The 219,451-nt window shown below is 67.1% G+C and carries 217 protein-coding genes, 1 pseudogene and 2 riboswitches (1 of these 220 cut by a window edge); of the genes and pseudogenes, 81 read left to right on the top strand and 137 right to left on the bottom strand.

Features of this window, described 5'->3' with window-relative positions; genetic code table 11:
• On the bottom strand, nucleotides 1-278 hold the beginning of the coding sequence (locus AXA74_RS01075) for a glutamine amidotransferase (protein ID WP_060833106.1). Its footprint begins 439 nt before the window's first position; the window shows 278 of its 717 coding nt (coding positions 1-278); the start codon lies at nucleotides 276-278; the stop codon falls past the left edge of the window.
• Nucleotides 275-1,078, bottom strand: a complete 804-nt coding sequence (locus tag AXA74_RS01070; protein WP_060833105.1) for a YggS family pyridoxal phosphate-dependent enzyme — start codon at nucleotides 1,076-1,078, stop codon at nucleotides 275-277. The genes AXA74_RS01075 and AXA74_RS01070 overlap by 4 nt, the downstream gene beginning before the upstream one ends.
• A gap of 70 nt (nucleotides 1,079-1,148) precedes the next feature.
• Here AXA74_RS01070 and AXA74_RS01065 point away from each other — a divergent pair, with 70 nt between their 5' ends.
• Nucleotides 1,149-2,450 carry an aminotransferase class I/II-fold pyridoxal phosphate-dependent enzyme gene (locus AXA74_RS01065; RefSeq protein WP_060833104.1) on the top strand — a complete coding sequence of 434 codons (1,302 nt, stop codon included), beginning with the start codon at nucleotides 1,149-1,151 and terminating at the stop codon, nucleotides 2,448-2,450.
• A 65-nt stretch (nucleotides 2,451-2,515) separates the two neighbouring features.
• Here the strand turns inward: AXA74_RS01065 and AXA74_RS01060 are convergent, their stop codons facing one another.
• Nucleotides 2,516-3,493, bottom strand: a complete 978-nt coding sequence (locus AXA74_RS01060; protein ID WP_020649391.1) for a branched-chain amino acid transaminase — start codon at nucleotides 3,491-3,493, stop codon at nucleotides 2,516-2,518.
• 181 nt (nucleotides 3,494-3,674) lie between these two features.
• Between AXA74_RS01060 and AXA74_RS01055 the strand changes: the two genes are divergently transcribed.
• The 5 genes from AXA74_RS01055 to AXA74_RS01035 are packed head-to-tail and all read left to right on the top strand — an operon-like array spanning nucleotide 3,675 to nucleotide 7,628.
• Entirely contained in the window at nucleotides 3,675-4,691 is a 1,017-nt protein-coding gene (locus AXA74_RS01055; RefSeq protein ID WP_060833103.1) for a LysR substrate-binding domain-containing protein, read from the top strand.
• A 15-nt stretch (nucleotides 4,692-4,706) separates the two neighbouring features.
• Nucleotides 4,707-5,600 carry a DMT family transporter gene (locus tag AXA74_RS01050; RefSeq protein ID WP_081093919.1) on the top strand — a complete coding sequence of 298 codons (894 nt, stop codon included), beginning with the start codon at nucleotides 4,707-4,709 and terminating at the stop codon, nucleotides 5,598-5,600.
• A gap of 30 nt (nucleotides 5,601-5,630) precedes the next feature.
• Nucleotides 5,631-6,545: a LysR substrate-binding domain-containing protein gene (locus AXA74_RS01045; RefSeq protein ID WP_081093918.1), complete on the top strand. Its 915-nt coding sequence runs from the start codon at nucleotides 5,631-5,633 to the stop codon at nucleotides 6,543-6,545.
• 5 nt (nucleotides 6,546-6,550) lie between these two features.
• On the top strand, nucleotides 6,551-7,054 hold the full coding sequence (locus tag AXA74_RS24440) for a GNAT family N-acetyltransferase (protein WP_232019796.1): 504 nt from the start codon (nucleotides 6,551-6,553) through the stop codon (nucleotides 7,052-7,054).
• A gap of 4 nt (nucleotides 7,055-7,058) precedes the next feature.
• Complete coding sequence (locus AXA74_RS01035; protein WP_060833100.1) at nucleotides 7,059-7,628, top strand: peroxiredoxin; 570 nt, start codon at nucleotides 7,059-7,061, stop codon at nucleotides 7,626-7,628.
• A gap of 62 nt (nucleotides 7,629-7,690) precedes the next feature.
• Here AXA74_RS01035 and AXA74_RS24050 read toward each other — a convergent pair whose 3' ends face one another.
• The 8 genes from AXA74_RS24050 to AXA74_RS01000 form a co-directional block, all read right to left on the bottom strand.
• Complete coding sequence (locus AXA74_RS24050; protein ID WP_153962035.1) at nucleotides 7,691-7,828, bottom strand: hypothetical protein; 138 nt, start codon at nucleotides 7,826-7,828, stop codon at nucleotides 7,691-7,693.
• Nucleotides 7,825-9,069 (bottom strand): MFS transporter, encoded by a 1,245-nt coding sequence (locus tag AXA74_RS01030; protein WP_232019797.1) that lies wholly within the window; start codon nucleotides 9,067-9,069, stop codon nucleotides 7,825-7,827. Before AXA74_RS01030 ends, AXA74_RS24050 begins: the two co-directional genes overlap by 4 nt.
• Nucleotides 9,066-10,028 (bottom strand): alpha/beta hydrolase family protein, encoded by a 963-nt coding sequence (locus AXA74_RS01025; RefSeq protein ID WP_060833098.1) that lies wholly within the window; start codon nucleotides 10,026-10,028, stop codon nucleotides 9,066-9,068. The genes AXA74_RS01030 and AXA74_RS01025 overlap by 4 nt, the downstream gene beginning before the upstream one ends.
• The gene (locus AXA74_RS01020; protein WP_060833097.1) at nucleotides 10,021-10,320 is read right to left on the bottom strand and encodes a DUF1330 domain-containing protein; all 300 of its coding nucleotides are present in this window, start codon (nucleotides 10,318-10,320) and stop codon (nucleotides 10,021-10,023) included. The genes AXA74_RS01025 and AXA74_RS01020 overlap by 8 nt, the downstream gene beginning before the upstream one ends.
• On the bottom strand, nucleotides 10,317-10,718 hold the full coding sequence (locus tag AXA74_RS01015) for a cupin domain-containing protein (RefSeq protein WP_060833096.1): 402 nt from the start codon (nucleotides 10,716-10,718) through the stop codon (nucleotides 10,317-10,319). The genes AXA74_RS01020 and AXA74_RS01015 overlap by 4 nt, the downstream gene beginning before the upstream one ends.
• Nucleotides 10,715-11,107 carry a nuclear transport factor 2 family protein gene (locus AXA74_RS01010; protein ID WP_060833095.1) on the bottom strand — a complete coding sequence of 131 codons (393 nt, stop codon included), beginning with the start codon at nucleotides 11,105-11,107 and terminating at the stop codon, nucleotides 10,715-10,717. Before AXA74_RS01010 ends, AXA74_RS01015 begins: the two co-directional genes overlap by 4 nt.
• 4 nt (nucleotides 11,108-11,111) lie before the next feature.
• Nucleotides 11,112-11,705 carry a LysE family translocator gene (locus tag AXA74_RS01005; RefSeq protein WP_060833094.1) on the bottom strand — a complete coding sequence of 198 codons (594 nt, stop codon included), beginning with the start codon at nucleotides 11,703-11,705 and terminating at the stop codon, nucleotides 11,112-11,114.
• A gap of 143 nt (nucleotides 11,706-11,848) precedes the next feature.
• Nucleotides 11,849-12,160, bottom strand: coding sequence for a cupin domain-containing protein (locus AXA74_RS01000; protein ID WP_060833129.1), 312 nt, complete (start codon nucleotides 12,158-12,160; stop codon nucleotides 11,849-11,851).
• Between the two features lie 200 nt (nucleotides 12,161-12,360).
• Between AXA74_RS01000 and AXA74_RS00995 the strand changes: the two genes are divergently transcribed.
• The 6 genes from AXA74_RS00995 to AXA74_RS00970 all read left to right on the top strand — a co-directional run bounded on the left by AXA74_RS00995 (nucleotide 12,361) and on the right by AXA74_RS00970 (nucleotide 16,029).
• Nucleotides 12,361-13,140 (top strand): enoyl-CoA hydratase/isomerase family protein, encoded by a 780-nt coding sequence (locus AXA74_RS00995; RefSeq protein WP_060833093.1) that lies wholly within the window; start codon nucleotides 12,361-12,363, stop codon nucleotides 13,138-13,140.
• 15 nt (nucleotides 13,141-13,155) lie between these two features.
• Complete coding sequence (locus AXA74_RS00990) at nucleotides 13,156-13,668, top strand: MaoC family dehydratase (protein ID WP_020649406.1); 513 nt, start codon at nucleotides 13,156-13,158, stop codon at nucleotides 13,666-13,668.
• Entirely contained in the window at nucleotides 13,665-14,123 is a 459-nt protein-coding gene (locus AXA74_RS00985; RefSeq protein ID WP_025513286.1) for a PaaI family thioesterase, read from the top strand. Before AXA74_RS00990 ends, AXA74_RS00985 begins: the two co-directional genes overlap by 4 nt.
• Before the next feature lie 64 nt (nucleotides 14,124-14,187).
• Nucleotides 14,188-14,781, top strand: a complete 594-nt coding sequence (locus tag AXA74_RS00980; RefSeq protein WP_051101827.1) for a biotin transporter BioY — start codon at nucleotides 14,188-14,190, stop codon at nucleotides 14,779-14,781.
• A 31-nt stretch (nucleotides 14,782-14,812) separates the two neighbouring features.
• Nucleotides 14,813-15,235 carry a nuclear transport factor 2 family protein gene (locus tag AXA74_RS00975; protein WP_020649409.1) on the top strand — a complete coding sequence of 141 codons (423 nt, stop codon included), beginning with the start codon at nucleotides 14,813-14,815 and terminating at the stop codon, nucleotides 15,233-15,235.
• On the top strand, nucleotides 15,232-16,029 hold the full coding sequence (locus tag AXA74_RS00970; RefSeq protein WP_020649410.1) for a hypothetical protein: 798 nt from the start codon (nucleotides 15,232-15,234) through the stop codon (nucleotides 16,027-16,029). The genes AXA74_RS00975 and AXA74_RS00970 overlap by 4 nt, the downstream gene beginning before the upstream one ends.
• Here AXA74_RS00970 and AXA74_RS00965 read toward each other — a convergent pair.
• The 24 genes from AXA74_RS00965 to AXA74_RS00860 all read right to left on the bottom strand — a co-directional run bounded on the left by AXA74_RS00965 (nucleotide 16,005) and on the right by AXA74_RS00860 (nucleotide 43,292).
• The gene (locus AXA74_RS00965) at nucleotides 16,005-16,799 is read right to left on the bottom strand and encodes a DsbA family protein (RefSeq protein ID WP_026353020.1); all 795 of its coding nucleotides are present in this window, start codon (nucleotides 16,797-16,799) and stop codon (nucleotides 16,005-16,007) included. The two genes, AXA74_RS00970 and AXA74_RS00965, sit on opposite strands and share 25 nt — an antisense overlap.
• A 12-nt stretch (nucleotides 16,800-16,811) precedes the next feature.
• Nucleotides 16,812-19,691, bottom strand: a complete 2,880-nt coding sequence (locus tag AXA74_RS00960) for a conjugative transfer ATPase (protein ID WP_060833092.1) — start codon at nucleotides 19,689-19,691, stop codon at nucleotides 16,812-16,814.
• Nucleotides 19,691-20,122: a TIGR03751 family conjugal transfer lipoprotein gene (locus tag AXA74_RS00955; protein ID WP_060833091.1), complete on the bottom strand. Its 432-nt coding sequence runs from the start codon at nucleotides 20,120-20,122 to the stop codon at nucleotides 19,691-19,693. Before AXA74_RS00955 ends, AXA74_RS00960 begins: the two co-directional genes overlap by 1 nt.
• Nucleotides 20,103-21,521, bottom strand: a complete 1,419-nt coding sequence (locus AXA74_RS00950; protein ID WP_060833090.1) for a TIGR03752 family integrating conjugative element protein — start codon at nucleotides 21,519-21,521, stop codon at nucleotides 20,103-20,105. The genes AXA74_RS00955 and AXA74_RS00950 overlap by 20 nt, the downstream gene beginning before the upstream one ends.
• Nucleotides 21,511-22,398: a TIGR03749 family integrating conjugative element protein gene (locus AXA74_RS00945; RefSeq protein ID WP_060833089.1), complete on the bottom strand. Its 888-nt coding sequence runs from the start codon at nucleotides 22,396-22,398 to the stop codon at nucleotides 21,511-21,513. The genes AXA74_RS00950 and AXA74_RS00945 overlap by 11 nt, the downstream gene beginning before the upstream one ends.
• Nucleotides 22,395-23,084, bottom strand: a complete 690-nt coding sequence (locus AXA74_RS00940; protein WP_060833088.1) for a PFL_4703 family integrating conjugative element protein — start codon at nucleotides 23,082-23,084, stop codon at nucleotides 22,395-22,397. The genes AXA74_RS00945 and AXA74_RS00940 overlap by 4 nt, the downstream gene beginning before the upstream one ends.
• Entirely contained in the window at nucleotides 23,081-23,491 is a 411-nt protein-coding gene (locus tag AXA74_RS00935) for a TIGR03750 family conjugal transfer protein (protein ID WP_009463352.1), read from the bottom strand. Before AXA74_RS00935 ends, AXA74_RS00940 begins: the two co-directional genes overlap by 4 nt.
• Before the next feature lie 6 nt (nucleotides 23,492-23,497).
• Nucleotides 23,498-23,803, bottom strand: coding sequence for a TIGR03745 family integrating conjugative element membrane protein (locus tag AXA74_RS00930; RefSeq protein ID WP_245540490.1), 306 nt, complete (start codon nucleotides 23,801-23,803; stop codon nucleotides 23,498-23,500).
• A gap of 77 nt (nucleotides 23,804-23,880) precedes the next feature.
• Nucleotides 23,881-24,114 (bottom strand): TIGR03758 family integrating conjugative element protein, encoded by a 234-nt coding sequence (locus AXA74_RS00925; RefSeq protein WP_060833087.1) that lies wholly within the window; start codon nucleotides 24,112-24,114, stop codon nucleotides 23,881-23,883.
• A complete protein-coding gene (locus AXA74_RS00920) occupies nucleotides 24,111-24,473 on the bottom strand; it encodes an integrative conjugative element protein, RAQPRD family (RefSeq protein ID WP_060833086.1) in 363 nt (120 codons plus the stop codon). Before AXA74_RS00920 ends, AXA74_RS00925 begins: the two co-directional genes overlap by 4 nt.
• A gap of 120 nt (nucleotides 24,474-24,593) precedes the next feature.
• Nucleotides 24,594-25,031: a very short patch repair endonuclease gene (locus tag AXA74_RS23715; RefSeq protein WP_020649421.1), complete on the bottom strand. Its 438-nt coding sequence runs from the start codon at nucleotides 25,029-25,031 to the stop codon at nucleotides 24,594-24,596.
• Nucleotides 25,032-25,042: 11 nt separating this feature from the next.
• Nucleotides 25,043-30,577 carry a hypothetical protein gene (locus AXA74_RS00915; RefSeq protein WP_060833085.1) on the bottom strand — a complete coding sequence of 1,845 codons (5,535 nt, stop codon included), beginning with the start codon at nucleotides 30,575-30,577 and terminating at the stop codon, nucleotides 25,043-25,045.
• Nucleotides 30,574-32,109: a hypothetical protein gene (locus AXA74_RS00910; RefSeq protein ID WP_081093917.1), complete on the bottom strand. Its 1,536-nt coding sequence runs from the start codon at nucleotides 32,107-32,109 to the stop codon at nucleotides 30,574-30,576. Before AXA74_RS00910 ends, AXA74_RS00915 begins: the two co-directional genes overlap by 4 nt.
• Nucleotides 32,106-34,250, bottom strand: a complete 2,145-nt coding sequence (locus AXA74_RS00905; RefSeq protein ID WP_060833128.1) for a hypothetical protein — start codon at nucleotides 34,248-34,250, stop codon at nucleotides 32,106-32,108. Before AXA74_RS00905 ends, AXA74_RS00910 begins: the two co-directional genes overlap by 4 nt.
• 47 nt (nucleotides 34,251-34,297) lie before the next feature.
• Nucleotides 34,298-35,623: a DNA cytosine methyltransferase gene (locus AXA74_RS00900; RefSeq protein WP_039748504.1), complete on the bottom strand. Its 1,326-nt coding sequence runs from the start codon at nucleotides 35,621-35,623 to the stop codon at nucleotides 34,298-34,300.
• A 168-nt stretch (nucleotides 35,624-35,791) separates the two neighbouring features.
• Entirely contained in the window at nucleotides 35,792-36,388 is a 597-nt protein-coding gene (locus AXA74_RS24595) for a DUF6088 family protein (RefSeq protein ID WP_081093916.1), read from the bottom strand.
• A 111-nt stretch (nucleotides 36,389-36,499) separates the two neighbouring features.
• On the bottom strand, nucleotides 36,500-37,249 hold the full coding sequence (locus tag AXA74_RS00895) for a TIGR03747 family integrating conjugative element membrane protein (RefSeq protein ID WP_060833083.1): 750 nt from the start codon (nucleotides 37,247-37,249) through the stop codon (nucleotides 36,500-36,502).
• Nucleotides 37,246-39,405 (bottom strand): type IV conjugative transfer system coupling protein TraD, encoded by a 2,160-nt coding sequence (traD, locus tag AXA74_RS00890; RefSeq protein ID WP_060833082.1) that lies wholly within the window; start codon nucleotides 39,403-39,405, stop codon nucleotides 37,246-37,248. Before traD ends, AXA74_RS00895 begins: the two co-directional genes overlap by 4 nt.
• 10 nt (nucleotides 39,406-39,415) lie before the next feature.
• The gene (locus AXA74_RS00885; protein WP_060833081.1) at nucleotides 39,416-39,967 is read right to left on the bottom strand and encodes an integrating conjugative element protein; all 552 of its coding nucleotides are present in this window, start codon (nucleotides 39,965-39,967) and stop codon (nucleotides 39,416-39,418) included.
• The gene (locus AXA74_RS00880; RefSeq protein WP_060833080.1) at nucleotides 39,964-40,542 is read right to left on the bottom strand and encodes a transglycosylase SLT domain-containing protein; all 579 of its coding nucleotides are present in this window, start codon (nucleotides 40,540-40,542) and stop codon (nucleotides 39,964-39,966) included. Before AXA74_RS00880 ends, AXA74_RS00885 begins: the two co-directional genes overlap by 4 nt.
• Nucleotides 40,527-41,273 (bottom strand): TIGR03759 family integrating conjugative element protein, encoded by a 747-nt coding sequence (locus tag AXA74_RS00875; RefSeq protein ID WP_060833079.1) that lies wholly within the window; start codon nucleotides 41,271-41,273, stop codon nucleotides 40,527-40,529. The genes AXA74_RS00880 and AXA74_RS00875 overlap by 16 nt, the downstream gene beginning before the upstream one ends.
• Before the next feature lie 14 nt (nucleotides 41,274-41,287).
• On the bottom strand, nucleotides 41,288-41,935 hold the full coding sequence (locus AXA74_RS00870; protein WP_060833078.1) for a hypothetical protein: 648 nt from the start codon (nucleotides 41,933-41,935) through the stop codon (nucleotides 41,288-41,290).
• Entirely contained in the window at nucleotides 41,932-42,516 is a 585-nt protein-coding gene (gene pilL2 / locus AXA74_RS00865; protein ID WP_060833077.1) for a PFGI-1 class ICE element type IV pilus protein PilL2, read from the bottom strand. The genes AXA74_RS00870 and pilL2 overlap by 4 nt, the downstream gene beginning before the upstream one ends.
• 179 nt (nucleotides 42,517-42,695) lie before the next feature.
• Nucleotides 42,696-43,292 (bottom strand): helix-turn-helix domain-containing protein, encoded by a 597-nt coding sequence (locus AXA74_RS00860; RefSeq protein ID WP_060833076.1) that lies wholly within the window; start codon nucleotides 43,290-43,292, stop codon nucleotides 42,696-42,698.
• A gap of 111 nt (nucleotides 43,293-43,403) precedes the next feature.
• Between AXA74_RS00860 and panE the strand changes: the two genes are divergently transcribed.
• The gene (panE, locus tag AXA74_RS00855; protein WP_060833075.1) at nucleotides 43,404-44,330 is read left to right on the top strand and encodes a 2-dehydropantoate 2-reductase; all 927 of its coding nucleotides are present in this window, start codon (nucleotides 43,404-43,406) and stop codon (nucleotides 44,328-44,330) included.
• A gap of 93 nt (nucleotides 44,331-44,423) precedes the next feature.
• On the opposite strand, the gene AXA74_RS00850 is transcribed toward panE, so the two are convergent.
• The 10 genes from AXA74_RS00850 to AXA74_RS23705 all read right to left on the bottom strand — a co-directional run bounded on the left by AXA74_RS00850 (nucleotide 44,424) and on the right by AXA74_RS23705 (nucleotide 52,761).
• Complete coding sequence (locus AXA74_RS00850; RefSeq protein ID WP_060833074.1) at nucleotides 44,424-46,694, bottom strand: helicase-related protein; 2,271 nt, start codon at nucleotides 46,692-46,694, stop codon at nucleotides 44,424-44,426.
• Nucleotides 46,695-46,805: 111 nt separating this feature from the next.
• Complete coding sequence (locus tag AXA74_RS00845) at nucleotides 46,806-47,111, bottom strand: hypothetical protein (protein ID WP_060833073.1); 306 nt, start codon at nucleotides 47,109-47,111, stop codon at nucleotides 46,806-46,808.
• 102 nt (nucleotides 47,112-47,213) lie between these two features.
• Entirely contained in the window at nucleotides 47,214-48,323 is a 1,110-nt protein-coding gene (locus AXA74_RS00840) for a DUF6094 domain-containing protein (RefSeq protein ID WP_060833072.1), read from the bottom strand.
• Between the two features lie 65 nt (nucleotides 48,324-48,388).
• Nucleotides 48,389-49,039: a hypothetical protein gene (locus AXA74_RS00835; protein ID WP_027350511.1), complete on the bottom strand. Its 651-nt coding sequence runs from the start codon at nucleotides 49,037-49,039 to the stop codon at nucleotides 48,389-48,391.
• A gap of 84 nt (nucleotides 49,040-49,123) precedes the next feature.
• On the bottom strand, nucleotides 49,124-49,489 hold the full coding sequence (locus tag AXA74_RS00830) for a hypothetical protein (RefSeq protein ID WP_027350510.1): 366 nt from the start codon (nucleotides 49,487-49,489) through the stop codon (nucleotides 49,124-49,126).
• An 89-nt stretch (nucleotides 49,490-49,578) separates the two neighbouring features.
• Nucleotides 49,579-50,190, bottom strand: coding sequence for a DUF3275 family protein (locus AXA74_RS00825; RefSeq protein WP_003294141.1), 612 nt, complete (start codon nucleotides 50,188-50,190; stop codon nucleotides 49,579-49,581).
• Between the two features lie 55 nt (nucleotides 50,191-50,245).
• Entirely contained in the window at nucleotides 50,246-50,797 is a 552-nt protein-coding gene (locus AXA74_RS00820; protein WP_060833071.1) for an STY4534 family ICE replication protein, read from the bottom strand.
• A gap of 342 nt (nucleotides 50,798-51,139) precedes the next feature.
• Nucleotides 51,140-51,856, bottom strand: coding sequence for a DUF5983 family protein (locus AXA74_RS00815; RefSeq protein ID WP_060833070.1), 717 nt, complete (start codon nucleotides 51,854-51,856; stop codon nucleotides 51,140-51,142).
• A 250-nt stretch (nucleotides 51,857-52,106) separates the two neighbouring features.
• Nucleotides 52,107-52,499 (bottom strand): hypothetical protein, encoded by a 393-nt coding sequence (locus AXA74_RS00810; protein WP_060833069.1) that lies wholly within the window; start codon nucleotides 52,497-52,499, stop codon nucleotides 52,107-52,109.
• A gap of 25 nt (nucleotides 52,500-52,524) precedes the next feature.
• Nucleotides 52,525-52,761: a hypothetical protein gene (locus AXA74_RS23705; RefSeq protein ID WP_081093915.1), complete on the bottom strand. Its 237-nt coding sequence runs from the start codon at nucleotides 52,759-52,761 to the stop codon at nucleotides 52,525-52,527.
• A gap of 349 nt (nucleotides 52,762-53,110) precedes the next feature.
• Here AXA74_RS23705 and AXA74_RS00805 point away from each other — a divergent pair, with 349 nt between their 5' ends.
• From AXA74_RS00805 to arsN2, 5 genes are read left to right on the top strand one after another with little or no spacing between them, the layout of a single operon-like run.
• The gene (locus AXA74_RS00805; protein ID WP_024537143.1) at nucleotides 53,111-53,440 is read left to right on the top strand and encodes an ArsR/SmtB family transcription factor; all 330 of its coding nucleotides are present in this window, start codon (nucleotides 53,111-53,113) and stop codon (nucleotides 53,438-53,440) included.
• A gap of 11 nt (nucleotides 53,441-53,451) precedes the next feature.
• Nucleotides 53,452-53,916: an ArsI/CadI family heavy metal resistance metalloenzyme gene (locus AXA74_RS00800; RefSeq protein ID WP_060833068.1), complete on the top strand. Its 465-nt coding sequence runs from the start codon at nucleotides 53,452-53,454 to the stop codon at nucleotides 53,914-53,916.
• A gap of 12 nt (nucleotides 53,917-53,928) precedes the next feature.
• Nucleotides 53,929-54,426: an arsenate reductase ArsC gene (locus AXA74_RS00795; RefSeq protein WP_027350506.1), complete on the top strand. Its 498-nt coding sequence runs from the start codon at nucleotides 53,929-53,931 to the stop codon at nucleotides 54,424-54,426.
• Between the two features lie 9 nt (nucleotides 54,427-54,435).
• A complete protein-coding gene (gene arsB, locus AXA74_RS00790) occupies nucleotides 54,436-55,527 on the top strand; it encodes an ACR3 family arsenite efflux transporter (RefSeq protein ID WP_011829936.1) in 1,092 nt (363 codons plus the stop codon).
• A complete protein-coding gene (gene arsN2, locus AXA74_RS23700; protein WP_024537140.1) occupies nucleotides 55,524-56,354 on the top strand; it encodes an arsenic resistance N-acetyltransferase ArsN2 in 831 nt (276 codons plus the stop codon). The genes arsB and arsN2 overlap by 4 nt, the downstream gene beginning before the upstream one ends.
• A 524-nt stretch (nucleotides 56,355-56,878) precedes the next feature.
• Here the strand turns inward: arsN2 and AXA74_RS00780 are convergent.
• The 14 genes from AXA74_RS00780 to AXA74_RS00715 form a co-directional block, all read right to left on the bottom strand.
• Nucleotides 56,879-58,921, bottom strand: coding sequence for a DNA topoisomerase III (locus AXA74_RS00780; RefSeq protein ID WP_060833067.1), 2,043 nt, complete (start codon nucleotides 58,919-58,921; stop codon nucleotides 56,879-56,881).
• Between the two features lie 295 nt (nucleotides 58,922-59,216).
• Nucleotides 59,217-59,600: a single-stranded DNA-binding protein gene (locus AXA74_RS00775; protein WP_060833066.1), complete on the bottom strand. Its 384-nt coding sequence runs from the start codon at nucleotides 59,598-59,600 to the stop codon at nucleotides 59,217-59,219.
• On the bottom strand, nucleotides 59,597-60,145 hold the full coding sequence (locus tag AXA74_RS00770) for a DUF3158 family protein (RefSeq protein WP_060833065.1): 549 nt from the start codon (nucleotides 60,143-60,145) through the stop codon (nucleotides 59,597-59,599). Before AXA74_RS00770 ends, AXA74_RS00775 begins: the two co-directional genes overlap by 4 nt.
• Complete coding sequence (locus AXA74_RS00765; protein WP_060833064.1) at nucleotides 60,142-60,921, bottom strand: PFL_4669 family integrating conjugative element protein; 780 nt, start codon at nucleotides 60,919-60,921, stop codon at nucleotides 60,142-60,144. Before AXA74_RS00765 ends, AXA74_RS00770 begins: the two co-directional genes overlap by 4 nt.
• A gap of 123 nt (nucleotides 60,922-61,044) precedes the next feature.
• On the bottom strand, nucleotides 61,045-61,236 hold the full coding sequence (locus tag AXA74_RS00760) for a hypothetical protein (protein ID WP_011805449.1): 192 nt from the start codon (nucleotides 61,234-61,236) through the stop codon (nucleotides 61,045-61,047).
• A 28-nt stretch (nucleotides 61,237-61,264) separates the two neighbouring features.
• The gene (locus AXA74_RS00755) at nucleotides 61,265-61,552 is read right to left on the bottom strand and encodes a type II toxin-antitoxin system RelE/ParE family toxin (RefSeq protein ID WP_009618209.1); all 288 of its coding nucleotides are present in this window, start codon (nucleotides 61,550-61,552) and stop codon (nucleotides 61,265-61,267) included.
• Complete coding sequence (locus AXA74_RS00750; protein WP_060833063.1) at nucleotides 61,539-61,838, bottom strand: type II toxin-antitoxin system RelB/DinJ family antitoxin; 300 nt, start codon at nucleotides 61,836-61,838, stop codon at nucleotides 61,539-61,541. The genes AXA74_RS00755 and AXA74_RS00750 overlap by 14 nt, the downstream gene beginning before the upstream one ends.
• Before the next feature lie 127 nt (nucleotides 61,839-61,965).
• Entirely contained in the window at nucleotides 61,966-63,159 is a 1,194-nt protein-coding gene (locus AXA74_RS00745) for an STY4528 family pathogenicity island replication protein (RefSeq protein ID WP_060833062.1), read from the bottom strand.
• A gap of 2 nt (nucleotides 63,160-63,161) precedes the next feature.
• Nucleotides 63,162-63,722, bottom strand: a complete 561-nt coding sequence (locus tag AXA74_RS00740) for a DUF2857 domain-containing protein (RefSeq protein WP_020651215.1) — start codon at nucleotides 63,720-63,722, stop codon at nucleotides 63,162-63,164.
• A gap of 17 nt (nucleotides 63,723-63,739) precedes the next feature.
• Nucleotides 63,740-65,398, bottom strand: coding sequence for a ParB family protein (locus AXA74_RS00735; RefSeq protein WP_060833061.1), 1,659 nt, complete (start codon nucleotides 65,396-65,398; stop codon nucleotides 63,740-63,742).
• Nucleotides 65,391-65,639: a hypothetical protein gene (locus AXA74_RS00730; protein WP_020651217.1), complete on the bottom strand. Its 249-nt coding sequence runs from the start codon at nucleotides 65,637-65,639 to the stop codon at nucleotides 65,391-65,393. Before AXA74_RS00730 ends, AXA74_RS00735 begins: the two co-directional genes overlap by 8 nt.
• Nucleotides 65,623-66,489, bottom strand: coding sequence for a ParA family protein (locus AXA74_RS00725; RefSeq protein WP_060833060.1), 867 nt, complete (start codon nucleotides 66,487-66,489; stop codon nucleotides 65,623-65,625). The genes AXA74_RS00730 and AXA74_RS00725 overlap by 17 nt, the downstream gene beginning before the upstream one ends.
• Nucleotides 66,490-66,530: 41 nt before the next feature.
• Nucleotides 66,531-66,749 carry an AlpA family transcriptional regulator gene (locus AXA74_RS00720; RefSeq protein ID WP_060833059.1) on the bottom strand — a complete coding sequence of 73 codons (219 nt, stop codon included), beginning with the start codon at nucleotides 66,747-66,749 and terminating at the stop codon, nucleotides 66,531-66,533.
• A gap of 110 nt (nucleotides 66,750-66,859) precedes the next feature.
• Nucleotides 66,860-67,621 (bottom strand): hypothetical protein, encoded by a 762-nt coding sequence (locus AXA74_RS00715; RefSeq protein WP_060833058.1) that lies wholly within the window; start codon nucleotides 67,619-67,621, stop codon nucleotides 66,860-66,862.
• Nucleotides 67,622-68,342: 721 nt separating this feature from the next.
• Here AXA74_RS00715 and AXA74_RS00710 point away from each other — a divergent pair.
• Nucleotides 68,343-68,735: an MAPEG family protein gene (locus AXA74_RS00710; RefSeq protein WP_032972667.1), complete on the top strand. Its 393-nt coding sequence runs from the start codon at nucleotides 68,343-68,345 to the stop codon at nucleotides 68,733-68,735.
• Nucleotides 68,736-68,988: 253 nt separating this feature from the next.
• On the opposite strand, the gene AXA74_RS00700 is transcribed toward AXA74_RS00710, so the two are convergent.
• Complete coding sequence (locus tag AXA74_RS00700; RefSeq protein ID WP_081093914.1) at nucleotides 68,989-69,972, bottom strand: AraC family transcriptional regulator; 984 nt, start codon at nucleotides 69,970-69,972, stop codon at nucleotides 68,989-68,991.
• A 55-nt stretch (nucleotides 69,973-70,027) separates the two neighbouring features.
• Here AXA74_RS00700 and AXA74_RS00695 point away from each other — a divergent pair, with 55 nt between their 5' ends.
• The 5 genes from AXA74_RS00695 (at nucleotide 70,028) to AXA74_RS00675 (ending at nucleotide 74,166) form a co-directional block, all read left to right on the top strand.
• Nucleotides 70,028-70,999 (top strand): SDR family NAD(P)-dependent oxidoreductase, encoded by a 972-nt coding sequence (locus AXA74_RS00695; protein WP_032972679.1) that lies wholly within the window; start codon nucleotides 70,028-70,030, stop codon nucleotides 70,997-70,999.
• A gap of 288 nt (nucleotides 71,000-71,287) precedes the next feature.
• The gene (locus tag AXA74_RS00690) at nucleotides 71,288-71,707 is read left to right on the top strand and encodes a helix-turn-helix domain-containing protein (RefSeq protein WP_060833056.1); all 420 of its coding nucleotides are present in this window, start codon (nucleotides 71,288-71,290) and stop codon (nucleotides 71,705-71,707) included.
• 129 nt (nucleotides 71,708-71,836) lie between these two features.
• The gene (locus tag AXA74_RS00685; RefSeq protein ID WP_232019798.1) at nucleotides 71,837-72,637 is read left to right on the top strand and encodes a TIGR04255 family protein; all 801 of its coding nucleotides are present in this window, start codon (nucleotides 71,837-71,839) and stop codon (nucleotides 72,635-72,637) included.
• A 14-nt stretch (nucleotides 72,638-72,651) separates the two neighbouring features.
• Nucleotides 72,652-73,296 carry a hypothetical protein gene (locus tag AXA74_RS00680; RefSeq protein ID WP_060833126.1) on the top strand — a complete coding sequence of 215 codons (645 nt, stop codon included), beginning with the start codon at nucleotides 72,652-72,654 and terminating at the stop codon, nucleotides 73,294-73,296.
• A 15-nt stretch (nucleotides 73,297-73,311) separates the two neighbouring features.
• Entirely contained in the window at nucleotides 73,312-74,166 is an 855-nt protein-coding gene (locus AXA74_RS00675) for a hypothetical protein (RefSeq protein WP_060833055.1), read from the top strand.
• Between the two features lie 324 nt (nucleotides 74,167-74,490).
• On the opposite strand, the gene AXA74_RS00670 is transcribed toward AXA74_RS00675, so the two are convergent.
• Entirely contained in the window at nucleotides 74,491-75,816 is a 1,326-nt protein-coding gene (locus tag AXA74_RS00670; RefSeq protein ID WP_032979491.1) for a ferredoxin reductase family protein, read from the bottom strand.
• 289 nt (nucleotides 75,817-76,105) lie between these two features.
• Between AXA74_RS00670 and AXA74_RS00665 the strand changes: the two genes are divergently transcribed.
• Both AXA74_RS00665 and AXA74_RS00660 read left to right on the top strand, forming a co-directional pair.
• On the top strand, nucleotides 76,106-77,107 hold the full coding sequence (locus tag AXA74_RS00665; protein WP_080666503.1) for a DUF72 domain-containing protein: 1,002 nt from the start codon (nucleotides 76,106-76,108) through the stop codon (nucleotides 77,105-77,107).
• A 190-nt stretch (nucleotides 77,108-77,297) separates the two neighbouring features.
• The gene (locus AXA74_RS00660; RefSeq protein ID WP_032979490.1) at nucleotides 77,298-77,756 is read left to right on the top strand and encodes an alkaline phosphatase family protein; all 459 of its coding nucleotides are present in this window, start codon (nucleotides 77,298-77,300) and stop codon (nucleotides 77,754-77,756) included.
• 83 nt (nucleotides 77,757-77,839) lie between these two features.
• Here AXA74_RS00660 and AXA74_RS00655 read toward each other — a convergent pair whose 3' ends face one another.
• From AXA74_RS00655 to AXA74_RS00640, 4 genes are read right to left on the bottom strand one after another with little or no spacing between them, the layout of a single operon-like run.
• Nucleotides 77,840-78,862: an amidohydrolase family protein gene (locus tag AXA74_RS00655; RefSeq protein ID WP_032979489.1), complete on the bottom strand. Its 1,023-nt coding sequence runs from the start codon at nucleotides 78,860-78,862 to the stop codon at nucleotides 77,840-77,842.
• Nucleotides 78,859-79,440, bottom strand: a complete 582-nt coding sequence (locus AXA74_RS00650; RefSeq protein ID WP_029578170.1) for a carboxymuconolactone decarboxylase family protein — start codon at nucleotides 79,438-79,440, stop codon at nucleotides 78,859-78,861. Before AXA74_RS00650 ends, AXA74_RS00655 begins: the two co-directional genes overlap by 4 nt.
• Before the next feature lie 52 nt (nucleotides 79,441-79,492).
• On the bottom strand, nucleotides 79,493-80,320 hold the full coding sequence (locus tag AXA74_RS00645) for an SDR family NAD(P)-dependent oxidoreductase (RefSeq protein ID WP_029578171.1): 828 nt from the start codon (nucleotides 80,318-80,320) through the stop codon (nucleotides 79,493-79,495).
• Nucleotides 80,321-80,334: 14 nt separating this feature from the next.
• A complete protein-coding gene (locus AXA74_RS00640) occupies nucleotides 80,335-82,110 on the bottom strand; it encodes an FAD-dependent oxidoreductase (RefSeq protein WP_080700980.1) in 1,776 nt (591 codons plus the stop codon).
• A 187-nt stretch (nucleotides 82,111-82,297) separates the two neighbouring features.
• Here AXA74_RS00640 and AXA74_RS00635 point away from each other — a divergent pair, with 187 nt between their 5' ends.
• A complete protein-coding gene (locus AXA74_RS00635) occupies nucleotides 82,298-83,203 on the top strand; it encodes a LysR family transcriptional regulator (protein ID WP_029578173.1) in 906 nt (301 codons plus the stop codon).
• Between the two features lie 20 nt (nucleotides 83,204-83,223).
• Here AXA74_RS00635 and AXA74_RS00630 read toward each other — a convergent pair whose 3' ends face one another.
• Entirely contained in the window at nucleotides 83,224-84,198 is a 975-nt protein-coding gene (locus AXA74_RS00630) for a Bug family tripartite tricarboxylate transporter substrate binding protein (protein WP_029578174.1), read from the bottom strand.
• 187 nt (nucleotides 84,199-84,385) lie between these two features.
• Here AXA74_RS00630 and AXA74_RS00625 point away from each other — a divergent pair, with 187 nt between their 5' ends.
• Complete coding sequence (locus AXA74_RS00625; RefSeq protein WP_157736106.1) at nucleotides 84,386-85,375, top strand: Ldh family oxidoreductase; 990 nt, start codon at nucleotides 84,386-84,388, stop codon at nucleotides 85,373-85,375.
• Nucleotides 85,376-85,397: 22 nt separating this feature from the next.
• Here the strand turns inward: AXA74_RS00625 and AXA74_RS00620 are convergent, their stop codons facing one another.
• On the bottom strand, nucleotides 85,398-86,153 hold the full coding sequence (locus AXA74_RS00620; protein ID WP_032979531.1) for an SDR family NAD(P)-dependent oxidoreductase: 756 nt from the start codon (nucleotides 86,151-86,153) through the stop codon (nucleotides 85,398-85,400).
• A gap of 38 nt (nucleotides 86,154-86,191) precedes the next feature.
• Nucleotides 86,192-87,178 carry a Bug family tripartite tricarboxylate transporter substrate binding protein gene (locus AXA74_RS00615; protein WP_029578177.1) on the bottom strand — a complete coding sequence of 329 codons (987 nt, stop codon included), beginning with the start codon at nucleotides 87,176-87,178 and terminating at the stop codon, nucleotides 86,192-86,194.
• A 167-nt stretch (nucleotides 87,179-87,345) separates the two neighbouring features.
• Here AXA74_RS00615 and AXA74_RS00610 point away from each other — a divergent pair, with 167 nt between their 5' ends.
• Nucleotides 87,346-88,317 carry a Bug family tripartite tricarboxylate transporter substrate binding protein gene (locus AXA74_RS00610; protein WP_029578178.1) on the top strand — a complete coding sequence of 324 codons (972 nt, stop codon included), beginning with the start codon at nucleotides 87,346-87,348 and terminating at the stop codon, nucleotides 88,315-88,317.
• A gap of 16 nt (nucleotides 88,318-88,333) precedes the next feature.
• Here AXA74_RS00610 and AXA74_RS00605 read toward each other — a convergent pair whose 3' ends face one another.
• Genes AXA74_RS00605 through AXA74_RS00575 form a run of 7 tightly spaced genes read right to left on the bottom strand, consistent with a single transcriptional unit; the run spans nucleotide 88,334 to nucleotide 96,054 of the window.
• Entirely contained in the window at nucleotides 88,334-89,065 is a 732-nt protein-coding gene (locus AXA74_RS00605; RefSeq protein ID WP_029578179.1) for a carboxymuconolactone decarboxylase family protein, read from the bottom strand.
• A complete protein-coding gene (locus AXA74_RS00600; protein ID WP_032979488.1) occupies nucleotides 89,062-90,225 on the bottom strand; it encodes an SDR family NAD(P)-dependent oxidoreductase in 1,164 nt (387 codons plus the stop codon). Before AXA74_RS00600 ends, AXA74_RS00605 begins: the two co-directional genes overlap by 4 nt.
• The gene (locus AXA74_RS00595; protein WP_029578181.1) at nucleotides 90,225-90,989 is read right to left on the bottom strand and encodes an SDR family NAD(P)-dependent oxidoreductase; all 765 of its coding nucleotides are present in this window, start codon (nucleotides 90,987-90,989) and stop codon (nucleotides 90,225-90,227) included. The genes AXA74_RS00600 and AXA74_RS00595 overlap by 1 nt, the downstream gene beginning before the upstream one ends.
• Nucleotides 90,990-90,993: 4 nt before the next feature.
• Complete coding sequence (locus tag AXA74_RS00590; protein WP_029578182.1) at nucleotides 90,994-91,938, bottom strand: acyl-CoA dehydrogenase family protein; 945 nt, start codon at nucleotides 91,936-91,938, stop codon at nucleotides 90,994-90,996.
• The gene (locus tag AXA74_RS00585) at nucleotides 91,935-93,140 is read right to left on the bottom strand and encodes an acyl-CoA dehydrogenase family protein (RefSeq protein WP_032963696.1); all 1,206 of its coding nucleotides are present in this window, start codon (nucleotides 93,138-93,140) and stop codon (nucleotides 91,935-91,937) included. Before AXA74_RS00585 ends, AXA74_RS00590 begins: the two co-directional genes overlap by 4 nt.
• An 8-nt stretch (nucleotides 93,141-93,148) precedes the next feature.
• Nucleotides 93,149-95,281: an acetate--CoA ligase family protein gene (locus AXA74_RS00580; protein ID WP_060833054.1), complete on the bottom strand. Its 2,133-nt coding sequence runs from the start codon at nucleotides 95,279-95,281 to the stop codon at nucleotides 93,149-93,151.
• A 2-nt stretch (nucleotides 95,282-95,283) separates the two neighbouring features.
• Nucleotides 95,284-96,054: an enoyl-CoA hydratase/isomerase family protein gene (locus AXA74_RS00575; RefSeq protein ID WP_029578185.1), complete on the bottom strand. Its 771-nt coding sequence runs from the start codon at nucleotides 96,052-96,054 to the stop codon at nucleotides 95,284-95,286.
• Between the two features lie 255 nt (nucleotides 96,055-96,309).
• Between AXA74_RS00575 and AXA74_RS00570 the strand changes: the two genes are divergently transcribed.
• Nucleotides 96,310-97,188 carry an SMP-30/gluconolactonase/LRE family protein gene (locus tag AXA74_RS00570; RefSeq protein WP_029578186.1) on the top strand — a complete coding sequence of 293 codons (879 nt, stop codon included), beginning with the start codon at nucleotides 96,310-96,312 and terminating at the stop codon, nucleotides 97,186-97,188.
• A 7-nt stretch (nucleotides 97,189-97,195) separates the two neighbouring features.
• Here AXA74_RS00570 and AXA74_RS00565 read toward each other — a convergent pair whose 3' ends face one another.
• Nucleotides 97,196-98,140 carry a LysR family transcriptional regulator gene (locus AXA74_RS00565; protein WP_032958692.1) on the bottom strand — a complete coding sequence of 315 codons (945 nt, stop codon included), beginning with the start codon at nucleotides 98,138-98,140 and terminating at the stop codon, nucleotides 97,196-97,198.
• A gap of 103 nt (nucleotides 98,141-98,243) precedes the next feature.
• Here AXA74_RS00565 and AXA74_RS00560 point away from each other — a divergent pair, with 103 nt between their 5' ends.
• Nucleotides 98,244-99,308: an LLM class flavin-dependent oxidoreductase gene (locus tag AXA74_RS00560; protein ID WP_029578188.1), complete on the top strand. Its 1,065-nt coding sequence runs from the start codon at nucleotides 98,244-98,246 to the stop codon at nucleotides 99,306-99,308.
• A gap of 10 nt (nucleotides 99,309-99,318) precedes the next feature.
• The gene (locus tag AXA74_RS00555; protein ID WP_032979486.1) at nucleotides 99,319-100,110 is read left to right on the top strand and encodes a flavin reductase family protein; all 792 of its coding nucleotides are present in this window, start codon (nucleotides 99,319-99,321) and stop codon (nucleotides 100,108-100,110) included.
• 69 nt (nucleotides 100,111-100,179) lie between these two features.
• On the opposite strand, the gene AXA74_RS00550 is transcribed toward AXA74_RS00555, so the two are convergent.
• Complete coding sequence (locus AXA74_RS00550) at nucleotides 100,180-101,142, bottom strand: tripartite tricarboxylate transporter substrate binding protein (RefSeq protein WP_029578190.1); 963 nt, start codon at nucleotides 101,140-101,142, stop codon at nucleotides 100,180-100,182.
• A 336-nt stretch (nucleotides 101,143-101,478) separates the two neighbouring features.
• Here AXA74_RS00550 and AXA74_RS00545 point away from each other — a divergent pair, with 336 nt between their 5' ends.
• A complete protein-coding gene (locus AXA74_RS00545; RefSeq protein WP_029578191.1) occupies nucleotides 101,479-102,483 on the top strand; it encodes a tripartite tricarboxylate transporter substrate binding protein BugE in 1,005 nt (334 codons plus the stop codon).
• An 18-nt stretch (nucleotides 102,484-102,501) separates the two neighbouring features.
• A complete protein-coding gene (locus AXA74_RS00540; protein WP_032958173.1) occupies nucleotides 102,502-103,098 on the top strand; it encodes a cupin domain-containing protein in 597 nt (198 codons plus the stop codon).
• 1 nt (nucleotide 103,099) lies between these two features.
• Here AXA74_RS00540 and AXA74_RS00535 read toward each other — a convergent pair whose 3' ends face one another.
• On the bottom strand, nucleotides 103,100-104,059 hold the full coding sequence (locus AXA74_RS00535; RefSeq protein WP_032958171.1) for an alpha/beta hydrolase: 960 nt from the start codon (nucleotides 104,057-104,059) through the stop codon (nucleotides 103,100-103,102).
• A gap of 177 nt (nucleotides 104,060-104,236) precedes the next feature.
• On the opposite strand from AXA74_RS00535, the gene AXA74_RS00530 reads away from it, so the two are divergent.
• Complete coding sequence (locus AXA74_RS00530) at nucleotides 104,237-104,992, top strand: nitroreductase (RefSeq protein ID WP_032958170.1); 756 nt, start codon at nucleotides 104,237-104,239, stop codon at nucleotides 104,990-104,992.
• A gap of 155 nt (nucleotides 104,993-105,147) precedes the next feature.
• Entirely contained in the window at nucleotides 105,148-105,939 is a 792-nt protein-coding gene (gene hutG / locus AXA74_RS00525) for an N-formylglutamate deformylase (protein ID WP_032979485.1), read from the top strand.
• A gap of 117 nt (nucleotides 105,940-106,056) precedes the next feature.
• Here hutG and AXA74_RS00520 read toward each other — a convergent pair whose 3' ends face one another.
• From AXA74_RS00520 to AXA74_RS00510, 3 genes are read right to left on the bottom strand one after another with little or no spacing between them, the layout of a single operon-like run.
• On the bottom strand, nucleotides 106,057-107,007 hold the full coding sequence (locus AXA74_RS00520) for a tripartite tricarboxylate transporter substrate binding protein (protein ID WP_029578196.1): 951 nt from the start codon (nucleotides 107,005-107,007) through the stop codon (nucleotides 106,057-106,059).
• A 56-nt stretch (nucleotides 107,008-107,063) separates the two neighbouring features.
• Nucleotides 107,064-107,822, bottom strand: coding sequence for an alpha/beta fold hydrolase (locus AXA74_RS23695; protein WP_126623655.1), 759 nt, complete (start codon nucleotides 107,820-107,822; stop codon nucleotides 107,064-107,066).
• Between the two features lie 39 nt (nucleotides 107,823-107,861).
• Nucleotides 107,862-109,817 (bottom strand): flavin-containing monooxygenase, encoded by a 1,956-nt coding sequence (locus tag AXA74_RS00510; RefSeq protein WP_029578198.1) that lies wholly within the window; start codon nucleotides 109,815-109,817, stop codon nucleotides 107,862-107,864.
• 130 nt (nucleotides 109,818-109,947) lie between these two features.
• On the opposite strand from AXA74_RS00510, the gene AXA74_RS00505 reads away from it, so the two are divergent.
• Complete coding sequence (locus tag AXA74_RS00505) at nucleotides 109,948-110,898, top strand: LysR family transcriptional regulator (RefSeq protein WP_029578199.1); 951 nt, start codon at nucleotides 109,948-109,950, stop codon at nucleotides 110,896-110,898.
• Between the two features lie 116 nt (nucleotides 110,899-111,014).
• Here the strand turns inward: AXA74_RS00505 and AXA74_RS00500 are convergent, their stop codons facing one another.
• Nucleotides 111,015-111,755 carry an SDR family NAD(P)-dependent oxidoreductase gene (locus AXA74_RS00500; protein ID WP_032958163.1) on the bottom strand — a complete coding sequence of 247 codons (741 nt, stop codon included), beginning with the start codon at nucleotides 111,753-111,755 and terminating at the stop codon, nucleotides 111,015-111,017.
• 104 nt (nucleotides 111,756-111,859) lie between these two features.
• On the opposite strand from AXA74_RS00500, the gene AXA74_RS00495 reads away from it, so the two are divergent.
• The 4 genes from AXA74_RS00495 to AXA74_RS00480 all read left to right on the top strand — a co-directional run bounded on the left by AXA74_RS00495 (nucleotide 111,860) and on the right by AXA74_RS00480 (nucleotide 115,827).
• Nucleotides 111,860-112,465: a TetR/AcrR family transcriptional regulator gene (locus AXA74_RS00495; RefSeq protein ID WP_032979484.1), complete on the top strand. Its 606-nt coding sequence runs from the start codon at nucleotides 111,860-111,862 to the stop codon at nucleotides 112,463-112,465.
• A gap of 136 nt (nucleotides 112,466-112,601) precedes the next feature.
• Nucleotides 112,602-113,894 carry a MocR-like B6 salvage transcription factor PtsJ gene (ptsJ, locus tag AXA74_RS00490; protein ID WP_032979483.1) on the top strand — a complete coding sequence of 431 codons (1,293 nt, stop codon included), beginning with the start codon at nucleotides 112,602-112,604 and terminating at the stop codon, nucleotides 113,892-113,894.
• 111 nt (nucleotides 113,895-114,005) lie between these two features.
• The gene (locus AXA74_RS00485) at nucleotides 114,006-114,965 is read left to right on the top strand and encodes a Bug family tripartite tricarboxylate transporter substrate binding protein (protein ID WP_029578203.1); all 960 of its coding nucleotides are present in this window, start codon (nucleotides 114,006-114,008) and stop codon (nucleotides 114,963-114,965) included.
• Between the two features lie 88 nt (nucleotides 114,966-115,053).
• Complete coding sequence (locus tag AXA74_RS00480; RefSeq protein WP_029578204.1) at nucleotides 115,054-115,827, top strand: YggS family pyridoxal phosphate-dependent enzyme; 774 nt, start codon at nucleotides 115,054-115,056, stop codon at nucleotides 115,825-115,827.
• Between the two features lie 51 nt (nucleotides 115,828-115,878).
• Here AXA74_RS00480 and AXA74_RS00475 read toward each other — a convergent pair whose 3' ends face one another.
• The 6 genes from AXA74_RS00475 to AXA74_RS00450 form a co-directional block, all read right to left on the bottom strand.
• The gene (locus tag AXA74_RS00475; protein WP_029578205.1) at nucleotides 115,879-116,850 is read right to left on the bottom strand and encodes a Bug family tripartite tricarboxylate transporter substrate binding protein; all 972 of its coding nucleotides are present in this window, start codon (nucleotides 116,848-116,850) and stop codon (nucleotides 115,879-115,881) included.
• Nucleotides 116,851-116,891: 41 nt separating this feature from the next.
• The gene (locus AXA74_RS00470; protein WP_032972700.1) at nucleotides 116,892-118,028 is read right to left on the bottom strand and encodes a CaiB/BaiF CoA transferase family protein; all 1,137 of its coding nucleotides are present in this window, start codon (nucleotides 118,026-118,028) and stop codon (nucleotides 116,892-116,894) included.
• 19 nt (nucleotides 118,029-118,047) lie between these two features.
• Nucleotides 118,048-119,076: a hypothetical protein gene (locus tag AXA74_RS00465; protein ID WP_032958155.1), complete on the bottom strand. Its 1,029-nt coding sequence runs from the start codon at nucleotides 119,074-119,076 to the stop codon at nucleotides 118,048-118,050.
• A 4-nt stretch (nucleotides 119,077-119,080) separates the two neighbouring features.
• Nucleotides 119,081-119,740 carry a TetR/AcrR family transcriptional regulator gene (locus AXA74_RS00460; RefSeq protein WP_029578207.1) on the bottom strand — a complete coding sequence of 220 codons (660 nt, stop codon included), beginning with the start codon at nucleotides 119,738-119,740 and terminating at the stop codon, nucleotides 119,081-119,083.
• 8 nt (nucleotides 119,741-119,748) lie between these two features.
• Entirely contained in the window at nucleotides 119,749-120,906 is a 1,158-nt protein-coding gene (locus AXA74_RS00455) for an acyl-CoA dehydrogenase family protein (protein WP_032958681.1), read from the bottom strand.
• A 218-nt stretch (nucleotides 120,907-121,124) separates the two neighbouring features.
• Nucleotides 121,125-122,444, bottom strand: a complete 1,320-nt coding sequence (locus AXA74_RS00450; protein WP_032979482.1) for an aspartate aminotransferase family protein — start codon at nucleotides 122,442-122,444, stop codon at nucleotides 121,125-121,127.
• Nucleotides 122,445-122,560: 116 nt separating this feature from the next.
• Here AXA74_RS00450 and AXA74_RS00445 point away from each other — a divergent pair, with 116 nt between their 5' ends.
• Nucleotides 122,561-123,445 (top strand): MurR/RpiR family transcriptional regulator, encoded by an 885-nt coding sequence (locus AXA74_RS00445; protein ID WP_029578210.1) that lies wholly within the window; start codon nucleotides 122,561-122,563, stop codon nucleotides 123,443-123,445.
• A gap of 6 nt (nucleotides 123,446-123,451) precedes the next feature.
• Here the strand turns inward: AXA74_RS00445 and AXA74_RS00440 are convergent, their stop codons facing one another.
• Both AXA74_RS00440 and AXA74_RS00435 read right to left on the bottom strand, forming a co-directional pair.
• Nucleotides 123,452-124,465 carry a tripartite tricarboxylate transporter substrate binding protein gene (locus AXA74_RS00440; RefSeq protein ID WP_032979481.1) on the bottom strand — a complete coding sequence of 338 codons (1,014 nt, stop codon included), beginning with the start codon at nucleotides 124,463-124,465 and terminating at the stop codon, nucleotides 123,452-123,454.
• Between the two features lie 24 nt (nucleotides 124,466-124,489).
• Complete coding sequence (locus tag AXA74_RS00435) at nucleotides 124,490-126,658, bottom strand: N,N-dimethylformamidase beta subunit family domain-containing protein (RefSeq protein WP_032979480.1); 2,169 nt, start codon at nucleotides 126,656-126,658, stop codon at nucleotides 124,490-124,492.
• A gap of 216 nt (nucleotides 126,659-126,874) precedes the next feature.
• On the opposite strand from AXA74_RS00435, the gene AXA74_RS00430 reads away from it, so the two are divergent.
• Together AXA74_RS00430 and AXA74_RS00425 are read left to right on the top strand one after the other, a co-directional pair.
• Nucleotides 126,875-127,576, top strand: coding sequence for a glutathione S-transferase N-terminal domain-containing protein (locus AXA74_RS00430; protein ID WP_029578213.1), 702 nt, complete (start codon nucleotides 126,875-126,877; stop codon nucleotides 127,574-127,576).
• A gap of 298 nt (nucleotides 127,577-127,874) precedes the next feature.
• Nucleotides 127,875-128,684 (top strand): SAM-dependent methyltransferase, encoded by an 810-nt coding sequence (locus AXA74_RS00425; RefSeq protein ID WP_032979479.1) that lies wholly within the window; start codon nucleotides 127,875-127,877, stop codon nucleotides 128,682-128,684.
• Nucleotides 128,685-128,720: 36 nt separating this feature from the next.
• On the opposite strand, the gene AXA74_RS00420 is transcribed toward AXA74_RS00425, so the two are convergent.
• The 9 genes from AXA74_RS00420 to AXA74_RS00380 form a co-directional block, all read right to left on the bottom strand.
• Entirely contained in the window at nucleotides 128,721-129,593 is an 873-nt protein-coding gene (locus AXA74_RS00420; RefSeq protein ID WP_029578215.1) for a LysR substrate-binding domain-containing protein, read from the bottom strand.
• 85 nt (nucleotides 129,594-129,678) lie between these two features.
• A complete protein-coding gene (locus tag AXA74_RS00415) occupies nucleotides 129,679-130,404 on the bottom strand; it encodes an amino acid ABC transporter ATP-binding protein (protein ID WP_029578216.1) in 726 nt (241 codons plus the stop codon).
• Nucleotides 130,405-130,418: 14 nt separating this feature from the next.
• Nucleotides 130,419-131,114, bottom strand: coding sequence for an amino acid ABC transporter permease (locus AXA74_RS00410; protein WP_032963715.1), 696 nt, complete (start codon nucleotides 131,112-131,114; stop codon nucleotides 130,419-130,421).
• A gap of 3 nt (nucleotides 131,115-131,117) precedes the next feature.
• Entirely contained in the window at nucleotides 131,118-131,813 is a 696-nt protein-coding gene (locus tag AXA74_RS00405; RefSeq protein ID WP_032958138.1) for an amino acid ABC transporter permease, read from the bottom strand.
• A 39-nt stretch (nucleotides 131,814-131,852) separates the two neighbouring features.
• Nucleotides 131,853-132,689, bottom strand: coding sequence for a transporter substrate-binding domain-containing protein (locus AXA74_RS00400; RefSeq protein WP_029578218.1), 837 nt, complete (start codon nucleotides 132,687-132,689; stop codon nucleotides 131,853-131,855).
• Between the two features lie 43 nt (nucleotides 132,690-132,732).
• A complete protein-coding gene (locus AXA74_RS00395) occupies nucleotides 132,733-134,295 on the bottom strand; it encodes a rhodanese-like domain-containing protein (protein WP_032979478.1) in 1,563 nt (520 codons plus the stop codon).
• 37 nt (nucleotides 134,296-134,332) lie between these two features.
• Nucleotides 134,333-135,517, bottom strand: coding sequence for a cystathionine beta-lyase (gene metC, locus AXA74_RS00390; RefSeq protein WP_051593989.1), 1,185 nt, complete (start codon nucleotides 135,515-135,517; stop codon nucleotides 134,333-134,335).
• Between the two features lie 8 nt (nucleotides 135,518-135,525).
• On the bottom strand, nucleotides 135,526-136,113 hold the full coding sequence (locus AXA74_RS00385; protein WP_029578221.1) for a cysteine dioxygenase family protein: 588 nt from the start codon (nucleotides 136,111-136,113) through the stop codon (nucleotides 135,526-135,528).
• Nucleotides 136,114-136,365: 252 nt separating this feature from the next.
• On the bottom strand, nucleotides 136,366-137,139 hold the full coding sequence (locus AXA74_RS00380) for an IclR family transcriptional regulator (RefSeq protein ID WP_032959212.1): 774 nt from the start codon (nucleotides 137,137-137,139) through the stop codon (nucleotides 136,366-136,368).
• 105 nt (nucleotides 137,140-137,244) lie between these two features.
• Here AXA74_RS00380 and AXA74_RS00375 point away from each other — a divergent pair, with 105 nt between their 5' ends.
• Genes AXA74_RS00375 through AXA74_RS00360 form a run of 4 tightly spaced genes read left to right on the top strand, consistent with a single transcriptional unit; the run spans nucleotide 137,245 to nucleotide 141,210 of the window.
• Entirely contained in the window at nucleotides 137,245-138,237 is a 993-nt protein-coding gene (locus AXA74_RS00375) for a Bug family tripartite tricarboxylate transporter substrate binding protein (RefSeq protein WP_032958132.1), read from the top strand.
• A 10-nt stretch (nucleotides 138,238-138,247) separates the two neighbouring features.
• Nucleotides 138,248-139,441 carry a CaiB/BaiF CoA transferase family protein gene (locus AXA74_RS00370; protein ID WP_032958127.1) on the top strand — a complete coding sequence of 398 codons (1,194 nt, stop codon included), beginning with the start codon at nucleotides 138,248-138,250 and terminating at the stop codon, nucleotides 139,439-139,441.
• Between the two features lie 23 nt (nucleotides 139,442-139,464).
• Nucleotides 139,465-140,217 carry an enoyl-CoA hydratase/isomerase family protein gene (locus AXA74_RS00365; RefSeq protein WP_029578225.1) on the top strand — a complete coding sequence of 251 codons (753 nt, stop codon included), beginning with the start codon at nucleotides 139,465-139,467 and terminating at the stop codon, nucleotides 140,215-140,217.
• 15 nt (nucleotides 140,218-140,232) lie between these two features.
• A complete protein-coding gene (locus AXA74_RS00360) occupies nucleotides 140,233-141,210 on the top strand; it encodes a Bug family tripartite tricarboxylate transporter substrate binding protein (RefSeq protein WP_032979477.1) in 978 nt (325 codons plus the stop codon).
• Nucleotides 141,211-141,262: 52 nt separating this feature from the next.
• Here AXA74_RS00360 and AXA74_RS00355 read toward each other — a convergent pair whose 3' ends face one another.
• Nucleotides 141,263-142,306, bottom strand: a complete 1,044-nt coding sequence (locus AXA74_RS00355; protein ID WP_029578227.1) for an ornithine cyclodeaminase — start codon at nucleotides 142,304-142,306, stop codon at nucleotides 141,263-141,265.
• 289 nt (nucleotides 142,307-142,595) lie between these two features.
• On the opposite strand from AXA74_RS00355, the gene aac(6') reads away from it, so the two are divergent.
• Both aac(6') and AXA74_RS00345 read left to right on the top strand, forming a co-directional pair.
• Nucleotides 142,596-143,039 carry an aminoglycoside 6'-N-acetyltransferase gene (gene aac(6'), locus AXA74_RS00350; RefSeq protein ID WP_126623656.1) on the top strand — a complete coding sequence of 148 codons (444 nt, stop codon included), beginning with the start codon at nucleotides 142,596-142,598 and terminating at the stop codon, nucleotides 143,037-143,039.
• A gap of 97 nt (nucleotides 143,040-143,136) precedes the next feature.
• The gene (locus AXA74_RS00345) at nucleotides 143,137-143,778 is read left to right on the top strand and encodes an FMN-binding negative transcriptional regulator (RefSeq protein WP_029578229.1); all 642 of its coding nucleotides are present in this window, start codon (nucleotides 143,137-143,139) and stop codon (nucleotides 143,776-143,778) included.
• On the opposite strand, the gene AXA74_RS00340 is transcribed toward AXA74_RS00345, so the two are convergent.
• From AXA74_RS00340 to AXA74_RS00305, 8 genes are all read right to left on the bottom strand, one after another.
• A complete protein-coding gene (locus tag AXA74_RS00340; RefSeq protein ID WP_080700306.1) occupies nucleotides 143,779-144,570 on the bottom strand; it encodes an N-acyl homoserine lactonase family protein in 792 nt (263 codons plus the stop codon).
• Nucleotides 144,567-145,775, bottom strand: a complete 1,209-nt coding sequence (locus AXA74_RS00335; RefSeq protein WP_048939805.1) for an alpha/beta fold hydrolase — start codon at nucleotides 145,773-145,775, stop codon at nucleotides 144,567-144,569. The genes AXA74_RS00340 and AXA74_RS00335 overlap by 4 nt, the downstream gene beginning before the upstream one ends.
• Nucleotides 145,720-146,463, bottom strand: a complete 744-nt coding sequence (locus tag AXA74_RS00330) for a GntR family transcriptional regulator (protein WP_032958118.1) — start codon at nucleotides 146,461-146,463, stop codon at nucleotides 145,720-145,722. The genes AXA74_RS00335 and AXA74_RS00330 overlap by 56 nt, the downstream gene beginning before the upstream one ends.
• An 80-nt stretch (nucleotides 146,464-146,543) precedes the next feature.
• Entirely contained in the window at nucleotides 146,544-147,257 is a 714-nt protein-coding gene (locus AXA74_RS00325; RefSeq protein WP_029578233.1) for an ABC transporter ATP-binding protein, read from the bottom strand.
• Complete coding sequence (locus tag AXA74_RS00320) at nucleotides 147,254-147,997, bottom strand: ABC transporter ATP-binding protein (protein WP_032963730.1); 744 nt, start codon at nucleotides 147,995-147,997, stop codon at nucleotides 147,254-147,256. The genes AXA74_RS00325 and AXA74_RS00320 overlap by 4 nt, the downstream gene beginning before the upstream one ends.
• Entirely contained in the window at nucleotides 147,990-148,988 is a 999-nt protein-coding gene (locus AXA74_RS00315) for a branched-chain amino acid ABC transporter permease (RefSeq protein ID WP_029578235.1), read from the bottom strand. Before AXA74_RS00315 ends, AXA74_RS00320 begins: the two co-directional genes overlap by 8 nt.
• Entirely contained in the window at nucleotides 148,988-149,848 is an 861-nt protein-coding gene (locus tag AXA74_RS00310; protein WP_029578236.1) for a branched-chain amino acid ABC transporter permease, read from the bottom strand. Before AXA74_RS00310 ends, AXA74_RS00315 begins: the two co-directional genes overlap by 1 nt.
• 9 nt (nucleotides 149,849-149,857) lie before the next feature.
• A complete protein-coding gene (locus tag AXA74_RS00305; RefSeq protein ID WP_029578237.1) occupies nucleotides 149,858-151,081 on the bottom strand; it encodes an ABC transporter substrate-binding protein in 1,224 nt (407 codons plus the stop codon).
• A gap of 166 nt (nucleotides 151,082-151,247) precedes the next feature.
• Between AXA74_RS00305 and AXA74_RS00300 the strand changes: the two genes are divergently transcribed.
• The 3 genes from AXA74_RS00300 to AXA74_RS00290 all read left to right on the top strand — a co-directional run bounded on the left by AXA74_RS00300 (nucleotide 151,248) and on the right by AXA74_RS00290 (nucleotide 153,606).
• Nucleotides 151,248-151,661, top strand: a complete 414-nt coding sequence (locus AXA74_RS00300) for a carboxymuconolactone decarboxylase family protein (protein ID WP_029578238.1) — start codon at nucleotides 151,248-151,250, stop codon at nucleotides 151,659-151,661.
• Entirely contained in the window at nucleotides 151,658-152,563 is a 906-nt protein-coding gene (locus tag AXA74_RS00295; protein ID WP_029578239.1) for an NAD(P)-dependent oxidoreductase, read from the top strand. Before AXA74_RS00300 ends, AXA74_RS00295 begins: the two co-directional genes overlap by 4 nt.
• A gap of 71 nt (nucleotides 152,564-152,634) precedes the next feature.
• Complete coding sequence (locus AXA74_RS00290) at nucleotides 152,635-153,606, top strand: Bug family tripartite tricarboxylate transporter substrate binding protein (protein ID WP_032979476.1); 972 nt, start codon at nucleotides 152,635-152,637, stop codon at nucleotides 153,604-153,606.
• Between the two features lie 17 nt (nucleotides 153,607-153,623).
• On the opposite strand, the gene AXA74_RS00285 is transcribed toward AXA74_RS00290, so the two are convergent.
• Genes AXA74_RS00285 through AXA74_RS00245 form a run of 9 tightly spaced genes read right to left on the bottom strand, consistent with a single transcriptional unit; the run spans nucleotide 153,624 to nucleotide 162,024 of the window.
• Nucleotides 153,624-154,562 carry a 2-hydroxyacid dehydrogenase gene (locus AXA74_RS00285; RefSeq protein WP_032979475.1) on the bottom strand — a complete coding sequence of 313 codons (939 nt, stop codon included), beginning with the start codon at nucleotides 154,560-154,562 and terminating at the stop codon, nucleotides 153,624-153,626.
• Between the two features lie 2 nt (nucleotides 154,563-154,564).
• A complete protein-coding gene (locus AXA74_RS00280) occupies nucleotides 154,565-155,335 on the bottom strand; it encodes an SDR family NAD(P)-dependent oxidoreductase (RefSeq protein ID WP_032958099.1) in 771 nt (256 codons plus the stop codon).
• 53 nt (nucleotides 155,336-155,388) lie between these two features.
• A complete protein-coding gene (locus AXA74_RS00275) occupies nucleotides 155,389-156,456 on the bottom strand; it encodes an ABC transporter substrate-binding protein (protein WP_032958097.1) in 1,068 nt (355 codons plus the stop codon).
• Nucleotides 156,457-156,458: 2 nt separating this feature from the next.
• On the bottom strand, nucleotides 156,459-157,613 hold the full coding sequence (locus AXA74_RS00270; protein ID WP_029578243.1) for an NAD(P)/FAD-dependent oxidoreductase: 1,155 nt from the start codon (nucleotides 157,611-157,613) through the stop codon (nucleotides 156,459-156,461).
• Entirely contained in the window at nucleotides 157,610-158,980 is a 1,371-nt protein-coding gene (locus AXA74_RS00265; protein ID WP_060833053.1) for an FAD/NAD(P)-dependent oxidoreductase, read from the bottom strand. Before AXA74_RS00265 ends, AXA74_RS00270 begins: the two co-directional genes overlap by 4 nt.
• On the bottom strand, nucleotides 158,977-159,333 hold the full coding sequence (locus tag AXA74_RS00260) for a (2Fe-2S)-binding protein (RefSeq protein WP_197700138.1): 357 nt from the start codon (nucleotides 159,331-159,333) through the stop codon (nucleotides 158,977-158,979). Before AXA74_RS00260 ends, AXA74_RS00265 begins: the two co-directional genes overlap by 4 nt.
• A complete protein-coding gene (locus AXA74_RS00255) occupies nucleotides 159,299-160,093 on the bottom strand; it encodes an ABC transporter permease (protein WP_029578246.1) in 795 nt (264 codons plus the stop codon). The genes AXA74_RS00260 and AXA74_RS00255 overlap by 35 nt, the downstream gene beginning before the upstream one ends.
• A 6-nt stretch (nucleotides 160,094-160,099) precedes the next feature.
• Nucleotides 160,100-160,966 (bottom strand): ABC transporter permease, encoded by an 867-nt coding sequence (locus tag AXA74_RS00250; RefSeq protein ID WP_029578247.1) that lies wholly within the window; start codon nucleotides 160,964-160,966, stop codon nucleotides 160,100-160,102.
• A gap of 2 nt (nucleotides 160,967-160,968) precedes the next feature.
• Nucleotides 160,969-162,024 carry an ABC transporter ATP-binding protein gene (locus tag AXA74_RS00245; protein ID WP_032958093.1) on the bottom strand — a complete coding sequence of 352 codons (1,056 nt, stop codon included), beginning with the start codon at nucleotides 162,022-162,024 and terminating at the stop codon, nucleotides 160,969-160,971.
• Nucleotides 162,025-162,234: 210 nt separating this feature from the next.
• Between AXA74_RS00245 and AXA74_RS00240 the strand changes: the two genes are divergently transcribed.
• Nucleotides 162,235-163,086 carry an IclR family transcriptional regulator gene (locus tag AXA74_RS00240; RefSeq protein ID WP_029578249.1) on the top strand — a complete coding sequence of 284 codons (852 nt, stop codon included), beginning with the start codon at nucleotides 162,235-162,237 and terminating at the stop codon, nucleotides 163,084-163,086.
• Here AXA74_RS00240 and AXA74_RS00235 read toward each other — a convergent pair.
• Complete coding sequence (locus AXA74_RS00235) at nucleotides 163,083-163,508, bottom strand: Lrp/AsnC family transcriptional regulator (RefSeq protein WP_080700312.1); 426 nt, start codon at nucleotides 163,506-163,508, stop codon at nucleotides 163,083-163,085. The genes AXA74_RS00240 and AXA74_RS00235 overlap by 4 nt on opposite strands.
• Nucleotides 163,509-163,724: 216 nt before the next feature.
• Between AXA74_RS00235 and rocF the strand changes: the two genes are divergently transcribed.
• Nucleotides 163,725-164,648, top strand: coding sequence for an arginase (gene rocF / locus AXA74_RS00230; RefSeq protein ID WP_032958091.1), 924 nt, complete (start codon nucleotides 163,725-163,727; stop codon nucleotides 164,646-164,648).
• Here the strand turns inward: rocF and AXA74_RS00225 are convergent.
• Both AXA74_RS00225 and AXA74_RS00220 read right to left on the bottom strand, forming a co-directional pair.
• Nucleotides 164,639-165,271 (bottom strand): fimbrial protein, encoded by a 633-nt coding sequence (locus AXA74_RS00225; RefSeq protein ID WP_080700308.1) that lies wholly within the window; start codon nucleotides 165,269-165,271, stop codon nucleotides 164,639-164,641. The genes rocF and AXA74_RS00225 overlap by 10 nt on opposite strands.
• A 141-nt stretch (nucleotides 165,272-165,412) precedes the next feature.
• Nucleotides 165,413-166,201 (bottom strand): response regulator transcription factor, encoded by a 789-nt coding sequence (locus tag AXA74_RS00220; RefSeq protein ID WP_029578253.1) that lies wholly within the window; start codon nucleotides 166,199-166,201, stop codon nucleotides 165,413-165,415.
• A gap of 430 nt (nucleotides 166,202-166,631) precedes the next feature.
• Between AXA74_RS00220 and AXA74_RS00215 the strand changes: the two genes are divergently transcribed.
• From AXA74_RS00215 to AXA74_RS00200, 4 genes are all read left to right on the top strand, one after another.
• Nucleotides 166,632-166,979, top strand: a complete 348-nt coding sequence (locus AXA74_RS00215) for a helix-turn-helix domain-containing protein (protein ID WP_029578254.1) — start codon at nucleotides 166,632-166,634, stop codon at nucleotides 166,977-166,979.
• Between the two features lie 105 nt (nucleotides 166,980-167,084).
• Nucleotides 167,085-167,609 (top strand): META domain-containing protein, encoded by a 525-nt coding sequence (locus AXA74_RS00210; RefSeq protein ID WP_029578255.1) that lies wholly within the window; start codon nucleotides 167,085-167,087, stop codon nucleotides 167,607-167,609.
• Nucleotides 167,610-167,683: 74 nt separating this feature from the next.
• The gene (locus AXA74_RS00205) at nucleotides 167,684-168,178 is read left to right on the top strand and encodes an META domain-containing protein (RefSeq protein WP_032963753.1); all 495 of its coding nucleotides are present in this window, start codon (nucleotides 167,684-167,686) and stop codon (nucleotides 168,176-168,178) included.
• A 35-nt stretch (nucleotides 168,179-168,213) separates the two neighbouring features.
• Nucleotides 168,214-168,990: a sulfurtransferase gene (locus AXA74_RS00200; protein WP_029578257.1), complete on the top strand. Its 777-nt coding sequence runs from the start codon at nucleotides 168,214-168,216 to the stop codon at nucleotides 168,988-168,990.
• A gap of 54 nt (nucleotides 168,991-169,044) precedes the next feature.
• Here the strand turns inward: AXA74_RS00200 and metG are convergent, their stop codons facing one another.
• Both metG and AXA74_RS00190 read right to left on the bottom strand, forming a co-directional pair.
• Entirely contained in the window at nucleotides 169,045-171,120 is a 2,076-nt protein-coding gene (gene metG / locus AXA74_RS00195; protein WP_029578258.1) for a methionine--tRNA ligase, read from the bottom strand.
• 167 nt (nucleotides 171,121-171,287) lie between these two features.
• On the bottom strand, nucleotides 171,288-171,560 hold the full coding sequence (locus AXA74_RS00190; protein WP_029578259.1) for a hypothetical protein: 273 nt from the start codon (nucleotides 171,558-171,560) through the stop codon (nucleotides 171,288-171,290).
• A 102-nt stretch (nucleotides 171,561-171,662) separates the two neighbouring features.
• Here AXA74_RS00190 and apbC point away from each other — a divergent pair, with 102 nt between their 5' ends.
• The 4 genes from apbC to dcd all read left to right on the top strand — a co-directional run bounded on the left by apbC (nucleotide 171,663) and on the right by dcd (nucleotide 178,951).
• A complete protein-coding gene (apbC, locus tag AXA74_RS00185) occupies nucleotides 171,663-172,757 on the top strand; it encodes an iron-sulfur cluster carrier protein ApbC (protein ID WP_029578260.1) in 1,095 nt (364 codons plus the stop codon).
• Nucleotides 172,758-172,760: 3 nt separating this feature from the next.
• Nucleotides 172,761-174,671, top strand: coding sequence for an autotransporter assembly complex protein TamA (locus tag AXA74_RS00180; protein WP_032979474.1), 1,911 nt, complete (start codon nucleotides 172,761-172,763; stop codon nucleotides 174,669-174,671).
• Nucleotides 174,668-178,318: a translocation/assembly module TamB domain-containing protein gene (locus AXA74_RS00175; protein ID WP_029578262.1), complete on the top strand. Its 3,651-nt coding sequence runs from the start codon at nucleotides 174,668-174,670 to the stop codon at nucleotides 178,316-178,318. Before AXA74_RS00180 ends, AXA74_RS00175 begins: the two co-directional genes overlap by 4 nt.
• Before the next feature lie 69 nt (nucleotides 178,319-178,387).
• Complete coding sequence (dcd, locus tag AXA74_RS00170) at nucleotides 178,388-178,951, top strand: dCTP deaminase (RefSeq protein WP_029578263.1); 564 nt, start codon at nucleotides 178,388-178,390, stop codon at nucleotides 178,949-178,951.
• Here dcd and AXA74_RS00165 read toward each other — a convergent pair whose 3' ends face one another.
• Nucleotides 178,952-179,461, bottom strand: a complete 510-nt coding sequence (locus AXA74_RS00165) for a GNAT family N-acetyltransferase (protein ID WP_029578264.1) — start codon at nucleotides 179,459-179,461, stop codon at nucleotides 178,952-178,954.
• Between the two features lie 81 nt (nucleotides 179,462-179,542).
• On the opposite strand from AXA74_RS00165, the gene AXA74_RS00160 reads away from it, so the two are divergent.
• From AXA74_RS00160 to AXA74_RS00150, 3 genes are all read left to right on the top strand, one after another.
• Complete coding sequence (locus tag AXA74_RS00160) at nucleotides 179,543-179,998, top strand: hypothetical protein (RefSeq protein ID WP_029578265.1); 456 nt, start codon at nucleotides 179,543-179,545, stop codon at nucleotides 179,996-179,998.
• 189 nt (nucleotides 179,999-180,187) lie between these two features.
• On the top strand, nucleotides 180,188-182,455 hold the full coding sequence (locus AXA74_RS00155; RefSeq protein WP_029578266.1) for an arginine/lysine/ornithine decarboxylase: 2,268 nt from the start codon (nucleotides 180,188-180,190) through the stop codon (nucleotides 182,453-182,455).
• A gap of 14 nt (nucleotides 182,456-182,469) precedes the next feature.
• A complete protein-coding gene (locus AXA74_RS00150; protein WP_029578267.1) occupies nucleotides 182,470-183,663 on the top strand; it encodes a BaiN/RdsA family NAD(P)/FAD-dependent oxidoreductase in 1,194 nt (397 codons plus the stop codon).
• Nucleotides 183,664-183,669: 6 nt separating this feature from the next.
• On the opposite strand, the gene AXA74_RS00145 is transcribed toward AXA74_RS00150, so the two are convergent.
• Nucleotides 183,670-184,716, bottom strand: coding sequence for a LacI family DNA-binding transcriptional regulator (locus AXA74_RS00145; protein WP_029578268.1), 1,047 nt, complete (start codon nucleotides 184,714-184,716; stop codon nucleotides 183,670-183,672).
• A 253-nt stretch (nucleotides 184,717-184,969) separates the two neighbouring features.
• Between AXA74_RS00145 and AXA74_RS00140 the strand changes: the two genes are divergently transcribed.
• The 11 genes from AXA74_RS00140 (at nucleotide 184,970) to gcvP (ending at nucleotide 197,947) form a co-directional block, all read left to right on the top strand.
• Nucleotides 184,970-186,184 (top strand): ABC transporter substrate-binding protein, encoded by a 1,215-nt coding sequence (locus AXA74_RS00140; protein ID WP_029578269.1) that lies wholly within the window; start codon nucleotides 184,970-184,972, stop codon nucleotides 186,182-186,184.
• A gap of 61 nt (nucleotides 186,185-186,245) precedes the next feature.
• Nucleotides 186,246-187,118 carry a branched-chain amino acid ABC transporter permease gene (locus AXA74_RS00135; RefSeq protein WP_029578270.1) on the top strand — a complete coding sequence of 291 codons (873 nt, stop codon included), beginning with the start codon at nucleotides 186,246-186,248 and terminating at the stop codon, nucleotides 187,116-187,118.
• Between the two features lie 12 nt (nucleotides 187,119-187,130).
• On the top strand, nucleotides 187,131-188,912 hold the full coding sequence (locus AXA74_RS00130) for a branched-chain amino acid ABC transporter ATP-binding protein/permease (protein ID WP_029578271.1): 1,782 nt from the start codon (nucleotides 187,131-187,133) through the stop codon (nucleotides 188,910-188,912).
• The gene (locus tag AXA74_RS00125; protein ID WP_029578272.1) at nucleotides 188,896-189,600 is read left to right on the top strand and encodes an ABC transporter ATP-binding protein; all 705 of its coding nucleotides are present in this window, start codon (nucleotides 188,896-188,898) and stop codon (nucleotides 189,598-189,600) included. Before AXA74_RS00130 ends, AXA74_RS00125 begins: the two co-directional genes overlap by 17 nt.
• A gap of 30 nt (nucleotides 189,601-189,630) precedes the next feature.
• A complete protein-coding gene (locus AXA74_RS00120) occupies nucleotides 189,631-190,170 on the top strand; it encodes a 2,4'-dihydroxyacetophenone dioxygenase family protein (protein ID WP_029578273.1) in 540 nt (179 codons plus the stop codon).
• A gap of 13 nt (nucleotides 190,171-190,183) precedes the next feature.
• Nucleotides 190,184-190,948: an SDR family oxidoreductase gene (locus AXA74_RS00115; RefSeq protein ID WP_029578274.1), complete on the top strand. Its 765-nt coding sequence runs from the start codon at nucleotides 190,184-190,186 to the stop codon at nucleotides 190,946-190,948.
• A complete protein-coding gene (locus tag AXA74_RS00110) occupies nucleotides 190,945-192,021 on the top strand; it encodes a glycerol dehydrogenase (RefSeq protein WP_029578275.1) in 1,077 nt (358 codons plus the stop codon). The genes AXA74_RS00115 and AXA74_RS00110 overlap by 4 nt, the downstream gene beginning before the upstream one ends.
• 27 nt (nucleotides 192,022-192,048) lie before the next feature.
• Entirely contained in the window at nucleotides 192,049-193,104 is a 1,056-nt protein-coding gene (locus AXA74_RS00105; RefSeq protein WP_029578276.1) for an alcohol dehydrogenase, read from the top strand.
• A gap of 57 nt (nucleotides 193,105-193,161) precedes the next feature.
• A riboswitch (glycine riboswitch) is annotated at nucleotides 193,162-193,254 on the top strand.
• A 23-nt stretch (nucleotides 193,255-193,277) separates the two neighbouring features.
• Nucleotides 193,278-193,389: riboswitch (glycine riboswitch) on the top strand.
• A 71-nt stretch (nucleotides 193,390-193,460) separates the two neighbouring features.
• A complete protein-coding gene (gene gcvT / locus AXA74_RS00100; protein WP_029578277.1) occupies nucleotides 193,461-194,561 on the top strand; it encodes a glycine cleavage system aminomethyltransferase GcvT in 1,101 nt (366 codons plus the stop codon).
• A gap of 85 nt (nucleotides 194,562-194,646) precedes the next feature.
• The gene (gcvH, locus tag AXA74_RS00095) at nucleotides 194,647-195,024 is read left to right on the top strand and encodes a glycine cleavage system protein GcvH (RefSeq protein WP_029578278.1); all 378 of its coding nucleotides are present in this window, start codon (nucleotides 194,647-194,649) and stop codon (nucleotides 195,022-195,024) included.
• Nucleotides 195,025-195,073: 49 nt separating this feature from the next.
• Nucleotides 195,074-197,947: an aminomethyl-transferring glycine dehydrogenase gene (gene gcvP, locus AXA74_RS00090; protein ID WP_029578279.1), complete on the top strand. Its 2,874-nt coding sequence runs from the start codon at nucleotides 195,074-195,076 to the stop codon at nucleotides 197,945-197,947.
• A 133-nt stretch (nucleotides 197,948-198,080) separates the two neighbouring features.
• On the opposite strand, the gene AXA74_RS00085 is transcribed toward gcvP, so the two are convergent.
• The 10 genes from AXA74_RS00085 to AXA74_RS00040 form a co-directional block, all read right to left on the bottom strand.
• The gene (locus AXA74_RS00085) at nucleotides 198,081-199,961 is read right to left on the bottom strand and encodes a DUF945 family protein (protein ID WP_032954751.1); all 1,881 of its coding nucleotides are present in this window, start codon (nucleotides 199,959-199,961) and stop codon (nucleotides 198,081-198,083) included.
• Nucleotides 199,962-200,159: 198 nt separating this feature from the next.
• Nucleotides 200,160-201,602, bottom strand: a complete 1,443-nt coding sequence (locus AXA74_RS00080; protein ID WP_032954750.1) for a YdgA family protein — start codon at nucleotides 201,600-201,602, stop codon at nucleotides 200,160-200,162.
• Between the two features lie 97 nt (nucleotides 201,603-201,699).
• Nucleotides 201,700-203,175, bottom strand: a complete 1,476-nt coding sequence (locus AXA74_RS00075; protein ID WP_032979473.1) for a M81 family metallopeptidase — start codon at nucleotides 203,173-203,175, stop codon at nucleotides 201,700-201,702.
• A gap of 58 nt (nucleotides 203,176-203,233) precedes the next feature.
• Nucleotides 203,234-204,886, bottom strand: coding sequence for an ABC transporter ATP-binding protein (locus AXA74_RS00070; RefSeq protein ID WP_029578283.1), 1,653 nt, complete (start codon nucleotides 204,884-204,886; stop codon nucleotides 203,234-203,236).
• A gap of 2 nt (nucleotides 204,887-204,888) precedes the next feature.
• Nucleotides 204,889-205,782 (bottom strand): ABC transporter permease, encoded by an 894-nt coding sequence (locus tag AXA74_RS00065; RefSeq protein WP_032954748.1) that lies wholly within the window; start codon nucleotides 205,780-205,782, stop codon nucleotides 204,889-204,891.
• A gap of 2 nt (nucleotides 205,783-205,784) precedes the next feature.
• Entirely contained in the window at nucleotides 205,785-206,726 is a 942-nt protein-coding gene (locus AXA74_RS00060; RefSeq protein WP_029578285.1) for an ABC transporter permease, read from the bottom strand.
• A 77-nt stretch (nucleotides 206,727-206,803) separates the two neighbouring features.
• Nucleotides 206,804-208,369 carry an ABC transporter substrate-binding protein gene (locus AXA74_RS00055; protein ID WP_029578286.1) on the bottom strand — a complete coding sequence of 522 codons (1,566 nt, stop codon included), beginning with the start codon at nucleotides 208,367-208,369 and terminating at the stop codon, nucleotides 206,804-206,806.
• A gap of 83 nt (nucleotides 208,370-208,452) precedes the next feature.
• Nucleotides 208,453-209,955: a M81 family metallopeptidase gene (locus AXA74_RS00050; protein ID WP_029578287.1), complete on the bottom strand. Its 1,503-nt coding sequence runs from the start codon at nucleotides 209,953-209,955 to the stop codon at nucleotides 208,453-208,455.
• A gap of 119 nt (nucleotides 209,956-210,074) precedes the next feature.
• On the bottom strand, nucleotides 210,075-211,568 hold the full coding sequence (locus AXA74_RS00045) for a CoA-acylating methylmalonate-semialdehyde dehydrogenase (RefSeq protein ID WP_029578288.1): 1,494 nt from the start codon (nucleotides 211,566-211,568) through the stop codon (nucleotides 210,075-210,077).
• A 42-nt stretch (nucleotides 211,569-211,610) separates the two neighbouring features.
• Nucleotides 211,611-212,936: an aspartate aminotransferase family protein gene (locus AXA74_RS00040; RefSeq protein ID WP_032979472.1), complete on the bottom strand. Its 1,326-nt coding sequence runs from the start codon at nucleotides 212,934-212,936 to the stop codon at nucleotides 211,611-211,613.
• A gap of 157 nt (nucleotides 212,937-213,093) precedes the next feature.
• Between AXA74_RS00040 and AXA74_RS00035 the strand changes: the two genes are divergently transcribed.
• A complete protein-coding gene (locus tag AXA74_RS00035) occupies nucleotides 213,094-214,527 on the top strand; it encodes an aminotransferase-like domain-containing protein (RefSeq protein ID WP_032979471.1) in 1,434 nt (477 codons plus the stop codon).
• Here the strand turns inward: AXA74_RS00035 and AXA74_RS00030 are convergent.
• From AXA74_RS00030 to AXA74_RS00020, 3 genes are read right to left on the bottom strand one after another with little or no spacing between them, the layout of a single operon-like run.
• Nucleotides 214,506-214,997: a dihydrofolate reductase gene (locus AXA74_RS00030; protein WP_032954743.1), complete on the bottom strand. Its 492-nt coding sequence runs from the start codon at nucleotides 214,995-214,997 to the stop codon at nucleotides 214,506-214,508. The two genes, AXA74_RS00035 and AXA74_RS00030, sit on opposite strands and share 22 nt — an antisense overlap.
• On the bottom strand, nucleotides 214,994-215,965 hold the full coding sequence (locus tag AXA74_RS00025; protein WP_029578292.1) for a thymidylate synthase: 972 nt from the start codon (nucleotides 215,963-215,965) through the stop codon (nucleotides 214,994-214,996). Before AXA74_RS00025 ends, AXA74_RS00030 begins: the two co-directional genes overlap by 4 nt.
• 43 nt (nucleotides 215,966-216,008) lie before the next feature.
• On the bottom strand, nucleotides 216,009-216,440 hold the full coding sequence (locus tag AXA74_RS00020) for an OsmC family protein (RefSeq protein WP_029578293.1): 432 nt from the start codon (nucleotides 216,438-216,440) through the stop codon (nucleotides 216,009-216,011).
• 126 nt (nucleotides 216,441-216,566) lie between these two features.
• On the opposite strand from AXA74_RS00020, the gene coq7 reads away from it, so the two are divergent.
• The 3 genes and pseudogenes from coq7 to AXA74_RS00005 form a co-directional block, all read left to right on the top strand.
• Nucleotides 216,567-217,220 carry a 2-polyprenyl-3-methyl-6-methoxy-1,4-benzoquinone monooxygenase gene (gene coq7, locus AXA74_RS00015; RefSeq protein WP_029578294.1) on the top strand — a complete coding sequence of 218 codons (654 nt, stop codon included), beginning with the start codon at nucleotides 216,567-216,569 and terminating at the stop codon, nucleotides 217,218-217,220.
• Between the two features lie 740 nt (nucleotides 217,221-217,960).
• Nucleotides 217,961-219,064 (top strand): MraY family glycosyltransferase, encoded by a 1,104-nt coding sequence (locus AXA74_RS00010; protein WP_029578295.1) that lies wholly within the window; start codon nucleotides 217,961-217,963, stop codon nucleotides 219,062-219,064.
• Between the two features lie 99 nt (nucleotides 219,065-219,163).
• A pseudogene (locus AXA74_RS00005) lies at nucleotides 219,164-219,451 on the top strand (Vi polysaccharide biosynthesis UDP-N-acetylglucosamine C-6 dehydrogenase TviB); the annotation flags it as partial.

The following is a 219,451-nucleotide window of genomic DNA, read 5'->3' as shown; positions in this document are numbered from 1 at the left end:
TGCGCGCCCAAACAAATGCCGAGCAGCGGCCGGCCGCTGGCCAGGCGCCGTTCGAGCAGACGCAGTTCGTCGGCAAGAAAGGGATAGGCCCGCTCGTCGAAGGCGCCGATCGGCCCACCCAGTGCAATGAGAAGATCGCTTGCCGCGGCCTCCTCACGGGTCAGGTCGTCCGTCGCGGGGTCGAGGTAGCGCACGTCGAATCCACGCTCGCGCAGCAGCGGTTCGAGCGTGCCAAGGTCCTCGAAATGGATGTGGCGCAGGGCCAGGGCGGTCTTCATGCGGTCTGCTCCGATGCGGTCGATGTCGCAGCCCGGTCGTCGTCGGGCCAGTAATGGCTGTCCGGCGTCGCGCGAGCGCCGAAGATGGCCTGGCCGACGCGCACGACGGTGGCGCCTTCCTCGATGGCCAGTTCGAAGTCGCCGGACATCCCCATCGACAGTTCGTCCATGCCGATGCCCGCCGGCGCCTCCTGGCGCAGCCGATCGCGCAGTTCGCGCAACAGCACGAAGCAGGGACGGACTCGCGCCGGATCGGCCGACAGCAGCGCCAGCGTCATCAGGCCTCGCACGCGCAGAGTGGAGAAGCCCGGCAGCGCCCGGACGAAGCCGGCCACCTCGGAAGGCGGCAAGCCGAACTTGCCGGCCTCGCCCGAGGTGTTGACCTGCACGAACACATCCAGTGCGCGCCCTTCGGCTTGCAGGCGACGGTCCAGCGCCTCCGCCACACGCAGGCTGTCCAGAGCCTGGAACTCGCTGGCGAAGCGTGCCACGACCTTGGCCTTGTTGGTCTGCAGGTGGCCGATGACCGACCAGCGCAGGTCGGCGAGATCCACCATCGCTTCGGCCTTGCGCTGCGCCTCCTGCACCTTGTTCTCACCCAGGTCGCGGCAGCCGGCGGCGTAGGCCAGACGGATGCGCTCCTCCGGCACGGTCTTGCTGACCGGCAGCAGGCGCACATCGGACGGATCGCGTCCCGCGCGGGAGCAGGCATCGGCGATGCGCCGATGCACCGCCGCCAGATTGCGCCGAAAGTCCTCGACGCTGTGTGCGGTGGGCCAGGGATGCGTCTGCGCGTTCATGGACAAGGGGTTCTCCGTGCTGCTAACATTGTCATAGGACAAAATATACATTGTCACGGGACAAACTGGAATGACCGAAAAGACCGCATCGGACATCTTCGAGCGCATTCGCCGCGAGGCACATGCGGGCCAGCTTGCCGCGGGCCAGACCCTGCCGTCCGTGCGCGAGATGGCCGATCAACTGGGCGTCAACCGCAACACGGTCGCCGCCGCGTACCGGAAGCTGGTGGCCGCAGGCATTGCAGAGACGCTGGGGCGCAACGGGACGGTGATCCGGCCTGCGGCGCGTCTCGGCGAGCAGGAGGGCCTGCAGCCCGGCTCGGCGCTGGCGGATCTGGCCAGCGGCAATCCGGACCCGGCCTGGCTGCTCGATCCATTGCTGGCGCTGGCAGCCAGCGGCTATCGGCCCGCGCTGTATGGCCAGCCTGTACTCGACCCGGCACTCGAACGGCTGGCGCGGCAGTGGTTCGGAGCGGATCTCCGGGAGGGTGACGGTCTGGTGCTGGCGCATGGCGCGGTCGATGCGATCGAGCGTCTGTTGGCTGCCTACCTCGTCGCCGGCGACAAGGTGGCGGTGGAGGACCCGTGCTTCCTCGGCAGCCTCAACATCCTGCACAGCACGGGCCTGGCAGCGGTGCCCGTGGCCATGGATGCGCACGGCATGCGCCCGCAGGCACTGGAAGCGGCGCTGGCCAATGGCGCCCAGGCGGTGCTGTGCACACCAAGGGCGCAAAACCCCACCGGCTGCAGCCTGAGCGAGCAGCGCGCCCGCGAACTGCGCCGCGTGCTCGCCCGCCATCCGCACGTGCTGGTGATCGAGGACGACCACTTCGCCTTGCTGGCCGAGGCGCCGTACTTCTCCATCGCGCCCGCGGCCACCACGCGGCGGGCGCTGGTGCGCTCGGTGTCCAAGGGCTTCGGCCCGGACCTGAGGCTGGCCTTCATCGCTACCGATGCGGGGACCGCCGCACGGCTCGGCATGCGACTGGCTCCCGGCACGACCTGGGTCAGCCACCTGCTGCAGGCGGCCGTGCGCGGCCTGCTCGGATCGGACGCGGCCACGGCGCGCCTGCATGCGGCCAAGGCCGCCTACGCAACGCGTCGCAAGGCCCTGATCGATGCACTCGGCGCCGAGGGCATCGCCGCCAGGCAGCCTTGCGACGGGTTCAATGTGTGGATTCCGCTGCCGGAAGGCCGTGACGTTCACCGCACCGCGCAAAGCCTCGCACGCTGCGGCTGGGCCGTGCGAACCGGCGATGCCTTCGCGATCGCGCCCGCGCCCCCCGCGCTGCGCGTCACGGTCTCGACGCTCGAACCGGGGGACGCGGCGCGCTTTGCCGCGCAACTGCGCGACTGTCTGGGGCGTGTGTGAAGCCAGTCTGCATGGCATCGTGCCTGTCCTCTCGCGGGTCCGTCTGCGTACCGGTCCATGGCGCGCTACGGCGCCTGCAAGGCGGAGGCGACGCGAGCGGGCCACGGGCGCCGTTCCAACAAGCCGGTCTCCCGTTCCCGCAGGGTCCGGCCGACCTGGCTCGCCTCGGTCACGGACGCGCGAAAGTCCCGGATCAGTTGTCGCGTCACCGGCCCCACGGGCCATTCGGTGGTCGCCGCATCCTCGACCAGCGCCACCACCGGCTGCAGTTCGACCGAGGTGCCGGCGGTGAATACCTCGGAGGCGGTGCGCAGTTCGTCCAGCGTCACGGTCCGCTCCTCGACCCGCAGCCCGCGCTGGCGCGCCAGTCCCATCACGTGCCGCTTGGTGATGCCGTCGAGGAAGCAGGTCGGCAATGGGGTCACCAGCACTCCGTCATGGACCATCAACAGGTTGGTTGCCGTGGTCTCGGCGACCCGGCCTTCGCTGTCGAGCAGCAGTGCGTCGTCGCAGCCCGCCGCTGCGGCGGCATGGCGCGCGAGAGTACCGATCATGTACAGCCCCGAACACTTGGCCGCGGTGGGCGCGGTGTCGGGGCGGGGACGCCGCCAGCTCGCCAGCTGCAGCCGGATGCCTTCCTCGGCGCGACCCTGGGACGCCGCCGTGGGCCAGTCCCAGGCCGCGATCGCCACGTGGATGCGGGCGCGCGGCGAAGCGATGGAAACACTCTCCGCGCCGCGCCAGGCCACCGGGCGGATGTAGGCGTCGTCGAGTTGGTTGGCCCACAGCACCGCCTCGATGGCCTGTGTCAGTTCGCCTTGCGACCACGGCAGGTGGTAGTCCAGCAGCGCGGCGGACTGCTGGAAGCGTTCCAAGTGCGGCGCATTGAGGAAGACATGGCCGCCATAGGCGCGCATCCCCTCGAAGACGGCCCCGCCCATGTGCAGCGCATGCGTGAGCACGTGCAGGCGCGCCTCGCGCCAGGGCAGCAGTTCGCCATCGAGCCAGATCAGGCCATCGCGATCATCAAGGGAATTGAGCATGGTGCGCACCGCTGTACAGGTTGTCGATGGCGTCAGTGTGCGGCCGGTTCGCCGTCGGCACGAGTGAGCAAATCTCAGACGATGTTGAGTTTTGGTCCACGCGCCGGCGAGCGTGGAGACGACGATTTCCGGTTTAATGAGTCCATGAACGACCAATGACTTCCAGGAGGGTGAATCCCCCATGCGCATCCCTGTCCCGTTGAACGCCTTGCGCGCCTTCGAGGCCGCGGCACGCCATCTCTCGATCAAGGACGCGGCCCTGGAACTGGCGGTCACGCCCTCGGCGGTCAGCCACCAGTTGCGCACGCTGGAGGACATGCTCGGCGTCGAGTTGCTGCGCCGCATTGGCACGCGGCTGGAACTGACCAGCGCCGGCCGCCGCCTGGCACCCGGCCTCAACGAGGGCTTCGCCCTGATCGCCGAGGGCGTGGGCAGCTTGCGCGAGGAGCGGCGCGACGGGCCGCTGCGCGTGAACATGCTGCCGACCTTCGCGACCAACTGGCTGTCACCCCGCCTGAGCCTGTATCCGTTCGAGCGGCGCGGCTTCTCGCTGGACATCTCCACCACGCAGGACGACGTGGATCTGGCCGCCGGCGTGGCCGATGCCGGCATCTGGTATGGCGACGGCCAGTGGGCCGGCCTGCAGGCCGACCTGTTGTTCGAGGCCACCATCGACCTGTACGCGCGCCCGGGCTTTGCCACCGGCTCGCGCCGGGAACGCCTCAAGCAGGTCGCGCGCGCCAACCTGTTCGTGTCGCGGCATTGCCTCACCTGGCAGCGCTGGATGGACAGCCTGCCCGGCGGGCCGTTCGAGCCGGCTGTCGTGACCCGCGTGGATTCGGGCGGACTGACGATGCAGGCGGCCGCCGATGGGGCTGGCGTGTCGATCGCCGTCTGCGAACTGGCCGAGAGCGCCGTCCGGCTCGGACGCCTGGCCTCGGTCTTCGACCACCCCGTGAGCGCGGGCGTCGGCTTCTGGCTCGTCTATCCCGAGGCGCTGTGCGAGGACCGACGGTTGGACAACCTGCGTGGCTGGCTGCGCGAGCAGGTCGATGGGCAAGCCCGGCACGGAGGGCAGGAGCGGACGACGGACGACGCGGGCAGTGCCAAGGACGGGCCCGCGCAAAGCACCACGTCGCCGGCGGCGAAGCCTCGATCCGCTGCCGCCTGCGCAAGCCCGGTGGCTTCAATGTCCTGACAGGGAGGAAGTGGGGTGTCTCGTCGATGGATCGGTTTCGTCCTGGTTGTGCTCTCGGCGGTCTGCTGGAGTTCGGCCGGGCTGTTCGTGCGGCTGACGGACCTGGACGCATGGACCATCGTCGGCTGGCGTTCCCTGTTCGCGGGCCTAGCGCTGGCCGCGGTCTTGGCCTTGCGCGGACGCGGCGAACGAGGCAGCACGTTCGGTGCCGCTGGATGGGGGGCCACCCTCCTCGTATCGACGGCGACGGTGGCGTACATCGCCGCGCTGACACTGACCACGGTGGTCAACGTCCTGCTGATCTACGCCTGCCTGCCCCTGGTCGCTGCCGGCCTGGCGCGGTTGATCCTGGGCGAGCCGCTTTCCCCGCGCGTCCTCGCCGCCGGCGCATGCTGCCTGGCGGGCGTGGCGATCGTCGTGGGGGGGCCGACCGGCAGTGGCCATCTCCTCGGCAGCGTGCTTGCCTTGCTGATGACGTCTGCGTTCGGTGGACTCCTGATCGTCGTCAAAAGCCATCCCGGGCTGGACATCGTGAAGATCAACACGCTGGGGTGCCTGCTCTGCGCCGTGGCGGCGCTGCCCTTCATGTCGCGGCAGGTTCCGGACCCGAAGGCGCTGTCGAGCCTGGCGCTGCTGGGCATCGTCGCCATGGCCCTGGCCTTCCTGCTGTTCCTCGAAGGAGGCCGGCGCATTCCGGCGGGAGAAGCAGGACTGATCAGCCTGCTGGACGTGGTACTGGGACCGCTCTGGGTGTGGCTGGCCTTCGGCGAGACGCCCGGGAGTGGTGCCCTGGCCGGGGGCGCGCTGATCATTGCCGCGCTGGCCTGGTACCTGCGGCGCCCCCAGCGGGACCCGGCCCCGGCGCGGCGGTCTGCCGCCGTCGCCGGATGCGGCGGGACGGAACGATGACGCCGACGCCTTGCGGAAGATGAGGGGCCCATGCGCATCCCCGTGCCACTGAATGCCCTGCGCGCCTTCGAAGCCGCCGCGCGCCATCTGTCGATCAAGGACGCGGCCCTGGAACTGGCGGTCACGCCCTCGGCGGTCAGCCACCAACTGCGCACGCTGGAAGACCTGCTGGGCGTCGAGTTGCTGCGGCGAGTCGGTGGCGCCGTGGAGCTGACCGACGCCGGCCGCCGCCTGGCCCCGACCCTGAATGCAGGCTTCTCCCACATCGCCGCCTCCGTCCAGGCGCTGCGGGACGAGCGCCTGGACGGCCCGCTGCGGCTGCACACGCTGCCGGCGATCGCCATCAACTGGCTGGCGCCGCGGCTGGCCGCCTATCCGTTCGGGACCGCCGAATCCGCGCTCGACATCACCACCGTCCAAGGCCATGCCGATCTCGCGGCGGGCACCGCCGACGTGGGCCTGTGGTTCGGCGAGCCGCCGTGGCCCGGACTGGTTTCGGAGACGTTGTTTGCCGGCACCCTGGGCGTCTATGCCAGGGCCGGCTCGCTCGCCGCCACCCCCGAGGGACGATTGGCGCAACTGGCGCAGGCGCACCTGTTCGTTTCCCGCTATGGCCTGCACTGGGAGCAATGGCTGCAGACCCTGCCGGCCGGTCCGCAACACCCCGCCCTGATCACCCAGGTCGATTCCTGCGGCCTCGCGCTGCAGGCGGCCAGCGAAGGAACGGGGCTGTGCCTGGTGGTGGCGCAACTCGCAGAGCGCTCGGTGCGGGCAGGCTTGCTGGAGCCCTTGTTCGACCATGAGGTCCCGGCCGGTGGGGATTTCCACCTCGTGTATCCACCCGCCCTGGGCGAGGACCGACGCCTCGACGCCTTGCGCACCTGGCTGCGCGAACACTGTCCACCGGTGGATGACGCCGACGATCCGAAGGCCTTGACGGCATGACACACATGAAAGCCGCACACCCGCGCGATCAGCACGCCCTGTCGGATGACGGTGTGACGCTTCGACGGCTCGTTGCCGAGGACGCCGTTGCGCTTGCCTCCCTGGTGGCCGCCTATGGCGACGAAATGCGCCACGGGCAAGGAGCCGGGGCGAATGCACTGGCCCGTGCCGATGCCTTGATCGCCGATCCGATCGCGGAAGTCCTGGGTGGCTTTCTCGGCGACGAACTCGTCGCCTTCGCGGTGTTCTTCGATCTGCCCGAAGCGATCTCCGGAGGGCGTTCGGGCCAGCTCGACGACCTGTACGTCCTGCCCGCCGCGCGCGGGAAACGACTCGCGCAGCGGCTCATCACGGCCATCGCCGATACCGGGCGATCACGCGCCTGGATTCATCTGCGCTGGCTGGTCCCCGAGGACAACCCCGATGCCATACGGGCCTACACGCGCTTCGCCGAACCCGCCGGCTGGAAGAGCTACGTCCTTTGGCTGGCCGGTAACGAGCGGTGGTGAAGCCATGAACAACCTGCAACAGGTCGATTGGTCGCGTCTTCCGCAGCCGGAGGATGATGGCGGCGCCCGCCACCTGACAGGCATGCGCCTGCCCAGGCTTGAACTGGCATCGACGGATGGTGGCCGTGTCGATCCTTCGCGCCTGCGCGGGCGCACGGTGCTCTATCTCTTCCCGATGACGGGCCGGCCGGATGTCGCACTGCCTCCAGGCTGGGACGAGATTCCAGGAGCACGGGGCTGCACCCCGCAATCCTGTGCCTTCAGGGATCATTTCGCCGAACTGAAGTCCTTGGGCGTCGCCCAGTTGTTCGGCGTGTCGACGCAGGACACCGCGTACCAATGCGAGGCGGTGGCACGTCTCCACCTGCCTTTCCCGTTGCTGTCCGACAACCGCCTTTCATTCGCAACCGCGCTCGGTCTGCCGGTCTTAGAGGTGCAAGGCCTGGCACTGCTCAAGCGACTGACCCTGATTGCGCGCGATGGCGTGATTGAGCATGTGTTCTATCCGGTGTTCCCGCCGGACCGGAATGCCGACGATGTCGTCGAGTGGTTGAGGCAACAGCCAGCCACTTGACCTTGGCCAGTCAGCGACACGATCAGCGCTCATGGTCGTGCGAAGTTCTCGTCAGGTCCCGCTCACCCGCAGAAGGACCATTGCTCCAACCACACCCACAGCAGTTCCATCGACAGCCAGGCGCGGAACACCAGCACGCCCGCAGCCAGCAGCACAGCCAGCGGCGCCCAGCGCCTGAACCATTCGCGGCCTTGCCTCATGAAGTCGCCAACCGTGGATCGGCGCGAACGATGGTTCTGTCGTCGATCGGCCAGTGCAGAACCGTCGCCAGCAGGCCCAGCGCAATCGCCAGCAGCCAGATGCTCAGGTACGACCCAGTGGCCTCGAACATGCGGCCACCAAGCCAGACACCGAAGAATGATCCCAACTGGTGGCCGAAGAAGACGAAACCAAACAATGTGGTGATGTAGCGCACGCCGAAGATCTGAGACACGAGGCCATTGGTCAGCGGAACCGTCCCGAGCCAGAGGAACCCCATCAATGCAGCGAACAGGTAAACGCCCCAGGTGCTGAGCGGCAGCAGGACGAACAGGGCCATCGCCACCGTGCGCGCCAGGTACAGGCCTGCAAGCAGGTACTTCCTGCGCAGCGTGCCACCCCAAAGCCCCAGCAGGTAGGTGCCGGCCACATTGGTCAGCGCAATGATCGCCAGCGCGGCGACGGCATCGGTGGCGGCCAGGCCCCGGTCCAGCAGGTAGGCTGGGAGGTGCGTGGCGATGAAGGCGAGTTGGAAGCCACAGGCCAGGAAGCCCAGGTTCAGCAGCCAGAAGCCGCGGTGGCGGAAGGCTTCACCGATCGCCGCCTTCATCGACAGCTCCGTGCCGACCACCGCGTTCGAGATGCTTGCGTCGCGCATCGGGAACGCCAGCGGCAGCAGCAACGCCATGACCACTGACAGAATCAGCAGCGCACCCGTCCAGGCCCAATCGCCGATCAAGGCCTGCGCAACCGGGACCATGGCGAACTGCCCGAGTCCACCGATGGCGCCGGCCAGCCCCAGTGCCCAACTGCGGCGCTCAGCCGGCACGAGGCGGCTGAGCGCGCCGTAGATCGCACCGAATGCCGTGCCCGACAGCGCGATGCCGACGCACGCGCCAGCGCCCAGAACAAAGGCCACGTGGCTGTGCGCCTGAACCATTAAGAAAAGCCCCAGCGCATAGAACACGAGCCCGCCCGCGATGACCTTGGCCGAACCGTAGCGGTCGGCAATCATCCCGGTGAAGGGTTGGGCGAGACCCCAGGTCAGGTTCTGAACCGCCATCGCGAAGCCGAACATTTCGCGCGACCAGCCGCGATCCATCGTCACTGGCAGCAGAAACAAGCCTTGCACGTGCCGCACACCGAGGGCCAGACCCATGATCAATCCTCCGGCCAGGATCGGAATCCAGAGCGAATGACGCCCGTTTGCCGATGCTGTCGAGGGGGCGAGGTTCGTGTTCATGTCGTGGCTCCCGCTGCTTGCGGATCGTCCGCAGGTCGATGCTTCAGTGCGCCGAGTGGGTGGGTTGGTGGCTCGCCGGTACGCAACCAGTCCAGCGCCAGGGGCCACAGCGCCTCGCGGAAGCGCTCGTGGAAGAAGGCGAAATGGCCGATTTCGGCCTGCCCGATGGCCGCGGGAGCCAAACGCAGGTGATGACGCTCGCTGCCGGTGTAGTAATCCAGCAGGCGGTCCAGCGCCGGTACCGTGCCGAACGGATCGTCCTCGATGCCCAGCGCCAGGATCGGTGCGCGCACCTGGCCGAAGCGCCGTGCCAGCATTTCGGCTTCGGGCTCGCCTTCCAGCGTCTCCCGGCCGCGGCGCACCGTGCCCTCGAAGCGGGGACCCATGCGTGCCCAGTCCAGCGCCACGCCCTTGGGCGTGTCCTCCATCCATCCCAGGCGCTTGGCCGGCACGTAGCCAAGCACCCGCGCCAGCAGCGGCATGGCCACGTGCCAGCGCAGGAACATGGCGCGACGCACGGCGGGCGCATAGTCGCGCCAGTAGGCGTACTGCGCCTCCATGGTGAAGATGCGCCGCACGCGGTGTGCGGACGCGGCCAGCCCGATCACGAAGCCCCCGGCGGAGTGGCCGACCACGTCGATCGGCTGGCCGGGGAATCGCCAGGCGAGGTACTGCAGCACACCCTCGAAATCGTGCTGCCCCCAGTCGATCCAGTCGGCCTGCAGCCGACGCAGCCCACGGTGTCGCGATTCGCCGATGCCGCGGTAGTCGTAGGTCACCACGTCCCATCCGTGGCCGTGGAGCCAGTCGGCAAAGCGCGCGTAGTACCGGCAGCGCACCGAGGTGGCCGCGTTGATGACCGCGACCGGATGCGGGCGTCGTGGATCGCAGGGGCGGCGCCAGGCAAATCCACCCAGGGCATAGCCGTCGGCGGCACGAATGTCGATGGGCTCAGCCATTCACAGCAAGACCCTGGACCAGCAGCACCACGGCCTGTGCGCCGGCCTTGCGATCCTGGGCAATGCGTTGGTACTCGGCCGATTCCGCCCAGTCATGGAAGGCGGCCTCGTCGGGAAAGGACATGAGCACGAGCTTCTGGTGCGGCCAGGTGCCTTCGATGGTGCGAGGCTGCTCGTCCGCGGCCAGCAGACGTCCTCGGTGGTGGCGGAACACCTCCATGAAGCGCGCCTGGTAGCGGTCGTAGGCGGTCCGGTCGTGGATGGTGAGTTGGGCGAGGGCGAAAACGGTCATGACGAAGACTCCTCGTCGCGATGGCGATCCGGTTCGGCGGCCGAGGTCGATTCGATGCGGTCGCCCTGCGTGCTGGGGCTGGAGAACACCAGGAACTGCACGTCTTCGTCGCCACCGTTGGCGGCGATGTGGCGAGTGCCGGCCGGGACATGCACGCCTTGACCGGCTTCCAGCAGCACGTCCTGGTCGGGCGTGCTCAGGCGCAGGTGGCCACTGAGCACATAGAAGAACTGGTGCGCCCTGGCGTGCCAGTGGGGTGCCTCGGCGCCGCCTGCGGGCATCCATTCCTGCCGCACCTGCATGTGTTGCAGTTCCAGCAATCGCCAGCCCAGGTAGACCCCACCCCAGTCATAGCGGTTGCCGTCGTCGGGCCGCACGGCGCGCAGCAGCGCCGTCATGGCGTGTCCTCCTCGGCGGGCACGCCGTGCAGGGCCTCGCCATGGACCTGCCGCCCGTTCTCGAAGCGCATGATCTCGCACATGCGCGTGCGCTTGCCGCCGGCCTGCGCCACGTAATGGACGACGACGGTCTGCGCCTCGACGTCGCAGATGGCCGAGATGAGTTCGAACCGCAGGTCAGGCCTGTCGGCGAGCGCGGCCAGCCAGTAGCGGCGCAGCGCGTCCTTGCCCTGTACCCGCGTGCCACCGGTATAGGGCTGCGCCAGCGCGCTCACGAACAGTGCGTCGTCGGCATAGGCCGCCAGCACCGCCGGCACGTCGCGCCGGTTCCAGTCATCGATCCAGGCCAGCGCATGGGCCCGGAGTTGATCATGAGAGAGTGTCGTCATGGCATCACATCCAGAAGAGAAGAACGGTCAGGGCGGCCAGGGTCGCCATGGCACGATTGATCGCGCGAGCAACGGCGCGGTCGCGCAGCCAGGGCCGCAGGCCGGCGCCGAAGACGGCCCAGACCAGCATGCAGGGCAGTCCGATGGCGGCGAACACCAGGTTGACCACCAGCAGGCGCAGTGCGTAGCCTTCGCCCGGCGGCAGGAAGGTGGACACCACCGTCACCGAGATCAGCCAGGCCTTCGGATTGACGAACTGGAAGGCCAGCGCCTGCATGAAGCCGATGGGCCGGCCGGCCTCGGTCTCCTCCAGTTCGGCCGCGCGCCACAGTCGCGCGGCCAGCCAGAGCAGGTAGAGGCTGCCCACGACCTTCAATGCGACCTGCAGGCGCGGTTCAAGGGCGAACACCGCGCCGAGGCCGGCGCCGGTGATCCCGAGCTGCACCATCACGCCCGCAGGGATGCCCAGCAGGTGCGGCCAGGTTCGGCCCAGGCCGAACAGCAGGCCCGAGGACATCAGCATCACGTTGTTGGGACCGGGCGTGATCGACATGACGAAGGCGTAGACGATCAGCGCCACGAAGGCGGTGTGTTCCATGGGAATTCGCTGGGACGGGGAGTACCGGAGCGTTGAGGGAAAGACGAGGCCCGTCCGCGAATCGATTCTGGGCCGGGCAAGGCGTTGGCTCCAGCGAGTTTTTTTCAGCCGGCGTTGAGATTTCTGTGGGCGCCCGACGCCACCTACGGACTGCCCACCCTTTCCACGACCAGGATGCGTGCCTCGCCACGAGGGACCGCGCGGTGCTCGCATCCCGCTTCCGCGAAGAAGGCATCGCCGACGCCCAGCTCGATCACCTGCTCCCGCCCATCGACTCGATGGTGCATGTCCACCGTGCCGTCCAGGACCACGAAGACCTCCTCGCCGTCGTTGATGTGCCAGCGATAGGCCTGGTCGGTCCAGTGAATCTTCACGGACAGGCCCGACAGTTCGGCAATGGGGACAGCACCCCAGGGCCTGTTGGTGGTGACCTGCCGGCCACGGACGACCTTCATGGAATCGCCTCCGTTGTCGATGTGTTGGCCGGCATTCTTCAAAGATGTCGGCAGTTGCTCCAGCGAGAAATTTTCAGTCCCACCTGAGATATTCGCGCTTGGCCGCAAGCGTCATCGCGCAGCAGACTTCGCAGGTACTGCCCGGCGCTGCCGAATCGATGACGGCCCGGCACTTCGGGCGGTTCCTCGCAGGAGAACCCATGTCTTCCGATTTCATTCGATGCGCGTCCCACCCAGACGGCTATGCCGAGTTGGTCATCGACCGGCCGGCAGCCCGCAACGCCCTGTGCCGCTCACTGACCGATGCGATGGCCGCGCACCTCGACAGGCTGGCGGCCGACGCCGCCGTGCGGGTGGTCCTGCTGCGCGCCGAAGGCGAACACTTCGCGGCCGGTGCCGATCTCAAGGAAATGCTCGGCATCAGCGCGGAGCAGGCGCGCGCCACCGACTTCGCCGGTTGCTGCGCGCCGCTGGGCACGTTCCCCAAGCCCGTGGTGGCGCTGGTGCAGGGCTTTGCGCTCGGCGGCGGCTGCGAGTTGGTCGAGATGTGCGACATCGTGCTGGCGGCCGAGAACGCCGTGTTCGGCCACCCGGAGGTTCGCGTCGGCACCATGCCCGGCGCGGGCGGCACCCAGCGCCTGCCGCGCCTGCTCGGCTTGGCCAAGGCGCTGGACCTGCTGCTGACCGGGCGCCGCATGGACGCCCGCGAGGCCGAACGCAGCGGGCTGGTCTCGCGCATCGTGCCCGCCGATCACCTGCTCGAAGAGGGCCGCCGGCTCGCCGCCGACATGGCGTCGCTGTCGGGCGAGGTGCTGGTCCTGATCAAGCAGGCCGCGCGTGCCAGCGCCAGCCTGCCCATGGACGAAGGACTGCGCCGCGAGCGGGCCGCCTTCCACCACACCCTTTCGCTGCCCGACCGCGAGGAAGGCATGCGGGCGTTCCTGGAGAAGCGGCCGCCTCGCTTCAACCCCCATTCCTGACACCGGAGCCTTGCCATGCCACTGTCCGACTTCAAGACACCGAGGGATCAGCGCTACTTCGAGGACTACGAAAAGGGTCGATCGTTCGAGTACGGCCCCATTGGGGTCGAAGAGCCGGAAGTCATCGCGTTCGCGCGGCAATTCGATCCCCAGGCCATGCACATCGATCCCGAGGCGGCGGCCCGCGGGCCGTTCCACGGCCTGATCGCCAGTGGCTGGCACACCATCGGCCTGATGATGCGGCTGTTCGTCGACCACTACCTGACGTCGGTGGCAAGCCTGGCCTCGCCGGGCGTCGATGAAGTGCGCTGGTTCAAGCCGGTGCGCCCGGGTGACCAACTGCACCTGCGGCTGACCATCGCCGACGCGGCGCCATCGCGCTCCAAACCCGACCGCGGCATGGTGCATACCGTGGTCGAGGGGATCAACCAGCAGGGCGAGGTCGTCGCGAGCTTCAAGGCCATGAACCTCATCGGCCGCCGCCACCCCGGGGCGTCCCCACAGCGAGAAGGAACCTCCGCACCGTGACCCAAGCCGCCCCCTCCTTGCCGCTCGATCCCGAGGTCGAGCGAATCGTCCGCGACAGCTTCGCCCGCCAGGGCCTGATGCACCACCTGGGCGCAGAACTGCACGAGGTTGCGCGCGGGCGGGTCAGCATCCGGTTGCCGTTCCGCGAAACCCTCACCCAGCAGCATGGCTACTTCCATGCCGGCGGCACCAGCGCCATCGCCGACTCGGCCGGCGGCTACGCGGGCTTCACGCTGTTTCCCCCGGACAGCTCCGTGCTGACCGTCGAGTTCAAGATCAACCTGCTCGCCCCCGCGCAGGGCGACTACCTCGAAGCGGTCGGCACGGTGGTGCGCTCCGGACGCACCCTGACCATCTGCCAGCTCGAAGTCTTCGGCGTCACCGAGCAGGGACGGGCCCAGGTGGCGCTCGGCCAGCAGACCCTGATCTGCCTGCAGGGCAAGCAGGATCGATGACGTTTCCGGTGTCCGCGCAAGGATGCGCTCGGCGGCCAGTACCGCCATTCATGAAGGAGAACCCATGACCCCAACCTCGACCCAAACCCTCGGGACCCTCGACACAACCCGCTGGCTGCGCGGACAGTCCAACGCGACCAAGGTGCTGGCGGTGCTGTTCGGCACCCTCGTGCTCACCGCGTCGTCCCACGTCAGCGTGCCGATGGTGCCGGTGCCGATGACCATGCAGACGCTGGCCGTCACGCTGGTCGGCGCACTGTACGGCTGGCGCCTGGGTGGCCTGACGATCCTCGTCTGGCTGGCCCAGGGCGCGCTCGGCTTGCCGGTGTTCGCCGGTGGCACGGGAGGCCTGGCGCGCTTCCTGGGGCCGACGGCCGGCTACCTGCTGGCCTTTCCCGTGGCCGGCGCGCTGACCGGCTGGCTGGTCGAACGCGGCTGGCATGGCGGGCGCGTCGCGCTGGCCTTCGCGGCGATGCTGATCGGCAACGCCCTGTGCCTGCTGCTCGGCGGCGCCTGGCTGGCCGCGATGGTTGGCGTGCAGAAAGCCATCGCCGTGGGCGTGGCCCCCTTCGTCCTCGGCGGCGTGCTCAAGTCGGTGCTTGGTGCAGCGCTGCTCAAGGCCATCGACAGCGGAACCCGCAAGGCGGCGCACCGATGACGCGCGTTCCGGCCCGGCCCGGTACATCACGATGAACGCCCTCGATGCGGAGCAGGCGCGGCGCTTTGCGCAGGCGTGGCTGCCCGCCTGGACCGGCAACGATCCCCAGCGGCTGGCTGCCTTCTATTCGGAGGATGCCTTCTATCTCGACCCTGCCGTACCCCAAGGGCTGCGGGGAAAGCCCGCGTTGCTGGGCTATTTCGAGCGCCTGTTGGCGCGCAATCCAGCGTGGGTCTGGACGCAGGTCGAGGGCATCCCCATGCAGGATGGCTTCCTCAACAAATGGCGCGCGGACATCCCGGTTGGCGGCGAGGTGTTGACCGTGGTCGGCGTATGCCTGGTGCAACTGGACCACGCGGGCAAGATTCGCCGCAACGAGGTGTATTTCGACCGCAGCGACTGGATGACCAGGATGGGAGCGGGATCGAAGCGGCAACAGGACGGAGGGCCATGAGCGAGCAGCGGGCAGGAACCAGTTGGTGGATTGGGATCTATGTCTTCGTGGTGGAGCCGGTGCTCCTGGTGTCGGGTCTGATACTGGTGCTTGCGTTGCTGTCATCCCTGCGCGCGGCCCCTGGCCCCGCCAGACTGGCTGCCACGGTCTTCCTCGTCACCTTCGTCATGGGGCTCATGGTCCTGGCCCGACAGTATGGACGCCGCCTGCGCTGGCGACGCAGGCACATGCCCTTGCCTCGCTTCCCGGCGACGCTGCGCATTCCCATCGCGCGCGCCGCGTGGTGGGAAGTGCTGGTCATGGGCATGGGGATCGTGTTCCCTCTGCTGGTCGTCGCGCTGCCGCCCCTCGTCAGGGACATCCACGAGACGGACCCTGTCGTGCTCCCCCTTGCGCTGGGCGGCGTCATCCTGGCCGTGGCGCTCACACGGGCGATCGTGCGAACACTCGTGCGGCGCTTGCGTCGCCTCGATCCACCCGCCGACCTCGTGGCCGATGCCCTCGGCCTCACGCGCGAAGGCCCCCAGCGGGTCTTCGTTCCCTGGCAGGCGATACGGGCCATCGAACATGCGAAGTTCCGAATCTGGAACTCGCACCTGCACCTACTGGCGCTGAAAGTCGATGATCCGCATCGATATGGCCTGGACACCAGTCGCTTCCAACGGCTGATGCTCAGGGGCACCACCGACGAACGCGGCATGAACGTCGGGCTCGTCAACCTGAGCGGCTACATGCCTTCGCCATCGGACAGCGTGCGCGCCCTCCGCGACTACTGGGCCTCGGCGAGGCCATGACGGCGGCCATGGACCGCCGTGCCGGCGGCGTCGGCGGCCCCCAATGAACGAGCGTCCGGCCTGTCCGGCGACGCGACCAGATCGAGCGCCGACAGCAGCGCATCGCCCTCGACCAGGCCGTGCAGCAGCAGCGTTTTCCCGGTCAGGCCGTCGTCAAGCCGCACGGAGGGCGTGGCGGTGATGCCGCTGCGCAGGGCCTCGTCGGCCTGCGCGCGAACGATGGCTGCGGGGCGATTGCTGTCCAGGCAGGCCCGCATGGCGGTCGTCAGACCTGGCCAGGCCTGATCGGTGGGCAGCCCCTGGCCATCGCCCCGGGTGTTTTGGTAGAGCCATGCGATGGCATCGAAGAACGCCTCGTGGCCTTGCGCCTCGCCTGCGCACTCGGCCACGCGGGCCAGCCGACTCGCCTCGGGATCGTGCATCGCCAGCGGCAGGTGATGCCACCGCAGGCTGGTCTCGGGATGGGCATCGATCCAGGCCATCAGGGTCGGGTAGTAGGCCTTGCAGAACGGACACTCCAGGTCGGCGTACAGCGTCAGCGTGAAGCGCGCATCGGCTGGGCCGCGGCGCCAGGGTGGGCCGGCCGGATGTGCCTGCGCGACCTCGGGCCCCGTGCGCGGTGCCGGCGCACCGGGCGTGCGGTACAGGAGCCAGCCCAGCAGGCCGACTACAAGGATGCCAGCGACCACCCAGGGCAGCCGTGGCAGGCGCCCGGCGCGCTTGCGAATGGCCTGGGCCCGGCCCGGCAAGGTGGTTCGCTTCGAGGACATGACGCGCTCCGGTCATTTCGGCAGGAACAGCGGCGGCGATGCGATGCCACGCGCCTGGTCGATCTTCTCGGCCACCTTGAAGGCGGCATCCAGTTCGCCGATGCCGTGCTGGCGCATGAGCTGGTAGCGCTCGGCCTTCTCTTCCGGTTCGGTCTGCGCAAGGGCCAGATAGAGGCTGGGCGGCACGGCGCGGAACAGCACTTCCATCGACTTGGACAGGATGACGCCCTCGCTGAACTTGCCGGCCTCCTTGCGCGCGGACAGCATCAGCGCCTTCTGCGCGGGCGACAGTTCGCGGAACCGGGCGATCTTCTCCACCTCGTCGGGCGGCATCGACAGGCAGATCCACCACTCGATCATGTTGAGCATGGGCTCGGCGGCCTTGGGCAGGTCGTCGATGTTCTGCGTCGCCAGCCAATACCACGCACCGAGCTTGCGCCACATCTTGGTGATCTTGACCACGTAGGGCGCGAGCAGCGGGTTTCTGGTGATGATGTGGCCTTCGTCGGTGACGTTGATGATCGGCCGACCCAGGAACTGGTCGCGCTCGGCGATGTTGTTCACCGTGTTGATCAGTGAGATGTAGGCGATGGAGAGCTGCGCGTTGTAGCCCTCGCGCGCGAAGGTGGCCAGGTCCACGATGGTGATGTCCGCCTCGGGCCAGGGCGTGCCCGGACGGTCGAACATCTCGCCGTCTGCGCCCTGGCAGAGCATGTCCATCGCATCGGCCATCTCCAGCAGCCGCGCGCGCCGGGCATCCGGCAGGTTGGCGTCGCGGGCGCGTTCGCGCAGCGCGTCGCGCAAGTCGCGGGTCAGCACCGTGCGCGCCTGTGCCACGCAGCGCTGGGCGGCGTCCAGGATGCACTGGCGAATCAGGCTGCGGTCGGCGCGCGTCATGCGCGCTTCCTCCTTGTCCTCGCCGCCGGTGATCATCAGCCGGGCGGTGATTTCGAGTTCGCCGAGCACGTCCCGCTGGTCATCCCCGTCGTCGGCCGGATGGGCGTCGCCGTCCTCGTCCAGGGCGTCGGCGTCCAGCGTCTGCACCTGGCCCGGTGTATCGACCAGGCGCCAGGCATCGGCGAATGGCGCCAGGCTCACGCCCGCGCCGGGTGCCAGCTTCACGCGATGCACGCTCAGGCCCAGTCGAGCGGCGAAGTCACCGAACAGGCCAAAGCTGTTGCCGGCCTCGACGATGAACAACCTGGGCCGGTAGATCGCCGTGACCTGGTTGAGGATGTTGTTCAGCGTGGCGCTCTTGCCGGAGCCGGTCGGGCCGAAGAGGAACAGGTGGGCGTTCATCTGCCGGTCGAGCCGGTTCAGTGGATCGAAGGTGATCGTCCCGCCGCCCCGGTTGAAGAAGGTGATGCCCGGATGGCCGGTGCCTTGACTGCGCCCCCACACCGGCGCCAGATTGGCCGCGTGCTGCGCGAACATCAGTTGCGTGTACCACTGCCGCTTGTCCGCCGCCGGGTCGAACAGGCAGGGCAGCCAGCGCAGGTAGGTGTTGAGCGGAGCCACCTCGTCCTCTTCGCGCACCGGCTGCAGGCCCGCATTGAGCATGACATTGACCAGTTGCAGGCTGCGGGCGTCGAGCTGCGCCATGTCGCGGCCGCGCAGGTAGAACGCCAGCGTGCCCCGGTACAGCTTGTGCGCGCTGCCGATGAGGCCGCGGGCCTGCTGCACGTCCTGGCGCGCCTGTTCGCTGGCGAGCGTCTCGCCAACCGCCTTGCGGGCCAGGTGGTTGAGGTGCGCCTCCAGCACATCCTGCGGCGTGGCGACCAGGGTCAGGCACATCACCGTGTCCTCGGGCATCTGGTCGAACAGCGCGTTCACCGCATCGCCCCCCTTGCGCGTCTCGCCGGTCACGTGTCCGGTCGCGGGTGGCGAGCGCAGGCGGTCCATGACGATGGCCCGGTGCGGCATGCCGTCGAAGAACCACAGGCCGTTGGCGACATCCGAGCGCGGCTGGCCGAAGAACAGGCGTTGCGCGAAGTCGCCGCTGGCCAGTTCGATCTCGCCTTCTTCCCGTTCCTCCGGGTAGCGGGCGAGCGCGTAGAAGCGTTCCCGGTCTTCGGCCGTGCTGCCCAGCGCGCCGGGATTCGGGTTGAACCAGCGCAGCAGCCAGTCGTGGATGTCCGCCGCGCCAAGGCGCCGGGCCTTGACGCCGGCATTCGCCAGGCCGCCGACCAGGCGGTCGCAGATCGTCGCCAGGGCCTGCTCGGGCGATTGCCCCCGCCGGGCCGATGCGGCGTCCGGGGTGCGCCGATAAACCACCATGCGCACGCGCCGGGTCTGGCCGCGCCACGGCAGGCGTGTGACCATGGTGTCCTCGAACAGGCCGCCCGGCTTCGCGATCGCGCGCAGGTGGTGCCCGAAGAAACGCAGATAGAACTCGCTGAACGCGCTGCCCTGCGCGCGTGGATGCAGGTACGCCCCCAGCGTGCGCAGGTAGTGGTCCCAATCGGCTTCGTCCTGCGCGTAGAGCTGCACCACCCACGGGTTCTCGTCCAGTTCGTCGAAGGAGTCCTGCAGCGCATTCTCCAAGGCATCACGGGCCTGCCACAGCCAGGCGGTCTCGCGCCCTTCGGTACCGATCGGCTGCAACTCGAAGAACGCTGCCACCGATTGGCCATCTTCGAGCAGCATGCTCTTCGTGGCCGGCAGGTACTCGACCCAGGGCAGCAGGTCGGCGAAGGACGGCGCCACGCCGTAGAGTGCCGCGTGGTCGGCCTGCGTCGCGGGTCGCCGATGATTCGACCCAAGGGCGGCGCCAGGTGCCTCGATGCCGTGCGCGGCGAGGCGGGCGACATGCTGTGTCCAGGCGTCCGGCTCGATGTCGGCCTGGACTGGCCTGGGGGCCGGATGACGCGGCCACGGCAGTCGCCAGCCCATCAGTAGTCCTCCAGCCGCTCGCCCGGCATCGCGTACTGCACGCGCTGGTAGAGCGGGAAGACGGTGCTGTAGCCGGGTACCGGCACCGGGTCGGAGCCGGCCAGGTGCGGAAAGACGTACATCACCAGATCGGGGTTCGGCAGTCGATGGAACTGTCGCTGGATCTCGTTCGCTGCCGTGCGGGTGTAGACCGCGTTCCGGGCGGGCGCCGCGAGGGTGTCAGCGTCGGCCAGCGGGCGGCGCAGGTCCTGGCGTGCGTCGAGCAGCAGGCGGCCGGCCTGGCCGCCGCTATGGCCGCCAGTCTCGTGCTGCCAGATGTCCAGCATGGTGTGCTCGCCCCGGGGCAGCAGCTTTTCCGAACTGGTGGCACAACCCGCGAGAACGGCGGCGGCGAGCAGGACAAGGGGGCGGTCAATCCAGGTCCGACGCATGCGCTTCTCCCATGAGGTGATTCACCCGGCGCCCCTTGGCGTCGTGGTCGATGGCGATCGGCTGCTCCAGGTGCACGGCCACCCTGGCGCCGGGCTGCACGTAGACCGCCGCGAAGGCCTGGCCGTAGAGCTTGTTGACCCAGTCGGCCATGTCGCGCACGCCACCGGCCAGGATGCGGCCCATGGCCTCGTTGCCCGAAATGCCGACCGTACCCAGCGAACCGTTGTTGTTGGCGACCACGGCCACGCTGCCGTTGTCGGACTTGATGAGCGAGGCGGCGCCTGCGCCGGCCGCGGTGATCAACGCCTGCGATCCCAGGTACTGCTGGGCATTGCTGCGCCGCTCGCCCGAGACGCACGGGATGCCGTAGGGATCGCTGATCCAGCCCAGGCCGTCCAGCAGACTGGTGCTGTTCTGGCTTTGATTGCGCTTGCCGTCGTCCTCCGGCACCGTGCGGATGGTGCCGTCACTGAACACGAAGGTGATGGAGCGGACCTGCCCACGCACGCACGAAAGCGTCCAGTCGCCCGAGGCCGTGCCGCTGACCACCGCACCGGCCACGTCGGGAATCTCGATGCCGTTGGCCGCCAGGTTGTCGGCCCCGATCAGCACCTTGAAGGGAAACGGGTCGTTGACGGTGCCGTCGATGGGAATGCGGCCGATCAGCGCGGTCATGGCGACGGAGCCCATCAGCGTGGCATTGGTGGGCACCGTATAGACCGCTTGGGTGGTGCCGCCAACGGCCTGCGCCGTCATGTCGCCGACGGCCTCCGCCGCGGCCGACAGCTCCGGCGAGGCCGGGCCGAAGCTGGAGGGAAAGGCGGGCAAGCGCAGGCTGCTCGAACCGCCCTTGGGATCGGGCCGGGCGTCAGCCGGTTCGATCCAGCGCATGCCGCCATCCTTGAGCGGCCCGCCGTCATGCCCGTCCAGTCCAAGGCCGATCGGCAGGTCGGCGGCATCGCCCTTGCCGGACAGCCCGTCCAGGCGGCGCTGCAATTCCTGCATCAGCCCTTGCGTCTGCTGCCGGTCGCTGGCGGCCTGGGTTCGCTCCTGTTCCAGGCGGCGGCGTTCGCTGTCGAGGGCGTTCTGGATGCGCTGGTCGATCGCACCCTCGCGGGTACGCAGGCGCTCGTTCTCCGCCTTGTGCTGGCGGTTGTCGCTCAGCGCGGTCTGCAGCTCGGTGCGGAGCTGCTTGACCTGCGCGACCAGGGTGGCGACGGTATCGCGCGGGGTGTCGCCCGCGATGCCGAGCGCCTTCATTTCTTCGGGAGTGAGCTGCCCCGGGACATCCTGCTTGCCAGGTGCAGCGTCACTGCCTGAGAACAGCCTGGCACCGACGAACACCAGCAACAATGCCATCGGAATCAGCAGCCACTTCAACAGGGGATTACTCCTCATCGGACGTCCTCCCCGCAGCGGCGGCCGGCGGCAGGTTCGTGCCGGCATCGATGGGACTGAGCACCGGCATCAGCGACTCGGCCAGGCCACGGCCGCGCGTGACCAGGTAGACCACCGTGGTGTCGGTCGAAGCGCCCGCCGGCCCCAGGTCGGGATGCTGGAAGGTCGCGGCCACGAAGTCGCCTTGCAGCACCCTTGGATCGAGATCGATACGGTGAGGCGAGGTGTTGGTCAGGCGCACCGCGGTGACCCACTGGTCTTCGAGTCGCCAGGCCGCCAGCGCCCGCGCCTTGAGCGGCAGCGTCGGCAGCAGTGTGTCCAGCGCGAGCGGGCGCCGCAGCGGCACGCGCCCGATGCCGGCCACGGGCTCGACGGTGCGCAGCGGTGCGTAAAGGTTCTGCGCCGCGTAGCGCGTCAGGACAACGGTTATCGGCGTCTGCCGACGCCTGGCGGGTTGCGCTGCTTGGGTCGGACCGGCGGCGGTGTCACCGCTGGCATCCTCGGCGGCGTCCTGCAGGACGATGCGTACAGGCTCCAGCGGCTGCTCGCCTTCCCGGGCGTCTGTCGCTGCGATGTCCACCAGCACGATGGCGCCGGATTCCACGTCCTGCAGTTGCAGCCGCGTCGGCGCGATGGCCTCGCTGGCGCGCAGGTAGATGGCGCCGCCCGCGCTCTGCACGCGCAGCCGCTCGCCCAGGCTCGGGGGCAGGCCGACACGCATGTTGCGGTCGATGAAGATCACGCGCTCCTGGCCGACCACCAGCGGGACGGCCAGCGGCAGCCGCTGCCAGCGCAGGATCTCGATGGCATGGCTGTCCGGCACCAGGCCGAAGCCAAGGGCCAGGCTCGCCACGATGGTGAAGACGTTGTGTTTCAAGGGTTGCCTCCCTGCGAAAGGCCGCCGCCGGGCGTGCCGGACGGAGGCACTGCCGGCGACGGTGACTCGATGCGCTGCGGCGCGCCTTCATAGCAGTCCAGCGCCAGACCGAAGGGGTTGCGCTGGGGATCGACGTCCAGCCGCACCACTTTCAGCGGATAGCGCACCAGGGCCCGCTTGACCTGCTCGGCGCCGTAGTACTCGTCGGCGCTGACATCGAGCGTGACGATCCAGTCGCGGCTGGAAACCGTCTTTACCCGCATCGTGGGGTTGTCGCCAAAGCCGCGCCCCGGAATCTCGTAGATGCCACGCACCCGCTGGCGCAGTTCGCCACTGCTGCGCCGGTGCTCGTAGTCCTGGCGCAGGAAGGCCTGGCAGGCCGGTGTGAAATAGGCCGACAGCGCGTGGAGGTTGCGCGGGTAGTCCTGTTCGCCATCCGTCGGCCAGCGCAGGACCTGCTGCCAGACGTAGAAAGCGAACGCATAGACGTTCTCGGGCGGCACATCCCACCAGGCGCGGGTGCTGCCCGAGCGCAGATCGGGGGGCACGTGGATCGTCAGTTGCCTCGGCGCACTCCACCAGCCGAAACCGAGCAGCAGCGCCACCACGAACAACGCACCGGCGCCCAGACGCAGCGTGCGCACATGGGCCTGCAGGTGATGGACTTCGTTCCTGAAACGGCTCATGAGGCGGCTGCTCCGCGTGAGCGCCGGGTGGTCCAGTACCCCGACCGCGTGATGAGACGGTGCCCACCGAGCCAGGACGCTGCCAGCGGATGGCGCAGCGCCAGGCGCCACTGCAGTTGCCGGTACAGCCAGGTGTCCGGGCGGCCGCGCTTCTGCCGGCGCAGGAAGCCGCCACCACCGAACACGCCAGCCGCCACGCCGGCCACGATCAGGGTCGGCACCATGGCGACGCTGTGCGTGGCCCAGGCCAGCGGCACGCCGGCGATGAACCCCGCCACCGCAGACAGGCCGGCGCAGATCCAGAGTTCGTCGGCGGTCAGGCCCCTCACCACCACGGGCTGGCGGTTCAGCCTGTGCGGCAGGAAGGTCACCAACCCGTCACGCGCGATATCGTTCAAGGCAGCCATCGCCGCTCAGAGCACGCCAGTGGCCTTGGTCAGCAGCCAGATACCGACCACCAGCAGGATCGCACCCACGGCCACGGTGAGACCGAACTGGCCCCAGGTGGCGCGACCGGTATGGATTTCCGAGTAGCGCGTATAGGCGTGGTAGCACACGCCGACGAACATCGAGGCGACCACGAGGAGCGCGATCAGCAGCACGATGTCGTAGCCGTAGTTCTGCAGCGTCTGCATGATGCCGCTGCCCTGCCCGCGCGAGGGGTCCTCGATGGTCGGCAGGCCCTGCGCCCGGGCCGCCAACGGCAGGCCCATCAGCATCAATGGCGCGAGGATGGTGGTGGCAACGCGATGGGGAATCGGATGGGTCTTCATGGCGGCAGGGCCTTTCGTGGTGGTCAGGACAGGAGGAAATAGGTCAGCACCAGGTACATCGAAACGAAGCGCACGACGACACCCAGGAACTGGCGCTGGGTCAGGCGCTGCTCGGCCCACCCGGTGTACGCGGTACGCATGGCCCACACGCCCCACAGGAGCAGGACGGCGAACACCAGACCGAGCACCACCGTGGCCACGGCGGCGGGGGCGAAGCCGCCATTGGCCTGGAAGGCGCTGACCTGGGCGGCGTTCATCGGGGTGCCTCCTGGTCGGAGGGCGGGCTGGACTGGCGGTAGTCGCCGGACAGCTCGACCGGATCGCGCGGCTGTGCGCGCGACGGCGTCAGGTAGTCCTGGATGCCCACCCGAACGCGCTGGAGATCCTCGCGCAGGCGGGCATGGTCGAAGTGGTAGCGGGCGCGCTCCTGCGGAGCGATATTGGCGGCGTGCTCGGCTAAGCGGTCAATCAGGTCGATCTGGCGAACCAAGACCGCAAGTTGCTCGCGTTCGATGGCTGCAGTGGATGCAATGGCCGGCTGCAATGAAGAGGTTGCGAGCAGAAGCAGCACTATCCAGCAATGCTGTCGACAAGCGCGGGGGCTGGTTGGGGGCATCGTGCCTTCCTCGGTGAGGGAATGGCAGGATGCTGGGACACAGGGGTGCCCCGGGCAGCCAGGAATGGGATTTAGGTCGTCACCGGATTCCTACCGGGCAATGTCGATGCTGCTTGGAAGTCATGTCGCGGACTCTGCGGAATCACGAATTAAGACTGCGATCCGTTCGCTCGTGGCAATAGTTTTTGCTGTTGACGACAACTCGCATTCCCAGACGACGAAGACTCGCCAGCCCAAGGCACGAAGCTCATCCACGGCCCGGATGTCACGGGCAACATTGTGTTGGAACTTCTCCAGCCAGAATGGGGTATTGCTCTTGGGAACGGTGGCTATCTTGCATCCCGGATGACGGTGCCAGAAGCAGCCATGGACAAAGACCACGACCTTGTAGCGAGGAAGAACAATATCTGGCTTTCCTGGTAGCTTTTTTTCGTGCAGCCTGTAGCGGAAGCCCATCCGATGCAGGGCCTTGCGCAGTGCAAGCTCCGGCTGGGTGTCCCTTCCCCGGATCCGCGACATGCGCTCGGAGCGATCGGATGGGGAAAGGAAGTCGACCATGCTGGTTCAGCTCAAGGTTTCTTGTCCAATTCGTAGAAAGGCAACCCACGAATCACTTCCCCGGATGAGTCGAACGACTTGTAGAGGCAATGATGGTTTGGCAATGTCTTCACGCGTTCGGAAAGGTCTCCTAGGTCCGAGGTGAATCCCAGCGAGCCTAGCTCGGCTGGCGTGACATTGGGGACCTTGTGTATGAACCATGTCAGCAATGGCTCCTTGTAGTCGGTAGTACTTGCCTTGAAGTGCCGAAGGTATTGGGATGCCAGGATAACCCCGGCCCCGAATTCTCGGCCTTGCAGCAATAGTTTGCGCAATACGTCGAATTCGTAGCGCATGATGTTGTCGGCTTCATCGACCAATAGGTATGAGTCAATCACCCGAAGCTGTGGATCGCTTCCCTGGAAGGGACGCTTTGGTGTCTTGAGCATGTTCTCGTAGAACATGTTCAGCATGATGGCCACGAGCATGTTCTTGCTCCTGTCGTCTTGCCCCATTGCATCCAGGGAAATAACGACTATGCCATCGAGGAAAGCATCGAAGGTCTTTGTCTTGGCAGGGTCCTTCTCGAATACCTCCATGTCCACGAGGTCGTCGATGATCGCCATCGGCGAATCCGACTTGCCATTCAATAGCGCCCGGTACTCGGAATGAATGTCGTAAATCGTTGGCTGGCGACCCTCTATCGAACATGTCTCGTAGGCATTGCGGACAGCGCCCTTGAGCTTGTCTCGCTGCACGGGCCCAATGCCGGAATAGACCTTGTCGAGGACATCGGCGAAGAAGCGGAACCGATCCAGCCAAGGTGCCATGGATTCGCCGATGGAGGAGGTGTCGAATAGGTTGAGTGGCAAGCGTGATGGCTTTACGACACGGGCACCAGTTGCATTGACGAATTCCGGGCTGCTGTAGTCTCGCTTGTAGTCGAATATCAGGAACCGTGGCTTGATTCCTCGATTTTCTGCGCTTGAGGTTGCTATCTGGAAGATCAGGGATTTCAGTAGCTGCGTCTTCCCTGTGCCGAGGTCTCCAACGACGCCGATGTTGAGCTGGTTGAGTCTCGTGTCCGATATGTTCAACGATAGTTGGCGAGGTTCGAAGCCATCGATGGTCCTGCCGACTGAAAGCAAGATGCCGCTGCCTTGTTCTTCAGACGGCGGCATCGATGTATCCGGGGAGGCGGACGCATCGACAGCCCTGTCGCCCTTGGTTTCCTCAGTGGAGGCACCTGCAGGGCTTGACGTTGTGATGGTGTCTGGCTCGGCAGGTGCACTGTCGTCACCATCGCTTGACCCCGGGTTCGTGGGGCCGGGCGAGACGCTCGTCGTGAAAGTGGTGATGGCAGTGTCCAGCGATGGCATCAGCCGCCAGTCACCAACCTTGGACCGAACTGCCTCGTAGAACTCCTGGGGGTCGCCTCCAACGATTTTTCCTGCATCCTTGGGGGAAATTGAAATGCTTTCGCTGAAGCCATCTCCGTCGTGGTCGTGTGCATCGCTGAGTGGCGTCCCGTCGACGACCAGCAATCGTCCTGATTCATCTATCGTGATCGATGAATCAGGAGCGAGTATCTCTGCAGCAATGCGCTCGTGGTAGCCGGACCAGCGTTCCGTTTGGGTGGAAACAAGTTCATGCTGGCTATATACGCGCAGGCCGAACCCTATCATCGAAAGCAACAGGTGCTGGTAGGCAAGCTTCCAGGCTGTGGATTTCGCAGACTGGTCGACCATGGCCTTGAGCAACTTAGTCAAGGCACGTGCCTGGGCAAGTGCTTCCTTCGCTTCTCCTGGGGCAAATCCGCTACCTTGGTTCCTGAACTTCACTTCGATTGGCGTGAGGTGCAGGCGAACCCCGACTTCGGTTGCACGAATCCCGATGACAAGCAGGTCGGGGCGAGACAAGGATGTCTCCTTCTTATCCCGTCCCAGTGACCGGGACAGGTCTGCCAGGTAGCTCCGAAATGGGTCGACGGGAATGATCAAGGCCATGGATAAGTCATCCTGCGTACCCGACAGCACGGGCAGCAAGCTGTCCTTGTTTCCTTCGGTGCGGAACTGGTCTTGCAGGAGACGGACGGCCACGAACAATCCCAGGTCGCCAGTGGCGCCCGTGTCGTCGCCAGAAAGTCCTCGTACCGTTGGTATTCCTCGCCTGGCAACCTCGAGCAAGATCTGCTCTACCTGCGAATGGTCGAGTCCCTCGCACCCCGGCAATGGACACAGTACCCGTCCCAGTGCATCACGGTCAGCATCCCTGACCTGCGATAGGAGGTAGTAGCCACTGGTATCCCCAGCCCTGTGGGAATAGGAAGGCAGGTCATAGTCCCAAAGGTACGTACCCTTGATCCAGCCACCAAGGAAGCAGGCGGGGTCGATGGCGGAGGATGAAACGGCGACAAAGCTAGCGCATTGATCTTCCAGCATGCTGGAGACGGCATGTACATTTGGGGAAAACTGCAGTCCGATGGTCTTGTCTTGTCCTCCCTCTAGAAGGTTGATGCAACTAGCAATCTTGTTGCAGAACACGTCTCCGGTAGGTGGTATGGGCAGTGACTGCCTAGATTCACTCAGGAACGAGCCATGCAGTTGCCTCCTGATCCTGTGGCGCACGAGTCCGCCGAGTCCTAGCGGAGATCGCATGCCGACAGGCCGTGACTCTGGTTGTGCAGAATCAAGCTGGGCAATGATGCCGAGGTCTGGCCTTGTTCCAGGAGGTTGTCGCTCGAACCAGCGGACACGGTTCCCCGTGTCTTCCGACAGGTTCGCGATCATGGCCTGGTCCGGGCGCGAACTTTCCGGCCTGGTATCGAAGACCTCGATCATTCTGGGGCCTACGCCCCGTTGCAAGCCCTTCTCCTCGCCACGCCCGAATCGCCAGGAACACCATGTTGCAAGGCCCTCGTTGCAGGCGTCCGTCGCTCCGCCTCCGCTGGAGACGACAAGGCCGATGATAGGCTTGGCGGCGAGAAGGTCGGAGACATCCTCTAGCGAACGAGCAACCTGGGCAGGGCTGAATCCACTCGAAATACCGCCTACGATTAACCCTAGCGAATCGTCGAATGGAGCTTTCCTTGATTTGCCTGAAATCTGGTCCAGGCGCTTGCCATTCCATAGGACCGACCAATAGTCGGAGTTGCATTCGACGGAAAGGAATGCAACTCGGTCTATGCCGGTGGGCCCTCCCGGAGACTGTAGTGGCATTTCCAGGATGTCGGGTATGCAGTCTGGGTCCAGTATGCTGGCAGCAGGGCAAGGTCGGGGTTCGTCACCTTCCACCGCCTCGTACAGTATTTTCTGTGCGAGGCAATGCCATGCGAGTCGCAACGGGTGCAATGGGGAAAGAATGATTGCATCTGGAATCCTTGCCAGCGTGCGTCCATCTGCCTCCCTTGGGCATACGGCGATAAGGTCCACCCAGCAGGCAACATCGCGATCGGCCGTAATCCAGGCCATGTACGCATCTAGGTAGGCTTCGACTTGTTCCAGGAAACTAGGGTCGCGCAACAGCCATTTCCCAAGGGGGGATGACTCGACCAGTCCCATGCCGTCGCTTGTTTCCCTTATTCGCTTGGCAATTTCTTCACGAGCGTCGACGAATCCCTTTGGGGGAATAAACAATCCTGCCGGAGGCCGTGGGTCGTGCAGGAAGCGTGCTTGCGAAAGAATCGGGCCAACCTGGGAGTCCCAGTCTGGAGAGGCCCACTTGCTGGCATAGTCGTCGGATATGACTACGGGAATGAATGACTTGGCGACTGAATTCTCGTCAAGCATCCATGACTGCATGGCAGATAGTCGAGCATGACGATCCAACTGCACTACTGCCTTCGTATCGAACTTCTCGACCGGGCGTCTATTGAGCTTGATGAGTCGCTCGAACTCGCTCCTGCAGCCTTCTTCCTTGGCTTCCTCGCAGGTGATGAACACCCTGCATATTTCATCCGTGTTGCTGCCATCCTTCTGGAAGGAGATCTCCAGCTGATACTTCTCTTCGGCGTCGATCTCGACTTGATATATCCCTTGCTTGGCCTCGTGAAGGGTGAGTTCTTCGGGAGCATCGGCCATCGATTCAGTTGCGTCGTCCGGAATTCCTTCGGCCTTTGTCACCTGGGTGCCAGGAGTGACGAAGATCAGGAGTTCATATCGGCCGGAGCCGGGCAAGGAGAGTGCGGATTCCCAGTCTGCCCCGGCATTCCCCTTGCGAGGTTTCTTGGGCGGGGTGAACTTGGTAGCCATCCGGGACACGACTAGGATGCCGGGTAGCCAGCTTGCCAGGGAAACTACCTTGGCTGTCGCAGGTTTCCTTCCGCTGGCTGCCACCTTGTAGCTGATAGGTGATCTTTGGCCGCTTGCGGGTGGTTTGTCGGAATGTTGGATAGCGCCATCGACTGGGATTTGAATGCCAGTCCTGCCATGGGAACCCCCGGTCAGGAAAACGTCGACTGGAGTGCCAGTGGCATCTGGTCCGGTCGATATCGATAGTTCCACGCCTGCTTGTACGATAGACGGTGTTCCACGCACTGCGTGGAAAATGGCATTGGAGCAATCGATGGAAAGGTCTCCGCTGGTTTCATCAGGCTCATCAGCAAGGAGTTCTGACCAACACTGGCATGTCAATGTGGTCCACCATGACTCGGGCTTTTCAAGTTCGAGGCCATCCGAAGGCAAGTAGAACGCAGGCATCGAGCGCTCGAATGCCGTAGACACCTGGCAAGTGTGTTCTACGTGGGAAAGGAAGCCAGAAAGGGCTTCCCTTGTCGCATCAGTAGCCTGGTCGGCGAGTCTCCTTACCCCCGTCCTGAAGCCATCCGCCATCTCGTCGGCAATCTTGTCCTGTATGCGCATTTGGAGTTTTGCGGATACGCTTCCATCTTGCATCGGTGGAAAGCCGCAAGCGAGTGCGAGGGCCGACCCAGGCGGTAGTTCCTTGGTGTCCTTGTTGATCGAGTAGATTCGGGATAGCAAGCGCCATGCAGCAATCCGTAGGCCCTCGCTGGGGTCCACTTCGTCGACAGCCATTGCCGCCCGCTTGACCATTGCCCTTGAATCATCGAGGGAATCGCTGCCTATCCCTGCATCACCGAGGCCCTTGTCGACCAGATCCTGGACAAAGCCGTCATCCCACCACTCCTCGAACGTCGCATGACCGGTATTGCTTGATGCGCTGATGCCGAATTCGTCGGTCGTGGATGCAACTGACCTACTGCTATGTTGCCCCGGTGGGAGCAAGGCGACGAAACTGGCCGAGTTTGGATCATTCCGGATATGCAGGAGATGGTTCTCGTCGCATTCCCCGGAGTCTCCTATCCCAGGGTTTGCCTGCACCGCCGGGAGAACCAGCAATACAGGTATTTTCTTGGCCGCGCCATGCGCGTCGATTTCGATCCGTATGCCACCATCGACGGCCAGTGCACCGAACACCTGTTCCAGGATTTCCAGTGGGGGGCCGTGGAAAATAAACCTGGATTCAAGCTTGTCGCCCGATTGTCCAGTCACGGCTCCCTGGACCTTTTCCTGGACAAGTTTCGCCAGGATTTCTACGAGTCTATTCATTCTTTCTTGTCCAAGGACTGGTTGCTTGAGGGGAACGGTGGTAGCAAGAGCATTCCGCTTTCTGCATCCGGGCTATCGAGTACGAGTCCGAGCATCCGGAGTTGCTGGCCCAGGTCATTCCTTGCGATGTCATGCCTATCAATGACGACACCATAGGCCGCTAGATGCTGTTCGAGGCGATGGATCGATCGAGGTCCTCCCATGCCTGCCAGTGAGCAATGGACCAAGGCAAGAATCGATACAGGGCCAAGCGCAACTATCCATGGGCTCGATGGGCTGCTTCCCCTTTTCTTGAGTACGTAGCCTTGGTCATACCCCCTAAGCAATTGGGATGCTGTCTGCCGCTGCCCCAATGCATGCCTGGAAAACTCCAGGATGTTCGCTCCGATTCCCTTCTTGCAGTTCAATGCACGTGCTTCCCTTTCGCGCAGGTCGGAGAACGTCATGCGCACGCCCATGGCATCGAGGGCACCACGGTTTTCCCGGACATGGGTGCATAGCTGGGCTATGCCAGCGCTAGAAGACAGGCTTCCATGGAAGGGAAGGCCTGCTTCCTCCAACGACCATAGGAGCGTATTAATGCCGAGACGCGCCGTCAGGTAGGCAGACGCCTTGTCCTTGAGGCCGTGGAGGGCCTTCCCGCCATACGTCATGTACTGTGGATTCTTGGGGAATACGAGATCACGTACATCTTCCGTTCCAGACGGGCCGTTGCCGTCGACAGCCTCTAGGAGGCAACGCCAGATGCGCGACTGGACATCGCATAACCATGTGACATGCGAAACTGCAGAAAGCCTCAGGATGGCTTCGAGTAGGCTTGTCCATTGCCTGCGGGTCATCGAGGGCTTCGCCTTCATGATCGCACGTAGGTCACTGGCAAATTGCCGCGCAGGCATGAAAGGCACGCCTTCGAAATCGTCGATGGAGAAGTTCGCAACGTCTTGCGGATCCACCTTCGCCAGTTCCCATTTCGGGGAGGCGCCCCAGGAGGATGTTTCCTGCTCCAGCCAACGGGCGAAGACATCATCGTCTTCGCCGACTTCGAGTGCAGAGAAAAGCTCCTTCCAAAGGGAAAGTGCAGTGTCGTGGTCCCTGGATCCCAGCCATGCCATGCGCCGCACAAGGCTACCTGCAGGCCAGGAATTGCTGCTTAGTCGCGCCGAGCCGGAGAAAACCGACAATGAAGGAACGAGTGGCGTAACTTGGAGGAACCGCTTGGAGGATTGGTTCGGTAGCTTGGGGCTTTCCAGTACTCCGTGCAGGACGCCACTCCATGCGTCGGCGTCAAGTATGGCTCCATCAGGAATGGCTTGTTGCTTGTCATGGAGCTTGCGAAGCTTGCCTTCAAGGTCGCGCCCAGCCTTTGGTACGCCTCCTTCGCTAATGGAGTCGAATCCAATGGTGCGATAGAGGGAGGCCACCAGTACTTCCGAGCTGGCATATTCCGGTGCTGGACTGATGGCTAGTGCCGACTCCTTGTAGGTCTGGTGGGACTTCTGCCACGGGGATTGCTTGAATTCGGCTAGCGTCATGGCTGCTTCCCTCCAACGGTTGCCACGAAGCCATTCCACGACTGGCCGACTTCTATCCCATCGGATCCAATCCTGATGATTGACTCTTCCAGGACATCTGGATCCCGGACAATCGTCCCTGCCAGCCTCGCCCTAGTGGTATCCAGAAGGGCAACGACTGTCCTGGGCAAGGAAGCGATGGATATCCCCCGCTCAAGTTCCTTTACGGCCTTGAACAAGTCATACGTCAATGCGATCGGCTGGAGCGATTGCCCGCTTCCTACCTGAAGGAAGCAGATCGGAGACCGTGGGCGCCCTTCGGATGCAAGCTGCAGGGCCTTTACCGGCCTTGTCTGGACGAGTAGGGTTGCCTGGCGTTGCTGGGGAGGAAGTGGCTGCCCAAATGTCGTTGTGAGGGAAACCTCGAATCTCTGGTTACGGTTCAAGAGGTCCTTGACTTGCTTGGCTACCTCGAAGAGCTGTTTCCCCTGAACGTCTTCCACGACGTGCTGGAATGCTTCAAGGGTTTGTGCGTCGGCGACCACTGCTGTTCGCGTGCATAAGCTGCGCCGAACCAACCGACATGCAAAATCACGGACGATGTTCTGGATGCGACCAGCCGCTGCGGGATTCCGGCGGCGCGTGGCTGGCAAAGACAAGGTCTCGTCTAGTTTGGCCAGGCGTTGGAGCAGGTCGAGCTCGATTTTCGAGAGCGCCTGATACTTGCGAACAAATTCGATTCCCCCGGCAACGGAACGACTGAATCTTGCATCGAGTTCTGCGAGGACGATATTGCTTCTCCCGCTGACGGCTACCTCGGTTTCCGGGCTTGCCATTGCAGGATCCAGCAAGTCAGACAAGCTCGACAGCAGGGAAGCAATGGTCGCTGGAAGATACGAGTCCTTGCGCCCAGCAAGGAAATACTGGAGGCCAAGCAAGGTCAGGATGGGTCCGCGGGTATCCGTTGTTGCCTTCTCCGGCCCTAGTCCTAGGTCCTTGATGCCTTGCCTGAGGACATTGGCGGCCAACGGATCCCAATGATGGAAAAGTGCATGTTGGTAGCCTGCGGTCGCTAGCTGGAAAATAGCGACAAGTTGCTGGCGACGAGGCTTCTTGGCCGATTGTCCCGATTGGTCTTGTTCCCAAAGGGATGCAGCCCAGCTGCAAGGGTCGCTTGGCTTTCCTTCGTCCACCGCAAGGTTGCCGGCCAGCAGGTAGGAAACAAGGGAGAACAAGTCCCGGAAGCTCCATCTCTTGCCGCTGGCAAGCTCGTACCATCGAAGCATCTTCAACAATGAGGTTCGTGCATCCTCCCGGGCTAGCAAGGCTTGGCTGCGACAAAAGGGGCAGCGGTCGCCTGCAATGCAGGTGCCTTGCGCGGGCCAATACCTCGAATCGACAGCATGCCGGAGGAGGACCTCGGCTGGTGCAGGAATATCGCTATCGGGCTTGGCAAGTAGCGATTCGGCATCCATCGGCCACACCGCGATATCTGGATATTCCGAAAGTGGCCAGCAGGAAGGCGCATCGGCGGAGAGGCTGACGGATCGAGTGATCCGCTCAAGCAATGCACGGGCATCGCCAAGGTCGTGATCGATGGCGTGGATCAGTGCATCATCGAGCACGCCTCGATTGACGCAACATAGGTAGTAGCATGCATTCTGGTCGGCCAATAGGGAACGCAGCTCATCAATCAACAGCTCAGGTGCGGAGCGTCCTTCATGGCCTGCCGTTGCCGAGGCATCTTGCACGATGGACAAGTCAAGCCTCCTTGGCACGGCGGCAAGGGCGCCAGCATCAACATGTATATCCCTTGGCACAGGTTGCCCAAGAGGTGGGTGGAACTGCTCCGAGAGCTTGCGTCGTAGGCTGCCATTGGCTGCCAGGCCTTTATCTAGGCAATCTATGGTGAACTCGATGGCTTCGGTCTTGCCATTGCCTGGCCCTCCGACCAAGAGCAATATCCTGGGCGTACCCTTGGCTCCCGACGCAACTAGGCTGGCCCAGGCCTCAAGCCGGGAAATCAAGCTGGTCCTCAGCAATTCCTTGCCAGGACGCCCGCTACTAGGATCGAACAGTCGCTTGACGCCGCCCGAATGATGCCCGGCCCATTCAAGCAGCCCTCCAGGGAACCGCCGGGGCTGCTCCGTTTCGTTTTCCATGATCGCCATCTCCCCCATAGACATCGATATTCCCTAGGTCACTGCCATCATGCTGGTGTGACGATTGGCATTTCCTGTAGGCTATTTTTGCGCAGTGCTATCTCATCGAGTTCGTCCAGTATGGATGCCGCAGTGAGGCCAAGTGCCTCGGCCAGCAGGGGTGGGACTGCATTGCCTACCTGGGTGTATCGAGGACACTCCTTGGTACGCATTTCCCCTCCTGTCGTGTACTTGCCGCGGAACCGGAACCAGTCCGGAAAGCTCTGAAGGCGGGCGCTCTCGCGTACGGTAAGTATCCTTGGCTCGCAATAGTGCAGGACATCATCCGGCAAAGTCGTGATCGTCGGTGCGGGATCGTTCGCCGACATTGGGTAGATGCGGTGTTTCTTCAGGCCGAATCGAGCCCTGCTTTCCTCGTTCATCCTGACCCCCTGGGTGCACTCCTTGATGATTAGCCGGAACCGGTCGCGCACGTCATCGCGGTGCCGGGCCAGTCTCATGCTATCCATGGAGTCCGTGCGGCAATGCTTGTGCATGGCTTTCTGGTACGAGGTGTGCGGACCGTAGTACGCGGTCTCCTCGAAACCTGGTCGCGAATATGGATCTAGGCATGGCTGCGTATAATTTTGGCTGACGAGAAGGTCCGAGATGGCATCTTCGGCAGTAATGAGCTTCTTCTTTGGGAGAGCATGCCGCTCGCGGACTTCGGCCCTCTTCGATTCGAGAACCTCGAAAGCGTGAATTACCCCTCCATCAAGTTGGGCGGCCAAGTCCTCCTTGATTCCGATGACGATAAGCCGGGAGCGCTTCTGGGGAACGCCAAAATCCGAAGCGTCCACGATCTTCCCATGGGCGACGTATCCAATTTCGGACAAGCGTTTCTTCAGTTTTTGGTAGAAGGATTCCTGCGATTGTGCGCGGGTTCCATCTTCGCTTGGAGGCCCCAGATGGGCGACCTTCATGCCGGGCACGTTCTCCAGCACCAGTATCGTCGGTCGTACGGCATCGACAACCGATACATACTTCTCGAACAACTGGTTGCGTGGATCTTCCTCGCGCCTACGCCCCGCAAAGCTAAATCCTTGGCAAGGAGGCCCCCCTGCGAGGACTTGTACAGTACCGCGCATCTCGACAAGGTTTGGCTGGTGCTTATCGAGAAGGTCATCGATACCCCAGGCTTTCTTTTCCAGCCAGGATGGCCAGGTAAATTTCTTTACGGGAACATCCCGTTCGCCAAGGAAATTTCCTGAGAACGTATCGAATGCCATCGGATCTTTCTCGACGGCGAACACTCCTTGCAACCCAGCCATGGACAAGCCCAGTGACAGGCCGCCGCATCCAGAGAAGAGGTCCACGAACTTATAAGCACTCATCCTGGGATGTTTTCCTGTATGCCAGCACTCCGTGGTGCTGTGCGAACGAATAATTGATGGCCAATGAATTTTCTCCCTGGGGCGGAGCAAGACTTTTGCTCGCATGCCGCCCCCCCTATCCTTCGAGGGGACAGCGCGTACATGTGCCAGCCTGGGGTGCCATGAAGCCTAACCATTGCCGACTTCCTCCCCGATTGCCCTGGCCAGCCATGAAGGAAAGCATGCTCGTGCTGCTACCAAGGCATCCCACTCTCCGCCTGGGAGTTTGCGGCGCAAGACCGGCAAAGCCTTGCGAGCCATGTCGGGACCAAGCCAATCCAAGGCGCGTATTGCATCGCCGGCCGGTCGGTTCCCCAATGCCAACACCCATCCGGGAGCATGCTTGACTAGGATTTCTAGCCGGCCGAGCCGAATTTCACGAGTTCGTCCCGATGTCACGTAGGCTTCCCGAACAGGCACCTGTCGCGAGAGTCCTAGGTTATTTGCAGCGATCGCTCCATGAGGAGCAACGAACTCGCCATTCTGGGAGGCTAGCGACTGGATTACCTTCGAGACAGCCGGTGGGCGTTCACCAAAAGAGCCAGTGACCGGGGCGACATAGGAGCCTCGGCCGATCCTGAGAAGCTTGCCTTCCCTGGCTAGGCGGGACAGTGCCTGGTCAATGGCAGATCGGCTTCCAAGGTGAAGGAAGACCTTGGGCGAGACAATTCCTCCCTCTGGCAAGGATCGAGCATGTAGCAGAATTTCCTCGGGAAGGGTTTTCATTGGCACTCATGATCTAGTCATGAAAGAATCATAGTCCTTTTTCTGACATCGGACCAGGAGTAACCCTGCTCTGGCCGACCTTCGGTGGAGAAGCCCGAAGCGTTGGATAAGTCACAGGTACTTCTTAAAGCTCGCCGCCACGATGTTCACCGCCAGTCCAAGCAAAAACGCTGCAGGCAGCAGAATCATCAAAGGATGCAAGGACACCGGCAACGCCAGGTAGGTCACCCACGGCAACACCGCCAGCGGCATCAAGGCCGCCTTCGCCCGGTGGTAGACGAAGCCCGATTCCCGCCCCGCGCCGAACTTGCGGATGTCGCGGCGAACCAGTCCATCGACCAGGCCGACGAAGGCCGCGAGCAGGAACAGCGGCAGCGTGAGCACCAAGACCAGCAGGCGGACGATGAATGTCAGGACGGTGAAGCCGGCGGCAATCAGATAGCGCTCGGTCCAGGCATAGACCTGGGCGAGGTAATAGCGGAAGTCTCGGTGCGCGCCTCGGCTGGGTGCGCTGGCCTGCGCCGAGGCGTCGCGCATCCAATCCAGCAAGCCCGTCTTCACGAAAACCCACTCGTAGGTGCCCTCCACCAGCCAGCGCGCGGTGCGTCCCGGCTCCTGCACGACGGCGCTCCGGGTGAAATGGGTGGAGAACTGGTTCAGTTCGTAGTCGAGCATGCCCTGCGCGTGGCGCCAGCCCTGGTTGGGCCAAAACAGGTGCATGCCGACGCATTCGATGACGATGGACAGCAGCAGCGAGGCGACCAGCACGCCGAACAGGCGCCATGGCAGCGTGACCACGCTGGCGACCAGGCCGCGTTGGCGTGCCTGCTGTCGCTCGGCGGTCGCGGCGGGCTCTTTCACGATGGGGCCTCTTCATCCGACGTGCCTTCTTGCACCTCCTTGGCCAGATCCGCTGGCAACGCATCGTCGTCGTGCAGCCGGGGCGGCCCGTTGCCCTCCCACCATTCGCCCGCCTCGGCGTAGTGCTGGCGCATGTAGCCGGCCAGTTGTTGCAGGTCCCGGGGCATGGCTTCGTCCGGATCGGGCGCTGGCAACGGCATGCGGACCTTCCACAGGTTACCGCCTTCGATGAGGGCGAAGCACTGACCCTTGGGCAGGCCGACCACGTGTGCGGGCTCGATGAGCGGCACGCTCGACGTGCTGATGCGGTCCTGCGCGTTGCTGGTGAAGTCGGTCGGGCCGTGGATGTCGGAACTGTCGGTGGCGCCGCTGACCAGGGTGGTGGTGTAGACCTCGACCTTGGGCAGTTGTCGTGTCAACAGTTCGGCGGTGGCGGTCTCGCGCACCCGCAGCATGAACAGGTTGTTGAAGTTGCCGATGACCTGGCCGGCCTTGGCGCGATTGCCGATGCGCGCCTCGATATCCGAGAGCGTCTGCGTATAGGCCGTGACCTGCATGCCTGCACCGCCACCCTTGTTGATGAGCGGGATGAACTCATCGCCCATCAGTTCGTTGAACTCGTCCGCATGAACGTTGATGGCGACCTTGGCATTGGCCGATGCCCCCGGCAGGCCATCGTCGATGCCGTGCTTGTAGATGTGCCCCGCCACCGACACCAGGTCGCTGAACATGCTGTTGCCGACGGCCGCCGCCACTTCGGCGTCGGACAGCGCATCCAGGCCCACATAGACCACGGCCCGCTTCCTGATGATCTGCATCCAGTCGAAGATCGGGCGCGGGTCGGACAGGTCGGAATAGTTCGGCGCGAGCAGTTGCGCGATCTTGCCGGTGGTGAGCTTCTCCAGCAGCGGCAACAGCGAAGCGACGATCTTGTCGAAGTAGGTGCGGTCGTAGCGCACCGCGGAGCGCAGGCCGTCGAGCACCGCGTCATAGGTTCGCGTCTGCGACAGGTACTGCTCCAATGCCACCACCCGCTTCTCTCGCCCGACCATGTGGCGCGGGATGGTCTTGTCGTTGAGGCGTCCTTCAAACTGGACGATCACCTCCCAGGCCTTGGGCTCGGTCCGGGCGAAGAAGTGCTGGGCGTACTCGATGAACAGCGCGTCGATGTTGACGACGTGGCGCTGGATCAGCAGGTAGTCTGGCCGCTGCCCCAGTTCCACCAGGGCGCGCGCGATGATGTTGACGAAGCGCCAGGCGAATTCTCGGAACGCAGCGCTGTTGCCTTCGCCGGAAAGCTGCCCCGCAATGCGGGTGGCGACTTCCGAGATGCGCCCGAACCGGCCCACGGCGTTGTAGCGTGCCGAGATGTCGGGCCAGCCCAGGTGGAACACGTACATTTCGCCCTCGCGTCCGGCTCGCCTGGCCTCGACATACATGCGCTTGAGCAGGTCGGCATCGCCCTTGGGATCGAAGACGATCACCACCTCGTGCTCGCCATGGACCTTGCGGCGGATGTCCTGCGTGATGAACAGTTCGGCCAGGCGCGTCTTGCCCACGCGCGTGGTGCCGAGCACCAGGGTGTGGCCCACACGCTCGCCCAGCGGCAGGGTGACGTCGGTCTCGTGCGGCTCGATGCCATGCAGGCGCGGCATGCCACCCACGGGCGGCAACGGCCGGACCGGGTTGAGCGGGCTGTCCCAGGCCAAAGCCCGCGCCAGCCTGGGCAGCGGCGGCGGCGCGAACTCCAGCCGCTCCTCCAGGCGGCGCGCCAGGCGGTAGAACGTCGTCGGTTCGGCGTAACGCCGGAACTCGGGCTTGTAGGTCTGCGTCAGCCGATGGGTGTGTCGTTGCTCCCAGCGGAAGCCACGCCCAACGAACAGGCGGTACTGGCTCACTGGCACGTCACGGCTCGTCATCACGTAGCGTGGCAGACGACGGATGTGGCGGCGGTAGCGCAGGATGGCCCAGGCGTCGCGCAGGCGAATCGCGCCGAAGGCCAGGAAGGCCAGCGCGCTGCCGAGGCCGAGTACCGGATTCAGCGCGAGCGACCACGGTGCCACCACGCACACCACCGCGGCGCCTGCGCATACGGCAACGGTGTATAGCTCCACCGCTGGCCGCAGCAGGACTTCGACGGCGTGCGGCTGGGCCATCGGGCAGTCCTCACTGTTCGATGCCGGTGGCGGTCACCAGCACCGGGTAGTGGCGCAGGCCCAGGCGCTCGGCCAGTTCGTCCCCGGACGCCGGCGCCAGCATCAGCCCGGGCGCCAGGGCACGCAGTGCCGCAAGTGCCTGTGGTGACTCGACCTGGACCACCAACCCCACGGCCCCGAACTCGCGCAGCGCCGGGGCGCGCTGGCGCAGCCAGGCATGGGAGCGCTGGTCATCACCAACCAGGAACATCGGCGTGAGCCCCGGCGCCTGGATCGCCCGGGGAGCCACATCGCCAGGGGCCAAATGGGCAGAACGCACCGGCAGCATGGCCGCCTCGCCAGAAGGCCCTTCGGGCAGGCGTGGCGTCTCGATCCTGGGAGATGGCCTGCTTCCGGTGCGCGGTTGCAGGTCCAGGGCTTGGTAGTAAGGCAGCGCGGAGGCACCGCCGTGATCCTCGACGACGATCAAGGGCGGCGATTGTGCGAAAGCGGCTGGCACGGACACGAGCGGCAGCAAGCCGAGCAGCCACCGCGTAGCCGGACGGAAGATTCGAGGCTTCATGGCAGGGTTCTCCGGGTATCCGCGCCCCGCGCTGGCTCGCCCAGTACGCGGGCCAAGTGGCGGCCAACACTCTGTCGGTAGCGCGCAGCGGGTGCGCCACCAGCGGGACGGTGGTAGCGGCCGATCGTGATCAGCCAGTCCTGGCCCGGCGCGTGCTGCTCGCGCAGGATCTGCGCGGCCAGCGCCAGGTTCTGATAGGGATCGAGCAGTTCGCAGGGGTGGTCGTAGCGGTGGCGCTGGTAGCCCAAGTTGATCTGGCCCAGGCCAGCGTCGATGCGGGTGCGCGGCACGTCACGTAATGCCTGGTGCAGGCCGGCGCAGGCCTCGGTGCGGGTGGCGAATCGATGCGATGCCCCGGCCACGTTGAGCGTCCAGGGCCAGGGCACGAGGCGGCCGTGGTACTGGGCGCCACTCTCCTGCAAGGCCACGGCGTAGAGCACCGCTGCCGGGATGCCCGCGCGCTGTGCCGCGAACTGGTAGGCCGGCGGCGGTACCTCCCCGGCCTTCGCCTGGCCGAGTGGCCAGCAAGCCAGCAGCAGGAGCGGGAGACGGGCAAGGCCTACTGTCGCTGCCATTGGCCGCCAATCTGGCGCACGACGGCGGGCAGTTCGCCCTGCAGGCCGAGGGACAACCAGCGGCCACCGTCGTGGTTGAGGGTGATGTGCCGTGCGCGCACTTTCGCCGGGTCGATACGGGCCCGGCGTGCCCATTCACGGATGCGCGCGTCGTCGGCGCGACTACCGACGACATAGACATCGAACTCGACGCCCGACGCCTGCAGCCGCTGCACGGCCTGGTCGCAGGCGGTACAGCCGTCCTTCACGAAGATGGCGGTTCGGTCGGTGTCTGATGCGATGGTGGTGCCCGCGCCGGTCGGCTTGGCACCGGGTAGGTTGACCCTCGCCATGCCCGGCGCGATCCGTTGCCAGGCGGCGTCGTAGGCACGCTGGTAGGCCAGCGTCTTCTCGACCCGCCGGGCTTCGGCCAGAGCCTGCAATTCCGCGTAGCGGCGACGCTCCTCGTCGGAACGTGCTTCGATGCCGAGGGCCGTAAGCGGGTCGAGGCTGGGCGAGTAGACGCCCAGCGGCCCCTGCATCAACTCGCGATAGCGCGTCCATTCATCCGTGCGCAGCCCCCAGTCCTGCGCCCGCTGTTCGTCGCTGCGAGCGATGGCTGCAGGTGCTTCACGGCTCGGCGCCGTCCTGGCCGCGGTGGTTGCGCCGGTGGGCTGGGCAAGTGCCACCTGCATGGCGGAGGCGGCCAGCAACACGGCCATCAATGGCGGGATCAAGTGGCGTGGGACCATCGGCGTGAGCCTCCCTATCGGGGCGGGATGGGCAGCCGGCGGATCTCGTCACCCTGCCGGAAGACGGCGCCATCGCGCTCGATGCCGTCCAGCCGCCAGCCGGCCTCCGACTCGCCGGCGCGCAGCAGGCGGACATCGGCCAGCCCGGTGCCACAGACAGGCATTACCGACACGAAGTGTTCTCCTGCACGCAGTTCCACTCCGATCAGGCGGAATGAAGGCTCAACAGGCTTGGGTTGGGCCGCCACAGGTTGGGATGGCCGTGGTGCGGGCGGCTTGGGCTGGCGCGAGCCCGGGCGGGCTTCCAGTCGCGTGACGCGGTTTTCCAATGCGTGCAGCGCATCGGTGGCGGCGTAGTGGGCCTGCGCCAGCTCGATCGCCGCCAGCCGTTGGTCCAACGCCGCGGTGTCTTGCTCGTAGCGCGCCTGCGGCAAGGCGGCGGGCTCAGTATGGCGTTGTTCGATCCGATGCGAGAGGCCATCCACTCGGGATTCGAGCAGGGACACCTGCGCGGTGGGCGCGAAGGCCTGGGTCTGTTCAGCCAGCCCGGACAAGGCCATGTGATCCACCAGCACCACCGCGCTGACGAGCAACAACCAGGTTGCGGCCGCGACCCGCAGCAGCGTCGTGCGCTGGCCCGTCGCCGAGTCCCGGATGGTCATGGCGAAACCTCCCGGATCAGCGGAGGGGGCTCCGCCGAACGGTTGATTTCCGGTGGCTTGGGCTCGTGCGGCGTATGAGCCTCCCTGAGCCTGCGGATGAAGCACACCTTCCGCTCGCCCTCGTCGACCTGCAGATCCCAGGCGGGGCCGGCCAGGGTCAAGAGCGCGTCGCGCAGCAGGACCGGGCCGAGCCGGTAGTGAGCCGCCGGCAGCGGCAAGGCCAGCAGATCGGCAGACTGCTCATCGCACAGCCGGTAGCCGGAACGCAGGACGAGGTGCCGGAGGGCATCCCCGACGGTGGCGCCCAGCGTGCCGGGGACCTCCACATCCACCACTTGCAGCAACAGGTCGTGCTGGGCCGCCGTCGGCGCGAGTTCAACCAGGGTGTAGCGGCCATACCGCGTCACCGGCACGAACTCCATCACGGCTTCGGGCGCGATGTCGGTGACTTTGGATGCGGGCGTCGGTGGCACGGCGTTCGTCATCGCGCAGCCGCTGGCCATGGCGGCCAGGAGCAAGCCGGGCAAACGGATCAGATGGCTGCGTCCGGCGATACGGAAGGGCTGGCGGGATGGGCGCATGGATCGGTGTCCTGAAACAACGAGCCATCACCATCGCCGTGCAGGCCCTTTGTCACAGCAAACAAAGCGGATCCGTCGGCTCCCGATTTGCCGAAAGCAATGCCGGCAACCACGCGGTTGCCGGGATGCATGTCGGGATCATGCCGCGGCGAATGGTCGTGCCGGGGCGATCTCGCCGCCTACCGCCGCGTCCGATCGTTGATCACGATATAGAAGACAGCCGGCTCGCCGCCTTCATTGCGGAACTCATGCACGCAATCCGAAGGAAAGAACAACGTATCTCCGGCAGCGACGTCGAAGCGCCTGCCGTCGATGACCACGGCAAGCGCCCCCTCATGCACGACGAGAAACTCCTCCACGCCTGCATGGTGCGGGGGAAACTCGACGAACTTGCCCGGTGGCAACACGTTGAAGGCCAGATCGACCGCGCCGTCCTCGAACAGCGGCGAAAGAGAACGGCGTTCAAAGCCGGAAGCGGGGTCGTGATAGACCGCCTGGCGCTCCCTGCCATGCAGCCTGGGCTGGCGCGCATGGAATCCCCCCAGGAGTTGAGACAGACTGACCTGCAGTGCGGCGGCAAGCTTGCCCAGCACCGTGGCAGTGGGAACCGACGCGCCACGTTCGATCTTGGAGATCATCGCGCGGCTCACGCCCGACAACGCCCCGAGCCGATCGAGGGTGAGCTGCGCCTCCAGGCGCAGACGCCGAAGATTGCTCGGGAGCGCTTCGGCGCGCTCGCCTTTCGGCGTGGTCTGAGGAGCGGAGGAATTCGGCATGGGCCGCAATCAAGTCAGGATGGATGCGTGGGGTATCAATGGCGCTGAAATCGATCGCGCCACGAATTTCTACTATAGTAGAAATTCTTAAATTCAAACAGGAGCATGGCCATGCGTCTTCTGGTGCTGGGTGCAGGTGGGATCGGGGGCTATTTCGGCGGGCGTCTCGCCGCGGCCGGCGTGGACGTGCGTTTCCTGGTCCGGCCGAGACGCGCCGCACAACTCGCCGAGACCGGGCTCGTCATCAAGAGCCCTTTGGGTGACCTGACCCTTCCCGTGAAAACAGTCGTCGAGGCACCGCCGTCCGTGGATGCCGTGCTGCTGGCCTGCAAGGCCTACGATCTTGAGGGCGCGATGACTGCCATCGCGCCCGCCATCGGCCCCTCGACATGCATCGTTCCGCTGCTCAATGGGGTGCGGCATCTGGATCACCTGGATGCGCGCTTCGGCGCCGAGCGCGTTCTGGGCGGCCTGTGCCACATCGGTGTGGCGCTCGGCCCGGCCGGTGAAATCCAGCATCTCAACACGCTGCAGCGCCTCGCCCTCGGCGCACGCACCCACAGCCAGCAGGACGCGGCGCAGGCGTTGCATGGATTGATGGAGCGCGGCGGTTTCGCACCGGTGTTGAGCCAGGACATCCTGCAGGAGATGTGGGAGAAGTTCGTATTCCTCACGACCTATGCCGGCATGACCACGCTGATGCGCGCGCCAGTTGGCGCAATCGTGCAGGCACAAGATGGCGAAGCGCTGGTGCGCCAGATGCTCGGCGAATGCGTGGCGACCGCCGCCGCCTCAGGGTACATCCCATCGCAGGACGCCTATGCCCGCATGTTCACGACATTGTCCGAGCGCGAGTCCACCGGCACCGCATCGATGCTGCGCGATCTGCAACGTGGTGGCCCTACCGAGCATGAACACATCATTGGGGACATGCTGCGACGCGCGCATGAAGCTCGACTGGATGCGCCGCTGCTGAGGGTGAGCCTTGCACACATGCAGGCCTACGAGGCGACCCGCATGGCCCATGGCGGTGGATGAGGCCCTGTCTTCCACTTCCCGGATCGATGTCACCGTCAGGAGGGCCAAAAAAGAACGGCCCCCGGAGGAGCCGTTGAAGTGCAGCAGTGAGGTTCAGCACACCAACTGTCGTGCCAGCGCGACTTCCACCGAGTCTCCGTCCTGATTCAGGACATCAAGCCCGGACTCCGGCACGTCGCCCGACGTGCTTTGCGACACCATGATCTTCCGGGCCATCAACCCCAGGCAGGTCATCTGCGAGGAGTTGGCGTAGCCCAGGTAGACCACGCGCACCGGCTGCTTCTGGCCGATGCGCCATGAGCGCCGGGCGGCCTGCTGCAACGAATACACGTTGTAGCCCGACTGGAGGAACACGATGGTCGGGAACTCCAGCAGGTCCAGGCCGGTTTTCACCAGCTCGGGATTGGTGATGAGCACGTCAATGCCACGGTCCAACTGCTCGGCGATCCAGTCCTCGCGGCGGGAGGCATCCACGCTTGCACGCAGCACCGCCACCTTGAAGCCTTCCTGCTCCAGCAGCACCTTCAAACGCGACGTGGTGTCGCGCGTGCCGGTGTAGACCGAATAAACCAGGGTCTTGCGACCTTCTGCCTTCTCCTGCTTGCAGATCTCGATCAGCTCGCGTTCCTTGGGCATCACCTCCAACTCGTTGAACTGAGCTGGAACGAACGCCAAGGTGTTGCGCGTGCGCGGATGCACCACCGTTTCCGACCGGAAGCAGCAGTCCGGCCAGGCCAGCAGCACGTTGAGGACCACACCGAGCAGCGTCGTGTCGCGCTTCGCCAGGGCCTGCTTCAGCTCCTGGGTCAGCCGACCCGCCAGATCGCGGTAGGCCGCGGCCTGCGCCTTGTCCATCGCGACTTCACGGAACTCCTCGTCGTAGGGCGGCAGCACGTTGCCACCGATGTCCTTCAACTTGAGGAAGACCGTGAACGGCAGGACGCAACGCAGCACGCCCTTGGGACCGAAACCCGGCGCCTTGACCGTGCGCACCGATACCTTGGTGCCCTTGGCCGTCTTGTGCGCCGTGCCGGTGCTCTCGGAGTAGATGTCCTTCAAGACACCGTGATCGCGCATGAACGCCATCGCGGCCGACGTCATGCTGCCGCTCTTCGTCGGCCGGTAGCCGTCTTCGATCATCCGCCCCGGCAGGGCTCGGAACAGCAGGTGGAACAGGTCGTCGCCGTAGCCGCCCATCAGCGTGCCGGTGAGCAGCAGTGTCTTGCGCGCCTTGGCCGCCAACACCCCCATGGCCTGGCCCTGAGCGGAGCCGCCGTTCTTGTACTCGTGCGCCTCGTCGGCGATGAGCAGGTCGAACGTGCCTTGGGGAAGCTGCCTCTTGATGAACTCGGACGGCTGGTAGCCGCCCTCGCCGAAGCCGAACTCCATGTTGGCCATCGCGCGTTCCATCCGGTGGGCTTGCCGGTCCGAGAAGACCAGTTCGCCGCGGTCGTCCATCAGGTTGATGAACTCGTGGATGTTGTCCCCGAGCATCGACGCGAGGAAGGCGTCGCCGAACTGCTGCATCAGCTTCTGCGCGGTGACTTCCCCGATGGTTGGGATGCGCTTCAAGGCTTTGAGGACAGCGGAGGACTGGTCGCTCGCGGACAGGCCTCTGGGACGGATCAACGACCACAGCGGTGCACGGCAGTGGCTGCACTTGCGGCGGGACTCTTCGGCTTCCAACTCGGCCGGGTTGATCGGCTCGCCGTCGAGGTCGGTGATGACATGCCCGCAATCCGGGCAGGCCCCCACGTCGCCGTGAGGCGTGCGCCGCCGAACGAAGACAGGCTTCCAGTGGAACCCCATCCGCATCCGCACGCGGCCCAGGACGAAAAACTCCTGGCCCTGGGCCGGCACGCCCAACTGCTCGCGCAGTTTCAGCAGCTTGACCAGCGTGTCTGGGCCGTTGAGCACCCAGACCTTGGCACCGGCCACCGTTTCCTGGATTTCGCGCCGCCACTTGTAGACCAGGTGGGGTGGCGAGAGCACCAGGGTGCGGCGGTAGCCTTCGGCGTTGAGCACGGCGGCCGTGGCGATACCCACTGTCGTCTTGCCGCAGCCCATCTCGCCATTGACGATCGCGGCGCGTTCGCCGCGATCGACCAACAACTCGGTGACGGCATGGACCACATCGGCTTGCGCCGGGAACAGCTTGCGTTTGAGCGCGGCGAGGATCAGTTGCCGATGCGCCCGCACCTGGCCGGTGTAGACCGGAGGATTGGCGCGGTTGAGCGAGTCGAGCAGCTCGTCGCCGAACTCGGACACGAAGTCCTGCAGGCTGAGCGTGAGGGGTGAAGCGGCTGCTTCGAGCAGATCGCCCTGCACAGCGGTTTCGGGAACGGTTTCGAGATCGAGGGACATGGTGATGCTCCAAAGAAGATGGGGCATGCACCTCCCCCACGGGGCGGTGACAAGCCCCTGGGTGGGAAGAAAGACGCGGCAAAGAAAACTGTAGGTGCCGCTGGATGCGGATCAGTATTCGCTGGGCAACAGCAGCGTGGTGACGCTGCGATCCCATTCGGTGATGATCCAGAGCCTCAGGTCGCGCGTGACCTGGTAGGACGAGAACAGGCGATCCTCGCCGGACTTGAGCGCGGCGTCGTTCTGCCGCCGATCGCTGTCGTCCAGGTCGCCCCAGTCGCCATGAAGATGGCGGCGCAGGTACGGCGTGGGGTTGAGTCGGCCCTGTCGGACCAGTTCGTCGACGCTGGCGGTCATGACCACCTGCCCGGGCGAAAAGCGTGCTTGTGACGCGAGGTTGAGGATTGCGAGTGCCATGGTGGTTTCTCCTTCTGGAAGAAGGGGCCACGGCACCCCCATCGGGGCAACGTGACCCCGGTGGGTGGATGAAAGCGACGGCGAACCGTCAGGGAACAGCGATCAGCGGATGGTCAGCACTTCGCCCCACGTGGGCGAGCCCAGCGTCAAGTCCCATGCACGAATGACCGGCACGAACTTGTCGGTGAGGATTCGCGTCTCGGCCACGGAGCCGTCGTCGCGTTCGGTGTATTCCGTCTGGAGGGTCTTCTCCTTGTGGGTATCACCTTTGACGACGAGCACGCGCCCGCTCTTGGACTTCACCACGCCGGAGATCGCGCCTGCGGCCAAGGCCAGGGCGAGATGCCAGTGCGACAAGGCCCGCGCGGGCGGACGCAGCGATTGCTGCGCGGCGCCCAGGTGCGTATCGAGCGCCGGCCAGAGACCTTGCAGCCGGCCGACTTCATCGGCGAACTGCTCGGGCTCCATCGTCACGCGATAGAAGTGCTCCGGCTCGGCCGGGCTGGCAGGGACGGTGTACGGCAGGAACGGCCATTCGAGCGGCAGTTCCTCGGCTTCGGCGTCACCCTGTCCGATCTGCAGCAGCAGACCGCGCACGGCCTTGACCGACTCCGATGCCTGGTCGCGTTGACGAATCCTGCGACCGAAGATCACCACCTGCTTGAACTGCGTTTCCACCGCACGGTAGATGCGCAGGTCGGCGAAGTGGCGCGTCAGCCATCCGACCAGCTCGGCGTCGAGCACGTAGGACGGCACGATGAAGATCAGCACGCCACCGTACTGCAGCAGCGGCAGCGCGCGCTGATAGAACAGCTTTTCCAGCCGCGCACGGCCCTGGCCCTGATAGCCGATGTTGCCGTTCACGTCCTTGCTCAGGTCGCCATACGGCGGGTTCAGCCACAGCAGCCCGAAGGACTGGCGCGAGATCGGCGTGTCCATCAGGTCGCCGTGGATGCAGCGATCGACCAGTTGCCGTGCGTGGCGGGCACGCTCGGCGTCGTACTCGACGGCGAAGGCCTGGACCTGCTCGCGCCCGAGGGCGTGGGCGGCTTCGGCAATCGCCACGCCTTCGCCGGCGCAGGGATCGAGGATGGACATGGCGCCGGGAGACGGCGCCAGTGCGGACAAGGCCCGCTCCAGCGTCGGCTCGTCGGTGGGGAAGTAGCCGTTACGAATGAAGTTGCGCGCCAGGCGCGGAAACATGAGTGCCATGGATTTCTCCTGGTGATGGATGAGGGAAGGCGGGCACGCGCGGCTCGCATGCCCGTGGGGATGGCTCACGCCACACGCCGAAGCGGTGCGTTCGCGGCCAGTTCGTACTGCGTGGCGCCGAGGGTGCCGTTGCGGATCAGCTCGCCCAGCGCCTTCGTCAGCGCCGGGACATCGAGGGCCAGCCGATGGCCTTCCAGCGGCCCGAGGGCCAAGGGAAGACCGGTCAACATTCGCCGTGTCTGCAACAGCGCCAGCACGGTGTCGCGCCAGTGGTCGAGCAGTGGCAGCGGGCAGGTCTCCTGCACCAGCGTCCACAGCCGGTCGAGCCGGTGAGCGGAATCCCTGGGCAGAAGCGCCAGCGCGCTGGCGTTGGCCTTGTCTGGCTTCACGCAGCGACGATCGAACAGCCACACGTTCGTCAGCGAACCGAACAGCGTTCGCCGATAGGCACGGGTGATGCGCTTTTCCAGGTTCTCGACGTTGCCGACGAAGACCGGGATGGATGCGCCCTGCTCGGTGATGACGTGGAACTGATCCAGTCCCTGCTCATCCCGGCCGAGGGTCAGGCGGGCGAGGAACTCCTGAACAGCGGTGTCGCGCGCCCAGATCGAGAGAAAGACGAGATTGCCCTGCTCGTCACCGACGCAAGCGTCGGCCATGAGGTCGGGGCATTCGTCGATGCGGTACAGCGGTTTCGCGGAAGAAGGTGCAGGCATGGTGATGTCCTCTTGAAAATGAAGGAGCAACCACAGCCCGCGGGGCCGTGCTCGCCCCGGTTGGGTGAAGGAAGATGCGTGCCGCTAGACAGCGCACCCCGCGTGGAAGCGGTGAACCCGCTCGCGCCACTCGGGGCTTTGCACCGGCGCCATGTCGAGATAGCGCAGCGGGCACGAGTAGTAGTACGGATGCACGGACTCATCGAGGGACTTGTAGCCCCAATCGCCGCCCGAACTTTCCAGCAGATGGCAGCCGATGTAGCAGACGGACTCACCGGCCGCGAGGCCCATGACGCCCGCCTGCCTGGCGGTGACGCGAACCACGGTCCACAGAACGTCGCCGTCCAGCGTGTGGTCGATGACTTCGCAGCAAGCGCGTTCGGACGCCTGCGGAGCGATCAGCTCGCGGATCAACTGATCGCGCGTCTGACGAACGAAGGTCCAGCCCATGAGGATCTCCTTGAAGAAATGGCCGGAGCCCTCCCCGTCGGGGGAGAACCCCGGCGGGTGGCGGAATGCCGCGCAAGGCGGCGAATGGATCAGGCAGCTTTGAGGTGCCAGTCCTGGGACAACGGAGCGAACTCGTAGCCCAGCTTGTCGAGACGGTCGCGCTGCTGACGCAGCACACGACGATCCACGGTCGCATCGAGCTTCACGGTCTCGCCCAGGGGCCACAAGGCACCGAACAGCGCCGCGTCGTCTGCCTCGGCCGAGGCCGCAGCGGACACGGGAGCCGGTTCGCTGCCGAACGGCGTGGTATCGACCAGGGGATCGCGCGGACTGCGCGGCTTCGCCTTCGGCTTGGCCGGGGGCGTTGCCGGCACGGGCGCCTGCGCTTCCTCGTCGATCGGATCGACTTCCTGCGGACTCAGCCGGCGGGCTTCGTCGCGGCTCAGGGCGTCGATGTTGGACAGCGTCATCCCGCCCAGATGGGCGCGGATCTCGATGACCATGCGGCCGTTGGCGTTGTACGTGGAGGGGCGAATCTCGACGATGACGAAATCACCGTCGTACTTGCCCTCGCGGTACTGATCGAGTTCGGCGTTCTTCACGACGAACTCGCCGATGGAGGTCGCCAGGCGGCCGACGTTGAAGTCGCCGTTCCTGCCGTGGATGGTCTTGATGGCCAGTTGGCCGGGAATGGTGATCATGAAGGTCTCCTGCGGACGAAGAGAAGACAAGGCCCCGGGGATGGGGCCTTGCGGATCAGAACGACTCGGCAACGGCCAATGCGGGGGCATCGGCAGCGTCGTCGGCAGCATCGGCGACGGGCCTGGAAGGCTCCGGTGCCGAGGCTTGCAGCGCGGCGGGCGCGTCGGACGTCACAGGGACTTCCGGGTCGCGCTCGTCGGTCTCGGTCGGCTTGGGTTCGGCCTTGTAGACGAGCTTGCCGTCGACCTTGATCCAACTGACGAACAGCAGGCGGGCCTTGAGGCTCACCCCCTGTTCGCCGGCACGCTTGCCCTTGGAGTAGGTGAAGGTGTCGGTCCACAGGTCGCCCAAGCGGAAGCCGATCATCACCTTCTTCTCGGCGTCGACCGCCTGAATGCAGCGGCGCACCAGGTGCTGCGCTTCCGAACCCGATACGCGCGTGTCGAAACGCACATACGAGACGTCATCGCTGGGACCGTTCAGGGCCGCGATGTCGCAGGCCAGGAACGCATCGCCTTTCTTGGGCTTCACTTCGCGGATGCGATTGAGGTACCCGAGGCCGGTGATGTGCAGATCGAAGTAGGATTTTTCGTTGGAAGTGGTCATGGTGAATCTCCTGAGAACAATGAGGCGGAGACACACCCGACCCAGGCGGGGAAGGTGTGGAACCCCCGCGTGGGTTGATGGAACAGCTTGGTGGCATCGCCATCGATAACCGATGGCCGTTCGCGCATGGATGCCGGTGCGAACTGGTGTGATCAACGCGGTCAGAACCGCGTCGCAGCCTTGAAGATCGTGGCTGCCTGGGCATGTTGCCGGCAACGCCAGCGAACATGCGGCCAGCGTGCGGCACATGGCGGCGGCCGTCCGCCGGGAATCGGCAATGCGCCGGCACCGCGTTCCGCGAAAAAGAAGAGCCCCGACGTGGGGGCTCGAATGGGTTGCGGGTTACTCGTCGTCGTAGAGCGTCAGCCCGTTCAGCACTGGCGCGTCGGCATCGAACACCAACATGCGAACGTCGGCGAGCGCAGCCAGGTGCAACACTTCCACGAGGGACTCCGGCACGCCCTTGGCCCGGTGCTCCTGCCGCAGCTCTTCGGCGGTGATGCCCTCGACATGCTGCAGGTTCGCATCCGTCCAGGGCGTGGCGATCAGCTTCACGCCGACCGCCGGGCTGTAGGGAATGCGGAAGGCCACGAACAGAAAACCGCTCGGCGTAGCGATGTCCGCCAGTTCGGCGAGGAAGCGACCGGCCTCCTCGGTGATGTGCGCCGAACTGATTTCCCAGGCACGGCTGTAGAACCCGGTCTCGAAGCGCAGGCGCCGCACTACCTCGCGCGCCGCTTCCTCGGAGTAGGTATCGCCGACGTGCAGCGGCTGGCCGGCTTCTTCGGCCATGACGGCGTAGACGAGGTTTCGGGCGATACCGTGGCTGGGGCACTGCGCGTCCAGCTCGGGCGGCACGTTCTGGCCCTCGGTGATCAGCGCGAAGTCGTCGCAGAAGACGCAGGCATGGCGCTCGACCTGGCTGTCCGGCAGGTGCGACTGCGAGAGGTGCAGCGGCAGATAGCTCAGCGGGCAGTCGCCGTCGTAGGAAATCGCCAGCAGCCGCTGCACGGACAGGCCATCGTAGCCGCGGGCGAAGGGATTGTTGGAATGGGACATGGGATTCCTCCAGCAGAGGATGGCCGAGGCAATCCCCTGCCGGGGATTGAACCCCAGCGAGTGGATGAAGTGGCAACCGGTCAGCCGGCCGCGGCGTCGGGCCGCCCTGGTGGCGGGCGGTGCAGGTCAGTGGAAGATGGTGATTCGGGACATGGCCGCTCCTGCGAAAAGAAGGAGGGACATGGCCCCGAACGAGGACGCATGTCCCTCGTGGGGTGGGATGAAAGGACGGTGGTGTGCCGGGCGTGGCTCACCAGCCGCTGTAGTGCAGCGTCAGGTCGGCGATGACCTTGCGCCGCTCCAGGTCGAGGCCGCCGAAGTCCGACAGCCCCTCGAAGCCGCAACGCTTGAGCATCGCGCCGCCCTCGCGGGCGTTGTAGAAGCTCACCATTGCGGACAGGAACATGTGTTGACCGCTGCTCAGCACACCCAGGGCGTCGTTGAGCATCAGCATGTTGGGCCGCAGGTCCCACTTGGTGGTGGCACGCTGCAGACCTTCGCGTGTGCCGTCGCCGAACCACTCGTGGCCGGCGATCTGCGCGCCGCGCTTCCAGGCCTCGAAGAAGGCCTGCGGTGCAGCGTCGAAGTGCGCTTGTTCCAGCGCCATCTGATCGAGCACGTCTTCGGGTAAAGACAGATTCATGAGAGAACTCCTTGAAGGGTGGGAATCAGGGGTGAGCGCGCTGTGTCCAGGCGTGGGTATCCAGGGCGCGCTGTGCTGCGAGGTGGGTCGGGAAATACTCGACGGACTCCCGCGATACCGGGCCTTCGTCGTCTTGTGTGCCGATGTAGTGGCCGGCCGCGCTGCGCAGCACCTGTAGCGGCAAACGCTTGCTGGTCCAGGCCAGCGCCAGCGCACCACTGCGCACTGCGGTTGCAGAGGAAGATGCGTAAGGTTCAGACATGCCGTGCTCCTTGGTGGGTCGAGGAGCACGCATCACGCAGGGGATGGGGTTCCCCTCGGGTGGTTGAGAAAAGTGCATCGTCGCCAGGCCGGCGAGCGTCCGCGGTGGGCGATGCGAAGCGGACTGGATCGGTCAACGCGGCGAACCGCGTTGCAGTCTTGAAGACCGGGACTGCCAGGGCATGCCGCTGACGACGGTCAGCAACGCATGAGGGTGAGCTTCGGACTATCAGATAGCCGCGTCACGCAGCAATCGGGCGCAGTGGCGTCCCCGATTGGGGTCGGGCGCGCCCGGTCCTCTATTGCGATGTGCCTGCACCATTATTCAATAGATGTTGTATTATTGAACTATGAACGAGACCCAAGCCGTTTCCGCCCTGGGCGCCCTGGCCCACACCCAGCGCCTTCGCGTGTTCCGCGCCCTGGTCGTCGCCGGCCCCGAAGGGCTCACGCCCAGCGTCCTAGCCGACCAGCTCGACGTGGCCCGCAACACCCTGTCCTTCCATCTGAAGGAGCTGGCCCATGCCGGCCTCGTCACCATCGAGCAACAGGGCCGCAACCTGATCTACCGCGCCGACTTCGCCCACATGAACGGGCTGCTCGGCTACCTGACCGAGCACTGCTGCCAAGGTGGCGTGTGCGAGGCCAATGAATCCACCCGTGCCTGCGCCTCCTGCTGAAAGGAACCTCCATGAAACGCTTCCACGTCCACCTGCACGTCGATGACCTGAATCGCAGCATCGGCTTCTATTCCCAACTGTTCGCCGCGCAGCCGGCTCGCATCGAGGCCGACTACGCGAAGTGGATGCTCGAAGACCCGCCGGTCAACTTCGCCATCTCCACGCGCGGCAGCAAGCCGGGCATCGACCACCTGGGCATCCAGACCGATGACGCCGACGAACTCACCGCCCTGAAGGCCCGCGCGCAGGCTGCCGACATGGCGCTGCTCGACGAAGGCACCACGACCTGCTGCTATGCACGCAGTGAGAAGCACTGGGTCACCGACCCGCAGGGCGTGGCCTGGGAGCATTTCCACATGCTGGGCAACATCCCCGTGTTCAACGAAGCGCCGCAGCCCGCGCCGAGCACAGCTCCAGCTTGCTGCGCGCCGAGTGACAGTCGCGCCGCCGCGAAACGGGCTGCTTCTTGCCGCTGACGCGAGGCATCGATGACGACTGAAACCACCTACAACGCGCTGTTCATCTGCACCGGAAATTCGGCGCGTTCCATCCTGGCCGAAGGCATCCTCAACGAACTGGGCCTGGGACGGTTTCGCGCCTACTCGGCGGGGAGCCACCCCAAGAGCGAAGTCCACCCGCTGGCGCTCGCCACGCTGGAGCGCCTGCGCCTGCCAACGACCGGCTACCGCAGCAAGAGCTGGGACGAATTCGTGGCGCCCGGTGCGCCGGTGTTCGATTTCATCTTCACCGTCTGCGACAACGCCGCTGGCGAGGTGTGTCCCGTATGGCCGGGCAAGCCGGTGTCGGCCCATTGGGGCGTGCCCGATCCGGCCGCCGTCGAAGGCAGCGAGGAACAGCAGCGCAAGGCGTTCATGGACGCCGCGTTGACGCTCAAGCGTCGCATCGAGCTGTTCCTGTCGCTGCCGCTCCAACGGCTCGATGCCATGTCGCTGCAGCATGAGCTGCGCGTCATCGGCAAGCAGTGAGGTAGCACGATGACCGTACAGACAGAAGCCGTCGCCGCCACGCCATCGTTCTCGATGAGCATCTTCGAGCGCTACCTGACGGTGTGGGTGCTGCTGTGCATCGTCGCCGGCATCGCCCTGGGCCAGCTCGCGCCTGGCGCGTTCCAGGCCGTCGGCCGCATGGAAGTGGCCCAGGTCAACCTGCCGGTCGGCCTGCTCATATGGGTCATGGTGATCCCAATGCTGCTCAAGGTGGATTTCGGCGCGCTCGGCCAGGTTCGCCAGCACTGGCGTGGCATCGGCGTGACGCTGTTCGTCAACTGGGCGGTCAAGCCGTTCTCGATGGCACTGCTGGCCTGGCTGTTCATCCGCCACGTCTTCGCCGACTGGCTGCCGGCCGACCAGCTCGACAGCTACGTCGCCGGCCTGATCCTGCTGGCCGCCGCACCGTGCACAGCGATGGTGTTCGTGTGGAGCCGACTGACCGGCGGCGACCCGGTATTCACTCTGTCGCAGGTGGCGCTGAACGACACCATCATGGTGTTCGCCTTCGCGCCCATCGTCGGGCTGCTGCTGGGCCTGTCGGCGATCACCGTGCCGTGGGACACGCTGCTGACCTCAGTGGTGCTCTACATCATCATCCCCGTCGTCCTCGCGCAGGTGTGGCGCCGCTCGCTGCTGCGTCGTGGACAGGCCGCGTTCGACCGCGCGCTGGAGCGCCTCGGCCCGCTCTCAATCGCAGCGCTGCTGCTGACGCTGGTGTTGCTATTCGCCTTCCAGGGCCAGGCCATCCTGCGACAGCCGCTGGTGATCGCCATGCTCGCCGTGCCCATTCTGATCCAGGTGTTCTTCAATTCCGGCCTCGCCTACTGGCTCAACCGCAGGGTCGGCGAGAAGCACAACATCGCGTGTCCCTCGGCGTTGATCGGTGCCAGCAACTTTTTCGAGCTGGCAGTGGCAGCGGCCATCAGCCTGTTCGGCTTCCATTCCGGCGCGGCCCTCGCCACCGTGGTCGGCGTGCTGATCGAAGTGCCGGTGATGCTGCTGGTGGTGCGCGTGGTCAACCGTTCCCGCGCCTGGTACGAACAGGCCCCGCGCAACGCAGCGAGGCATCCGGCATGAGTACCGTCACGATCTACCACAACCCGGACTGCGGCACGTCGCGCAACACGCTGGCGCTGATCCGCGCCAGCGGCATCGAGCCCACGGTCATCGAGTACCTGAAGACGCCGCCCGACCGCGAGACCTTGAAGGCGCTGATCGCGCGGATGGGCATGGGCGTGCGGGATGTGTTGCGCATCAAGGGCACGCCCTACAAGGAACTGGGCCTGGATGCCGCGCATTGGAGCGACGACCAGTTGATCGATCAGATGCTGGCGTACCCGATCCTCATCAATCGGCCCATCGTGGTGTCGCGCTCGGGCGTGCGCCTGTGCCGCCCCTCGGACATGGTGATCGACCTGCTGCCGCAACGACCGGCGGGCGAGAACCGCAAGGAGGATGGCACGCCGCTGCTGGTGGATACGCCGATCGCCGGCAGCGACCCGGACCTCGCCCTGGCTTTGCAAGAGGCCGTGCTTCCCACGGACGACCTGGCCGAACCAGGGCGCAGCTTCTTCGCCTATGCCACGGTGTCCGGCGAGCGCGTGGGCTACGGCGGCTTCGAGCGCCTGGGCCGAGACGTGCTCGTGCGCTCCCTGGTGGTGCTGCCACACGCACGCCATCGCGGCATCGGCGGCGGAATGTTCGCACTGCTGCTGCGCCGTGCCTTCGACGAGGGCGGGCGCGACGCCTGGTTGCTGACCACGACGGCTGCGCCGTTCTTCGAGCGCGCGGGCTTCAAGCCAATCGAGCGCAGCGCCGCACCGGCGGCCATCCTTGCCACACGGCAGGCCGCAAGCCTTTGTCCTTCGAGCGCCGTGCTGCTTGGACGTCGAATGTCACTGTGATGTGCCCTCACAAGGACATCCCGGGACACAGAGGTGCATCAGTGAAATGACTAATCGCCGAAGGCCACGCGGGCCTTCGGCTGGAGAGGAAGGAAAACCACCTGTGGGCTGCGTCAGCGCGGGCCGTCGTCAAAGCCGTTCGCTGCATCAGCAATCGCACCCGGCCCGTTTCGTGGCTGGGGCCGGAAACCTTTGGCACGCATACGCGCACAAAGGGAGCCCGTTGTTCCGCCGGCGGGCACCGGCACCGAATACCGTCGACCGCAAGCGGTCTCCTGGCGCCTCGCAGTTTTGCACACCAAGGCGTCAGGAGACCGCTCGCGTATCGGCGGAAGCACGTCGATCAGCGGAACCGCGGCGAACGCGATCCGGGGAGAAATGACCTTCTCGCCCAGCAGGCCGTGATGGGCCTGCAGGACGCGCACACCGTTGCAGAAGGGAACGCGCGCTGGGGAGTCCCGCGGGGCGCGGGAGGTTTGCCCCGCCGTCCGCAAGGGCCGGCGGGGCAGAGGGAGGCGTGGGCGTCAGTTCGCCTTGGGGCGCCGACGCGGTGGGCCGGATGTGCGGCCGGAAGTACGGTTGGACGGGCCGTGCTTGCCTGCCGCGGCGTCTTCGACCGGCTGCGTGCCCTTGCAGTCCGGGTAGTGGCTGCACGACCAGAACGCGCCGCTCTTGCCGCTACGCTGGCGCATCGGGGCGCCGCACTGCGGGCAGTTCGGCGCGGGCGGCAGCTTGATGGCGAGCGTTGCGCCGCGGTACTGCTGCACGAGTTGGGCGACCCAGCTCGATTGCTTGGCAATGAAGGTGTCCAGCGTCATCTGGCCGGCCTCGATCATGTCCAGTGCCTGCTCCCACACCGCCGTGGTCCCCGGGTCGGCGATGGCCGCCGGCACGGCGTCGATCAACGTGAAGGCCGCATCCGATGCACGGATGGCGCGGCCTTTCCTCAAGAGATAGCCGCGGGCCAGCAGCCCGCTGATGATGTTGGCGCGCGTCGCCTCGGTGCCGATGCCCGTGGTGTCCTTCAGCTTCTGCTTCAGGCGCGGGTCGGTCACGAGCTTGGCGACGCCTTTCATGGCCTTGACCAGCTCGCCCTGCGTGTAGGGCTTGGGCGGCAGCGTCTTCAACGCCTTCAGTTCGACCTGGCCGACTTGACAGGCATCGCCAGCCTTCAACGCTGGCAATACTTGGCCGCGCCGTGCATCCTCTCCGTCCGTGTCGTCAAGGGCCGGCGCCGCCAGCACCTGGCGCCATCCGGCCACCGCGATCTGCTTGCCCACCGCCACCAGCGACTGCCCGCCGCACGTGAGCTGCGCCACCGTCCGGTCGAACTCGTGATGCGGCAGGAACTGCGCGAGGTAGCGGGCACGGATCAGCCGGTAGACGGCCAGCTCCTTGTCGGTCATCGCCGGGAGATTGGCCGGCTCCAGCGTGGGGATGATGCCGTGATGCGCCGTGACCTTGCCGTCGTTCCAGGCCCGCGAACGTTGCTGGCAGTCCAGGCGGTCGATCAGCGGCCGCAGAGAGGGATCGGTCTTGACCAGGCTGTCGAGCACCGCCGGCACCTCGGCCAGCATGCTCTCGGGCAGGTAGCCCGAATCCGAGCGCGGATACGTCGTCGCCTTGTGCGTCTCGTACAGCGCCTGGGCAATGTCCAGCGTCTCCTGCACGTCGAGGCCCAACTGCTTGGAACACACTTCCTGCAAGGTGCCGAGGTCGAACGGCAGCGGCGGGCCTTCGCGCACGCGCTCGGTCTCCACCGACAGCACCTGGGCGGTGCCGGCCGCGCGCAGGCGTTCCGCCGCCTGCTGCGCCAGAGGCTGCTGCAGGCAACGGCCGGCTTCGTCGGTGCTGCCCTGGGGTGGCGTCCAGCTTGCGACAAAGGTCTGGCCTGCATGCGACAGTGCGACCTCGGTCGCCCAGAACGGCACCGAGACGAAGCGCGCGATCTCGCGATCACGGTCCACGACCAGCTTGAGCGTCGGCGTCTGGACGCGCCCGACCGATAGCACGCCGTTGTAGCCGGCCTGGCGGCCCAGCAGCGTGAACAGGCGGCTCAGGTTCATCCCGATCAGCCAGTCGGCGCGCGATCGGGCGAGTGCGGAGAAATACAGCGGCAGCGTCTCGGCGGACGGCTTGAGCGCACCCAGCGCCTTGCGGATGGACGCATCGTTGAGCGCCGACAGCCACAGGCGCTGGATCGGTCCGCGGTAGCCGCATAGGTCGATGATCTCGCGGGCGATCATCTCGCCCTCGCGGTCGGCGTCGGTCGCGATCACCAGTTCGCCCGCCTTGGCGACGAGCTGCTGCACGACCTTGAACTGCGCCGCGGTCGCCGCCTTGGGCTCGACACGCCAACGCTCAGGAAGAATGGGTAGTTGCTCGATGGCCCAGCGCTTGTATTGCTCGCCGTAGCCTTCGGGTGGAACTGCCTCCACCAGATGACCGATGCACCAGGTCACGACGATACCCGCACCGCTGTAGCAGCCGTTGCCGCGTTGGCCAGCGCCCAGCACACGGGCGATGTCCTTGCCCTGGGACGGCTTCTCGCACAGGAACATGCGCATGAAGCCTCCTTGGAAATGTGCGGTTCATCGGATGAGCGCCAGCTTGGCAGGGCCAGGAGATGCCGGCAGCAAGGAAGCCGATTGATGCAGACGCCGCTTTGTGATCGGCAGGCGGTCCGTTGCCGCAGCGGTGCGCATAGACCGCAGGATCTGGCACAGCAAGAGCGTCGTTTCGGGAGGGCGGCTGGAACGCCGTGGACGACCTTGGAGCTATCCCATGGGGATAGCTCGCTGGTGCATCGCGGGCGCATGACAGTTGCTACAGCCGCCCTCGGGGGCGGCGGCGATTGGCGAGCTACTGTCCGCCGGCTGGCTTGGCGCTGAGCGCCACCGACTCGATGCGGTACGGCAGGATGCCCACGCGCCGGGCCTCGATCTTGAACGTGACGCGCTCGTTCTCGTCGGCGTCCTCCCATTCGTCGCGCACGGTGCGGCCCTCGACCAGCACCCGCATGCCTTTCTGGTACAGCGTCTTCCAGTGCTCGGCGTCGCGGTGCCACAGCTCCACGGGCGCCCAGAAGCCGCCGCGATCTTCGTACTCGCCGTCCTTCTTCGGGATCGGGTTGTCGAAGTAAACGTTCAGGCGAAGCAGCCGGCGCGGCTCGTCGTTGCCGTTCGGAAATTCGCGGTAGTCCGGCGCAGAACCGATGTTGCCCTCGCCGACGAAGTGCGTGCTCATGGTGACTCCTTGGTGGTGGGTGGAACGGACGCGGTATTCCCGTGGACGCGCCGCAGGTAGGCCGCTTCCGCCTGCGCGGCCTTGTTGGCGCATTCCAGGGCTTGACGAGCGATGCTGTGGGTCAGGCTGATCTGCATGTTCAGCACGATGCGCTGCAGTTCCATCGCGTACAGCTCGTCGATCAGCGAGGCCGGTGTCGCGGGGTTGGCCAGCAGGGACTCCCACAACGCCACGCCCATGGAGGAACGGTCGAGGTTGCGCCAGCGCAGGAAGGTCGTCCCTGCGCCAGTGGCCTGCTGGGCCAGTTGCACGTCGAGCAGGCTGAAGGGGTAGGCCCGCGCCTGGGGCAGCACGCGCCGCTGCGCCAGGCCAATTACGTCGTCACGCAGCGCTGCGCACTGGCTGGCCCAGGTCTCCAGACTCCCCTTACCCTTAAAAGGCTGTAAAAGGCCTTTTAGGTAGCCTGCGTGTTCCAGCCGCTGGAAGTCCGCCTGTTCCAGTGCCATGAAGCGCGTGGGGTGGCTGATGGGGATCGATGCCGTCATGCGTCAGCACCCTCATTACCCGTCGCTGGATTGGCTGCGCCATCCGTGTGAGCCGTCGCATCGGGCTCGATGGCGGGCGCAGCAGGCGGCGTGCCGGGCTTGGTCGTCCGCCGCGCGATCGGTGGCGCGAAGCGCGAGCGGCGCGTGCCTTCCAGCACGTCCTGCGGCAACTCGCCGAACTTCTCCAGCGCCGCCCGCGCCGCGGCGTTCTTCGCCGCGAAGTCGTCGCGCGTCGTGCCCGAGTAGCGGTACTGCTGGGCCAGCGAGAACAGGCTGCGCAGCGCGTGCGCGCCATCATTGAGCCAGCGCTCCAGGGTGCTGCGGTCGATCAGCGCCGTGTGGTGCGCCAGGATGAGTTTGCGTGCCAGGTCGTCGTAGTCGGCCAGCAGATACACCGCCATGAAGCCGAGCTGGGCGTTCACGAACAGCGGCAGCTTCACCGGCTGCACGTTCATGTTCTCGCCCAGCGACAGCGCCGGGGGCACGTCGGCCAAGGCCTGATCCACCTGTTCGCGCAGGGTCTGCAGACGGGTCTTGGTGTCGGCGAGTTTGTCCTCGATCCGCAACATCCACCAGTCCGAGTACGGGTCGTCCTGCTCGGCGCCGCGCTTCATCTTGTTCATCGCACTGATGAAGCCGTTGAGTCCGATGATGCCGGCGCGCCCCTCGGTCGGCGCGCGGCCGTGCCAGATGCGTGAAGCGTGGTGCGTGTGCAGCGTCAGCGACATCGCGCTGCGCAGCGACCCGAGATTCAATTGCAGGGGTTCATAGGCCATGGGTGACGACTCGCATTAACGGAACGAGTCGCCAGCATCAGCACCGGCTGGAAGGCCGTCAGTCAACAAACCGCAATCGGCGTGCGCCTGGTTTGTCCGTGCCGGGAAGGCTGGCTGTCCCAGCTATCCCCTGGGGATAGCCTCGCGGCGGGTAGCGACGGCAAGCGCCGCCTGCTGTCCCAACTGTGCAATGAAACCTTCGAGTTGGCCGTCGGCGACATCGGCATGGCGGCCGGCGGCGATGTCGGCCCAGCCCATGCAAGCTGCTTCCTGCAGCGCCTTGAGTTTGGCTGCTTCAGGCTCCTTGGTATTCATGGTGAATCTCCAGTGAGGAAAACCGCCTTCACTCCCGTGCCGGCGGCCACTGCTGCGCGGCGTGCAACACGCGCAGGATGGACACCGCGCGGGTGTCCTCCATGTAGACCACCACGTAGTTTGCACGCACGACCATCTCCCGCGTGCCGGCCACGCGGCCAGGCCGGTAGAGCTTCGGGCGCTCCGGCAGCTTTGCGGCCTTGGCCTCGATGTCGTCCTTCAACCGCTGCGCGGCATCGGGGTTGTCGTCCGAGATGTAGTCAACAATCGCCAGCAGGTCGGCGCGGGCAGCTTCCCGCCACTCAAGTACGCGCACGCCGCTTCCTGTCGATCAGGGCCTGCGCCTCGTCCATGACCTGCTGGTGCCGCACCGGCGGCCGTGTGTCGGCCAGCGCCTCCTGGACCTTCGCCCGGAACCAGGCATCGTAGGCCTCCGGGTCGGCCGTGAGGCCAGCCGGCAACGCGCCTTCCTTGACCACACGGGTCAGCAGGATGCGCACGGCGTCCGAAACGGTGAGGCCGACCCCGGCGAGCTTCTCGGCGGCATCGGCCTTGAGCTTATCGTCCACACGGATGTGCAGCATCGAAGTCTGTGCGGCCATCGTTACTTCTCCTGTTATGCATTAGCCCCTATTTTGTATCTCAATTGAGACCTTGGCAAGGGTGTAGCCGGATTGACCCGCCAGAAGGCTCCCTGTCCCAGCTATCCCCTGGGGATAGCTCGGCCGGTCACGGGTCGCGCAGGGCCGCCCGCAGCCGCGCCAGGTGGGCGCGCGCCACTTCGGGGGATACCGGCGGTGCCGATGGCACCGGTGCCGGCGCGGGTGGACGGGAAGCAGGCGGCACCGTGGCGCTGTCGCCCGCCCAGGCCTTGAACTCCCCACGGATCGCCTTCTGGATGATGCCGAACAGGTAGCCAGCCGGGTTGCGCACCGAGCTGTTGCAGCAGCGCGCCTCCCATTCGTCCAGCACCGCCTGCCGCTGGGCTTCGTCCACCTGCCGCAAGGCCACCAGCGCGCCGGACTGCTGCTCGTGCTTCAAACGCTGGAAGCGGTCTGGCAGCCGCAGGTTCTGCAAGGCCCTCACGCGCGGTACTGTACGTACTTCATTTATACGATCATTACGTACTGTACGGTCCTTCTTCGGAATCCGAAGAGAGCTATCCGGCGCGGGTTTCGGCCCTGCTTCGGATTCCGAAGACGGGCGCGCAGCATTCCGAAGAAGGGCTTCCTGGCCTTCTTCGGATTCGTGGTCCGCACCCTCCTGTGGATAACCTGGCGTCGTCCAGCCATGCAGCCCCATGCGCTGCGCCAGCACCTGCAGGCGGGTCGGCAGCGTGCGGCCGCTGAGCAGCGGGTCTTCGGCAATCTCCTTGAGCGTGTTCATGCCCACGATCTGCACCGCCTTCGCCGCGTGCGTGAGCGCCTGGCTGACCAGTCCGAGGTAGTCGGCATCAAGTTGCATCGCCTCGAAGGGCGACAGCGGTTCGTCGTGCAGCACGTAGAGGTTGCCTTGGATGCGGCCGGTCTTCGGGTCGCGCCGTCGTCGCACCAGGCTCAGCCAGCGCGTCAGCCGCAGCAGCGTCAGGGCACGCGCCACGGTCTCGTGCGAGGCTTGCGCCCCGCAGGGCATCGAGGCCAGGTAGGGGCGCAATTGGTCGTAGGTGGGAAAGGCAGTCACGCCGTCGTCGTTGAGCTGCAGGCGGAACACCTGCCAGGCGTTGCGCTCCAGCGGGGTCAGGCGCCGGTCGAGGAACAGTCGGCGCGGCACGCTCTCATGGCGGTTGCCGCTGTAGAGGAATCCGTCGGCGGCCGGCGCGGTGCCCTGTACCGGTTCCTGCGGCCCAAGGTGCCGCAGCGCCTCGTCGAACACCGCCGACAGCGCAACGGGACCTTCGCGCCGTGGTGTGCCGGACGTGGCCATGGCTACACCAGCCCCTGGTCGATCCAGTTCCGTATCGCCGACCAGATCACCGACATCGGCAGGCTCATGGCCTCGGCCAGGTCCATGGTCAGTGCCAGCATCGCCATGTCGTCGGTCAGGGCGACATGGCGCTCGGCGACGCCGGCCTTCCAGCGTTCCCACAAGGCCACGTCCTGCGCCTCGTCGAGCACCGGATGCCGGCCCTTGCGCTTGGGCAGCCCGAGGATGTCGCGGCGCAGCGCCACTTCCTGATGCGTGAGGCCGTAGAACTTGCTGACCATCTCCGTGCTCGCCCCCAGGCGCAGCATGCGGTCCACCGTAGCGATTTCCCGCTCCACGTCGTGCACCTGGCTAAGCAGCCGCTTCAACACTTCCCGGTTCACCGACACCGAACACCACGACACCGTGGCATTCACCAGCATGCTCACGAGTTCGGGGTGCTTCAGCGCATCCAGTTCCTCCTCGCCGAAGCCCATAGCCTTGCAGCGGCGCAACTGGCCGTTGCGCAGGTCATGCAGGGCCTGGGCGATCACGGCCTGGTTGAGTGGGTGCGGTGCCGACATGCGGGAGCCTCCTGCGCTCAGGAATCCTGGCTCGCTACGCCGGCTTCCAGATCCAGTAGCCGGCGCGCCAGGCGCAGCAGACGGAACAGCTTCACCAGCGCAGCATCGCTCAGACGTGTAGCCGAGCCGCCGTGGCCATGGAGCAGCGCCGCCAGTTCGTCGGCCAGCCGCGCGCGGTCCAATCCGTTCGCGGCGGGTGGCGCCGCACTCAGCGCATGCAGCAGGGTCAGTACCGCCCGCGCGAACGCCGGCAGCACCTTCGCCTGGCCCACGGCCGGCGCCACGCAGACGAAGCCGATGCCGCCGACGCAGGCCTCGATGTGGTCGGCAACCGCCGCTTCCTCGCCGATTTCGCGCGCGAACTGCGCGATGTGCACGCGCAGGCGATCCGGCGCGTCCAGCCCCGGCTCGACGTACCAGACGTCCGAGATGGGATAGAGCCCGCCGACCTGTACGGGGATCGCACGCAGCGCATCGGCCTCGAAGTCGGGCAGCTTGTCGCCAAGCTGGTCGGCGACCATCCGCTGGATGGACTGCAGGCGCTCGGTGGTCGGTGCCGGTGTCACGATGTGCCCTTGCAGGCGCTCGTCGCGTGGTCCGCGCTGGTCCTCTGGCGCTTCGGGCGATGCAGGCGGTGTCGCTGCTGACACCGCATGCGAGACCGGCGTGGTGTCGCGCGGTACGGACGACACGGGTAGCTGCTGAGGTGCGGAGACCGGTGCGGAAGGAGCAGCAGGCACGACAGACGCCGCCGAAGGCATCGGCGCCGCCGGTTCGCTGGTCAGCGCACGCTGGCGGCTTTCGCTGTCGTCGATTTCCAGCGCCAGCGTGTCGTAGTCGGCCTCCAGCAACTCGGCCATCTGGCCCACCAGTTCGTCCTGCACCCGCTGCGGCGAGAAGTCGTCCGGCTGTGCGTCGAACTGCGTCAGCACGTCCTGAAACAAGGTGGCGAAGTCCACGGCCACGGTGCGGCCCAGCGTACGCCGCTCCCAGGTGCGCTCGCACGCCTTGCGCAGTACCGCGATCCGTTCCACCTGATGCCGGCCCAATCCGCCGTACAGCAGCGTCGGGATCGCCGGCAGCAGATAGCACACCGCATCGTTCATGCGGCTGATGTGCGACTGCGGCACCGGATAGCCGTCGGCCGTCAGCCGTCGCGCGAGTTCGCTCTGTGACAGCGCCTGGCCGCTTTCCTGCTCGTAGAACTCGCGCGCCTTCTCGATGCCCAGGGCGCGCTCGATGAAGGTCAGCCCGCCGCGCAGTTCGTTCTCGGCCAGGTGCCCGGTCAACGCCACGATTTCGCCGCGCGCCGGCCACGGGCGGAACAGGCACGCAATGCGGAAGAAGCGGTCTTCCCTGGTTTCGCTCCACAGTTCGCGCAGGATGGCGAGCCGCGTATTGCCACCGTTCCTGATGATGTAGTGCGCCTCGCCCGGCCGGCGGGTGATCGCGGGTGGTGCGTCCAGCCCGCGCTCGCGGATCGAGGCCTTGATCTCCTCGTAGGCCGGGTTGCGCGTCACGCGCGGGTCATGTTCATAGGGGCGCAGCTCGTCCAGCGTCACCACCATCGGTGTGTCGGCGATGGGGTCGGTCAACGCCCCGGCCGAAGGACCGCTGCGCTCGAAGCCGGTGGCCAGCAGCTTGGCGGCCATGTCCTGCGGCGTTGGCTCAGCCATCGCTGCTCTCCCGAGATGCCGCCGGTGCCTGACGATCGGCGCGGCGAAGCTGCGCGCGTGCGTTGCGGCTGGCGCGGTGATCGCTCGCAGTCGAGCTGGTATAGATCGCGGCGCAGCCGGGCTTGGTGAACATCAGGTGCCCGCCGCGCGTGCGTTTCACGTGCCAACCTTCGCCCAGCGCGAACTCGATCAGCGCGCGCAGCCGCGCATGGCCGCGGGCCAGTTCATGCGCGTTCGCCATGACTGGCTCCCCCTGCGCGGCCTCTGCCGGTAACGCATGCAAAGCGCTCCCTCCATGCCGGGAACAGCTCGCCAGCCAGCGTACGCATCGTCTCCAACGCCGCAGGCGCAGTACGGCCCACTGGTTGCCGGTACTCGACGCGATGCACTGGCAGCCCCCGTGTTGCGGCACGTGGGTAGGCTTCGATGGCCGGGACGTCGGTGTTCAGGACCTGTATGCCTGCGTGCGCCTGGAACACTTGTCGCAGGGCCTGCTGGATCAGTCGGGCGTTCGACGAAACCGGATGCACACGGTTGATGAGCAAGCGCAGCGGTGGCGGCTCGATGCCGAGGTGCCGATACGGAGCTATGTCCTCGATCAGTTGCAGCGTGCCGCGCCTCAGCTCACGCGCCGCCAGGATCTCCGGCGTCACCGGTGACAGCGCCAGACTGGAGGCCAGTACCGCCATCTCCAGCAGCACACTGCGCGCTCCCTGGGTATCGATCAGAAGCAGGTCGTAGTGCGACGCCAGTGCGGGGAGCAGGTGACGCAGGCGCAGCCGGCCGTCGGGCGCGTGCAGCAGCAGTGTGTTCAGTTCGCCGCGGTGGTCGTTCGACACCACCAGGTCTAGACCCGCCACAGCGGTCTGCGAAGCCAATTGCTCGATACGCTGCTCATTGAAGGCCAGCATCTCGTAGATGCCGGCAGGCGCATGCGTGCCGAGCGTGAAGTAGCTCGACAAAGTGGGCTGTACATCCAGGTCCAGCAGCAGCACGCGCAGTCCCGCATCGGCGATGAAACCGCCCAGGTTCGCTGCGGTGGTCGTCTTGCCGACGCCACCCTTGGTCGAAATGATGGATACCACCTGCATGGTGCGACTCCTCGTGGAGGGGGTTCCGGGGGGGCGCGGGCTCACGCCCGCTCCCTGAGTCGATCGGTGATCCACTGATCGATCTCCACCGAATCCCATCCGATGGCGCGTACCCCGAGGCGCAGGGGCTTGGGAAACTTGCCCTCCTTGATCAGGTTGTAGATGTGGGCGCGTTTGAAGCCGGTCTTGGCCTCGACTTCCGCGCGGCGCAGGATGCGGTGTTCGTTCGGCATCGCGGTGGCGATGGTCTGGGCAGTCACGAGGGACACTCCTTGGCGCTGTGTAGCGGCGGTGATGGACGTGTCCCGTATTCAATAGCGCGGTTCCCGCGCAGTCACCGCAAGTGCAGGCTCGGCGTCTGCACTTGCAGTCAGCGGTCCTGGGTGGCGAGATGACGCCTCGCTGCCGAAAACTTCGCCCACAGCGTTCGCTCGCTGATCCCAGACTTGTCGCCGTAGTGGGCAACCAGCGCACTGATGACCGATTCCAGCGTCTCGAAGGACGAATAGGGAACGCCATTGGGCGACTTGCCCAGCAGCAGGGTCAGAAGACCGCCAACGATGTTCAGGTAGGTGGACTCACTGCGAGCGCCCGGCGTCCCGGACCGCTTCTCGCGCTCCGTGCGCGCCTGGTGCTCCTGGCTGAGCGTCTGGAACTGGTCATAGAGCGCGTCCCAGGCTTGCACCTTGTCGGCAAGCTGGAGTTTCAACGCCTCGCGATCCATGACCAGTGCCTGCACGGCATCGACACTGACGGCCGGATGCAGGTGACGCTCAAAGGCATCGAACAGGAAGGCCGGTCGCTGGTCGGGATAGAAACGGATCATCCATGCCTTCAGATCGACGTGGCGGATCGTGAGGCCAGGGTCATCGAGCAAGGCGGGATCGTTGCTCGTGAGGCCATTCTTGCCGTAGGGAAGGTCGAGATGCAGCAGTGCGTCGTAGATCCGTTCCGCGTTCAGACGAAGCTGTGGCCAGCGCGCCAGTTCGGGGTGCTCCGGCAAGCGGTTCATCCCCCTGGCGACATCGAGGATGCGGCGCTCGAAACGCGACAGCCCCGCCCACTGGATGGCCGCCTCGATCGGGCGGTAGAAGACCTTGGCTTGGGGGCCGGATGAAGGTGGCTTTCGCATGGCTGCTCCCTGCTGGTACCCGGATTCAGGACATCTGTTTCCCTCGTTGATTGGAATCGCTGCCGGGACGCGCCTTCACGGCGCGAGACGGTGGCGGCTTGGCTTGTGGGAAAGGCCGGAATGACGGATGTTCACCAGAGCAGCCGCCTGTCGATATGGCGCTTGTCCACCAGCACCGAGCCTCTGCGTGGCGGTATGCTTCAAGCGGTTGACTGCCCATGGCAGGATGGCTCGATAACGAGGTTTTGCTACAGACGCCATCGCGGCGAAAGACGAATTCGGTCTTCTTGCGTTCGAGCCTGGGCGTTACCGGCGTGCAAGACAGCGACGGTCTATCAGCAGACGCAGTGTGGGCGGAAACAGGTGTGACGATGCCGCCTCGACGGAGTGCGGCGAGGTTTCGGGCAAGACGCGAGAGGTCTGCCTCCAGATCGAGAAAGCATGATCGATCCCCCCGCGGCTGGTGCACAGCTTCAGCGCCCGCTGGTCGGACGATGTGGCGGCGGACAGACCCTCGCGCGTGACCTGGGATATCCTTCCCGCAGGTGACGACGCCTGCAAGCTCGTGCTCACCCACGACGATTTCGGCGGCGCCACCGCCACCAGCTAGGCCGTGCGCGGCGGCTGGCCAGAAGTGCTGTCGCGGCTGAAGACGCTGGTCGAGACGGGAGCGCCATTTTTCATCTCTGCGCCGCCCCCGGCCTGACACCCAGGAGCCCACATGAACCCGCCCACTCTGACTGCTTGCTATGCCGGTTGGTTCGGCATTCTCTTTCTCGTTCTTTCCATCCGGGTATCCATTGGAAGGGCGCAATTCAAGGCGCACCACGGGGACGGCGGACACGAGTCGCTGCGACGCCGGATCAGGATCCAGGCGAACTTCGCCGAGTATGTGCCGCTGGCGCTGCTGCTCGTGGGCCTCAACGAAGTGCTCGGGGCCGAGCGCTGGACGGTGCATGCGCTGCTGATCGCGCTGCTCGCCGCCCGGCTCGTCCATCCCTTCGGGATGACGGCGCCCGAGGGCTCGCTTCAGCAGTACGCGCTCAGGGCGCCGGCCATGATGGCGACTTGGACCGTGCTGGCGGTCGCGTCAGGCATGTTGCTTTTGCGCTAGAACCGCACGCGCGGCACCAGAAAGTCTAGGAAGGCACGCCCCCGCAGGGGCGGGTAGTCGCCTTGGCCCATGAATACGGCATGCACCTCCACGGTGCCGCCGGGACTCCAGTCCTCCAGCACTGGCAGCCGCCGCTCAGCGGCGATGTCTTCGCGCGCCTGGAATGTGGCCAGCCGCGCCAGCCCCAGCCCGGCCACGGCTAGGCGGCGCAGGGCCTGGCCGTCGCTGGCAGCGCGCGCGTAGTTCAGGCCGATCAGGTTGTGTCGCTGCAGGTCGTCCGGCGCGGCTGGCGCGTCACCTCGCGCGCTACTCGTCGCGGGGTGGTGCCGGTGACGCGGCGGAAGGCCACGCCGAAGGCGCTTGGTGAGGCATAGCCCAGTTCATCCGCCACCGACTCGATCGTGGCCCCGGGGTGTGACAACGCCTGGCGCGCCAGCGCCATCCGCCAATGGAGCAGATAGTCCATCGGTGCCTGCCCCACCGTCTGCCGAAACCGGGCCGAGAACTGCGATCGCGACAGATGGCTGACCTCGGCCAGTTCTTGCAGCCGCCAGGCTCTGCCTGGCTCGCGATGAATGGCGCGAAGTGCCGGCCCGATACGCGGATCGGCCAGTGCTGCCAGCCACCCGCGGGCAGCGGTTGCCGGCAAGGCCCGGATCAACTCGATGAATACGATCTGCATGATGTGAGTCGCCATGGCCGCCGATCCCGGCGCCTCCGCGCGGCACTCTTCCTCCAGCCGGTCGAGCAGCCAGCCGATCCGCAGGGCCACCGGGCTGCCGCCGGGTATCACCGTCACCGCTTGCAGGGCATCGATCAGCAGCGCGGCAGCCGGCGGCAAGTCCATGCGCCCGCCGAGGCAAAGGAATTCCGGCCCGGGGCCGGCATCAAGATGCGCGACCAGGGTGTTCTCGCAGCCGGCGAAGACGTCCTGCGCTGGTTGCGCCGGCCGGTCCAGGTCAGTGCCGAGGGTGAACGACTTGCCTGGAGCCACCAGAAAGCAGTCGCCGGTCTTCAGTGCCCAGCGCTGGCCCGCCACCTGCAGCCCGCATTCGCCCCGGCGGATCACGTTGCACTTGAGCGTCGGAAGCGAAGCGACCCGCAGCGCCCACAGACCTCGCGCCTGGAGTCCCGTCGAGACGGCCGCCTGTACCCCGGCCAGGGTCAGCAATTGCGAAAGTGGCTCGTCTAGCAGCGACATAGGATAATCTAAACAGAATATGAGAATTTCCAGCATAGATGATCTTGCTGGCGCGGATCATCATCTCTCCGTCAAGATCAGGAGATGAACGATGAACCCGATGCAAAAGCCGCTCGGCACCCCTTTCACACCCTTCACTACCGCTGAAGAAGTCGCCCGCGGCATCGACCTATCCGGCAAGACCGTGGTGGTCACTGGCGGTGCGTCCGGCCTTGGGCTGGAGTCCGCTCGTGTGTTCTCGGGCCTCGGCGCCCGTGTCATCGTTCCGGCGCGCAACGTGGACGCCGCGCGCCGGGCGCTGGCCGGGCTCGCCCGGGTCGAAGTGGCCGGGATGGAACTGACCGACCCCGCCTCGATCCGTGCCTTCGCCGAGGGCTTCCTCGCCAGCGGCCGATCGCTGCACCTGCTGGTTCTCAGCGCCGGCATCATGGCGACGCCGTTGTTCCGCGATGCCGAAGGGCGCGAAGGACAGTTCGCCACCAACCACCTGGGACATTTCCGCCTGACGGCCGCACTCTGGCCGGTGCTCAAGGCGGCCGGCACGGCACGGGTGGTGGTGCTGTCCTCGCGTGGGCATTTGTTGCCCGGATTCGACCTGACCGATCTGGATTTCACCCGGCGGCCTTACGACAAGATCGCGGCCTATGCCCAATCGAAGACCGCCAACGCCCTGTTCGCGGTGGCGCTGGATGTGCGAGGCAGGCAACACGGCATCCGTGCCTACTCGGTGCATCCAGGCTCGATCCTCGGGAACCTGGCCCGGCACATAAGCCCCGAGGAACTGGAAGCCTACGGGGCGTTGAACCCGGATGGCACGCCTCTGATCGACCCGGCCAACGACAAGAAGAACTTCCCCCAGGGCGCGGCCACCATGGTCTGGTGCGCCACGGCGCCGGAACTGGAAGGGATCGGCGGGGTGTATTGCGAGGACAGCGACATCGCTCCGGTCGAAGCCGAGGGGCGGTTCGGCGTCCGCCCCTACGCCGCAGATCCGGACCTGGCCGAAGCGCTGTGGACGGAAACGCTTCGCCTGACAGGAGAGACATCGGCTCGCTTCATGTAGCCAGCGCACGTCATGGCTTCATGAGCAATGACCCCGCCAGGCCAGGAAAGAACCGGGCGTATCACAAGTGTCAGATTTCGCCGACCACCGATGAACCCATGGCGGCATCCAGCGATCAAGCAGTGCTCGTTGACGCAGCCGTGACCAGAACTGCGTCAAGAACCGCAATGGACGGCAAAGGCTTGTTGCATGGTCTTCCGATCCTGTCCTTGGTTGACCAAGCATCGATTATTCATTCAAATATGGACGATTATTTGATTAATAAGCTCATATTTGAGCTTCTAAAAGATGTCCTCTTCCGAGCAAAAGCGCTCTGGTGCGCAGGTGGCGATGCCGCAGCCCGTCGCGCGTGCGCTGCACCGCCTGGGGCAGGACATCTCGGCGGCGCGGCGCATGCGCCGCCTGAGCCAGGAAGACCTGGCGCAGCGCATCGGCACATCCCTGAGCACCGTCAGGCGCATGGAAGATGGCTACCCCGGCACCGCGCTGCACACCTTCCTGCGCGCGCTGCACGTGCTGGGCCGGCTCGATGACCTGTCACGGGCGATGACCCTGGAGAAGGACGCCCTTGGCATGGAACTGGTGCGGGAATTGTTGCCACAGCGGGTGCGCAGCCTTTCTCGCAGGCAATGGCAGCCGGCTGGGCGAACGTCGGGAGCCGGCGATGGTGACGCGGACGGGGGTGTCGACGTACTGGAAGGCTTTTGACGGCGCCTTCTCCTTAGCCTGAGCCCGCGCCCCCCTGATCCAGCCGCATTGAGCAACGCTCCCTGGCATGGGTGTCAACCATGGTGTAAACTGGCAACTGAAGTGTCAACCGAGAAGATGGAGCGGCCTGTGAGCGAACGAATGTCCAATGCGCCGGTGTACTACGCGCTGGCACAGGCGCATTTCAATCCGGTGGCGGCCATGGTCAAGTACGTCGACCAAATACAAGATCGACTGCGTCGTGAAGGGTACCCCTTGTTCGAGCCGCAGCAGGTCACTCACTTGGTCGTGTCCGGGCCAGGCCAGGCACAACAAGCCGAACCAAAGATCCAGCAAACGGTATCCTGGCTCCTAACCAGGAGCGATCGATCTGCGGGCTTCATCCTGTCCCCTTCGACAATCACGTTTCATACGACGCATTACGACACCCACAAGACATTCATTCCGGAATTACTGCGGGGGTTGGATGCCGTGCATGAGGCAGTCAGCCTTGACCATGTGGGTCGGCTTGGGTTGCGCTACCTGGATGCGGTGGTGCCGGCAGACGGGGAGTCCGTCGAACAGTACCTTGTCGGTGGCGTCCATGGGGTGGAATTCGACGCGGTTCGCCGGCACGCAATGAGCGAATCCGTGTTCACGACCGATGTTGGTCCACTCGTTCCAGTCGGAACCTTGGTTGCAAGGGTATACAGAGCAACGGCGCAGCTTGGTTTTCCTCCCGACATGTTGCCGAACGGGCTGGCACTGAATCCGCGTTTCGCCATGACTGCGCCACGCGAGCATGGTGTGCTCGATACCGACCATTTTTGCGAAGGTCGCATGCCTATCGACCTCGGCAAGCTCGAAGAACAACTGCGCTCGTTGCATGCCCCGATCAAGTCCGTGTTCGAGGCGACCACCACGGACCATGCGCGCCGGGCATGGGCGTAGCACTGGAGACCCACATGTACACCGAGACGTTCCCAACAATCAGGACTTCTCCGTCGATCGTGCCCGTTCGGGTTGCGGCCACGGCTGCCTTCGCCCTGATGGGGATCACGCAGTTGGTTGGCGGTACTGGCAGCGTGTTCGATGTGACCCGGGCGGGGGAATGGCGCAGGCTGGTGGAGGCGCGGACTCCCATTCACGTCGAAATCGAGGTGGATGGCGAGGAGGCAGCCCGTCCCGATCTTCGAAGCGCTTCGGAGCATCTGGCCAACATCCGTGAGGTGCTCAATCCAGCAATCGCCGATCTCGCCGGGACCTTTGGTGTTTCCCGGCAAGCGATCTACAAATGGCTGGGGGGGGAGTCGACGCCAGAAGCGGACAACTTCGCCCGGATACAGGCACTCAGCCAAGTGGCCGACGCCTTTCGCGAAGCAGGCGTCAAACGGGCGCCAATGATGCTGAAGATGAAGGCGTTTGACGGCAGGTCTCTCCTGGATCTCATCGCTGCAAACCACACTGTCATGGAGCATGTCCAAACGCTGATCTCAGAGGCCCAGGCCATGGATGCGGCATACGAAAGGTCGGGGCTGGCCAAGAGCAAGGCCGCACCAACGGATGATTGGCGTTCCGCTGCTTCCATTCCTGGCTATCCCGAGCAGTGATTCGGGGATCGCGCGATGCTGGATCGGGAAACGTCATGGCGGCAGGGAGATTTGCTGACCAGCGATGCATCGCTACAGTTGGGGCTGATTGAATCGCCCGAGGACGGCCGTTTTGCTGTCGTGATCTCCCACGACTGTGACATCCCTCACCCGCACGAGCCCTGCATTGAGGTCATCGTGGCGGACTTGATCGGCGATGCCCGTGGGGATCCGCAACTGTCCCATGCCAAGAACCCCCGGCGGCTGCATCTTGCGTATGACAAGACGGATGGAGGCTCGATGGTGCTGGAATTGCGGCATGCAGAGAAGAGGTCCATCCCGAGAGTCGAGTTTGGCCAGAGTGCGTCTCGGTTTCTTGAGGCGTCGCTTTCGGATGAGTCGAAGCGCACCCTGAAGCAATGGCTGGCGGCACGCTATGGCCGGCCCGCGTTCCCCAACGCCTTCGAGAACCGGCTTGCGAAGCGTGTCGGCAAGAGAGACGTCAAGAGCCGGATCGCCCGCATCCTCGCTCCCGAAGCCCGACATCTGGTGGGATTGTTCTTCGATCTGGGTGAGCAGCGAGGCATCGAGGCTTCTGATGGTGAACCCTATGCGCTGTCCATATCGGTGGCTTATGACGCCATCGAGGGTGGGCCAGGCGCGCGTGAGTCCGCCGAAAGCGTAGTACGACAATTGCGTGAGCTTTTCATCGAAGCGTACGGCCCTCCCGATGCGGCAACGGAAATCGCCCTCGACGCCTGCGAGCCAGTCCCGGATACGCACATGACCCTCGCCGATCTTCGGCGCGTGGATCAATGGCGACTTGAGTACCTCAGCCTGCATGACGATGAGCATGGCGACTTCCTGCCGGACGGCGTTGCCCCTGCGTGAGACGTGAGGTGGCTGGATGAGCCTGGGATAGGCTGGGGGCTGTTGTGCATCTGGCACTGGGCAGTGTCTGACGGCTCTGGGTGAGCCAATGCGGCAGCAACGGCCGCGCCGAGTTGCCGAGGGCTCGCTACAGGTACATAATTTGGCCTGATTCCGTAGCGCCAACGGAATAAACCCGTTATCAATCAACGATTTGAGTGCGGCGTGATGTTCCCTTCACCCGCTCCAATCGCGTCCATACCCGGTCCGGTACCCCTGTTGGCCCATCAATACCTTGGGCCGCGATGCGTCAGCCAGCGCCAGGCAGCACTGGCGGCCAGGCCGTCAACGCATCTGGAAAAATTCCCGGTGAAAGGCCGTCGAGTCCAGGCCCATCTTCCGCATGGCGGCCTGAAGTTCGTCGCCCATGCCGGCGGGACCACAGAACCAGATACTGGCGTCGCGCCAGTCCGGCAGCATCTCTCGGATGACGTCGGCGGTCAGCCGCGGATCCCGCCCCGTGATGTGCAGGTGCAGGGCGACCCCGGCCGCCTTGGCATGTTTCCGGACCCGCTCCACAAAGGTCGGGTCGGGCAACTGGGTCACGTAGAAAAGGTCGATCTGCCGGCCATCGGGCTCCACGGCCAACGCTTGCATGCGCGCAATGAACGGCGTGATGCCAATGCCGGCCCCGATCCATATCTGCCGCTCTTGGGGGCCGGAAAATTGAAAATCTCCATAGGGCCCTTCGACCGTGGCCTCGCCTCCGGTCTTGAGTGTTTCGGCGAGCCGGCTCGTGTAGTCCCCGACTCCCTTGATAAGGAAATAGATGCTGCCATCGCCCTTCCATGCCGAAGAAATCGTGAAGGGATGCGCGCCTTCACGAGGGTCGAAGGTGACGAAGGCGAACTGGCCCGTCCGATGGCCGGGCCATGGTTGGTCCAGCTTGAGCACGACTTTCAGCACGCGGTTCTGGCGGAAAGGTTCTAGCTGCGTGATACGCGCGGACACCTGCCTGCGCCGTCCGATACGGCCTGTCAGGCCGACGATCGATCCCACCACGCAACCGGCGACCAGCACAACCGTCAACCAGCCGACGGGTCTGGACCAATCGGAATATTCGGTCAGCACGACGGCGTGCCAGCAAAACACCAGGGCGATCACGGCCATGAAACGGTGCGTCTTGCGGAAATAGCCGTAGGGCACACGTTGGACCAGGGCGATGAGCACCAGGACGATCAAGGCATAGAAACCCCACTCGCCCATGGTTTCCGCAAGCCCGCGCTGCTGCCGAAAGAAGGCTTCCATGCCCGCTAACTGCGGACGTTCTCCCTTCGGAGGACGCACGATCCAGCCCCATCCGGCCGCCCACTTGGGCGCCTTTATCCACAACCAGTGCAGCACGGCGCCCACCAGGGCGGTCACTCCGAGCCACTTGTGCAAGCGGTACATCTTATCCAGGCCGCCCATCGGCGGCTCGACGGATACGGGGCGCATCGACAGCATCACAGCGCCCGCCATGGCGGCAAATGCCACCAGTCCGGTGAGCAGGATCCATTCGTGACGCATCGCGAAGACTTCACGCAGAAACAGAATCTGTGCGTGCGGCGCCAACCACAGAGCAGCCACGATAGCCAACCCACACACCAATACCCAACGTATTCTGTTCATTCCGATCATCCTTGAAGGACGTTAGTCGGAGCATGCGCCCATACCCTGGCGATGCGGCGCCTGTTCAAGGCGAGCCCTGCAATCAGAAAACACGTCCGGGCCATACGGCAAGTGCAACCCTGACGGTCGCGGCCAGTTTACCTCGACAATCAACCCCTTTGACGCCTGTCTCGTCCGGTCCGGTTTGGCACCGGACATGCAAGCGCGGCGCGGAGCGAGCGGCCTATCCGGAACAGGCCGGGTGCGATTCAAGTACCCTTTAGCCTATCTCCGTGCCGGTACGACAAGCATGCAAGACGATCTTTTCCGCGATGGGCTGCTCCAGCCTTCGTCCAGCCTCTCCAAGGTGCTTCCCGCTCCCGCGGGGCAGGCCTGGCGCGCGCTCGCGCGGCAGCTGCCGGCGCAGTTGCGCTTCGGTGTTTCCACCTGGTCATACCCGGGCTGGGAGGGGCTGGTCTGGGATGGCGACTACGATTCGAGCACGCTGTCCAGGCATGGGCTTCGCGCCTACCAGCAGCATCCGCTGTTGCGCACGGTTTGTGTGGACCGCACGTTCTGGCGGCCGTTGACGGCAAGCCAGTATGCCGCTTATGCGGGGCAGGTCGATGACGATTTCCGTTTCGTCGTCAAATGTCCGGCCAGCATTACCGATGCCCAGGTGCGCAGCGAAGAAGGCCGCACGCGCGAGGCCAACCCCGCTTTTCTCGATCCGGCGCTGGCCATCGAGGAATTCGTGCAGCCGGCGCTCGAAGGCCTGGGCGCCAAGCTCGGCGTGTTGGTGTTTCAGCTCAGTCCGCTGCCTTTGGGGTGGCTGAGCCACTCCACAACGCTGTTTGAGAAACTGGGCCGCTTGCTGGCGGCTGTGCGGGAGGCCTTGCCCGAATCCGGCGCCGTGATCGTCGCGGTGGAAGTGCGGGACCCTGAACTCCTGGGCCGGGCGCTGGTCGACACGCTCAAGGCGAATGGGGCCACGTTCTGCCTGGGCCTGCATGGCAAGATGCCGCCGATCGAAGCGCAGCTGCCGGTGCTGCGCGCGCTTTGGCCGGGGCCGCTGGTCTGCCGCTGGAACCTGAACCGGATTTTCGGCGCCTACGGCTATGCCGAGGCGCAGAAAAAGCACGATCCGTTCAATGCCCTGCTCAGCGAGGATCTCCCGACCCGCACGGTGCTGGCGCGGACGATCCGCGGGATCACGGGGGCGGGCCAGCCGGCCTATGTGACGGTCAGCAACGATGCCGAGGGCTGCGCGCCTTTGTCCATCCAGAAGCTGGCTCAGGCCATTGGGGGGTAAGGCCTGCCGGCCCGGGCGAGGCCTGGGGCCGGCCGGCGGGCGGCAAGCGCGGCGCGTCCGGTGATGATCCGCGGGGGATTTTCGGAAAAATCCCTGCCCAAAGACGACATCCCGGCTACATTGATGGCTTCGGATCGCCTGACCTCGAGCCAGCATTTCCCGCTTTGCGCAAGTGGACCGGAGATCGCCAATGGATGCCTTCCCTGAACACGACGGGAATACTGACCCGTCCGCCGAACCCGATAGCGCGGAGCGCCGCCGCTTTATCCTGGCCACGGGGCTCGCGGCGGCGGGGGTGATGTCAGGCGCCAGCGTCACGGCGGCCCAGGCATCAGGCCCCGCGGGCGTCCGGTCCGTGCCGGCGCGGCCGCCGTCGGGCTACAACATCTTGCTTATCGTCACCGACCAGGAGCGCCATTTCGCCGGGGGCTATCCGTTCCCCGTGCCGGGGCGTGAACTTTTCGACCTTCAGGCCGATCCGGGCGAGATGCGCAACCTGGCCGTCGATCCCGAGGCGCACCGGGAGATCCTCATGGCGATGAGCGGCAAATTGAATGATCTGATCGCCGAGGAGATGGGCGTGGACGATGGACATTACCTGCCCATCGGAGCATCGGTTCCATGGGATACACAGCGGGCGATTGAATAGGCGGCCGGGCCTCGGCCCCTCTGGCGGCCAAGCCAGAGGCATCGTTGGGCGGCGCCGAGGTGCCAAGCAGTTCCGCGCCGCGGCTAGGCCAGCGGCGGCAGCCGGTAGCACGCGCAGGCGCTGCGCCAGAACAGATCCGCCTTTTCCGCGGGGCTGGCGGCCATCGCCAGCCGCTTGAAGGCATTCCAGCCCGCGGCATAGCCGTGGCTGGCCCTGTCGGCGGGGAAGTTGCTCTCGAACATGCACCGCGGCGATCCAAAGACCTCGATGCAGGTTTCGATCCAGGGACGCCAGGCGGCCGCCAGCCGGGCCGATAACGGCATGCTGTCGCACTCGCCGGGAACCAGGCCGGTCTGCGGCATTCCCAGGCCGCCGAGCTTGACCGTCACGTTGGGGCAGGATGCCAGCTCGCCCAGCGCGGTCCGCCATTGGCGGAACACGTCGGCCTGCCTGCCGGCGTAGCGTCCTTGTCCGAGGATGCCGCCGCAATGATTGAGAATGATCCGGGTGCCGGGAAAGGCGCGCGCAAGCGCCGTCAGGCGGGGCAGTTGATGGAAGTAGAGCCAGGCGTCGAAACTCAGGCCCAAGGGCGCCAGATGCGAGAATCCCCTGCGGAACCCGGCCTGGTCGAGCAGGTCTTCGCGGGTGGGGTAGGCCGGGTTGAGCAAGGACGGGTCGGGGTCCCAGGCCGCGACATGGCGTATGCCCCGGAAGCGTCCGCCGCTGTCGGCCGGCCCGCCCGCCGCGGCGATATGGGCTTCCAGCACGGGCCGCACGGCATCTCCCAGGCACAGGTCGGCGGCTCCGACGATCGCGGCGCAGGCGCGGATGGCGCCGTAGCGTTCGCTGGCGCACGCGACACCATTGGCGAACGCCGTCTCGCCCACGGGCCTGAAGCGCGCTTCGCCGTCCTGGCGCAGCCTGGAACGCGCCTGCACATAGACGGTCGCGCGCACATCATGTCCGGCGCGGAGATCGGCCAGCAATTCGTCGAGCAAGTACCGGATGCCGGGCCGCTCGTAGAGATGATGGTGGGCATCGACGATGGGCTGGCCCGGTTCCAGCACGTCCTCTTCCGCCGTGCGCGGGTCGCCGGGCGGCGTCATGGGGGCGGACCGCCCGCGGGCCGCCGCGGGTCCTGGAGCTCGGGCGCGAGACTGCCGGGCAGCCCAAGCTCGAAGGCATTGAGCGTCAAGGCAACCAGACAGTAGTAGCCGAGCACGCCGACCAGTTCGACCATGCCCTGCTCGCCCAGCTGCGCGCAGCCTCGTTGGTAGAGATCCGCATCCATGCGGCCCTGCGTGAGCAAGGCCAGGCTGACGTCGTGCACGGCGCGCTGCCGCTCGCAGCGCAGCCCGGGCGAGCGGCGGGCGGCGATCCGGGCGATGACCGCCGGCGGCACGCCGGCCTCCAGGGCCAGGGCCTTGTGCGCCGTCCATTCGTGGTGGGAGGTCCAGTGGCGCGCGCATACCAGGATGGCGAGTTCGGTGAGCCGTGGCTCCAGCGAGGTCTCGAAGCGCAGCAGTTCGCCGAGTTTCTGCGCGCGCCGCGCCAATTCGGGACGGCGCAGCCAGGCAATCATCGGCGCCGGAATCCGGCCCCGGGGGCCGGAGCGCGCCTCCGCGCACACCGCGGCCTGCTCCGGGCTCAGGTCGGCGTCAGGCAAGGCTTGCAGTCTTGGCATGGCTTCTCCGTGCGGACTCCGGCGCGCCCGTGGCCGCGGCGCGAGAGGCCTATCATGCTCCCGGCCGCGCGGCCGTCATGCCGCCATCGACGACCAGCTGCGTGGCGGTGATGTAGCCGGCTTCGTCGCTGGCCAGAAAGAGCACGGCATGGGCCACATCCCAGGCGTCGCCCATGCGGCCCATGGGTACGCTGGCATGCCGCCGGGCGATGAGCGATTGCGCATCCTGGGCGCCGAGCTGCTTGACCAGCCGGTGCTCGACCAGGGGGGTGTGCATGGTGCCCGGCACGACCGTGTTGACCCGGATGCCTTTCCTGACGTAGGCGATCGCGGTCGAGCGGCTGAAGGCCAGGATGCCTGCCTTGGAGGCCGCATACGCGGCGCTGACGCGCCCCTCGACCTGGAAGCTCATGCAGCCGATGCTGGATAGGTTGACGATGGCGCCGCCCTTGCCGTGTTCGGCGAACTGGCGCTCCATCACGGGCAGCACATGCTTGCAGCCCAGAAAGGCGGTCTTGAGGTTGAGCGCCATCTGGGCATCCCAGGCCTCCTCGCTCATCGACACCGGGTCGCCCGGGACGCTGCCGCCCACGTTGTTGACCAGGATGTCGATGCGGCCGTAGCGCCGCAGACAGTCCTGCACCGCCGCCTGCACTTCCTCGCCGCGGGTCAGGTCGCAGGCGCGGCCGGTCCAGTTGTCCCGCCCTGCCTGTGGCATCGCCGCGCGGGTGTCCTGCAGCGCGCGCGGATTCACGTCCACGCCGTAGACCGTCGCGCCTTGCCGGGCCATCAGCACGGCGGTGGCCTTGCCATTGCCCCAGCCCTCGCCGACGGAGCCCGCGCCAGCGACGAAGGCCACTTTGCCAGTCAGATCGAGCATGCGGTTCTCCCGGTTCATTGCAGCAGTCCCGCTTCGCGGGCCTTGATCTGCAGCGCGATGTAGTGCGAGTAGATGCGGCTATGGGACAGGCCGCCACCGATGAACCAGAGGCCTGGCTGCGGCGTCGGGCGGAACATATTGGCCAGCTCGCCGTCCTCGGCGATGCCCCAGATCCGCCCGACCTTGTCGGCGATGGCCGGCCCGAGGATGTCCCGCAGCACTTCCTGCTGGTTGTGATATCCGGTCGCGGTGACCAGCAGGTCCGCCTTCACGACGCTGCCGTCCTTCAGGCGCAGGCCTTCCGCCACGAAGCGGTCGATGTCCTCGTACTGCAGCAGGCCGATCTGGCCGCTGATGATCATGTCGGAGGCGCCGCAATTGAGGTAATAGCCGCCAAAGCGGCGCCGCAGCTTCATCTGGTGCCCGGTCTCGTCCTCGCCGAAATCCAGCTTCATGCCCTTGGCCTTGAGTCCTTCGAGCAGGTCCCGGTCGATTTCCTTCATCTGGGCGACGTTCATCTGGTAGCCGCGCACCAGCAGCGGATAGGTGCTGGAGGCGGCGATCAGGTCGGTGTCTTCCAGCGGCAGGCCTTCGTTGTAGTAGATGGCGTGGTTCAGGCCCGCGGCCCGCACGCTGGCCACGGTGATCGAGCCGCGCTGGATCAGCGTGACATGCGCGCCGCTGCTGGCGAGGTCCTGGGCGATGTCGTGGCCGCTGGTGCCGGCGCCCAGCACCAGCGCGTGCTTACCGCGCCAGGGCGCGCCGCGCTTGAATGCGTGGGTATGGACGATCTCGCCGCGGAAGTCGTCCAGGCCCGGGGCCGCCGCCTTGCGGGGAGCGCCGACGACACCGTTGGCGAAGACGAGGTGCCGCGGCCGCAGCACCCGCTCGCTGCCGTCGGCGCGGCGCACGCGGGCCTGCCAGTGCCGGGTCGTCTCGTCGTAGCCGCCGGACACCAGCGTGGTGGCGGTCCACACATTGCATTCCATGGCTTGCGCATAGGTCTCCAGCCATTGGCCCACCATGTCTTTGGGCAGATACTTCGGCCAGCTTGGCGGGAAGGGCAGGTAGGGCAGGTGGTTGAGCATCACCTGGTTGTGCAGGGCGAGCGCGTGGTAGCGGGTGCGCCAGACGTCGCCCACGCGCGGCAGCCTATCCACCACCAGCGCATCGACGCCGAGCAGCCGCAGCCTGGCGGCCACCGCCAGCCCGGCCTGGCCGGCGCCCACGATCAGCACCGCGGGCTCGCGATCTTCGAAACGCTGCTCCACGGCCCGGCGGTCGGCCCAGTTGGGGCCGCCGAACATGCGCATATCCTCGGCGCCGCTGGGGCGCCGCGCCCCGATGAGCGCTTCATGGCCCTTGAGCTCTTTCAAAGAGGTCATGAGGACCCAGGCCTTGCCGGGCTGCGCCTGCAAGAGGCGGACCACGCCCTCGGCGCGCCCCACGGCGGTTTCGAATTCGAAGATGGCCTCGATCACCTCGACGCCCAGGCGCTTGAGCTGGCGCGGCGGCGTGCGGCCATCCGGCAGCGTGAATCCCCTGGCCTGGATACTGGGCTGCGCGCCGGCAAGCCGTTCGACAATGGCGGACAGGCTGTCATGGGGCGTGATGTTCCAGGTGAAGGCCAGCAGATCGCGCCAATGGCAATCCTCGGCAAACAACGCCGCCAGGCCCGGCGCCGAGCCTTGGGCCAGCGCCTGCTCGAAGGCGCGCAACCAATGCCGCACGTGGTCGGCGGGCGCCGTCGTCCGCGCGGCGCCGCCGTGTTCCAAAGCCCTTGCATCCATCTTTTGTTCCCGTTGGGTAGTCGGTGCTTTAATGAATGCCATCGACTATAGGGAGCGTGGGCGGCGGGCGATACGCGGCAAAACGGCAAGCGCCATTGCATGGGATGCAAAGGCCAGGCCGGATCGCGGGACCGCTTGCGGCGCATGCCCGGGCATCGTCGAATTCTCACGGAGGGGGTGGGCGCATATGGAAGAACTCGCTCGGATTCAAACTTTCATCAAGGTCGTGGAGGCTGGCAGTTTTTCGGCGGCGGCGCGCGATAGTTCGTCCACCAGTTCGGTGGCCCGCCAGATCAAGTCGCTGGAGGACGAGCTGGGCGTGCGCCTGCTCAATCGCAATACCCGCGGGATTTCGCTGTCCGAACCGGGCCGGCTGTTCTATGAGCGCGCCTGCAAGCTGGCTTCGGACCTGAGCAATGCCAAGTCGGAAGCGCAGTCCTTCCAGCAGAGCGTCAAGGGCACGCTCAAGGTGTCGTTGAGGGTGTCCACGGGGACGACCGTCATCATTCCCGCGCTGCCGGCTTTCCTCGACGCCTATCCGGAGCTGTCGCTGGACATCACATTGACCGATGAGCGGCAGGACCTCGTGGCCAACCACATCGATGTCGCGGTATGGATGGGGCAGCTACCCAATGCCGACATCGTCGCCAGGCGCCTGATCCCCAGCCAGCGCATCGTCTGCGGCGCGCCGGGCTATTTCAAGCGTTATGGCGTTCCCGTCACGCCCCGGGAGCTGGACCGCCATAGCTGCCTGCTCTTTACCGCGCCGCAGTATGGAAGCACCTGGCGCTTTCACCGGGACGGCGTGCATGAAGAGGTTCCGGTCAGCGGCAAGCTGCGCACCGGCAATGTGCTGGCGCTGCTGTCGGGGGCGCTGTCGGGGCTGGGCATGATCATGGTCCATGAGTGGATGGTGCGCGCGCAGATCGAAGCCGGCGCCCTGGCCCGCGTGCTGCACGACTACACGGTGAGCCCCATCTCCACCGATGCCGATCTGCATGTGGTCTACCCGAGCAGCCGCGGCATGTCCTTGAAGGTCCGGGTGTTCGTGGATTTCCTGATCCAGCTCTTTGAGCGCAGGGCCGGCGCCTAGGGCGGTGGGCCGGACGGGGTTCAGCTGCCGCGCGCCAGCCGGGCCACGTTCTGCCAGCGGGCGACCTCGCGCGCCATTTCCGGCCCCAGCGCGTCGGCTTCGACCGTTTCGGGCGTCAGTATCTGCTTTTCGCAGAACTGCTGGAACGCCGGCGTTTGGGCGATCTGCGCGAAGTGCCGGGACAGCATCCGGGTCACCGCCAGCGGCGTGCCGTGCGGGGCCATGAAATCGAGCTGCGAGGAGACCTCGAATCCCGGCACGCCCGCCTCGCTGACCGTCGGGGTGCCCGGCATGACATCCCAGCGCTTGGATCCCGTGACCGCCAGGGCCCGCAGCCGGCCGGACTGGATCAAAGGCAATACGCCTGTCGAGGTCTGGCAGGTGAAAGAGATCCGTCCGCCGGCCACGTCCGTCACCGCCATGGTGGTCTCTTTGTAGCCGATGTGCTGGGCCTGGGTGTGGCTCATGTCGTTCAGGATGACCGAGCAGAGGTGGGCGCTGCTGCCCACGCCCTGGGAAGAGTAGGTCACGGTATTGGGGCTGTTCTTCATCGCCGCGATCAGGTCGGAGAGATTCTTGAAGGGCGAGTCCGGCGGCACCACGATCGCGAATGGCACGCGGGCCACGCGCGCCACGGGCGCGAAATCCTTGAGCGGATCCAGGGGGGGCGGGGTGATACCCGAGAACAGGGGCAGGAGATAGAGCGGAATGCCCGTGAGGATCAGCGTATAGCCGTCCGCGGGGGCGCGCGCCACGGCCTGGTAGCCGAGCAGGCCGCCGGCGCCCGGCCGGTTCTCGACGACCACGGGCGTATTCAGGCGCTTGGAAAGCGGGTCGGAAAAAAAGCGCGTGATGGCGTCGATAGAGGTCCCGGCCGAGGCCGGGACGATGATCTTGATCGGCTTGGACGGGAAGGCGTCGGCGTGGGCTTTTGCCGCGCCCATCAGCGGCAGCGCGCCAAGCAGCTTGATGAGGCGTCTTTTGCTCCTATCCATGAGCGCGGTCTCCTGTTATGCCTGTGTCCGGCCGGCCGGATGCCGCCCGGCTTGTCTTGCCAAAGTCTAGGTTTAACGCAAACGGGGGCAATCCGCTCTCGCGGCAAGGTGCTTTGCGCTGGATGGCAAGCCAAGAGCCCAGGGGCCTTTTTAAACTGGCTTGTCCCTGGCCAACATGTGGTGCGCCGTGAAGAGAAAACTGACCCTGGCCGACGCCCGAGCCGTCGCCGTTGCATACCTCGGGCATCACGGCATGCCCGCCGATCATGCCGGCATGGTGGCCGACCACTTGATCTACGCGACCCTGGCCGGCCATGATTTCGCCGGGCTGTCCCGCCTGCAGCCCATCGCGGGCATGCTTAAGGAACGCGGTCCGGGCGGGACTATCGCCGTCTTGCGGGAAACCCCGCTTTCCGCGCAGCTAGACGGCGCCAATGTCAATGGCTATGTGACTTCCGTGCTGGCCATGGACAAGGCCATCGCCCTGGCCAAGCGCAGCGGCATCGGTGTGGTCGGCGTCAGCAATAGCTGGTTTTCCGGGATGTTGCGGTACTACGTCGAGCGCGCCGCCGACGCCGGGCTGATCGGCATGCACGCGGGCAATTCCACCGCGCGGGTGGCCCCTTTCGGAGGCATAGACCGGCTGCTCGGGACCAACCCGATCGCATTCGCCTTTCCTTCGGATCCGGCGCCCCTGGTGATCGACTTCTCGTCCGCCTCGGTGATGTGGGGGGATGTGCTTTATCACCAGCAGATCGGCCAGCCCCTGCCGCCAGACCGCGCCGTCGATCCCGCGGGCCAGCCCACTACCGATCCCGCGGCGGCCCTGCGCGGCGCCATCCTGGCCTGGGGCGGGGCGAGGGGATCCGCGCTGTCCATGATCGTCCAGGCGCTGGGCGTCCTCGGCGGCAGCGATCCCGTGGTGGGCGAGGGCGGGGGCCGCTGGGGCTATTTCTTCCTGGCGCTGGACCCGGCGCTGCTGATGCCGCGGGAGGCGTTCAAGCAGAACATCCGGCGTTTGCAGGAAGCCGTGGAGGGTTGCCGGCCGGTTCCCGGCACCGCGTCCGTCAGGGTGCCGGGCAGCGCCGCCACGCGCAAGGTGCGCGAGGGACGGGCCCGGGGCTGGCTGGAGGTGGACGAAGCGATCTACCGCGCCATTACCCAGCACACCGCCTAGCGGGCGCGCTGGCCTGCGCCGCTCAATCGCCGTAAAGATTGGTCAGCGAGGCCTTGAGAAAGCCGCCGTCGACGACGATGTCCTGCCCATTGACATAGCGGGAGGCATCGCTGGCCAGGAAGGCCACGGCGCCCGCGATGTCGGCCGGCAGGCCGATGCGCCGCGCGGGGATGCTGGCGATGCGCTTCTGCAGCACGGCCTCGTCGCCGTAGTGTCGTTCTGACAGCGGGGTGCGGATCATGCCGGGGCTGATGGCGTTGGCGCGGATGCCGCGCGGGCCCCATTCGACGGCCATCTGGCGGGTCAGGCCCTGCAGGGCGCTCTTGGCCGTGCCGTAGGCGCCTACCCGGGTGGGCGCCTGGGCGGAGATCGAGGCCACGTTGACGATGCTGCCCGCCTGCTGGTCGCGCATCATGGGGAAGAAGGCCTGGGCGCACAATAGCGCGCCGCGCAGGTTGACGCGCAAGAGACGGTCCCAGAGGTCGGCCGGGAAGGTTTCCAGCGGCGTGGGCGCGGTGCTGACGGCCGCGTTGTTGACCAGGACGTCGCAACGGCCCAGGCGCGAGCGGACGTGTTCGGCCAGGCGGGCCACCGAGGCGGGGTCGGCGATGTCGCAGTGCACCAGATCGTCGTCGCCGTCGGCGTTGACGTCCGCTTGCACGATGGCCGCGCCCATCGCCCGCAACTGCTGGCAGATGGCCAGGCCGATGCCGCCGGTCGCGCCGGTCACCACGGCCACGCGGCCTTGCAGCGCCTGGCCGGAAAAAGTGGAGGACATATCCATGTGTGTTGCCTCTTGAGTAGACCCGCGACGGCTTATTTGTTCTTCAGGTCCGCCAGTTTGGCCAGGTCTTGCCAGATGACGGCGTCGCGCTTGATCGAGGCGGCGAACTCCGCGGGCGAGGCGTCGGCCGGGACGATCATGTTCTGGCCTTCGATTTTCTCCTGCACTTCGGGGTCGTGCTGGGCGCGGTAGATCTCGGCATTGAGGCGCTTGATGATCTCGGGCGGCGTGCCGGCCGGGGCGAAGACGCCATACCAGCCGTCGGCCTCGAATTTATAGCCTTGCTCGGCCAGGGTGGGCACGTCCATGGACGCGGGCCAGCGGCGCGAGCCGGTCTGGCCGAGGGCGACCAGTTTGCCGCTGCGCATGTGGGGGATGGGCGAGGCGATGTCCATGAAGCCGACACTGATGTTGTTGGCGATCAGGTCGGTGCTCTCGGTGACCAGTTGCTTGTACGGGACGTGAGGCATGTCCAGGCCGTAGTGCGCCTTGATGCCCTCCATGGCCAGGTGGCCGGACGAGCCCGTGCCCCAGGAGCCGTAGGCGAGCTTGCCGGGATGGGCCTTGGCGTAGGCCACCATATCGGCCAGGTTCTTGAAGCCGGTGCTCGGATTGGCGATCAGCAGGATGCCGGCCGCGCCGACCTGGGCCACGGGCAGCAGGTCCTTCTCGGTGTCGTAGGGAATCGTGGGCAGCACCACCGGGTTGAGCAGGATGGTGGACGAGGGCGCGAACAGCAGGGTGTAGCCGTCGTTGGCCGAGCGGACCACCGTGTCGGCGGCGATCATGCCGTTGGCGCCGGGCTTGGTCTCCACGACCACCGGCTGCTTCAGGGCCTTGGCCAAGGGGGCGGAAATCAGGCGGGCGAAGATGTCGCCGCCGGCGCCGGGCGAGCCGGCGACCACCATGCGGATCGGGCGCTGGGGCCAGTTGTCCTCGGCGGCCCAGGCATGGGCGCCCAGGCTCATCAACAGACTGCCCAGCAGCACGGCGCGCCGTGTGAGAAAGGAAGGGATCATTGCAGCGTCTCCGGATCTTTTGAGTTTTCTGAATCCCTAAATTCTAGGTAGCTCAATTGAATTGCCTATAGCTGAAACCGCAGATCAGAACTGCGCGATCGAGTGGGAATCGGCGGCGCGGCCGTCGATACACTTTTGGCGGGGACAACCGCCAAGAAGAGCTATCCATGACCCATGCCATCCGTCGCCGTCTGCTGTTGGGCAGCGCGGCCTTCTGCACCTTGTTTTCTGTCGCCGCCGGCGCGCGGGCGGAATACCCGGACAAACCCCTGCGGCTGGTGGTGCCCTATCCGCCCGGCGCGGCGACCGACGCCATTTCGCGCGCCTTCGCCCAGGAGCTGGGCAAGATCATGGGGCAGCCCGTGGTGGTGGAGAACCGCCCCGGCGCGGGCTCGGCCATCGGTATCCAGGCCGTCAAGGGCCGGCCCGCCGACGGCTATACGCTGCTGGTCCATGCCGAGGGCTTTTACAGCGCCAAGATCATGACGCCCAGCGCGGGCTATACGTTCTCGGACTTCGAGATCCTGGCTCCGCTGGGCCAGAGCAGCTATGCCTTCATCGTGCCGGCCGACCGGGGTTGGACGCAGCTGGCCGACATCAAGGGCGCGGGCCGGGAGATCGATATCGGCACCGCGGACCTGGGCGTGGGCACGTATTCCACCCTGGCCGCGCGGGTGGCCTCGGGTCTGGGTGTGAAGTACCGCGCCATTCCCTTCAAGGGCGGCTCGGAGGGGCTGGCGGCGATCCTGGGTGGCCAGATCGACGCCTACTTCACCACCATCGGCACGACCCAGAGCGTGAAGGACAATCCTCATGTAAAGGTGTTGGCCTACACGGGCCGCCCCGGCAGCGCCAGCCATCTTCCCGGCGTCAAGACGTTTGCCGAGCAGGGCGTTCCGGACATGGTGTTCCACAGCAGCTATAGCGTGGCCGTGCGTACCGGCATCGCCGAGCCGGTGCGGCGGCAGCTGGCCGCGGCGGTGCGCCAGGCCGCCACCTCGGCGGCCCTGCAAAAGGCGCGCCGCGATCTCTATCTGGACGAGTACACCGGCAGCCTCGACGACTACAAGCGCGAGCTCCTGGACCTGGCGCGCACCTTCGAGGCCGCCGCGCGCGAGGGCGCCAGGCCGCCGCGGTAAGCGCTGGCCCGGGGGCCTATCCCTGGCGCTCGGCAGGCGCCGTCTCGCGGGCGTGCACCGTGGCGCCCAGCGCCGCGCCGTGCACCGCCAGATGGGCGCCCAGTTGCATGGCCTGCAGCAGGGCGGGGCGCGCGATGCCCAGTTCCAGGCCGCGCGCGATGAGCGCGCGCGTGGCGGTCATGTCGGCGTGTGTGAAGCAGGCATGCAGGGCCAGGTCGATCAAGACGCGCTCGTCGGCGCCCAGGCCGCCCTCGGGTTTGCCATGGGCCAGGAAATCCAGCAGCACGGCAACATAGCCCGGATCGGCGGCGGCCAGGCGCAGCAGGCTGGCCGCGTGTTCGGGGCAGCTGGCGGCAATGCGCGCGCGCAGCGGATCATCCGCGGCCAGCGCCGGCAGCGGCGCGGCCTCGTGCAACAGATCGGCCGCCTGGAATACCGCGCTCAGGCCTTGCAGCGTGACCCGGTGCAGGACATCGAACAGATCGGCCTCGCTGGCGCCGGCTTGCCGCGCCAGCCGCATATGGGTGGTCAGGCCCGCTTCGTAGAGATGGGTGGCCGAGGCGTCGAGCGCGACGTAGATCAGCTCGACCATGCGCGCCGAGAGAGGGCCCGTGCGCGCCGGATGGCCGGCGTATGCCGCGTAGTGCGACAGGAAAGCCGGGTTGGCGCGCAGCAGGGCTTCGGTCCAGGGGCGCCAGTAGCCGCGCGCGGCGATGAAACACGCTTTGATGGTATCGGGATCGGTCATGGGCTGCCCAGGGTTTGTCCGGTCAGGTATTGCGCCTGCGCGCCGGCCACGAAACGCAGCAGCGGCAGGCAGGCGGCCGGGTCGGCGCCGGCCGGGATTTCGACGGCGTTGACGCGGGCCGCCAGGGGACCCCACTCGCAGGCCAGCGTGGAGATCAGCATGCGCGCCGCGGCGCGTTCGCCGGCGCCTTCCCAGGTTTCTTCCGGGTCGCGGGGCAGCAGCACGGTCAGGCTGCCAGGCCTGTCGGGCGCGGCCTGCCGCGCCGCCTGGACGATGGCGTCCAACCGCTGGCCCGGCGGGCAGGCCAGCACCCGCGTGTCCAGCACCGCCGGGTAGCCTTCGCCGGCGGCTTCCCTCGGACCGGCCCAGGGGCCTTGCACCCGCAGCGCCAGGGGCGTGTCGCAAGCCACGGGCGCATGGGCGCTGGGCGTATAGGCTTGGCTGCCGCCGAAGATGGACGAGCCGCCATCGACGGCCAGCAGGTCGGCCGTGAGCGCGGCCGATCCGGCGCTGGCCAGGAAAGCCAGGGCGCAGGCGATGTCTTCCGGCTCGCCCAGCCGGCCCAGGGGGATCTTGGCCACGGCGCGGGCCGGATCCAGGCGGCCGGCCTCGATCAGCCCGGCGACCAGCTCGGTGCGCACAAAGCCCGGGCAGAGGACGGTAAACCGCCAGGCCGGGAAGGCCTTCGCCATGGCCCGGGTCTGCGCGATCAGCCCGGCCTTGCTCGGGCTGTAGGCGCCGCGCCAGGGAATGGCGCGCAAGCCGGCGCCCGACGCCACGTTGACGATGCGCGCGCCGGGCACCAGGCGCTCGCGCAGGGCCAGCGGCAGCCGGGCCGGGGCGCGCAGGTTCAGGTCGAGCAGGCGCTGCCAGCCCGCGGGATCCTGCCCGATGATGGGCTGGCTGCTGTCATCGGTCATGCCGGCATTGTTGATGAGGGCATGCAGCGGCGGCAGGCCCTCGGCCAGCGCCGCGATCTGCGCCGGGTCGGTGAGGTCGGCCACGCGCAGGACATGCGCCGCGCCCAGCTCGTCGGCCAGGGACCGCAGGGCCTGGGCATTGCGGTCCACCAGGATGCAGCGCCAGCCATCGCGCGCCAGCCGGCGCGCGGTGGCGCGGCCGATGCCGCTGGCCGCGCCGGTCAGGAGGACCGTCTCCATCACAGCGTGGTGAAGGTAATGCCGCCGTCCACCACCAGGCCTTGCGCGGTGATGAAACGGGCTTCGTCGCTGGCCAGGAAGACAATGCCGCTGGCGATGTCCTGCACCGTGCCCAGCCGGCCCAAGGGCGTGCTGGCCACGCGGCGCGCATCGCGTTCGGCATTGCGGTTGCGCTGGGTGCCTTCGGTGGGAACGGCCGACGGGCAGACGGCGTTGACGCGGATGTTGCGCGCGCCGAGCTCGGCCGCCGCCGCGCGGGTGATGCCCAGGATCCCGGCCTTGATGCCGGAATAGACGATGGAGTTGGGGGCCGATTTCAGGGCGGCGGTCGAGGCGACGTTGACGATGGCGCCGCCGCGTTCGGGGTCCATCATGGCGGCGGCCGCCTGGATGCCCCAGACCACCGCCTTGAACCCGATGTCCAGCATGCGGTCCATGGTTTCGGGCTGGATGTCGGGCACGCTCTGGTAGCGCACCCAGGCCGCGTTGTTGACCAGGATGTCGAAGCGCCCGCCCTGCTCGGCGGCGCGCTGCACGGCCTCGGTGATGCCTTCGCGGGTCGCCACGTTCTGCGTGACGGCGAAGGCTTTGCCGCCCTCGGCGATGATGCCGGCGACCGCCGCATCGACCAGTTCTTCCTTGAGGTCGTTGACGCCGACGATGGCGCCGCGCGCGGCCAGCAGGCTGGCCGTGGCGCGGCCGATGCCGGCGCCGGCGCCGGTGACGAGCGCCACGCGCCCAGCCAGGTCTTGTTGCATGCTCATGTCCTTATACCGATTGAATGTAGGCGCGGCCCGTGTCGCGCGACAGGCCGCCGAAGGCGGCGTCCAGCTTGCGCACGGCGCGCAGCGCGCGGTGCAGTGGCAGCTCCCAGGTGAAACCCATGCCGCCATGCAGGTGGATGGCTTTCTCGATGACGTAGGCGGCATTGCCCAGCGCGCCGGCCAGGGCGGGGCGCGTGTCGCGCGCCGCGCCGTATTCGTCGGTCCGCATGGCGCGGCGGATGGCCGCGCTGGAGACGTCCTGCAGCAGCCGCATGCGCGCCAGCAGGTGGCGCACCGCTTGCTTGGCCGACAGGGGGCGGCCGAATTGCACGCGGGTGGCCATATAGCCGGCGGCGGCTTGCAGGGCGCCTTCGGCCGCCCCGTTGGCGAACTCGGCCAGCAGCAGGTGGGCGCGGCGCTTGAAGGCGGCCCAGGCGGCGGCGTCCAGGCGGGCGAGCACCGGCGCGTCCTGCAGCGTGAACCACAGTTGGGGATGCTCGGGATCCAGCGCGGACTGCTCCTGGCGCGGCGCGGCCGTGACGTCGAGCAGGGCGGCGCCGTCGCCGTCGGCCACCAGCATCCAGTCGGCCGGGCCATGGTCCAGGCGGGCATGGCCGGCCTGGACGCTGCCTTGCCAGGCGATGCCGGCCAGGCGTTCGCCGGCGGCCAGGGCGGCCGCCTGCGGCGTGCCGGGCAGGGCATGGGCCAGCAGGATCTGTTCGGCCAGGGGTAGCGGCAGATGCAGCTGCCCGGCGGCATGGGCGATGGGCAGGGCGAAGGCCAGGTCCAGGCCCAGCCCGCCGTCGTCTTCGGCCGCCATGACGCCGCACAGGCCGGCCTCGGCCAATACCGCGGCCATTTCATGGCGGTCCTGGCGCGTCAGCGCGTCGCTAATGGCCGCGCAGGCGGCCTGCGCGAACTCCTCGGGGCGCAGTTCTTCGCTGCTCATGTCAGATCCTTGGGAAGATTCATGATGCGCTGCGCGATGACATCGAGCTGCACTTCGGTCGTGCCGGCATAGATGGTCTCGGCGCGCGCGAACAGATAGGCGTTGGTGAAGGCCGCGTGCGCGCGCCGCGCCAGCGGGCTGGAGTGCGGGCCGACCTGGGACAGCAGCGACAGGGCCAGCCCGGCGAAGGCCTGGTGGCACTCCGACCAATAGAGTTTGGTGAGCGAGCCGCGCGCGCCGATGGATTCGCCGCGCATCATGCGTTCGACGGTCAGCTCGACCAGGCCCTTCAGGCCGTCGATTTCGCCGACCAGGTCGCCGATGCGGCGCTGGACGTAGCCGTCGTCCAGGGCGCTGGCCAATTGGCTGTCGGATTTGCAGGCGGCGATCAGCTGGCGCAGTTCGCATTCGAAGCGCCAGGGACGGTACATGCGGTTGGTGGCCCGCTCGATGGACAGTACGCGGATGGCGGCGCTCCAGCCTTCGTCGGGGGCGCCCAGCCGCGCGCTGTCGGGCACGACGACATCGTCGAAGAACACCTCGGCGAACGAGGACTTGCCGTCGATGGACTTGATGGGCACCACGCGGATGCCCGGGGTGTCCATGGGCACGGCGAACATCAGCAGGCCGCGATGCTTGTCGGCCACGGTGCCGGTGCGGGTCAGCAGCAGGCAGTAGTGTGCCTTGGCCGCGCCGCTGGTCCAGATTTTCTGGCCGTTGATGCGCCACTGGCCGCCTTCCTGCACGGCCTTGGTGCGCAGCCGGGCGAGATCCGAGCCGGCATCCGGCTCGGAGAAGCCTTGGCACCAGTACTGCTTCATGGACAGGATATTGGGCAGGAAGGCCTGCTTCTGCGCCTCGGTCCCGACCGCCATGATGATGGGGCCGGCCAGCTCCTTGCCGATCGAGCTGACGCTCTCGGGCATGGGCAGCGCGCCGACTTCCTTGTTCACGGCCAGGTGTTCGCGCAGCGACAGGCCATGGCCGCCGTACGGCTTGGGCCAGGTCATGCCGGCCAGCCCGGCCTGGTACATGGCGGCTTCCCAGGCGCTGCTTTCGGCCAGGGTGGGGGCACGCCAGTCCAGGCTGTCGCTGCGCATGAAGTCGGGCAGGTTGGCGCGCAGCCACGCGCGCGCGTGCTGGCGGTAGACCTCGGGCCCGGCGGCCGGGTCGGGGACCGCCACGTGTTGATCGAAGTGCATGCTTTTCCTCAGAGTGCGGGCGCGGCGCGGGGGATCATCAGCGCATCGAGCACGACGACGCCTTGACCCTGGGGCCGCACCAGGATGGGGTTCATATCGATCTCGGCGATGTCGCCGCGATGCCGGTAGGCGAACTCCGACAGCCGCGCGACCGCGCGCGCGGCGGCGCCGATATCCGCCTTGGGCTGGCCGCGCGCGCCGTCCAGGATGGCGAACATCTTCAGCGAGCGGATCATCGCCAGGGCTTCTTCTTCGCTGACCGGGGCGGCCTGCACGGCCACGTCCTTGAGCACCTCGGCATAGATACCGCCCATGCCGACCATCACGATGGGGCCGAAGACCGGATCCTGCGAAATCCCGGCGATCATTTCCGTGCCGTCGCGCACCATGGGCGCGACCAGCACGCCGTCGATGCGGGCCTGCGGCGCGTGGCGCGCGGCATTGGCCAGCACGCGGGCAAAGGCTTCGCGCACGGACGGGCTGTCGGCGAGGTTGAGCGCCACGCCGCCGGCCTCGGTCTTGTGGGCGATGTCTTCGGAGGCGATCTTCAGCACCACCGGGTAGCCGATGGTCTCGGCCGCGCGCGCCGCTTCATCGGCGTCGCGGGCGATGATCTCCCGCGGGACATCGATGCCGGCCTGGGCCAGTGCCTGCTTGGCGTGGAATTCATTGCGGAAGACCGCGGGGTCGACCGGCTCGGCGGCCATTTCCCGGCGCGGCGCGGCGTCGGCCGCGCGCAAGCGGCCCAGGCGCACCAGCCCGGCCAGCCCGGTGGCGGCCGCGTCGATGCTTGAAAACACCGGGATACCCAGCGCATTGATCTTCTCGATGGCCTCGGCCGGGCCTTGGCTGATGATCATCAACAGGCGGTCGGGATGGCTGGCGCGCACCTGCGCCAGCGCTTCCAGGTAGATGCCGCGCAGGCGCGTGTTGTAGAGCGACAGCGACATGAACAAGGCCAGCGCGCCCTCGGAGGGATCGTCCAGCAGCGCGGTGAGCATCTTGAGCAAGATGTCGGGACGACTGGACATCTGCGCCGAGGCGTCGACCGGGTTGCCGGTGCTGGCGGTGGGCACCGCTTCGCGGATGCGCGCCTGGGTGTGCGGGGCCAGGGGCGGCAAGGCCAGCCCGGCTTCGCTCATGGCGTCGGCCATCATGATGCCGAAGCCGCCGGAGGCCGCGACCAGCGTGACGGCGTCATTGCGCGGCAGGCGGCCGGGCATCAGCAGCGAGGCCGCATGGCCGATGTCGATCAGGGCCTCGACCGACCGCACGCGCAGCACGCCGTGGCGGCGGAAGATGGCGTCGATCACCGCGTCCGAACCCGTCAGCGCGCCGGTGTGCGAGGCCGCGGCGGCCTGGCCTTTCTCGGTGGAGCCGATCTTCAGCACGATGACCGGCTTGCCTTGCTCGCGCGCCAGGCGCAGGGCTTCGATCAGCTTGCCGGCATGTCGGCAGGTCTCCATGCAGCACAGGATGATGCGCGTGGCGGGATCTTCGGCCAGGGCCGCGATGCCGTCGGCCACGTCCACATCGGCTTCGTTCCCGGTGGCGATGAAGCGGCTCACGCCCATGCCGCGCCGGGCCACGCTCTGCATGGTGTGGCTGCCCACATTGCCCGATTGCGACACGATGCCGACCTGGCCGGCCGGCGGCATATGCTCTTCCAGCGCGATGGAGAAGGACCCGATCAGCCGGTCTGCCACATTGACCGCGCCCAGGCAGTTCGGGCCCAGCACGCGCATATCGTTCTCGCGCGCGATGGCCACCAGTTCGTCCTGCAGCGCCGCGCCTTGCGGGCCGGCCTCGACGAATCCGGAGGACAGCACGATGGCGGCCTTCACGCCGCGCGCGGCGCAGTCGCGCAGCGCGGCCGGGGTGGCGCCGGCCGGGACGGCGAGGATCGCCAGTTCCGGGGCGGTCGGCGTGTCGCGCACGCTGGCATAGGCGGGCAGGCCCTGGATGGTGCCGCCCTTGGGATTGATGGGATAGACCGGGCCGGCATAGCCATACTTGACCAGCATGTGCACCGGCCGGCCGCCGATCTTGGTGATGTCATCGGAGGCGCCGATGATGGCGATGCCGCGCGCCTCGAAAAAGGCCCGCAGCCCCGCGCCCGGGCGTTGCGTCTGTGCCGCCATGCTCAACGCCCCTTGAACTGCGGCTGGCGCTTTTCCAGGAAGGCCATGCGCGCTTCGCGGGCGTCCTCGGTCTTGGCCAGCGCCATGGTGAAATCCTGCTCGAAGCGGTAGGCGTCGCGCTGTGGCATGAGGTCGACCATATTGGCCGCGCGCTTGGCATAGACCACGGCCAGGGGCGCTTTCGAGGCGATCTCGTGGGCCAGGGCCAGGGCCGTGGGCAGGAGTTCGTCGGCGGGCAGCACGTCTTCCAGCACATTGCGGCGAAGCAGTTCCTGGGCGCTCAGGCGCTGGCCGGTGAAGAACATCCGGCGCAGCGTGGAGCGGCCGAACAGCGTGCGCAGCATCGAGGCGCCGCCGGCCAGGCCGACGTTGATTTCCGGCATGCCGAAGGTGGCGTTCTCCGAGGCGTACATGATGTCGCAGGCGGCCATCAGTCCCAGGCCGGCGCCAAGCGCCGCGCCGTTGACCGCGGCGATCACGGGCTTGCTGCACTCGCGGATGGCGTTGCCGGTCTCGCGGGTGATGCGGTTGTGCTCCAGGAAGTCGCCAGCGATGTCGGCGGCCGGACGGTCCTTGAGGTCCGCGCCGGCGCAGAACACGGTGCCGCTGCCGGTCAGCACGGCGCAGCGGATGTCTTCGCGTTCCGAGATTTCATCGAAGATGGCCACCAGGCGGCGGCGCGTTTCGCGGTTCAGCGCGTTGACCGGGGGACGGTTGAGCGTGACCAGCGCCACGCCACGGTCGATCTCGAACTTGACGGCGGCCTCGCTCATGCCAGCACCTCGTTCGACAGGAAAAAAACAGGGGCGCGCGCGGCGCCGTCGGCATGCTGCATGGTGAGTCTCCTCGAGTCGCGTTGACCGGTCCGGCCCTGCATCGCAGCCTTGGCCGCCGGTTTTTTTTGGATTATATGGACGCGATATGCGCAAGATTTACGCCATAAATGTTGGTTGTGTTCTGCAGGAAAACGCCATATTCCAGCGCCTCGCCAGCCGATACCATGCGTCTGGTCAGGAGACACTCAACAGATGCAGATCGAGCGAATCGGCACGGTGCGCGCGGCCCTGGGCGAGTGCCCGGTATGGGATGCCGCGCGCGGACGACTATGGATGGCGGATTGCCGCCACGGCCAGATCCTGGCCGTGGACCCCGACAGTGGCGCGGCGCGCCAATGGCAGCTGCCCGCGCCCCTGGGGTCTTTCGCCTTCAATGGCGATGACGAGCTGGTGGTGGCCCTGAAGGAGCGCTTCGTGCTTTTCGACACGGCCGACCACACCTTGCGCACCGTGGCGCGCATCGGCGACAGCCACCCCAATCTGCGCCTCAATGACGGTGTGGCCATGCCCGACGGCAGTTTCGTGGCCGGCACCATGCACATCTATCGCCAGGAAGGCGAGCCGCCGCTGGGCGGCCTGTACCGCCTGGACACGCAGGGCCGGCTGACGCGCATTGCCCAGGACCTGGGCGTCGTGAACGGCCCCGGTCCCGACCCGACCGGCACCTATTTCCATGTCTGCGACAGCTCGCAGCGCAAGATCTTCCGCTTCCGGATGGACGCGGACGGCGGCCTGGGCGAGCGGGAGGTCTTCGTCGATACCGATGCCCTGGGTTCGGCGCCGGACGGCTGCTGTTTCGATGCCGAGGGCGGTCTGTGGACGGCGCTGGTGCATGCCGGGGCCATCGCCCGGTTCGACAGCCAGGGCAGGCTGGACCAGCGTATCGAGCTGCCGGTGCGGCACCCGGCCTCGCTGTGTTTCGGCGGCGACGGGCTGGACGATCTCTATGTCACTTCGATCAGCGACAGCGGGCGGCTGTCGGCCGATGGGCCGCTGGATGGCGCGCTGCTGCGCGTGCGCGGCACGGGGCGGCGCGGCGCGCCGCGGCCGCGTTGCAGCATCCGTCCCTGAGCCTGGCTCAGTCGGCGCCGCCGGCGCTGCCTTTGTAGGCGGTAAAGCGCAGCGCCGGGCCGGAGACGTGGTCGGCGACGAAATCCAGGAAGAGGCGTATCTTGGCCGGGATCATGGCCGTGTCGAGGATGGTGGCGTACATGCCCTCCTCGAAGGTGGTGTTGGTCACGCGGTATTGCGGCAGGAGACGCTCCAGCGTGCCGCGCGCGATGTCGTTATGCACGGTGTAGTCATCGAGCAGGGCGATGCCTTCTCCCAGGCGGGCCAGCTCCAGCAGGGCGACGCCGTTGTTGCTGACATGGCGCGGTTTGACCGGCACTTCGTCGACGGCGTCCTCGTGCTTGAAGCGCCAGCAATATTGTTCACCCGGCAGCAGATAGGCCAGGCAGGCGTGCCCGACGATGTCGGCCGGCTGCTGCGGGATGCCGCGTGCGGCCAGGTAGGCGGGCGAGGCCACCAGGTAGCGCTCGCTCTTGAACAGGATGCGGCGCTTCAAGCCCGCTTCGACGGGCGGGGAAATGCGGAAATCGATATCGAAATTGTTGCGCCGCAGGTCGGTCTTGGCCTCGGAAAGCACCAGCTCGATGTGGATATCGGGGTATTGCTGGCGGAAGGCCGCCACCAGCGGGGGCAGCACGCCCAGGCCGAACATCATGCGCGAATGCACCCGCAGCGTGCCCTTGGGCGCCGAGCGGATCTCGGTGATGTTGCGATGCGCTTCGTTGATGTTCCAGAGTATGCCCTCGAGCTGGCTGGCGTACTCCTGGCCGGCTTCGGTCAGCACGACCTGCCGCGTGGAGCGCAGCAGCAGCTTGACGTTCAGCTCGGCCTCGAACTCGGTGATCATGCGCGACACCGAGGTGGCCGAGACACCGAACTGCCGCGCGGTTTCGGAGAAGCTCTCCGTTTTCGATATCGACAGAAACAGCTCCATCGCGCGCAGCCTGTCCATCATTCCTCCACTTTCCGCAGCACAGAACGCCGCTTTTCTTGTATTCCAGCCAGTAGCTACCGGCCTCTAGAATTTCCTCAAAGTCCGCTATTGAGGAGACATTATGGAATTCGGCGTATTCATCCTGGCGCAGCAACGAGGTTACCACCAGTCCTCCAAGCAAGTCATCAACAACTCCATCGAACAGACGGTGGTCGCCGAGCAGGCGGGCTTCGATACAGCCTGGTATGCCGAGCACCATTTCAACAACTATTCGCTCTCGCCCTCGCCCCTGATGACGGTGGCCCATGCCGCCGCCAAGACCCAGCGCATCCGCCTGGGCACGGCGGTCTGCATCTTGCCGCTCTACCATCCGGCGCGTTTCCTGGCCGAGGTGGGCTTCGTGGATACGGTGTCCAACGGCCGGCTGGAGCTGGGCGTGGGCTCGGGCTACCAGGAGTTCGAGTTCGAGCGTTTCGGCGTGCAGATCGCCGAATCGGGCGCGATTTTCAATGAGTTCCTGGACGTGATCCCCAAGGGCCTGACCCAGAAGATCTTCGAGCACCAGGGCCAATACCTGAATATCCCGCCGAGCTCGATCGCCGTGCGCTGCCTGCAGGATCCGATGCCGCCCATCTGGATCACCTCGGGCAACCCGGTGACGCTGGGCCGCGGCGTGCGCGAGAACCACAATCTCTTCGTGACCGCGCTGCTCAACGGCAACGAGGCCATCACCGGGCTGCGCGGCCGCCTGGAGAAAGTGGCCGCGGACAACGGCAAGGACCTGGACCGCGACGTGAAGTTCGGCTTCCTGCGCTGCGGCTACGCTTCGGACAACAAGGCCGAGATCGACGCCTACCTGGATTGCGCCCGCTTCCAGCGCCGGATCTCGGAGAGCCTGAAGTACCGCCGGGCGCAAAGCGACGACGGCTATATGGTCAAGGAAGTGCCGTCCGAAACCGATCCGACCTTCGAGCAGCTGCGCAAGAACCTGCCCGTGGGCTCGGTCAACGAGGTGATCGACAAGATGCTGGAAGAAATCAGCATCCTGCGTCCCAAGCACATCGCGCTGCAGACCCAGCTGGGCGATTTCGACCAGAAGACCATGCTGCGCCAGATCGAACTCTGGGGCGACAAGATTATTCCGGCCATCCGCAAGGAAATCGGCAGCACGGCGGCGGTCGCCTGAGGAGGAGGCCATGCAGATCTACCTGAGCAACGCCGGCGCCATCACCCTGCGCCATCCGACGGATTTTCGCCGGCTCGATGTGCTGGCCGACCCGCAGCCGCGCGAGCGGCTGGAGCAGGCCATCGCCCGCGTGGGCCGGCGCGAGGACGAGCGCCATCTGCGCCTGGCGCCCTCGGTGCTGCGCTTTCTGTCGCAGCATGCGGGCGACCCGCAGTGGGAAGCGGGCTTTTCGGCCATGGTGGATTATGCGGCGCGGCACGGCTGGGTGGATGAGCGCGGCGACATCCGCGCGCACATGGTGATCAACGAACACGACGAGGTGGTGTCGGTCGATGACTTCAAGGCGGCCATGCGGGCCTTGCCCGCGGGCATCAGCGCGGTCAGCACCGGCGACGGCGAGGAGGTGGCCGGCCTGATCGTCTCCAGCCTGACCTCGATCTCGGCCGAGCCGCCCATGGTCGGGTTCTTCGTGCAGCAGACCGCCTCGGCGCGCAATGCCTTGCTGCGCAATGGTCGCTTCGTGGCCAATGTGCTGGGCGAGGATCATGGCGAGATCATCCAGGCCTTTCTGCGCCAGCCGCAAGGCAGCGCGCGCTTTGCCCAGGGCGGCTGGGTGATGACCGACCAGGGGCTGCCCGTGCTGTCCGACGCCCTGGCCAGCATCGAGTGCGATATCGTCTGCACCGAGGCGCTCGGCACGCACGACCTGATCGTCGGCAAGATCCGCAAGACGGCCTGCCGGCCGGCGCAGCCGGTGGTCAACTTCAACGCCGCCACGCACCGTCTGTCGCTGCTGCAATAGGGCGGGCGGCGCCCGCCGGTCCGCAAAAAAGCCCGCTCGCGCGGGCTTTTGCCTTTGGGCCGGCGCCGGTCAGTCCAGGACGATCTGGTTGTCCTTGATGACCTTGCCCCAATATTGGCGGTCGGCTTCCAGCTGGGCGTCCAGCGCTTGCGGGCCGCCGGCTTTTTCCGTCTGGCCGTTGGTGACCAGCATCTGGCGGAAGCTGGGGGTCTGGACGGTCTTGATGGCCGCGGCGGCATAGGCCTGGACCAGTTCGCCCGGCGTGCCCTTGGGCGCGTGCAGGGCGGTCCAGTAGCTGGCCTTGAGCTGCGGGTAGCCCAGTTCCGTGACGCACGGCACTTCCGGCAGCGCCGGGTCGCGGCGGTCCGTGGTCAGCGTCAGGATCTTCACCGCGCCGGCTTTCTGGTGGTCCGCCAGCGCGATGGGCGTCATGAAGGACAGGTCATTGCGGCCGCTGATCAGGTCCATCAGGCTGGTGGGCGTGCTCTTGTACGGAACGGCGGTCAGGGGGATGCCCAGGGTCTTGGACAGGATCAGGCCATAGAGGTCGGTGACACTGCCCGGGCCCAGCGAACCATAGGTCAGGGGACGTCCTTCGCGCTTGGCGTAGGCCACCAGTTCCGCGAGCGAGTTCACGCCCATCTGGGGCGGCACCGTGATGGTCAGCGGGCCGTCGAAGAGCATGGCCACGGACGCAAAGCTGTCAAAACCGTATTGCAGCGAAGGGCGCAGCAGGATGTTGAGCGACAGCGGCCCCGAGCCGCCCATCAACAGCGTCGAACCGTCGGCCGCGGCGCGCGCCACGTAACTGGAGCCGATGATGCCATTGGCGCCCGGCTTGTTCTCCACAATGAAAGGGCGGCCTATCTCCGCGCTCATGCCTTCGGCCAACAGCCGCGCGAAATTATCGTTCGGCCCGCCGGCCGCGTAGGGCACGATGAGGGAAACCGGTTTGGGCGCGGCGCGCAGCGGCCGGGCAAGCATCATGAGGGCACCCGCGGCAATGAAGCCGCGGCGCGTGGGCTGGTACATAGATCTGTCTCCTGCTGACCCGCGCCCATGGCCGTCCCGGGGCGGGACCGGCCTGCCCGATGGCCGGGCGGGCGTCGTGGGGGGGACGGCTCAGCGCTGCCGTCCTCGGTTCTGTCCACGGCAATAGTAAGTTTTATCGGCCCTGGAGATTACCCCATGGCGGCGCAGAACTGTTTTGCGCAAATAGCGGGGCTTGCGGCCATGCCATGGACACGGCCGGGCCGGGCTTTCCCGGATGGCGGAATTTACGTCATAACGAATATTGTGAGAAGTACTTTCGCTAAACAGTAAATTTCAGCCCCTCTCTGTCAGCCCTTCTCGATTGCGAGCTCCGCCATGTTCCGATCCCTTGCCCGCCGGTGGTTCGCCGGCCTGATGGCCGGTTTGCTCCCGGCAGCCTTGTCGTGCCTGGCCGCGCCTGCCCACGCGGGCTACCCCGAGCGTCCGGTGACGCTGGTCGTGCCTTTTCCCGCCGGCGGCAATTCCGATATCGTGGCCCGGCGGGTCGCGGAGCGGCTGACGCAGTCCCTGGGCCAGCCGGTCATCGTTGAAAACCGGGCCGGCGCGGGAGGCCTGGTCGGCAACCAGGCGGTGGCCCGGGCCAAGCCGGACGGCTATACGCTGCTCCTGGGCGGCATGTCCACGCAGGTGCTGCTCGCGGGCACGGCGCCCGAACTGCCCTACGACCCGGTCAAGAGTTTCTCGGCCGTGGCGCTGATCTCCAAAGTGCCGCTCGTGCTAGTCGTGCCCGCGACCTCGCCGGCCGCCGATCTCAAGCAATTTGCGCAATACCTGCGCCAGTCGCCGGGCAAGTACAACTTCAGCTCGGCCGGCATCGGAACGTCGGGACACATCACCGCGCAGTATTTCGCCAACGCGATCGGCGCCGACGTCGTGCACATCGCCTACCGCGGAAGCGCGCCCGCGCTGACCGACCTGGTCGAAGGGCGCAATGCCTATCTGGTGGACACGCCGCCCGTGGTCAAGGAGCTGGTGAAGGCGGGCAAGCTGCGCGCGCTGGCGGTCTTCAGCGAGTCGCGCCTGCAGGAGCTGCCGGACGTGCCGACGATCGCGCAGGCCGGGCTGGGCGATCGCGTCCGGCATATGATGCAGCCCTGGCAGGCCATCTTCGTGCCCGCGGGCACCCCGCCGGCGATCGAGGCCGCCATCCACGATGCCGTCGAGCAGGCGGTTTCGGATCCGGCATTCCAGGACAGGCTGCGGCAACTCGGCCTGGTCCCGCTGCCGGGTTCCTTGGCCGATGCCAAGAAACGCTTCGAAGTAGACTATGCGGACTGGCTGCCCATCCTCAACGACATGGGCGTGAAGTCGGCGCCCTGAACCTTTGCCTTTGTCTGCATGAAAAACGATGACTCCGGCCCCATCGGGCAGGCCATTCGGCGCATCCGCAAGGAAAAGAAGATATCGCTGCAAGCCTTGTCCTCTTCCTCCGGCGTCGCCATCGGGATCCTCAGCGAAATCGAACGCGACCTGGGCAACCCATCGCTGAAGACCTTGATGCGCATCCAGCAGGCCCTGGGCGTGCCACTGAGCGCGTTGTTCGACGAGCCGCCGGCCGGCCAGGCCGATGCCGGCGGCCTGGCCGCCCATGTCCGGCGCGAGGGGACGCGGCGCGCCGTGCCGTTCGGCACGCCGCTGATGACCAAGGAGATGCTTTCTCCGCCCGCCGGCCAGCGCCTGCAATTCATGGTGCTGACCATCCAGCCGGGCGGCACGTCCGGCCCCGCGGCCCTGAGCTATCCCGCCGAGAAAGGCGGGATGGTCTTGCAAGGGGCATTCGACCTGGCGCTGGCCGACCAGGTGCTGCACCTGCGCCGCGGCGACAGTTTCCAGTTCGATGGCGCCACGCCGCACATCTTCAGCAATCCCTACGAGGAGCCCGCCAGCCTGCTGTGGATCATCTCGCACGAGCCGCTGGCGGCCCGCCAGCTGTAGGTCACCAGCGCCGCGCGGGGGCAGGCAGGTCCAGGGCGCCCCGCAGCGCGTCGCACAGGCGCTGGAACTCGGCCTCGGCCACGGCGCTATAGCGGCGCGCGCGCAAAAAGCCATGGATCATGCCCTGGCCCACGCGCAGCTGCACCGCCGTGCCGGCCTCCCGCAGCTTGTCGGCGTAGCGCAGGCCATCGTCGAGCAGGGGATCATGGTCGGCAAGCAGCAGATAGGCCGGCGGCAGCCCGGCGTGGTCCGCGGCGCGCATCGGCAGCGCATAGCCGTCCGCCGCATCCGGCCCGCCAGGCAGGAAAGCCTCCAGGGCAAACGCCATCGCCTCGCGCGTCAGGAAGGCGTCCTGGGTGTTGTGCAGATAGCTGGGCGTGTCCAGGTCCGCGTCCAGGGTGGGATACACCAGCGCCTGCATGCGCAGGCGCGGGCCTTGCCGATCGCGCGCCAGCAGCGCGCACGCGGCGGCGAGATTGCCGCCCGCGCTGTCGCCGGCCACCGCGATGCGGTCCGTGTCGACCTTGAGCATGTCCGCCTCATCGGCGGCCCAGCGCAGGGCCTCGTAGGCATCCTGGGTCGGCGCCGGATAGGGGTTCTCCGGGGCCCGGCGGTAGTGCACGCTGAAGACCTGCGCGCCGGTATTGGCGGCCAGGCTGGCCGTGATGAAATCATGGCCTTGGGGGCTGCCGGCCACGAAGCTGCCGCCATGCAGGTAGACGATGGTGGGCAGGGCGGCCTGGCTTTCGGGCCGGTAGATGCGCACCGGTATCTCATGGCCCTGCCGCACGATATAGGTGTCGCTCACCGCCAGGCCGGCGGGGTAGGGCTCGCGCACCAGCGCCGCATACTGGTCGGCCCGGGTGCGGCGCTGCGCCAGCGAGATTTGCAGCCCCGCCATCCGGCCCAGCGCGCGCCGGGCCTCGTCCACATAAGCCTGGATACCTGGGTCGTATGTCATGCGCGGTTTTCCTTGTCGTGTCGGGAGGGGCGGGACCCACTATAGCCAGATTTTCGCTTTGGCGAAAAAAAACTGTCCACTGAAATCGACGCCGTTTCGCCGATATGCGACAGTGGCGGTTCGCGGGATCCGGCCCCGGGAGCGGCCGCGACGACCCATTCCTCGATCGAGATGACGATGACTGCTGAAACCGCTGTATTGCGCGCCGCCTCGCTGGCGCCGCCCGTGAGTACCGTCGTGGCCGACCCGGCCAGCGTCCACGCGGCGATCGAAAGCCGCTTTTGCTGCCGCGAGTTTCTTTCCACCCCCGTCGAGCGGGAGGTGCTCGAGCGCATCCTGCGCGTGGCCAGCTGGGCGCCGTCCGGGTCCAACAACCAGCCCTGGAAGGTCTATGTCGTGCAGGGCGCCAGCCGCGACGCCCTGTCGCGCAAGGTCTGCGAGGCGCACGACGCCGTCAACGCGGATCCGGCCCTGGCCGGGCGCTACCGCGAGGAGTACCAGTACTATCCCAGGCAATGGGTGTCGCCCTATATCGAGCGCCGGCGCGCCTGTGGCCTGGGCCTGTACCGCGTGCTCAACATCGCCAAAGGCGAGCGGGCGCGGATGCATGCCCAGCAGCAGCGCAACTACGAATTCTTCGGCGCGCCGGTGGGCATGTTCTTCACCAACGAACGGCTGCTGGCCGAGGGTGCGCTGGTCGATACCGCGATGTTCGTGCAGAACGTGATGCTGGCGGCGCGCGCAGAAGGCCTGCACTCCTGCATCCAGGCGGCCTGGAACCCGTTTGCCTCGCTTGTCCTGCCGCATCTCGGCGCGGGCGACGAACGCCTGGTGTGCGCCCTGGCCCTGGGCCATGCGGACGTGGCCGCGCCGGTGAACACCTTCCGGCCCGACCGCGTGGACCCGGCGGCGTATACGTCCTGGCTGGATTAGGGGCGGGCGAAGGGCTGGTCTTGGGCTTGCCGCAAGGCCGCCCCGGCGCCCGCGATTCTCATTTAATGAGAGCGGAAAACGGGCCGGCCCGTTTTAGTATCATGGACGCCATCCCCCCGCGCGGGCCCGGCCCGCGGGCATCCAGACGAGCGTTCATGAGCGATATCTTTCACTTCGAGGCCGGCACCGCGCCGCTGCTGATTTCCATCCCCCATCTGGGCAGCCTGATCCCCGAGGCGCAAAAGCCGCTCATGACCGAGCTCGGCCTGCGTTCGGGCGATACCGATTGGCACCTGGATCGCCTCTACGCCTTCGGCAAGAAGCTGGGCGCCTCCTTCCTGTGGGCGCGCTATTCGCGCTACGTGGTGGACCTGAACCGCCCGCCCAACGACGAGAGCCTCTATCCCGGCCAGGCCAAGACCGGCCTCTGTCCCACGCATACCTTCGACGGCCAGCCCCTCTATCTCGACGGCCGCGAAGCCATCGGCCAGGCCGAGCGCGATGCGCGCCGCGCACAGTACTGGCAGCCCTACCATGACCAGCTGCGCGGCGAGATCGAGCGCCTGCGCGCCCGGCACGGCAAGGTCCTGCTCTGGGAAGGCCATTCGATCGCCAGCGTCATTCCGCGCCTGTTCGAAGGCAAGCTGCCCGACCTGAACATCGGCACCTCCAGCGGCGCCAGCGCCGCGCCCGCCATCCAGGACGCCATCCAGCGCGAGCTGCAAGGGCAGTCGGCCTATACCTGGGCGGTCAATGGCCGTTTCAAGGGCGGCTACATCACGCGCCACTATGGCGATCCGGCCAACAACATCCACGCGGTGCAGCTGGAGATGTGCCAGTCCACCTATATGGAAGAGCGCCACCCCTACCCCTGGGTGCAGGCCGAGGCCGCCCGCGTGGGCGCCCTGGTCGAGAGGCTGGTGAACAAGGCTTTCGAGACCCTCTGACCGCCTGGAGGGATGCCGGCCGCGGCCGGCATCGATGGACGCGGGGACCGCCGGCTGGCACAGCCCGCGGTCCCTTTTCTTTGGCGCCGCCCGGGATGGCCGGACAGGCCTGGCGCGCTACTGCTGCTTGAGCCCGAAGCGGGCCACGATCCCGGCCTGGCGCGCCGTCTCGCGCCGGGCATGGGCGGCGAAGTCGGCGCCGGACATATAGACCACGTCCTGGTTGAGCGTCTCCAGGGTCTTGAGGTGCTCGGGGTCGTCGAGCGCTTGCTGGAAGGCGTCGTGCAGACGGGCCATGACGGCCGGCGCCATGCCCGGCGGGCCGGCGATGCCATAGGGGGACTGCTCCGAAATGCCGTAGCCCAGTTCTTTCAGGGTCGGGACATCGGGCCATTTCTTGGCGCGCTTCTCGCTGTAGACGGCCAGCAGCCGCACGCGGCCGCTGTTCACCAGTTCCGCCCAGGCGCTGCCGTCGGAGCTGAAATCGACCTGGCCGGAGAGCAGCGCCATATTGACTTCGGAATTGCCCTTGTACGGGACGTGCAGCCAATCGATGCCACGTTGCTGGGCGACGGCTTCCATGGTGACGTGCTGCACCGAACCCGTGCCTATGGTGCCGTAGCGCACTTTGCCGGGATGGGCTTTCGCATAGGCGACCAGCTCGTCGAAGGTCTTCCAGGGCGCGTCGCTCTTGACGGCCGCGCCGAAGAGATAGCCCGATACGCCGATGATGTAGGACAGCTTGGCCGGGTCATAGGGCATCTTGGTGATGGCGGGCATGCGGAACACGCCCACCGACACCTGCGACAGGGTGTAGCCGTCGGGGGCGGCCGTGCTCAGGTTGACCGCGCCCAGGGAGCCGCCGGCGCCGGGTTTGTTCACGATGGTGATGGGCTGGCCGAGGCGGCGCGCGGCCGCCGCGCTCAGGCTGCGCATCTGGATGTCCGTGGCCCCGCCGGGCGGGTAGGGCACGATCATCGTGATGGGGCGTTCGGGAAATTCGGCCTGCGCGGGCGCGCCGGCCGCCACGAGGCCGAGCGCCACCAGGGCTGGGGCAAAGATTTTCAAGGCAAGTCTCCTCGAGAAAGAATGATGCTGGGCGGGCGATGCGTGCCGCCGCCCTGTTATGCCTGCTGGCGCAGGAAGTCCAGTATGCGTTGCGCCACGGCCTGGGGCTGCTCGAAGTGCGGCAGATGGCCGCAGTCGGTGAATATCGTCATCTCCGCATGGCGCAGGCTGGCCTGCCATAGCGCGGCCTGTTCCGCCGGCACGAGCTGGTCGTGATCGCCCCAGAGCACCAGCGCGGGGATGTCGAGGCCGGCGAGCGCGGTTTCGAGGCGGGGGTTGTGGAAGCTGCCGCCCAGCCTGGCGGTGGCGGCGCGATTGCGCTTTTGCAGGGCGCGCTGGGCATCGTCCATGGGCTCGGCCAGGACGCGATCGGCCACGCCTTGGTCGAAGTAGAGCTTGCGCACGAACGCTTCTTCGCTGGCGGGCGGGGCCGAGGCCACCCTGGGCCGCAGTCCGGCCGGGCCGATCAGGGTCAGGCTGCGGACATGCTCCGGGTCCAGCGTGGCCAGCTCGGCCGCCAGCCAACCGCCGAATGAGCTGCCGATGACATGGCAAGGGCCGCTGGCGCGCAGGAAGTCGCGATAGTAGGCGGCCAGGTCAGCGGTCGAGCCGATATCGGGCGACTCCGGCGTCAGGCCGAAGCCGGGATGTTCGGGAAACCAGATCTCGTGGCCGCGCGCCAGATGCTGGAAGAATTCGGGCCAGCCGCTCAGGCCGGCGGCGCCGTGCAGGAACAGCACGCGCGGGCCCTGGCCGCCTTGCAGCATGCGCGCCGGGATGCCGCGCACGGTCCGGGTGGTCAATATTCCATCCAAGTCATGACTCCTGTGTTGATCAAAGCAATGTCGTGGCCGTCAGGCCGCCGCCGCATAGGGCGCGGCCGTGGTGCAGAGGTAATCGTCAGGATCGAATTCGCGGGTCAGGGACCAGAAGTCCACCAATCGCCAGGGGGAGGTCATGGTGACGCGGTTGTGCTTGTTCTTGTACCAACTGGTCACGCCGGGATGGGCCCAGACCATGTTGCGATGGCGTTCGTCGATCTGCTGGTTATAGCGGTCATGCACGTCGCGGCGGACTTCCAGCGTGCGCAGGTTGCGCTCGACCATCTCGCGTATCGCCTGCAGGATGTAGGTGACCTGGCACTCGCTGTGGAAGATGGCGCTGCCGCCATGCGAGAGGATGGTGTTGGGGCCGGCCAGGACGAACAGATTGGGAAAACCGGGCACGCTCATGCCTTTATAGGCGCGCGGATCGTCGTCGCCCCAGCGTTCGCGGATGCTGCGGCCGCCCCGGCCGATGATTTCCATGGGCCACAACAGCTTGGAGGCATGAAAGCCCGTCGCCATGACGATGGCGTCGACCTCGTGCAGCTTGCCCGCGCGGGTCAGGATGCCGTCGGCCGTCACGCGCGCGATCGCGTCCGTTTCGAGTTCGACATTGGGACGCTTGAGGGTCGCAAACCAATGGTTGTCGCGCAGCAGGCGCTTGCCGTAGGGGGGGTAGCCCGGCGTGCATTTACGCATCAGCGCTTCGTCGCCGCCGAGCTGTTCGCGCATATAGGCCAGGATGTTCTCGCGCATCTGGTGGTTCTTGGCATTGAGCGAGATATCGGGCTGGCTCCAATCGGGATCGATGAACAGGCTGTCGTGAAAGCTGTCCGAAGCGGCCCAGAAGATCAGGAAGCGCGCCCACTGATTGAAGTAGGGGATGTGGCGCAGCGCCCATTTCTGCCCATCCGGGACGGCGCGGTGGTAGTTGGGGTTGCCCATGGCCCAGTGCGGCGAGCGCTGGAAGATGGTCAGCTTTTCCACCTTGGGCGCCAGCGCGGGGCCGGCCTGCATGCCGCTGGCGCCGGTGCCTATCATCGCGACCCGGCGGCCGTCGAGCTTGATGGCCGGATCCCATTTCGCCGTGTGCACCACCTCGCCGCGGAAATCCCGCAGACCTTCGATGCGCGGCGTGGCCGGCACATTGTGCCCCACGGCGGTGATGAAGACATTGCAGGCCTGGGCCTGGGCGCGGCCGTCGCGGTCCACGCTGTGCACCAGCCACAGGCCGCTTTCCTCGTCCAGCCTAGCGCTTTGCACCGATACGCCGAAGCGGATGTGCTCGCGCAGGCCGAACTTGTCGGTGGTGTCCTCGATGTATTGCTGGATTTCGTCGCGCTTGGCGAAGTAGCGCGACCACTGCGGATTGGGGTTGAAGGAATAGGAATAGAAATGCGAGGGCGTGTCCACGCCGCAGTCGGGATAGGTGTTCTCGTGCCAGGTGCCGCCGACGGTTTCGTTGCGTTCCAGGATGACGAAGGGGATGCCGGCCTGCTTCAGGCGCACGGCCGCGCAGATGCCCGACAGGCCGGCGCCGGCGATGAGCACGCGGAAATCGGCCAGGCCCAGGGGGGCGGGGTCGCGGCGCCAGCGCAGGGCGCGGGGGTCGCCCTGCGCCAGACCCAGCTCCTCGACGAACAGGGGCACGTATTCGGGCGGCATTTGCGCGCCCACGCTGGCGCTCATGATGCGGTGCAGGACATCCGGCGGCGGCAGGGCCGGCAGGCTGGGATCGGCGGCCTTTTCCTTGAGCACGCTCACCAGGCGCTCGCGGATGCGGCGGCGCAGAGGTTCCGGCACCTTTTCCATATAGTTCCAGCCGCCTTGGATGTGGGGCCTCATCTCGTCGAGGATGGCGAGATCGCCCGTCAGGTGCACCAGGACGAGCGCGGCGGGCACGATGTCGGCTTCTTCAAGCGCGGCGCGCAAGGCGGCTTCGTCGCGCGTTGCCGCATGGAATATATTCTCGGTGGGATGCTTCATTGTCTCCAGACCTGATAAGAAAGGCATGGCGGCAGTCTAGGGAGGATCCCGGCCGGGCATGACGATATTGATTGATGGGTGGGATCAGGAATCCTGATGGCGCGCCGGCCCACCGGAGGAGACACAGGCCATGGAGATCCGGGCCCTGCATTACTTCATCGGCGTTTTCGAAGAAGCCAGCTTTACCCGCGCCGCCGAGCGCATGCATGTGGTGCAGTCCGCCCTGAGCATGCAGGTGCGCAACCTCGAAGAGGAGCTGGGCACGCCCCTGTTCGAACGCGGCCAGCGCGGCCTGACGCCCACCGTGGCGGGCCGGCGGCTCTACGAGCTGGCGGTGCCCATCGCGCGCGATCTCTCGGCCGCCAAGCAGGAAATCCTCGACCTGGTGGCCGGCGATGTCGTCACCGGCTCGCTCAAGGTGGGCGTGACCTCGTCCATGTGCAAGAACGTGCTGGGCAAGGTGCTGGATGATTTCCTGCGCCTCTATCCCGCCGTGGACATCTCCGTCACCGAGGGGTATGCGCGCAATATCACCGAGCTGGTGCAGGCCGGGGCGCTGGACCTGGGGCTGGGCGCCATGCCGCTGGACAGCACCAGCCTGTCCTGCGAACTGGGCTTTACCGACGAGTTCGTGCTGGTGTCCAGCCAGCCCATCAACGGCCCCACCTTCAGTCATTGCGATCTATCGGCGATGCATGACCTGGTGCTGGTCATCCCTTCGGAGCGGCACCTGCTGGGCTCCACCATGCAGAGCTATATCGCCAGCGGCCGCGTCAAGGCGCGCAAGGTCATCAAGATCGACGGCATGGTCGCCACCCTTGAGAGCATCCGCCATTCCGACTGGGGCGCGATCTGCCTGATGAACTCGGTGGCCGACCAGATCGATACCGAGCAGTATTTCATCTATCCCATTTCCAATCCGCGCGTGCAGTTCGATCTCTTCCTGCTGCACGACCTGCGTTCCCCGCCCACGCTGGCCGCGAGGCGCTTCAGCGGCATGTTCTCGCGCCGGCTGCGCGAGATCAAGGAAATGTGGTCGAGCAAGTTTCCGGAGCTGGACGCCTCGGTGCGGCGCCTGTGATCCTCGGCCGCCACCCTGATTCAGGTCCGCCCGGCGCGTGACGGCGAGACCGGGGCCCGGGCGGGCGGGACATGGCGGCCTCGCATCGAGCGCCGCGCGGCCGCGCGCTGAGCGCTTCAGGCGTTGGCGCCGCCGTCCACGGTCAGTCCGGTGCCATTGATGGAGCGCGCCTGCGGGCCGGCGATGAAGGCGACCAGCGCGGCGATGTCGTCGGGCGAACCGTACTCAGGGATGGCCATGCGCTCGCGCTGGGCGTCGGCGTGTTCGCCGTTGGCCGGGTTCATCTCGGTGTTGGTGGACCCGGGGTGGACGATGTTGACCGTGATGCCGCGCGGCCCGAGATCGCGCGCCAGCCCCTGGGTCCAGGCGATGAGGGCCGATTTGCTCAGCGAATAAAGACTCATGCCCGGCGCGGGGACACGGCTGGCGAGGTTGCTGCCGATGGAGATGATGCGCCCGCCCTTGCCCATGTGGCGAGCCGCGGCCTGGCTGGCGAGGATGACGGCGCGCACATTGATGTTCAGCGTGGCGTCGATGTCGGCCAGGGTAAGGTCCTCGAGGGGGCCGGCGCGGAAGATGCCGGCATTGTTGACCAGGATGTCCAGCCCGCCCAGGGACCGGGCGGCCTCGTCCACCGCCGCCGGAACGGCGCGCGGGTCGGCGCTGTCCGCCTGGATGGCCAGGCCGCGCCGCGCCAGCGCCTCGATGCCGGCCACGACCTGGGCGGCGCGGTCCGCCGCGCGTTCGTAGGTGATGGCGACGTCGGCGCCTTCGGCGGCCAGGCGGCGCGCGATGGCCGCGCCGATGCCGCGGCTGCCGCCGGTGACCAGGGCCTTCTTGCCTTGCAATGTGCTCATGGGGTTACCTTAATTCTGTAGTGATCGGTACAAAAATGCTATGGTAGAGTCATCCAGGCGTCAAGAATTTATTTACCAATCAGCACAAAATTCGGATATCGATCATGGCAGAGCGAGGCCGTCCCAGGAGTTTCGATCGCGAGGCCGCCTTGGCGCGCGCCATGGAGGTCTTCTGGCGCAAAGGCTATGAAGCCGCTTCGATGGCCGACCTGACGGCCGCCATGGGGATTGCCTCGCCCAGTCTCTACGCGGCCTTCGGCAGCAAGGAGGCCTTGTACGGGGAGGCGCTGGCGTACTACAGCGCGACCGAGGGCAGGGAGATCTGGAGCGCGCTCGCCCAGGCCGGCAGCGCCTACCAGGCGGTCGAGGCCTACCTGATGGAATCGGCCCGGGTGTTCACGCGCCGCGCCAAGCCGGCCGGCTGCCTGATCGTGCTCTCGGCCCTGGGCGACCATGCGGGCGCCTTGCGCAAGCGCCTGGTCGAGATGCGGGCCGCCAATATCGCCGATCTGCGCGAACGCCTGCAGGCCGGGGCGGACGCGGGCGAGATCGCCCCGGCCGCCGACCTCGATGCGATGGCGCGCTATTACGTCACCGTGCAGCAAGGCATGTCCATCCAGGCGCGCGACGGCGCCAGCCGGCGCGAACTGGAGAGTGTCGCGGCCGCCGCCCTCGCGGCCTGGCCGGCCCTGGCGGGCCAGGCCCATTGAGGCGCTTCCGGCTGCCGAGTTCTCAGGTGCCGAGCGCCCGGGTCTCGCCGTTTCGAGCGCCCGTCTTGGTGTCTGATAGCGCCAGGGAAGGATTGGCCTATGACAACTACAATCCCCGCCATAGACCGGGGATGCCATGACGATAGAAGGAAAGACCGCCGCCGAGATCTTCGACAGTGTGCGCGCCCAGGCGCAGGCCGGCGCCTTGACGCCCGGCATGAGTCTGCCGCCGGTGCGCGAGCTGGCCGCCGCGCTGGGCGTCAACCGCAATACGGTGGCCGCGGCCTATAAGCGCCTGGTGGCCGCCGGCATCGCGGTCGCTCAGGGGCGTCTGGGCACGGCGATCCGCCAGCCGCACGGCCCGGGCGAGCAGGAGGGCCAGGGCGCCGATCCCGAGCTGATCGACGCGGCCAGCGGCAATCCGAATCCAGCCTGGCTGCCGGAGCTTGCGGCGCCGGCGCGGCCGCGGCGTCTGTATGGCGAGCCCACGGTCAATGCCGGACTGGCCGCCTATGCGCGCGCCTGGTGCGCACCCGATTGTCCTGGGGAGTTCGAGGTGGACATCACGCATGGCGCGGTCGATGCGATCGAACGCCTCCTGGGCGCCTGCCTGGTGGCCGGCGACCGCGTCGCGGTGGAGCAGCCTTGCTTTCTGAGCAGCATCAATCTGTTGCGGCTGGCCGGCCTGCAGGCGGTGGGCGTGCCGGTCGACGAGCAGGGCATGCAGGCCGCGGCCCTGGAGGCCGCGTTGGCCTCGGGCGCGCGGGCGGTGATCCTGACGCCCCGCGCCCATAATCCCACCGGCTGCAATCTGAGCGCATCGCGCGCCCAGGCCCTGGCGCGCGTGTTGGCGCGCCATCCGCAGGTCTTGGTCATCGTCGACGATCATTTCGCCTTGCTGGCCGAGGCGCCGTATTTTTCCGTCCTGGGGCGCGGACGCCAGCGCTGGGCGCTGGTGCGCTCTTTCTCCAAGGCCTTGGGGCCGGACCTGCGCGTGGCGGCCGTGGCCAGCGATCCGGCCACGTCCCGCCTGCTGCGCCTGCGCCTGGCGCCGGGCACCCACTGGGTCAGCCATCTGCTGCAGGACCTGGTCGAGGCGACGCTGGCGCGTCCACAGACGCAGCACCTGCTGGCGCGCGCGCGCAAGGACTACGCGCGCCGCCGCCACCATCTTCGTCACGCCCTGCAGGCGCAAGGCGTGGACGGCGCCTGGCCGGGCGACGGGCTCAATGTGTGGCTGCCAATGGAGGATGACCGGGCGCTGGCCGAGGCGCTGGCGCGGCGCGGCTGGGCGGTGCGCGAGGGACAGGCGTTTGGCGTGCAGGCGCCCGTGTCGGGCCTGCGCCTGACCATTTCGACGCTCGATGCGGCGCAGTGCCGCCGGCTGGCGCGCGATGTGCGGGCCGGTCTTGCCCGGCTTGAGAAATAATTCAATTGCATGGGAGTTTGCGGATTCCTATCCTGCCTGTCTGGTTGTTGAGGGTGCCCGAGCGCATCGCGATCACCGCCCTGTCCGAGGGCGGATCCACCGGAGACAGGCATGGACAGGAGACAGTTGCTGGCCCTCGCGGCCATGGCCCCGCTGGGCCGGGCGTTTGCCCAGGCGGATTTTCCCAACCAGACCATCAGGCTGATCGCGCCTTATGCGCCGGGAGGCACGGTGGATATCCTGTCGCGCCAGCTGGCCGAGCCGCTGCGCGCCGGACTGGGGCAGTCCGTCATCGTGGAAAACCGCGGCGGGGCGGGCGGCACGCTGGGCGCCGACGCGGTGGCCAAGTCGCGTCCCGACGGTTATACGATTCTGTTCGGCGCGGTGCATCACGCCATCGCGCAATCGGTCTATCCCCATCTGGGCTATGACATCCGCGAGATGACGCCGGTCGGTTTCCTGGGGCGGGTGAACCATGCGCTGATCGTCAACAAAAACCTGCCCGCCGGCAATGTGGCCGAGCTGGTCGCCCTGCTCAAGGCGAGTCCGGACAAGTACAGCTATGCCACGCCGGGCGCGGGCACCATGCAGCATCTGATGGCCGAGTACTTCAAGAGCGTGACCGGCACGCAGATGATGCATGTGCCGTATCGCGGTTCGTCGCCGGCCATCGTGGACATCATCGCGGGCAATGTGGACATGATGTTCGAGACCATGCCTTCGGCCATCCAGCACATCCGCGCGGGCAGCGTGCGGGCCATCGCCGTGACCTCCAGGGACCGCTCGCCGCATCTGCCCGATGTGCCCACCGCCGCCGAGAGCGGGGCCCCCAATTATGACGCCACCAGCTGGTACGGCATCTATGCTCCGCCGTCCACGCCCCAGGCGGCCGTGGCGGCGCTGAACCGGGCCGTCAACCAGGCCTTCGGCGACCCGCGCTTCGTCAAGCGCTGGGTGGAGCTGGGCGCCGACGCCGGCGGCGGCACGCCGGACGAGCTGGCCCAGCTCACGCGGAGCGAAGTGTCGCGCTGGGGCGAGGTGGCGCGGCGCGCCAAGATCTCCGTCGGTTGAGCCTCCGGCCGCCGTGTGGCGGCATGCTATATTTGTCCTATGACAAAACCCGGAGGTGGCCCGGCCGTGGAGGCAGGGCCCGCATGAGATGGGCGGCACCCAGACACAGCATGATTTGCACGGCCGCTGGCCCCAGGCGCGGTCGGTCGAGGACTTCCAGCGCAATCTGGCGGCGGTGCGCGCGCGCATCGACGCGGCCTGCGCCCGGGCCGGGCGCGAGCCCGGCAGCGTGCGCCTGCTGCCCGTGAGCAAGACGGTCGACGACGCGCGCATCCGCCTGGCGTATGAGGCGGGCTGCCGTTTCCTGGGCGAAAACAAGCTGCAGGAAGTCTCGCGCAAATGGGAGGCCCTGGCCGACCTGGAGGATCTCAGGTGGTCGGTCATCGGGCATCTGCAGACCAACAAGGCCAAGCTCGTGGCGCGGTATGCCGATGAATTCCAGGCCTTGGACAGTCTGCGCGTGGCCGAAGCGCTGGAGCGCCGCCTGCAGGCCGAGGGCCGCGGGCTGGATGTCTTCGTGCAGGTCAATACGTCTGGCGAAGCCAGCAAATACGGCCTGGCGCCCGAGGCGGTGGCCGGCTTTGTGCGCGAGCTGGCCCCGTTTGCGGCCTTGCGCGTGCGCGGCCTGATGACGCTGGCCCTGCTCTCGACCGAAAGCAGCCGCGTGCGGCAGTGCTTCGCGCGGCTGCGCGATGTGCGCGACCGCCTGCGCCAGGAACGGCCGGACGTGGCGCAGCTGTCCATGGGGATGTCGGGCGACTACGAGATCGCCATCGAGGAAGGCGCGACCGTGGTGCGCGTGGGGCAGGCCATCTTCGGGGCGCGCAGTACCCCCGACGGCTATTATTGGCCCCAGGGCTGAGGGGCGGGCCGGCCGTGATGGCCGGCCCGCGCAAACGCCGTTCTCCGGCGCTTATTCCGGCTGGATGCCGGCTTCTTTCATGCGCTTGCTCCAGGTGGCAAGCTGGTCCTGCACGAAGCCCAGTTGTTGCTCAGGGGTGTTGGGGGCAACCGTCATTCCCATGAGTTCGAACTTCTGCTGGACCTCGGGGCGCGCCAGGGCCTTGTTGATGGACTGATTGAGCTTGGCCACGACGTCGGCGGGCATGCCGGCCGGTCCACCCACGCCCACCCAGACGACCAGGTCAAAGGCCGAGTAGCCGGTTTCGGCGAAGGTCGGCACATCGGGCAGGTCCTTCAGGCGCTGCGGCGTGCTGATGGCCAGCGCCCGGATCTTGTTGGAGCGGATGAGCGGCATTGCCACCGATAGATCGCCCAGCACATAGTCCACCTGGCCGCCGGCCAGGTCGGTCAGCGCGGGCGGCTGGCTCTTGTACGGAATGCCGGTGGCCTTGACGCCGGCAATGCTGTTGAAGGCCGCGCCCGCCACCTGGCCGCCCGGCGAGCCATAGCCGAAGTTCAGCGTCTTGCTCTTGGCCTTTTGCACCAGGTCTTTGACGCTGCTGACATCGCCGTCGCCGCGCACCAGAAGCAGCATGGGCATGGTGGTCAGGCGCGAGATGTGCGTGAAGTCCTTGACGGCGTCGTAGCGCAGGTCTTTCACCAGGCCGGGATTGATCGAGTTCAGCGAGCTGCTGGTGATGGTCAGGGTGTAGCCGTCGGCCGGCTGGCGCAGGGCAAAATCGGTGCCGATGACGCCTTGCGCGCCAGGGCGGTTTTCGATGATGAAGTTGCCGCCGAGGTCGCGGCTCAGCTCCTGGCCCAGGATGCGGGCGCTGTTGTCGGTGGCGCTGCCGGTCGAGAAGGCGGCGATGATGCGCACGGGCTTGTCGCCGGGATAGGCGTCGGCGGCGAGGGCGGCGCCGGCCATGGCCATCGTCATGGCGCAGAGTGCGGCGCGGGTGGCAAATCGGGGCTTGTTCATAAGTCTCCTGTCTATTCTTCTGGTTGCTGCGGTTGGAAAAATCAGAGGGCGCCGTCCGGCGCCGGCATCTCTCCCAGGGCCGGCGGGCCGCGCCGGATGGACGCCGGCGTGCGCGATAGCTTGATGGGGATGCCGGGCCCGGTGTAGCCGTCCTGGCGCACGACCATGGCGCGATGCGCGGTATGCGGGGCCGCGGCGACCGCGCCCACATCGAGGATGGGCGCGGCCGGCACGTTCTGCGCCAGCAGGCGCGGGCCGATTTCCTCGCCATCGAGGGTGGCGAGGGCGGCGCGCAGCGCGGCGTCCAGCGCGTCGCGGTTGGCCACGCGCTGGCCATTGGTGGCAAAGCGCGGGTCCTGCGGCAGCTCGGGCAAGCCCAGCTGGATGCACAGCTTGCCGAACAGGCGGTCGTTGGCCACGGCGATGAACAGCGGGCAGGTGCGCGTCTGGTAGACGTTGTAGGGCACGATGTTCGGATGCCCGTTGCCGCTGGGCCTGGGCGTCACGCCGGAGGCCAGGTAGTTGGTCAGGAAGGGATGGGCCACCGACACCGCCGAGTCATACAGGGTGATGTCGGCCATCTGGCCCTGGCCGGTCAGGTGGCGCGCCTGCAAGGCCAGCAGGACGGCCATGGCGGCGTTCATGCCGGTGGTCAGGTCGACCACGGGCACGCCCAGGCGCAAGGGCGGACCGCCCGCCTCGCCATTGATGCTGAGCAGGCCGGCCATGGCCTGCACCGCCGCGTCATAGCCGGGCAGCTCGCCCAGCGGGCCGTCGTCGCCGAAGCCGGTGATGCGGCAATGGATCAAGCGCGGGTAGCGTTGGGTGATCTCCTTGGGCGAGGCGACGCCCCAGGCGCGCAGCGTGCTGGCCTTGAAGTTCTCGATCAGCACATCGGCGCTTTCCAGCAGTTGCCAGAAGACGGCGCGGGCGCCGTCCTGGTTCAGGTCCAGCACCATGCTGCGCTTGTTGCGGTTGACCGCCCGGAAGTAGGCTGAGCTGCCCTCGACGAAAGGCGGCCCGAAGCCGCGGCATTCGTCTCCCTCCGGCGCCTCTATCTTGATGACTTCGGCGCCATGGTCGCCCAGTATCTGGCCGCAAAAGGGGCCCGCCAGCACGCGCGATGCGTCGATGACGCGCAGCCCCTGCAGGGCGCCGCCCGTTTGTGTTGCCTGCATATTGCTCTCCTTGTCGCGCCTAGGCGATATGCCAGACATAGCCTTCGGCGGCCGGCAGGCGGCGCAGGCTCAGGCGGTGGTCATGGGCGTCGCGCGCCCCGTTCAAGAGCCCTTCCCAGGCCATGTCCAAGGCGGGGTGGGGGTCGTTCATGCCTTGCAGCAGGGCCCAGCCGGCCTGGCGCACGACATAGCCCTGGCCGTCCGGCGTCACCTCGGCCTGGTCGCCCTGGGCATGCAGCAGCGCTGCCAGGAAGGCCGCGAAACCCTTGGCGCCGGCTTCGGGCGCCACGCCCAGGCCCTGCGCGGTCTCGTGATAGCACTGCATGCCGATCAGCTGGCCCGTCAGCTTCAGCAAGGCTCCGGCGTCTTCGGGGCCCCAGAGCTGCAAGGCGGTGGGCAGGGCGCTGCGCACATATTCCATGGCGTAGTTGCGGTTGGCCTTGGCCAGGCGGTCGCGCGGCCAGGTCTCGGTGGGCAGGCCGGGCGCGGCGGCCGGATCGAAGTCCGGCGCATCCTCGTGGCGCGCGAAGCGCAGGCGCTCATGCGGCAGCAGGTCGTGGTCGTATTCGTAGTAATAGCCTTCGAGGCCCGACTGGCCGTCGACGGCCTGCTTGGTGCAGACAAAGCCTAGCCTGGGATTGCCCAGCGATACGCCGTTCTGCGCGTGCCAGCCGGCCAGCATGGCGCGCGAGACTTCCGAGGGGATGGCGCAGATGGCCGTGCCCGACCAGATCCAGCGCGGCGCGGCGTAGCGTATCCACGCCTTGCGGTCGGATTCGTACATGTATTGCACCGACACGCCGCCGATATGGTTGGACAGATAGTGGTATTGGGCGGCCGCCACGGCAGGGGGAAGATGGTCGATGCCGAGTTTCTTCAGGCCCGGCAGGAAACGCTCGCGGCGCTGGCGGCAGAAGATCTCATAGACCAGTTCGCTGGCGCGCGGCGTGCCGCGCCGCGTCACGGTGGACAGCACGATGCCCGTGAAATAAGCGTGATACCAGTTGGCCACGGCGCGCCAGGCGCGCTCGTTCTCGTTCAATGACATGCCATCATCCTTGGGTGTACGCAGCCGGCAGCGGCAAGGCGCTGGCCAGGATGCCGTCGGCGATCTGGACCGCGATGCGTTCGCGGTCGGCTTCGGTTTCGTTGTCGCGCGGGCGGTACCACATCGTGGTCCAGTTCAGCGCGCCCAGCATGGGTTTGACGGCCAGCGCGGCCGGCGCCTCGCGGAACTGGCCCAGGCGCATGCCCTCTTGCAGGACGTCGCGGTACAGCGTCTCGTAGTCGTCGCGCAGCTTGACCAGCTCTTCGAGTTCGGCGCGTTCCTCGTCCGTGCTGCGGCCGGTCATGCGCAATTCGGCCCCTTGCACCGTGACGCGCTGATAGGGCAGGTGGCGCATCATCAGATGCGTGTGGGCGTGGGCCATGTTCCACAGCCGGCGCGCCGGCGGCAGCGCGGTGTCGCGGGCCAGCGGCTCAACGGTATCGAAGTTCAGCTGCATGGCCCGCCGATGGACGGCGAAAAACAGCTCGGTCTTGCTGCGGTAGTAGTAATAGACGCTGCCCTTGGTGAGGCCGATGAGATCGGCCACCGAATCGATGGTGGCCGCCGCGAACCCCATCTCGGTGAAGGCGGCCGCCGCCGCGTCCAGCAGGTCGATCTGCCGCTGGGGCATGTCGTCGTAGGCGATTTTTCGCTTGGCTTTCATGGCGGTTCTCAGGCCGAGAGCGCTTCTTTCTTGACGGCGCGCGCGATGACCAGGCGCTGGATCTCCGAGGTGCCTTCATAGATCTCGGTGATGCGCTGGTCGCGGTAGGCGCGCTCGACGGCGCAAGGCTTGACATAGCCCCGGCCGCCGAGAATCTGCACGGCGTCGTCCACCACGGCATGCGAGTTTTCGCTGGCCAGCAGCTTGGCCATGGCGCCCAGCACGCCGATGTCCTGGCCGGCGTCATAGGCGCGGGCCGCTTCGTAGGTCATCATGCGCGAGGCCGACAGGGCCGTGGCCGAGTCGGCGAGCTTGAAGCCGATGGCCTGGTGATCGATGATGGGCTTGCCGAAGGTCTCGCGGCGGGCGGCGAAATCGCGCGCCGCCGCATAGCTGCCCAGCGCGATGCCATTGGCCTGGGCGGCCACCACGACGCGGCCGATGGCCAGCGTGCCCAGGGCCAGCCTCATGCCGCGCCCTTCCTCGCCGACCATGGCGCTGGCGGGCACCCAGGTGTCGAGCTTGAGGTTGGTGGTGGTCGTGCCGCGGATGCCCATCTTGTCTTCGTAGAAATCCACCGCCACGCCGGGGGCGTCGCGCCGCACCACGAAGGCGCTGATGTTGTGGCGTTCGTCGTCGCTGCTGCGGGCGAACACGATGAAATGGCTGGAGTGGCCGCCATTGCCCAGCCAGCATTTTTCGCCGCGTATGCGCCAGCCCTCGCCCTCGCGCACGGCCACGGTCTGCAGGCCGGAGGGATCGGAGCCCGCGTCGCGCTCGCTCAGCGCGAAATTGACCGCGCGGCCCTGGGTGGCCAGCCCGCCCAGCAGCTCCATCTTCTGGGCGTGGGTGCCGCCCAGCAGGACCGGGAAGGCGCCCAGCGAGAGCGCGGCCAGGATGGCGGCGGTAGAGGCGCAGCCCTGGGCCACGGTTTCGACCACCGAGACCACGGAGGTCAGCGATGCGCCGCTGCCGCCATATTCGGCCGGCACGAACATGCCCGAGATGCCGCTGGCCAGCAGGGGCGCGAGATGTTCCACGGGATAGCGCTGCTCGGCGTCGATGGCCGCCGCGGCGGGGGCGAAAAGATCCCGCGTCAATGCCGCCGCCTTGTCGCGCCAGACCACCGATTGGACCGGCAGCGCCGGTTCCCAGACCACAGTCATGAATTTCTCCAAAAACATACTACTGAGTATTTATCAAACATACTACTCAGTATTTATTTTGGAGATACTGGGGAAAACCCGCGCCGGCCGCCCGGCCCCGGCGCGGGCGGCAAAGACATATCGGCTCCGTCGAGGATCAGGCGCCCCTTCGGGGCGCGCTGTTCATGAAGACGGACCGGGAAACGGAGACAGGCGACCGCAGAAAAGCCGGCGCCGCCTCAGCCGGCGCGCCGGGTATCGGCCAACGCGCGGTCGATGGCGTCGACGATCTGCGTCACTTCACGCTCGCCCATGGGCGTGGACAGCGCCATCAGGCCGTAACCGGCGGCCAGGACGCCGTGCGCCAGCAGGGCGTCCACAAAGGTTTTCAGGCGCGCCGACGCCTGGGCGTCGGGATAGATGCTCCGGTAGTCGCGCGGGGCCTGTCCGGTGAAGTGGATGCGCAGCAGCGAGCCCATGCCCACGGCGCGGCCGGGCAGGCCATGGCGCTTGAGCGCTTCGTTGGCGCCATCGCGCACCGCTTGGCCGATGCGGTCCAGGTGCGCGAAGGCCGGCGCGTCCAGGGCTTGCAGCGCGGCCAGGCCGGCCGTCATGGTGACGGGGTTGGCCGAGAACGTGCCGCCATGGGGCAGGGCGGGCTTGCCGCCGGTCGGGTCGAAGACCGCCATCACCTCGCGGCGCCCGCCCACCGCGCCTACCGGGAACCCGCCGCCGATGACCTTGCCGAAGGTCGTGAGGTCGGGCGTGGTCCCGAAGAGGGATTGCGCGCCGCCATGGGCCAGGCGGAAAGAGATCACCTCATCGAAGATGAGCAGGGCGCCCGCGGCATCGGCGGCCTGGCGCAGGGTAGCCAGGAATTCCGCCGAGGCGCCGACCAGGCCGGCGCGGTTGGGCAGCGGATCGATGAGGATGGCGGCCAGGTCCTTGCCGTGCCGGGCGATCAGGCGCTGCGCGGTCGGCGGGTCATTGAAGGGGATGACGATGACGTCGTCCAGCACGCCGCCCGGCGTGCCCGTCGCATAAGGCACCGATCGCGGCAGGTCTTCGCCCCATTGCGCGGGTTGGGAGTCCAGGCTGACTTCGGCGGGGTCATAGCTGCCGTGATAGGCGCCTTCGACCTTGGCGATCTTGGGACGCCCGGTGTAGGCCCGGGCGGCCTTGATGGCCATCATGACGGCCTCGGTGCCCGAGTTCATGAAGCGGACCCGTTCCACCGAGGCCACGCGGCGCGAGAGTTCGCGCGCCAGGTCGATCTCGCTGGGCGTGGGCATGCCGAAGCAGGTGCCCAGGGCCAATTGCCGGGTGACCGCCTGCGTAATCTCCGGCTTGGCATGGCCATGGATCATCGCCGTGTAGTTGTTGATGCAGTCGATGCGCCGCACGCCGTCCACATCCCACACATGGCAGCCCTCGCCGCGCGCGGCGTACAGGGGGAAAGGATGCTGGAACACGGTGGTGCGCGTATTGCCCCCGGGCAGGTATTTCTGGGCTTCGGCATAGAGGGCGGCGGATGCCGGAAAGTCGGAAGCGGTATACATGGCTGCGGTTCCTGGTGTGAATGGCGTCGGCGACAGGTTAGAGCGGACACTCCAGAAAAAAAATCTATGGATTAAAATCTCCATTTCCAGAAATTGTGCTTCTGCACCGGACCGCCATGAGCCCCACGGTCGAAAGTCTTGTCCGCCAGGAATACGACAACCTGTCGCGCACGTTGCGCCGCACGGCGACCTGGATCCTCGCCAATCCGGCGCATGTGGCCACCCGTTCGCTGGACGAGCTCTCCGAGATGTCCGGCCAATCCAGCGCTTCCTTCATCCGCCTGGCCCAGCACCTGGGCTATGCCGGCTGGAGCGGGCTGCGGGAGGGGTTCGCGGACATGCTGCGCCGGGGGCAGAACCGGGGCATGTTCGCCGAGCGCATGGCCGCCACGACCCTGGTGTCGCCGGTGCCGGCCATGCTTCGCACCGAAGTCATGAACGTGCAGAGCTGCTATACGCCTGACAATGCCAAGGCCATCGAAGAGGCCGTGGGCCGGATGGCGCAGGCGCGGCGCATCGCGCTGGTCAGCCGTCTGTCGTGCACGGCCGTCATGACCTGGCTGCACTATTTGCTGCGCATGACGGCGGCCGACGTGGTGCTGGCCGACGACCGCGGCGGCGGCTTTGCGCTGGACCTGCTGGACCTGGGCAAGAAAGACGTGGTGATCGCGGCGTCGTTCGAACCCTGCAGCCGCGATACGGTCAGCGCCACGCGCCTGGCCAGGGAGGCGGGCGCCTGGACCCTGGGCATCGTCGATGCGCCCCTGAGCGCGCTGGCCAGGGCCACCGACAGGCAACTGCTCGTGCGCAAGGAATCCGACGCCTTCTTCGATTCCATGGTGGGGGCGATGGCGGCCGTGCAATGGCTGGCCTCGGCCTGGGTGGCGCGCCGGGGCGAGGCCGCCCACGCGCGCGCCAAGCAGCACCAGAAGATGATGGTCGCCACCGGGGCCTTCGAGCCCGACGACCTGCCCTCGAAACCGGGCATGGCGGCGGGCTGATCCCGTCTACTCCAGCTGCACGCCGACCTTGGCCACCAGGTCGCCCCATTTCCGGGTCTCCTGCTCGACGAAGGCGCCGAACTGCTCGGGGCTGTCGTTGCAGGCGATGCCGCCCAGCTCATGGATCTTGGCGATGACGGCGGGGTCGCTCAGGACCTTGTTCAGCGCGGTCTGCAGGGTCTGGAGCACGGCGGGCGGGGTGGCCGCCGGCGCGAAAAGCCCAAACCACGACGTGGCTTCATAGCCGGACAGGCCGGCTTCGCTCATCGTGGGCACCGCGGGCATGTTCGAAGCCCGCTGCGCCGTGGTCACGGCCAGGGCCTTGAGCTTGCCGGCCTTGTTCTTGTCCGTGACGATGTAGGGAATGGACGACGGCAGGTTGTCGAACATGACATCGACCTGGCCGCCCACCAGGTCCTGCAGGGCCGGCGCGCTGCCCTTGTAGGGCACGTGCAGCATGTCCACGCCCGCCATGGACTTGAACAACTCGCCCGACAGATGCTGCGAGCCGCCGATGCCGGCCGAACCGAAGGTGACCTTGCCGGGATGGGCCTTGGCGTAGGCGATCAGTTCGGCCACCGTCGAATACGGGGCGCTCACCGGCGCCTCCAGCACGTTGGGGACCATCGCGATGCGCGACAGCGGCGCGAAGTCGCGCAGGTGGTCATAGGGCATGTTTTTATAGAGGGCGGCGTTGATGCCATTGGTGCCCACCGTGCCCAGCAGCAGGGTATAGCCGTCCGGGTTGGCGCGGGCGACGAAGGCCGCGCCGATGTTGCCCGCCGCGCCGGGACGGTTCTCGACCACGATGGTCTGCTTGAGCGCCTGGCCCAGCTTCTCGCCGACCACGCGCGCCAGGATGTCGGTCGTGCCGCCCGCGCTGAAGGGCACGACGACGGTGATCTGTTTGTTGGGAAAGGCCTCGGCGGCCGATGCGGCCGGGCCCTGGGCGGCGGCGGCCAGCAGGATGCCGCCGAGCATCTTGAGCGCGGGGCGCCGGGACAGAAGGATAGGGGACATGGGGGTTCCGTTAGAAGGGCGAAATCAGGCGTGGCAGAAATGCGCGACCAGGTTCTTCATCAGCGTCGATACCGGGTTGTCGAAGTGGTTCCAGGGCAGGCTGCCGCAAAAGGTGATCGAGCCCACGGCGAACACCGCGCCGCCGCGGGGCAGCTCGAAATACACCATGTCGGCACGCACCAGCGAGGCCGCGCGGCCGCCATCCTTGTAGCTGGGCGGGGCGATCAGCTCTTCCAGCGTGGCCCCGAAGTGGGATTGATGTCCCTCCGAGGTGCAGAGGATGGCCGCATTGACGGGCGTGCCCAAGAGCGGCTCGGCGCGATCCAGTTCGAAGCCCGCCGCGCCGCCGCCGGAAAAGCCGAAGTCGCCGATCCGTTCTTGGTCGATGCCCTTGAACAGCCAGGCGTAGTCGGGCGCATAGGAAGCCGGCTGGCGGCGGTAATACGAGCCCTCGAAACGGCCCTGGGCGGCAAAACCCACGCCGACCAGCGCCTGCGGCGCGCGGCCGTTGTTGCGCCACAGACCGCCATAGCCGCCGTCCAGCGCGTGGTAGTACTCGCCCGGCAGGGCCACCCAGGATCGCACGCCGTTTTCCGCTCGGCGCACTTCCAGCACATTGGGCACTTCCTCGCTTCGGCCCACCCGCCAGTAAAAGCCATTGCCGCCGAGATAGGCCAGCTTGCCGCCACCCTCGATGTAGTCGCGGAAAGCGTCCAGCGAAGCCGGCGACTGGTACTCGGGATGGGTGCTGGTCAGCACGGCCTTGTAGGGCGTGAGCAATCCCGCGCCGTCGGTCTCCAGATCGTGGTCGGTCAGGATGTCGTAGTCGATCCCCGAGGCCTCCATCCAGGCCACGATATGCATGTCGGCCGCGAAGTGGCGCAAGCCCGAACCGCGCGCGTCGGGGTAGGCGATATAGCCGGGACGCATGGTGAGCAGGGGGCGCTGCGATCCGCAGTAGGCCACGCCGCTGCCGTCGGCATGCAGGTTGTAGGCCGACAGGCCGAACTGTTTGTTGACGGCGGGGTGATGGGGGTAGGTGCCCCATTCGGCCATGCGCGCGCGCATGGCCTCGTCGTAGTTCTTGCGATCGTAGTTGCCGTAAATCTGGTAGGTATAGGTGGGCATGACCAGCGCGACCGGCGCCGGGCGCGCGCCGCGGGCCGGGAGGATGAAGACGGGGATGACGTCTTCCTCGCCGCCATCGGCGCGCTCGCGCAGGCGGATGCCGTACACGCCGCTGCGCAAGTCCCGCGACACCTCGAAGACGAAGTCGGTCTCCCATTGGCAGTCATAGAGATCGTCCTCATGGAAGTGCACGGCGGCATACTGGTCGGGACGGTCCCGCCAGTTCATCGCGCTGCCGTCCCAATACGGCCCGCGCACGGCCCGCGTGGGCAGGTTGACCATGTTGCCGTCGAGCCTGAAAGGACCGCGGTCGCTGATGCGCCGCGAGGCGATGTCCAGGCTGAAGTCCCACCAGGCCAGCAGATCGGGAAAGCGCAGGCGCGCCGGGTCGATGACGGCGGCGCCATCGTGGCGGCCCGAAGCGATGAAGGGGTGTTCAAGGCGGCCATTGAAATGCGCGCGGTAGTGTGGCCCGTCCGGGTCCTGCTCGGCGCCGAACACCATCTGTCCATCCAGGCGGCAGGGCGCGGCCAAGGCCATGGCGGCTTCCGCGCCCGGCAGGCCCCGGGCATCGATGGCCCGCTGCAGCAAGCGCACCCGGCCATCTTCGGCGATCACCCGCAGCTCATACCAGTGGCGCGGATGCATGGGCGCATCGATGCGGCAGCGCTGCGCGCCGATGTGCAAGACCGCGCCCTGGGCTGACACGCGCAAGGACAGCGGGGTGGCGCCGCCGGCCGACAGCACGGCCGATTCGCGGCCCTCTAGCAGCCAGGGCTGCACGCGCAGGCCTATCGTCCAATTCGGCCCGAGCGGCAGCGAGCCGATCGGCACTACGCCGCAAGAGCCTTGGTGGATGGCCTGCGCGCGGGACGGGTAGCGGCCCGCGAAGCCGGCTTGCGCCGGCGTGTAGCGCATGCCCGGGCCGGCCGGATTCGGATCGGCGCTGTGGATGCGCACCAAGTCCGCGAAATACGGTTTATCCAGCGAACTGGAAACTTTGACCGCCAGGCTTTCGCCCGGCCGGGCGGAAAACCTGTCCGTGTAGCCGACTAGCGAGATCATGCTGTGTCCAACCTCCGGGAGCGTTGTGGTGGCCACCGGCCGGGTTCACGAGGGCCGGGGCGGAGCGTGGGCAAAATCGTAGAGCGTATGCTCCGCGCTCAGAAGAAACGGATGAAAATCTCCGTTTTCAGAGTTTGTTTTCCACGGGGGCGCCGGGCGGTGCCGCCGCGGCGCCGATGCGCTAGCATGTTCGCCACCCTCACCCGGAGACTATGCATGAGCGCCTTGGACGCCTTTCCCATCACCCGCAAGTGGCCCGCCCTCCATCCCGACCGCATCCAGCTGTATTCGCTGCCCACGCCCAATGGCGTGAAGGTGTCCATCATGCTGGAGGAGACCGGGCTGCCGTATGAGGCGCACCGGGTGAGTTTCGATGCGCAGGACCAGTTTTCGCCGGAGTTCCTGTCGCTAAGCCCGAACAACAAGATTCCGGCCATCCTGGATCCGGCCGGCCCCGGCGGCAAGCCGCTGGGCCTGTTCGAGTCGGGCGCCATCCTGGTCTACCTGGCCAGCAAGACGGGCGCCTTGCTGCCGGCCGACACGGCGGGCCGGTTCGAGACCCTGCAATGGCTGATGTTCCAGATGGGCGGCATCGGCCCGATGTTCGGCCAGCTGGGTTTCTTCCATAAGTTCGCCGGCAAGGACTACGAGGACAAGCGTCCCCGCGACCGCTACGCGGCCGAATCCAGCCGCTTGCTGGGCGTGCTGGACCAGCGGCTGCAGGACCGCCAATGGGTGATGGGCGATACCTACACCATCGCCGACATCGCCATCTTCCCCTGGGTGCGCAACCTGGTGGGCTTCTACGGCGCGGGCGAACTGGTGGCGTTCGACCGCTACGCCAATGTGAAGCGCGTGCTGGATGCCTTCGTGGCGCGGCCGGCCGTGGCGCGCGGGCTGACGATTCCCTCGGCGTAGCGCGCGGCCCGGCCGCCTGGCGAGGCGGCCGTCGGCGTGGACAAGACAATAAAAACCGTCTGCGCCAACGGCCCGGCGGGACGCGGGCCTGCCGCGCTGGCCCTCGCCGGATGGGCGGCGGACACCGGCGTTCCGGATCATCCGCCCGCCCATTGCGGCGCGAGGCCCAGGGATGGCTTCCAGCCGTAACAAACCCTGTTCATGACAGCGGACAGCCGGTACATTCCAAAGTCTGACAACAAGCTGAAAGATAGGCGGAGGACGAGGTTTCCACCCTGCTCATTTCAGGAGATACGCAATGAAGATCCGGATTCGCCGGGCCGCGGCCATGCTGGCCTTGAGCCTGGCCACGGCGGGCGCCTGGGCCCAGAAGGCCCCGGCCTACCAGCCCACGGTCGGCCAGGAAGGCAAGGACGTCGTCTGGGTGCCCACCCCCCAATCCCTGGTCGACCGCATGCTGGAGATGGCGCAGGTCACGCCCCAGGACTATCTGGTGGACCTGGGGTCGGGCGATGGCCGCACGGTGATCACGGCGGCCAAGCGGGGAGTGCGCGCCCATGGGGTGGAGTTCAATCCGGACCTCGTGGCCCTGTCGCGCAAGGCGGCCCAGGACGAGGGCGTGTCCAAGACCGCGACGTTTGAGCAGGGCGATATCTTCAAGACCGATTTCTCGCAGGCGACGGTGGTGACGCTGTTCCTGCTGCCGCAGCTCAATCTGCGCCTGCGGCCCATCCTGCTGGACATGAAGCCCGGCACGCGGGTGGTGTCCAACTCCTTCAACATGGACGACTGGGCGCCGGACGAAACCGCCGAGGCGGGAGGCGATTGCGTCAATTATTGCAATGCCTATAAGTGGGTGGTGCCGGCCAAGGTGCAGGGCAGCTGGCAGTTGCAGGGCAAGCGGCTGACGCTGGAGCAGCGCTTCCAGAAGCTGGAGGGCAATCTGCATGACGGCGGCGATGCGATCCGGCTGCGCGAGGCGCGCCTGGACGGCGCCCGCATCGCCTTCGTGGCCGGCGGCGACCGCTATGTCGGCGAGGTCGACGGCGATACGATCGCCGGCACGGTCAACGGCTCGGGCCGCTGGTCCGCCACCCGGATACGCTAGGCGCCAGGGCCGCGCGGCCCTGTCCCGCCACGCGGGCTAGCCCGGCTTGTTGTTGGCCGACAGCCGCAGGTTGGTCTTGAGCATGTCGTAGACATGGCGCGTCAGCGGATTGATGAGGTCGCGCCGCATCCACAGGAAGTAATTGACGTCCGGCAGGGGTGGCAGGCCGTCTTTCTCGCCCAGCACGCGCATGTCCGAACCCAGCAGTTCGACGCTGCGCGCCGTGATGCCCAGGCGGGCGCGCAGCGCGGCCTTGATGCCGACCAGGTTGGGCGCGACGTAGTTGGTCTGCCAGTGCACCTGGGATTGCTCCAGGGCGTTGAGGGCGATGCGGCGGAAGATACTGGGTTCGTCGGCCAGCACCAGGGGCACGGGCGCATGGATGTCATGCACGTAATCGGCCGAGCACAGCCATACCGTGGGCGACGTCCGCAGCACCACGCCCTCGAAATCCTGGTCAAAGCGCGTGGACACGGTCAGGTCCAGCTCGCCGTTGCGCAGCGCCGTCATGAGGTGCGGGCTGCGGTCCACGCGGATCTCTAGCTTGATGCGCGGGAAGGTGCGCGCCACATGGGTCAGCACGCTGGGCAGGATGCTGTCGGCCACATCGTGGGGCGAGCCCAGCCGCAGTTCGCCTTCGAGCAGGCTGTCCTGCAGGGAGCGCAGCGCCTCGTCGTTGATGGCCAGCATGTGCCGGGCATAGGTGACGAGCTTCTCGCCGTGGCTGGAGAGGCGTTTATTGCGGCCGCGTTTCTCGAACAGCGGCAGGTCGATCAGGCCTTCGAGACGCTGCATCTGCTGCGTGATGGCCGATTGGGTCTTGTGCAGGCTGTCCGCGGCCGCGGAAAACGAGTCATGTTCGGCAATGGCGACCAGCGTGCGCAGCAGGTCGAGATCCAGGTTGCGCATGGCGATTCTCGATAGAAGGGTCTTGCACAGCGGACCATAGCGCAATTCGGCCGATCGCGCTGCGCGCAAGACCTCCGCCGGGGCGTCAGTGGCGCACGTCTTCCAGGAATTTGCGGGCCCGCGGATGGCGCGGCGCGCTGAAAAAGGCGTCGGTGGCGCTGTCTTCGAGGATGCAGCCGGCGTCCATGAACCAGATGCGGTCGGCCACTTCGCGGGCAAAGTCCATCTCGTGGGTGACGATGACCATGGTCATGCCTTCGGCGGCCAGCTGTTTCATGACCGCCAGCACTTCGGACACCATCTCGGGGTCCAGCGCGCTGGTGGGCTCGTCAAACAGGATGACGGGCGGACGCTGGGCCAGGGCGCGGGCGATGGCCACGCGCTGCTGTTGGCCGCCGGACAGGTTGATGGGCATGGCGTCTATCTTGTGCGCCAGGCCCACCTTGGCCAGCAGCGTCTCGGCCAGCGCATCGGCCTCGCGGGCCGGCATGCCGAAGACCTTGCGGGCCGACAGCGTCACGTTCTCGCGCACCGAGTAGTGCGGAAAGAGATTGAACTGCTGGAACACGAAACCGATCGAGGCGCGCAGGCGGTTCAGGTCGCTCTTGGGGTCGTAGATGCTGCTGCCGTTGATGGTGATGTCGCCTTTCTGGATGGCCTCCAGGCGGTTGAGCGTGCGTATCATCGTGGATTTGCCCGAGCCCGAGGGGCCGCAGACCACGACCACTTCCCCTTTCCCGATGCGGCCGCTCACGTCGTTCAGGGCGTGGTAGTCGCCATACCATTTGTTGACCTGTTTCAGTTCGATCATGCGTTTCTCCCGGTTCAGGATGCCAGCCCCAGCCGGCGCCGTTGGATGCGGGTCTCGATGCGTTTGGCCAGGCGCGACAGCGTCAGGCAGATCACGAAATAAAAGCCCGCCAGAATGAGATAGGTCTGCAGCGCCGAGGTCAGTTCGATGCTGTTGATCTGCTGGCCCACGAAGGTTCCTTCCTCGACGCCGATGATGTAGACGATGGAGGTGGCCTTGATGGTCGAGACGAACTGGCTCACCAGCGAAGGAATCATGTTCACCAGGGCCTGCGGCAGGATCACGAAGCGCATGCTCTGCCAATAGGACAGGCCGGCCGAGCGGGCCGCCTCGGTCTGGCCGCGCGGCAGGCCCTGCAGGCCGGCGCGCACGATCTCGGCCAGGAAGGCGCTCTCGTAGAGCACGATGGCCACCAGGGCGGTCTTGAAGGCCGATATCGTCATGCCGGTGACCAGCGGCACGGCGAAGTAGGCCCAGAAGATGATCATGATGAGCGGGATGCCCCGGAAGGCCGTGACCCAGCAGGCGGCCAGCAGGCGGGCGGCGCGATAGTGGCCCACGCGGGCAAAGCCCAGCAGCAGCGCGATGGGGAAGGCCAGCGCCAGGCCCAGGCCGGCCAGCAGCAGCGTGGCCGCGAAGCCGCCCAGCGGGCCGTGGGGCCAGGATCCCACCAGGAACATCGTGCCGTATTTCTGCAGTATCTCCAGCATGGCTCAACCCTTGTATGCCGAGGGAAAGGCACGCTCGACCCGGTTGCCCACCAGCATGATGCACAGCGAGCACAGCAAGTAGATCGCCGTGGTCACGGCGAACACGTCGAAGGTGCGGAAAGTGAGGTTGTCGATATTCTTGGCCTGGTAAGTCAGCTCGGTCACGCCGATCACCATGGTCAGGCTGGTGTCCTTGAACAGGATGAGGGAGCGGTTGACCAGGGGCGGCACGGCGATGCGCAGCGCCTGCGGCAGGATCACATAGCGCATGGACTGCAGAAAGCTCAGTCCGATGGCGCGGCCGGCCTCGGCCTGGGCGGGCGGGATGGCTTTCAGGCCCGAGCGCAGGTCTTCCGACATATAGGCGCTGACGTTCAGGGCCAGCGCGATCACCGCGAAAAACATTTCGGTGTTGCCGGCGTTGACGTAGGCCTTGATTTCGGGCGGCAACACCTGGGGCATGCCGAAGTACCACACCATGATTTGCACCACCGTCGGCACATTGCGGTGGTACTCGACAAAGAGGGACATGAGCGCGTCCAGGGGCCGCAGGGGCAGGGCGCGCAGCAGCACGATGAGCAGCGCCAGCGCCATGCCCAGCAGCCAGGCCAGCGCGAAGACCGCCAGGGTGGTCTTCAGGCCGTCCAGCAGCAGCGCGCCGTACTGTCCGTGCAGGAGGAAGGTGATATCCAGATCCATATGCAGCGGCGGCGGCCCTCGCGGGCCGCCGCGTCATCCTCAGTTGGCCTGGGCGACCGGTTCGACCTTGAACGTGCGGGTGAGCTTGTAGATGGAGTCCTTGCCCAGCCACTTGGCATAGATGGCGTCCAGCTCGCCGTCGCTGTCCATCTTGGCCAGCACGCGGTCGATGGCCTGGATCAGCTCGGTGTTGCCCTTGTTGACCACCACGCCCATGCGCTCCGTAAAGAGCGGCTCGTCGATCAGCACGGCCGCGCTGCCGCTTTTGGCCGATTCGATCTCGAAGCGCTTGAGGGTCAGTTCGCCGGCCGAGATACCGTCGACCTTGCCGTTCTGCAGACCCAGGTAGCAGGTGGCGAGATCCTGGTAAGTGACGATCTGCGACTTGGCCAGCACGCGCCCGGCGATGGCCGCCGAGGACGAGCCCTTGCTGGCGCAGATACGCTTGCCTTCGAGCTGGGCCAGGGAGGCAAGCTTGTCGTCGCGGCGCACCAGCACCTTGATGCTGCCCTGCAGATACTGGACGCTGTAGTCGACCTGGGCGGCGCGCTCGGGCAGATAGGCCATGGAGCCCGCCACCACGTCGACGCGGCCCATCTTGAGCTCGGGGATGCGCGCCTCGGTGGACAGCGGCTTGTGTTCCAGCTGCACGCCCAGCCCGCGCGCCAAGGCCTGGCAGATATCCACGTCATAGCCCACAAAGCGCCGCGTGGCCGGGTCCTGGAAAGCGTAGGGTTCGCTGGCGCTTTGCGTGCCGCAGACCAGCTTCTTGTTGGCCTGGATGTCCTTCAGGCCGGCGGCCTGGGCGCCCAGGGCAAGGGCGGACAGGCCGCCAAGCAGGGCCAGCTTGGCAATCGAAGTCGTGAAGGGCTGCATGGGGTTTTCTCCTTGGACGGTAGTGATGGCGGCGCCAACGGCGTCAGGGGGTGAAGCGGTAGGACGCGCGTTCGCGTTCGTCGATCTGGTTGACCAGATTCGTTTCCCACTCCAGGTACTTGATGGCGGCGGCCTTGTTGCCGCTATGCCGGTCATGCACGAAGAACAGAAAATCAATGCAGGCTTCGTCGGGCGGCAGCGCCGGCGTGGCCTGCAGCGGCAGGCCGGCCGCGCGCCATTGCGAAGGCGTCTCCAGCAGCAGCCGGGCGCCGGCCTGCCCGCCGTGGTCGCGGGCGTAGAGTTCGGCCACCCGCGCGTCGTCGGCCACCAGCACGGCGCCGTGGGCCAGGGGCTCGCCCTGGCTGCGGATGCGCCATTGCGCGCCAGCGATGTGCTCCTTGCGATAGGCCATGCTGGGCCGCAGATCAATGAAGGCACGGCCTTCGGCCAGCAGCGCGGCGGCCTGGCCGCTGGTGATGCGCGGCAGCGTGGCCGGCACGCCGGGGGCGGGCGTGGGGGGCGCGTCCAGCGCCGCGGCCTCCAGCACATGGACTTCCCAGCCCATCTGGCGCAGCCAGCTGGCCACGGCGGGGGCGCGCACGCCTTCGCCATCGACCAGCACCAGGCGCGCGCCGCGCGTGCCGACGTATTGATCGGTGGCCTGTATCAGCTGGCCGCCCGGCGCATGCGCGGCGCCGGGCCAGGTGCCCTGGGCGTACTCCTCGGCAGTGCGCACATCGAAGACATAGGTGCTGCGGTCCGGCTCGGCCTGCAGCGCGCGCAAGGCCTCGGGCGTGATGGCGGCAATGCCGTGGCGGCGCGCCAGCGCCTGGGCGCGCTGGCGGGCGCGCTCGCGTTGCTCGGGCGTGATGGCCAGGCCGTGGCGGCGGGTCTGGCCATGGTCCAGGCGATAGTCCTTCAGATACCAGCCCTGGGTGCCGTTCTCCAGCGCGTAGACAGGGTTTCGGATGCCCAGGTTGATGAGGGTCTGGGCCCCGATGATGCTGCGCGTGCGGCCGGCGCAGTTGATCACGATGGTGGTTTTTTCGTCCGGCACGAGTTCGTCGATCCGCAGCGCCAGCTCGCCGTTGGGGCAGCAGGTGGCGCCGGGAATGCTCATTTTCTGGTACTCGGCATAGGGCCTGCCGTCCAGCACCACGAGGTCGTCGCCGCGGGCCAGGCGCCGGTTGAGTTCCTCGGCGCTGATGGCCGGCGTGTGCAGTTCGTGTTCGGCCAATTCGCCGAATGTCTTGCTGGGCAGGTTGACGCCGGCAAAAAGCGCATAGCCCTGCGCCTGCCAGGCCTGGACTCCGCCGTCGAGCACGGCCACCTGCCCGTAGCCGGCCGCGCGCAGCGCCTGGGCGGCCTTGTCGGCCACGCCGTTGCCCTGGTCGTAGACGACGATGCGGGTGGATTTGCGCGGCACGAGGCGGGCGGCCTCGAATTCCAGCTGGCTGTAGGGCACGTTGACGGCGTAGAACAGATGGGATTCGCCGTACTGGCCGTGCTCGCGCACGTCCAGCAGGGCGATCTCCCGGCCGTCGTGCAGCCAGTCTTTGAGCGTGGCGGCGTCTTCGCGCGCGCGAATGGTGTGGGTGATTGCCATGGATTGAACAGGGTGATGGCGCCAGCCGGCGCCGGGACTACGAAAGGTGGGCGCCAAAGGCGCGGTCCAGGTCGGCGATAAGGTCGGCGGGATCTTCCAGCCCGATATGGAAGCGGCACATCGGTCCGCGCCCGGACCACGACGACAGGCTGCGCGCGGAAACCATGTTCATGGGCACGACCAGGCTTTCATAGCCGCCCCAGGAGGCGCCGATGCCGAACAGGTCCAGCGCATCGATCATGGCTTCCATGCGGGCGTTGTCGGCCGGCGCAGCGAACTCCACCGACACCAGGCCATTGCTGCCCCGGAAATCGCGCTCGAAGATCTCGCGCTGCGCGCCTTCGGCATAGGCGGCGCAATACACGCGGGCGACGGCCGGATGGCGCTTGAGCCAGCCGGCGACCTCCAGCATGTTCTCCTGGTGGGCGCGCATGCGCACCGGCAGGGTGCGCAGGCCGCGCAGCATCAGATAGGCGTCGTCGGCGCCGACGGTCTGGCCATAGTTGACCTGGGCGGTCTCGAGCTCGGGCCAGGCCTCGCGCGTGGTGACCACGGTGCCCATCATCACGTCGGCGTGGCCGCTGAGGTATTTGGTGGCGGCGATGATGGAGATATCGGCGCCCAGGACCAGGGGCTGGTGCAGCAGGCCCGAGCCCCAGGTGTTGTCCACGGCCAGCAGGCAGCCGTGGCGCTTGGCCAGCGCCGAGACCGCGCGCAGGTCCATCATCTCGTAGACCAGCGAGCTGGGATTCTCCGCGTAGATCATGCGCGTGTTGGGCCGGATCTTGTCGGCCAGGTCGCTGCCGTCGGGCTGGTAGAAATCGTGGCTGATGCCCAGGCGCGCGAGGCTTTGCGCGCACAGCGCGCGCGCCGGCTCGTACACGCCGTCGGTGATGAGCACATGGTCGCCGGCCTTGAGATAGGCCAGCATCACCACCGCGATGGCCGCCAGCCCGGTGGGGAAGACCTTGGCGCGATAGCCGCCTTCGAGCAGCACCAGCGCATCTTCCAGCGCGTAGGTGGAGTCCGTGCCGCGCGCGCCGTAGGAGGGCAGGCGTTCCTGGCCGCGGCGCTGGCGCGTGTCGCGCCATTGGGCCACGCTGTCGAACACATAGGTGCTGGCGCGCGTGACCGGCGTATTGACCCAGCCTTGGTGGGGCCGGCCGGCACGCAGCAACCGGGTGGCGAAGGCCGAGGGGGCCTTGCTCAAGTCCTTGGGCATGTCTGTGCTCACTTGCGCGTCTTAACGCCTATGGCCATCTGCTGGCAGGTGCCCTGCTCCAGGTCGAAGGCCATGCGGCGGTCCAGTGTCTCCAGGGCGCGGCCGTACATATGCAGATGGCGGATGACGTCCTGGCCTTCGATGTGCACGGCATGGATGTCATCGGGCATGAGGGCGATGCCGCTGCCCGGCGCGACCACCACGGTGCCGGTCTGCGCCAGGGTGGCGCGGCCCGGCTGGCTGCCGTCGTCCTGGCGGTCGTAGGTGTAGTTCAGCTCCACGCCCTCGACGGCGGCGATACAGGCCCAGGTCGTATGGTTGTGGGGCACGATTTTCTTGCCCGGGCGCATGACGTTCAGATACAGGGCATACGACTTGTCCTCGTCTTCCTGGATCAGGTAGCGGGCCTGCAGCTCGCCCTCTTCAGGCGCCGGATAACGCTCGGCATTCCACCAGTCCTTGTGCCCGGCCAGGCCGATGAGCTTGTCCAGCGTCCGGGCCAGGGTGGCGCGGTTCTCGCCCTCTTGCGCGAACAAGGTCTTGATCTGGTCGATGGTGGCGCGGATCTCGCCGGCCCCCGGATGGGCTTGCTGCATGGATGGCTCCTGTGGATGAAGGGAACAGGCGCTCACCTTAAAGAGCCGGGGCGGCGGATTCAAATTAGAGTTGCAGCAAAATCCATAAGCGTTGCTAATGAATAGGCACCTCACAGAGGGAAAAGCCGCCGCGCAGCCTTGCCTTCCGTTCATGCCTATCAGGGAAAATCCTAGGTAAAAGTGCCGGCGAAACGCCGCCGGCGGCTTTATGGATTTTGAAGATTTGCTAATACGTGGCGGCGGCGCCCATGGTCAATCGAGAAAGCGCTTGAGGCCGTCGAGCTCGCGCCGCAGCAGGCGGGCCGTCTCCGCCTGGCGCGCGATGGGCATGCGGTCCGTGATGGCGCTCACGCTCATGGCCAGCACCGGCACCCCCTCGGCGCGCGTGAGCGCGCAGCCCACCCCCAGCGCCCCGCTCACGGCGTAGTTCTGCATGACCGCATAGCCGCGCTGGCGCGCATTGACGCGCAGGCGGTCGATCATCTCCGCGCTGATGCCGCCGTACTCCTCCAGCCGGGGGGAGTTGGCGCGCACCACCGCGCGCGCCTCGGCGTCGGACAAGCTGGCCAGTAGCGCCATGCCGGCCGAGCCCACGCCCATGGGGTGCCGCTTGCCCGCATAGCTGGCCAGGATCTGCATGGGGTAGTCGCCGATTTCACGGTGGATGCCGACCGATTCGTTGCCGTCGCGGCCGATGACAAAGACCGCATCGCCCAGCTGGCGCGCCAGCCTGCGGGCCGCCTCGATGGCCGCCACGATCAGGTCCCGGCTCACGCCGGGCGGCGTCCACAGCCGGGCCTGCATGCTGTCGGCGTCGTCGCCGGCATAAAAGCGCTTGCCGGCCTTGTTGCGCGTGACCCAGCCGCTGGCCTCCAGGGCGAGAAAGAGGCGCTGCACATTGACGCGGTCCAGGCCGGTCTGGACCGCGACCTCGGTGGCGCCCAGGCCGGCGGGCGCGGCAGCCTTGAGCAGGCTGAGCACATGCATGCCCTTGAGCAGGGTACGGGGTCCGGAGGATGTCGGCATGGTGGCTGGTCTCGGGATGGTGTGCACTATGTGTACACCTTTGATATGGATCTTGTGCATTTTACGTACTATCCCGATCCATTCGATAAGACACCGGAGACAACTATGCAAGGATCGTGGAGCGGTTGGCTGCGCCAGCCGGTTTTGACGGGCGCGCTGGCCCTCGTGCTGGGCTCGGCCGGGGCCGCCGGGGCGGCCCCGGCCTATCCCGAACGCAGCATCACGCTGCAAGTGGGCTTCGCCGCCGGCGGCCCCACCGACGCCATGGCGCGCATGATCGCCTCGGAGATCGGCACCGAGCTGGGGCAATCGGTCGTGGTGGAAAACAAGCCGGGCGCCGGCAGCAATATCGCCGCTTCGCAGGTGGCCCGCGCCAAGCCCGACGGCTATACGCTATTGATGGTCGCCGTCACCAGCGCCATCAACCAGACGCTATACGACAAGCCGGGCTTCAACCTGGTCACCGACTTCGAGCCGGTGGGCCTGGTTGGCAAGATCCCGAGCGTGCTGGTGGTCAATCCGCAATTGCCGGTGCACAGCGTGCAGGAGCTGGTGGCCTATGCCAAGGCCCATCCGGGCACGCTGACCTTCGGTTCTTCGGGCAACGGCACGTCCATCCATATCGCCGGCGAAATGTTCAAGCGCGCCGCGGGCATCGATGTGACCCATGTGCCGTATCGCGGCAGCGCGCCGGCCGGCGTGGCCGTCATGGCGGGCCAGGTCTCCTATATGTTCGACAACGTGCCCACCGTGTGGCCCTTCGTGCAGACCGGCCGCATGCGCGCGCTGGCGGTGACGACCAAGGAACGCATCGCTTCGGATCCCAAGCTGCCCACCATGGCCGAATCCGGCTTCCCGGATTTCGACGTCTCGTCGTGGTATGGCCTCATCGCGCCGGCCCGGACGCCGCCCGAGGTGATCCGCAGGCTGAACGACGCCTTGCAGAAGGTGATGGCCCGCCCTGATTTCCAGCAGCGCATGACGGGCCTGGGCGTTGTCCTCCAGCCCGGCACGCCGCAGTCTTTCGGCGCCTACATGCAGGCGGAAGTCGAACGCTGGGCGCCCATCGTCAAGGCCTCCGGCGCCCGCAACGAATAAGGACCCCGACATGGTTGGCACAATCAGCAAGTCGGCCCTGAACGGGGTCGTGGTCCTGGACGTCTCGCGCGTGCTGGCCGGCCCTTTCGCCGCCCAGATGCTGGGCGACCATGGCGCCGAGGTGATCAAGGTCGAGTCGTATGACGGCGACGATACGCGCGGCTACGGTCCTCCCTTCGTGGACGGCGACGCGCCCTATTACATCGGCCTGAACCGCAACAAGCAGGACCTGGCCGTGGATCTTTCGCTGCCGGCCGGGCGCGACATCCTCTTCAAGCTGCTCGGAGACGTGGATGTGCTGGTGGAGAACTTCAAGCTGAGCACCTGGCGTAAATGGGGCATAGAGGATCCGGCCGCGCTGGCGCGGCGCTTTCCCAGGCTGATCCACTGCCGGGTCTCGGGCTTCGGCGAGACCGGTCCGATGGGTGGCCTGCCCGGTTACGACGCGGCCGTGCAGGCGATCTCGGGCCTGATGTCGATCAACGGCGATCCGGCGTTGGATCCGGTGCGCATCGGCATCCCCATCGTCGATACCTCCACCGGCATGAACGCCGTCATCGGCGTGCTGCTGGCCCTGTACGAGCGCGAGAAATCCGGCCGGGGCCAGTCCATCGAAGTGACCCTGTTCGACACCGCGCTGGGCATGCTGCATCCGCATACCTCCAATGCGCTCAATGGCGGCAAGTCGGCGCGCACCGGCAACGGGCATCCGAACATCGTGCCTTATGACCTTTATCCCACGCGCACCGAAAAGATGTTCGTGGCCGTGGGTAATGACCGGCAGTTCGCGCGCCTGTGCGACGTGCTGGGCAAGCCGGAGCTGGCGGCCGATGAGCGCTTTCGCCGCAACAGCGACCGCGTGGTCAATCGCGAGGCCCTGCGCCAGGCGCTGAGCGAACAGCTGGCCAAGTTCGACGGCCAGGAGCTGTTCCGCCAATTGATGGACCTGGGCGTGCCTTGCGCGCCCATGCTGAGCGTCGAGCAGGCCTTGGCGCTGGAGCACACCGGCGAGCGCCAGATGTCGGCCCGCATCGGCCAGTACCGCGTCACGGGCATTCCGGTCAAGCTGGACCGCACGCCCGGGGCCCTGCGCCTGCCGCCGCCGGGTATCGGCGAGCACAGCCGGGAGGTCATGCGGCGCTTCGGCTTCAGTGATGCGGATATCGCCGCGGCCATCGATGCGGGCGCGGTGCGCCAGGCTTGACCACGACAACAAAGGAGAAGGCAATGATCAAGATCGAGGAAACCGGCGGCGTGGCCGTGGTCACCTATGACCGGGGCGAGCGCCGCAATGCGCTGTCGCTGCAGGCCATGAACGAACTCATCGACGTGGCGCACCGCTACGCATCGCGCACCGATATCACGGCCATCGTGCTGGCCGGCAGCGCCGAGGGTTTCTCGGCGGGCGTGGATCTCAAGGATCCGCAGCGCTGGGCGCTGGAGGACAAGACGCTGGACGAGCGCCGCTACCTGGCTTCGACCGGCGCGCGCATGTGCAAGGCCTGGGAGAGCCTGCCGCAGCTGACCATCGCCGCCATCGAAGGCTTCAACGTCGGCGGCGGCATCGCGCTGACCCTGGCCTGCGATTGGCGGGTGATGGCGCAAAGCGCCTTTCTCTACGTGCCCGAAGTGCAGATCGGCATCCCGCTGGTGTGGCACACGGTGCCGCGCCTGGTGAACCGGGTGGGCGCCTCGCGGGCCAAGCAGATCATGCTGCTGGGCGAGCGCATGCCGGCCGGGATGGCGCTGGAATGGGGCCTGGCCGATTGGCTGGCCCCGGACGGGGGAGCGGTCGAACGGGCCCGCGCGCTGGCGGCCAAGGTGGCGCAATCGCCCTCGCACGTGGTCAAGATGAGCAAGGAAAGCGTCAACGCCCATGCCAATGCGCTGAACTTCGTCAGCACCTATATGGACGTCGACCAGGCGCTCGTCTGCGGCCAGAGCGCCGAGGCGCGCCAGGCGCGCGAACAATTCAAATAAGGGCGGGAGACAGCCATGCTGAAGAAAGGTCTGCTGGCGCTGCTGCCGCTGGCGCTGCTTTGCCAGGCCGGCGCGGCCCGGGCGCAATGGCCCGAGCGGCCCATCACCTGGGTCGTGCCCTTCGCGGCCGGCGGCCCCATGGACATCGTGTCGCGCCCGGTTGCCAAAAAAATGGGCGACATCCTCGGCCAGGCCATCATCGTGGAGAACCGCAGCGGCGCCGGCGGCGCGCTGGGCATGGACTACATCGCGCGCGCCAAGTCGGACGGCTATGTCATCGGCATCGGCAGCGTGGGTACCCAGACTATCGTGCCCAATGTCACGCGGGCGGCCAAATACGATCCGATCACATCCTTCTCCAACATCGGCCTGCTGGGGCGCTATACCAATGTGCTGCTGGTCAGCTCGCGGCTGCCCATCGCGTCCGTGGCCGACCTGCTGGCGCAGGCGCGGCGGCCCGGGGCCAACGTCACCTATGGATCGGCGGGCCACGGCTCGTCCAACCATCTGTCGGGTGAACTGCTGCGCGCACTGAGCGGCGCGCCGATGACGCATATCCCCTATCGCGGCAGTGCGCCCGCCTTGACGGATCTGCTGGCCGGCAGCACCACCTTCATGTTCGACACCTTCAATACCGCGATGTCGCGCATCCAGTCAGGCGATCTGCGTCCCCTGGCTGTCACCAGCCCCAAGCGCTCGCCCTTCTTGCCCGATGTGCCGACCATGGACGAGGCCGGCATCCGCGGCTACTCGCAGGCCGGCGGCGAATTGTGGTGGGGCGTGGTCGGCCCGGCCGGCATCGCGCCGCCCGTCATGGAGCGGCTGAACGCCGCGCTGCGCGAAGCCCTGGCCTCGCCGCAAGTGCAGCGCCAGCTGAAGGACCAGTATGTCGAGATCTGGAGCAGCACGCCGCAGGCCTTCGGCGACGTGGTCGCCTCCAGCTACCAGAACTGGAAAAAGCTGGTGAAGGACGCCGGCATCGAGGCGGAATAAGCCCGGCGTGGCCTGAGCGGGCCGGACGGGCGGTTGGCCACGCTCCGCCCGCTCAAGCCACGCGGCGCAGCCGCGTGCGCGCCGCGCCCGTGTGGCGGAACAGGTCCTTGGGGTCGTCGGCTTCGGGCACCAGCTGCACGGTCCGGCCGATATCGTGTTCGCGCGATTGCCGCAGCACATAGCGCAGTACCGAATAGTCTTCCAGCGCGAAACCCACCGAGTCGAACACGGTGATTTCCCCGGCATCGCGGCGGCCTTTGATCTGGCCGGCCAGCACGCGCCAGAGATCGGCCACGGGGAAGTCGGCCGGCAGTTGCTGGATGTCGCCCTCGATGCGGGTCTGCGGCTCGTATTCGACAAAGACCGAGGCCGCGCGCAGCACGTCGGCATGCAATTCGGTCTTGCCGGGGCAATCGCCGCCTACGCCATTCAGGTGCATGCCGGGTTCCAGCATGTCGGGCGTGATGATGGTGGCGTAGGCCTTGTCGGCCGTGACCGTGGTCACGATGTCGGCGCCGCGCACCGCTTCGGCCGTCGAGGCCGCGCGCACGATCTTCAGCCCGGGGAAGGCGGACAGGTTGCGGATGAGTTTCTCGGTGGCTTGCGGATCGATGTCGTAGACGCGCAGTTCCTCGATGCCCAGGTGGCAATGGAAGGCCAGGGCCTGGAACTCGCTTTGCGCGCCGTTGCCGATCAGGGCCATGCTGCGGGATCCCGGACGGGCCAGCGCCCTTGCGGCCATGAGCGAGGTGGCGCAGGTGCGCAGCGCCGTGGCCAGCGTAAGCTCGGACAGCAGCACCGGATAACCGGTCTCCACCTCCGCCAGCACGCCGAAAGCCATGACCGTGTACAGGCCGCGCGCCGTATTGCCCGGGTGGCCGTTGACATACTTGAAGGCGTAATCGCGGGCATCCGATACCGGCATCAGCTCGATGACGCCGATGTCGCTGTGGTTGGCCACGCGCGCGCATTTATCAAAATCCGGCCAGCGGATGAAATCGGCCTCGATGGTGTCGGCCAGCTCGCCGATGAAGCGCGGCAATCCGACCTTCTGGATGAGCTGGGACATGGCGGGGACGTCGATGAAACGGGTCATAAGCAAATTCCTGGAGCCGCGGGGCGGCGACCCGGATATTGTCCCCGGGGCCGGCGACCAATTGGAATCAGACAAACTGCGCAGTTCCATACGGGAATTGATCAACTTGCCATGAATCCATGCCAAAGTGATGTTTGTGCTGTGCAAAAAGACATTTTTTGTGTTCCAGGTGCCAGATGCCACCCGCATTGCCGCCGCCGGCCGCCCGATCCGGCAGGCCAGGCGCCACAAGCTGCCGGGCACTCCCTCCAGCGTCTAAGATCGCTTTTTCCCTTGTCCACCTGCTTCCATGGATATTTCCTTGATCCGCGCCACCCCGGCCTTTGCCGCCGACTGGCTGTCCCTGCGCTCGGCGCTATGGCCGGACGCGGTGGCCACCCACGCCAGGGATATCGAAGCCATGCTGCGCCGCCCCGGCGAGTTGGCCGTGCTGGCCTATCGCGGCGGGCGGGCGGTCGGCCTGGCCGAGGCGGCGTTGCGGCGCGACTATGTCAATGGCTGCGAGACCTCGCCCGTGGCTTTCCTGGAGGGCCTGTATGTGGTGCCGGATAGCAGGCGCCAGGGCGTGGGCGCGGCGCTTTGCGCCGAGATCGAGCGTTGGGGGCGCGAGCAGGGATGCCGGGAGTTCGCCTCCGACACGGCCCTGGACAATCACGCCAGCCAGGCGCTGCACCGCAGGCTGGGTTTTGCCGAGACCGAGCGCGTGGTGTTTTTCCGCAAGCCGCTGGCTTGAGCGCCCGCCTGGCCCCTTCGGAAACCCCCTCGCTGGCCCTAGCGCCGCTGTGGCCGGCCGCGCAAAATAGCCAGCTTGTTTCCCCGGACTGCGAGCCATGTACATCCCCGCTCATTTCAAGATCGAAGACCGCGCCGCCCTGCATGGCCTGATGCGGGCGTTCCCGCTGGGCATGCTGGTGACCCACGGCGGCTCGGGGCTGGACGCCAATCACATTCCTTTCGAGCTGGACGAGGCGGCCGGCGCGCTGGGCGTGCTCAACGCGCATGTGGCGCGCGCCAATCCGGTCTGGCAGGACGTCGCCGATGGCGACGAGGTGCTGGTGGTGTTCCGCGCCGAACAGGCCTATGTCTCGCCCAGCTGGTATCCCAGCAAGCACGAGGCGCACCGGCAGGTGCCCACCTGGAACTACCGCGTGGTCCACGCGCGCGGCCGCATCGCCATCCTGGATGACGAGCGCTATGTGCGCGGCGTGGTGGCGCGCCTGACGCGGCGCCACGAGGCCGGCGAGGCGCGGCCCTGGAAGATGACCGACAGCGCGCCGGAGTACATCGACAGCATGTTGCGCGCCATTGTCGGCATCCGGGTCGAGATCACCGCCCTGGAGGGCAAGTTCAAGCTGAGCCAGAACAAGGAAGCGCGCGATATCGCCGGCGCCGGCCAGGCCCTGGTGGAACGCGGCGCCCAAGGCCTGGGCCAGGCCATGCTGGCCTGTGCGCGCGGGAAGTCCGACGGCTGATCAGGCCAGCGGCGGGCGGTGCAGGGCCACGATGTCGCGGCCATCGAGGCGGGGATAGCGCGCCAGCACCGCCGGATCGTGGCCGGGGATGATGTGCTGGGGCGATTCGGCGTACTTGGCCAGGGTTTCGTAGCCGGCCAGCATGTCGGCCACGTTGTACACAATGGGAAAGGGCGCGCCTTCCTGCATGTTGTCGTAGTAATGGCTGGCGTCGGAGGCCAGCACCACCCAGCCGCGCTCGGTGTGCACGCGCACCGATTGCAGCCCTTGGGTGTGCCCCCCGATATGCAGGACCTGCAGCCCGGGCGCGATCTCCTCGTGGCCGTGACAGAAATTGACCCGTTTGTCATAGACGCCGCGCAGCACATCGACCACGTCTTCCACGGCATAGGCATGGCGCAGCGTGTCAAAGCGCATATTGCAGCCGCAGGCATAGTGCATCTCGCTTTCCTGCAAGTGCAGGCGCGCCCGCGGCAGGAGGCGGATATTGCCGGCGTGGTCGTAGTGCAGGTGGGTCACGATGACATCGCTGATGTCCTGCGGCGCCAGGCCGAAGGCGGACAAGGCTTCGATGGGGCAACGCAGGAAGCGCCGGGCCCGCGCGCGGGCGCCGGCTTCATTGAAACCCGTGTCCACCAGGTAGTGGCGCTTGCCGTCGCGCAGCAGCCAGACGTAGTAGTCCATGGGCATGGGGCCGTCATGCGGATCGGGCGGCGTGATGAAGTTCTCGCGCCGGCGGCGGTCCACGGTGGCATAGCGCAAGGCATAGACTTCATAGTTGGGCAGCATCAGCGGGGCTCCAGGCGTTGCAGTTCGGGGCGCAGGTAGTCGAGCAGGCGCGCCGGATGTTCGATCATCGGGAAATGGCCCAGGTCGGGCATGGTGGCGTAGCGCGCGCCCGGGATGAGGGCGGCCACGCGCTGGGAATCCTCGGGCCGGGCCGAATAGTCGTAGGCGCCCGTCAGCAGGCTCACACCGAAGCGCGAGGTATCCAGGCCAGCCAGGTGTTCGGAGGCGTCGAACTCCTCGCTATAGAAGTACAGGTCGCTGCCGTAGACGCCGAAGCCGCCCTGCGAATAGATCCACGCCGCCTCGCGCCGCATCGCCAGTGGGGATTGCGGCGCCATCAGGCCGCGCACATACGAGGGGTTGTGGGCGGCCTGGTTGACCTGGGGGTGGCGCAGCAGCGGGCTGAGGCGGCCGGCGGCCTTGAAGGGCGCTTCCAGCGCGACCACGCCGGCCACATCGCCGGGGCTGCGCGCGGCGAGGTAAAGCGCCATGGCCGCGCCCATGGAGCAGCCCAGCAGCACGCAGGGCCCGCCCACCCATTGGCGGATCACGGCCTGGCAGATGGCGAGGTAGTCGTCGCGGCGCAGGTCGGCCGCCGTCCAGGCGGTGCCGGGCAAGGGGGCGCTGCGCCCATGGCCGGGCATATCGAAGGCGATCATGCGCCAGCGCGCGCGCAGGGCCGGGTCGGCCATCAGGCCGTGGTACTGGCGTGCATCGGCGCCGGCGGTGTGCAGCATGAGCAGCGGCGCGCCCGCGCCGCAGGTCTCGAGGTAGAGGCTGGCCGTGCCCTGGGGCAGCGCGATGTCGGCGTAATGGCCCTGGATGGCGCGGCGGTCGATGCGCATGGCGGGCGCATCCACCTGCCCGCGCAGGATCTCGAACAGGCGTTCCAGGGGATGCAGCGACTGGGCCAGGGCCAGGGCGTCGCCCTTGGCGCTGAAACCCTGGGCAAAGCGCAGGGCGGCGCTGAAAGAATGGTAGCCGGGGGGCGGGGCGGCGCTGAGGATTTTGCGCCAGGTGGCCTGGGGGGCCTGTACCACGATGCGCTGGGCGGGACCGGCCGGCTGGCCCGTCCAGGCCGCCACCCGCTGTCCCTCGCCATCGTCCAGCCAGATGGCGCAGGGCAGGCCGCGCGTGGCGGCCTGGTACTCGCTATCCTGCTGCGCCCGGGCCGCCGCGGCCCGCAACTTCTCGATGATCTCCGTCACTGTCTCCTGCCTCCTCTTGTTGCCGGCGCAACACTTCCAGCGCGGCGCGCTCGGCATTGACGATGTGGTCGCGCGCGGCGGCCTGCGCCCCTTCGGGGTCGCGGGCTTCGATGCGGGCGAAGATGCGGTCGATTTCGGCCAGGCTCTGCGGCAGGCGCTGGGGGCTGGAGAACGACGTGGCGCGCAGCAGGTTGATGCGCGACAGCAGGCCCGGCAGCATGTCCTTGACCAGATCGTTGTCGCAGCCCGAGAGCAGCACTTCATAGAACGCGCGCTTGGCCGCCAGCAGGCCGGCCTGGTCGCCCGAGCCGGCCTGTTCGCGCAGCGCCGCGACCGACAGGCGCAGGCGCTCGATGGCCTCGGCGCTGGCCAGCCGCGCGAACTCGTGCGCCGCATAGCCTTCCAGCAGGGCGCGCAGGGCGTAGAGGTCGCGCGCGGCCTTGGCGGTCAGCCGCACCACGGTCGGGCCGCGGTGCGGTTCGATGGTGATCAGCCGCTCGGCCTCCAGCGTGCGCAGCGCTTCGCGCAGGGTGGGCCGGCTGATGTTCAGCTGTTCGCACAGTTCGTGTTCGCGCAGTTTGTCGCCGCCCTTGAGACGGCCTTGCATGATGGCGGCGCGCAGGTACTCCTCGACGCGCGAGCGCAGCGTGCTGGGCTTTTCGAAAACGGTGTCGGACGGGCGGGCCATGGAATCCTCGGCTTACGTAGCAGGGCGGGCCGGGATGCCGGCCGCGCAGAGATAAAGCCGAACTATATCCCGCCGCATCCTCAGATTCCCAGGTAGGCGGCGCGCACCCGCGCGTCGTCCAGCAGGGCGGCGCTTTCCCCGGACAGCACGACCCGCCCGGATTGCAGCACATAGGCCTGGCGCGCCACGGACAGCGCCAGCCGGGTATTCTGCTCCACCAGCAGGATGGTGATGCCGGCCCGGTGGATGTCCAGCATGGCCTGGTGCAGCTCCTCGACCACCTTGGGCGCCAGGCCATGGCTGGGTTCGTCCAGCAGCAGCAGCCGGGGGCGCAGCATGAGGGCGCGTCCGAAGGCCACCATCTGCTGTTCGCCGCCGGACAGGGTGCCCGCGGCCTGCCGGCGCCGCTCGCGCAGGCGCGGAAACAGGCTGTAGATCTCCTCGCAGCGCCGCAGCAGGGCCGGGCGGTCGTGGCGCCGCGTATAGCCGCCCAGCCATAGGTTTTCTTCCACCGTCATCTCGGCAAAGACATGGCGGCCTTCCGGCACATGGGCGATGCCCAGGCCGGGGATGCGGTGCGGCGGCAGCGCGCGGATTTCCTGTCCGTCGTAGCGGATGCTCCCCGCGGTCTTGGGCAGCAGGCCCGAGATGCAGCGCAGGAGAGTGCTCTTGCCGGCGGTATTGGCGCCCACCACCGCCACGAAACCGCCTTCGGGCACGGCCAGTGCCACGTCTTCCAGCACGGGGTTGCGGTCATAGCGGGCCGTCAGGCCCTCGATCTGCAAGAGGTTCACGCCGGGACCTCCACGTTGTCCAGGGATTTGCCGAGATAGGCCTCGATGACCACGGGATCGGCGGCGATCTCGGCCGGGCTGCCTTCGGCGATCTTCTTGCCGAAGGACAGCACGAGGATGCGGTTGCACAGGCGCATGATGGCGCGCATATGGTGTTCGACCACGATGAAGGTAATGCCGGACTCATCGCGCAGCTGGCGGATGAGGTCCAGCATCTCGTCCATCTCGGTTTCGTTCAGCGCCGCCATCACCTCGTCCAGCAGGAAGACCTTGGGGTCGGTGCACAGCGCGCGCGCCAGCTCCACGCGGGCCTGCTCGGGGAAGGACAGCTCGCCGGCGGACTTGGCCGCGATGGCCGACAGCCCCACGCGCGCCAGGTTACGGCGCGCCAGTTCGCGCGCGGCGGGCACGTCATGGCGCAGCACGCCGCCGACCAGCACGTTGTCCAGCACGCTCATCTCCGGAAACAGCGCCACGTTCTGGAAGGTCTTGGTCATGCCGCGCGCGGCGATGCGGTTGGGGCGCCAGCCGGTGACAGGCTGTCCTTCCAGGGTGATGGCGCCGCTATCCGGGCGGTAGAGCCCCACCAGGAGATTGAACAGGGTGGTCTTGCCCGCGCCATTGGGGCCGATAAGGCCCAGGATGTCGCCCCGGCCGACGCTGAAAGACACGTCGTCCACGGCTTTCAGGCCGCCGAAGCGGCGCGCGACGCCGCGCACATCGAGAATGGCTTCAGGCATGTCGGCCTCGCGTGAATGCGCGCAGCCGGGCCCAGAGGGCCGCCAGCCCGCGCGGTTCGAGCAGGATGATGGCGATGAGGATGAGGCCATAGGCCAGCTGCGAGACGCCCGCCGTGTGGCCCGAGAGCCATTCATTGAACAATTCTTCAAGCGGAATCATCACCAGCGCGCCCACCAGCGGGCCGGCCACCGTGCCCACGCCGCCGATGATGCAGATAAGGGCCACCTTGACCGAGATCCCCACCAGCGAGAACACCGTATCGGGATCGAAGAAGAAGATGAACTGCGCGTACAGCGTGCCGCAGGCGCCCATGAGCGCGGCCGAGATGACCGCGGCCTGGATGCGCGTGCGCGCGGTGTCCACGCCGATGACTTCGGCGGCCTGCGGGTTGGCCTTGACCGCGCGCAGCCGGTAGCCCAGGCGCGAGCGGCTGATGAGCCAGAACACCAGCGTGCAGGCCAGCGCCGCGCCCAACATGAGGTAGTAGTACGGGATGCTGGACTTGAATTGCATGAGCGCCAGGCTGCCGTCCGAATAGGGCACGGACAGGCCGACCGGCCCGCCGGTCACCGAGGCCCAGGTGTTGGCGATGGCGCGCATCACCTCGCCGAAAGCCAGGGTGGCGAGCGCGAAATAATGGCCGCGCAGGCGCATGGTGGGCAGGCTGAGCAGGCCGCCCGCCACGGCGGCGATCAGCATGGCCGCCAGCATGCCCAGCCAGGGCGACAGCCCGAAGCGCAGCAGCAACAGGGTGGAGGTATAGGCCCCCAGGCCGAAAAAGGCCGCGTGGCCCAGCGAAATCTGGTTGGCCAGGCCGCCGACGATGTTCCAGGCCTGGCCCATGGCGGCGAACAGCAACACCAGCGTGAAGACGCGGATGCCATAGCCCTGGTCTTCCAGCAGCCAGGGCAGGGCCAGGGCCAGCAGCAGCGGCAGGGCCCAGGGCAGCAGGCGGCGCGGCGGCGCGGCGGTCAACAGGGTCGTGGTCATCAGCTTGCCTTCCTCAGAAGCCCTTCCGGGCGTACCGCCAGCACCAGGATGAAGACGGCGAACAGCACCAGGTTCTGCAATTGCATGGGCAGCACCAGCGAGGACAGCGACTGGATGACGCCCACGGCGATGCCGCCGACCACCGCGCCCAGCACGCTGCCCAGCCCGCCCAGCACCACGGCGGTGAACATCAGGACGCTGAACTGCGCGCCCACCGTGGTCGAGGCGGTGAGATAGGGCAGGATGATGCCCCCGCCCAGCGCCGTCATGCCCACGCCCAGGCCGAAGGCCAGCTGGTGCACGCGATGGGTGGATATGCCCGACAGGCGCGCGGCCATGGGGTCCTGGGCGGTGGCGCGCACCGCCATGCCCCACCAGGTTTTCTTCAGCACCCACCACAGCGCCAGGCCGGCGACCGCGGCCACCACGAAGGCCAGCAGATAGGGCGCCGACAGCAAGAGGGGCCCGACCGCGAAGGCCGTCATCTGGTAGGCGGTCTGCACCGAGCGGAACTCCGAGCCGAACAGGATCAGGGCCAGGTTCTCCATGACGATGAGCAGGCCCACCGTCAGGAAGATCTGCGCCACCGCGGGGGCGCGCAGCACGCGGTCGATGAGGAACTTCTGCGTCAGCACGCCCAGCACGAAAGCCACCGCGAACGACAGCAGCGAGCCCGCCAGCGGATCCAGCCCGAGCAGCTTCCATGCGAAATAGGCCACGAACATGCCCACCATCAGGAATTCGCCCTGGGCGAAGTTGACGATGGACACGACGCCGAAGACCAGTGTCAGCCCGATGGAAATCACCGCATAGACGCCACCGAGCAGGATGCCGTCGATCAATGCCTGGAGGAATTGCATGGCCTGTTCCTAGCCGGCGCTGATGATCTTGCCCCGGGCCAGGGCCTGCGGCCAGACGGACACCAGCTCGTTGTTCTGCCACTGCACCATCACCGGCTGGGCCAGCGTGTTCAGCCCCTGGGCGTCGAACTGCACGCCGCCGCCGGACATGACGCCTGCCCAGCCCTGGTCAAAGCGCGGCCCGCGCAAGGCCTTGGAGACGGCCTCGGGCTTGTCGGAGGCGGCGGCCTGCAGCGCCTGCGCCAGCACGCCCAGGCAGACCGCGTGCTCCAGCGCCTCGTGCGGCATGAAGGTGCCATAGCGCTTGCGGTAGCGCTCGGTGTATTCGGGCGATTGGTCGTAGTTGGCGGGCGCGATCGACAGCACGGCTTGCGCATACTGCCCCAGCGCCTTGGCGAAGTCCGGGATGACGTAGCCGGCCGCGCCGCCCACGACGGGCAGGGTCAGTTTCTGCTGGCGCATCACGCGGATGATGAGCAGGCTGTCATTCAGATAGGAGATGGGGAATACCAGCTGCGCGTCCGAGCCGCGCAGCTTGCTGATCAGCGGCGTGACGTCGGTGATGCCCAGCGGATAAGCCTCGTCCAGCACGATCTCCGCGCCGGCCTTCTTGGCCGCATTGCGCACGCCCACGGCCTGCGAAGTGCCATAGGCCGTGTCCTCGTACAGGATGGCGACCTTCTTGATCTTGTCGGCGCCGGCCACGACGGCGGCGGCATAGTCATACTGGGCCTGGCCCAGCACCGATCCCTTGGAGACGACCTGGTAGATGTGCTTGAAGCCGCGCTCGGTCAGGATGTCGGAAAACGACATGGTCAACAGCGGGATGCCGCGCCGTTCGGTGACCTCGGAGACGGCCAGGGTCAGCGAGGAGGCATAGGCGCCGATGATGGCCGTGCAGCGGTTGCTGGTGATCAGGCGCTGCGCCACGGTGGCGGCCGTGGTCGGCTGCGACGTGGCGTCGGCGATCACCAGCTTGATCCGGGCGCCGCCCAGTGACTTGATGCCGCCGGCGGCATTGAGCTCGTCGGCGACCAGCTCCAGGCCCTGGCGCGAATTGATGCCGAACTGCGCATTGGCGCCCGATAGCGGCAGGATGACGCCCACGTTGATATCGGCCGGCGCGGCCAGCAGCCGGCCGGGAACCCCCAGCGCCGCCGTGCCCAGGGCCGTGCCGGCGGCCGCCATGAAAGACCTGCGCGAGCGCAGGCCTGCATCCCGTTGATGTTGCATCTCTGTCTCCTCGCGGTGTTGTTCTGCGTGCCGGTTCAAGCCGGTGGGGCCATTATTGTTTTCGTCTTGTTGACTGTCAATAAGATTGTCTGACAATATGACGGCTGTTAGCGAAAACCATGAGGCCGGGCGCGTCCGGCCGCCACTCACCTCAGGAGGTAATTCCATGGCAGACAAACAAAACCCCGTGCAGGAGCTCTTCGACCAGGGCCTGCAGCTGCGCCGCGAAGTGCTCGGCTCCGAATACGTCGATGGCTCGCTGGCCCGCGCCAACGATTTCATGATGGCCTTCCAGCGCATCACCACGGAATGGTGCTGGGGCTATGCCTGGGGCCGCCCGGGCCTGGAGAAAAAAACGCGCAGCATGCTCAACCTCGCCATGCTCACGGCCCTTAACCGTCCCGCCGAGATCAAGCTGCACGTCAAGGGCGCGCTGAACAACGGCGTGACCGCCGAAGAAATCAAGGAAATCCTGCTGCACGCCACGGTGTATTGCGGCATCCCGGCCGGCCTGGATGCCTTCAAGGTCGCCAACCAGGTCCTGGAAGAAGAGGGCGCCTTCAAGGCGCAGCAGGCATGAGCGCGGCCCGTGTAGGCTTTATCGGCGTGGGCAGCATGGGCTGGCCCATGGCCGCGCGGCTGCGCCAGGCCGGCTTTGCGCTGACCGTCTTCGACGCGGCGCCCGGACAGGCCGCCCGCTTCGCGGCCGACATCGGCGGTCAGGCGGCGGCCGACTGCCAGGCGCTGGCCGCGCAGAGCGACATCATCGTCACCATGTTGCCCACCAGCGCCATCGTCGAGCAGGTGTTGAGCGGTCCCAAGGGCGTGCTGGCCGGCCTGCGTCCCGGCACGGTCATCGTCGAGATGAGCTCGGGCGTGCCGGCCCATACGCAAAAGCTGGCCGCCACCGTGGCCGCCGCCGGCGGCGAACTGGTCGATGCACCGGTCTCGGGCGGCGTGCCGCGCGCGCGCACCGGCGAGCTGGCCATCATGTTCGGCGGCGAGGCGGCCACGCTGGAGCGCCTGCGCCCGCTGCTGCAGGCCATGGGCAGCTCCTTGCTGCACACCGGTTCGGTGGGCAGCGCGCATGCCATGAAAGCGCTGAACAACCTGGTGTCGGCCGGCGGCTTCCTGATCGGCGTGGAGGCCATGCTGATCGGCCAGCAGTTCGGCCTGGATCCCGAGGTCATCGTGGACGTGCTCAACGCCTCGACCGGCATGAACAACTCCACGCAGAAGAAGTTCAAGCAATTCGTGCTGTCGCGCGCCTTCAACTCGGGTTTCGGCCTGGACCTCATGGTCAAGGATCTCGGCATCGCGCTGGGCATGGCCGACGACACCGGCACGCCCACGCCTTTCGCGGCGCTGTGCCGCCAGATGTGGGCCTCGGCCGGCAAGTCGCTGGGCCAGGGACAGGATCACACCGCCGTGGCGCGGCTGTCCGAATCGCTGGCCGGCGTCGAACTCAAGCCCAAGGCCTGACGGCGGGCGGCCCCCCTTCACTCACCGCGAACGATATCCCCCAGGAAGATGGGGGAAGCCAGGAGACAATGATGAAAGCAGTATGGTTGGCGGCGGCCTGCATGGCCCTCGTCTCGACGGGCGCCGGCGCCCAGACCTATCCCACCCGCGCGATCTCCATGGTCGTGCCCTATGCGCCCGGCGGGTCCACCGACGGCCTGGCGCGCATCGTAGCCAGTGCCATGGGCAAGGACCTGGGCCAGACCGTCGTGGTCGAGAACCTGGGCGGCGGCGGCACGATGATAGGCAATCAGAAGGTGGCGCGCGCCGCGCCCGATGGCTACACCATCACCTTTGGCAACATGGGATCGCTGGCGATCGCGCCATCGCTCTATCCCAAGTCCAATTTCGATCCGCGCCGCGACATGGTGGGCGTGGGCCTGGTGGCCACCGTGCCCATGGTGTTGTCGGTCAGCAAGGCCAGCGGCATACAGACCGTGTCCGAACTGGTCGGCCGCCTGCACGCCAAGGCCAATTCGCTGAACTTCGGCAACGCCGGCTCGGGCTCGACCAGCCATATCGCCGCCGCCAACTTTCTGCATGTCACCAAGAGCGAAGGGATGCAGATTCCCTACCGGGGCGCGGGTCCGGCGATCGCCGACCTCATGGCCGGCACGGTCGATGCGGTGATAGACCAGACCGTCACCATGATCCCCCTGCACGAAGGCGGGCGCGTGCGCGCGCTGGCGGTCGCCAGCGCGGCGCGCCTGCCCCAGATGCCGGATGTGCCCACCTTCATCGAAGCCGGCGTGCCAGCCTTCGATATGAGCGTCTGGAACGGCATCGCCGCGCCGGCCGGCACGCCGCCGGAAGTGGTCAAGCGCCTGGAAGGCGCGCTGGCTGCGGCGCTGCAGGATCCCGCCGTGCGCGAATCGCTGGACAAGCTGGCCGCCCAGGCGCCGGCCGAGGCGCAACAGGGCTCGGCGGCCTTCCAGGCCCTGATCGCGCGCGACGTGCCGCGCTACGCCGAGCTGATCCGCGTGGCCAATGTGACCGTCAACTGAGCGTTCGGCGCGGGGTGTCAGTAACCGCGCTGGCGGTCGTAGAGCAGGTCCAGCGTTTCGCCGCGTTCCCAGCGCTGCATGATTTCCACCGTCTTGCGGGCGCGATCGCGGCGCGAGGGGGTGGACCCATAGTGCGGCGTGATGAGGATGCCGGGATGGGTCCACAGCGGCGAGGCATCGGGCAAGGGCTCGACGTCGAAGACATCCAGCAGCGCGCCCTTGAGCTGGCCGCTGTCCAGCGCCGCCAGCAGGTCGCTCTCGACCAGATGGCTGCCGCGTCCGGCGTTGATCAGGCTGGCGCCGCGCGGCAGGCGCGAGAAAGTCTCGGCGTTGAGGATGCCCTGCGTGGCGGGGGTGGCCGGCAGCAGGCAGACCAGGATGTCGCTGCGCGCCAGGAAGGCATCGCGCTCGCGCGGGCCCGCGTAGCAAGTCACGCCGGGCAGGTGAGCCCGCGTGCGCGACCAGCCTGCCACCTCGAAACCGGCCTGCGCCAGGCGCAGGGCGGTGTGCGCGCCCATCTGCCCCAGGCCCATGACGCCGACGCGGACTTCATTGACCAAGGGAGGGTTCTCGCGCGCGCGCCAGCGTCGCGCCGCCTGGTCCAGCGCCATGCCGCGGGCGTCGCGCACCAGCATGAGCGCGCCGGTGAGGACATAGTCGCCCATCACGGCGGCGGTGCTTTCGGTGATCATGCGCGCGATGGGGACCGAGGCCGGCAACAAGGGGTCGGCCAGGATGTTGTCCACACCCGCGCCGGCGCTCACGATGAGCTTGAGGTCCGGCAAGGCGGCCAGCCGGCCGGGTCCGGGGGCCCAGACCAGGGCATAGCCGATGCCGGCGGGGTCGCGGCGCGCCGCCTCCCAGCCGACTACCTCGATGGCGGGGTCGAATTCCCGGAAATACCCGCGCCACTGCTCCAGGGCCGCCGGGCCTCCCGATTCGACGGTGATGCGCATGGTCAGACCGTGTAGTTCAGCGCCAGGCGGCCGCCGTCGACATATAGCGTCTCGCCGGTGATATAGCTGGCGGCGTCGCTCAGCAGGTAGGCCACGGCATCGGCGACTTCCGCCGGTTCGCCCAGGCGGCGCATGGGGGTGCGGCTCATGAGGCGCGCGCGCGCGGCCTCGTCGGCCATCACGGCGTTCTTGGCCAGTTCGGTCGCGATGGTGCCGGGACCCACGGCATTGACGCGGATGCCATCATCGATCAGGGCCAGCGCCATGACCCGCGTGAGCTGGGCGATGCCGCCCTTGCTGACGTTGTAGCTGGCGATGGACGGAATGGCGAGCACCGCGTTGACGGAGCTCATGTGCACGATGGCGCCGCCGCCCTGCGCCTTCATGGCGCGGGACACCGCCTGGCCGACCAGGAAGGCGCCCTTGAGATTGATGTCGATGACCTGGTCCCAATCGGCCTCGCTGATCTCCAGGAAGGGGGCCGGCTTGACGATGCCGGCGTTGTTCACGAGCTGGTCCACGCGCCCGAAGCGCGACAGCGTCGCGGCCAGCGCGGCATCGACCTCGGCTTTGCGCGCGACGTTGCAGGCCACGAACTGCCCGCGCTCGCCCAGCGCGGCGGCCAGCGCCTGGCCGCGCGTGTGGTCGACGTCCCAGATACTGACCGAGGCGCCGTCCTGGGCCAGCCGGCGCACGCAGGCCTCGCCGATGCCTTGCGCGCCGCCGGTGACGATGGCGACCTTGCCCTGGTAGTTGAACTGCGTGTCCTTCATGCTTTGGATTCCTGCGAAATGAGGCCGGGCACGGCGCGCCCGGCCGGGTTGGTTCAGCGCTCCACCGTCCGGTTCCAGCGGGCATTGAAGGCCGGGCGCGTGGCGTTGATCACGTCCCAGTCGAGGATTTTGGCATTGGCCATATAGCCCTGGAACTGGGTGAGCATGGCTTCATTCTGCGCGCTGGCCTGGACTTTGCGGTTGGACGGGAAGTGGCCGCCATGTTCCAGCGCCGCGGCCTGGGCCTCGGGCGTGAGCAGGTAGCGGGCCAGTTTCTGCGACAGCTCGGGCTCGCTGTTGTTGGCGATGACGCATTCGCCCACCATCAAAATGACCGATCCCTCCTTGGGCTGGGCGTACTCTACCGGGATGTCGCGCTTTTTCAAGCGCGCGATCGCCGTGGGCGTAAGCGGGAAAATCGCCGCCTCGTTGCTCTGGATCATCTCGGCCAGCTTGGCCGAGTTGGGGATGTATTCCAGCACATTGGGCCCGATGGTGCTGGCCCATTTCTTGAAGCCGGGCTCGGTGTTCTTGTCGTCGCCGCCCTCGATGCGGTTGTACATCAGGAAGGCGTGCAGCCCGAAGGTGCTGCCGGCGGCCGACTGGAACACCACCTTGCCCTTGTACTTCGGGTCGGCCAGGTCCATCCAGGAGGTGGGCGGCGCCCAGCCTTTTTCCTTGAAGATCCGCGTGTTGTAGCCCAGGCCCGTCATGCCGATATCGATGCCGGCGGCCATGCGGTCCTTCATGACGGCGTTCGGATAAAGATCCTTGAAGACCGGATCATCGGTCATCTGCTGGCACAGGCCCATGCTGATCGCGCGCGCCATGATGCCGTCGTCCAGGAACATCACATGCATCTGCGGCTTGTCCTTGAAGGCCTGCGCCTTGGCCAGAATGTCGGTGGAGGTGCCGGGCACCACCACGATCTTCACATTGTTGGCTTTTTCGAAGGCCGGGAAGACATTCTGCGTGAAGGCGCGCTCCATGTCGCCGCCGTTCATGCCCACGTACAGGGTTTTCTCCTGGGCCTGGGCGCCCGTGGCCGTCGCTGCCAGCACCAGCGCGCCGGCTATCCATTTTCCCAGTTTGGCGCGAGCGCCGTGCTTATGCTTGTTCATGTTCACTCCAGCGTGTGCTCACGGGAAGACTGAGACTCGGCAGCGTGAGCGGCGGCCGTGTATCGCTCGATGCGGAATGCATCGATGGGCAGGGACGAGACGCCGTCCACCACCAATTGGGACAACACCTCGCCGACGGCGGGCCCGATCTGGAAGCCGGCGCCAGACAGGCCAAAGGCGTGAAACAGGCCAGGCACCTTGCTGCTTGGGCCGAGCACCGGGTTGTGGTCGGGCATACTGCCTTCCACGCCGGTCCAGAAACGGATGACCTGCGCGCCACGCAGCGGCGGCAGCAAGGCGGCCGCACGCGCCAGCAGGGCGGGGACCTCCTTGCGCGAAGGACGGGCAAAACCGTCGGATTGCAGCGCGCCGCGCCCGCCGCCAATCACGCAGTTGCCGCGTGCGACCTGGCGCGCGTAGATGCCGCCGCCCTGAATGCCCAGGCTTACGTCCATGAAGGCCGGCAGGGGCTCGGTCACCATCATGAGCGGATGGATGGCCGTCTCGGGCACGGGTTCGCCAAACGCGGCGGCGATCTCTCCGCCCCAGGCGCCGGCGCAGTTCAGCAGGAAGCGGGCGCGGATTGTCTCGCCCGAGGCGGTGCGCACCACGAAGCGCCGGCCCTCGGCGACCGTCTGGACCACGCGCTGTTGCTCGCGCACGTCCGCGCCGGCGCGGATGGCCGCCTGAGCGAAGGCCGGCGAAACCAGGCGCGGGTTGGCGTGCCCATCCTCGGGGCAGAATGAGCCGCCCGCCAGTCCGGGGTCCAGCCAGGCGAAGCGCCGGCGCAGCGCGTCGGCCGGGAGGATGCGCAGATCCATGCCCCAGCCTTCGGTGCGCTCGCGATAGGCCCGGAGTTCGTCCAGGTCCTGCTCGGTGCGCGCCAGCTTGAGATGGCCGCTGCGCACATATTCGCCATGGGTGCCTATCAGGCTCGGTAACTGACCCCACAGTTCATGGGCGCGCGCGGTCAGGGGCATTTGCGCCAGCGGGCGGCCCTGGCGGCGCACGCCGCCATAATTCACGCCGCTGGCGCGCGCGCCGCAAGCGCCCATGTCCAGCAAGATCACGGGCAGGCCGCGGCGGCGCAAGAACAGGGCGGCGCTGGCCCCGACGATGCCGCCGCCGATGATGAGGACTTCGGTCTCGATACTCATTGCCCGGCTTCCCGCGCGATGGCCAGATGCACCGGAATGGGTTTGACCGGCGGTTGGTTGCGCAGGCGGCCCACCGCCTGCGGCGCCACGCCCAGGGCCTGCGACATGACTTCGGCCGCGCCGGCCGCGCACATGCGCCCCTGGCAGCGGCCCATGCCCACGCGCGTGAGCGCCTTGGCGCGATTCAGTTCGTCGGCCAGGCCGTCGCGGGCCACGGCGCGCAAGGCGCCGGCGCTGATCTCCTCGCAGCGGCAGAGCATGACGTCATCGGCGATCGGCCAATCGGCGGGAAAGGGAAAGGCGCGCTCCAGCGCGTCGCGCACGCGGCCGATGCGGGCGAGCTGGCGTTCCAGCCGTTGGGCGCGCGCCGGATCATGCGGCAGCTCGGCGTCGGCCAGCAGGGCCAGCGCCGCGCGCTCGCCGGCCAGTTCGGCCGCATCGGCGCCCGCGATGCCCGCGCCGTCGCCGGCCACATAGACTCCCGGCACCGAACTGCGTCCGGCGGCATCGCGGCGCGGCAGCCAGTTGCGGTCCCGCGCGTTGAACTCGAATTCGCAGCCGGCCAGGCCGGCCAGCTGGGTTTCGGCGCGCAAGGCCAGGCCGTAGCCCACGGCATCGCATTCGACCTGCTGTTCACGGCCCCGGCCGTCGCGGTAGCGCAGTCCGGCCACACGTTTGCCGCCCAGCACCGCCAGCGGGCGCACGCCGGTGCGCACCGGCACGCCATGCAGGCGCAGCCGGGCCATATAGCCCATGCCGCGCGCCAGCAGGCCGGGCGCGGCCAGCATGCCGGGCAGCGCGGCCAGCCGGTCGCCCGGCCGCGCCGTATCCAGCACTGCCTCGACCCGGGCGCCGGCGCGGGCGTACTGATACGCCACCAGGTAGAGCAGCGGTCCCGTACCCAGGAACACGCAGCGGCTGCCGATGGCGCAGCCCTGGTACTTGAGCGCGACCTGCGAGCCGCCCAGGGTGTAGACACCCGGGGTCAGCCAGCCCGGAAAAGGCAGTACCCGATCCGTGGCGCCGGTGGCCAGGATGAGATGGCTGTAGCCGATGCCTTGCGAAACGCCGTCGCGCATCACGTCGAGAACGCCATCCTCGCAGTTCCAGACCAGGCTCTCGGGATGGAAATCGACCTTGTCGCGCAGCGCCTCCATCGCGCGATGGATGGCGTCGGCCTTGCGATGCTCCGAGCCGTAGAGTTCGGCCTTGGCGCGCGTGAAGCCCTCGGGGGGCTGGCGATAGATCTGGCCGCCGGCGCGCGGCGCCTCGTCAATCACCACCGGCCGCAGGCCCGCGGCGACCAGTCTCTGCGCGGCGCGCACGCCGGCCGGACCGGCGCCCACGATAACGGGATTGGGCATCATGGCGCCGCTCCCGGGCCCGCGGCAGGGGGATGGGTCAATACCCGCATGCCGGCCTGCACCAGGGTCGAGCAGGCGCGCACGCGCCGGCCGTCCTCCAGTTGCATCCAGCAGTCCTGGCAAGCGCCCATCATGCAGAAGCCGGCGCGCGGGGCGCCGCTGAACTCCGAGAGCCGCAGTTGTTCGCCGCATGTGAGCACGGCCGTGAGCAGGGTGTCGCCCTGCAAGGCGACGGCCGGCTGGCCATCGAGCGTGAAGGCCAGTGCGGGACGCTGGGTCTCGGCCACGCGATTCAGTAAAGGCAAGGTGATCTCCGCCGGATTATTTTTGCCCGACCAGCACACGGTCCAGCCCATAGACACGGTCCAGCAGCAACATGGTGAGCGCGGTCAGCGCGATCACCAGGGCCGAGACCGCCGCCATCATGGGATCGATCGACTCCGTGGCGTACATATACATGCGCACCGGCAGCGTCACCGTGCTGGGCGCGGTGATGAAGACGGACATGGTCAGTTCATCGAAACTGTTGATGAAGGCCAGCAGCCATCCGCCGGAGACCCCCGGCAGGATCATGGGTAGCGTGATCCTCAGGAAGACCGTGGCGCGGCTGGCGCCCAGCGATTGCGCGGCATGCTCGACCGAACGGTCAAAGCCCACCAGCGCGCCGATCACCAGGCGCATCACATAAGGGGTGATCACCACGACATGCGCCAGCACCAGCCAGCCGAAGCTGCCGGTGGTGCCGATGAGCGCGAAAAAACGCAGCAGGGCCACGCCCAACACCAGGTGGGGGATCATGAGCGGAGACAGAAACAGGCCGTTGAGCGCGTCGCGTCCGGGGAAGCGGTAGCGCGTGATGGCGATGGCGGCGGGGATGGCCAGCAGGGTCGCGATGCTGGCCGAACAAAAGGCCAGCCACAGGCTGTTGCGCAGGGCTTGCATGAAGTCCGCGTGAGCAAAGACCGCCCGGAACCAGCGCAGCGAAAAAGCCGTCGTGGGGATCGACAGGGTAGAGGCCGGGGTGAAGGCGACCAGGCACACGATCACCAGCGGCGCGAGCACAAAGGCCACCACCAGGAGATTGAAGGCCAGGGCGAAAGGACCGTTTTTCTGCATGGCGCGTCAGCCCAGGCTGCGGCGGTAGGATCGCTCCACCACCCGGTTGTAGCTCATCATGATGATGACGTTGGCCACCAGCAGCAGCACGGCGATGGCCGCGCCCAGGGGCCAGTTCAGTTCCGTCAGGAATTCGTCGTAGACAATGGTGGCCACCATCTTCAGGCGGCGTCCGCCCAGCAGCGCGGGGATGGCGAAAGAACTGGCCGCCAGGCCGAAGACGATGAGGCTGCCCGAGAGCACGCCGGGCATGGCCTGCGGCAGCACCACCCGCCACAGCGTCTGCGCGCGCGAGGCATTCAGCGAATACGCGGCCTGTTCCACCGTGGGGTCCAGCTTTTGCAGGGAGGTCCACACCGGGATGACCATGAAGGGCAGCATCACGTGCACCAGGCCGATGATGATGGCCGTGGGCGTGTAGAGCAGCGGGCCCAGGCCCAGGGCGGCGGCGGCCTTGCCCAGCGGGCCGCCAGGGCCCAGCAGCAGGCTCCAGCCGAAGGCGCGCACCACCAGGGAAATCAGCAGCGGCGAGAGCACCACCAGGAGGAAGATGGAACGCCAGGGCTTGCGCATGCGCGACAGGATATAGGCCTCGGGCGCGCCGACCAGCACGCAGATCAGCGTGGTGAGCGCGGCGATCCAGAAGGTGCGCCAGAAGATCTCCAGGAAATACCCGTCCGTCAGTACCTGCAGGTATTGGTCCAGCGTATAGCCTGGCTGGATGCCGGTGTTGTAGTCGAACTGCGCGAAGGACAGCAGCAGCGTCAGCACCAGCGGCGTGAGCACCAGCGTCAGGAACAGCAGCGTCAAGGGCAGCGAGCCCAGCAGGGCGGGCAGGCCATCGCTACGGGGCTTGGCGGTCAGGGTGCTCATCGTCACTCCTCGGCGGCCAATAGCCGCGGCGTGCCGTCGGCCCAGTCCAGACCCACGGTCTGGCCATCGGCATGGGGCGCCCGCCCGTCATTGGGCGTGAGCATGATCAGCCTGCCCAGCGGCGTGTCCAGTTCGTATTGCCATTGGCTGCCCAGGAAGTAGCGCGTGACCACGCGGCCGTCGACACGGCCCTGGCCCGGGGCCACCGGCAGCAGCTTTTCCGGGCGCAGCGACAGTTGCAGGTCGTCGCCGGCGCGCAAGCCCCGGCCATCGACTTGCAGCGTCAGGGGGCCAGCCTGGATGTCGGCGCGCTCGCCGGCGCGCGCCACGCGCGCGGCCACCATATTGGTCTTGCCGACGAAGCGCGAAATGAAATCGGTCCGCGGGTGTTCGTACATGCGGTAGGGGGCGTCGATCTGCGTCACGCGGCCCTCCTGCATGACCACCACCCGGTCGCTGATCGACAGGGCCTCGGCCTGGTCGTGCGTGACCATGATGGTCGTGGTGCCGATCTGACGCTGGATGCCACGCAGCTCGAACTGCATCTCCTCGCGCAGCTGCGCGTCGAGATTGGACAAGGGTTCGTCCAGCAGCAGCACGGGCGGCCGGATCACCAGGGCGCGCGCCAGGGCCACGCGCTGGCGCTGGCCGCCGGACAGTTCGCGCGGATAGCGTTCGCCGTATTTATCCAGCTTGACCAGGGCCAGCGCCTCGCGCGTGCGGCGCTCGCGCTCGTCGCGCGCCAGGCGCCGCATGGCCAGGCCGAACGCCACATTGTCATTGACCGTCATGTGCGGAAACAGCGCATAGCTCTGGAACACGATACCCAGGCCGCGCGTATTGGGCTTGGCGTGCGTGATATCTCGGCCGTCGAGCGTGATGCGCCCGCGCGTGACCTCGGCAAAGCCGGCGATCATCTGCAAGGTGGTGGTCTTGCCGCAGCCCGACGGGCCGAGCAGAGACAGAAACTCGCCCTGTTCCACTTCCAGGTTCATATCGGCGACCACACAGAGATCGCCGTAATTCTTGGAGACGTGCTCCAGCCGCAGGAATGCCATGTCCGCCTCGTGTCCGCTTGCCGCGGCGTATGGGGGCGCAGGCCGGTCAGGACTGGCGGGCGCCGATGAGAACGGAGCCCAGTCTAGGAGTCCGCCAAATCCACCGGCCATTAGTGTTTTTCCGTATAAGGTAATTTTTATTTAGAAAATTCCGATTATTGGAATTACAGTCATGGATAGAGACATAACATTCCGGAAAAGAGGAAAGCCATGAAGGTGGAAGACAAGGACGAGGGCGCCGGCCAGGGGGTGTTGAGCAGGGCCTTCGGTGTCTTGCGGGTCCTGGCCGAGGCCCAGGGCGAGCGCTTGCGCCTGACCGACATCGCCGCGCGCACGGGCCAGGCGCCGGCCACCGCGCATCGCGTGCTGCAGGCCCTCATCCAGGAAGACATGGTCGAGCAGCCGCCTCAGAGCAAGGCCTACCAGCTCAGCGTCGCCTTCTTTGCCCTGGCGGCCAGCGCCGGCAACCGCCATTCCACGCTGCGTGAAATCTGCCGGCCGGCCCTGCTGCGTTTATCGGGCATGCTCAATGACACCGTCTTCCTGCTGGTGCGTCATGGTTTTGACGCGGTCTGCCTGGACCGCATCGACGGGCCCTTTCCCGTGCGCTCGCACACCGGAGATATTGGCGGCAAAGTGCCTCTGGGCCTGGGCCAGGCGGGGCTGATTCTGCTGGCGCGTTTGCCCGAAGCCGAGCGCGAAGAAATCATCCGTTTCAATATCCCGCGCCTGCGGCATCTGGGCTTCATGGACGAGATATCGGTGCGGGTACGCCTGAACGAATGCCTGGCGCACGATTACGCATTGTCGACGGGGCCGGCGCTGTATCCGGGGACCATGGGCCTGGCCGTTCCCATTACGGATCGCAGCGGTACCGTGGTGGCCGCGCTCAGCGTGGCCGCGCCATCCGAACGCATGAGCGCCGAGCGTCTGCCCATGATTGTGCAAATGCTGCGCAAGGAAGCCAGCCAGATCGGCGCGCAGGTCAATCCCTTCGACCCGGCCCTGCGCCGGCCCAACCATTTCCTGGGTCAGGGCGGCGCGGCGCCGGGGATGGCCTAGCGGTGGGCGGCCAGCAGCAGGTGGCTCTCGGAGTTGGAGACGCCGCTGATGCTGCGCACCTCCCTGAGCACGCGGTCAAAAGCGCTCAGGTCGGCCGCGTGCACATGGACGACCAGGTCCCAGCGGCCGTTGGTCGAATGCACCCGCGTGGCCTCGGGCAGGCGGCGCAGCGCCGCGATGACCCGGTCGGTCGCCGCGCCATGCACTTCGATGAGCGTGATGGCCTGCACGCCGGCCTCATCCTCGTGTTCGGCCATGCGCACGGTATAGCCCGTGATCACGCCTTCGCGCTCCAGGCGCTGCATGCGGTTCTGGACGGTGCCGCGCGAGACGGCCAGTTGCTTGGCCAGCGCCGCCGTGGGCAGGCGGGCGTCGGTGCGCAGCAGGGCAATGAGGCGGCGGTCCAGCGGATCGAGCAGCATGATGGGTCGGGCGGGCGGGCGGAGGAGGAGCGGGCATCATAATCGAAGATGATCAAATCGCCACATTGGCTGCCATATTGATCAGATTTGTGCCATAACGAAGCAGTTTTCTATCTATCCGCTAGGTTCTATCCGCTCTACCATGGCGCCTGCTTGACTTGCCTTAACCCGGTGTCCTGGCCCAAGATGGGGCCGGACGTGCGCCAAGGAGACGCCATGCAAGCCAGGGATATCAGTTTGATCGGCGTGCCGACCGATGTCGGGGCCAGCGCCCGCGGCGCGTCGATGGGGCCCGAGGCCTTGCGCGTGGCCGGCCTGATCGAAAGACTGCTGGGCCGCGGCATGCGCGTGCACGATCGCGGCAACCTGGCGGGCCCGCCCAATCCCTGGCGGCGCCCCGTCAACGGCTATCGGCATCTGGACGAGGTCATCGCCTGGAATCAACAAGTGCATGACGCCGTGCACGCCGAATTGCGGGCCGGGTATTTCCCTATCATGCTGGGCGGCGACCACAGCCTGGCCATTGGTTCGATCAGCGCGGTGGCGCGCCATTGCCGCGACACCGGCAAGCGTCTGCGCGTACTCTGGCTCGATGCGCACTCCGATTTCAATACCCAGGTGCTTACGCCTACAGGCAACATCCATGGCATGCCCGTGGCCTGCCTGTGCGGGGCCGGCCCCGAGGCGCTGATCCGCCTTTCCGGCGCCGTGCCCGCGCTGCAGCCCGCCTGGGTGCGCCAGATCGGGATACGCAGCGTCGATGAAGGCGAGCGCGGCCTCATCCACGAAGCCGGGCTGGAAGTCTTCGACATGCGCTATCTCGACGAGGCGGGCATGCGCGCCACCATGCAGGCCGCCCTCGTCGATCTCGATGACGACACGCATCTGCATGTCAGTTTCGATGTGGACTTCCTGGATCCCGACGTCGCGCCGGGCGTGGGGACCACCGTACCCGGCGGCCCCACCTATCGCGAAGCCCAGCTGTGCATGGAAATGATCGCCGATACCGGTCTCATGGCTTCGCTGGACATCGTCGAACTCAACCCGGCGCTGGATGTGCGCAACAAGACAGCCATCGTCGCGGCCGAATTGGTCGAAAGCCTGTTCGGCAAGTCGACCTTGATCCGGCGTCAGGGATAGACGATGGAGTACTGCACGTAGCTCACCAGCTTGCCGGCCGTGATGGCCTCGGTGCTGGTCCGGACGTAGCGCGCCAGATAGCGCAAGGTCGCGGCCTTGTCCGAGACCACGGCGCCTTGCGCGGCCTGCGCGGTGACGTCCGCGCCCACCCGGATCGCCGTGCCATCGAGATTGGCCAGCTGGATCTGCACGTTCTTGAACACGGTGGCGCCGGGCGGCGATGGAATCGTCGCGGCCACGGTCGCCGCGGCGGCCGTCGTATAGGCGACCAGGTTGCCGGTGGCGTAGTCGGTGGTGGAGCCCGGCTCGAAATAGGCCGTGAGTGTCTGGGCATTGAGGGCTTCGGGGCAGTCGGTCAGACGGATCTGGAAGAGCGTGGCGCCCGCGGTGTCATTGACGTTCTTCATGGCCGACGTGCCGATCTTGGGCAGCGTGACGAGCAGGTTGTGCGGCGGCTCGGCGCCATTGATCTTGCAGGTCTGGTCAGTGATCTCGCCGGTGATGGTGATCGTGCCGTCGACGGCATGGGCCGGCGGCATGCCCGTCATGGCCGCCACGGCCAGCGAGGCGGCGGCGATGCTTACGCGCGGGATCGCGGATTGGCGGATGGCATTCCTTGTCATATCGCTCTGTTTTTCCCTGGTGAAAGGCCCCAGTATGCCGAGCCCGCCTCATAGGAAACGTCCGCAAAACGCGCCTCAACTGCTATCACTATAGTAGTCGGACAGCTGTCGCATCAGACGGGTTCGCTGCCCGGCGCGGCCTTACGCCGCTTCGGCCGCGTCATGGTCATGGGCCACCTCGGCCGCGAACATATAGCCCCAGCCATGCACGGCCCGGATGGGCAGCGCCATCTGATGATGCGAGGCCTTGCGCCGCAAGCGGCTGATCATCACGTCCACGAAACGGCTGCGCTGCGCGCCCGCCTCCACGCCGAGTTCTTCGGGCAGCAGCGCGTCGCGGCTGAGCTTGCGTTCGGGCGCCGTCATCAGGCGCGATAGAAAAGCGCGCTCTCCGGTGGTCAGGCCCAACGCGCGCCCGGACGGGCTCACCAGCGTCCAGCCCCGGTTGGCCAAGCGCCACTTGGCGGGCGTGCCGGGCCAGGCGGGCAGGGCGGATTCTTCAGGCAGCGGGTCGAAGGCCGGATCGGCGCGTTCGCCGGCGTCGACGGCCGGCGCGCTCAGGCTCGTGATACGGCGCAGCAGCGATTGCAGGACGGCGGCCAGCTCCAGCCCGCTGGCGTTGCGGTCCAGGCAGGCATCGGCGCCGCATAGCAGGGTCCGCACCCGGGCTTCGCTGTCGGTGAAGTGGGCCAGGGCAATGATGCCGACGCTGCGGTCCATGGCGCGGATGCGCACGGCCGCGATATGGATGTCGGCCAGTGGAGCGCTCAGGACCAGCAGGGGGCAGGATTGCTTGCCGTAGTGCTCATAGAGACTGACCAGATCGGGGCACACGCGCACCCTGAAGCCGAGGTGGCCCAGGCTGTCCAACTGTTCCTTATGCGCGGCATCGTCTTTGGTTAAAAAGATGACATCCAGCGTGCTGTTCATTCATTTTCCCGAGTGCATGGGCGGCAGCTCCAGCCCGTCCCGCTGGTGTCACGGCATCTCTGTGGCGCATGGGGTGTTCCGGGGGATGACAGCCTGGGCACGGCCTGCGCCATGTCATGCCACGCTTGTGTTCGATTTAAACACGATTGTGATTATTTGTGAATAGAAGTTTCTATTCCAATGAAAACGTGGGAATCCTGCGTGATTCCTGCCATGATCTCCGGGGTTTTTGGCCGCGTTTTTGTATAAATACGCTACATTATTTTCTATATGTATCCGCATGGCAAGCCGGCGACGGCGTTGCGTCCGCCGGCGGATGTCACAAGCCAGGGATGCGGCCCGCCATTCGGGTTTCCTCCCCATGTTTCCGGCGACGGGGACAATGCTCTAATCCGGCAGCCACCTGAAATCACTAATCCGAGTCTAATGAGTGGAAACTTTCGGCCATCGTCTGCGCAGCGCGCGTGTACTCCGGGGATGGACGCAGAAAGACCTGGCGGCGGCTTGCCAGCTGTCCCAAAGCGCCATAGGCAATTACGAAAGCGGCCTGCGCACCCGGCCTAGCGGAGCGTCGCTGATCAAGCTCACCCGCGCCTTGCGTGTCACGGCGCAGTGGCTGAGTTCGGGCGAAGGGCCGATGCGGGGCGAGGGCGGTTCCGAGGAGCTGGCCTGGCCTTTCCATAGCGTGCCCTACGCCTCCTATCTGGCGCTGACGCAGCGGGAGAAACGCCAGCTGGAACAGGTGCTGGCCGCCTATATCGCCGCCCGGGGACCCTAGGCCCGCGCCGCGCCGGGAGGCGGTCGCGCCCTGTTGCATTCATGCTGGTCTGAATACGGTCGCCCGGTTACAGTAAACCGGAGTCCTTTAGACGGAGAGAGTGCGATGTTCTTGATTTCCATTCCCCGGGCGGTGTTGTGCGCTGGGCTGCTGGCCGCGCTGGCGGGTTGCGCCACGCAGACCGGCCAGGCGCGTCCCGAGGGAGCGGCCGCCGCGCGCGCCACGACCAGCGCCGATTCGCTGGCCCAGACCCGCTGGGAACTCACCGGCTGGGTCGACGCGCTGGGCAATCGGCGCAACATCCCGCATGGCGACAACGGCGAGCCGATCTCGCTGACCTTTCTGGCCGATGGCAAGCGCTACGTGGTGCAAGGCTTTTCCGGCTGCAACCGCTATAGCGGCGCCTACAAGCTGGAGGCGGGCAAGCTGAGCATCACGGCGCCGGCCTCCACGCGCATGGCCTGCCCGGACCCCCGCCGCGCCCAGCTCGAGATCGACTATCTGCGGGCCCTGGCGGACATCCGTTCGTTCACGCTGGACGCCAGCGGGGCCCCGCGCCACCTGACCTTCAATGTGGCCACCGGCGATGTGCTGGACTTCACCCGCCGCCAGGATCCGCCCACGCCCTGAGGCGTTCGCCGCCGGGCCGGCCTAAAATACCGCCTCCAGCCGGCCCTGGCCGGCCAGTCCTTCAGGAGGCAGCCATGCCCGTTACCCTACGCTCTCTGTGGCCCTTGATGCTCGTGCTCGGCCTGGCGGCCTGCGCTTCCCGCCCGCCCGTGCCCCCCGTGGTGGGGCAGCAGCCCGGACAGCAATCGGATGTCCTGGCGCAGACCGCCTGGGAGCTGGCCCGCTGGACCAAACCGGGCGGCGCCTTGCGTCCCGTGCCGCATGCGCATAGCAAGGAGCGTCCGATCACGCTGGTCTTCAACCATGAGCAGGGCCAGGCGCGGCTGTCGGGCTTTTCGGGCTGCAACACCTACTCGGGCCAGTATGTGGTGGCCAACGGGCTGCTGATCCTCCAATACCCGCCCGTCTCGACCTATATGTCCTGCCCCTCGGCCAATATGCAGCTGGAGCAGGATTACCTCGCCGGCCTGACCCGCATCACGGCCACGCGCCTGGACGACGTTGCCCGTCCCAGCCGCATGACCCTCACGCTGTCTTCGGGCGACGTGCTGGATTTTGCCCGCCGATAATCCGGCCCGCCCGCGCGCCTTCCTCGCTTGTTTTCATGTCCATCGTCAATATCGCCGCCTATAAGTTCGTCAGCCTGCCCGACACGGCCTCCTTGCGCGAGTCGCTGCAGGCGCGCGCCGACGCGCTGGCCCTCAAGGGCACCATTCTGCTGGCCCCCGAGGGCATCAACCTTTTCCTGGCTGGCGCCGGGCAGGCCATCGAGGATTTTCTCGCCGATCTGCGCAAGGACAGCCGTTTTGCCGACTTGCAGGCCAAGTACAGCCTGTCGGACGCCGTGCCTTTCGGCAAGATGCGCGTGCGGCTCAAGCGCGAGATCATCCGCATGAACCACCCCGCCATCCGGCCCGAGGCCGGCCGGGCGCCCAGCGTGGACGCCCGGACCCTGGCCCGCTGGCTGGAGCAGGGGCGCGATGACGAGGGGCGTGAAGTGGTCATGCTCGACACCCGCAACGCCTTCGAAGTCGATGTCGGCACCTTTCGCAATGCCATCGATTGGCGCATCGAGCGCTTCACCCAGTTTCCGGACGCGGTGCGCGAGCACCGCGCCGAACTCGAGGGCAAGACGGTCGTGAGCTTCTGCACCGGCGGCATCCGCTGCGAAAAGGCCGCGATCTTCATGGGCGAGCTGGGCATCGACCACGTCTACCAGCTCGAAGGCGGCATCCTGAAGTACTTCGAAGAGACCGGCGGCCCGGGCTACGACGGCGCCTGCTTTGTCTTTGACGAGCGCGTGGCGCTGGATCCCGCGCTCAAGCCGGTGGCCTCTTTCCCCGGGGCGTCAGACACCATGGGAGACCGAGCGGGGGCGTGAGGGGCCCCAGGTGCCTGACACCAAAAAAAACGCCGCTTGCGCGGCGCTTGGGCATCAGTGGATGCGCATGCCGGGCTGGGCGCCGGGCCAGGGTTCGAGCACGTAGATGCCGGCATCGATTTTCTCGTCGGCATGGCTGGCGGCCAGCACCATGCCCTCGGAAACACCGAATTTCATCTTGCGCGGCGCCAGGTTGGCGACCAGCACGGTGAGCTTGCCAATGAGGTCTTCGGGCTTGTAGGCCGACTTGATGCCGGAGAAGACGTTGCGATGGCGGCCCTCGCCCACGTCCAGGGTCAGGCGCAGCAGCTTGGTCGAGCCTTCGACGGCTTCGCAATTGACGATCTTGGCGATGCGCAGGTCCACCTTGGCGAAGTCGTCGATGGAGATGGTCTCTGCCAGGGGCTCGCCGCCCGGGGCGGGGGCGGCTTCGGCCGCCGGGGCCGGCGGCTCGAACAGGGCGTCCAGCATCTTGGGATCGACGCGCTGCATCAGGTGCTTGAAGGGCGCGACCTGGGCGGGCAGTTCGGCGGCATCGCTCCAGATGAAGTCGCGCGTGGCGCCGAAGAGCTCGCGCGCCACGCGCGAGGCCAGGGCCGGCAGCACCGGCGCCAGCATTACCGACAGGGCCTTGAAACCCGCCAGCGCGCGCGAGCAGACATCCTGCAGCTGGGCGCGGCGGGCGTCGTCGGCTTCGGCGTAGTTCTTGGCCAGCACCCAGGGCTGGGCCGCGTCGAACGCCTGGTTGATGTTGTCGGCATAGGCCATGATCTCGCGGATGGCGCGGTTGTATTCGCGGCCTTCCAGGGCGGCGCGGATGGACTCGGCCTGGCGGGCGAACTCGGCCGACAGCGCGGCGGTGTCGCCCTGGTAGCCGAGCTTGCCGTCGAAGTGGCGCGTGATGAAGTTGGCCGCGCGGCTAGCGATATTGACGTACTTGCCGACCAGGTCGCTGTTGACGCGGGCGATGAAATCCTCGGGATTGAAATCCATGTCTTCGACGCGCGCGTTCAGCTTGGCGGCCATGTAGTAGCGCAGCCACTCGGCATCCATGCCCACTTCAAGATAGCGCAGCGGCGAGATGCCGGTGCCGCGGCTCTTGGACATCTTTTCACCGCTGACGGTGATGAAGCCATGCACGTTCAGCGCGTCGGGCGTCTTGCGGCCGGCGAACTTGAGCATCGCGGGCCAGAACAGGGCATGGAAATAGATGATGTCCTTGCCGATGAAGTGGATCTGCTCGGTGGGGCCGGCCGGGTCGAGCAGGGCGTCGAAGTCCATGCCGGTCTTGGCGCAGTAGGATTTCAGCGAGGCCAGGTAGCCCACCGGCGCGTCCAGCCAGACATAGAAGTACTTGCCCGGCGCATCGGGGATCTCGATGCCGAAATAGGGCGCATCGCGAGAGATGTCCCAGTCGCCCAGCTTGGCCTGGCCGTCGTCCGTGCCCAGCCATTCGCGGGTCTTGGCCTGGACTTCCGACTGCAGGTGCTTGACGCCGTTGCGATTGCTGCCCGTGGTCCATTGCTGCAGGAATTCGACGCAGCGCGGATCGGAGAGCTTGAAGAAGAAGTGATCGGAGCGCTTGAGCACCGGGGTGGCGCCGGTCAGCGCCGAATAGGGATTGATCAGTTCGGTGGGCGCGTACACGGCGCCGCAGACTTCGCAGGAGTCGCCGTACTGGTCCTTGGCGTGGCAGCGCGGGCACTCGCCCTTGATATAGCGGTCGGCCAGGAACATGCCCTTGACCGGGTCGAAGAACTGCTCGATGGAGCGCGTCTCGATCAGGCCGGCCGCCTTCAGCGCGCCATAGATCTCATGCGACAGCGCCACGTTCTCGGGCGAATCGGTGGTGTGCCAGTGATCGAAGCGGATGTGAAAGCCGTCCAGGTAGCGCGGGCGCTCGGCCGCATAGCGGGCCACCAGCTGCTGCGGGGTGATGCCTTCCTTTTCGGCCTTGAGCATGATGGGCGCGCCGTGCGCGTCGTCCGCGCCCACGAAATGCACGGTATGACCCGCCATGCGCATCGAACGGACCCAGATGTCGGCCTGGATGTACTCCATGATGTGGCCGATATGGAAGGAGCCGTTGGCGTAGGGCAGGGCAGTAGTGACAAATAGCGTGCGTGACATGACGGATTTGACGGAGGGGGAAAGGCGGGCACACCCGCCGGATGGAAGCTGGCTATTTTAGAGCCAGGCGGCGCCGGCACGGGCGGGCGGCCAGACCCGCAGGGCCTGCCGCCAAAAGGGACATATTAAACGGAAGGGGCGCGGACGGGCGGAGCCCGGCGGGGCGCTTAGCGGACTTCGCGGGCCTCGACGTCGATGACCTCGCCGCCGCGGGCCGGGGCCGCGGCAAAGGGCGATTGGCCCGGGAAGGGGCGGCCGGATTGGCGCTGGCTCCAATAGGCGCGCACGCCGAACGGCTTGCCGCGCACCTTGGCCACCACATACAGGATGCCCAGGGCAATGGCGGTCGAGGCCATGAAGACCAGCGCCATCAGCATGCCGATCAGGCCCAGCACGATGACGGGAATGGCGCGAAGAAAGCGGATGAGAGCGTCGGTCATGTAGATAGGATGTAAAAACAGGGCAAAAGGTTCCGTCGCTTCCGCTATCCTTGTGGGTAATGGCTGACGTATTTCCCGCAGCGCCTCTGAAATCATAGTGACATGAGTATAACGATAGACCAAATCCGTGGCGCATTGCGCGGCGTTTCCGACCCGAATACCGGGGTGTCCCTGGCCGTTTCTGTAAAAGATCGTGACATCCAGGTCGAAGACGGCCTGGTCCGGGTCCTGATCGAGCAGGGCTATCCCGGCCGCGAGGCGCAGGCGCAGCTGGCCGAGCTGGCGCGCGGCGCGCTGGCCGCGGCGGGCGTGGCCCGGGCCGAGATCTCGGTGGCCGTGCGCGTGCAGCCGCACGCGGTGCAGCGTGGCCTGAAGCCCCTGCCCAATGTGCGCAACATCATCGCCGTGGCCTCGGGCAAGGGCGGGGTGGGCAAGAGCACCACTTCGGTCAACCTGGCCCTGGCCCTGGCCGCCGAAGGCGCCAGCGTGGGCGTGCTCGACGCCGATATCTACGGCCCGAGCATCCCGACCATGCTGGGCATCTCGGGCCGGCCCGAGAGCCTGGACAACAAGTCCATGGAGCCGCTGGTGGGCCACGGCATCCAGGCCAATTCCATCGGTTTCCTGATCGATGCCGATTCGCCGGCCATCTGGCGCGGCCCCATGGTCACCCAGGCGCTGGAGCAATTGCTGCGCCAGACCAATTGGCGCGACCTGGACTACCTGATCGTCGACATGCCGCCGGGCACCGGGGACGTGGCCCTCACCCTCGCCCAGAAAGTGCCGGTGGTCGGCGCGGTCATCGTCACGACGCCGCAGGACATCGCATTGCTGGACGCGCGCAAGGGCTTGCGCATGTTCCAGAAGGTCGAGGTCCCCATCCTGGGCGTGGTCGAGAACATGGCCATCCATATCTGCACGCAATGCGGCCACGCCGAGCATATCTTCGGCGAGGGCGGCGGGCAGCGCATGGCGGCGCAATACGAGGTGCCCTGGCTGGGCAGCCTGCCGCTGACGCTGGCCATCCGCGAGCAGACCGATTCGGGCAGGCCCACCGTCGTGGCCGATCCGCAAGGCGAGGCCGCCGGCCTGTATCGCGCCATCGCGCGCAAGGTCGCCGCGCAGGTGGCGGCGCTGCCCAAGGACATGGCGGGCAAGATGCCCGGCGTCGTGGTTCAGCAGCAACGGCCCTCTTAAGGCATGCGGAGGTATCGCGCCGCTCTTGCCCTGGCAGTCCTGGCGTGGTCCGTGCAGGCGCATGCCAACCGGCCCGAGATCATCATCGATCCCGGCGGTGTCACGCCGCAGTCCTTGACGGTCATCACCGAGGCCGTCAACGCCATTGCGCGCCTGGCCGAAGACCAGGACGGCGGCGAAATCACCCGCCTGCGGCGGCGGGCCCGCGACGCGACCGTGGCGGCCCTGGCCACCCAGGGCTATTTCACGCCCACCGTCACGCTGGCCCCGGGCACCGACGTGGGCGGCGATACCTGGGATATCGCCATCCAGCCGGGGCCCCGGGCGGTCATCCGCACGGTCGATCTGCGCTTTACCGGCCGGGTGCTGCGGCCCGAGTACGCCGCCCGGATCACGCAGTGGCGCGAGGCCTGGAGCCTGAAGCCCGGCCAGCCCTTCGTCAACGGCGAATGGAACAAGGCCAAGTCCAATCTGCTGGACAGCGTGTCCGCGCGCGACTTCCTGCTGGCCACCCTCACCGAATCGCAGGCCGAGGTGCACGCGGACAGCGCCATGGTGGACTTGTCGGTGCAGATCGACAGCGGGCCCCTGGTGCGCCTGGGCGCGCTGCAGACCCAGGGCCTGCAGCGCGTGCCCGAAAGCCTCATCACGCGCTATGTCCGCTACAGCGAGGGCGATGCCTATGACCAGGATAAGCTCGACAACTGGCAGCAGGAGCTGCAGTCGACCGCGTTTTTCCGTGGCGCCTTCGTGTCGCTGCGCCGCTCCGACGGGCAGCTTTCGCAGGCGCCGGCGGCGATCAAGCCGGATGGCGAGATCAAGGCGCGCGCGCCGGGCGCGAGCGGGCTGGCCTCGGCCCAGCCCTCGGGCGACGCCAAGGTCTCGGGCGCGCCCGGCGCGGCGCCTCCTGCCGTCTATGACCCCGATGGCGAAGTGACCTTGCCGGTCGATGTCCGCGTGGTGGAGGCGCCGCCCAAGCGGGCCGCCGTGGCCGTGGGGATCGACGACACGGCCGGCGCCCGCTTTGAGACCATCTACCGACAGAATGTCGTCTTCGGCCAGCCGGTCACGATGGAGACCGGCCTGGGGGTGGACCGCCTGCAGCAGCGCGCCTTCATGGACTTCACCCTGCCGCCGGACGCGCGCGGGCGGCGCGATGCCATCGGCGTGCTGGCCCAGCATTCGGACATCCAGGGCCTGGACGTCACCCGCTATGCGCTGGGCTTCACGCGCACGCAGGAGCGCAAGGGCGCCGGCGACAGCCGGGTCGAGTACGAGACCCGCTGGGGGGCGCTGCTGGCCCACGATCATGTCAAGATCGACGGGGGCGACACCTACGACCTGCCCACCGCCACGCTGACGGCCGACTGGCTGCGCCGCGACGTGGACAGCAAGTACGACCCGCGCGAAGGCAATCTGATCGCGGTGGGCGGCGGCCTGGGGGCCGTGCTCGATAGCGGGGATCCCTATTTCCGCCTGCGCCTGCGCGGCCAGAAGTGGTGGCCCGTGGGCGAGCGCGATGTGCTGACCCTGCGCGGCGAGGTCGGCCGCGTATGGTCCAACAGCAAGACCCGGGTGCCGGATGACTTTGGTTTCCGCACGGGCGGGGCGCGCTCCATCCGCGGCTACCGCTACCAGAGCATAGGCCTGAAGCAGAATGACGCCACGGTGGGCGCGCCCACGTTGGCGGTCGCCAGCCTGGAGTACGACCACTATTTCAACGAGCGCTGGGGCGTGGGCTTTTTTGTCGACGCGGGCGACGCGGCGGAGTCGTTCGGCTCCATGGACGTCGCCGTGGGCTATGGCGTGGGCGCGCGCGTGCGCACACCGGCCGGTCCGCTCTTTCTCGACGTGGCCTACGGCCAGCGCGATCACGACCTGCGCCTGCATTTTTCGCTGGGGATCGCGTTTTGACCAAGCTGCGCGCCGTATTGCGGCATCTGCTCATCTGGTGGTTGCCGGGCCTGGCCATGCTGGCCGCCCTGGCCGCCTCCTTTGTGTTCTGGCTGGTGGCCTCGCACAACGGCAGCCGGCTGCTGGTCAATTCCGCCGTGCAGTTGCTGGGCGGCGAGGTGGAGAACATCGAAGGTTCGGTGCTGCTGGGGCTGCGGCTCGGCCGGCTGGACGTCACCGTGGCCGGCACGCGCATCGAGGCCGGCAACCTCTGGCTGGATGTCGACTGGAGCGAATTGGGCCATCGCCGCGCCCATGTGCGCGCCCTGACGGCCGACCGCCTCGCCGTCGGGCTGCCGCCGCCCGGGCCGGATGGGCAAGCCGACGGCGAGGCCGGTGGATTGCCGGAATCGTTGTCCTTGCCGGTCTCCATCGACGTGGACCGGCTGGCCGTGGGCGAGTTTGCGCTCAGCCGCGGCGGCCAGCCCCTGCCCGTGGGCTTGCACGACATCGCGCTGGCCCTGCACGTGCAGCGCGAGGCGGCCGCCCGGCTGGAGATCCAGAGCCTGAGAGTGGATCACCCGCAAGCGCGGCTGCGCCTGAACGGCCTGCTGGACGTGCGGCGGCTGGCCGCGCCCTGGCCGCTGTCGGCGCGCCTGCAGGCGCGCCTCGCGGCCGCCCGGTCCGATGCCTCGGTCTGCGCCGAGCTGGGCGGCGTCAAGCCGGCGCAGCAGCGCGAGCAAGAGGCCGCCCGTGCCGGCGAGCAGGGCGCCTATCTGGTGACCCGTCCCGAGGTGGCCGAGAGCGCCGCCAGTACCCTGGGCGGCCAGGCGCCGGACGCCGGCGAGGCGGCCTTGCGGCGCGAGCGCTGGCGCGAGGCCGTGGGCCAGCTGTGCCCGATTGCGCTGTCCGCCCAGGCCGAGGGGTCGCTGGATCGCCTGGCGGTCACGCTGCAGGGCAGCGGCGCGGGCCTGCAGCTCGATGCCCAGGCCGGGCTGGCCCCCATGGCGGGTTTTCCGCTGCGCGACGCGCGCCTGGACCTAAAGCGCGACGATGGCTCGGGGCTGGGCGCCGTGCTTGACTGGCAGGACGCCGGCCAGCCCGGTACGCCCGACCGCGTCCAGGCCCGCGTCACCGCCGACCGCCTGGACCTGAAGCGGCTGCTGGGCGATTGGCTGCCGCCCGCCATCTTGAGCGCCGAGGCCGAGATCAAGGCCGGCGTCCAGGACCTGAGCGACTTGCGTTCGGCCGATGTGCGGCTGCGCGTGGCGCCCGACAGCCGCTGGAACAAGCAGCCGCTGGCCGGCGCGCTGTCCTTTGAGCTGCGCACCGAGGACGGCGGCGCGGCGCTGGCCCCGGGGATGCCTGCCGGCTGGCGTCTGCCGCGGCTGGACCTGGATGTCACCCTGGGCAAGAACCGGCTGCGCGCGCAAGGGGGGTTGCAGGAGGCCCAGGCCAGGCTGGCCCTGGACGTCCAGGCCCCGGAGCTGGCGGCTTTCTGGCCAGAATTGCCCGGCGGCGTAATGCTCAAGGGCGAGGTCGATGGCCAGGCGGGCCGCCACCAAGGCAAGGTGCAGGCCCGCTACCTCCCGCCCCGGTCCCAGCCCAAGCGCCTGGGCAGCGCGCCGGTCGAGGCCCAGCTGGCGTTCGACGGTGGGTGGGGCGAAGCGGAGGGCCTGGCGGGCTGGCGGGGCCGGGTATCCGGCCTGTCGGTGCAAAGCGCGGGCTTTACGGTCGCCGTGCCGGGGGCGGTCGCCCTGGCCTATATGCCCGGGGCCGCCGCCCCTGCCTGGCAGTGGCAGGTGGGCGCGGCCGAGATCCAGGCCCGTTTTCCGGACAAGCAGCGGCTGTCGCTGTCGCATGGCGGCTCGCGCGGGGGCCCAGGGCGCTGGGAGACCGCCGGCCGGGCCGAGAACTTCGAATTGCGCGCCACCATGCTGCGCCAGCTGATGGCCGCCCTGGGCCAGGAAAACAAAGAAAACCCGGGCGGCCGCGTCAATGCGATGGTCTCGGATGAGCAGCGCCGCATCGCGCTGGACGTCTCATGGGACCTGAAATATGCCGGCGCGCTGTCCGGGCGGGCGCGGCTGGCGCGGCGCAGCGGCGACCTGCGCATGCCGGGCGACCCGCCCATCGCCCTGGGCCTGAAGACCTTGCAGCTGGATCTCACCGCCAGCGCCGGGCAAGGCGGCGCCAGCCGGCTCGACGCGGCGCTCGATGTCGACACCGAGAAAATGGGCCGCGTGAAGGCCACCGCCACCACCCAGCTCAAGGGGCTGGCGCTGGAGCCGCGCCAGCCCGTGCGCGCCGACATCAACGCCGACATCGCCGACCTGGCCTGGCTGGGCCTGTTCGTCGGCGATACGCTGGAGCTCGGCGGGTCGCTGCGCGCCAATGCGCGCATCGACGGCTCGCTGGCCGGCGGCTGGCAGGCCAACGGCGCCATCGAGGGCGACAAATTGCGCGTGGTGCGCATCGACGATGGCGTGCGCATGGTCGACGGCACGCTGCGCGCCCGCCTGGCCGGCGACCGGCTGGTGCTGGATTCGCTGCGCTTTCCGGCGGTGCTGCGCGTGATGCCCGATGAATGGCGCACCAAGGAGTGGGTGACCACCAATCCCGAGGCCAAGGGCGGCTATGCCGAGGCGCGGGGCGAGTGGGGCCTGACCGATATGGCCGGCCGCATCGGCGTGACCCTGTACCGTTTCCCGGCGCTGCAGCGTTCGGACCGCTACGCCATGGTCAGCGGCCGCGTGGATATCGACATCGCCCTGCCGCGCATCAACATCGATGGCGAGATCACCGCCGACGCCGGCTGGGTCAGCCTGGAGATCCTGCAGGGGGTGCCCTCGCTGGACGATGACGTCCGGGTGGTCCGGCCGGGCGACGACCAGAAGGCCGGCCCCCCCATCCAGGTGGGCATCAATCTGAAAGTCGACATGGGGCCGCGCTTCTATATCACCGGCATGGGGCTGGATGCCGGCCTGATCGGCGATCTCCAGATCGTGATGCAGGGCGGCCGCCTGACGGGCATGGGCGCCCTGCACACCCGGGCCGGGGGCATCGAGGCCTATGGCCAGAAACTGCGCCTGCGGCGCGGCACGCTCACTTTCCAGGGCCGCCTGGACAATCCCATTCTCGACATCGAGGCCTTGCGCACGGGCGAGGCGGTCGAGGCGGGGGTGCGGGTGGCCGGCACGGCCCAGCGTCCGCGCATCGACCTGGTTTCCTATCCCGATGTCAGCGATGTCGAGAAACTGTCCTGGCTGGTGCTGGGCCGCGGGCCGGACGCCGGGGGCGGCGACACGGCCTTGCTGCTGTCCATCGGCACGGCGCTGCTGGGCGGCGGCCAGCCGCTGTACAAACAGTTCGGCCTGGACGATGTCAGCGTGCGCACCGGCGCCATCGGCAGCTCGGGCAGCCTCCTGCCCGACCGCACGGTGGCCAGTTCCGTCAACCGCGACGCCGACGCCGACCTGGCCACGCAATTCCTGGTGGCCAGCAAGAACTTCGCCAACGGCATCACCCTGAGCGTGGAGCAGGCCATGGCCGGCAGCGAGACCGTGGGCCGGGCCAGCTACCGGCTGGCGCGCGGCCTGTCCCTGGACCTGAAGGGCGGCTCGGTCAACGGCATCGAGCTGGTCTACCGCTGGCTGGTGGGCCAATAAGCCAGGGCCCCTGCCGGGTCCTGGCGGCGACGAGATAAAATACCGCCTATTGCATAGGGGTACCCATTCATGAGCATCAAGAGCGACCGCTGGATCCGCCGCGCGGCCGAGGGCGGCATGATCGAACCGTTCGAGGCAGGCCAGGTGCGCACCGCGAACGGCGGACGCATCGTCAGCTATGGCACGAGCAGCTACGGCTACGACGTGCGTTGCGCCGACGAGTTCAAGATCTTCACCAACATCAATTCCACCATCGTCGATCCCAAGAACTTCGATGAGGGGTCCTTCGTGGACTTCAAGGGCGATGTCTGCATCATCCCGCCGAACTCCTTCGCGCTGGCGCGCACGGTGGAGTACTTCCGCATCCCGCGCAGCGTGCTGACGATCTGCCTGGGCAAGAGCACCTACGCGCGCTGCGGCATCATCGTCAACGTCACGCCGCTGGAACCCGAATGGGAAGGCCATGTGACGCTGGAGTTCTCCAACACCACGCCGCTGCCGGCCAAGATCTACGCCGGCGAGGGCTGCGCGCAAATGCTCTTCCTGGAAAGCGACGAGGTCTGCGAGACTTCCTATCGCGATCGCGGCGGCAAGTACCAGGGCCAGCGCGGCGTCACGCTGCCGCGCACCTGATCACAGCGTCCTGATCATCAGGGTCTCGGCGAGATAGCGGCCGCCCACCTGCAGCGCGGCCGGTTCGCGCCCGTAGGCGACGAAGCCCAGGCTCTCGTACAGGCGCTGCGCGGCCGGGTTGTCTTCGGCCACGGTCAGCAGCGCCTGGCGCACGCCCTGCCAACGGCCCGCTTCTTCGAGCACGGCGCCCATGAGGCGCCGGCCCAGGCCGCTGCCGCGTTGCGTAGGCGCAACGTATACCCCCCAGATCACCGCCTTGTGCAATTGTTTCAGCGGCGCCATGCGCAGCAGGCCGGCGCTGCCCACCAGGCGTTCGCCGTCCCAGGCGCCGAAGACCGCCCGCGTCGGCGCGGGCTCCAGCCTGCGGGCCCATTCTTGCGGCGTGACAAGGTGCTCCTCTTCGTAACTCGACCCGAAAGCCTGCGGCGCGTCGCGCAGGGCGGCAAGCCGCAGAGACCGGAAATGTGACGCATCTTCGGGGCCTAGCGGGCGTATGCTGATAGCTTGCATGGACGATCCTTTTTGCGGGCGCGGGCCGTTGCGGCCTCATGGCTTCCTATAATGGAAGATACCTGAACGCAGGAGCCGCCGATGTTTGGTTTCTTCAAAAAGAAAGTCCAGGTCCCGCGGGTCGACCCGCAGGTGCAGGCCGAGTTCGTCGAGCGCGTGAATGCCGCCGCGGCCGATTTTCTGCAGGCCTTGCCCGACCGCGGCCGGTTTGATTACCGGCCGGCCAGCGTGGCGCTGCTCGACGACGTGGCCGCGCAGGTGCGCGCCGGCACGCTGGCGCTCACGCCCATGCAGCGGGTGGGCATGGCGGCCTATCTGTACGAGGTCGCGCGGCGCCGCCATGGCGGGCAGTACGAGGTCTGCGACAACGACGATCCCGCGGTGCTGGTGACCGGCCAGCCGGCCTTCGACGTCTGCCTGTGCGGCATCTCGCGGGTCGAGCGCACCCTCAAGGGCGAGGTGGACGAGCCCCTGGCGGCGTTTTTCGGCCGTTTCGAGGCGGCCGTGGCGGCCGCCCGGCCGGCGGTCCTGCGCTGAGCGGCGCGGCGTGGCGGCCACGGCATGCCCCCGCGCCAAGGCAATTTCCGCGCCTGTCATCCGCATGGCTAAAAATCCGTCCTACAATCCCCCCCGAATCGCCGGCCCCGCGTCCGCCTGAGGAGTTCAGGCGGGCGTCCCGAAGTACACTCGCGTCCGTTTTGCCTTGCCCGCCCCAGGAGCGCCCGCATGAAATTTCGCTTCCCCATATTCATCATCGACGAAGACTTCCGCTCCGAGAACGCCTCGGGCCTGGGGATTCGCGCCCTGGCGTCGGCCATCGAGGCCGAGGGTGTGGAAGTCATCGGCGTGACCAGCTACGGCGACCTGAGCTCCTTTGCCCAGCAGCAAAGCCGCGCGAGCGCTTTCATCCTGTCGATCGACGATGAGGAGTTCGACGTCGATTCGCCCGAGGACGTGGCCAGCGCCATCAAGAACTTGCGGACCTTCATCGGCGAGCTGCGTTTCCGCAACGCCGATATCCCCATCTATCTGTACGGCGAGACGCGCACCTCGGAGCACATCCCCAACGACATCCTGCGCGAGCTGCACGGCTTCATTCATATGTTCGAGGACACGCCGGAGTTCGTGGCGCGCCACATCATCCGCGAAGCGCGCAGCTATGTGGACAGCCTGCCGCCGCCGTTTTTCCGCGAGCTGGTCAAGTACGCCCAGGACGGATCGTATTCCTGGCACTGCCCGGGCCACTCGGGCGGCGTGGCCTTTCTCAAGAGTCCCGTGGGCCAGATGTTCCACCAGTTCTTCGGCGAGAACATGCTGCGCGCCGACGTGTGCAACGCGGTGGACGAACTGGGCCAGCTGCTCGATCACACGGGCCCGGTGGCCGAGTCGGAGATCAATGCCGCGCGCATCTTCCATGCCGACCATTGCTTCTTCGTGACCAACGGCACCTCGACCTCCAACAAAGTCGTCTGGCATGCCAACGTGGCCGCCGGCGACGTGGTGGTGGTGGATCGCAACTGCCACAAGTCCATCCTGCATGCGATCACGATGACCGGCGCCATCCCGGTGTTCCTGCGCCCCACGCGCAACCACCTGGGCATCATCGGCCCCATCCCGCTGGAAGAGTTCGATCCGGAGAACATCCGCAAGAAGATCGAGGCCAATCCGTTCGCGCGCGAGGCCGTCAACAAGAATCCGCGCATCCTGACGCTGACGCAGAGCACCTACGACGGCGTGATCTACAACGTCGAGATGATCAAGGAAAAGCTGGGCAGCTATGTGGACACGCTGCATTTCGACGAGGCGTGGCTGCCGCACGCGGCTTTCCACGAGTACTACCAGGACATGCATGCCATCGGCCAGGACCGTCCGCGCAGCAAGGACGCCATGGTCTTCGCCACCCACTCCACGCACAAGCTGCTGGCCGGCATTTCGCAGGCCTCGCAGATCATCGTGCAGGAGTCGGAGTCGCGCAGGCTGGACCGCAATGTGTTCAACGAAGCCTACCTGATGCATACCTCGACCTCGCCGCAATACGCCATCATTGCGTCCTGCGATGTGGCCGCGGCCATGATGGAGCCGCCGGGCGGCACCGCCCTGGTCGAAGAAAGCATCCGCGAAGCCCTGGACTTCCGCCGCGCCATGCGCAAGGTGGAGTCCGAGTACGGCAAGAACGACTGGTGGTTCAAGGTCTGGGGGCCCAACCGCCTGGTGCCCGAGGGCATCGGCAATCGCAATGAGTGGATCCTGGAGGCCAACGATCACTGGCACGGTTTCGGCGAGCTGGCCGAAGGCTTCAACATGCTGGACCCGATCAAGGCCACCATCATCACCCCGGGCCTGGACATGTCGGGCAGCTTCGGCGAAACCGGCATCCCGGCCGCCCTGGTGTCCAAGTACCTGACCGAGCACGGCGTGGTGGTCGAGAAGACTGGCCTGTATTCCTTCTTCATCCTCTTTACCATCGGCATCACCAAGGGCCGCTGGAATACGCTCTTGACCGCCTTGCAGCAGTTCAAGGACGACTACGACCGCAACCAGCCCCTGTGGCGCATCCTGCCGGATTTCTGCCGCGAGCACCGGCAATACGAGCGCATGGGCCTGCGCGATCTGTGCCAAGTGATCCACGAGGCCTATCGCGAGCGCGATGTGGCGCGCCTGACCACCGAAATGTATTTGAGCGATATGGTGCCGGCGCTCAAGCCCTCGGATGCGTTTGCGCGCATGGCGCACCGCCAGGTCGAGCGGGTGGAGATCGACCAGCTCGAAGGCCGCGTGACCGGCGTGCTGCTCACGCCCTACCCGCCGGGCATTCCGCTCCTGATCCCGGGCGAGCGCTTCAACCGCACCATCGTCCAGTACCTGCAATTCGCGCGCGAGTTCAATGAGCGCTTCCCGGGTTTTGAAACCTATATCCATGGCCTGGCCCAGGATGTGGGGCCGGACGGCGCCAAACGCTACTACGTGGACTGCCTCAAAGAGAGCGATGCCTGAGGCTGTCCTGCGGCATGTTTGACGTCGCGATCATAGGCGCCGGCGCGGCCGGCATGATGTGCGCGGCCGTCGCCGGCCAGCGCGGACTGTCGGTGGTGCTGATCGACCACGCCAGCCGCCTGGCCGAGAAGATCCGCATCTCCGGCGGCGGGCGCTGCAATTTCACCAACCTGGGCGCCAGCCCCGCCCAGTTCCTGTCCGAGAATCCGCATTTCTGCCGTTCGGCGCTGGCCGGCTTCACGCCGCAGGATTTCCTGGCGCTGATGCGCGAGCATCGCATCGCCTGGCATGAAAAACATCGCGGCCAGCTGTTCTGCGACGACAGCAGCGAGGACATCATCGAGATGCTGCGCCGCGAGTGCGACCGTGGCCGCGTGTCCTGGCGCATGCCCTGCGCGGTCCAAGGCATCGCGCGCGAAGGCGAGGGCTGGGCGCTGGCCACCGATGGCGGCGCGCTGCGCGCCTCGCGGCTGGTCATCGCCACCGGCGGCATGGCTATTCCGCAGCTGGGGGCGACCGACTTCGGCCTGAAAGTGGCGCGCCAGTTCGGCCTGAAGGTGGTGGAGCCCCGGCCCGCCCTGGTGCCGCTGACCTTCGACACGCAGCAATGGCAGCCCTTTGCCGAGCTGTCGGGCGTGGCGCTCGAGGTGGGCCTGGCCACGGGGCAGGGCAAGGCCCGGGGGGAATTCCTCGAGGATCTGCTGTTTACTCACCGCGGCCTGTCCGGTCCGGCCATCCTGCAGATTTCCAGCTACTGGAAGCCGGGGGCCGCCATCGACATCGATCTGGCGCCGGGACGCGACCTGGGCACGGAGCTGCGCGAGGCCAAGTCCGGCGCGCGCCAGCAGATGCACACCGTGCTGGCCGGCTTGTGGCCCAAGCGCCTGGCCGACGCCTGGCTGGCGCAGTCCGGCGATGCGGACCTGGCGCAGGCGCGGCTGGCCGACGTGCCCGACCGCAAGCTGCGCGAGCTGGCCGCCCGCATCCACCGCTGGTCGCTGGTGCCCACGGGGACGGCCGGGTACAAAAAGGCCGAGGTCATGCGCGGCGGTGTCGATACCCGCGGCCTGGACCAGAAGTCCATGCAGGCGCGCGCGATGCCGGGCCTGTACTTCATCGGCGAGGCCGTGGATGTGACGGGCTGGCTGGGCGGCTACAACTTCCAGTGGGCCTGGGCCTCGGCCGTGGCCTGCGGCCGGGCGCTCTGAGCGCGCCTAGGCGCGGCGGCCGCGCCGCGGGCGGGCGGGCGGCGGCCCCAGGCTGCCGCGTTCCAGCACCACATGGGCCAGCGGACCAGCCGGCGGCGGCTCGCGGTCCTCGATAAGATCGACGATGTGGCGCGCCGCGCGCCGGCCGATTTCCTGCGCCGGGATGCTTACCGTGGTGAGTTCCGGCTGCATCATCTCGGCTTCGTCGATGCCGTCGAAGCCCACGATGGACAGTTCGCCGGGCACGGCGATGCCGAGCCGCCGGCATTCATGCAGGGCGCCCATGGCCAGCAGGTCGGTGCCGAAGAAAATCACCGAGGGACGGTCGGGCAGCGCCCAGTAGTCGCGGATGGCCTGGCGGCCGCCTTCGAAGGAGAAGGGCTGCTCGATGATCCACTCCGGCGGCACGGACAGGCCGCGTTCGCGCAGCGCCGCCAGCACGCCGTTGCGGCGCCCGCGGGCGCGCTCGTTGCGGGCGATGGGGCCGCCGCACACGCCGATGCGCGTATGGCCTTTCGCCAGCACGCAACGCGCCAGGTCATAGGATGCATCGTAGTTGGAGATGCCCACGCAATGCGGGTAGTGGCTGTCGTCCACTGACCAGGTCAGCACATAGGGCAGGCCGCGCTGATGCAGCAGGGCGAAAACCTCTTCGCCGTGGTCCGTGCCCACCATGATGATGCCGTCCACGCCGCGCTCGACCGTGGCGCGCAGCACGGCGGCCTCGTCGTCGTCATGGTACTCATGGCTGGCGATGAGCAGCTGGTAGCCCATCTCCCACAGCGTCTGCTGCATGGAGTGCGTGGAGTGCGCGAAGATGGGATTGTTGAGCGTGGGGTAGACCGCGCCCACCGTGCGGGTGCGGCGCGACGCCAGCGCGGCGGCGGCGCCGTCGCGGATATAGCCCAGCTGCGCGACCGCGCGGTTGACGCGCTCCAGCGTCGCCGGCTTGACCTCGTTGGGCACTGACAGGGCCCGCGAGGCGCTGCCCAGCGAGACGCCCGCCAGTTTGGCGACGTCGGCGAGGGTGGGGCGGCGGATCGAGGGTTTCATGGGATGGGAGGCCAAGCGGCAAGTGTAACCAAGACGCCTCCTGGGGAAAACGCGAAGTACGTCGTGCGTGGATTGACAGCTTGCCATAAACGGCCGCAGAATTGAAGCGTTTCAAAAACACTGAGACACCCAATAAGCGCAATAAAGCCCGGTGTTACCAATGGCCTGGCTTTTTTTTGATCTCCTAGTTGAAGCGCTTCAAATGCTTCCGGAGGCGGCGCGCCATGGGTCCAACGACGACAGGAGACAAGACATGGAAGTGGCTAAGGTTTGCGCGCGCTGGCTGGCGGGTGTGTCCGTGGCGCTGGGCGTGACGGCGACCGCGCTGGCGGCCGATGACATCAAGATGGGCGCGCTGTTTCCCTTCAGCGGCGCGCTGGCCCAACTGGGCGACGAGAGCTATCGCGGCCTGCAATTGGCGGTGGAAGAGCGCAATGCCCAGGGCGGGCTGCTGGGCCGCAAGATCGCGCTCATCAAGGCCGACGCGGTGGATGCCAACCAGGCCGTGGGCGAGGCCCGCCGCCTGACCTCGGTGGAGAATGTCTCCGCCGTGTTCGGCAGCTTTTCCTCGGCGCTGTCCTTTGCCGCTACCCAGGTCACCGAGCTGGCCGGCGTGCCCTTCTTCGAGCTGGGCGCCGTCTCCGACAGCGTGACCGACCGCGGGTTCAAGTATGTGTTCCGCAGCAACTCCACCGCGCGCGATTTCGCCAATGGCACCATCGAGGGCGTGGTCAACGTCGTGGCGCCGGCGCTCGGCGTGGATCCCAAGTCGCTGAAGCTGGCCATCATTCACGAGGACGGCCTGTACGGCAAGACCATCGCCGGCTTCCAGCAGGAGCGCGCCAAGGCCCTGGGCCTGAACGTGGTGCAGGTGCTGCCTTACTCGGCCAAGGCGGTGGACTTGTCCTCGCTGATCCTGCGTCTGCGCGGCGCCCAGGCCGACGTGGTGCTGCAGACGTCCTACCAGAACGACACCATGCTGTATTTCCGCCAGGCCAAGTCGGCGGGCTACAAGCCGCGCGCCGTCATCGGCGCGGGCGGCGGTTATTCGCTGTCCGACACGGCCAAGGCCCTCAACGGCGACATGGACGGCGCCTTCGACATCGACTTCCCGCAATTCGCGATGAACGAGAAGGGCGCGCCCGGTCTGTCGGACTTCGTCTCCGCCTACAAGAAGCGCTTCAATGGCGAGCCGCGTTCGGGCCACAGCCTGGTGAACTACGTGGGCGCGCGCGCCTTCCTGGACGCGATCGAGAAGGCGGGTTCGCTGGACAAGGACAAGGTCCGCGCAGCCGTGCTGGCCTACAAGCAGCCCGTGGGCAGCAATGCCGCCGGCTGGGGCTTTGATTTCGGCGACAACGGCCAGAACCGCGCCGCGACCACCACGCTGATGCAGTGGCAGGACGGCAAGCTGGTCACTGTCTGGCCCGAGGCCGCCGCCGTGGCCAAGCCCATCGTCAATCGCTGATTCCGCATCATCCGGCGGGGCGGGCGGCGCGGGCCGCCCCGCCCGCCCAGGACATTCCGAGATGGACATTCTTCTGCAACTGATCGTCAACGGTCTGCTGCTCGGTGGCGCCTACGCCATCATCAGCATCGGCCTGACGCTGATCTTCGGCGTGGTGCGCGTCGTCAACTTCGCCCACGGCGAATTCCTGATGGTGGGCATGTACGCCACCTATCTGCTGGCCCTGAAACTGGGCTGGCATCCCTATGTGTCGGTGGCTCCGGTGGCCCTGCTGCTGTTTGCCGTTGGCGCGGCCATGCAGCGCTTCATCATCCAGCCGCTGCTCGATGCCGACGGCCATATCCAGATCTTCGCCACCGTGGGCGTGTCCACGGCCCTGATGAATCTCGCCCTGCTGGTGTTCGGCGCCGATGTGCGGGCCACGCCGGTCGAGGCCGGCACGGGCATCCTGGCCTTCGGCGGCCTGAGCGTGGTGAGCGGCCAGGTGATCACCCTGGTGGTGGCGCTGCTGCTGGCCGGCGGGCTGCACCTGTTCATGACGCGCACCTACCTGGGCCGCGCCTTCCGCGCCGTGGCCCAGCATCGCAACGCCGCTGCCCTCATGGGGGTGAATGTGCGCGGCATCTATGTGCTGGCGTTCGCCATCGGCTCGGCCTTTGTCGGCGTGGCCGCGGCGCTCCTGACGCCGCAATATCCGGCCTTCCCGACCATAGGCACCTATTTCGTGCTGACGGCCTTCGTCATCGTCGTGCTGGGCGGCATGGGCAGCCTGCTGGGCGCTTTGCTCGGGTCCATGCTGATCGGCCTGGTCGACAGCCTGGCGGGCTATTACATCGCGCCGGACCTCAAGGAGATCGTCTATTTCGCGATCTTCCTGCTCATCCTGGTATTGCGCCCCACCGGCCTGTTCGGCCTGGGCCGTGGATCTGAATAAAGAGGGGCTGCCATGTTTCCGGATATCCGACGCCCGCGCGTCTACATGGGCCTGCTCGCGCTGTCCCTGCTGCTGATCATTCCCTTTGCCATCCAATCGCCTTTCGTCTATCACCTTTTCGTGCTGATCTGTGTGTACGGCGCGCTGGCCACGGCGTGGAACATCGTCGGCGGCTACGCCGGCCAGCTCTCGCTCGGCCACGCGGTGTTCTATGGCCTGGGCAGCTATGCCGCCACGCTGCTGGTCATCCATTTCGGCATCTCGCCATGGCTGGGCATGTTCGCCGGTATGGCGGTGGCCGCGCTGGTGGCGCTGCTGATCGCCTATCCCACTTTCCGCCTGCGCGGCCCCTTCTTCGCGCTGGCCACCATCGCCGTGCTGGAAGTGGTCAAGCTCTTGGTGGTCCACCAGGACGGCTGGACGGGCGGCGCGGCCGGCCTGAGCGTGCCGCTCAATATCGGCCTGCCATGGATGATCTTCCGCGAGAAGTGGGCCTATCTGCTGGTGGCCTTCCTGCTCCTGCTGATCACCCTGTGGGCGGCCTGGCGCATCCGCCATTCCCGGCTCGGCTTTTACCTGGTGGCCGTGCGCGAGCGCGAGTACGCCGCCCCGGCCGTGGGCATCGACACGGTGCGCGTCAAGCTGGCCGCCGCCGTCATCTCGGCCATGCTGACCGCCATGGTGGGGGCTTTCCATGCCATGTACCTGACCTTCATCGAGCCGTCGGCGGCCTTTTCGCTCGAGCTGTCCATCCAGATCGCGATGTTCGCCCTCATCGGCGGACTGGGCAGCGTGGCCGGCCCGCTGGCCGGCACCGTGCTGGTGGTGCCCATCGCCGAACTGGCGCGCGGCTGGCTGGGCGCCTTCGGCAGCGGCATGCACGGTTTCATCTATGGCGTCATCCTCGTCGTGGTGGTGTTGACCATGCCGCGCGGCATCGTGGGTCACTTCGGCGTGCGCGTGCGGTCCTGGATCGACCGCCTGCCGGGACTGGGCGAGCCGCCGGTGGCGCCCGCCGCGCCGCCCGCGGCGGCGCGGGCGCGGGCCGGCGGCGAGCCCATCCTGAAGGCCGAATCGCTGAACAAGCACTTCGGCGGCCTGCATGCCACCAACAATGTGTCGCTCACCCTGCACGAAGGCGAGATCCTGGGCGTGATCGGGCCCAATGGCGCTGGCAAGACCACCGTCTTCAACCAGCTTTCCGGCTTTATCCGCCCGGACAGCGGCACGGTCAGCGTGCGCGGCCCCAAGGGCTGGGAGCAGCCGGCCGATTCGCAGGCCTTTGCCCGCGCCGGGGTGGGCCGCACTTTCCAGATCGCCCAGCCCTTCTCGGGCCTGAGCGTGCTGGAGAACATCATGCTGGGCGCCTTCCTGCACACCTCGGACCGCCGCGAGGCCGAGGCCATCGCGCGCCAGGTGGCCGAGCTGACGGAGCTGTCCGGCAGCCTGGACGCCGAGGCCCGCAGCCTGACCGTCGGCGGGCTGAAACGCCTCGAAGTGGCGCGCGCCCTGGCCACGCGGCCGCGCATCCTGCTGCTGGACGAAGTGATGGCGGGCCTGAATCCCACCGATGTGGAGCGCGCCATCCGCATGGTGCGCCGCGTGCGCGACGCCGGGGTGTCGGTGTTGCTCATCGAACACCTCATGCAAGCCACCATGGCCCTGTCCGACCGCATCCTGGTCATCAACCTGGGGCAGGTGCTGACCAGCGGCTCGCCGCAGGCGGTCGTCAACGATCCGCAAGTCATCGAGGCCTATCTCGGCAAGGAGTATCTGCATGCTCAGCATTCGTGATCTTTCGGCCGGCTACGGCAAGAGCGAAGTCTTGCGGGGCATCAGCCTGGATGTCCCCGAAGGCAAGGTGGTCACGCTGATCGGCGCCAACGGCGCGGGCAAGACCACCACGCTCAAGACGCTGTGCGGCCTGGTCCGCCCCACGGCGGGCAGTATCGAGTTCGAAGGCCGGCAGATCGCCGGCGAGGCCCCGCACCGCATCGTCGAGCGCGGCATCACCATGATTCCGGAAGGCCGCCAGCTCTTTCCCTTCTTGACGGTGCGCGACAACCTGCTGATGGGCTCTTACAAGCGCAGCGCCCGGCCGGCCGTGCAGCAAAGGCTGGGAGAGGTGCTGGACCTCTTTCCGCGCGTGCGCGAGCGGCTGGACCAGTTCGCCGGCTCGCTGTCCGGCGGCGAGCAGCAGATGGTGGCCATCGCGCGCGGCATGATGGCCTGCCCGCGCCTGTTGATTTTCGACGAGCCCTCGCTGGGCCTGTCTCCGCTGCTGGTCGAGCAGATGTTCGAAGTGATACGCACGGTCGTGCGCCAGGGCATCACCGTGCTGCTGGTCGAACAGAACGTCTATCACACCCTGAAGCTGGCGGACATGGGCTATGTGTTGGAGAACGGCCGCATCGCGCTGTCCGGCAGCGGCGAAGAATTGCTGAACAGCCCGCACGTGCGACGCGCGTACCTGGGCCATTGAACACTGCGCTAGCGCAAGGAGGATTGCATCATGAGCGGAAACATCCATCGTCCCGACGAACAGGCCATTGCCTACCGGCTGCCGCAGGCGCCGGACATGATGCGCGATCTCGTGCATCCGGGCGTGGCGACCGATTGGCTGGCCGACGACCGGCTGTGGGTGCCGTCGTCCTCGACGGTGTCCTTCAAGCCCCTGCTGCTCTGTGCCAGCCAGGGCTATTACGTCAACCTGCTGCGCGTGCGCGGCAGCGGCGTGGTCTCGCGCCATCGCCATACCGGCCCAGTGCATGCCATGGTGCTCAAGGGCCGCTGGTATTACCTGGAGCACGATTGGGTGGCCGAGCAGGGCGGCTATGCCTTCGAGCCGGCCGGCGAGACCCATACGCTCTATGTGCCGGAAGACGTCCCCGAGATGATCACCTGGTTCCACGTCACCGGCGGCTACACCTATGTCGATCCGGACGGCGTGGCCCAAGGCTACGAGGACGTGTTCACCAAGATCGAGACGGCGCGGCGCCACTATCAGTCGCTGGGCCTGCCCGATGACTACATCAAGCAAATCATCCGCTGATCCGGAGGCCAGCATGCAGGATCACGAAGGCCGGGTGGTGTTGGTGACAGGCGGCCTGCGCGGTATCGGCCAGGCCATCGTCCAGGCTTATGTGGCGCGCGGCGCGGCGGTCGGCGTGGTCGACCTGGACGAGGAAGCCGGCCAGCGCCAGGCGCGCGAACTGCAGGCGCGCGGCGCGCGCGCCGCCTTCGCGGCGGCCGACGTGGGCGACCTGGAGGCCTGCCGGCGCGCCGTGCGCAGCCTGGGCGCCGCCCTGGGCGCGCCGGACACGCTGGTCTGCAATGCCGGCATTTCGCCCAAGCACGCGGGCCGGCCGGCGCCCGTGCAGCAGATGGACCCGGCCGAATGGCGCCGGGTGGTATCGGTCAATCTGGACAGCGCTTTCTATTTTTCGCATCTGCTGGCCGGCGGCATGATCGAGCGCGGCTTCGGCCGCATCGTCTTCATGTCCTCGGTGGCGGGCAAGGTCTATCTGGACATGGTGGCCGCGCACTACAGCGCCACCAAGGCCGGCATCGCCGGGCTGACCCGGCATCTGGCCGGCGAACTGGGCCCGCACGGCATCACGGTCAATGCGCTGGCGCCGGGGCGCATCGACACGCCGCTGGTGCGCGGCGTGGCCGACGGCGTCAATGACGAGGTGGTGGCCCGCACGCCCTTGAGGCGGCTCGGGCAGCCGGCCGAGGTGGCCGACGCTTGCCTCTACCTGACGTCGCCCCAGGCCTCTTTCGTGACCGGCCAGGTGGTGGATGTGGCGGGCGGCTGGGTGATGTCATGATCGCCGGCATGGGTTTCCCTGGGCGCTATCTGCAGGGTCCGGGCGCCCTGGCCTGCCTGGCGGGGCTGTTGGACGAGCTGGGCTGCTCGCGGCCGCTGGCCGTGGTGGACCCGGCCGTCGCGGACCTGGCGGCCACCGTCATGGCCGGCATGCCCCGCTTGCCTTTCGGCGGCGAATGCACCCGCGAAGAAATCGACGGGCTGGCCCGCCGCCTGCCCGCCGGCATCGACTGCCTGGTGGCGTTTGGCGGCGGCAAGACCATCGATACCGCCAAGGGCGTGGCCCGCGAGCATGCCCTGCCCATCGTGGTCTGTCCCAGCGCCGCCTCCAGCGATGCGCCCACCAGCCGTCTCATCGTGCGCTATGACGCGCGCCATGCCGTGGCCGGCGTGGACAAATTGCGGCGCAATCCCGATGCCGTGGTGGTCGACACCGATGTCATCGTGCGCGCCCCGGCGCGCCTGTTCGCCGCCGGCATCGGCGATGCCATGAGCAAGGCTTTCGAGGCAAGAGCCTGCGTGCAGGCCGGCGGACGCAATGCCTACGGCTACCGCGCCACCGGCACGGCGCTGCGGCTGGCCGACGCTTGCCTGGCAATCCTCCTGGCCCGCGGCGAACGGGCCATGCAGGCCGTGCGCGCCCGCCAGGGCGGGGACGATGTCGAGGCCGTCGTCGAGGCCACGGTGCTCTTGTCCGGGCTGGGATTCGAAAGCGGCGGCCTGTCGCTGGCCCATGCCCTGGTGCGCGGGTTGACCACGGTGCCCGAGCTGGCGGCTTGCCTGCATGGCGAACTGGTGGCCTTCGGCACCCTGGCGCAAATGGCGGCCATGGCTTGCGAGTCCGCCGAGGTGGCGCCGGTGCTGGCGCTGATGCGCGCGGTCGGCCTGCCGGTCAGCCTGCGGGCGCTGGGCCTGCAGCGGGAATTGGAAGAGGGCGAGTGGCAAAGGCTGATCGACGCCACGCTCGCCACGGAATACAGCCGGCACCTGCTGCCGGCGCTCACGCCGGCGCGTCTGCGGGCGGTCCTGGAGCAGGCGCGAGCCTGGGGGACGGCCGGGCGCGCGGGCGGATAGATACGCGCCTGGCGCGGGAGACACACAATGAAAAGCATGCAAGTCACGGAATTCGGCCAGCCGCTGGTGCAGGCCGATACCCCCACCCCTGTGCCGCGCGGCCGCGAGGTATTGCTGCGCGTGCGCGCCGCTGGCGTCTGCCATACGGATCTTCACCTGTGGCACGGCGGCTATGACCTCGGGCATGGGCGCACGCTTTCGCTCAAGGAGCGCGGCGTGACCCTGCCGCTGACCATGGGCCACGAGACCGTGGGCATCGTCGAGGCGGTGGGCGAAGACGCCGGCGAGGTGCCCCTGGGCGCCGTGCGCCTGGTCTATCCCTGGATAGGCTGCGGCCAGTGCGAGGTGTGCCGGGAGGGGCGCGAGAATCTGTGCCTGACGCCTCGCACCATAGGCATCAACCGGGCCGGCGGCTACGCCGACTATATCCTGGTGCCCGACCCGCGCCATCTGGTCGACCTGCAGGGCCTGGACCCGGTGCGCGCCGCGCCGCTGGCCTGCTCGGGACTGACCTGCTTTTCTGCCCTGCGCAAGATCGGTGAGGACGTCCTGCGGCGCGGCGCCATCGTGGTGGTGGGCGCCGGCGGCCTGGGCCTGATGAGCCTGCAGTTGCTCAAGGCCATGGGCGCGCCGGGCGCCGTGGTGGTCGAGGTCGACGCGGCCAAGCGCGAGGCGGCCCTGCGGGCCGGCGCGCTGGCCGCCATCGATCCCAAGGCGCCCGATGCCGCCCAGGCGATCCGCGACGCCGTGGGCGGCCCGGTGCGGGCGGTGCTGGACTTGGTGGCCAACCCGGAATCGGCCGCGCTGGGCTTCGATCTGCTCACCAAGGGCGGGCGCCTGGTGCTGGTCGGCCTGTTCGGCGGCGCGGCGCCCTGGCCGCTGCCGCTCATCCCCATGAAATCGGCCACCATCCAGGGCAGCTATGTAGGGTCGCTCCCCGAATTGCGAGAGCTGGTCGCCCTGGTCGCCCGCGAACGCCTGGAGCTGATCCCGGTCTCGACCTGCGGCATGGGCGCGCTCGGCCAGGCGCTGCGCGACCTGGAAGCGGGCCGCATCGTCGGACGCATGATCATGACGCCCTGACCGGGCCAATCCGGGTTTCGCCGGCCCGCGCTTTCGTTGTATGCTTCGCACGCTGTCATGCATGCCGCGGGAGAGAGCGGGCCGCCAGGTCCGCCGCCGAAGGCGCAATTCGCCCGGAATCGCTCAGGTAACCCATACCGCGCATTGCACGGCCAGCCGCTGGGCGGCTGCCGTAACAGCACTCTGGAGAGACCTGGCGCCGCCTTGCGGCCAGCCCAGGCGCCGAAGGTGCAAACCCGCCATGCGCGCGGGGCAACTCTCAGGCAAAAGGACAGAGGGGCGGAAACCCGACCGGCTACCGGGCGTTTTCCGCATCCCTGGGGCCGGCATTCCTCTATGCCATTGGAGCGCCCCGCATGTCCGCCTCTTTGAAACGTACTCCCCTGGCCGAAACCCATCTGGCCGCCGGCGCCCGCATGGTCGATTTCGGCGGCTGGGAAATGCCGCTGGCCTATGGCTCGCAGCTGGAGGAGCATCACGCGGTGCGCCAGGATGCCGGCATGTTCGATGTCTCGCACATGCTCAACGCTGATGTCACCGGCCCGGATGCCACGGCCTTCCTGCGCCGCCTGGTGGCCAATGACGTCGCCCGCCTGGGCACCCCCGGCAAGGCCCTGTACTCCTGCATGCTCAATCCGCAGGGCGGCGTGATCGACGATCTCATCATCTATTACTTCGCGCCCGACCGCTGGCGGGTGGTCGTCAATGCCGGCACGGCCGACAAGGACATGGCCTGGATGGCGCGCGTGGCGGCCGCCGGCCGTTTCGACGTCGCCATCACGCCGCGCCGCGATCTGGCCATGATCGCCGTGCAAGGCCCCAGTGCCCGCGCCAAGGTCTGGGCGGCCCGTCCGGCCTGGCAGGCCGAGACCGAAGGCCTCGCGCCGTTTTCCGCCGCGCGCCTGTCCGAGGACATCCTGGTGGCCCGCACCGGCTACACCGGCGAGGACGGCTTCGAGATCGTGCTGCCGGCAAGCGCGGCCGTGGCTTTCTGGCAAGACCTCGCGGCCCAGGGCGTGCGTCCCTGCGGCCTGGGCGCGCGCGACACGCTGCGCCTGGAAGCCGGCATGAATCTCTACGGCCAGGACATGGATGAGCTCATCCATCCCAACCAGGCCGGCCTGTCCTGGACGGTGTCGCTCAAGGACGAATCGCGCCGCTTCATCGGCCGCGAGGCGCTGGAGCAATTCGCCACTCCCTGCGCCTTCCTGGGCCTGAAGCTGGCCGAGCGCGGCGTGATGCGCGCCCACATGGCGGTGCGCACTGCCGAAGGCCCGGGCGAGACCACCAGCGGCACCATGTCGCCCACCCTGGGCGTGTCCATCGCCTTCGCCCGCCTGCCGCTGGCGGTCAAGCCGGGCGACACGGTCGAGGTCGACATCCGCGGCAAGTGGGTGCCGGCCACCGTGGCCAAGCTGCCTTTCGTGCGTAACGGCAAAGCCGTCGAACACTCGTAAACTCCAAGCTTGCGCGCGGCCTGTCCGCGCGCAAGGCGCGCTTACCTTTTTCAATACCTATCACCGGATTTCTCCAGGAGCTCCCATGAGTCTGCCTACCGATCGCAAGTACACCTCCTCCCACGAGTGGGTCAAGGCCGAAGGCGACGTCTTCGTCGTCGGCATCACCGACAATGCCCAGGACCAGCTGGGCGACCTGGTCTTCGTGGGCGACGTCAACGTCGGCGCCACGCTGAAGGCCGGCGAAACCGCCGGCGTGGTCGAGTCCGTCAAGGCGGCCTCCGACATCTACGCCCCGGTCGATGGCGAAATCGTCGCGTTCAACGAGGCGCTCGAAGCCAATCCCAACCTGATCAACGAGTCCGCCTTCACGGCCTGGATCTTCAAGATCAAGCCGGCCAATGCCGCCGATGCCGACAAGCTGCTGGATGCGGCCGGCTACGAGGCGGTCGCCAACAGCTGACCGGCCGCGCGGGCCCCGGTCCGCGCCCACCCCGACTTTCGAGAACACCATGTCGCGCGCCCTAGACACCCACTCCGACTTCATTCCCCGCCACATCGGCCCGTCCGAGGCCGACCAGGCCAAGATGCTGGCCGTCATCGGCTGCACCAGCCTGGACGCCCTCATCGAGGAAGTCGTTCCGCCCCGCATCCGCAACCAGGCGCCGCTGGCGCTGCCCGGCTCGCGCAGCGAACCGGACGTGCTGGCCGAACTGAAACAGGTGGCCGCGCGCAACAAGGTGTTCCGCAATTACATCGGGCAAGGCTATTACGGCACGCACACGCCCAATGTGGTGCTGCGCAACGTGCTCGAAAACCCGGCCTGGTACACGGCCTACACGCCGTACCAGCCCGAGATTTCTCAAGGCCGCCTGGAGGCCTTGCTCAACTACCAGACCATGGTCGCCGACCTGACCGGCCTGGACATCTCCAATGCCTCGCTGCTGGATGAAGGCACGGCGGCGGCCGAGGCCATGACGCTGGCCCGCCGCGGCGCCAAGTCCAAGAGCCAGGTCTTCTTCATCTCCCGGCATTGCCATCCCCAGACCATCGAGGTGGTGCGCACGCGCGCCGAAGGGCTGGATATCGAGATCGTGATCGGCGACGAAGCGCAGGGCCTGCCGGAGTGCTTCGGCGTGCTGCTGCAATATCCGCACAGCCTGGGCGGCGTGGTCGATTACCGTGCCCTGGCCGAGGCGGCCCACGCGCAGGGCGCGGTGGTGGCCTGCGCGACCGACCTGCTGGCCCTCGCCCTGCTCACGCCGCCGGGAGAGTGGGGCGCCGACATCGCCGTCGGGTCGGCCCAGCGCTTTGGCGTGCCCTTCGGTTTCGGCGGCCCGCACGCCGGTTTCATGGCCTGCCGCGATGCCTTCAAGCGCAATATGCCGGGCCGCCTGGTGGGCGTGTCCAAGGACGCGCAAGGCAACCCGGCCCTGCGCCTGGCGCTGCAGACCCGCGAGCAGCACATCCGCCGCGAAAAAGCCACCTCCAACATCTGCACCGCGCAGGTGCTGCTGGCCGTCATGGCGGGCTTGTACGCGGTCTGGCATGGTCCGGCGGGCATCCGCCGCATCGCCACCCGCGTGCACAGCTTCACCGGCGCGCTGCGCGAGCAGCTGCGGGCGCTGGGCCTGACGGTCGAGAACGACAGCTATTTCGACACCCTGCTGATCCAGGCCGGCGCTTCGGCGCCGGCCATCCTGGCGGCCGCCGAGCGCGCGCAGATCAACCTGCGCCGCGTGGACGATGCCCGCCTGGCGGTGTCGCTGGACGAAACCGTCACGGCGCAGGATCTGCAGGCGCTGGTCAATGTGTTCGCGGCCGGCCTGGGCAAGCCCGAGGTCGCGCTGGACGCCGAGGCGATTCCGGCCGAGGCCGGCGCGGGCCTGCCGGCCGGCACGGTGCGGACCACGCCCATCCTGTCGCATCCCATCTTCTCCAGCGTGCAATCCGAGACCGACATGCTGCGCTATCTGCGCAAGCTGGCCGACAAGGACCTGGCCCTGGACCGCAGCATGATCCCGCTGGGCTCGTGCACCATGAAGCTGAACGCCACGGCCGAGATGATTCCCATCACCTGGCCCGAGTTCGCGCTCATCCATCCTTTCGCGCCCGCCGGACAGACCGCCGGCTACCGTGAGCTGATCGACCGCCTGTCGGCCGCGCTGTGCGAGATCACCGGCTACGACAACATCAGCCTGCAGCCCAACTCGGGCGCCCAGGGCGAGTACGCCGGCCTGCTGGCCATCCGCGGCTATCACCAGGCGCGGGGCGATCACCAGCGCAATGTCTGCCTGATCCCGTCTTCGGCGCATGGCACCAATCCCGCCTCGGCCCAGCTGGCCGGCATGGAAGTGGTGGTGGTGGCTTCGGATGCCGACGGCAACGTCGACCTGGCCGACCTGCGGGCCAAGATCGAACAGGTGGGCGACCGCCTGGCCGCGCTCATGATCACCTATCCGTCCACCCACGGCGTGTTCGAAGAGGCGGTCACCGAGATCTGCGAACGGGTACACGCCGCCGGCGGCCAGGTCTATCTCGACGGCGCCAACATGAACGCCATGGTGGGCGTGGCCAAGCCGGGCAAGTTCGGCTCGGACGTCTCGCACCTGAACCTGCACAAGACCTTCTGCATCCCGCACGGCGGCGGCGGCCCGGGCGTGGGTCCGGTGGCGGTGCGCGCCCATCTGGCGCCGTATCTGCCCGGCGTGGTCAACGAGCAAGGCAAGCTGGACGGCCAGGCCAAGGTGGGCCCGGTCTCGGCCGCGCCCTTCGGCTCGGCCGGCATCCTGGCCATCCCCTTTGTCTACATCGCGCTGATGGGCGCCGAAGGCTTGCGCCGCGCCACCGAGGTCGCCATCCTCAACGCCAACTATGTGGCGGCCCGCCTGCGCGAGCACTATCCCGTGCTGTACGCCGGCCGCCATGGCCGCGTGGCCCACGAGTGCATCCTGGATGTGCGTCCGCTCAAGGACACGAGCGGGGTGAGCGCCGAGGATATCGCCAAGCGCCTGATGGACTACGGTTTCCATGCCCCGACCATGAGTTTCCCGGTCGCCGGCACGCTGATGGTCGAGCCCACCGAGTCCGAAGGGCTGCCCGAGCTGGAGCGTTTCATCGACGCCATGATCGCCATCCGCGCCGAGATCGCCCAGATCGAGCGCGGCGAGCGGGACCGCGAAGACAACGTCCTGAAAAATGCCCCGCACACGGCCCAGATGCTCCTGGCCGAAGAGTGGCACCATGACTACCCGCGCCAGCAGGCCGCCTATCCGGTGGCTTCGCTGCGCGAGACCAAGTACTGGCCGCCCGTGGCGCGCGTGGACAACGCCTACGGCGACCGCAATCTGGTGTGCGCCTGCCTGCCTATCGAGGCCTACGCCTGATCCCGCCTGCCGGGCGCCTTCCCGCCGGGGGAGGCGCCCTGGACCTTGCCGGCGGCTGAAGCGATGGGCGCCGCCGTGGAGGCAAGAAAAACGCGCCGGGTCACGGCGCGTTTTGCATGGGGCGGGGCGCCTATCACTCCTCGGGCGCGTTCGGGAAGTCGTCCGCCACCGACAGGAAAGTCTGCAGCAGCGATTGGACCGTGTCCAGGGCCATGCCCTCGGAGACGTCGATGTCGTATTGCAGAACAGCCTTGCCCCGCTTGTTCAGCGAAGCGCGGCCGAATTCGCTGGCATTCCATTGCTTGATCGCGGCGGCCGAAGGGGCTTGCTGGTCGCCATAGACGGCGGTCAGGCGCAGCGTGCCGCAATCCGGCGCGCAGACCAGGGCGACGGTGATTTCGGTGGGAGAGAGTTCTTCGGCGTCGAGCGTGAACACTTTCTTGTTCTCGTCGTAGCCGTAGTCATAGCCCGCGCTGTCGATGATGCCGGCCACCATCTCGGGATCGAGCTCGTCGACGATGACCGATTCCGCCTCGTCCGCGTCCATGCCGCCGCCGGCGCTGGCGAGTTCGGCCAGCCACTCCTTGACCGGCACTTCCTTGCCGTTGAGTTCGCCGCGGCCGTCGGCATAGCTGAACTTGCTGACGATATTGTCGCCGTCATTGCGGCCCAGGTTCATCATCTCGGCCATGCCGGCCATGCCCTGGATGGACTCCTCCGCTTCGCGCTTGGCGTCCTCGGCGCCGCGCAGGCGCAGGATCTGTTCGGTCAGCGCGGCGGCCATGGGCTTGGAGATCTGCAGGCTGGCATCGATGCGCTTGATCGCCTTCTGCAGGAAGTCCACGCCGCCCTGGATGAAGTCATCGCCGTTGCTGGCGTCGCCCTGAGGCTTGGTCAGGTCCACCTTGAGGCCGAAACGGCTTTCGCCCGCCGCGTTGCGCCAGACCAGCTGGTCGATCCCGATGCTGGGGTTGCCGGCCAGCAGCTTGCGGCCGTTCTCGATCAGCGATCCGATCTGCTCATCCTTCAGGCCGTCGTCGGGCTCGCCTGCGGCCATGAGGCCACGCATCATCTGCCCGTAGGTTTCGGAGAAGGCCTTCAGGGTCTGGCCGTCGAGGTGGGCGACCGACAGGGCCAGCTCGCCGCCGCCGAAGTCGTCCTTGCCCAGGCTGACCTTGCCGATCTTGTAGACGGCCTTGCCGCCCACGAAGGTGTCGTCTTCGGTGATGTCCATGGCATAGCCGAGGTTTTCGACCCGCAGGGCCGACTCCAGGCTGGGGCTGGTGACTTCGAGCGACTTGACCAGCATGCCCGAGGTGCCGATCGACAGGCCGAACTTGCCCATGCGGCTGTCGATGTCCACGCCGATGCCGTTCACGCTGGCCTTGACCGGCTCGTCGTCCTCATGGACATCGAGCACAAAGGCATCGGCTTCGATGCGGCCCTTGACGCTCTGGCTGCGGTGATCGTAGCGGGAGCGGACGGTGGCGCCGCTGAAGCTGAACGAACCGTTGTCGTCCTTCAGGCTCAACGCGGCCACGCCGCCCTCGCCGTCGGCCTGGCCGTTGTAGCTCACCACGGTGTCGCTCCAGAGCAGCGGCTTGCCTTGCGCCATGTCGAAGACGGGCTTGAGCAGTTCATTGTTTTCCAGCTCGGAATGCACGAAGGCCAGTTGCGGCAGCCATTTGCCGCGCTTGAGCGCGCCGCCGGGGAAGGGGCCATGTTCGATTCTGCTGGCCACCGCGATGGTGACCGGCGTCTTCTCTTCTTCGGTCTTCTCGGTGGTGAAGGTGATGGTGTAGCGCGCCTGGCTGTTGAAGAAACCGCGTTCGTAGCGATCCTGTTCGATGCGGATACCCACGCCGGGCAGGGCGTTGGCGAGCTTTTCATTGGCCTGGGCCAGATACTGATGGGTCTGCTCTTCGATGCGCTTGCCCGTATACCACGTGGCACCCAGCCACGCGCCCGCTCCCACAATGATCACGCCAGAGGTGATCGCAACGCTTTTCTTCATTTTCTGTGTTCCTGAGTAATCACTCGGCACGCCAAGGCGGCCGGGGTCTGGTCCGCGGCGAGTATAGCCAGGGCATGCGGCTGACAGTAGCGTGTCAGGTTACGAGCCATGTCAAATTGCAAGAGGAATGGGGCGCGATGGCGGCGGCATGCCATCGCGCCGCCGCCCAGGCATGCCGGGCGGCGTCACCGCGGGGCATCAGCGGGGCAGGGCACCCAGCAGCGCGTTGGTGGGCATTTCTCGGCCGTTGAGGTTGAGCTTGCCGTCGCCATACTGCAGGGTGCCGATGATGTCGTCTCCCTGTGCTTTGCCGAGGTTGAGCATCATTGCCATGCCGGCGATGTTGTTGACCTGGCGCGCGGCCTGCGTGGCGGCTTCTTCCTCGCTATTGCCCTGCAGCTTGAGGACGGTCGTGCCCAGGGCCGTCAGCATGGGCTTGTTCAGCACCAGCCGGGCCTCCAGGTTCTTGACCAGCTGGCGCATGAGCTCGACGCCCTTGGCCTGGCGGTCGGCGGGTTGGGCCAGAGTGAGGGCCAGGCTCAGCCGGCTCTCGCCCTTGTCGTTCTTCCAGGCAAAGGGGTCGAGGGTCAGCGTGGGGTTGTCGGCCAGCAGCGGCAGCGCGGCCTCGGCCAGCTGCTGCGTCTGCTCGCCGCTGAAGTCGCCGGGCTTGCGGCCCTGTTCGGCCGCTTGCTGGGACAGGCGCAGATAGACCTCGTTGACGGCCTTGAGCTTCTGGCCATCCAGGCGCGCGAACTTCAGGCTGATCTGCTGGCTGCCCAGGGCGCCGCCATTGACCGTGAGCTTGCCGGCCGATATATCCACTTGGCCATTGAGGAAGCGGTCTTCCTCGGTCACCAGGCCTTTGTAGGCGATGTCTTCGCTCAGCCAGGAACCGCTGTCGTCCTGGGGAAGGATTTCGACGCGGTCGATATGCAGGCTGCTCGTGCCGGTCTGGTAGCCGGACTGGCCCAGCTTGCTGTCGACGTCGGCCACGCTGTCGCCCAGCCTGACCTGGGTGGCGGGCAAGTGCTCGTCCTTGGGCAGCAGGATGGCGATGGGCTTGGCCTGCAGCCGGCCTTTGAGGCTGCCGAGATTCCTGCCGATGTCGCCCTCGAATCGCGCACCGCCGAAATCCACCTTGGGTTCGGCCCATTGCAGCGGCGCGGCCTCGGCCCGCAGCGAGGCGCCGCCGCCATACTTGAGCACCATATCGGTGAGCAGGGGATTCTTGCCCTGGGCCGCCGCGAAGAAAGGCCGGGCCGTGTCGGTGTCGGCCATCTCGGTGTGCACGAAGGCCATGGCGGGCAGGAAGTGGCCGCGGGCCAGGGCGCCGGCCGGCAGCGGCCCGTGGTCCACGCGGGCATCGAATTCCAGGCGCTCGCCCGGCTTGAGGGGGCTGCCGGGCAGGGCCGTGGCCGTCAGGCCATAGCGGGCCTGGGTGGAGAAGAAGCCGCGCGTGAAAGACAGTTGCTCGACTTGCAGGCCGGTGCCGGGATAGGTGGCGGCCAGGTAGGCATTGACCTGGTCCAGCCGTGCCTGGCTGTCATCGGCGATGCGCTGGCCGGTATACCAGGTGCCTCCCAGCCAGGCGCCCGCCACCACTACGACCACGCCAGCGCCTATCGCCACGCCTTTTTTCATGTCTTTCCTCGTCGGGTTGTTGGCGCCAGCCGCGCCGGCCGCCTTGCCGCGCCGCGGCAAGGGTAAACCCGAAGCAGTATAGCGCGGGGCCTTGCGCCTACATCATATCCAGCGGGTAGATCGGCCGCCTGACGTGCTTGAATTCGATCTGGCTGTAGTCCGAGGTCGTCACGCCCACGCCGGTGCATTCGATGATGGCGCGCGCCATCTCGGCGAAGCCCGCGCGCCAGTGCACGCGCGACTTCAACGCCACATAGCGCTTCTGCAGCGGGTCGATGCCGGCCGACAGCAGGCAGTTGATGTCGAAGGGCTCCTGGTGCCGCGAGACGATGACGATCTCCACCTTGCCGGTGTCGAGCACCACGGTCAGGCCGGTGTCGTTGCGCACGCCGCGGTACATGGGGCCGCGGTTGAGGTAGACACCGTCAAAGACCAGCTTGACCCGTCCCGTGACGGTGAGCGGTCCGCTCCGCACCTTCAGGGCGGGCATGGGCACCTTGCCGCCCAGCGTCAGTGTGAGGGTCTTGCCCACGCCGGCGGCGGCCGCTTCTTCGGCCGCCTGCGGATCGCAGATGGCATAGAAAGCCACGTTCTCCAGGCCCTGGCGCAAGATCTCGGCCAGCACGGCGGTGGTGTCCATGGTGCCGCCCGAGCCGGTATTGTCGAAGTGGTCCAGGAGAATGACCGGCCCTTCGGTCAGCGTCTTGGCATGCGCGATGGTCGGCTCCAGGGGCTCGGGATGAAAGACCCATTGCGCGCGGCGCGTCCAGGCGGCGTCGAGCAGTTCGTCGCGATACTGCTCGGCGGCGCGGGCGTTGTCATCGGTACAGACCACGGCCGACAGGCCGGCCTCGCGGATGTCGGCGTGCGGAAAGCCCACGAAGACCGAGGCGGCCAGTACCTCGCCGCGCTCGAGCTCGATGCAGCGCGCCTGCAGCGACTTGTTGGGATCCGCATGCGTGCCCTGGCACATGATGTGAGGCAGCATGGGCACGTTGCCCCAGCGCATCACGGGCTTGATCTCGCCTTTGAGCATGCGCACGATGACATCGGCGGCGCGCACGCCGCTTTCGCGGATGTCGACGTGCGGATAGGTGTGAAAGCCGGTGACGACATTGGCGTTCGCGATGATGTCGTCGTAGATGTTGGCATGCATGTCCAACGTCACGCCCACCGGCGTGCGCGGGTCGATCTCGCGCAGCCGCTTGAGCAGCTGGCCTTCGGCATCCTCCACGCCCTCGGCGACCATGGCGCCGTGCAAATCCAGCAGGATGGCGTCGTAGCCGCCTTGGCGGACTTCGTCCAGGATGAGGCCGCAGAGTTTTTCGTAGGTGGCCGCGTCGGTGGGCGAGCTGGGCCAGGATTCGGCCGCCACCGGGACGACGATCTCGGCGCCTTCGCGCCGCGCCACCTCGATATAGCCGCCCAGGCCGCTGTCGGTGTTCTCATAGGCGCGGATGGCGCGCTCGCCCGACAGGATTTCCGGATTGCCGCGGAAAAACCGCGCAAGCGGCGTGGGCACGGGGGAGAAGGTATTGGTTTCGTGCTTGATCATTGCCAACAGCCAACGCATCTACTGCTCCTTGTCATGTGGGGCCGGCCCGTGGCGCGGCCATGCTCCGCGGGCGGCTTCAGGCAGCCGCCTGCAGGGGGCGGAAATTGCGGAAATCCCAGCCTCTTCCCGGCGCGGCGTCGATCAGGGCGCGCGTGTAGGCGTGCTGGGGCTGGGTGAGCACGGTGGCCGCGCTGCCGGTCTCCACGACCTGGCCGCGCTGCATCACCATGATGGTGTCGCAAATCTGGGCCGCCACGCGCAGGTCGTGCGTGATGAAAAGCACGCCCACGCCGGTGCGGCGGCGCACCTCTTCAAGCAGCTCCAGCACTTGCGCCTGCACCGACACATCCAGCGCCGACACGGCTTCGTCGGCCACCAGCACTTCGGGCTCCATGACCAGCGCGCGGGCGATGCAGATGCGCTGGCGCTGGCCGCCCGAGAACTGATGCGGATAACGCTGCATGACGTCCGGGCTCAGGCCCACCACGCGCAGCATTTCGCCGGCGCGCCGTTCCGCCTCGGCGCGCGGCGTGCCGAAGTTGAGCAGCCCCTCGATGATGGATTCGCCCACGGGCCGGCGCGGATTGAGCGAGCGGTAGGGATCCTGGAACACGATCTGGATGCGCCGGCGCAGGGGCCGCAGCGCCGCGCCCTGCACGCGCGCCACGTCCTCGCCGCCCAGGCACAGCGAGCCCTCGGTGGGTTCGATCAGGCGCATGATGCAGCGCGCCACGGTGGACTTGCCCGAGCCGGATTCGCCCACGATGCCCAGGATCTCGCCACGGCGCAGGACCAGATTGACGTCGGCGGCGGCCACCACCGAGTGGCCGCCGGCGCCGAAAAGCCCGCGACGGCTGGAATAGGTGCGGCCCAGCTTCTGCACATGCAGCACCGGCATGCCGTCGGGGGCTGCGCGCTCGATGGGCACCAGACTGGGCACCGAGGACACCAGGCGGCGCGTGTAGTCCTCTTTGGGACGCGCCAGGATATCGTCGCGCGTGCCGGACTCGATCAGGTCGCCGCGGTTCATGACGACGATATGGTCGGCGATCTCGGCCACCACGCCAAAGTCGTGCGTGATGAAGAGCACGGCCGTGCCCTGTTTGTCCTGCAGCTCCTTGATGAGGGCCAGGATCTGCTTCTGGGTGGTGACATCGAGCGCCGTGGTCGGCTCGTCGGCGATCAGCAGCTTGGGCTCCAGGATGAGGGCCATGGCGATGACGATGCGCTGGCGCTGGCCGCCGGAGAGCTGGTGCGGGTAGGAGTCGTAGACGCGCTCGACATCCGGCAGGTGCACGGAGCGGAACATCTCGAGCACTTTATCGCGGCGCTGCGCCCGGCTCATCTGCCTGCGGTGCAGGCGCAGCACCTCGTCGACCTGCCGGCCCACGGTATGCACGGGGTTGAGCGCGGTCATGGGCTCCTGGAAGACCATGGCCATGTGGGTGGCGCGCATCTCGCGCAGGCGGCGCGGCGTGGCGCGCACGACGTCTTCGCCTTCGACCATGATGCTGCCGCCCTGCACCTTGAGAATGCCCGCGGGCAGCAGGCCCATGACGGCCAGCGACGTCACCGATTTGCCGGAGCCGGATTCGCCGACCACGCAGACCGTTTCGCCGGGGCGCACTTGCAGGCTGAAGTTGCGCACCACGCGGTTGCCGGCGCCCTGCACCTCGACGGTGAGGTCCCGGATGGAAAGAACGGCGTCGGAGGGATGGGGATGATGCATGTTCAGCTCCGTCGGGCCATTTTGGGATCCAGCGCGTCGCGCAGGGCGTCGCCCAGCATATTGACCGACAGCACGGTCAGCGACAGGAACAGGCCGGGAAAGAGAATCAGGCCGGGCAGCATGCGGAAATACATGCGGCCTTCGGACATGATGTTGCCCCAGGAGGGAATTTCCGGCGGGATGCCCGCGCCCAGGAAACTCAGGATGGCCTCGGTGAGCATGGCCGAGGCAAAGACATAGGTGCCCTGGACCGTGAGCGGCGCGATGGTGCTGGGCACCATATGCCGCCACAGCAGCAGCGGCAGCGGCGTGCCCAGCGCGAGCGCGGCCTCGACATAGGGTTCCTCGCGCACGCTCAGGATCTGGCCGCGCACCAGCCGCACCACGCGCGGGATCTCGGGGATGGTGATGGCGACCAGCACGGTCGTCAGGCTCGCGCCGCTGACCGACACCAGGGCGATGGCCAGCAGGATGCCGGGGATGGCCATGATGGCGTCCATGGTGCGCATGATGATGCCGTCCAGGCTGCGGAACCACCCGGCCAGCACACCGATCACCAGCCCCAGGCCGACGCTGATCAGGGCCGCGCCCAGGCCGGCGACCAGCGAGACGCGCGCGCCATAGACCACGCGCGACCAGACGTCGCGCCCGAAGGCGTCGGTGCCCAGCAGGAAGTCGCCGAAAGGCGGCTTGAGCCGGGCGCCGGGATTGATGGCGGTGGGATCGACCGTGCCCATCCAGGGCGCGAACAGGGCGCCGGCGACCACGAGCACGAGGATGGCCAGCGAAAGCAGCACGGGCCAGCTGCGCAGCTCCTGGCGCAGGCGCTGCCAGGCGCCGGCATTGGGGCTGCCGCTGCCGGGCAGGGAGTCATCGGTGATGGCGTCTGTCTGCATGTTCAGTACCGGATGCGCGGGTCGAACACCGTGTAGGCGCAATCGACAAGCAGATTGATGAATACGTAAACGAAGGCGAAGAACAGCGTCAGGCCCTGGATGACCGGGTAGTCCCGCGCCAGCACCGCTTCGACCACCAGCCGGCCCAGGCCGGGGATGTTGAAGACCGACTCGGTCACCACCACGCCGCTGATCAGCAGCGCCACGCCCACGCCCACCACGGTGGCGATCGGCACGGCGGCATTGCGCAGGGCGTGGCCGAGCAGGACGCCGGTCTCGCCCAGGCCCTTGGCCCGCGCGGTGCGGATGAAATCCTCCCCCATGACCTCGATCACGCTGGTGCGCGTGATGCGGGCGATCAGGGCGATGTAGACCGTGGACAGCGCCAGCGAGGGAAGGATGAGGCGGTGCAGATAGGGCCAGAAGCCCTGCGACAGCGGGGTGTAGCCCTGGACGTTGAACCAGCCCAGCTTGATGGCGAAGGCCCAGATGAGCAGGTAGCCGGTCACGAAGACCGGCACCGAGAAGCCCATCACGGAAAATCCCATCACGGCGCGGTCCAGCAGCTTGCCGCGCCGCCAGGCGGCCAGCACGCCCAGCGGAATGGCGATGATCAGGGTGAAGACCAGCGTGATGGCCGCCAGGCTGAGGGAGGGCTCCAGGCGCTGCCCGATCAGCTGCCGCACCGGCACGCCGGACATCAGCGAGGTTCCCATATCGCCTTGCAGGAGATGGCCGGCCCAGATGAAGAACTGCTTGAGCAGGGGCTGGTCCAGGCCCATGGCCTGGCGGATCTGTTCGATGCGGTCCGGCGTGGCGCCGTCGCCGGCCATGATGATGGCCGGATCCCCCGGGCTCAAGCGCAAAATAGCGAAAACGACTACGGCCACCATGATGAGCACTGGAATGGTGGCCAGCAGCCGGCGTGAGACGAATGCCAGCATATATATTTCCCCGTGGGTGCGCCGCCGTGGCGGCCGGCCCGCGCGCCGCTGCGCGCGCGGGCCGAGTGTTGCGTGGATCAGGGGGCCTTCTTCACGTTCCAGAACGCGAAGACAGGCGCGTGCACCAGGCCGCTCAGCTTGGTCGAGTACACGGTGGGCACCGACATCTGGCCCAGGGGCACGTAGAGGCCTTCGTCGACACCGATGCGTTGGACCTCGTCGGCGATCTTTTTCTGTTCGGCCGGGTCGGCGCTCAGCGCGAACTTGGTCCGCAGCTCTTCGATCTGCGGGAAGTCGGGCCAGCCGAACCAGGCGTTGTCGCCATTGGCCGCGGCCGGGGCCGAGCGCACCGGATCCATGATGTCGGTGGCGTACCAGTTGGTGTTATGGATGTTCCAGCCGCCCTCGGCCGGCGCGGCCTTGGAGGCGCGGCGGGTGGCCACGCTTTGCCAGTCCATGGCCTGCAGGTTGACGTTGAAGCCCGCCTTGCGCAGCGCCTGGGCCATCACGACCGGCTGGGCGCTCAGGGTGCCGACATCGGTGGCGTGCATGATGAGGATGGGCGTGTTGTCGTAGCCGGCCTCCTTGAGCAGCGCCTTCGCCTTGTCGATATTGCCGGGCACCGTCATGTCCTTGCCGATATCGCTTTGCAGCGGCGTGCCGCAGCCCCACAGCGAGGCGCAGGTCTGCCAATACTTGGGATTGCCCACCAGCGCCTTCATGACGTCTTCCTGGCCGATGGCGTACATCGCGGCCTGGCGGATCTTCTTGTTGTTGAAGGGCGGATACTTGAAGTTGAAGCGGTACATGGTGAAGTAGCCGACCGGGCTCAGGGTTTCTTCCTTGAGCTCCTTGTGGCCTTCGACCATGGGCAGCAGGTCATACGGGAACTGCTCGACGAAGTCGATCTCGCCATTGAGCAGGGAGTTGGCCGTGGTGAGCGCATCGGGCATCACGTCCCATTCGACGCGGTCCACGTTGACCACCTTGCCGCCGGCCAGGCCGCTGGCCGGCTCCTTGCGCGGCACGTAGTCGGTATTCTTGACGTAGACCGTTTTGACGCCGGGCTTGAACTCCGCCACCTTGAAGGGTCCCGAGCCGGTCATGTCGGTGATGGGCTGGCCGATGGGGATCTCGGCGATGCGCTTGGGCATCATGAAGGCGGCCGTGCCCGTGGGCTTGGACAGGGCGCGCAGCGCGAGGTCGGTGGGTTCCTTCATGACGATGCGGAACTGCTTGTCGTCCACCTTTTCGATCTTGTCGGTGAACTTCAGCAGGGTGCGGCCCATGCCGTCGCCGGCGGCCCAGCGCTTGATGGAGGCCACGCAGTCATCGGCGGTGACCGGCTTGCCATCGTGCCACTTGAGGCCGTCGCGCAGGGTCATCGTGTAGGTCTTGCCGTCGGGCGAGACCTCCCATTTTTCGAGCATCTGCGGCTGGATCTTGTTGTCCGCGTCGGTCGCCAACAGGGTGTCGTAGATCATGTAGCCGTGCCAGGTCGTGATGTACGCCGTGGTGGCATGCGGGTCGGTCAGGCGCAAAGGCGAGTGCATGACGGCCTTGATGGTGGTCTCGGCATAGGCGCCGTGCGCCGCCATCAATGTTGCGCCGGCAACGAAGGCCGCTCGAACGAACTTCAGCATGGATGTTCCCCTGATTCTGGCAAGCAGGCGGCGGGTATGCCGCCCTTGTTGTGAACGAGCCGCCAGTGGCGGCGATAAGGGTTCTACGCGGTAGGGTGGGTAAATTCCGGCCCGCAGGGTGCCATTCTGATGCCGGGCCGCAGCCGTGTCCATGGTTGTTTGGCCGCATCCATCAGCATGGAGCCCGGCGCCGCGCAGACCAGGATGCGGTCGGCGATGTCGGTGAAGTCGGCGCGGAAATGCGCCGTGCTCTTGACCACCAGGATGGCCGCCCGCCGAGGCTCGATACCAGCGAAGCGGAACATCTCCTGGTCGGCCATCTGCACCTTGATGGAAGCCACCACGATGCGGACATCGTCGATGCGCAGGCAGGCGCTGGGGCCCAGGTCCATATGGAAACCGCGATAGAAGGCGCCATGCGTGTCGAAGCGGCCGTCGGAGACTTTCTCTACGATAAAGTCGGCGACCAGGGGTTCGTCATCGGGAATACCCGAGTGTCCACCCAGTGCGATGCGCACAGTCTTGCCCGCGCCGGCGCGGTGCGCGGCCAGCGCCGCCTCGGGGTCGACGATCAGGCCGATGGCGGCATGGCGGGCGCGGTTGCGGATCAGGGCCCGCAGCAGGCCGGTAGTGTCGGAGCTGCCGCCGGCGCCGGGGTTGTCCTGGACGTCGGCGATCACTACGGGCTTGCTGGCCGTGGCGGCCGCGCGCATGGCTTCCTGGACCGCCTCGTCCGGGTCGTAGATGCGGCCGCCGAAGTCCGCCTCGGCGTTGAGCACGGCCCGCGTCATCTCGTCGGCCGCGGCATCGGCGGCGCGCTGGCTTTCGCCATAGGCCCAGACGGCGGGCGCGCAGTCAGGGAAATCGGCGGCCGGGAAACCGGTGGCGAAAGACAGGCTGAAGGCCTCGCGTCCTTCGATATCGTCCAGCAGGCGATACAGGCTGCGCGCCGGCTCGATGTCGGTGGACTGCCAGCACAGCGAAATCAGGTAGGGCAGGGAGCGCAGCGCCACATGGGGGCGCGGCATGCCGTCCAGTCTTTGCTGCAGGAAGCGCGCGGCGCGCGCGCCGGTCTCGGCCATGTCCACGTGCGGATAGGTGCGGTAACAGACCAGGCCGTCGGCGTGACGCACCATGGCCCGCGTGACATTGGCGTGCAGGTCCAGGCTGGCGACCAGCGGGATGTCCGGGCCGATCAGCTCGCGCACCCGGCGCAGCATCTCGCCTTCGCCGTCGTCCAGGTGCTCGGTGACCATGGCGCCGTGCAGGTCGAGGTAGACCGCGTCCAGCGGCATGGCCTGGCGCAGGCCGTCGAGAATGAGGGCGCTGATGCGCTCGAAGGCGTCGCGGGTGACCGGGCCGGAGGGGCTGGCCGCCGTCCACGTCGTGGGAAGCAGCGTGTGCCCGGCCATGGCCTCGATAAAGCCGGCGATCGGTATGTTGGCGCCGGCGACCGTCTCGAACATGGCCGGCCCGCTGACCAGCTTGGGCCAGCCGCCGCCCTTGTCGGCGAAATCTTCCCACGCCGCCCGGGACGGGGCGAAGGTATTCGTTTCGTGCTGAAAGCCGCCTATACCAATACGCATTGATTGACCTCTTTTGGGAAACGACATCATCGCAGGCAGATTTACATGCGTTGTGTTTTTTTGCCTAGGGGCTCCTCGAAAGAAAAAGGCGGGCTTGTGCCCGCCTTGCGCGACCGGTTTTATTTCGCGACCGGCATGGTGAATTCGGCGCCCTTGGCGATGCTGTCGGGCCAGCGCTGCATCACGCTCTTGTAGCGCGAGTAGAAGCGCACGCCTTCCTCGCCGTAGGCATGGTGGTCGCCGAACAGCGAGCGTTTCCAGCCGCCGAAGGAGTGCCAGGCCATGGGCACGGGGATGGGCACGTTGATGCCCACCATGCCCACCTTGATCTGGCGCGCGAAGGCGCGCGCGATGCCGCCATCCGACGTGAAGCAGGACACGCCGTTGCCGAACTCGTGGCGGTTGATGAGATCCACCGCGGCGGCGAAATCGGGCACGCGCACTACGCACAACACCGGGCCGAAGATTTCCTCGCGGTAGATGTTCATCTGCGGCGTGACATGGTCGAACAGCGTGCCGCCCAGGAAGAAACCCTGCTCGCGGCCCGGCACCTTCAGGCCGCGGCCGTCGGCCACCAGCGTCGCGCCGGCCGCGATGCCGTCTTCGATATAGCCCAGCACCTTTTTACGGTGCTGCGGGGTGACCAGGGGGCCCATCTCGGCGTCGGGCTCCATGCCGTCCTTGACGACCAGGGCGGCCACGCGCGGCTTCAGGCGCTCGATGACCTTGTCGGCCACATCGCCCACGGCCACCGCGACCGAGATCGCCATGCAGCGTTCGCCGGCCGAGCCGTAGGCCGCGCCCATGAGGGCGTCGGTGACCTGGTCGAGGTCGGCGTCGGGCATCACCACCAGATGGTTCTTGGCGCCGCCCAGGGCCTGCACGCGCTTGCCGCGGCGGGTGCCTTCGGCATAGATGTACTCCGCGATGGGCGTGGATCCCACGAAGGACAGGGCTTCGACATCGGGATGGGCGATCAGGGCGTCGACGGCGATCTTGTCGCCCTGCACGACGTTGAACACGCCGTCGGGCAGGCCGGCTTCCTTGAGCAGTTCGGCCAGCCTGAGCGAGACGGAGGGGTCGCGCTCGGAGGGCTTGAGCACGAAGGTGTTGCCGCAGGCCAGCGCCACCGGGAACATCCAGCAGGGCACCATCATGGGGAAGTTGAACGGCGTGATGCCGGCCACCACGCCCAGCGGCTGGCGCATGCTCCAGTTGTCGATGCCGCCGCCGATCTGGTCGCTGTACTGGCCCTTGAGCAACTGCGGAATGCCGCAGGCAAACTCGACCACCTCGATGCCGCGGGTGACTTCGCCCTTGGCGTCGGAGAAGACCTTGCCGTGCTCGCGCGTGATGAGGGCGGCCAGTTCGTCCTGGTGCTTGTCCAGCAGGGCCTTGAAATTGAACAGGATGCGGGCGCGCTTGAGCGCCGGGGTTTCGGACCAGGCGGGATAGGCCGCGCGCGCGGCGGCCACGGCGGCGCCGACGTCATCGGCCGAGGCCAGCGCGATGGAGCTGATGACTTCGCCGGTGGCCGGGTTATAGCCTTCGGTGTAGCGGCCGGAGCGGTCTTCGTGCAGCTGGCCGTTGATGTAGTGGGTGAGTTTGTTCATGGGTGAGGGCGCAAGGGGCGGGCAGGGGCCCGCCCGGAAGGTTCAGGCGATTTCCTTGAGGACTTTGCCGATCGTATCGAAGATTTCGCCGATCTGGGCTTCGTCGATGATGAGCGGCGGCGAGATGGCCAGGATGTCGCCGGTGTAGCGCACCATCAGGCCCCGGTCGAAGCACTTCTGGAAGGCTTCGGCGGCGCGGGCGCCGGGCGCGCCGGCGCGCGGCGCCAGCTCGATGCCCGCTACCAGGCCGATGTTGCGCACGTCGATGACATGGTCGGCGCCGCGCAGGCCGTGGGCGGCGCGCTCGAAGGCGGGCGACAGCTCGCGGGCGCGCTCGAACAGGCGTTCGCGGCGATAGATGTCCAGCGTGGCCAGGATGGCCGCCGTGGCCAGCGGATGGGCCGAATAGGTATAGCCATGGAAGAACTCGATGCCGCCCTGCGCGCCATTGATGATGGCGTCATGCACGTCGCGGCGCACCGCGACCGCGCCGGCCGGCACGGCGGCATTGCTGACGCCCTTGGCCATGGTAATGATGTCGGGCGTGACGCCGAAGTATTCCGAAGCCGTCGCCGAGCCCAGGCGGCCATAGGCCGTGATGACCTCGTCGAAGATCAGCAGGATGCCGTGGCGGGCGGTGATCTCGCGCAGGCGTTCCAGGTAGCCCTTGGGCGGGATCAGCACGCCGGTGGAGCCGGCCATGGGTTCGACCACCACGGCGGCGATGGTCGACGCATCATGCAGGGCGATGATGCGCTCCAGGTCATCGGCCAGGTGGGCGCCCCATTCCGGCTGGCCCTGGGTGAAGGCGTTCTTCTCGAGGTTGTGAGTATGGGGCAGGTGGTCGACGGCTGGCAGCAGCGCGCCCGAGAAGGTCTTGCGGTTGGGCGAAATGCCGCCTACCGAGATACCGCCGAAGCCGACGCCGTGATAGCCGCGCTCGCGGCCCACCAGGCGGGTGCGCTGGGCTTCGCCGCGCGCGCGGTGGTAGGCAAGCGCGATCTTCAGCGCGGTATCGACCGATTCCGACCCGGAGTTGGTGAAGAAAATGCGGTCCAGCCCTTCCGGCATGAAGGACGCCACGGCCGTGGCGGCTTCGAAGGCGCCCGGATGGCCCAGCTGGAAGCCGGGGGCATAGTCCATCTCGGCGGCCTGGCGGGCGATGGCGCCGGCGATCTCCTCGCGGCAGTGGCCGGCGTTCACGCACCACAGGCCGGCCGTGCCGTCCAGGATCCGGCGCCCGTCGACCGAGGTGTAGTACATGCCTTTGGCGCCGGCCAGCATGCGGGGCTGCGCCTTGAATTGGCGGTTGGCCGTAAACGGCATCCAGAGATGGGACAGGTCGGGCAGGCCGGCGGGGGCGTTCATGGGGGGCTCCAGGGGAGAAATCTGCACGGCGCCTCGCGGCCCGCGCTCATAGGGGATGCAGGGCATTCTCTGCCGCCGGGCGGGGAATGAAAATATACAATCAAGCCAAAAGTCCTAAACCGTATAGATCGAATCCAGATAACTGTACAGATAAGCCATGGAATTCCAGCCCGTGCGTTCGCGCAAACAGGGGCCTACCCTGGTGGAACAGGTCGTGCGGGCGTTCGCCCGGGCCATCGAGCAGCAGGTGCTGCGTCCGGGTATGCCCGTAGCCTCGGTGCGCGAGTTCGCGCGCGAGCATGGCCTGAGCACATTCACCGTGGCCAGCGCCTATAACCGGCTGGTCGCCCAGGGCTGGCTGGCCGCGCGCCCGGGTTCGGGCTATCGCGTGCTGGCGCCGCCGCGCCCGCCCGCGGCCCGCCCGTCCGCCTGGGTGCCTCCCCGGCTCAACACCGACTGGCTGCTGTCGGACATCTATGCCGACCACTCCATTCCCATCAAGGCGGGCTGCGGCTGGCTGCCGGGCGAATGGCTCAACGAAGAAGGCCTGCATCTGGCTTTGCGCCATATGGGCCGGGTGCCGGCGCTGCGCATCTCGGGCTATGGGCATCCGCAGGGCTATGCGCCGCTGCGCGAAAGCATCGTCGCCGCGCTGGCCCAGCACGGCCTGCTGGCCGGCCCCGAACAGGTGGTGCTCACACAAGGCGTGACCCACGGGCTGGACATCGTCATCCGCAGCGTACTGCGGCCGGGCGATACGGTGCTGGTCGAGCAGCCCTGCTATGCCAACCTGCTGCAGCTGCTGCGGCTGGCGGGCATGCGCGTGGTGGCCGTGCCGCGCGGCGAAGAGGGGCTGGATCTCGAGGCGCTGGAGGGGGCGGTGCGCGATCACCAGCCGCGCGCGCTCTTCGTGAACACCGTGCTGCAGAATCCCTCGGGCATGTCGCTGTCCATGGCCAATGCCTTCCGCCTGCTGCAATCGGCCGGCCGCCATGGCTATTGGATCATCGAGGACGACATCTCCCGCGAGCTGCAGCCGGGGCTGGCGCCCCTGCTGGCCGCGCTGGACGGCGGCGAGCGCGTGATCTATCTGGGGGGCTATTCCAAGGTCATCAGCCCCTCCGTGCGCGTGGGCTATGTGGTGGCCCACCGCGACCTGGCGCGAGACATCGCGCGCACCAAGATGGCCGTGGGCCTGACCTCGCCCGAGATCATGGAGCGGGTCGTGCACCAGGTCATCCGCGAAGGCCGCTTCCGGGCGCATATCCTGCGCACGCGCGAGCGCCTGGCCCAGGCGCATGCCCAGGTCATGCGGCAGATGGATGATTCCGGACTGGAGATCGCCGCGCGTCCGCAGGCCGGGCTGTTCCTGTGGGCCCGGTTGCCGGGGCGCGGGCAGGGCGCGCTGGCCGTGGCCGAGGCGGCGCTGCGCGATGGCATCTGGCTGGCGCCGGGCTGCTACTTCGATGCCGGCCAGGCCGACATCCCCTGGATGCGCTTCAATGTCGCCTATGCGGACCAGCCGGCCTTGTGGCGCTTCATGCGCGGGCAGGCCGGCTTAGGCCCCGCTCAGGCGGCGGCTCTTTCGTAGACCACGAAGTCGTAGCGGTAGCCGTTTTCTTCGGGCTGGGGCTGGCGCGAGGTTTCCTTCCAGGCATAGCCGGGCAGCAGCGGAAACCAGGCGTCGCCGTCCACGTCGGCCTGGATCTCGGTGGCGATGATGCGGTCGGCCAGGGGCAGGGCCTGGGCGTAGATCTGCGCGCCGCCGATGACGTAGACGTCCTCGGCCTCGGCCGCGTCCAGCGCGGCCTGCAGGTCGGGCACGACTCGCGCGCCTTCGGCGCGGTAATCCGGATTGCGGCTGACCACGATGTTCTGGCGGCCGGGCAGCGGGCGGCCCAGCGACTCCCAGGTATTGCGGCCCATCACGATGGGGTGGCCCAGCGTGGTGCGCTTGAAATGCGCCAGGTCGCCTGGCAGGCGCCAGGGCAAGGTGTTGTCGCGGCCGATGACGCGATTGCGGGCGTAGGCGACGACGAGGGTCAGGCGTGCCATGGTCATACCGCCATGGGCGCGGTCAGCGGCGCGTGGTGCTGATAGCCTTCGAGCGTGAAATCGCCCGGTTCGACACGTTCGAGCCACTCGGGTTCATAGCGCTGGGTCTGGCTGAAATCCGGGATGCGGTCGGACAGCAGCAGGCGCGGCGCCTCGTAGGGCTGGCGCGTGAGCTGTTCGCGCAGCATGTCCAGATGGTTTTCGTAGATATGCGCATCGCCGATGAAATACGTGAACCAGCGCGGCGTGTAGCCCGTCAGGCGGCCCACCAGGTGCAGCAGGGCCGCGCCCTCGGTGAGATTGAAGGGCGTGCCCAGCCCCACGTCGTTGGAACGGATGTACAGGCACAGCGAGATCTCGCGCGTGCTGGCGTTGGGCAAGAACTGATACAGCAGGTGGCAGGGCGGCAGGGCCATCTCTTCGATCTGCGCCCAGTTCCAGCCATGAAAGAGGATGCGCCGGTCCGAGGGATTGCGATGAATGGTGTCCAGGCATTGGCGCAGTTGATCCACGGCCTTGTAGAGCAGCACGTGGGGCTCGCCGTTGTCCTCGACGGTGGCCACGCGCGCATAGCCCCGGCCCAGTGCGTCGTCGATCTGCGCCAGGCGCCCGGCCGGCAGCAGCTTGTAGGCCGGCCAGTTGCGCCATTGCACGCCGTAGACCGGGCCCAGGTCATCGGGGCCTTCGCGGTAGGGGTTGGCCAGCCACTGGCTGTTTTCATTCGCGTTCTGGTCCCAGACCTTGCAGCCCAGCGCGCGGAAATCGGCCGCGCTGCGCGCGCCCCGCATGAAGCCCACCAGCTCGCCGATGGCCGATTTGAAGGCCAGCTTCTTGGTGGTGACCGCCGGAAAGCCCTGTTGCAGGTCGAAGCGCAGCATGGCGCCGGGCAGGGACAGGGTGCGCACGCCGGTGCGGTTTTCCTGCCAGGCGCCGTGGTCGAGAATGGACTGGACGAGGTCGAGATACTGTTTCATCGCGGAGGCGGGCGCGGCGCGCCCGGGGCAAGACAGAGAAGGGTCAGGCGGCGGCCGTGTCGACGATGTCGACCGAGAAGGTCAGCTCGGCGGTCTTTTCGAGCATGGCCGAAGCCGAGCAGTACTTTTCGTGCGACAGCTGGACGGCCCGTTCGACGGCGGCGCGCGGCAGCTTGTTGCCGGTCACCGTGAAGGCGAAATGGATGCGCGTGAATACCTTGGGATCGGTGTCGGCGCGGTCGGCTTCAAGCTTGACGCTGCAGCCGGTGACATCGTGGCGGCCGCGCTTGAGGATGAGCACCACGTCATAGGCCGTGCAGCCGCCGGTGCCGGCCAGCAGCATTTCCATGGGGCGCGGGGCGCGGTTGTGGCCGCCGCCTTCGACGGCGCCGTCCATGGCGGCGACGTGGCCGCTGCCGGTGGTGGCCATGAAGAGCATGCCCGAGGGGCCGCCCCAATCGATCGTGCATTCCATCGCGGAAATCCTTGTGCGGGAGAGGGCGCTTGCGCCCGGTCAAAGGCCGATCATACCCGTTGGCTACAATCCCCGTTGGAGTTCCCCGGCTGCTTTCAGGGGCGGGGCGCACAGAAGGAGCCGCATATGATTTCCGCCACCCCGCTTGTCCGCCGCCCGGGCCCGCTCGACGCCGTGCTGGTCGAAGTGGACCGCGCCTTGCAAGTGCTGTCGCGTTCCGCGGTGGCCGGGCGCGCCTACCCCGCCCGCGCCGCCGAGACGGCCCTCACCGAAACCGAAAAACGCCACGCCGCCGGCCTGATGCGGGTCAATCATGTGGGCGAGGTCTGCGCGCAGGCGCTTTACCGGGGACAGGCCGCCGTCTGCCGCGACGGCGCCACGCGCGAGCTGTTGCGCGAAGCGGCCGCCGAAGAGGTGGATCACCTGGCCTGGTGCGATGAGCGCCTGAAGGAGCTGGGCAGCCGTCCCAGCCTGCTCAATCCTTTCTGGTATGCGGGCTCCTTCGCGCTGGGCGTGGCGGCCAGCGTGGCCGGCGTGCCGCGCAACCTGGGTTTCATGGCCGAGACCGAACGCCAGGTCGAAGCGCACCTGGATGAGCATCTGCATACGTTGCCGGCCGATGATGAGCGCTCGCGCGAAATCGTGCGCCAGATGAAGGATGACGAGGCCGGCCACCGCGAGAGCGCCGAACGGGCCGGAGGCGTGGCCTTGCCCGCCCCGGTGCGCGGCCTGATGCGCGCCATGTCCAAGGTCATGACCCGCACGGCCTACCATCTCTGAGCTTGCCGGGCGGCCGATGGTGCGCCGCCGCAATGCCCGCCGCGCAAGGCCGGCAAGAGGGCGATGGATGGAATGTTTCTAAGGGTTACTACCCAAGGGTTTCCCCGTCGCGCGTGGCCGATAAAATTCGGGGACGTATAACTGGGAATTCGCCGCAAGCCTTGCCTGGCTTGCCTCTCCGGCCGATTTGCGGCGTGGACCCCACAATTGCACATCGTGAAAGCGGATTCCAAAAAAAATCTTGCATCGCACAAAAGAATCCTCTACTATTCATTCAACGGATGCCGAAACGCGATGGCGCAAGCGCCTAGCAAAGCGGTCCGAGGTAGAGCAAAGAGGTAGTGGTACTTCCCCTCCCGCGCTCCCCGGGTCGCCAGGGTTACCCCGGCATGCCACGGTTGTCTCCTCCACCCTCCTCCTTTGGTGGATTTAGCCCGAGATCGTCAGATCTCGGGCTTTTTTTTCGCTTGGGCGGTCTTTGTAACGAGTCTGTCCCTCGTTGTTAATAATTGGGACAGCCGCCTAAGTGTTTTCCCTTAAATTTCCCGGCGTAGCAGAGAGGAAAGCTCTACAATAAATTTGTATCGGACATATCTTGGTCCGATAGGGCGGCGGCCTGTGACCCAGGCGTTACTTTCTGTACTTGCGACTTGCACTTGAATATCTCTCCCATATATGGGCGTTACACCTGCCGCACATAATGGCGGACCTGTCTCGATAGACCAACCAAAGGTGATCCTGTGACCTGGCTGTATATCTGCGTGGTCGCGTTCATGGTGGGGGGACTCATCGTCGCGTCAGAGCGCTGGCATGGCGCCTTCACTGGCGACAGCGATCTCAACAAACCCCAGGCGTCCCATACGCGCGCCACGCCCCGCGTAGGCGGCCTGGCCGTGCTGGCCGGCTCGCTGGCGGGCCTGCTGGTGCTGGGCCCCAGCAACATGACGCTGACCTGGCTGTGGCCCGCGCTGTTCGTGGCCGCCTTGCCCGTTTTCGTGGCGGGCCTGCTCGAAGACATCACCAAGGACATCGGCGCCAGCAAGCGCCTGTTCGCGGCCTTTGCCTCGGCCGCCATCGCCTGGTGGCTGCTGGGCGGCGTGTCTCGCGTGGGCATCGCGCCGGTGGATTGGGTGCTGTCCTATTGGCCCGTGTCCCTGTTGTTTACCGTCTTCGCCGTGGGCGGCTGCACGCACGCGCTGAACATCGTCGACGGCATGAACGGCTTGGCCGGCATGGTCGCCACGTTGATGGCGGTGTCCATCAGCCTGGTCGCGCTGCAGGTCGGCGACATGCCCATCTTCATGATCGCCGCCGCGCTGGCTTCGGCCACCCTGGGCTTTCTGGTCTGGAACTTCCCCTTCGGCCGCGTCTTCCTGGGTGACGGCGGCGCCTACTTCCTGGGCTTCATGCTGGCCGAGCTGGCGGTGCTGCTGGTGGTGCGCAATCCTTCCGTCTCGCCCTTCTACGCGCTGGCCGTGCTGTTCTACCCCGTATTCGAGACGGGCTTTTCGATCTGGCGCCGCCGCTTCAAGCGGGGTGTGCCGGTGGATCAGCCCGACGCGCTGCATCTGCATCAGCTGGTGTTCCGCCGCCTGGTCCGCGTCACCTTCAGCCGCCGCAGCCGGCACGCGGTGCCCGCGCTGTGCAACGCCCTGGCCTCGCCCTATATGTGGGTGCTGGCCCTGATCGGGCTGGTGCCGGCCACGATCTGGTGGGACAACGCCTGGGCGCTGTGCGCCAGCCTGCTGGTCTTCGCTCTGGTCTATACCTGGCTCTATATGCGCCTGGTGTCCTGGCGCCGTCCAGGGTGGCTGCTGCTGCCCTCGGTGCTGCGCACGCATTGACAACCTGACGCCTGCCGCGGGCGCGGCGGGCACTTCCAAACGACTTCCTGAAACTTTTATCGATTCCGTAGCCGTTGTACGGTAACTGGGAGATTTATCTTGCGTATTCAAGATGTGAAACTGGCCATTGTGGGCCTGGGCTATGTCGGTCTGCCGCTGGCGGTGGAGTTCGGCAAGAAGCGCCCCGTCATCGGGTTTGACATCAACACGCGCCGCATCGAGGAACTGCGCCGTGGCCATGACCATACGCTGGAAGTGGACGACAAGGAGCTGGCCGAGGCCAGGCACCTGAGCTACACGACGGATCGCGCCGAGCTGGGCCAGGCCAATGTCTTCATCGTGACCGTGCCCACGCCCATCGACGAATACAAGCAGCCCGACCTGACT

This window comes from Bordetella hinzii LMG 13501 (assembly GCF_001548475.1).
In the GTDB taxonomy this organism is placed as follows: Bacteria; Pseudomonadota; Gammaproteobacteria; order Burkholderiales; family Burkholderiaceae_B; genus Bordetella; species Bordetella hinzii.
This window is presented reverse-complemented; position numbering and strand designations above follow the sequence as displayed.

What these genes read in the sequence shown, in the direction of transcription:
- AXA74_RS01070 (WP_060833105.1), bottom strand. Translation starts at nt 1,078, where the DNA reads ATGAACGCGCAGACGCATCCCTGGCCCACCGCACACAGCGTCGAGGAC.
- AXA74_RS01065 (WP_060833104.1), top strand. Translation starts at nt 1,149, where the DNA reads ATGACCGAAAAGACCGCATCGGACATCTTCGAGCGCATTCGCCGCGAG.
- AXA74_RS01060 (WP_020649391.1), bottom strand. Translation starts at nt 3,493, where the DNA reads ATGCTCAATTCCCTTGATGATCGCGATGGCCTGATCTGGCTCGATGGC.
- AXA74_RS01055 (WP_060833103.1), top strand. Translation starts at nt 3,675, where the DNA reads ATGCGCATCCCTGTCCCGTTGAACGCCTTGCGCGCCTTCGAGGCCGCG.
- AXA74_RS01045 (WP_081093918.1), top strand. Translation starts at nt 5,631, where the DNA reads ATGCGCATCCCCGTGCCACTGAATGCCCTGCGCGCCTTCGAAGCCGCC.
- AXA74_RS24440 (WP_232019796.1), top strand. Translation starts at nt 6,551, where the DNA reads ATGAAAGCCGCACACCCGCGCGATCAGCACGCCCTGTCGGATGACGGT.
- AXA74_RS01035 (WP_060833100.1), top strand. Translation starts at nt 7,059, where the DNA reads ATGAACAACCTGCAACAGGTCGATTGGTCGCGTCTTCCGCAGCCGGAG.
- AXA74_RS24050 (WP_153962035.1), bottom strand. Translation starts at nt 7,828, where the DNA reads ATGAGGCAAGGCCGCGAATGGTTCAGGCGCTGGGCGCCGCTGGCTGTG.
- AXA74_RS01030 (WP_232019797.1), bottom strand. Translation starts at nt 9,069, where the DNA reads ATGAACACGAACCTCGCCCCCTCGACAGCATCGGCAAACGGGCGTCAT.
- AXA74_RS01025 (WP_060833098.1), bottom strand. Translation starts at nt 10,028, where the DNA reads ATGGCTGAGCCCATCGACATTCGTGCCGCCGACGGCTATGCCCTGGGT.
- AXA74_RS01020 (WP_060833097.1), bottom strand. Translation starts at nt 10,320, where the DNA reads ATGACCGTTTTCGCCCTCGCCCAACTCACCATCCACGACCGGACCGCC.
- AXA74_RS01015 (WP_060833096.1), bottom strand. Translation starts at nt 10,718, where the DNA reads ATGACGGCGCTGCTGCGCGCCGTGCGGCCCGACGACGGCAACCGCTAT.
- AXA74_RS01010 (WP_060833095.1), bottom strand. Translation starts at nt 11,107, where the DNA reads ATGACGACACTCTCTCATGATCAACTCCGGGCCCATGCGCTGGCCTGG.
- AXA74_RS01005 (WP_060833094.1), bottom strand. Translation starts at nt 11,705, where the DNA reads ATGGAACACACCGCCTTCGTGGCGCTGATCGTCTACGCCTTCGTCATG.
- AXA74_RS01000 (WP_060833129.1), bottom strand. Translation starts at nt 12,160, where the DNA reads ATGAAGGTCGTCCGTGGCCGGCAGGTCACCACCAACAGGCCCTGGGGT.
- AXA74_RS00995 (WP_060833093.1), top strand. Translation starts at nt 12,361, where the DNA reads ATGTCTTCCGATTTCATTCGATGCGCGTCCCACCCAGACGGCTATGCC.
- AXA74_RS00990 (WP_020649406.1), top strand. Translation starts at nt 13,156, where the DNA reads ATGCCACTGTCCGACTTCAAGACACCGAGGGATCAGCGCTACTTCGAG.
- AXA74_RS00980 (WP_051101827.1), top strand. Translation starts at nt 14,188, where the DNA reads ATGACCCCAACCTCGACCCAAACCCTCGGGACCCTCGACACAACCCGC.
- AXA74_RS00975 (WP_020649409.1), top strand. Translation starts at nt 14,813, where the DNA reads ATGAACGCCCTCGATGCGGAGCAGGCGCGGCGCTTTGCGCAGGCGTGG.
- AXA74_RS00970 (WP_020649410.1), top strand. Translation starts at nt 15,232, where the DNA reads ATGAGCGAGCAGCGGGCAGGAACCAGTTGGTGGATTGGGATCTATGTC.
- AXA74_RS00965 (WP_026353020.1), bottom strand. Translation starts at nt 16,799, where the DNA reads ATGTCCTCGAAGCGAACCACCTTGCCGGGCCGGGCCCAGGCCATTCGC.
- AXA74_RS00960 (WP_060833092.1), bottom strand. Translation starts at nt 19,691, where the DNA reads ATGGGCTGGCGACTGCCGTGGCCGCGTCATCCGGCCCCCAGGCCAGTC.
- AXA74_RS00955 (WP_060833091.1), bottom strand. Translation starts at nt 20,122, where the DNA reads ATGCGTCGGACCTGGATTGACCGCCCCCTTGTCCTGCTCGCCGCCGCC.
- AXA74_RS00950 (WP_060833090.1), bottom strand. Translation starts at nt 21,521, where the DNA reads ATGAGGAGTAATCCCCTGTTGAAGTGGCTGCTGATTCCGATGGCATTG.
- AXA74_RS00940 (WP_060833088.1), bottom strand. Translation starts at nt 23,084, where the DNA reads ATGAGCCGTTTCAGGAACGAAGTCCATCACCTGCAGGCCCATGTGCGC.
- AXA74_RS00935 (WP_009463352.1), bottom strand. Translation starts at nt 23,491, where the DNA reads ATGGCTGCCTTGAACGATATCGCGCGTGACGGGTTGGTGACCTTCCTG.
- AXA74_RS00930 (WP_245540490.1), bottom strand. Translation starts at nt 23,803, where the DNA reads ATGCTGATGGGCCTGCCGTTGGCGGCCCGGGCGCAGGGCCTGCCGACC.
- AXA74_RS00925 (WP_060833087.1), bottom strand. Translation starts at nt 24,114, where the DNA reads ATGAACGCCGCCCAGGTCAGCGCCTTCCAGGCCAATGGCGGCTTCGCC.
- AXA74_RS00920 (WP_060833086.1), bottom strand. Translation starts at nt 24,473, where the DNA reads ATGCCCCCAACCAGCCCCCGCGCTTGTCGACAGCATTGCTGGATAGTG.
- AXA74_RS23715 (WP_020649421.1), bottom strand. Translation starts at nt 25,031, where the DNA reads ATGGTCGACTTCCTTTCCCCATCCGATCGCTCCGAGCGCATGTCGCGG.
- AXA74_RS00915 (WP_060833085.1), bottom strand. Translation starts at nt 30,577, where the DNA reads ATGAATAGACTCGTAGAAATCCTGGCGAAACTTGTCCAGGAAAAGGTC.
- AXA74_RS00910 (WP_081093917.1), bottom strand. Translation starts at nt 32,109, where the DNA reads ATGACGCTAGCCGAATTCAAGCAATCCCCGTGGCAGAAGTCCCACCAG.
- AXA74_RS00905 (WP_060833128.1), bottom strand. Translation starts at nt 34,250, where the DNA reads ATGGAAAACGAAACGGAGCAGCCCCGGCGGTTCCCTGGAGGGCTGCTT.
- AXA74_RS00900 (WP_039748504.1), bottom strand. Translation starts at nt 35,623, where the DNA reads ATGAGTGCTTATAAGTTCGTGGACCTCTTCTCTGGATGCGGCGGCCTG.
- AXA74_RS24595 (WP_081093916.1), bottom strand. Translation starts at nt 36,388, where the DNA reads ATGAAAACCCTTCCCGAGGAAATTCTGCTACATGCTCGATCCTTGCCA.
- traD (WP_060833082.1), bottom strand. Translation starts at nt 39,405, where the DNA reads ATGGCCCAGCCGCACGCCGTCGAAGTCCTGCTGCGGCCAGCGGTGGAG.
- AXA74_RS00885 (WP_060833081.1), bottom strand. Translation starts at nt 39,967, where the DNA reads ATGAAGCCTCGAATCTTCCGTCCGGCTACGCGGTGGCTGCTCGGCTTG.
- AXA74_RS00880 (WP_060833080.1), bottom strand. Translation starts at nt 40,542, where the DNA reads ATGGCAGCGACAGTAGGCCTTGCCCGTCTCCCGCTCCTGCTGCTGGCT.
- AXA74_RS00875 (WP_060833079.1), bottom strand. Translation starts at nt 41,273, where the DNA reads ATGGTCCCACGCCACTTGATCCCGCCATTGATGGCCGTGTTGCTGGCC.
- AXA74_RS00870 (WP_060833078.1), bottom strand. Translation starts at nt 41,935, where the DNA reads ATGACCATCCGGGACTCGGCGACGGGCCAGCGCACGACGCTGCTGCGG.
- pilL2 (WP_060833077.1), bottom strand. Translation starts at nt 42,516, where the DNA reads ATGCGCCCATCCCGCCAGCCCTTCCGTATCGCCGGACGCAGCCATCTG.
- AXA74_RS00860 (WP_060833076.1), bottom strand. Translation starts at nt 43,292, where the DNA reads ATGCCGAATTCCTCCGCTCCTCAGACCACGCCGAAAGGCGAGCGCGCC.
- panE (WP_060833075.1), top strand. Translation starts at nt 43,404, where the DNA reads ATGCGTCTTCTGGTGCTGGGTGCAGGTGGGATCGGGGGCTATTTCGGC.
- AXA74_RS00850 (WP_060833074.1), bottom strand. Translation starts at nt 46,694, where the DNA reads ATGTCCCTCGATCTCGAAACCGTTCCCGAAACCGCTGTGCAGGGCGAT.
- AXA74_RS00845 (WP_060833073.1), bottom strand. Translation starts at nt 47,111, where the DNA reads ATGGCACTCGCAATCCTCAACCTCGCGTCACAAGCACGCTTTTCGCCC.
- AXA74_RS00840 (WP_060833072.1), bottom strand. Translation starts at nt 48,323, where the DNA reads ATGGCACTCATGTTTCCGCGCCTGGCGCGCAACTTCATTCGTAACGGC.
- AXA74_RS00835 (WP_027350511.1), bottom strand. Translation starts at nt 49,039, where the DNA reads ATGCCTGCACCTTCTTCCGCGAAACCGCTGTACCGCATCGACGAATGC.
- AXA74_RS00830 (WP_027350510.1), bottom strand. Translation starts at nt 49,489, where the DNA reads ATGGGCTGGACCTTCGTTCGTCAGACGCGCGATCAGTTGATCCGCGAG.
- AXA74_RS00825 (WP_003294141.1), bottom strand. Translation starts at nt 50,190, where the DNA reads ATGATCACCATTCCCGGCCAACTGGCCATCAAGACCATCCACGGCAGG.
- AXA74_RS00820 (WP_060833071.1), bottom strand. Translation starts at nt 50,797, where the DNA reads ATGACCACTTCCAACGAAAAATCCTACTTCGATCTGCACATCACCGGC.
- AXA74_RS00815 (WP_060833070.1), bottom strand. Translation starts at nt 51,856, where the DNA reads ATGTCCCATTCCAACAATCCCTTCGCCCGCGGCTACGATGGCCTGTCC.
- AXA74_RS00810 (WP_060833069.1), bottom strand. Translation starts at nt 52,499, where the DNA reads ATGAATCTGTCTTTACCCGAAGACGTGCTCGATCAGATGGCGCTGGAA.
- AXA74_RS23705 (WP_081093915.1), bottom strand. Translation starts at nt 52,761, where the DNA reads ATGTCTGAACCTTACGCATCTTCCTCTGCAACCGCAGTGCGCAGTGGT.
- AXA74_RS00805 (WP_024537143.1), top strand. Translation starts at nt 53,111, where the DNA reads ATGAACGAGACCCAAGCCGTTTCCGCCCTGGGCGCCCTGGCCCACACC.
- AXA74_RS00800 (WP_060833068.1), top strand. Translation starts at nt 53,452, where the DNA reads ATGAAACGCTTCCACGTCCACCTGCACGTCGATGACCTGAATCGCAGC.
- AXA74_RS00795 (WP_027350506.1), top strand. Translation starts at nt 53,929, where the DNA reads ATGACGACTGAAACCACCTACAACGCGCTGTTCATCTGCACCGGAAAT.
- arsB (WP_011829936.1), top strand. Translation starts at nt 54,436, where the DNA reads ATGACCGTACAGACAGAAGCCGTCGCCGCCACGCCATCGTTCTCGATG.
- arsN2 (WP_024537140.1), top strand. Translation starts at nt 55,524, where the DNA reads ATGAGTACCGTCACGATCTACCACAACCCGGACTGCGGCACGTCGCGC.
- AXA74_RS00780 (WP_060833067.1), bottom strand. Translation starts at nt 58,921, where the DNA reads ATGCGCATGTTCCTGTGCGAGAAGCCGTCCCAGGGCAAGGACATCGCC.
- AXA74_RS00775 (WP_060833066.1), bottom strand. Translation starts at nt 59,600, where the DNA reads ATGAGCACGCACTTCGTCGGCGAGGGCAACATCGGTTCTGCGCCGGAC.
- AXA74_RS00770 (WP_060833065.1), bottom strand. Translation starts at nt 60,145, where the DNA reads ATGACGGCATCGATCCCCATCAGCCACCCCACGCGCTTCATGGCACTG.
- AXA74_RS00765 (WP_060833064.1), bottom strand. Translation starts at nt 60,921, where the DNA reads ATGGCCTATGAACCCCTGCAATTGAATCTCGGGTCGCTGCGCAGCGCG.
- AXA74_RS00760 (WP_011805449.1), bottom strand. Translation starts at nt 61,236, where the DNA reads ATGAATACCAAGGAGCCTGAAGCAGCCAAACTCAAGGCGCTGCAGGAA.
- AXA74_RS00750 (WP_060833063.1), bottom strand. Translation starts at nt 61,838, where the DNA reads ATGGCCGCACAGACTTCGATGCTGCACATCCGTGTGGACGATAAGCTC.
- AXA74_RS00745 (WP_060833062.1), bottom strand. Translation starts at nt 63,159, where the DNA reads ATGGCCACGTCCGGCACACCACGGCGCGAAGGTCCCGTTGCGCTGTCG.
- AXA74_RS00740 (WP_020651215.1), bottom strand. Translation starts at nt 63,722, where the DNA reads ATGTCGGCACCGCACCCACTCAACCAGGCCGTGATCGCCCAGGCCCTG.
- AXA74_RS00735 (WP_060833061.1), bottom strand. Translation starts at nt 65,398, where the DNA reads ATGGCTGAGCCAACGCCGCAGGACATGGCCGCCAAGCTGCTGGCCACC.
- AXA74_RS00730 (WP_020651217.1), bottom strand. Translation starts at nt 65,639, where the DNA reads ATGGCGAACGCGCATGAACTGGCCCGCGGCCATGCGCGGCTGCGCGCG.
- AXA74_RS00725 (WP_060833060.1), bottom strand. Translation starts at nt 66,489, where the DNA reads ATGCAGGTGGTATCCATCATTTCGACCAAGGGTGGCGTCGGCAAGACG.
- AXA74_RS00715 (WP_060833058.1), bottom strand. Translation starts at nt 67,621, where the DNA reads ATGCGAAAGCCACCTTCATCCGGCCCCCAAGCCAAGGTCTTCTACCGC.
- AXA74_RS00710 (WP_032972667.1), top strand. Translation starts at nt 68,343, where the DNA reads ATGAACCCGCCCACTCTGACTGCTTGCTATGCCGGTTGGTTCGGCATT.
- AXA74_RS00700 (WP_081093914.1), bottom strand. Translation starts at nt 69,972, where the DNA reads ATGCTGGAAATTCTCATATTCTGTTTAGATTATCCTATGTCGCTGCTA.
- AXA74_RS00695 (WP_032972679.1), top strand. Translation starts at nt 70,028, where the DNA reads ATGAACCCGATGCAAAAGCCGCTCGGCACCCCTTTCACACCCTTCACT.
- AXA74_RS00690 (WP_060833056.1), top strand. Translation starts at nt 71,288, where the DNA reads ATGTCCTCTTCCGAGCAAAAGCGCTCTGGTGCGCAGGTGGCGATGCCG.
- AXA74_RS00680 (WP_060833126.1), top strand. Translation starts at nt 72,652, where the DNA reads ATGTACACCGAGACGTTCCCAACAATCAGGACTTCTCCGTCGATCGTG.
- AXA74_RS00675 (WP_060833055.1), top strand. Translation starts at nt 73,312, where the DNA reads ATGCTGGATCGGGAAACGTCATGGCGGCAGGGAGATTTGCTGACCAGC.
- AXA74_RS00670 (WP_032979491.1), bottom strand. Translation starts at nt 75,816, where the DNA reads ATGAACAGAATACGTTGGGTATTGGTGTGTGGGTTGGCTATCGTGGCT.
- AXA74_RS00665 (WP_080666503.1), top strand. Translation starts at nt 76,106, where the DNA reads ATGCAAGACGATCTTTTCCGCGATGGGCTGCTCCAGCCTTCGTCCAGC.
- AXA74_RS00660 (WP_032979490.1), top strand. Translation starts at nt 77,298, where the DNA reads ATGGATGCCTTCCCTGAACACGACGGGAATACTGACCCGTCCGCCGAA.
- AXA74_RS00655 (WP_032979489.1), bottom strand. Translation starts at nt 78,862, where the DNA reads ATGACGCCGCCCGGCGACCCGCGCACGGCGGAAGAGGACGTGCTGGAA.
- AXA74_RS00650 (WP_029578170.1), bottom strand. Translation starts at nt 79,440, where the DNA reads ATGCCAAGACTGCAAGCCTTGCCTGACGCCGACCTGAGCCCGGAGCAG.
- AXA74_RS00645 (WP_029578171.1), bottom strand. Translation starts at nt 80,320, where the DNA reads ATGCTCGATCTGACTGGCAAAGTGGCCTTCGTCGCTGGCGCGGGCTCC.
- AXA74_RS00640 (WP_080700980.1), bottom strand. Translation starts at nt 82,110, where the DNA reads ATGGATGCAAGGGCTTTGGAACACGGCGGCGCCGCGCGGACGACGGCG.
- AXA74_RS00635 (WP_029578173.1), top strand. Translation starts at nt 82,298, where the DNA reads ATGGAAGAACTCGCTCGGATTCAAACTTTCATCAAGGTCGTGGAGGCT.
- AXA74_RS00630 (WP_029578174.1), bottom strand. Translation starts at nt 84,198, where the DNA reads ATGGATAGGAGCAAAAGACGCCTCATCAAGCTGCTTGGCGCGCTGCCG.
- AXA74_RS00620 (WP_032979531.1), bottom strand. Translation starts at nt 86,153, where the DNA reads ATGTCCTCCACTTTTTCCGGCCAGGCGCTGCAAGGCCGCGTGGCCGTG.
- AXA74_RS00615 (WP_029578177.1), bottom strand. Translation starts at nt 87,178, where the DNA reads ATGATCCCTTCCTTTCTCACACGGCGCGCCGTGCTGCTGGGCAGTCTG.
- AXA74_RS00610 (WP_029578178.1), top strand. Translation starts at nt 87,346, where the DNA reads ATGACCCATGCCATCCGTCGCCGTCTGCTGTTGGGCAGCGCGGCCTTC.
- AXA74_RS00605 (WP_029578179.1), bottom strand. Translation starts at nt 89,065, where the DNA reads ATGACCGATCCCGATACCATCAAAGCGTGTTTCATCGCCGCGCGCGGC.
- AXA74_RS00600 (WP_032979488.1), bottom strand. Translation starts at nt 90,225, where the DNA reads ATGGAGACGGTCCTCCTGACCGGCGCGGCCAGCGGCATCGGCCGCGCC.
- AXA74_RS00595 (WP_029578181.1), bottom strand. Translation starts at nt 90,989, where the DNA reads ATGAGCATGCAACAAGACCTGGCTGGGCGCGTGGCGCTCGTCACCGGC.
- AXA74_RS00590 (WP_029578182.1), bottom strand. Translation starts at nt 91,938, where the DNA reads ATGAGCAGCGAAGAACTGCGCCCCGAGGAGTTCGCGCAGGCCGCCTGC.
- AXA74_RS00585 (WP_032963696.1), bottom strand. Translation starts at nt 93,140, where the DNA reads ATGCACTTCGATCAACACGTGGCGGTCCCCGACCCGGCCGCCGGGCCC.
- AXA74_RS00580 (WP_060833054.1), bottom strand. Translation starts at nt 95,281, where the DNA reads ATGGCGGCACAGACGCAACGCCCGGGCGCGGGGCTGCGGGCCTTTTTC.
- AXA74_RS00575 (WP_029578185.1), bottom strand. Translation starts at nt 96,054, where the DNA reads ATGAGCGAGGCCGCCGTCAAGTTCGAGATCGACCGTGGCGTGGCGCTG.
- AXA74_RS00570 (WP_029578186.1), top strand. Translation starts at nt 96,310, where the DNA reads ATGCAGATCGAGCGAATCGGCACGGTGCGCGCGGCCCTGGGCGAGTGC.
- AXA74_RS00565 (WP_032958692.1), bottom strand. Translation starts at nt 98,140, where the DNA reads ATGGACAGGCTGCGCGCGATGGAGCTGTTTCTGTCGATATCGAAAACG.
- AXA74_RS00560 (WP_029578188.1), top strand. Translation starts at nt 98,244, where the DNA reads ATGGAATTCGGCGTATTCATCCTGGCGCAGCAACGAGGTTACCACCAG.
- AXA74_RS00555 (WP_032979486.1), top strand. Translation starts at nt 99,319, where the DNA reads ATGCAGATCTACCTGAGCAACGCCGGCGCCATCACCCTGCGCCATCCG.
- AXA74_RS00550 (WP_029578190.1), bottom strand. Translation starts at nt 101,142, where the DNA reads ATGTACCAGCCCACGCGCCGCGGCTTCATTGCCGCGGGTGCCCTCATG.
- AXA74_RS00545 (WP_029578191.1), top strand. Translation starts at nt 101,479, where the DNA reads ATGTTCCGATCCCTTGCCCGCCGGTGGTTCGCCGGCCTGATGGCCGGT.
- AXA74_RS00540 (WP_032958173.1), top strand. Translation starts at nt 102,502, where the DNA reads ATGAAAAACGATGACTCCGGCCCCATCGGGCAGGCCATTCGGCGCATC.
- AXA74_RS00535 (WP_032958171.1), bottom strand. Translation starts at nt 104,059, where the DNA reads ATGACATACGACCCAGGTATCCAGGCTTATGTGGACGAGGCCCGGCGC.
- AXA74_RS00530 (WP_032958170.1), top strand. Translation starts at nt 104,237, where the DNA reads ATGACTGCTGAAACCGCTGTATTGCGCGCCGCCTCGCTGGCGCCGCCC.
- hutG (WP_032979485.1), top strand. Translation starts at nt 105,148, where the DNA reads ATGAGCGATATCTTTCACTTCGAGGCCGGCACCGCGCCGCTGCTGATT.
- AXA74_RS00510 (WP_029578198.1), bottom strand. Translation starts at nt 109,817, where the DNA reads ATGAAGCATCCCACCGAGAATATATTCCATGCGGCAACGCGCGACGAA.
- AXA74_RS00505 (WP_029578199.1), top strand. Translation starts at nt 109,948, where the DNA reads ATGGAGATCCGGGCCCTGCATTACTTCATCGGCGTTTTCGAAGAAGCC.
- AXA74_RS00500 (WP_032958163.1), bottom strand. Translation starts at nt 111,755, where the DNA reads ATGAGCACATTGCAAGGCAAGAAGGCCCTGGTCACCGGCGGCAGCCGC.
- AXA74_RS00495 (WP_032979484.1), top strand. Translation starts at nt 111,860, where the DNA reads ATGGCAGAGCGAGGCCGTCCCAGGAGTTTCGATCGCGAGGCCGCCTTG.
- ptsJ (WP_032979483.1), top strand. Translation starts at nt 112,602, where the DNA reads ATGACGATAGAAGGAAAGACCGCCGCCGAGATCTTCGACAGTGTGCGC.
- AXA74_RS00485 (WP_029578203.1), top strand. Translation starts at nt 114,006, where the DNA reads ATGGACAGGAGACAGTTGCTGGCCCTCGCGGCCATGGCCCCGCTGGGC.
- AXA74_RS00480 (WP_029578204.1), top strand. Translation starts at nt 115,054, where the DNA reads ATGGGCGGCACCCAGACACAGCATGATTTGCACGGCCGCTGGCCCCAG.
- AXA74_RS00475 (WP_029578205.1), bottom strand. Translation starts at nt 116,850, where the DNA reads ATGAACAAGCCCCGATTTGCCACCCGCGCCGCACTCTGCGCCATGACG.
- AXA74_RS00470 (WP_032972700.1), bottom strand. Translation starts at nt 118,028, where the DNA reads ATGCAGGCAACACAAACGGGCGGCGCCCTGCAGGGGCTGCGCGTCATC.
- AXA74_RS00465 (WP_032958155.1), bottom strand. Translation starts at nt 119,076, where the DNA reads ATGTCATTGAACGAGAACGAGCGCGCCTGGCGCGCCGTGGCCAACTGG.
- AXA74_RS00460 (WP_029578207.1), bottom strand. Translation starts at nt 119,740, where the DNA reads ATGAAAGCCAAGCGAAAAATCGCCTACGACGACATGCCCCAGCGGCAG.
- AXA74_RS00455 (WP_032958681.1), bottom strand. Translation starts at nt 120,906, where the DNA reads ATGACTGTGGTCTGGGAACCGGCGCTGCCGGTCCAATCGGTGGTCTGG.
- AXA74_RS00450 (WP_032979482.1), bottom strand. Translation starts at nt 122,444, where the DNA reads ATGTATACCGCTTCCGACTTTCCGGCATCCGCCGCCCTCTATGCCGAA.
- AXA74_RS00445 (WP_029578210.1), top strand. Translation starts at nt 122,561, where the DNA reads ATGAGCCCCACGGTCGAAAGTCTTGTCCGCCAGGAATACGACAACCTG.
- AXA74_RS00440 (WP_032979481.1), bottom strand. Translation starts at nt 124,465, where the DNA reads ATGTCCCCTATCCTTCTGTCCCGGCGCCCCGCGCTCAAGATGCTCGGC.
- AXA74_RS00435 (WP_032979480.1), bottom strand. Translation starts at nt 126,658, where the DNA reads ATGATCTCGCTAGTCGGCTACACGGACAGGTTTTCCGCCCGGCCGGGC.
- AXA74_RS00430 (WP_029578213.1), top strand. Translation starts at nt 126,875, where the DNA reads ATGAGCGCCTTGGACGCCTTTCCCATCACCCGCAAGTGGCCCGCCCTC.
- AXA74_RS00425 (WP_032979479.1), top strand. Translation starts at nt 127,875, where the DNA reads ATGAAGATCCGGATTCGCCGGGCCGCGGCCATGCTGGCCTTGAGCCTG.
- AXA74_RS00420 (WP_029578215.1), bottom strand. Translation starts at nt 129,593, where the DNA reads ATGCGCAACCTGGATCTCGACCTGCTGCGCACGCTGGTCGCCATTGCC.
- AXA74_RS00415 (WP_029578216.1), bottom strand. Translation starts at nt 130,404, where the DNA reads ATGATCGAACTGAAACAGGTCAACAAATGGTATGGCGACTACCACGCC.
- AXA74_RS00410 (WP_032963715.1), bottom strand. Translation starts at nt 131,114, where the DNA reads ATGCTGGAGATACTGCAGAAATACGGCACGATGTTCCTGGTGGGATCC.
- AXA74_RS00405 (WP_032958138.1), bottom strand. Translation starts at nt 131,813, where the DNA reads ATGGATCTGGATATCACCTTCCTCCTGCACGGACAGTACGGCGCGCTG.
- AXA74_RS00400 (WP_029578218.1), bottom strand. Translation starts at nt 132,689, where the DNA reads ATGCAGCCCTTCACGACTTCGATTGCCAAGCTGGCCCTGCTTGGCGGC.
- AXA74_RS00395 (WP_032979478.1), bottom strand. Translation starts at nt 134,295, where the DNA reads ATGGCAATCACCCACACCATTCGCGCGCGCGAAGACGCCGCCACGCTC.
- metC (WP_051593989.1), bottom strand. Translation starts at nt 135,517, where the DNA reads ATGCCCAAGGACTTGAGCAAGGCCCCCTCGGCCTTCGCCACCCGGTTG.
- AXA74_RS00385 (WP_029578221.1), bottom strand. Translation starts at nt 136,113, where the DNA reads ATGCAGCAAGCCCATCCGGGGGCCGGCGAGATCCGCGCCACCATCGAC.
- AXA74_RS00380 (WP_032959212.1), bottom strand. Translation starts at nt 137,139, where the DNA reads ATGCCGACATCCTCCGGACCCCGTACCCTGCTCAAGGGCATGCATGTG.
- AXA74_RS00375 (WP_032958132.1), top strand. Translation starts at nt 137,245, where the DNA reads ATGCAAGGATCGTGGAGCGGTTGGCTGCGCCAGCCGGTTTTGACGGGC.
- AXA74_RS00370 (WP_032958127.1), top strand. Translation starts at nt 138,248, where the DNA reads ATGGTTGGCACAATCAGCAAGTCGGCCCTGAACGGGGTCGTGGTCCTG.
- AXA74_RS00365 (WP_029578225.1), top strand. Translation starts at nt 139,465, where the DNA reads ATGATCAAGATCGAGGAAACCGGCGGCGTGGCCGTGGTCACCTATGAC.
- AXA74_RS00360 (WP_032979477.1), top strand. Translation starts at nt 140,233, where the DNA reads ATGCTGAAGAAAGGTCTGCTGGCGCTGCTGCCGCTGGCGCTGCTTTGC.
- AXA74_RS00355 (WP_029578227.1), bottom strand. Translation starts at nt 142,306, where the DNA reads ATGACCCGTTTCATCGACGTCCCCGCCATGTCCCAGCTCATCCAGAAG.
- AXA74_RS00345 (WP_029578229.1), top strand. Translation starts at nt 143,137, where the DNA reads ATGTACATCCCCGCTCATTTCAAGATCGAAGACCGCGCCGCCCTGCAT.
- AXA74_RS00330 (WP_032958118.1), bottom strand. Translation starts at nt 146,463, where the DNA reads ATGGCCCGCCCGTCCGACACCGTTTTCGAAAAGCCCAGCACGCTGCGC.
- AXA74_RS00320 (WP_032963730.1), bottom strand. Translation starts at nt 147,997, where the DNA reads ATGCCTGAAGCCATTCTCGATGTGCGCGGCGTCGCGCGCCGCTTCGGC.
- AXA74_RS00315 (WP_029578235.1), bottom strand. Translation starts at nt 148,988, where the DNA reads ATGACCACGACCCTGTTGACCGCCGCGCCGCCGCGCCGCCTGCTGCCC.
- AXA74_RS00310 (WP_029578236.1), bottom strand. Translation starts at nt 149,848, where the DNA reads ATGCAATTCCTCCAGGCATTGATCGACGGCATCCTGCTCGGTGGCGTC.
- AXA74_RS00305 (WP_029578237.1), bottom strand. Translation starts at nt 151,081, where the DNA reads ATGCAACATCAACGGGATGCAGGCCTGCGCTCGCGCAGGTCTTTCATG.
- AXA74_RS00300 (WP_029578238.1), top strand. Translation starts at nt 151,248, where the DNA reads ATGGCAGACAAACAAAACCCCGTGCAGGAGCTCTTCGACCAGGGCCTG.
- AXA74_RS00295 (WP_029578239.1), top strand. Translation starts at nt 151,658, where the DNA reads ATGAGCGCGGCCCGTGTAGGCTTTATCGGCGTGGGCAGCATGGGCTGG.
- AXA74_RS00290 (WP_032979476.1), top strand. Translation starts at nt 152,635, where the DNA reads ATGAAAGCAGTATGGTTGGCGGCGGCCTGCATGGCCCTCGTCTCGACG.
- AXA74_RS00285 (WP_032979475.1), bottom strand. Translation starts at nt 154,562, where the DNA reads ATGCGCATCACCGTCGAATCGGGAGGCCCGGCGGCCCTGGAGCAGTGG.
- AXA74_RS00280 (WP_032958099.1), bottom strand. Translation starts at nt 155,335, where the DNA reads ATGAAGGACACGCAGTTCAACTACCAGGGCAAGGTCGCCATCGTCACC.
- AXA74_RS00275 (WP_032958097.1), bottom strand. Translation starts at nt 156,456, where the DNA reads ATGAACAAGCATAAGCACGGCGCTCGCGCCAAACTGGGAAAATGGATA.
- AXA74_RS00270 (WP_029578243.1), bottom strand. Translation starts at nt 157,613, where the DNA reads ATGAGTATCGAGACCGAAGTCCTCATCATCGGCGGCGGCATCGTCGGG.
- AXA74_RS00265 (WP_060833053.1), bottom strand. Translation starts at nt 158,980, where the DNA reads ATGATGCCCAATCCCGTTATCGTGGGCGCCGGTCCGGCCGGCGTGCGC.
- AXA74_RS00260 (WP_197700138.1), bottom strand. Translation starts at nt 159,333, where the DNA reads ATGGGCTGGACCGTGTGCTGGTCGGGCAAAAATAATCCGGCGGAGATC.
- AXA74_RS00255 (WP_029578246.1), bottom strand. Translation starts at nt 160,093, where the DNA reads ATGCAGAAAAACGGTCCTTTCGCCCTGGCCTTCAATCTCCTGGTGGTG.
- AXA74_RS00250 (WP_029578247.1), bottom strand. Translation starts at nt 160,966, where the DNA reads ATGAGCACCCTGACCGCCAAGCCCCGTAGCGATGGCCTGCCCGCCCTG.
- AXA74_RS00245 (WP_032958093.1), bottom strand. Translation starts at nt 162,024, where the DNA reads ATGGCATTCCTGCGGCTGGAGCACGTCTCCAAGAATTACGGCGATCTC.
- AXA74_RS00240 (WP_029578249.1), top strand. Translation starts at nt 162,235, where the DNA reads ATGAAGGTGGAAGACAAGGACGAGGGCGCCGGCCAGGGGGTGTTGAGC.
- AXA74_RS00235 (WP_080700312.1), bottom strand. Translation starts at nt 163,508, where the DNA reads ATGCTGCTCGATCCGCTGGACCGCCGCCTCATTGCCCTGCTGCGCACC.
- rocF (WP_032958091.1), top strand. Translation starts at nt 163,725, where the DNA reads ATGCAAGCCAGGGATATCAGTTTGATCGGCGTGCCGACCGATGTCGGG.
- AXA74_RS00225 (WP_080700308.1), bottom strand. Translation starts at nt 165,271, where the DNA reads ATGACAAGGAATGCCATCCGCCAATCCGCGATCCCGCGCGTAAGCATC.
- AXA74_RS00220 (WP_029578253.1), bottom strand. Translation starts at nt 166,201, where the DNA reads ATGAACAGCACGCTGGATGTCATCTTTTTAACCAAAGACGATGCCGCG.
- AXA74_RS00210 (WP_029578255.1), top strand. Translation starts at nt 167,085, where the DNA reads ATGTTCTTGATTTCCATTCCCCGGGCGGTGTTGTGCGCTGGGCTGCTG.
- AXA74_RS00205 (WP_032963753.1), top strand. Translation starts at nt 167,684, where the DNA reads ATGCCCGTTACCCTACGCTCTCTGTGGCCCTTGATGCTCGTGCTCGGC.
- AXA74_RS00200 (WP_029578257.1), top strand. Translation starts at nt 168,214, where the DNA reads ATGTCCATCGTCAATATCGCCGCCTATAAGTTCGTCAGCCTGCCCGAC.
- metG (WP_029578258.1), bottom strand. Translation starts at nt 171,120, where the DNA reads ATGTCACGCACGCTATTTGTCACTACTGCCCTGCCCTACGCCAACGGC.
- AXA74_RS00190 (WP_029578259.1), bottom strand. Translation starts at nt 171,560, where the DNA reads ATGACCGACGCTCTCATCCGCTTTCTTCGCGCCATTCCCGTCATCGTG.
- apbC (WP_029578260.1), top strand. Translation starts at nt 171,663, where the DNA reads ATGAGTATAACGATAGACCAAATCCGTGGCGCATTGCGCGGCGTTTCC.
- AXA74_RS00180 (WP_032979474.1), top strand. Translation starts at nt 172,761, where the DNA reads ATGCGGAGGTATCGCGCCGCTCTTGCCCTGGCAGTCCTGGCGTGGTCC.
- dcd (WP_029578263.1), top strand. Translation starts at nt 178,388, where the DNA reads ATGAGCATCAAGAGCGACCGCTGGATCCGCCGCGCGGCCGAGGGCGGC.
- AXA74_RS00165 (WP_029578264.1), bottom strand. Translation starts at nt 179,461, where the DNA reads ATGCAAGCTATCAGCATACGCCCGCTAGGCCCCGAAGATGCGTCACAT.
- AXA74_RS00160 (WP_029578265.1), top strand. Translation starts at nt 179,543, where the DNA reads ATGTTTGGTTTCTTCAAAAAGAAAGTCCAGGTCCCGCGGGTCGACCCG.
- AXA74_RS00155 (WP_029578266.1), top strand. Translation starts at nt 180,188, where the DNA reads ATGAAATTTCGCTTCCCCATATTCATCATCGACGAAGACTTCCGCTCC.
- AXA74_RS00150 (WP_029578267.1), top strand. Translation starts at nt 182,470, where the DNA reads ATGTTTGACGTCGCGATCATAGGCGCCGGCGCGGCCGGCATGATGTGC.
- AXA74_RS00145 (WP_029578268.1), bottom strand. Translation starts at nt 184,716, where the DNA reads ATGAAACCCTCGATCCGCCGCCCCACCCTCGCCGACGTCGCCAAACTG.
- AXA74_RS00140 (WP_029578269.1), top strand. Translation starts at nt 184,970, where the DNA reads ATGGAAGTGGCTAAGGTTTGCGCGCGCTGGCTGGCGGGTGTGTCCGTG.
- AXA74_RS00135 (WP_029578270.1), top strand. Translation starts at nt 186,246, where the DNA reads ATGGACATTCTTCTGCAACTGATCGTCAACGGTCTGCTGCTCGGTGGC.
- AXA74_RS00130 (WP_029578271.1), top strand. Translation starts at nt 187,131, where the DNA reads ATGTTTCCGGATATCCGACGCCCGCGCGTCTACATGGGCCTGCTCGCG.
- AXA74_RS00125 (WP_029578272.1), top strand. Translation starts at nt 188,896, where the DNA reads ATGCTCAGCATTCGTGATCTTTCGGCCGGCTACGGCAAGAGCGAAGTC.
- AXA74_RS00120 (WP_029578273.1), top strand. Translation starts at nt 189,631, where the DNA reads ATGAGCGGAAACATCCATCGTCCCGACGAACAGGCCATTGCCTACCGG.
- AXA74_RS00115 (WP_029578274.1), top strand. Translation starts at nt 190,184, where the DNA reads ATGCAGGATCACGAAGGCCGGGTGGTGTTGGTGACAGGCGGCCTGCGC.
- AXA74_RS00110 (WP_029578275.1), top strand. Translation starts at nt 190,945, where the DNA reads ATGATCGCCGGCATGGGTTTCCCTGGGCGCTATCTGCAGGGTCCGGGC.
- AXA74_RS00105 (WP_029578276.1), top strand. Translation starts at nt 192,049, where the DNA reads ATGAAAAGCATGCAAGTCACGGAATTCGGCCAGCCGCTGGTGCAGGCC.
- gcvT (WP_029578277.1), top strand. Translation starts at nt 193,461, where the DNA reads ATGTCCGCCTCTTTGAAACGTACTCCCCTGGCCGAAACCCATCTGGCC.
- gcvH (WP_029578278.1), top strand. Translation starts at nt 194,647, where the DNA reads ATGAGTCTGCCTACCGATCGCAAGTACACCTCCTCCCACGAGTGGGTC.
- gcvP (WP_029578279.1), top strand. Translation starts at nt 195,074, where the DNA reads ATGTCGCGCGCCCTAGACACCCACTCCGACTTCATTCCCCGCCACATC.
- AXA74_RS00085 (WP_032954751.1), bottom strand. Translation starts at nt 199,961, where the DNA reads ATGAAGAAAAGCGTTGCGATCACCTCTGGCGTGATCATTGTGGGAGCG.
- AXA74_RS00080 (WP_032954750.1), bottom strand. Translation starts at nt 201,602, where the DNA reads ATGAAAAAAGGCGTGGCGATAGGCGCTGGCGTGGTCGTAGTGGTGGCG.
- AXA74_RS00075 (WP_032979473.1), bottom strand. Translation starts at nt 203,175, where the DNA reads ATGCGTTGGCTGTTGGCAATGATCAAGCACGAAACCAATACCTTCTCC.
- AXA74_RS00070 (WP_029578283.1), bottom strand. Translation starts at nt 204,886, where the DNA reads ATGCATCATCCCCATCCCTCCGACGCCGTTCTTTCCATCCGGGACCTC.
- AXA74_RS00065 (WP_032954748.1), bottom strand. Translation starts at nt 205,782, where the DNA reads ATGCAGACAGACGCCATCACCGATGACTCCCTGCCCGGCAGCGGCAGC.
- AXA74_RS00060 (WP_029578285.1), bottom strand. Translation starts at nt 206,726, where the DNA reads ATGCTGGCATTCGTCTCACGCCGGCTGCTGGCCACCATTCCAGTGCTC.
- AXA74_RS00055 (WP_029578286.1), bottom strand. Translation starts at nt 208,369, where the DNA reads ATGCTGAAGTTCGTTCGAGCGGCCTTCGTTGCCGGCGCAACATTGATG.
- AXA74_RS00050 (WP_029578287.1), bottom strand. Translation starts at nt 209,955, where the DNA reads ATGCGTATTGGTATAGGCGGCTTTCAGCACGAAACGAATACCTTCGCC.
- AXA74_RS00045 (WP_029578288.1), bottom strand. Translation starts at nt 211,568, where the DNA reads ATGAACAAACTCACCCACTACATCAACGGCCAGCTGCACGAAGACCGC.
- AXA74_RS00040 (WP_032979472.1), bottom strand. Translation starts at nt 212,936, where the DNA reads ATGAACGCCCCCGCCGGCCTGCCCGACCTGTCCCATCTCTGGATGCCG.
- AXA74_RS00035 (WP_032979471.1), top strand. Translation starts at nt 213,094, where the DNA reads ATGGAATTCCAGCCCGTGCGTTCGCGCAAACAGGGGCCTACCCTGGTG.
- AXA74_RS00030 (WP_032954743.1), bottom strand. Translation starts at nt 214,997, where the DNA reads ATGACCATGGCACGCCTGACCCTCGTCGTCGCCTACGCCCGCAATCGC.
- AXA74_RS00025 (WP_029578292.1), bottom strand. Translation starts at nt 215,965, where the DNA reads ATGAAACAGTATCTCGACCTCGTCCAGTCCATTCTCGACCACGGCGCC.
- AXA74_RS00020 (WP_029578293.1), bottom strand. Translation starts at nt 216,440, where the DNA reads ATGGAATGCACGATCGATTGGGGCGGCCCCTCGGGCATGCTCTTCATG.
- coq7 (WP_029578294.1), top strand. Translation starts at nt 216,567, where the DNA reads ATGATTTCCGCCACCCCGCTTGTCCGCCGCCCGGGCCCGCTCGACGCC.